Consider the following 172655-nt stretch of genomic DNA (forward strand, 5'->3'; position numbering starts at 1 on the left):
GGCCCAATTGACCGCCCAGAAAACTGGCCCCCATCCAAAGTATCATCGTCACCGCCATCACGATGGCCGCTGTGCGGATCTGGCGACGATAGCGGCGCTCGATCTGGGTATCTTCGGGTGAACTGGGCATGGTTTCTCGGATATTTGCGCGGCGCAGATGTCATTGCAGCCTGCGACGCGGTCGCGCTGCGCGGCCGCGCCGCACAGCGACAGGGTTTCAAATGATTGCGTGCCGTGGCCCGCGTTAACCTTCGCTGGCGAGCTGTCTGGCTTGGGCAACCCATTCATCGCGCACGACACGGCCCTTGAAGCCTTCGAGGTTTTGATCAACCCACATGATCTCTTCCTCGGTCCAAACCGCGATTTGATCGAAATGGTAAAAGCCCAAGCTGTTGCAAAGCTTTTCAAGCTTGGGGCCGATCCCTTTGATCCGCTTCAGATCATCGGGGCGATTGTCGCGCGCAGCCGACAAGGCGGCGGGCCGCTTGCCGGGGCCCTGCGCGGGTGCGGGCGCTGCGGTTTCTTTCACGGCGACCGGTGCGGGCGTAGGCGTAGGCGCGGCTTTCGGTGCGGTTGCCGCGGGCGCGGGCGTCGCGCTTGCAGCCGCGGGCTTCTTACCCGCGCTGCCCGGCACCTGTGGGCCCGGCAGAGGGTTCAGAAACAAGACCGAGAGCACGATACCCATACCCAAGAAAACGACAGCCGCAGCAAAGAGCGCCTGCATCATGCTCCAGTCACCCACGAGCATCAAACCGGCCATCGCCACAAAGCCCGTCGCCGAGGCGATGCCCCACACGATCAGCAGATTAATCAATCCACCAGATGTCGAACTCATATCAAATCCCCCCGTTCATTTTTACGCGATTGCGTATTTCTAACGCGGGAAAATCGGTTTGTCTCGTATTTCAGGACACAGTGTCGCGGCCCTGTGCTTTGGCTGCACGCGCTGCGATGAGGGCGTCGAAATCGGTGGCAAAGGCGATCTGGCCAAGCCAGCCACTTACCGCAACGGTCCCAAGTCCGGCAAAGGCACCGACGGCGACCCAAAGGCCCAAGAAGCCCACAGCGAATAGCGCAACCGTGAGACCAAGGATTGCCGCAACGGTCCAAACCACCATGATGGCGACGATGCGGTGACCTGTTGTGTTCGTTGTCATTTTTCTGCGCCCCTTGCGTCATGAACTGCGCAAGCTAGGCAGCGCACGCGGCCCGACCAGTGGCCGGTGCCGCGACATATTGGCAAGCGGCGGGTTTAGCGCGCGCTGGCCAAGGCTGCGGCCTGTGCGATCCAATCGTCACGCTCGATCCGGCCTTTGAATTTCAGCCGCGCATCGACCCATGCGATCTCGGCCGCGCCCCAGGCTGCGATCTGGTCGAAATGCCAAAAGCCCATCTCGTTCAAGAGCGCTTCGAGCTTGGGGCCGACACCGGAGATCTTTTTCAAATCATCCCCAACCCCGCCACGCGGCGCGGCGAGCTGTTCGGGGGCTGCCTCCGCGACCGCGGCTGAGGCCGCGCTCTTGTCGGCTAGGGCTTTTTGGGCGGGGAGGGGCGCGGGCTTGCGCGCACGCGCGGGCACGGCCCGTGGCTTTTCCAGCGCGGGCGCAGGCGGGGCCAAGGCCACATCACCACCCGATTGGCGGCCCCAAGGGGCCAAAAGCGGCACTTCGCTGCCATCGATGCGTTTGATCGTATCGCCAAGATCGACGGCACGCCGCGCCGAGGCATTGAGCGCATCGCGCCCTGCCACATGATCGGTCAAGCTGGTCGGGCCGCCCAGCGGTTCGGCGGCATAGCGGCCATTTTGCGGACCGGGGGTCGGCACACGGCCCGCGGCCATTTCGTCGATGATCTCGGCCAGCCGCGCGGCGGTCAGATCCTCGTAGTAATCCTTGCCGATCTGGGCCATGGGCGCATTGGCGCAAGCGCCCAAGCATTCGACCTCTTCCCAGCTGAACTTGCCATCGGCCGAGATCTGATGGGCCTTTGGCGCGATCTTTTCGCGGCAGACGGCGATCAGATCCTCGGCACCGCAGATCATACACGAGAGCGTGCCGCAGATTTGCAGATGCGCCACGCTGCCCACCGGCTGCAATTGGAACATGAAGTAAAAGGTCGCCACCTCGAGCGCGCGGATATGCGCAAGGCCCAGCATGTCGGCCACGTATTCGATGGCAGGCCGGGTCAGCCACCCCTCTTGCTCTTGCGCGCGCCACAAAAGCGGAATGATGGCGCTGGCCTGCCGCCCCTCGGGGTATTTGGTGATCTGCGCCTCGGCCCAAGCGAGGTTCGCGGGCGTGAAGGCAAAACTGGCGGGCTGTTCGGGGTGAAGGCGGCGGAGCATCTGGCGAGGTATCCTAACTGATCATCCGGTGCGGCGGTGGAAAGGGCGGGAGCCTCCGGCGGGGATATTTTTGAAACGAAGAAGCGACAGGCGGTGCCTAGCGGTCCACCTCTCCGAACACGATGTCGAGCGATCCCAGAATGGCCGAGACATCAGCCAGCTGGTGGCCACGGCACAGGTAATCCATCGCTTGCAGATGCGCAAAACCCGGTGCGCGCAGCTTGGCACGGTAGGGTTTGTTGGTGCCATCGGCCACGAGATAGACGCCGAATTCGCCCTTGGGTGCCTCGACCGCGGCGTAGATTTCGCCCTCGGGAACGTGGAAGCCCTCGGTGTAGAGTTTGAAGTGATGGATCAGCGCCTCCATCGAGGTTTTCATCTCGGCGCGTTTGGGCGGGCTGATCTTGCCGCGCGTCATCACCGGGCCTTGGTTTTCGGGCAGGCGCAGCTTGGCGCAGGCTTGCTTGATGATGGAGGTCGATTCGCGCATTTCGGCCATGCGGCACAGGTAGCGGTCATAACAATCGCCATTGGTGCCGACGGGGATCTGGAAGTCGAACTCATCATAGCATTCATAGGGCTGGGCGCGGCGCAAATCCCAAGCAAGGCCCGTGCCGCGCGCCATCACACCGGAAAAGCCCCAATTTTGAATGTCATCCTCGGTCACGACGCCGATATCGACATTGCGCTGCTTGAAGATGCGGTTCTCGGTCAAAAGCGTGTCGATATCGGCCAGCGCCTTGGGGAATTCATCGGCCCATGTATCGATATCCTCGATCAGCGCAGGCGGCAGATCTTGATGCACGCCGCCGGGACGGAAATAGGCGGCATGGAGCCGCGCCCCGCAAGCGCGCTCGTAGAAGATCATCAGCTTTTCGCGTTCCTCGAACCCCCAAAGCGGCGGCGTCAGCGCGCCAACATCCAAGGCCTGCGTGGTCACGTTCAGCAGGTGGTTGAGGATGCGCCCGATCTCGCAATATAGCACCCGGATCAGTTGCGCGCGGCGCGGCACGGGCGTGTTGGTCAGCCGCTCGATCGCTAGAACCCAGGCGTGTTCCTGGTTCATCGTGCCCACGTAATCGAGCCGGTCGAAATAGGGCAGGTTTTGCAGATAGGTGCGGCTTTCCATCAGCTTTTCGGTGCCGCGATGCAGCAGGCCGATATGCGGGTCGCAGCGCTCGCAGATCTCGCCGTCAAGCTCGAGCACAAGGCGCAAGACGCCATGCGCCGCCGGGTGCTGTGGGCCAAAGTTGATGTTGAAATTGCGGATCTTCTGCTCACCCGTCTGGGCGTCTTGAAACCCCTTGGCGCCGTCCATCATTTCGCGGCCTCCTTGGCCTTTTCATCGCCGGGCAAGATGTAATCGGCCCCTTCCCAAGGCGACATGAAATCGAACTGGCGGTATTCTTGGACCAGCTTGACAGGCTCATAGACCACGCGCTTGACGACCTCGTCATAGCGCACTTCCGTGTATCCCGAGGTCGGGAAATCCTTGCGCAGCGGATGGCCGCGAAAGCCGTAATCGGTCAGGATGCGGCGCAAATCGGCATGGCCCGTGAACATGATGCCGAACATGTCGAACACCTCGCGCTCATACCAGCCAGCGCCGGCATGCACCCCGGTGATCGAGGGCAGCATCTCATCCTCGCGCAGCGCGCATTTCACGCGGATACGGTGGTTTTGATACATGCTCAGAAAATGCCAGACCACATCGAAGCGGCGATCGCGCGTGGGCCAGTCGACGGCGGTGATGTCGATCAGCGTCGAGAATTTGCAGCTTTGATCAGCTTTCAGCCATTCGATGAAATCCACCACAGCAGCGGCGGTGATCTCAACGGTCAATTCACCATGATCGGACACATCGGTGCCGATAACAGCATCACGTTGCTTTTCCGCGATATGGGCGGCCAATTCGTTCAGAGCGTCGCGGCTCATCTGTCGTCTCCCTCGCGCAAAGGCGCGTCAGCGCGTGATGGTGCCCGTGCGGCGGATCTTCCGCTGCAACTGGAGGATACCGTAAAGCAGCGCCTCGGCCGTGGGTGGGCATCCCGGCACATAAATATCGACCGGCACGATGCGGTCACAGCCACGCACCACGGAATAGCTATAGTGGTAATAGCCCCCACCATTGGCACATGACCCCATCGAGATGACGTAGCGCGGTTCCGGCATCTGATCATAAACCTTGCGCAGCGCGGGCGCCATCTTGTTGGTCAGCGTACCGGCTACGATCATCACATCCGATTGGCGCGGAGAGGCGCGCGGTGCGATCCCGAACCGCTCGGCGTCATAGCGCGGCATGGAGGTGTGCATCATCTCGACCGCGCAGCAGGCAAGACCAAAGGTCATCCAATGCAAGGAGCCGGTGCGCGCCCAGTTGATGATGTCCTCGGTCGAGGTGACAAGGAACCCCTTGTCCTGCAGATCGCGGTTGAGGACGGCGGTCGTGACCTCACGGTCGGGGCCGGCGGTATTGATGCCCGTGCTCACTCCCATTCCAGCGCCCCTTTTTTCCACTCATAGGCAAAGCCGATCGTCAGCACGCCCAAGAAAACCATCATCGACCAGAAAGCCAGATCGCTCAAACCCGGAAAGGCCACCGCCCAAGGGAACAGAAACGCGATCTCAAGATCGAAGATGATGAACAAGATCGACACGAGGTAGAATCGCACATCGAATTTCATCCGTGCATCGTCAAACGCGTTGAACCCGCATTCATAGGCCGACAGTTTCTCCGGGTCGGGGTTTTTCACCGCGACGACAAGCGCCGCCAAGATCAAAACAAGGCCAAGCCCGATGGCGAGGGCCAGAAAAATCAGGATCGGGGCGTAATCTGACATGAGCGCGGTCATGGGTATCCCTTGGCTCGTCCCTGGGGTGATCTGTGGCGCGGGGCGCGACACCCCGCCGGTCCGGTCGCTTGTTGGTTGATTTACGCCGCAGGCCGCAAGGGGTCAACGGGGCGAAGTGCGGCAAATCGGGGGGGTGTGCGATCCATCATGGACGCGCGGCACCTTGATGACATAGGTGACACGGGTAATCATCCTGACCGAGGGCAACCTATGCACATGACCCGCACAACCCGTCGCGCCGCATTTACCTTGCTCACCGCCGTGGGCGCTGTGGTGATTTGGGCTTGGCAAGATGGGGCGCTGGCGCAGATGGCGGGCCATGGCCATGGGATGCATCAGCATGGCGCGGGTGGGATGATGGGCCATGACATGGCCAATATGCCCGGCCTGCGCGGCTTGGATGCAACGGATCAAGAAAGCGCCGAATTGGCGGTGATGTTTCAGAACTTCACCAAGATGAGCCGGACGGTTGAGAACCTTCCCAATGGCATTCGCACGGTGACAGGCGCAAGTGATCCAGAGGTTATGGATGCGCTGATGTCCCATGTCGCGGGTATGATCGCGCGCGTCGAACAAGGGCGCGACCCACAGATTTTCATTCAAAGCCCGACGCTCGACATCTTCTTTGCGCGTGGCGACAAACTCGACACCGTGATCGATTATACCGATGCAGGCGTTGTCGTGACCCAAACCAGCACCGACCCCGAACTGGTCGCGGCGCTCCATACCCATGCCGCCGAAGTCACCGCCATGGTCGATCGCGGCATGGCGGCGGTGCATGAGATGATGATGGGCGCACGCCCCTAGAGCCCCGCCCGCAATTCCCGGCGCAAGATCTTGCCCGAGGCGCTTTTCGGCACGCTCTCGACAAAGCGGTATTCGGCCGGATGCTTGTAGCTGGCCAGACATGCGGTGACATGGGCGCGCAAAATCTCGGCATCGCAAACCGCACCAGGGGCCACCACGATAAAGGCGATGGGTACCTCGCCTGCTTCTTCGTCGGCGCGGCCCACCACGGCGGCATCGGCCACGGCGGGATGGGCGCAAAGCGCCGCCTCCACCTCGGCGGGGGCCACTTGGAACCCCTTGACCTTGATCAGCTCTTTCAGCCGGTCACGGATGAACATGAACCCATCTTCGTCGATGATCGCCAGATCGCCTGTGCGCAACCAGCCATCTTGCGTCACCGTCTCGGCGGTGGCTTTTGGGTTGTTGAGATAGCCCTTCATCACCTGTGGGCCGCGGATCCACAACTCGCCCTCCGTGCCGGGGGGCAGATCGCGCAGATCGGCTGGATCAACGATCCGGCATTCGGTCAGCGGCACCGCCTGCCCGCTTGCACCGTGCCGGATATTGTCGGCCACGGTCATATGCGAGATCGGGCTAAGCTCGGTCATGCCATAACCTTGCACGGCACGCGCGCCGAAGCGTGCGGCGATGGCTTTCTCGATCTCGGCACCCAAGGGTGCGGCGCCTGAGAAAATCTCGACCACGCTCGAGATATCATGCTGATCGACCAGCGGATGCTTGGCGAGCGCCAGCGCCACGGGCGGCACGATATAAAGCCGCGTCGCGCGATGGGTTTCGATCAACCGCAAGAAAAGCGCCAGATCAAAGCGCGGCATCGTCACCAGCTGCGCGCCTTGCTGCAGAAACAGGTTCATCAAGACCGTCATCCCGTAGATATGGAAAAACGGCAAAAAGGCGATGGCGACATCTTGCGGCGTCAGACCTGACACCGCGGCCGATTGCGTGACATTGGCCACAAGGTTGCGATGGGTCAGCATCACCCCCTTGGGCCGCCCCGTGGTGCCCGAGGAATAGGGCAACACCACGATATGCGTATCAGGGTCGATCGGGGCCTGCGCAAGCATGGGCTGGCCCATCAGATCCTCAAGGCTTAGCCCTGACTGCGCCCCGATGACCACGATATCGCGCACGCCCGTGCCCTCGGCGGCCTTGCGCGCGACCTCGGCAAAGGCGGGGACAGTCACCAGCATCACCGCGCGCGCATCGTTGAGTTGATAGCTGATCTCAGGTGCCGTGTAGCTTGGGTTGATCGTGGTCACCGTGCCGCCGCCCCACGCCACACCGTGAAAGACCACCGGGTATTCGGGCATATTCGGCGCCAAGATCGCGACCGTGCCACCGGGCAGCACACCGCGCTCGGTCAGGCCGCCGGCCAAACGCTGGATAAGGTCGATCATCTGCCCTGCGGTCATCACCTGCCCGCTCGGCCCATCGATGATGGCGGGCATGTCCCGCCGACCGACCAACCCCTCCATCAGCTTTTGGGTGATCGATACCGCGTCGATCGCCACCGCATCATGCCGATTAGGATAGAATGTCATCTTGTCCCTCCCCGTCGCGCTGCGGGGCATATGCTGCCCCGCGCGCCTCCCGGCGATCACGCTAACACGGGCGCGGGGTCAGATGTCCAGCACAACTGTCCCCAGCTTGTCGCCTGACGCGACCAGATCATGGGCGGCCGCGCAATCGGCCAAGCCGCCACCCGGCACAACCGCATGGCTGAGCACACCGGCCTCTAACCATTTGCTCAACTGCGCCTCACCCGCGCGACGCAGCGCACCGCCAAGCTGATAGACAATCAGCATATGCAGCCGCGTGTTACGGAACATGAAAGGATAGAAATCGAGCCGCGGCGCCATATCAGCCGCGCTGGCATAGGCGGCGATGGTGCCACCGGGCTTGATCAGGGCCAGACTGGCGGCCTGATTGGCCCCGAAATCAACATCGACGATCCGGTCCACACCGGCACCATCGGTCATCTCTAACACCGCCTCAGCCACATCCGTGTCGCGGTAATTCACCCATTCCTCTGCGGTGGCATGTGCGGCCTTGGCGGGGGATGAGACGGTCGCAATCACCCGCGCACCACCCAGCCGCGCCATCTGCATGGCGTAGCGGCCGACCGTGCCCGCACCACCTGTCACAAGAATGGTCTGCCCCGCAACCGGCCCATCGCCCATCACCGCGTACCAAGCCGTCATCGCCGGGATCCCGAAACAGGCCCCTTCGGCAAAGGATGTCCCATCGGGAAGGCGCACCGCCTGTTCGGCGGGTAACACCACATGGCTGGCCGCCGTGCCAAAGGCGCGCTGCCAGCCTGCGTTCCAGACCCAGACCCGCTCACCGATCCGGGCATGATCAACCCCTGCACCGACCGCCGCGATGACACCTGCACCATCGGAATGGGGCACGACACGCGGATAGACCATCTTGGCCCCCACCCGCGCACCGGCGCGCAGCTTCACATCCGAGGGGTTCACACCCGATGCCTTCAGCGCGACCAAAACCTCGCCCGCGCCCGGATGCGGTGTTGCCATCTCACCCAGCACCAGCACATCGCGCGCCGCACCGAAACCTTCATACCAAACAGCCTGCATCCCACCCTCCTGCCTTCTTCGTTTCATAAATATCCCGGGGGAGCCCGGAACGGGCGGGGGCAGCGCCCCCCGAATTTTCGTATGAAAATTCGCACCCTCCACCCTATGTCTAGCGCATCCAAGACGCCGGGCGTTTCTCGAAAAACGCCGCAATCCCTTCGGCGCTTTCCGCACTCTCCCAACGCGCCACAAGTGCGGCAATCGTCATCGCAATGCGGGCATCATCAATGGGCGCGGCCAGATCGGCCACAAGCCGCTTTCCCGCCGCAACAGCACCGGGTGCCGCGCGCAAGTAAGGCGCGATCTCGGCGGCAATCGCCGCGTCCAAGGCATCCGCCGTGACCGCGCGCGCCAATAGCCCCAGCCTGACCGCCTCCTCGGCATCAAAAACGCGCCCTGAGAAAAACACTTCGCGCGCGCGCGCCGCCCCCATCCGCGCCACGACATAAGGCCCGATGGTGGCCGGGATCAGCCCCAACCGCACCTCCGTCAAACCGAATTTTGCATCCTGCGCAGCGATGGCCACATCACAAACGCTGATCAACCCGATCCCACCACCAAAGGCCTGTCCCTGCACCCGCCCGATCAAGGGCTTGGGCATCCGGTCGAGTGCGGCCAACATCTGCGCCAAGGCAGCCGCATTCTTAGCCCGGCTCGGCCCATCGGCGTCCATCTGCGCCTTCATCCAACCCAGATCGCCCCCCGCGCAGAACGAGGCACCATTCCCGGTCAATACCACCACCCTGACCGCCGGATCGCGGCCCAATCGTCCGGCCGCCTCGGTCAAGGCCGCGATCATGGCCGCATCCATCGCATTATGCACCGCTGGACGGTTCAGCTTCAGCCAAGCCACACCATCCCCATCCACATGCAGTTCAAGCGTTTCCATCGCGCATCCCCCCGGCCATTGCCACCGCCCGATCCAGCGCGTCCAGATCAAGCCCCGTCTCAAAACCCCGCGCCGCCAAATGCCGCGCGACATCCTCCGTGGCCACATTGCCCGGCGCACCCGGCGCATAGGGGCAGCCACCCAAACCCCCAACCGCCGCATCAAAGACCCGCAGCCCATGATCAAGGGCCGCGTCGATATTGGCAAGCGCACGGCCGCCGGTATCATGGAAATGCCCAGCAAGGCGATCAACCGGCACCAAAGCCGAGACCGCCGCAAGCATCCGCGCCACCGTCTGGGGCCTGCCCGCGCCGATCGTGTCGCCAAGCGAGATCTCGTAACAGCCCATCGCCAGCAAATCCGCCGCCATGCGCGCCACCGCCTCGGGGGCAATGACGCCTTCATAGGGGCAGGCGATGACGCAGCTGACATAGCCCCTCACAGGCATGCCGATGGCCTGCGCCGCCGCGACCACGGGGGCAAAGCGCGCAAGGCTTTCAGCGATGCTGGCATTGATATTGGCTTGCGAGAACGCCTCGGATGCCGCGCCGAAAATCGCCACCTCATCGGCGCGCGCCGCCACCGCCGCGTCAAAGCCTTTGAGGTTGGGTGCAAGTGTCGCGTAGCTGATGCCCGGCTTGCGGGTGATCCCCGCCATGACCGCGCCCGCATCGGCCATTTGCGGCACCCATTTGGGGCTGACGAAACTCGTCACCTCGATGCGGCGAAACCCAACGCGCGACAGTGCATCAACCAGTGCGATCTTCTCGGCCACCGGGATCAGGCGCGCCTCGTTCTGCAACCCGTCGCGCGGGCCAACCTCGAAGATCTCGACCCGCTCAGCCATCGACCGGCACCGGGTAGAAGGGCTGCGCATAGAATGTCTGCGGCCCCTCGATTGCTGCGGCCGCTTGGAATGCGGGCCTTGCCTGAAGCCGCGCCCAATAGGCGGTGAGCTTTGGATAAGGGTCCATCCGCACATAAAACGGTGCCGCAAAAAGGTTGAAACCCAGCATCGCATCAGCCGCCGAAAACCCCGACGGCAAGAGGTAATCGCCCGCCATCATCCCCTCGAGCGCGCGCAAGGTATCGGCAAGGCGCAAGGTGTTAAGCTTGACCACCGTCGCCGATGGCCGCGCGGGCGGACGCAAGAATAGGTGGTTCAGGTTCAACTGCTCGATGAGGCTGGCTTGCGTTTCGGCAAAGCCCAGCACCTCGAGAAAGCGGACCCGCTCGCCATGCCCCGGCGCGCGGCCAAACCCATGCTGGGGCCGCGTCTCGCTCAGATATTGCAAGATCGCGGCACTTTCGAAGATCGTGATCCCGTCGATCTCCAGCGCGGGGATACGGCCCGCAGGTGACACAGCCATCAACCCCGCCCCGCGCATTTCGGGCGCACCAATACGGTAGCGGATAATCTCATCCGGGGTGATGCCCATCTCTTGCAAAAGCCACAGCACCCGGAACGAGCGCCCCCATGGCACGTGATGCAAGCGTATCATCTGTCTTCCTCCGCCAAGATGATCAGCGCCGCCCCGGCTTCGACCTGCGCGCCTGTTGCCACCAAGACCTCGGCCACGATCCCGTCGCGGCCTGCGACCAGCGCATGTTCCATCTTCATCGCCTCCAGCACGGCCAAGCGGTCGCCCTTCATCACGGCGTCGCCCGGTCCCACGAAAACCGCCTTGACCAATCCCGGCATCGGCGCAGCGATCTGGCCGGAACCCGCCCTTGATGTTGCCGCGACCGCCAAGGGGTCGATGATGTCAAAGCTGTAGCCATCATCCCAAAAGACGCTGACAGCCGCATCCTTCACGACGATCTCAGCCTTGATCGGCACCCCGTCGATCTGCCAGCCCGTGGCCATGCGCGCAACCGCATGCACCGCCCCCGCCACCGCGACATGCGCGGCCCCGCCGGGGTTCACCGCGACCACCGCCATGACTGCCTCACCCGCATGGCAAAGCGCCACCTGCCGCTTAAGCGGTGCCCAAAGCGTGAAGCCCGTGACCGGCACCGCCGGCGCATCGAGGCCCAGCGCACCCAAAGCTGCAAGCGACCACATCTGCGTCGATGGCACAGGGGCCGCCGCCAAGGCATCGAGATCGCGCGCGATCAGCCCGGTATCGACATCGCCCGCCGCAAAGCCCGCATGCCCGGCCAGCTTGCGCAGAAAGGACAGGTTGGTCACCGAACCCGCCACTTGCGTCTCGCCAAGCGCGCACGCGAGTTTGCGCAGCGCGACTGCACGTGTCGGCCCATGGACAGTGATCTTGGCGATCATTGGATCATACCAAGGCGAGATTTCATCGCCCGCGCGCACGCCGGTATCGGCGCGCGCCCCCTCGGGAAATTGCAGATGGGTCAGCCGCCCGGTGGCGGGCAGAAAGCCCGCGGCCACATCCTCGGCATAAAGCCGCGCCTCGAAGGCATGGCCGGTGATCGCCAGATCCTCTTGCGCGCAGGGCAGCCGCTCACCAGCGGCGATGCGCAACTGCCATTCCACCAGATCGATACCGGTGATGGCCTCGGTCACCGGATGCTCGACTTGCAGGCGGGTGTTCATCTCCATGAACCAAAACCCGTCGGGGTGCAGGCCACGGCTGGCATCGACGATAAACTCCACCGTGCCCGCACCTGCATAGCCAATGGCCTCGGCCGCACGCACGGCGGCCTGTCCCATGGCGGCGCGCATCTGGGGCGTCATGCCGGGTGCGGGGGCTTCCTCGATCACCTTTTGATGCCGCCGCTGGAGCGAGCAATCCCGCTCGAACAGATGCAGCGCGCGGGTGCCATCGCCAAAGATCTGCACCTCGATATGGCGCGGCCTGTCGATGAGCTTTTCTATAAGGACAGCATCATTGCCAAAGGCGCCCGCCGCCTCATCCTGCGCGCTCCGCAATGCGGAAGCGAAGTCTTCGGCGCGGTGCACGCTGCGCATCCCCTTGCCACCGCCGCCCGCGACAGCCTTGATCAAAACCGGGTAGCCAATCGCCGTGGCGGCCTGTGCCAGATGCGCGGGGTCTTGATCTGCCCCATGATAACCCGGCACGACAGGTACGCCCGCCGTGGCCATCAGCGCCTTGGCGGCATCCTTCAGGCCCATCGCCCGGATCGCCGCAGCCGATGGGCCGATGAAAACCAGCCCTGCCGCCGTGACCGCATCGACGAAATCGGGGTTCTCGGACAGAAAGCCATAGCCCGGATGGATCGCCTCTGCCCCCGTTGCAAGGGCGGCTGCGATGATCTTGTCGCCGCATAGATAGCTTTCGCGTGCGGGCGGCGGCCCGATATGGACCGCCTCATCGGCCATCGCCACATGGCGCGCGGTTGCATCGGCATCGGAATAGACGGCAACCGTCCGCACCCCCATCGCGCGCGCCGTGTCGATCACGCGACAGGCGATCTCGCCCCGGTTGGCGATCAAGATCTTATGGAACATATCCGACATCTCCCATCGCGCGCGCCTTTAGCTCGGCTAGACCAACCATCTTCTCTGTTTCCCAAATATCCCGGGGGAGCGCGGAACGCGCGGGGGCAGAGCCCCCTGCCACAGCCTCACATCCGGAACAGGCCAAAGCGCGTCTCCGCGATAGGTGCGTTCAGGCTTGCGGCCAGCGACAGGCCCAAGACCTCGCGCGATTTGCGCGGGTCGAACACCCCGTCATCCCATAGCCGCGCCGAGGCATAAAGCGGGTGCGATTGGCGGGCGAACATCTCGATCGTGGGGCGTTTGAATTCGGCCTCCGCCGCGGCAGACCAGTCCTCGCCTGTCCGCTCCATCGCGTCGCGCTTGACGGTGGCAAGCACGCCTGCGGCCTGTGCGCCGCCCATCACCCCGATCCGGCTATTGGGCCAAGCCCAAAGAAATTGCGGGGAATAGGCGCGCCCCGCCATGCCGTAATTTCCCGCCCCGAAAGAGCCGCCCACCAGCATGGTGATTTTGGGCACCGCGGTGGTGGCGACCGCCGTCACCATCTTGGCCCCGTGCCGCGCGATGCCTTCGTTCTCGTATTTTCGCCCCACCATGAAGCCGGTGATATTCTGCAAGAACACCAGCGGGATCTTGCGCTGCGAGCACAGCTGGATGAAATGCGCGGCCTTTTGCGCGCTTTCCGAAAACAGCACGCCGTTGTTGGCGACGATCCCCACATCCATGCCCATCACTTGCCCAAAACCTGTGACGATGGTTTCACCGAAACGGGGTTTGAATTCGTCAAACCAGCTGTCGTCGACGATGCGCGCGATGACCTCGCGAATGTCATAGGGCGTGGTCAGGGACGCGGGCACAACGCCCAGCAATTCCTCAGGATCATAAGCAGGCGGGCGGCCCTGTAGGGTGGGTGCAACCCACCGATCCCCGCCCAACGACCTGACCGCGCGCCGCGCCAAGGCCAGCGCATGGGCATCATCCTCGGCCAGATAATCGGCCACACCCGACAGCCGCGTATGCACATCGCCGCCGCCCAGATCCTCGGCGCTGACCACCTCTCCGGTCGCAGCCTTCACCAAGGGTGGGCCGGCTAGAAAGATCGTGCCTTGGTCTCTCACGATGATCGAGACATCCGACATCGCCGGCACATAGGCGCCGCCTGCCGTGCAAGAGCCCATGACGACAGCGATCTGGGCAATGCCTGCGGCCGACATCTGCGCTTGGTTATAGAAGATCCGGCCAAAGTGATCGCGGTCGGGAAAAACCTCGTCTTGATTGGGCAGGTTCGCACCCCCGCTATCGACCAGATAGATACATGGCAGGCGGCATTGCGCGGCGATCTCTTGCGCGCGCAGGTGCTTTTTGACCGTGATCGGGAAATAGGTGCCGCCCTTCACCGTGGCATCGTTGCAGATCACCATGACCTGCCGCCCCTCAACCTGCCCGACACCGGCGATGACCCCTGCGCAGGGTGCGGCACCATCGTGCAGATCATGGCCTGCCAGCGCCCCGATTTCGAGGAAAGGCGCACCCGCATCAAGCAGGTTCGCCACCCGCGCGCGCGGCAGCATCTTGCCGCGCGCCACATGGCGATCACGCGCCTTGGCCCCGCCACCATCGGCGGCCAAGGCTGCAGCCTTTGCGATCTCGTCCAAGGCGGCTAGATGGGCCGCGCGGTTTTCGCGCGCCTCTTGCGTGGCGGCGTTGAAATGCGATGTCAGGCGCATGGCGTGACCCCCTTGCCGCGCGATGGGCGATATTGCGTCATGTGTTTGGCCCCAGATCGGGCAGCGTGACCTCGCGCCCCCAGTTATCGACCGCCACGGCCCAATCGCCGCGGCAGGTCACGATCAACCGCACACCGGGAATAGCGGCCGGGCGTGCGGCGCAATCAGTGGGCTGGCCACCCGTTTCCGCCACATAGCGCGCGGCTTGGGCATCGATGATCGCGGTCTCACCGGGCAGCACGGCGCGCAGACCCAACCAAAGGCCAAAGGCCCCGGCGACCACCAGCCCCGCGATCAAGGGGAGGATCAGACCACGCACCACGCCACCTATGCCATTGCCGCCATCATCTCGCGCCCGATCAACATGCGCCGGATCTCAGAGGTGCCTGCCCCGATCTCCATCAGCTTGGCATCGCGGAACATGCGCGCGACGGGTGCATCGGCCAGAAAGCCCGCGCCGCCCATCGCTTGCACCGCCTGATGGGCGACCTTCATCCCCTCTTCGCTGGCATAAAGCACGCAAGCCGCCGCATCGGCGCGCGTCACCTCGCCCCGGTCACAGGCTTTTGCCACCTCATAGGCATAGGCGCGCGCCGAATTCATCGCCGTGTACATATCGGCGATCTTGCCCTGCATCAGTTGGAACGATCCGATGGGTTGGCCAAACTGGTGACGGTCGCGCATATAGGGCATCACCTCGTCCATGCATCCCGCCATGATCCCAATATTGACGCCCGACAGCACGACGCGCTCGTAATCGAGCCCGCTCATCAGGACGCGGACACCGCGCCCTTCTGCGCCGAGGACATTTTCAAACGGCACCTCGACATCGTCAAAGATCAATTCCGCTGTGTTCGAGCCGCGCATGCCGAGCTTGTCGAAATGCGGGCTGGTCGAAAACCCCTTCATCGTCTTTTCAACGATGAAGGCGGTGATCCCCTTCGATCCCGCCGCCGGGTCGGTCTTGGCGTAGACGACCAGCGTATCGGCATCGGGGCCATTGGTGATCCAATATTTCGTGCCGTTCAGAACGTAGCGATCATTCCGCTTTTCGGCGCGCAGCTGCATGCCCACCACATCCGAGCCTGCCCCCGCCTCGGACATGGCCAGCGCACCGATATGTGCGCCTGAGACCAGACCGGGCAAATACTGTTCCTTTTGGGCTTGGGTGCCGTTGAGGCGGATTTGATTGACGCAAAGGTTGGAATGCGCCCCATAGCTCAACCCGATGGAGGCCGAGGCGCGGCTGACCTCTTCGACTGCAACCAGATGGGCGAGATAGCCCATGCCCGCGCCGCCGAATTCCTCTTCGACCGTGATGCCAAGCAGGCCCAGCACCCCCATTTCCGGCCACAGCGCATTGGGAAAGGCATTGTTGCGGTCAGTTTCCCCCGCCAAGGGCTTGATGCGCTTTTGCGCCCAAGCATGCACCATATCGCGCAGGGCGTTGACCTCGTCGCCCAGATCGAACCGCATCGCGCCTAGAAACATGCGCCAATTCCCCCCGTTAATTGAACGCTTGTTCAATTCATACCGCAGCGGCCGCCAAGCTGTCAAAAAGATTCGCCGCAGGGCAAATGCCGCCTTGGCCGCGCCCAGCGTTGCAAACACGATCCCGCGCCCTTAAGCGCCAAGGGTGCTTTTCAGCGCCGCAAAGCCCGCCTATACCCGCCACCATGATAGCTGATTTGATCCGCCGCCTGACGGCCACCGACCCCACAGCCTTGCCCGATGGCGATGCGCGCCTTGCGCTGGCCGCATTGCTTGTGCGTGTCGCCCGCACCGATGGCGATTATGCCACCATCGAACAGATGCAGATCGACCGCGCCTTGGCCCATCGCTACGCCCTGTCAGACAGCGCGGCCATGGCACTCAGGGCCGAGGCTGAAGCGCTTGAGGCCGCCGCCCCCGACACTGTCCGCTTTACCCGCGCCATCAAAGATTGCGTCCCCTATGAGGACCGCGTGCATGTGATCGAGGCGATGTGGTTCGTGGCCTTGGCCGATGGCACCCGCGATCATGCAGAAGATGCGCTGTTGCGCATGGTGGCCCCAATGCTGGGCGTCAATGATCGCGACAGCAACCTTGCGCGCAAACGGGTCGAGAACACCCATTACAGCGCCTAAGCGACCCGATGATCGCGGCCTTGCCCATGTATGACCGCCCCGAGATGAGTGGGGCGACCGATGCATTCTGGGGCTATATCCGCGATGCTCTACACCACATGGGCCTCACCGCACCCGCGGCTTTGACGCGCGGGCCAGATCCTTGGGCCATCTGGCAAGATCCAAGCCTTGTCTTGGCCCAAACATGCGGCTTGCCGTTCCGGGCGCGCCTGCATGACAAGGTGGCACTTGTGGCCACCCCTGACTACGGCCTGCCCGGCTGCCCGCCCGGCTATTACAACTCGGTCATCATCGCGCGGCCCGGCCCGCTGCCCCGTCGCCCAAGGCTCGCGATTAACGATCCGCTCAGCCAATCGGGCTGGGCTGCACTTGCCGCTTGGCTTACATCCCAAGAGATGGCTCATGGCCCCGTGACGGTGACGGGCGCGCATGCCGCCTCGGCCCGCGCGGTGGCCGATGGGCTGGCCGATCTGGCCGCAATCGATGCACAGACATGGCGGCTTTTGCTGCGCCACGCAGGCGCGAACCCCGCATTTGAGATTGCGCGCACGCCCCCCACCCCCGGCCTGCCGCTGATCACCTCCCTTGCGCATACGCCCGAAGTCATCGCCAAAGCCGTCGCGCAAGCATGTGCGGCACTTGATCCAGCCACGCGCGCAGCGCTTGATCTGCAAGGCATCGTGCAGATCGACAAGGCGGCCTATCTTGCCCTGCCATTACCGCCCGATCCCTGAGCATCGCAGGCCAAGACGCCCAGAAGTCAGGCATTGACCCAAGGTCAACCGACACATCACTGTTGCAATCGCGTCGGGGTTAAGTGCAAATCCCACGGTCATCATGGGGAAAACGCCTGCATGCCTGCGGCAAGCGCTGCCACAGCACCGGTCATCGAGATCCGCGACCTGCATAAAAGCTTTGGGTCGCTCGAGGTGCTGCGCGGCGTCGATCTGACCGCCCATGCTGGTGATGTGATCGCGCTGATCGGCTCATCAGGTTCGGGCAAATCGACGCTTTTGCGCTGCGCCAATCTGCTCGAAGACAGCCAAGCAGGCGAGATCTTGTTCGAAGGTGAGCCGGTCCGCTGGAAAGGCACAGGTGCCGCCCGCCGCCCCGCCGATGCCGAACAAATCCGGCGCATCCGCACCAACCTGTCGATGGTGTTCCAGCAGTTCAACCTTTGGGCGCATCTGACCATCCTCCAAAACGTGATGGAAGCGCCGCTGAGCGTGCTGGGCCAACCAAGGGCAGAGGTCGAGGAACGCGCGCGCGCCTACCTCGAGAAAGTCGGCATCGCCGACAAGGCCGACGCTTGGCCCGCCCAGCTTTCGGGCGGCCAGCAGCAACGCGCGGCCATCGCGCGCGCATTGTGCATGGAGCCGCGCGCGCTTTTGTTCGATGAGCCGACCTCGGCCCTCGACCCCGAGCTGGAGCAAGAGGTGGTGCGCGTCATCCGCGCGCTGGCCGAAGAAGGGCGCACCATGATCCTTGTGACCCATGACATGCGCATGGCACGCGATCTGTCGAGCCGAACGATCTTTCTGCACCAAGGCAAGATCGAAGAAGAAGGCCCGCCTGACCAACTTTTCGGCGCACCGAAATCCGCGCGCCTGCAACAGTTCCTCAGCCATTTCAAAGCGGCCTGAGGCAAGACCGACCACATAAACCGGGAGACCAAGAGATGAAATACCTGATCCTGACCGCCAGCCTTCTGGCCATCGCTGCCGGTGCCGCAAGCGCCCAAGACGTCGTGCGCATGGGCACGGAGGGCGCCTACCCTCCCTACAACTTCATCAACGACCAAGGTGAGATTGCGGGCTTTGAGCGCGATCTTGGCGATGAGCTTTGCACCCGCGCCCAGTTGACCTGTGAATGGGTCAAGAATGATTGGGACAGCATTATCCCCAACCTGACCTCGCGGCAACTACGACACCATCATCGCGGGCATGTCGATCACCGAAGAGCGCGAGGCGATCGTCGATTTCACCCAAGCCTATTTCCCGCCTGCCTCCTCGCTGTTCATGGGCATGTCCGAGGATTTCACGCTCGCGGGTGCGGTCGTCGCAGCCCAGACCAACACCATTCAGGCGGGCTATATCGCAGCCTCCGGTGCGACCTTGATCGAGTTTGCTACCCCCGATGAAACCGTCGCCGCCGTGCGCAATGGCGAGGCCGACGCGGTTTTCGCCGATGGCGACTACTTGCTGCCCATCGCCAATGAAGACGCCGATCTGATGATCGTGGGTGAGCCCGTCCAGCTTGGCGGCGGTGTCGGCATGGCGCTGCGCGAAGGTGACGCGCGCCGCGAGGCATTTGATGCCGCCATCACCGCGATGAAGGCAGACGGCACGCTCAACGCGCTGATCTTGCAGTGGTTCGGCCCCGAGGCCGCAACCTTCTGATCACCAGCTTGGGGGCAGGCCCGCCGCCTGCCCCCAAGCTTTTCAGCTCAGGGGAACATCCCCCATCTTTGCTTCACAAATACTCCGGGGGACGTCGCCACAGGCGACGGGGGCAGCGCCCCCGCCCACCCGCCCCAAAGGCCCGCATGTTCGCGTTTTGCACTGACCCCGCCACGCTCGACACGCTCCGCTGGTTCAGTTGCTACCTGACCAACGGCGCGCATTTCTTGTTCTACCAATCCTTTCTCGTGGTCTTTGCACTTTTGGCCGTGACCGCCCCTGTCAGCCTCGCTTTCGGCTTCACTCGCTGCCAGCGCCTCGCGCAGCGATATCTTGCCCGTCGCATGGCTGGGAAAGCTTTATACCGCGATGGTGCGCGGCGTGCCCGATATCGTGTTTTTCCTCTTCTTCATCCTCGTGCTCGACCAAGGCATCGAATATCTGCGCCACCAGATCGTCTGCCCCGACTGGACCGAGGATATTCGCCAAGGCGCCAATTTCCTTGTCTGCCCCGAGGCGCGCACACCATCCAGCAATGCGCCGCAATGGGTGCATGAAATTTATGGCTTTGCGCTTGCGGTCTTTACCTATGCCATCGTCTTCGGGGCGTTTTGCGGCAATGTACTTTACGGCGCGATGCGCGCGGTCCCCCATGCCCAGCTTGAAACAGGTGCCGCCTATGGCATGTCGCGGAGCCCAAGTGTTTTGGCGCATCTTGGTGCCGCAAATGTGGATCTACGCGCTGCCGGGGCTTGGCAATATCTGGCTGATCCTGATCAAGGCCACGCCGCTTTTGTTCCTTTTGGGCATCGAGGATATCGTCTACTGGGCCCGCGAATTGGGCGGGTCGCGCAATTCGACCTTTCAATACCCCCATCCCGATTGGCGCTTTTGGTATTTCCTCGGGCTCTTGGTCTTTTACCTTTGCCTCACGCGGGTGTCGGAAATTGGGCTGGCGCGGCTGACCGGGCGTTTGTCGCGCGGCCAAGCGACAGCGGCGGGTGATGCGATGCGAAAGGCCGCAACATGATCTGCGCCGAGGCCTTGCAAGACTACGGCCTGCGCGCACTGGGCATTGGTGAGCGGCTTTTGCCGCAGGCCGACATCACCTTGTGCCAACAGATCGTGCTGATCGGCTCTGGGCATGATGTGGAATGTCTATTTCGGCATTCTCGCGCTCGGCTTTGGCTTTTTCTTCGCCGTGGCGCTGGCCGTGGCCAAGGCAAGCCCCGCGCGGCTGATCCGCAAGCCCGCAACGTGGTTCATTTTCATTTTCCGCGGCTCGCCGCTCTTTATTCAGTTCTTCATGGCCTATGAGGCCTTTGTCATGCTGCCGCGCGTGGGCATCGAGTTCACCTTTCTGGGTGTCGAGATCGCGGCCGAGACGCGCTGGTTCGCGCGCGCATGGCTGGGTGCGTTGATCGTGCTGTTTCTCAACACCTCCGCCTATACGGCCGAGATTTTCTATGGCGCGCTCCGGAACGTTCCAAAGGGCGATCTGGATGCCGCCGATGCCTATGGGCTCTCGGGCTGGAAGCGGTTTCGCCGCATCACTTTCCCCACCACCATGCGGCTGGCATGGCCCGCTTATACCAATGAGGCGATCTTTTTGTTCCATGCCACGGCGCTGGTCTTCTTCTCGTCCTTCCCCGCATTTCAACAACGCGGGGATGCGCTTTACTATGCCAATTACTTTGCCGACCGGACCTTTAACCCCTTTGTGCCTTATCCCATCGTTGCCTTCTATTTCGTGGTGCTTACCTTGCTGATCATCTTGGTCTTCGGGCGGATCAATGCGCGGCTGAACCGCCATCTGCCCAATGGGCAGCGCGCGCGCTTGCGGATCAGGCCACAGCTGATGCGCTAGGCTTGCCCCCTTGCTCCGCCGCACGGGCAGGCATAACCTGAGAATAGTCCTTCAAAAGAGCCCCTCATGATCCTTGGCATCCTTCAAACCGGCCATGTTCCCGAACAGGTCGCAGCCCGCGATGGCACCTATACCGATCTTTTCGGCAAGCTTTTCGCAGGTCGCGGCTTTCGCCTGCGCACCTTTTCGGTGGTGGATATGGATTTCCCCACTGGTCCTGATGCGGCGGATGCATGGCTTGTGACCGGCTCGCGCCACGGCGCCTATGAGGATCACCCCTGGATCGCCCCGCTTGAGGCGCTGATCCGCGAGATCCGCGATCTGGGCCGGCCCATGGTTGGCGTCTGCTTTGGCCATCAGATCATCGCGCAGGCGCTTGGTGGCCGGGTCGAGAAATTCACCGGCGGCTGGTCTGTTGGCCATCGCAGCTACCAGATCGGCGGGCGCGATGTGGCGCTGTTTGCGTGGCACCAAGATCAGGTCGTGGCGCTTCCCGATGGGGCGACGGTGCTGGGGGCCAATGGCTTTACCCAAAATGCCGTCATCGCCCATGGCGAGCGCATCTTGACCGTGCAGCCGCATCCCGAATTTCCGCCTAGCGTCATCGACGCGCTGATCGACAACCGCACCACCACGGTGCCGGCCGAGATGCTGGCCCAAGCGCGCGCCGATCTGCAACAGCCCGTCGATAGCGCCATGATGGCCGAATGGCTGGCCGATGTGTTGCAAGGCGCGCCCGCCACGCGCATCCCATTTGCCCAAAAGGTAAACGTATGAGTTCGAACTCCGTCAACGAATTGCTGGAAAAACTGCCCGAGGTCGCGCGCACCTACCTCGAGGGGCGCGCCATCGACGAGGTGGAATGCATCGTCGCCGATCTGGCCGGTATCGCGCGCGGCAAGGCAATGCCCGGCGGCAAGTTCGCCCGCCAGCCGTTTTTCTACCTGCCCAATTCGATCTTTTTCCAGACCATCACCGGCGATTGGGCCGATGAGGTGGCCGATGGCTTTACCGAACCCGATATGGTTCTGACGCCCGATTTCTCGACCGCGACGCCCGCGCCTTGGACCGCTGATACCACCCTTCAGGTGATCCACGATATCAAGGATCAGGCGGGCAACCCCGTGCCATTCGCGCCGCGCAATGTGCTCAAGCGCGTGGTCGCGCTTTATAACGAGATGGGCCTTGATCCAATCGTCGCGCCCGAGATGGAATTCTATCTTGTCGCCCCCAATACCGACCCCGCCCGCGAGATCGAGCCGCCGATGGGCCGCTCGGGCAGGCGTGCGGCGGCACGCCAAGCCTATTCCATGTCGGCGGTCGATGAATACGGCAAGGTCATCGACGATATCTATGATTTCGCCGAAGTCATGGGGCTTGAGATTGATGGCATCTTGCAAGAAGGCGGCGCAGGCCAGATCGAGTTGAACCTGCGCCATGGCGACCCGGTCAAGCTTGCCGACGAGATGTTTTTCTTCAAGCGGATGATCCGCGAGGCGGCGCTGCGCCACGACACCTATGCCACCTTCATGGCCAAACCCATCGAGGGCGAGCCGGGATCGGCGATGCATATCCACCATTCGGTGGTCAGCCTCAAAACAGGCGAGAATATCTTTTCCAACCCCGATGGGTCGGAAACGCCAGAATTCATGCATTTCATCGGCGGGATGCAGCGCAACATGCCCGCCGTGATCGCGCTTTTGGCCCCTTATGTGAACAGCTACCGCCGCTACGTTCCCGATTTCGCAGCACCCATCAATCTGGAATGGGGGCGCGACAACCGCACCACGGGCCTGCGCGTGCCGGTCAGCGAGCCTGCCGCGCGCCGGGTGGAAAACCGCCTGCCGGGGATGGATTGCAACCCCTATCTGGGTATCGCCGCCTCGCTGGCTTGCGGGCTGGTGGGCTTGATCGAAAAAACCGGCCCCTCCGATCCTTTTGCGGGCGACGCCTATCAATTGCAAAGTGGCGTGCCGCGCGGCTTGGGCGACGCACTTGGGCTTTTGAGCGCAAACAAAACCATCCAGCGCACGCTGGGCGAGGAGTTCTGCCGCGTTTATTCGGCGGTCAAAGAGCTGGAACATAACGAGTTCTTGCAGGTCATTTCGCCGTGGGAGCGTCAGCATCTGCTGTTGAACGTATGAACCCGCTTTATCGCAACGATAAACGCGGCGAGCATGCGCCAAGCTGGTATGCCGCATCCCTGCCGCCCGAGGTGGCGCGCCCGGCACTCGCGGGTGCGATCAGCGCCGATGTGGTGATCCTTGGCGCGGGCTACACCGGGCTTTGGGCGGCCCTGACGCTGGCTCGCGCGGGCCGCCGCGTCATCGTGCTGGAGGCCCATCGCGTAGGTTTCGGCGCATCGGGGCGCAATGGCGGTCAGGTGCAATCAGGCTTTAACAAACCACAAAGCTGGCTTGAAGAGCGCTTGGGCATAACCCGCGCCCGCGCCTTGTGGGACATGGCGCAAGCCGCCAAGGATCAACTGCGCGATTTTTGCGCCACCCATGCACCCGAGGCGGCGTTTCGCGCGGGTCTGGCGCATGGCGAATACAGCTTGGCCGATCTGGATCATGCCCGCAGAGAGGGCGATCACATGGCCCGCCATTACGGCCAAGAGATCGCCATCATGGACCGCGCAGAATTCAGCGGGCTGGTGAAATCGCCGCTTTACGTCGGTGGCAGCTTCGACCCCTCAGGCGGGCACCTGCACCCGCTGGCCTATGCCCGCGCGCTGGCCCGCGCAGCCGAAGCCGCCGGTGCCGTCATCCACGAGACGACCGAGGTTTTGTCGGTCACCCCCGGCCCCAAGATCGTGCTGACAACCCCCAAGGGTCAGGTCACGGCCACCCATGCGATCATCGCGGGCAATGGTTACCTGCCCAATATCCTGCCTGCGGTGAATGCCCGCGTCATGCCGATCAACTCTTTCATCGCGGCGACCGATCCCCTGCCTGATCGCTGGCAAGAGGTGTTGGCCCGCGACATCGCGGTCTCCGATTCCAAATTCGTGGTGAATTACTACCGCTTCAGCGATGACCGGCGGTTTCTGTTCGGCGGGCGCGAGAGCTATTCCATCGCCTATCCCCGCGACATCGAAACAGCGCTGGTCGCGCGCATGCTGCGCCTGTTCCCGCAACTGGGGGGCGTGGGCATCACCCATGTCTGGGGCGGCGCGCTTGGCATCACCATGTCGCGCCTGCCCCATGTGGCGCAGGTCGCGCCCAATATCTTGTCAGGTGCGGGATTTTCCGGGCACGGCGTGGCGCTATCGGGCATGGCGGGCCGCGTGATGGCCGAAGCTGTGATGGGCCAAGAGGACGGGCTGAGCGCCCTGTCATCGCTGCCCGTCGGTCGCTTTCCGGGAGGGGCGGGCCTGCGTGCGCCGATCCTGACGCTGGCCATGACATGGTTCGCGCTGCGCGACCGGCTTGGCATCTAAGGCCACACCATATCTGTGAAGCTTTCGTGACGACGCTACGAGATGCTGGATTTTGAAAAATCTTCAGGATAAGATTTCCTAAAGATTAGTTTTCAAAAAGGTGAAATGATGGCGCTGGCACCCAATGTTTACGACGCCGAGCCGATCCCCGAGGCCGCGCGCGCCGAGATCGACCGCTTGCTGCAATCGGGCGACCTTTTCCGCTATACCGCGCCCGCCGACGCGCCCGTGGCCCTGCTTGAGCGCGAATTCGCCGACCTGCTCGGGGCGAAATATGCGCTGGCCGTATCCTCATGCTCGGCGGCGATCTTTTTGTCGCTTGAAGCGCTCGACCTGACGCCCGGCGCGCGCGTCTTGATCCCGGCCTTCACCTTTGCCGCCGTGCCCTCGGCGGTGGTGCATGCGCGGCTCACGCCCGTGCTGGTCGAGGTGGGCGAGAATTACCGTATCGACATGGCCGATTTCGAAGCCAAGCTCGACGACACGATCGAGGCCGTCATCATCAGCCATATGCGCGGCCATACCTCGGATATGGATGCGATCATGGCGCTGTGCGACGCGCGCGACATCCCCGTGATCGAGGATGCGGCCCATTCGCTTGGCACGCTGTGGCATGGCCGCAAGATCGGCACCATCGGCAAGATCGGCTGTTTCTCGTTCCAATCCTACAAGATGATCAACGCGGGCGAAGGTGGCATCTTGATCACCGATGACGCCGATCTGGCGGCGCGCTGCGTGATCATGTCGGGCGCCTATGAGCATAATTGGAAAAAGCACAAAACCCCCGAGGGGCAGAACGACCCGGAACTGGCGATGGCCTTTGCGCGCTGGCAAAACCAGTTGCCGCTTTACAATATGCGGCTGCAAAACCTCAGCGCGGCTGTGATCCGCCCGCAATTGCCCGAGCTTGCCCGCCGGGTGCGCGATGGGCTTTCCAATCACGACTATGTCGCGGCCCGGCTCAACACCTCGCCTTGGCTGGATGTGCCCCCGCCCTTGGCACCCGAGGATCGTGCGCCCGATTCGATCCAGTTCAACCTTGTGGGGTTCGACACCGACGCCAGCGCGCGCGCCTTTGCCACGGCGGCCGAGGCGCGCGGCGTCAAGGTCCAGATTTTCGGTCTTTCGACCGATAATGCGCGCGCCTTTTGGAACTGGCATTTCATCCCGGGTGCGACACCCGATCTGCCGCGCACACGCGCCATGCTGATGCGCGCTTGTGATGTGCGCCTGCCTGTCCGGTTGACCAAGCCCGAGTTGGATTTCATCGCCGAGGCGCTTCTTGCCGCAGCGGTGGATGTGCAGGGCGAGACACGCGCCTACGGCACCTGAGCCTTTGGCGCGGGCGGACTGGGGGCGCTGCCCGTCGCCATGTTCACTCGGACCAATGGCGTGCCAATGGCAACCCCCCGGGATATTTGGAAAACAGAGAAGACCAGCGCGTTAGAACAGTTGGCCCTGATCGGGGCCGGATTTTGGGGGCGTCTGTTTCGGCATGGATTTGGGTGTCGCGCCCTGGGGCGCGACGGCCAGCTTGCCATCGGCAAACTCGATCTCAAGCGCGCTATGCCCCCGCGCGGCCACTTCGGTCGTGATGACAGATTTGCCCGCGCGCACCACCGCGTAGCCGCGCTTGAGCGTTTCGGTATAGCCCAAGGTGCGATGAAGCCGGTCCAGCGCGCCAAGCTGTTCGCGGCGGATCGCGAGCATTTGATCGGCAGCGCGGTCGAGGCGGGCGGCAAGGCTATCAAGACGCATGCGCGCCTCGGACAGGCGACGCGCCTCGCGGCTTGGATCAAGGCGGCGCGCCAGCCGGTCAAGTTCGTCACGGACCCGCCGGGTTTGGGCGTTCAGCGCTGCGGGGCTGAGCCGGGCTGCCGCTTGACCAAGCCCAAGGCGTTTCCGCGCCAAATTACGCTCAAGCGCCGGGGCGAGCCGCGCCGCCGCACCATCCAAGCGCGCGCGCGCCAAGCTGCCGCGATGTCGCAGCGCCGGCGCAAGGCCAGCCGCCGCCAGATCGAGCCGTTGGCGCGCATGATCGAGCAGGGTTTCGGGGCGCGGCAAGGCGCGCGAGAGATCGGCAAGCCGCTGACGCCGCGCACCCAAACCGCCGGTCATGGTGCGGGTCAAGATCCCCTCTTGCTGGCGCAGCCAATTGAGCAAATCCATCCGCACCGGCACCGCGCGTTCCGCCGCCGCTGTGGGCGTGGGCGCGCGGTGGTCACTTGCATGGTCAATAAGCGTGGTATCGGTTTCATGCCCCACGGCCGAGATCAGCGGGATCGCGCTTTCGGCGGCGGCGCAGACCACGATTTCCTCGTTAAAGCCCCAGAGATCCTCAAGGCTGCCGCCACCACGGGCAACGATAATCAGATCTGGGCGCGGGATCGGGCCGCCGGGGACAATGGCGTTGAACCCACGAATGGCGCGGGAAACCTCGGGCGCGCAATTGGCCCCTTGCACGGCCACAGGCCAGATCAGCACATGGCGCGGGAAACGCTCGCGCAGCCGGTGCAAGATATCGCGGATCACCGCACCCGAGGGCGAGGTGACGACACCGATCACGCCGGGCAAAAACGGCAGCGGCTTCTTGCGGGCAGGATCAAACAGCCCCTCGGCGGCCAGCATGGCGCGGCGCTTTTCCAGCATGGCCATCAGCGCACCCGCCCCCGCCGGGCGCAGATCCTCGATCACCATCTGGTATTTCGACTGGCCGGGGAAGGTTGTCAGCCGTCCCGTGACGATCACCTCCATCCCCTCTTCGGGCGGATGGGCAAGGCGCGCGGCGGTGCCTTTCCAGATCACCGCCGAGAGCACGCTGCGGTCATCCTTGAGGTCGAGATAGACATGACCCGAACGCGGCAGCGATAGGCGACCAACCTCGCCGCGCACACGGATATGGGAAAAGCCACCCTCGATGGTGCGTTTGACCGCACCCGAGATTTCGGAAACGGTGAATTCCGGCGCATTGCCGGGATTGGGGCCCGGCCCCTCATCGGCGATCAGATCATCCATGCCCGTTCCACGCCCCGCTGGTTGTGTCGCCCCGAAAGGCCCGCTATTGCACCCCCATCCTAGCAAGCGGAGCGGCAGAGTTGAACATCCTGATCCTCGGTGGTGGCGGGCGCGAGCATGCGCTGGCTTGGGCGGTGCTGCAAAACCCGAAATGCGACCGTTTGATCGTGGCACCCGGCAATGCCGGGATCGACAAGATCGCGGAATGTGCAGCGCTGGACATCACGGATGGTGAGGCAGTCGTTGGCTTTGCGGTCGAGGAATCGATTGATTTCGTGATCATCGGACCCGAAGGGCCGCTGGCCGCTGGCGTGGCCGATGCGCTGATTGCCGCAGGTGTGCTGGTCTTTGGCCCCTCGCGCGAAGCTGCGCGGCTTGAGGCGTCCAAAACCTTTACCAAAGAGATTTGCGATGCCTGTGGTGCGCCGACAGCCAGTTGGGCGCGCTTTACCGATGCCGCGTCTGCCCACGCCTATGTCACCGCGCGTGGTGCGCCCATCGTGGTCAAGGCCGATGGTCTGGCCGCGGGCAAGGGCGTAGTCGTGGCCGAGACCGTCGATCAAGCGCTTGCAGCGATCACCGATATGTTCGGCGGTGCCTTTGGCGCAGCAGGGGCCGAGGTGGTAATCGAAGACTTCATGGCGGGCGAAGAGGCATCGTTCTTTGTGCTCAGCGATGGGCAAAACGTGCTGCCCATCGGCACGGCGCAAGATCACAAGCGCATTGGCGATGGCGATACTGGCCCCAATACCGGGGGCATGGGGGCATATTCCCCGGCCCCTGTCTTGTCGGATGCTGTGGTTGAATTAGCGCTTGAACAGATCGTGAAGCCCACCGTTGCCGAAATGGCCCGACGCGGCACACCCTATCGCGGTGTGCTCTACGCGGGGCTGATGATCGAAAACGGCCAACCCCGGCTGGTCGAATACAATGCCCGCTTTGGCGATCCGGAATGCCAAGTGTTGATGATGCGGTTGGGGGGCCAAGCGCTTGATCTGATGCTGGCCTGTGCCGAGGGGCGGCTGGCCGAGGTCGCGGTGAACTGGGCCGATGATCACGCCCTGACCGTGGTGATGGCGGCCAAGGGCTATCCGGGCAGCTACGCCAAGGGCAGCGTGATTGCGGGGCTGGAAAACGTACCCGAAGATGCGCAGCAGATGGTGTTTCACGCCGGCACCAAAGCCGTGGATGGCACGATCCGCGCCGATGGCGGACGGGTGCTGAATGTCACCGCGCGGGGCGCGACGCTGGCCGAGGCGCATGCCCGCGCCTATGGCATGGTCGATCGGATCGACTGGCCCGAAGGGGTTTATCGCCGCGATATCGGTTGGCGGGCGCTGTAGCGTTTTCCGCAAGGAAAACGCACAGGAAATCTCGCGATTTCCCGTGCGGAAAACCCGGGTTTTCCGCCCCCCTCACAACCAGGTCGCGTAATCCGACACCAACAGATGCATGGGCGCCTCATCCTCGTCGATGGCGGCGAAACGGCCAATGGGTTCGCGGAACCAATTATCAGTCTCGTCATCATTGACGGTCGAGACCTCGCCGATCAGCACATCGCCCCCCTCGCCCCAAAAGGCGTGCCAATCGCAGGGCATCAAGGTGACGCTTTCGCCCGGTGCCAGCATCAACACCTCGCCCGGCGCGTAATCGCGTGCAATCCCGTCGCACATCACCCGCCCACCGGTCTTTTCGTCGAACGATCCATCGGGGGCCGAGCCGTAAAGCTCGACCGCCAGCGTTGCGCCGCCGCGATTGATGATATCCTCGGCCTTGAGGTAGTGGCGATGCATCGGCGACAATTGATCTTGCTTGGAGATCAACAGCTTCTCGGCATAGCACATGCCGCCACCGCGTTGCAGATCGGCCAACCGCCCATTGCGCAGCGTGAACAAGAACAGGCCCATCTGGTCATAACGCCCCTGCCCGTAATCGGTGATATCCCAGCCCATGCGCCCCGCGATCACGGCCGACGCGATCTCGCGGTTGGCGCGCATTTGATCCGGGGTCCAATAGGCGAAGGGCGGCAAGACAAACCCGAAGGAGCGGATGAACTCATCCGCCTCGGCCATGATCGCGTTGATGGTGGATCTCTGCATGTGCTGCGCCCTTGTCGCTGATGATCGGCATGATGCCTATCCCATCAGGGCAAGATCGCAAGCCCCGCAATCTGCGCGATGGGCAACAGTGCAACAAAAAACCCGCCGCACCAGCGGTGCAGCGGGCTATGCCTTGCAGCTTTTGCGCTTATGCCGCGCGCGCGGTCAGCACATCATCAACCTGCTTTTGCGCGCCTGCCTCGTCCACGCCTTTGACGGCGGCCAATTCGCGCGTCAACCGCTCAAGAGCCGCTTCGTAAAGCTGACGCTCGGAATAGGATTGTTCGCGCTGATCATCGGCACGGTGCAGGTCGCGCACCACCTCGGCAATCGAGATCAGATCACCGGAGTTGATCTTTTGCTCGTATTCTTGCGCGCGGCGCGACCACATTGCGCGCTTGACGCGCGCCTTGCCCTTGAGCGTTTCCATCGCCTTGGACACAATATCGGGCGAAGAGAGCGAGCGCATACCAATCTCGACCGCCTTGGCGGTGGGCACGCGCAACGTCATCTTGTCCTTTTCAAAGGAAACGACAAAGAGCTCCAGCCGCAGGCCTGCAATCTCCTGCTCTTCGATCGAGACGATCTTGCCGACCCCATGGGCAGGGTAAACGACATAATCGTTCGGGGTAAATTCTTGCGATTTCCGAGCCTTCGTCATTCTTGCTTTCCTTTCGTGCCCCCGGCGCTGGCGCAACAAAAACCACCGAGGAAAACCGAGGTTTTCCACAAGCGGTCATCATGCGCGAGAAAGCCGGACAGGTTGGCAGACCTGCGATGGGTTACGGACAGTCGATTCACAGATCTGTCATATAGCACGTTCATGCGCCGATTTCCAGTGATCCGCGCAGGCACAGGGCATTGGTCCAGCAAATTCAGGGCGTTTTCTTAACGATTTGCTCCGCCAAACAGGCGTTTGCATCGCGAATCGGTGGCTGTCAGCCACCCGCGCCGGGAGATTCGGACAACAGCGCCATCTTGTCGGGCTTGCCATCCATCTCTTCGGAACCGGGCAGCGGGTCTTTGCGCGTCACGATCACCGGCCACATCTCGGAATATTTGCGGTTGAACTCCACCCATTTCTCCATGTCCGGCTCGGTATCGGGGCGGATCGCATCGGCAGGACATTCGGGTTCGCACACACCGCAATCGATACATTCATCGGGATGGATCACGAGCATATTCTCGCCCTCGTAGAAGCAATCCACGGGGCAGACCTCCACGCAATCGGTGTATTTGCAGGCGATGCAATTTTCCGTCACGACATAGGTCATCGGTCATCCTCAGCTCATCAACAGGGCGTCTGCTACGCCAGCGGTTCGGTCTTTGCAAGGGTCGAGCGCGGCACAGCCTGCGGTAGAGTGTAAACTTAGGTTTACACGTTTCAAGCGATTTCTTTGCGAAACTGCCCCTAAACGTCCGGGCCTTGATCATCCTGAAAGGCATCAAGAGCGCGCCGGTCACGCTTGGTTGGGCGCGGGCCGACACGGGCCGCATCAGCTGCACCGGGTTCAAGCGGCGGCGTCAGATCGTCGAACAAACCCTGCGCCTCGCTGGCGGGCCCACGACGCAGGCCAAGCGCCGTGATCTTGATCACCCGCACATGCGCACCTTGTGCAAAGGTCAGAACATCGCCGGGCCTAACGGATGTCGCGGCTTTGACCACACGCTGGGCATTCACCCGAACCTGCCCATCGTTGACCATGCGGCTGGCCAAGCTGCGGGTTTTGAAAAACCGCGCTTGCCACAACCACTTGTCCAAACGTACCGAGGGCTGGTGTTCGGTCAGGATTTGCCTTTCAGCCCAGCAAGGGCCTGTGCGAAGGGATTGTCGGGATCGATCCGGTCACGCTTTTCAGGGCGCGCGCTGAAAGTTTTGGGGCTTTCCTCGCGCGGGGGCTTGGGGCCTTTGCTGCGGGGCGGCTTGCCGCCTTTTCCGCCTTTGCCACGGGGTTTGTCGGCCCCGTCAAAGCGTGGCTTTGCCCTTTCTTCGCGCGGCTTGTCACCGTCGGCGCGGCGTTGCTGGGTGCGCGGGCCATTGCCTTGGCGGCGCGGTGCCCAGGTAAAGGTATAGAAAACCTCCATCTCGACGGCTGCCGCCTGTTCACCGGGCTGCTCATCAGGGGCTTCTTCAGGGGGGCTTGGCGGTGCCTCGTCGGGCTGCTCAATGGGCTGTTCGACCGGGGTCTCGACCGGCGTTTCGGTCGGGGGGGCAACAGGCATCTCAGCCGGGGTATCGCCGGGGATCTCGGTCGGGATGTCGCTGGGATCGCCTGCTGCATCTTGCACCACGGCGGGTGCAACAGGGGCGGCCTTGACCTTGGGCCTTTCGCCACGCTCGCCGCGATAGCCAAGCCCTGCCATCAGATCGGCGAATTGATCAAGCGTCAGCCCCGTGATCGACAGCATATCGGCGCTCGCCTCGAACCCGCCGCGCGTGTCCTTATTGCGCAGCATATCGGCCAAACGCTCGAGCATATCGATGCGAATCGCGCGCAGCCCTGCGGGGCGATAGCCCGACATGGTGTAATAGCCCTGTGGCTGCTGGGCATCATGGGCGATGGTCACCAGACCGGGTGGCGGGCTTTCGGGGAACATATCCAAGCCCTGCGACAGACCCCACAACACCAAGCGCAACCGCGTCGGCGCAGGCTTGAGCAAGAGCGGCTGGAAAATGGTGAACTGGCCAAAGCGCACACCATGCTTGCGCAATTGCCCGCGCGCCTCTTGATCGAGCGCCTTGATGTCATCGCCGATCTCGGCGCGCGCCACGATCCCAAAGCTTTCGAGCAGGCGAAACGCCACGCCGCGGGCAAGCCCGGTGATCGCCTCATCGCGCGCAAGCGCCAAGAGCGGCTCGAACTGCGCGGCGATCCGACGGTCAATGAAATGCTGCAACCGGCGTTGGACCTTTTGCATCACCTCGGGCCCGGCATCTTCGTCGACGAACGCCTCGGCCACGGGCTTGAGCGCGTCATCGCCGCGCACCAGCTTACCGATAGCCTGATCGCCCCACATCAACCCGCCCTGTTCGGTCAGGTCGAACTCGGTATCGGGCGCGTTGTAAAAACGGTCGGCGCGCAGATGAAACTCGGGGCGCAGGGCCGCGATCGCCGCCTGTCTGAGCGTCTTGGCCTCATCAGGCCCAGTGGTTTGGTCCTGGCGGAAGCGGAACCCTTCGATCCGGCCGAGGATCTGGCCCTCGACGCTCACTTCACCCTTATCGTTCACATCAGCCACCAAGCTCTCCTTCTGCTTCAACCGGCGGAGCAAAACGCTTGTCCGCCGGTCGACAAATCTTTGCGTCAGCGCGCCATGCAAGGCGTCGGACAGGCGATCTTCTACGGCACGGGTGGCCTCACGCCAATGGCTAACATCATCGACCCATGCATCGCGTTGCGCGACATAGGTCCATGTGCGGATAAACGCCAATCGTTTCGACAATGTGTCGATATCGCCCTCGACCCGGTCGATGCGCTTGACTTGACCGGCCAGCCAATCATCGGGCACCCGGCCCAATTCCTGCAAAAAGTCAAAGATCCGGCCCAAAAGCTCGGAATGCTCGGTGTGGCTGATCCCGCGGAAATCGGGGATGCGGCAGACATCCCATAACAACCGCACATCATTGGCCGATGAAAAGCGCGCACGCATGTCGTCGCGCGCCGCGATGGTCTTGAGCGCCATCAAATCGTCGGCTTCGCGCGCGCGGGTCAGCCATTCGTCATTGGTGTGTTCTTCCAAAGAGCCGATCAATCGCCCGACGGAACCAAACTCCAACTGCGCATTGCGCCAGTAAAGCTTGCGCAAGGGCGCAAAGCGATGCTCTTGGATCGCCTTTGCCAGATCCTCGTCCAGCGGCGGTGCCTCGCCTGTCACGCCAAAGGTGCCGTCTTGCGTGTAGCGCCCGGCGCGTCCCGCGATCTGGGCCAATTCATTGGGCATCAATTCGCGCATCCTGCGCCCGTCGAATTTGCGCAGCCCCGAAAACGCGACATGCCCAATGTCGAGGTTCAACCCCATCCCGATGGCATCTGTCGCCACCAAGATATCGACATCGCCATTTTGATAAAGCTCGACCTGCGCGTTGCGCGTGCGCGGGGACAGCGCACCCATCACCACCGCCGCCCCACCCTTTTGGCGGCGGAGCAACTCGGCCATGGCATAAAGATTCTCGACCGAAAATCCGACGATGGCACTGCGCGGCGGCATCCGGCTGATTTTCTTCGATCCGGTGTAGAGAAGTTCCGAGAATCGCTCGCGGCTGAGAAACTCGGCACGCGGCACAAGGGCTGCGATGGCCCCACGCATCGTGGTGGCCCCCAAGAACAGCGTCTCGTAGCGGCCGCGCGCATGCAAAAGCCGGTCGGTGAAAACATGGCCACGCTCGGGGTCGGCACAAAGCTGGATCTCGTCGATGGCGACGAAATCGGCCCCAATGCCTACGGGCATCGCCTCGACCGTGCAGACCCAGTATTGCGCGCGCTCGGGCACGATGCGCTCTTCGCCGGTGACCAAGGCCACGACCGAGGGGCCGCGCATGCCGACGATCCGGTCATAAACCTCGCGCGCCAATAGCCTGAGCGGCAGGCCGATAATGCCCGTGCGATGCGCCAGCATCCGCTCGATCGCGTAATGGGTTTTTCCGGTATTGGTCGGGCCAAGCACCGCGGCGATGCGGCTTTTGCCCAAAATGCTGCCGTCCATCTGTTCGCGGCCTTTGTCCCTGACCCTGCGGCAATTATGTCGTCAGAGCGCCGCACCATTGAGCGCGCGGGCAACGCGCGCCACGGCTTCGTTTATTTCTTCGCGATGGGGATGTATAGCCTGTGCCGCTTGAAACGCGGCCAAGGCATGGTCCATCTCGCCCATATCTTCCAGCATGTAGCCCAAGCCCATCAGCGCGCCGAAATGGCGCGGCTCAAGCGCAAGTGTGCGGCCGATATCTGCAATGGCGGGGCCGAAATGCTGCATCTCGAAAAACAGCGTCGCGCGCGCGTTCCAACCTTCGGCAAATTCTGGCGCGTGATCGGTGAGCGCGGTCAAATGGTTATAAGCCGCCGGGAAATCGCCCTCGGCCAAGGCCGCGCGACCACGCTCCAACAGGTAATCCGCCGAGGCAGAGCCCGAACGCGACCAAAGCGTCACGATCTCTTCCTCCACCACCTGCCAATTGCGCAGGTCAGGCCCGGCCAGCCGGTCAAGCAACTCATCGACACGCGGCAATTCTTGCGCCTGCGCCACAATCGGAACCAGGCACAGGGCTGCCGCAAGGGCAATGTTGTGTAAATGGGCAATCATCCGCATGTTGCGACACGTAGCATGTTCGCGCGGCCAATCCAGATCAAACCCGCGCGAGCGATCCGACGTATGGAACAAAGGACGTTGCAATGAGCATGATTGATGAGGCAGTCGCGGCACTGTCGGCCAAGCTGACGGGTGGGTTCGATGGCTCAGCGAAATTCGTGATCGAGGGCGAGGGTGCCGTGATCGTCGATGGCGGCGGTGTGCGCGCAGCCAGCGATGGCGATGACGCCGATGTCACGATGACGGCCAGTGTCGATACCTTCCAAGGGATCTTGTCGGGCGATGTGAACCCGGCCATGGCCTTTATGTCGGGCAAGCTCAAGCTCGATGGCGACATGGGCACGGCGATGCGTTTGGGATCGGCGCTGGGCTAATGTTTGGGGCGTCCGCACAAAACGCCCCTTACTTCCATGATGTGGCCGAGGGGCCAGAAGGGGTCACCAGCCATTGGGTCCGTGCCGCCGATGGCACGCGGCTACGCATGGTTCATTGGTCCGGCGGGGCCAAGGGGACGGTGCTTCTGTTCCCCGGCCGCACCGAGTATTGCGAGAAATACGCGCGGCTGGCCGGCGACATACAAGCGGCGGGTTACGGCATGGCGGCGTTTGACTGGCGCGGACAAGGGCTGGCTGACCGCCCAACCCACCGCGCCGATATGGGGCATGTCGCCAGCTTCGATGAATACCGCGCCGATGTGGCGGCTTTCGTGTCTGCCCTTGAGGGGTTGGGCGCGCCAAAACCTTGGTTTTTGATCGGCCATTCCATGGGTGGCGCCATCGGTCTGCGGGCGCTCCATGATGGGCTGCCCGTGCAAGCGGCGGCCTTTTCCGCGCCGATGTGGGATATCGCGATGCGGCCCGCAATCAAGGCGGTAAGCGGGGTGTTGTTAGCTGTGACCGCTGCGGTGGGCTTGGGCAAATCCTTTGCCGCATCGACCGGACCTTACACCGAGATGGGCTTTGACGATAATCCGCTGACCACGGACCGGGCGCAGTTCGCATACATGGCGTGCCAATTGGACCAGTACCCTGATCTGCGACTGGGCGGCCCATCCAACATGTGGGTGCGCGCCGCCTTGCGAGAAACCGCCGCACTCATGGCGCTGGCTGCCCCCGATATGCCCACCCTGACCCTGATCGCGGGGCGCGAAAAGATCGTGGTCAATGCGGTCATTGAAAAGCGGATGGCAAGCTGGCCCAAAGGGCGGCTGATCACCATCGACGGGGCCGAACATGAGTTGCTGTTCGAGGCACCATCCCGCCGCCAAGCGGCCCTTGGCGCGATCTTGGCGCATTTCGACACCCATCTTAGGCCGGAACAAGCACCCCGTTCTCAAGCCTGACGCGCCGATCCATGCGCGCGGCAAGCGCGGGGTTATGGGTGGCAATCAGCGCGGCCATGCCGGTGTCGCGCACCAGCCCCATCAGCGTATCAAACACCGCGTCCGAGGTGACGGGATCAAGATTGCCCGTCGGCTCATCTGCGAGCAAAAGCTGGGGCTGGTTGGCCAAGGCCCGGCAAAAGGCCACGCGCTGCTGCTCACCCCCCGACATCTCGGCTGGGCGGTGATCCATCCGCGCGGACAGGCCCACAGCCGCAAGCAAACCCTGCGCGCGCGCCAAAGCCTCTGCGCGTGATACACCGTTGGCCAGTTGCGGCAGCACGATATTCTCGGCGGCGCTGAACTCGGGCAGCAAATGATGAAACTGGTAGACAAACCCAACCAAACCGCGCCGCGCCGCCGTGCGTGCGCTGTCGCTGGCGCGCGTCAGGTCTTGGCCACCGATAACCACTCGCCCCGCATCGGGTGTGTCAAGCAGACCGGCAATATGCAAAAGCGTGGATTTCCCCGCCCCCGATGGCGCGACCAGCGCCACCACCTCGCCCGGCGCGATGCTGAGCGTGGCACCGCGCAGCACGCGCACCTCACCGGGGCGGCCAAGCTTATAGCCCTTTTCGATTGCCTCAAGCCGCAGCACCGCCTCATTCATAGCGCAGCGCCTCGACCGGGTTCATTCGTGCCGCGCGGCGCGCCGGAAAGATGGTGACGACAAAAGACAGGCCCAGAGACAGCGCCATCGCTGCCCCCACATCGCCCCATTCCAGCCGCGCAGGTAAGGATGAGATCAACCGCACCGACGGGTCCCAAACACCACCCCCCGCGATCCAGTTGACCGTGTTGAAAATCGGATCGATCCAGATGGCGAAAGCGCAGCCCAAGGCAACCCCCGCCACCGTGCCCGCCACCCCGATGGACGCGCCGCAAAGAAAGAAGATCCGCAGCACCGATCCCTCGGACAGGCCCATGGTGCGCAAGATGCCAATATCGCGCGACTTGTTCTTCACCAACATGATCAGCCCCGACACGATGTTCATCGTTGCGATCAGCACAAGGATCGAGAGGATGATGAACATGATATTGTCCTCCATCTGCAGCGCTTGCAAAAAGGCACCAGAGCTATCTTGCCATGTCCAGATCGCCACATCGCCCGCCGCGATCATCACGGGCAGCACCATCTGATCCACCGCCTCGGGGTCGGCCAGAAAGACCTCGATCTCATCGGCGACGCCGTCGCGGTTGAAATAGCCTTGCGCCAGTTCAAAGGGCATATAGACGCGCACCCGGTCGATATCCCAGCGCCCGACTTGGAAAATATAAACGATTTCATAGGCCGCCACGCGGGGCGAGGTGCCAAAAGGCGTGCGCGCGCCATCAGGCGAGATTAGGCGCAAACGGTCGCCAACCGTCAGCCCCAATTCGCGCGCCACACCCATGCCGATGGCGATCCCCTCACCGGTGCCGAAGGCCGCCAGATCGCCCATCGCGCGCTCAGGGCTTGCGACAAGCGGCACATTGGCCAGATCGGCTGGCGTGATGCCGATCACCTCGACGCCCGCGTTGCGGCCCTGATGGCTGGCCATGACCTGACCACGGATGACGGCGGCGGCGTGATCCACACCGGGCAAGGCGGCAATCGCTGAAGCGGCTGCTTCGTACTCCTCGAAACGGCGATCCGCACGGCCCGCGGCATCGAATTCGGTGCGGTCATAGACGCTGATATGCGCATTGGCCCCAAGGATCGTGCCCACGAATTCATGCCGAAAGCCCGAGCGCACCGCGAGCGTGGCAATGAGCGCCGCCACCGCCAACATAATGCCCAGAAAGCTGATCACCGTCATGGTGCTGACGCCGCCCTCAGCCCGGCGGGCGCGCAGGTAGCGCCAAGCAATCAGGAACTCGAAGCGGGAAAATGCTGGTGGGATGCGGGACAAACGGCTCTCCTATACACATGGGGCAAGGTGGGCAGTTTGGCGGCGCTGTCAAGCATGCGCCCCCTTGGTGACGTTGCGGCCCATCTTGACCAAGGGGCAATTCCGCGCCCTTTTGCAACACGGATCGGGAGGGACACCATGCATCACGCAGCCATCACGGGATCGGGGGTGTTCACACCCGAGGCGGTCATCACCAATGACGCGCTGGTCACCGCGTTCAACGCCTATGCGGATCGTTGGAACGCCGCCCATGCCGATGCCATCGCGGCAGGTGAGGCTGACGCAATGGCCCATTCCTCGGCGGAATTCATCCTTGCCGCCTCGGGCATCGAGCAGCGCTATGTGATGGACAAGACGGGCATTCTCGACCCCAACGTGATGCATCCCCTGTTGCCCGCGCGCGCCGATGACGCACCATGTCTGATGGCTGAGATGGGCCTTGCCGCAAGCCATGCGGCACTGGCCATGGCCGGGGTCGATGCAGGCGAGATCGATCTGGTGATCTGTGCCGCCTCCAACCACGAGCGCGCCTATCCCGCCATCGCCATCGAGATCCAGCAATTGCTGGGCGCGGGCGGTTTCGCCTTTGATATGAATGTCGCCTGTTCCTCGGCCACCTTCGGCATCCAGACCGCGACCGACATGATCCGCGCAGGCTCGATCCGCCGCGCACTGGTGGTCAACCCCGAGATCTGCTCAGCGCACCTCGAATGGCGCGACCGCGATTGCCATTTCATCTTTGGCGATGTGGCAACGGCGCTGGTGATCGAACGCGAAGATCTGGCGCAGGGGCCGCATTTCGCCATCCGCTCGACCCGCTGCGCGACCGAATTTTCCAACAATATCCGCAACAACAACGGCTTTCTGCGCCGCACAAGACCCGGTCACATGGCGGACCGGCGCGACATGCAGTTCATGCAAAACGGGCGCAAAGTCTTTAAAGAGGTGCTGCCGATGGTCTCGGCGCATATCGCGGGTCACATGGCAGCCGAGGGCGTGGCAGCAGATGATCTGGCGCGGCTTTGGCTGCATCAGGCCAACAAAACGATGAACGATTATATCGGGCGCAAGGTCTTGGGCCGTGATCCTGCACCGGGCGAGCAGCCAAATATTCTACAAGAATATGCCAATACCTCTTCGGCAGGCTCAATCATCGCCTTCGCCAAACATTCCGCCGATCTGGCCCCGGGCGCGCTTGGGCTGATCTGTTCCTTCGGCGCGGGCTATTCGGTCGGATCGGTGATCGTGGAACGGCGCGGCTGAGCTTGCCCGGGCGCGCAAGCTGGGGCAAAAGCAGGACATGGCAAAGCTCTATTTCCACTACTCGACGATGAATGCGGGCAAATCCACGCTGCTTTTGCAGGCATCCTACAACTACATCGAACGTGGCATGCAGACCTATCTCATGACCGCGAATTTCGATGACCGCGCCGGTAAGGGCCGCATCGGCAGCCGCATCGGGATCGAGGCCGAGGCCGACACCTATAGCCAGAATTGCGATCTTTTCGACAAGATCGCGGCGCGGCTGGCGGCTGGGCCTTGCGCCTGCGTGCTGATCGACGAGGCGCAGTGGATGACGCGCGACCAAGTCTGGCAATTGGCGCGCGCGGTCGATGATCTGGGCGTGCCGGTGATGTGCTACGGCTTGCGCGTCGATTTTCGGGGCGAGCTGTTTCCCGGCTCAGCAGCGCTTTTGGCCTTGGCCGACGAGATGCGCGAGGTGCGCACGATCTGCCATTGCGGGCGCAAGGCGAGCATGGTGATCCGCGTGGGTGCCGATGGCCGCGCGCTGACCGAAGGCGCACAAATCGAGGTGGGCGGCAATGACCGCTATATCTCGCTGTGCCGGCGGCACTTCCGCGAGGCTGTGGGCGACTTGCCCTTGCCTTAAGCGGATCGACGCCTGCGGCGCCGAACATGTGCATTTTGATCGACGCCTGCGGCGCCGATCAGGGCGGGGGGCCAGCCCCCCGCACCCCCCGGAGTATTTATAAAGCAAAGATGGTACGGGTCAGACCGGGTTGGGCAGTGCGCGCCCCTCGGCGAAGGCTTTGCAATTGGCCAGCGCCATGCGCCCCATATCCTCGCGCACATCGAGCGCGGCGGTGCCCAAATGCGGCAGGAGCGTGACGTTTTCCATTGCGATGAGCGCGGGCGGCACCACGGGTTCGAATTCATAAACATCGAGGCCCGCGCCTGCGATCTGGTCGCCTTGAAGCGCCGCGATCAGAGCCGCCTCATCGACGACATCGCCGCGCGCGATATTGACGAAGATCGCGTGGCGCTGCATCGCCGCGAATGCCTCTGAGCCCATTAGATGGTGGGTCTCGGCCCCGCCGGGGGTGGCCAGCACAACGATATCGGCTGTGGCCAGTGCTGCGGAAAGCGCCATCTGGGTCGCGGGGAAATCGACGGATTTGGGCGAGCGGTTGGCATAGACGATTCTGCAGCCAAAGCCGAAGTGGCAGCGCTTTGCGATGGCCTGACCGATGCGGCCCATGCCGATGATGCAGACGGTGCGGCCCGAGACATGCATCCCGAGCATCTGGGTCGGGTGCCAGCCCGCCCATTGGCCTGTGCGGAGCATCCGCTCCCCCTCGCCCGCACGGCGGGCTGTCATCAAGATCAGCGTCATTGCGATATCGGCGGTGGCGTCAGTGACCGCGCCGGGGGTGTTGGTAACAGCGATGCCTGCGGCACGCGCGGCGGCCACATCGATGTGGTTATAGCCGACCCCGAAATTGGCCAGAAGCTTGGTGCGCGGCATGGTCACTTCGGCAAAGGCCGCAGCGCGGAAGGCGTCACCCAGCGTGGGCAGGATGATGTCGTAGTCGCGCAAGGCGGCGACGCATTCGGCATGGTCCATCGGCGTCGTCACGGGGCGGCAGGTGACATCGAAGTGACGGGCAGCATCGGCCATGACGCTTTCGGGCAGGCGGCGGGATATGAGCAGTTTCAGCACAGTTTCTCTCCGTTCGGGACGGGGTGGTCGGGGCCGATCAAAACGATTTTGCCGCCTGCGTCATGCAGGCCCAGCACCAGCGCCTCGGACATGAAGGGGCCGATCTGGCGGGGGGGAAAATTGACCACGGCCAAGACCTGACGGCCGATCAGCGCCTCGGGGGTGTAATGGGTGGTGATCTGGGCCGAGCTTTTCTTGACCCCGATCTCGGTTCCGTAATCGACCCAAAGCTTGATCGCGGGCTTCTTCGCCTCGGGGAAGGGTTCGGCATGGGTGACGGTGCCCACGCGGATATCGACGCGGGCGAAATCATCGAAGCTGATCGTGTCGCTCATCCCTTGAGCTCCCGGCTGCGATGGGTTGCGGCGGCGACGGTGGCCCCGATCAGCGGCATGAGGCCATGGGCATCATCCATCAAAACGCCAAGCCCGGCTTGGGTCGTGCCATTGGGCGAGGTCACGTTGATGCGGAGCTGTTCGGGCGTCTCGTCCGCCTGTTCGGCCAACGCGCCTGCACCTGCGACGGTCGCTTTGGCCAGTTGCATCGCCATCGCGGGCGGCAGACCTTGCGCCACGCCAGCAGCGGCCAGCGCATCGATCATGTAGAAGATATAGGCAGGGCCAGAACCCGATAGGCCCGTCACCGCGTCGATCTGATCTTCATCGCTGAGACGCACGACTTGGCCAATGGCCGACAAGAGACCCTCGGCCAGATCGAGGTCACCGGGGGTCGTCGCAGCATTGCCGATGATGGCCGTGATCCCCTTGCCCACGGCGGCGGGCGTGTTGGGCATGGAGCGGATCACGCGGGTGCCTTGGCCAAAGGCTGCCTCGTAGGCGGCGATGGGGGTGCCGGCCGCGACCGACAAGATCAGCGTCGCACCGCCACCGAAGCGGGAGACTTGCGGCAGGGCCGCTTGCATCATCTGCGGCTTGACGGCGATCATCAGCACCGCGGGGTCATCTGGCAACGCGCCGTTGATCACCACCCCTTGGGCGCGCAACCAATCCGAGGGATATGGGTCGATCACATGCACCGATGCAGGGTCAAGCCCGCGGTCGAGCCATCCCGCAAGCATCGCCGACCCCATCTTGCCGCAGCCCAGCATCACCAGCCCGCGGCGCGAAATCTCGTTCAAATCCATCTTTGTCCCCGTCACTTCCGGGGGCAGAGGTTAGGCGCGGCCATAGCTTTCTGCAATGGCGACCTGCAGCGCATCCTCGGGGCTGCGGTTGCCCCAGCAAGCAAGCTGGAAGGCCGGATAGTAGCGCTCGGCGGCCAAAACGGCCGTCTCCACCATGCAGGCGATCTGATCGGGGCTGGCCAATTGCTCGCCTGCCAGAACCAGACCGTAGCGATAGACCATCAGCTTTTGGCCGGGCCAGTAAGTGAACGCGCCCGCCCAGCAGCGATCATTGGCAAGGTTGAGCGTCTCGTAAAGCGTCGGCAGGGTTTCGGCTGGCGGCTCCATGTCGAAGGTGCAGATCATCCGCAGCGTTTCGTCATAGGCCGACCATGCCAATGTCACGGAATATGTGCGCCACTGCCCTTCGATCGCCATGGCAATCTGGTCATCGGTGACACGATCGAAATCCCATTCGTGATGGGAAGCCAATGTTTCCACGATATCGATGGGATGCAGGTCATCGATGTCGAGATACTGCTCGGAATGCGACATTGCCCAGGCCTCTTGTTATGGCAGCCGTGCGGGCCTTGGGCCTCGGGACCAAGACGCCCGCTAATGGCTGGGTGTCTTTACAATTGGGTGGGGGCAAAGCGTCCCCGCCTACCAGATATGGTGGGGTGCTTCGGTGTTTCTGTAAAGCAGTATTTTTGTGACAACCCGGCAGCACCCCACAAGTTGCAGGGGTATCCACAAGATATTGGGGGCTGTGGGTTATTCCGCCCGGTATCGTGTAGGGTGTGCCTTCAGGCGCACTACGCGATGGATCGGTGCGCCTAAAGGCGCACCTTACAGTACGAAGACTGTTTAGCCCTTGGCCTCAAGCGCCGCGATCCGCGCTTTCAGCGCCTCGTTTTCTTCGCGGGCTTTTTGGGCCATGGCGCGCACCGCGTCGAATTCTTCGCGGGTGACGAAATCGCGGTCGGCCAGCCAGCGGTCGAGCAGGGATTTCATCGCCGTCTCAGCCTCTTGCTTGGCACCTTGGGCGACGCCCATCGCGTTGGTCATCAACTGGCTGATATCTTCCATGATCTTGTTGCGGGTCTGCATCGCGCGCTCCTGTCTTGCCAGTAGGGATATGGCCCTGCATGGCTGCCGGATCAAGGTTGACTTCGCCGCAGGGCGCGACCACCCATGGGTCAAAGCCCATCCAAGACGGACCCGATACCATGTCTTTCGCCATTCCCTTTCCCGATCTGTCGCCGGCGCTGTTCTCGGTGACGATCGGCAATTTCGAATTGGCGCTGCGCTGGTATGCGCTGGCCTATATCGTGGGCTTGTTGGCCGGGTGGTGGCTGATCGCGCGCGCGTTGGCGCGGCCCGCATTATGGGCAAATCACACGGCACCCATGCCACCCGAAAAAGCCGAAGGGCTTTTGACCGCCGTCATCCTTGGCGTGATCCTTGGCGGCAGGCTGGGCTATGTGGTTTTCTACCAGCCGGGCTATTACCTGCAAAACCCGGCCGAGATCTTGGCGGTGTGGCAAGGCGGCATGGCCTTTCACGGCGGGCTGATCGGGGTCGCGGTGGCGGGCTGGCTGTTTTGCAGGGTCAACAAGGTCTCGCCGCTTTCGGTGGCCGACGCCATGTCGATGGTGGTGGCAATCGGCCTTGGGCTTGGGCGGCTGGCCAATTTCATCAATGCCGAGCTTTGGGGCCGGCCCAGCGATGTGCCATGGGCGGTGATCTTTCCCGGCGAGGCGGCACAGGCCTGCAGCGGGCCCGTGGGCATCGTGATGACCGATCTGGGCGCGATGTGCGCGCGCCACCCCTCTCAGCTCTATCAAGCGGGGCTGGAGGGGTTGGTGATGGGTGCCATCTTGCTGTGGCTGGCTTGGGGGCGGGGCTGGCTGAAAAAACCCGGCGCGCTGACCGGCATGTTTTTCACGCTGTATGGTCTGGCGCGCCTTATCGTCGAGATGTTTCGCCAACCCGATGCGCAGTTCGTGACACCGGGCAACCCAATCGGGTTTGCCTTGGCCTTTTCGCCGGAATGGGGGCTGACGATGGGGCAAATCCTGTCGCTGCCGATGATCGCCTTGGGGCTGGGTTTGGTCGTCATGGCGCGCAAAAGGCGGGCGGGATGAGCGCATTGAAGGATCGGCTTTTTGCCCGCATTGCGCGCCTTGGACCGCTCAGCGTTGCCGATTACATGACCGAATGCCTGCTCCATCCCATGGATGGCTATTACACGACCCGCGACCCTTTGGGCCAGGCGGGGGATTTCATCACCGCCCCCGAGATAAGCCAGATGTTCGGCGAATTGCTGGGCGCATGGCTGGCGCAAGTCTGGATGGATCAAGGCGCGCCCAACCCCTTCACCTTGGCCGAGCTTGGGCCGGGACGCGGCACGCTGATGGCCGATGCACTGCGCGCCACACGTGGCGTTCCGGGTTTTCACACCGCGTTGCGTCTGCATCTGGTTGAGGCCTCCCCCAAGCTGCGCGCGGTACAGGCGGCAACTTTGGCCGATTATGCACCCAGTTTCCACGACACCCTTGCCGACCTGCCCGAAGCGCCGCTTTTCTTGATCGCCAATGAGTTTTTCGATGCGCTGCCGATCCGGCAATTCCAAAAACACGCAGGCGATGACTGGTCTGAACGGATGATCGGGGCCGATGGCGAGCGTTTGATCTGGGGGCTTAGCCCGCCAGCGCCGATTGCTGCCTTGGCCGGGCGAAAGGATGTTGAGATCGGCCAGATCGTCGAGACCTGCGCCCCAGCCACCGCAATTGCGGGCGAGATCGGGCGTCGCATCGCCACCCATGGCGGGGCGGCGCTGATCATCGATTACGGTGCGCGCGATAGTCGCGGTGACACGTTTCAAGCACTTGCCGCCCATGCCTATGTCGACCCTTTGGCCACACCGGGCCAAGCCGATCTGACCGCCCATGTCGCCTTTGGCCCGATTGCCAAGGCCGCTTTGCCCGCGCGCGCCAGCGCGATCTGCCCGCAAGGGGTGTTTCTCGAACGCCTCGGGATTACGGCGCGCGCCGAGAAACTTGCCCGATCGCTGGGCGGTGCGGCCCTGCAATCGCATATTGCCGCGCACAAGCGGTTGACGCACCCCGATGAGATGGGCCACCTTTTCAAAGTGCTTGCCCTTACGCCTGAGGGTAGCCCGCTGCCCCCTGCCCTTGATCCCGGCCCACCATGACCGTGACACTGACCCTCGACATCGTGACCTCACCGCTGCTCGACGGCGTGGCGCATGGCTTTTTCGGGCGGCGCGGTGGCGCATCGTCGGGGATCTTCGAAGGGTTGAATTGCGGCGGCGGCTCATCCGATCAGGCCGAGATCGTGGCGATGAACCGCGACCGCGTGGCAGATGCCATTGGCGTGTCGCCCGAACGGCTGGTCAGCGTGCATCAAGTGCATTCCGCCACCGCCGTAACCTTGCACGAGCGCCCGGTCGAGCGGCCACGCGCCGATGCGATTGTCACCAATACACCCGGCCTTGCGCTTGCGATCCTGACCGCAGATTGCCAGCCGGTCTTGTTTGCCGACCGTAACGCAGGCGTCATCGGGGCCGCGCATGCCGGGTGGCGGGGCGCGCTGGACGGGGTCTTGGAAGCCACGATTGACGAGATGATCGCAGCAGGTGGCGCGCGCGAAAATATCCATGCCGTGATCGGCCCCACGATCAGCCAACGCGCCTATGAGGTCGGTCAGGAGTTTCTTGAACGCTTCTTGGATGAAGACCCCGACAGCGCGCGGTTTTTCATCAACGGCCAAGAGGGGCGCTACCTGTTCGATCTGCCGGGCTATGGGTTGATGCGGTTGCGCGCCGCGGGCATCGGATCGGCGGAATGGACGCGTCATTGCACCTATAGCGACGAGGCGCGCTTTTATTCCTATCGCCGCGCCACCCATCGCGGCGAGGCTGATTATGGGCGGCTGATCTCGGTGATTCGTCTCTGAAACGTGTGAAATCGGGCATAGCCGCCCGAATTGTCGCCAGCGCCGATCAAATCAGGCAGCTTTTGGCCGCAACCTGCCCCAACTTTGCCCCGATCATCCGCTGCGCGCTGTGCGCCGATCCGCCGAGGTCAGGAAAAATTGATATATTGGCCAAAGCAGTTTGCCACAAAATCGCCGCGCGAATTTACCTTGCGTTGAAGAGTTTGCCGTAAGTCTGCCGGAAAGGACCGGCATATTCAGTCTCAAGCCCAACAATGGGCAAACCGACACATACAGGCAAAAGGACAAAGCAGATGAAAACGCGTCGTTGGATGAAAGCGGTTCTGGTCGAGGCCAAGAAAGAACAGATCGAGATGCCCTGGGCGCGCGCGAAACGTGCCAAGCGGCGGTCGGCAAAGCCGGCCTTGCTGAAGGCCGCCGGATAAGGCGGACCGCGTCAGCGCAACCGATGCGCTTGCTTGCAATCAGGGTGGCCAGAATGGCCGCCCTTTTTTATGCCAAAACCGCTTGGGCTTAGCTGTTTTGCGCCACGCGCTCTTCGACCACATCGAAGGGCACACCGGGCGTGTCCTTGGACCCCCGGATCACCAACGACGTTCGGACGCTGGCCACATTGGGCGCGGCCGTCAATTGGCCGGTCAGAAAACTCTGAAAGGTGGACAGGTCAGGGGCCACGCATTTCAAGATGAAATCGATCTCGCCGTTGAGCATGTGGCACTCGCGCACAAGCTGCCATCCGCGGCAGCGCTCTTCAAAGGCGACAAGATCCGCCTCGGCTTGGCTATGCAGGCCGACCATGGCAAAGACCTGCACCTCGAACCCCAAAAGCCTTGGGTCGACATCGGCATGGTAGCCGCGGATATATCCCGCTTCTTCCAAGGTGCGCACCCGCCGTAGGCAGGGCGGCGCGGATATGCCGACGCGCTTGGCGAGTTCGACGTTGGTCATGCGCCCGTCATCTTGCAATTCCGACAGGATCTTACGATCAATCGGATCGAGCTTTGTCTGTGCCATCTGCTGCATTTCCCTAAGCGCGTATTGCTTTTCGAACCGCGTGACAAATATCTGCGCAATTTTATTTCACACTTGCGCAACAAATGTATCATTCCAACCGCGCGTGCAACCCCGTGCCGCAGGGCTTTCGCCCGGGCGCTGTCCGAATTATATCCCAAAGGCCAAGCCGCCACGACCCAAGCCGCGCGCGCATGATCCAAGGAGCACACCCATGAACCAAACCGCCCGCCACACCCGCCTGTTGATCATCGGATCGGGCCCGGCCGGATATACGGCAGGGGTTTATGCCAGCCGCGCCATGCTGTCGCCGATCTTGGTGCAAGGTATCCAACCCGGCGGTCAGTTGACGATCACCACAGATGTCGAAAACTGGCCGGGCGATGCGTCCGTCATGGGCCCCGATCTGATGGTCCGGATGGAGCATCACGCCAAAGAAATGGGCTGCGAGATCATTTCCGATCATATCCAGTCGCTTGATCTTTCGGCCCGCCCCTTCCGGGCCGAGGGCGATAGCGGCACCACCTACACCGCCGATGCGGTGATCCTTGCGACAGGCGCACAGGCCAAATGGCTGGGCATTCCGTCCGAAGAGCAGTTCAAAGGCTTTGGCGTCTCGGCCTGCGCCACCTGCGACGGATTCTTTTATCGCGGGCAAGAGATCGTGGTGGTCGGCGGCGGCAATACGGCGGTCGAGGAAGCGCTGTTTTTGACCAATTTCGCCTCAAAGGTCACGCTGATCCACCGCCGCGACAGCTTGCGCGCCGAGAAGATCATGCAAGACCGCCTGTTCAAGAACCCCAAGGTCGCGGTGCTGTGGAATCATGAGATCGACGAGGTCATCGGCAGCGACGGGTCGACCGGTGGGCCGCGCGGTGTCGAAGGGGTTCGCGCTAAACATGTCGAGACGGGCGAGATCACCGAAGTTCCCTGCAAAGGGTTCTTCGTGGCCATCGGCCATGCCCCCGCGACCGAATTGGTCAAAGACCAGCTTGAATTGCACAATGGCGGCTATGTGAAGGTCGTGCCGGGCACGACGCATACCTCCATCCCCGGTGTCTTTGCGGCGGGCGATTTGACCGATCATGTCTATCGCCAAGCCGTGACCAGCGCCGGGATGGGCTGCATGGCGGCCCTTGATGCGGAAAAATGGTTGGCCGAACACGGGGCCGAGTGAACGCCAGTCCCTATTTTTTTCCCTTCGTAGGAAAGCCCGCCACAGCCATTGTGGCGGGCTTTTTTGTTTGAAATATTAGTTCAAACATGAACAAACATCTTGCGTTTTCAACTTTCGCGCAATATGTTCACTTTTGAACAAGTAAGGCCCGCCCGTGTCCGACACCCCAAACCTGCCCGATGAAGACCTGCTGTTTCGGCTTTTGCGCCAGCTTGATGCCGCGCCCGAGCTGTCGCAGCGCGCAACGGCGCAGGCTTTGGGGATCAGCCTTGGGCGGCTCAACGCCGTGCTGCGCGCCGTAACCGATGCCGGGCTGGTCCGCATTGCGACCCGCGACAGCACCGACCGACGAAGCCGCATGGCCTATGCGCTGACCCCTCAAGGCGCGGCTGAAAAGGCGCGGCTCACCGACAGTTTCCTGTCACGTAAACTTGCCGAGTATGACGCCCTCCATGCCGAATTGACCGGCACGGGGAGCGGTGTTTTTTCCCTAAAGACCAGGACCCTAGCTATGCAGACCCATCTTTCACCGATCCAAGAACTCTACGTCGCACCCGACAGCGCGCAAAAGCTCAAGCGCGAGGCGGGCGATCTTTTGTCTTGGGATCTGACCGCGCGCCAGACTTGCGATCTGGAACTGTTGATGAATGGCGGCTTTTCACCCCTTAAGGGGTTCTTGGGGCAGGCCGACTACGAAAGCGTCGTGGAAACCATGCGGCTGGCCGATGGCACGCTCTGGCCCATGCCGATCACGCTCGATATCTCGGAAGACTTCGCCGCCAAGGTCGAACCCGGCCAAGATATCGCGCTGCGCGACGCCGAGGGGGTGATCCTCGCGATCTTGTCGATCAGCGACAAATACATCCCCAACAAAGCGCGCGAGGCGCAGATGGTATTCGGGGCCGATGATCTGGCACATCCGGCGGTGAACTACCTGCACCATGTCGCAGGGCCGGTTTACTTGGGCGGTGCCATCACTGGCATTCAGCCGCCCGTGCATTACGATTTCCGCGCGCGCCGCGACACGCCCAACGAGTTGCGCGCCTATTTCCGCAAGCTCGGCTGGCGGCGCATCGTGGCGTTTCAGACGCGCAACCCGCTGCACCGCGCGCATCAGGAACTGACCTTCCGCGCCGCGAAAGAGGCGCAGGCGAACTTGCTCATTCACCCCGTCGTCGGCATGACCAAGCCCGGCGATGTCGACCATTTCACCCGCGTGCGCTGCTACGAGGCGGTGCTGGACAAATACCCATCCGCTACCACCACCATGAGCCTCTTGAACCTTGCCATGCGCATGGCAGGCCCGCGCGAGGCGGTCTGGCACGGGCTGATCCGGCGCAACCACGGCTGCACCCATTTCATCGTCGGCCGCGACCATGCAGGCCCCGGCAAGAACAGCCAAGGTCAGGATTTCTACGGCCCCTATGACGCGCAAATCCTGTTCAAGGAACACGAGGCCGAGATCGGGCTTGAGATGGTCGATTTCAAACACATGGTCTATGTGCAGGAAAAGGCGCAGTATTACCCCGCCAACGAGGTGCCCGAGGGCGATACCATCCTCGATATCTCCGGCACCGAACTGCGCCGCCGCTTGCGCGAGGGGTTGGAAATTCCCGAATGGTTTTCCTTCCCCGAGGTGGTGCGCGAGTTGCGCCGCACCTCGCCGCCGCGCAGCCAGCAGGGCTTTACGGTGTTTTTCACTGGTCTTTCGGGGTCTGGCAAATCGACCATCGCCAATGCGCTGATGGTCAAGCTGATGGAGATGGGGGGCCGCCCCGTGACGATTCTCGATGGCGATGTGGTGCGCAAGCACCTGTCATCGGAGTTGGGTTTTTCCAAGGAGCACCGCGACATCAACATCCGCCGCATCGGCTATGTGGCCAGTGAGATCACCAAGAATGGCGGCATCGCGATCTGCGCGCCGATTGCCCCCTACACGGCCACACGCCGCGCCGTGCGCGAGATGATCGAAAGCTTCGGCGCCTTTATCGAGGTGCATGTCGCGACCTCCATCGAGGAATGCGAACGCCGCGACCGCAAAGGCCTTTATAAGCTGGCGCGCGAAGGCAAGATCAAGGAGTTCACCGGGATCTCGGACCCTTACGAGGCACCGACCGTCGCCGAGTTGGTCGTCGATACCGAAGGCATGGATGTGGATTACTGCGCCCACCAAGTGCTATTGAAGCTTGAGAGCATGGGGCTGATCGCCGCGTGATCGGCACATTCCCGGCGCGGGTGGCAACCACCGCGCCGGGGCTCTGCCCCGGACCCCGGGATATTTATGAAACGAAGAAAAGCTGGGCTAGGGTGCCTGTGATGGTGTTGCGGCCGGGTTGCCCTCGCTTGTGTCGGGATCGGCAGCGGGCGGCGGACCTTCGAGCGCGGCACCCTCGGTCGGCAAACCGTCTACCCATGTGCCGCGCAACACCTCGCCCGAGGCATAGCGCATCGTCCCCTCGCCCTCGCGGCGGCCATCGACAAAGCGGCCCTCATAGGTATCGCCATTGGAATAGGTCGCGATGCCAAAACCGTTGATCTCGCCATCTGCCCATTCCCCGACATAGGAAAAGGCGTTGGGCTCTGGCATGTTAAGCCGCCCTTGGCCTGAGCGCTTTCCGGCCACAAAAGTGCCGTCATAGACCGAGCCATCGACATAGGTTGCCCGCCCCTGACCATGACGCAGCCCGTCTTGCCACTCGCCCTCGTAGCGGTAGCCATCGGGGTGGGTCATGACGCCTTGGCCATGTTGGCGGGCATTGAGAAACTGGCCCACATAGCTCAGCCCATTGGCATAGGTGGCGGTGCCTTGGCCTTGGATCACGCCTTCGACCCAGTCGCCATTGTAGCTGGAACCGTCAGGATAGGTGATCAGGCCCGCCCCATGGGCCAGATCATCGACAAAGGCACCCTCATAGACCGATCCATCGGGATAGGTGATCTTGCCATTGCCGCGCATCCGCCCCTCGACCCAGTCGCCGGTATAGCTAAACCCGTCGGCGGCGGTGATGGTGCCGGTGCCGTGGCGCTGGTCATTGGCGAAATCCCCCTCGTAGAGATCGCCATTGGCATAGCGCAGACTGCCGCGCCCGATGCGCTGACCGGACGCAAGGCTACCCGTGTAGACATCGCCATTGGACTGCGTCAGCACGCCCGCCCCATTGATCTGGCCATCGGCCCATTCCCCTTCATAGGTCGCGCCATCGGGCATTTCGAGCCGCCCGACGCCCGCGCGCAGCCCCGCGATGAAGCCGCCAACATAGGTCGTGCCATCGGGATAGGTGATGGAACCTTGGCCCTCCATCACGCCATTGACCCATGTCCCGTCATAGCGGTAGCCGCCGGGGCCGGTGATGATGCCTTGGCCATGATGCTGACCGTTCTCAAAGACCCCTGTGTAGCTCAGCCCGTTCGAATAGATGGCCGTGCCGTTGCCTTGGATCGTGCCGCCCGCCCATTCGCCCTCATAGGTCGAGCCATCGGCATAGGTGATCTTGCCCATCCCATGCGGGCGGCCAGCGAGGAATTCGCCCTCATAGATCGATCTATCGGGAAAGACGGCCCGCCCCTGTCCACGGATTTCGCCATCCACCCAATTGCCGGTGTATTCATAGCCATTGGGAAGGCGATAGGTGCCCTGACCATGTTGAACACCGTTGCGAAATGCACCCTCGTAGATCCCGCCGTTATCATATTGCTGGATATCGGTGACGATGGCATCGGCCTGCTGCGCGCTGACGCCTGATGTCCAGAAGATCGCGGCGCAAATCGCCAAGGCGTAGTGTGTCTTGGTCACGGTGAACGGCCCTTTTTGGGGATGGAGCGTGGCAAGTTTCGGCTGGGCAAAGTTAGGGGGTCAATCGCGCGGGCGCAACGGCTTTGCCAAGCTGCGATGCCGCATGGCCTTGGCCTCGGGGTGCTTTCTGTTACATCTGCGCGGGATGACACTTGCCTTAGCTTGAAAGGGCGCCACATGGCCGAGCGCTTCCGCCTAAGCCTTGCACAGCTCAACCCCACCGTGGGCGATCTACGTGGCAATGCCGCGCAGGCCAAGGCCGCTTGGGCGCAGGCCAAAGCCGCAGGTGCGGATATGGTGGCCTTTCCCGAGATGTTCTTGACCGGCTACCAGCTGCAAGATCTGGTCGGCAAACCCGCATTTGCCGCAGATGTGCAACAGGTCTTGGCGCAATTGGCACAAGATTGCGCCGATGGCCCCGCGATCGGGATCGGCGCGCCGCTGCCGGGCGGCGACAAGCCGTTCAACGGCTATTTTATCCTGCAAGACGGCAAGATTGCCGCGCAGGTGATGAAACACCACCTGCCCAATTACAATGTGTTCGACGAAAAGCGCTATTACCATGCCGGCAACCCCTCGGGTCCGGTGCGGGTGGGGCCGGTCCGCATCGGCGTGCCGATCTGCGAAGATGCATGGTTCGAAGATGTGACCGAGACCTTGGCCGAGACCGGGGCCGAGATTTTGCTCGTGCCCAACGGCTCACCCTATCACCGGGGCAAGATGGACACCCGACAGGCGATCATGGTCGCACGCGTGATCGAGACAGGGCTGCCGCTGGTCTATCTCAACCTTTTGGGCGGGCAGGACGACCAGATTTTCGATGGGGCAAGTTTTGTGCTGAACCCACATGGCGAATTGACCCACCAGATGCCCGCTTTCTTGCCGGGCATTTTCCATGTCGATTTTGTAAAAGATGCCGATGGTTGGCGCGCGGTTCCCGGCGAAAAGACACGCCTGCCCGACACATGGGAGGCCGATTACCACGCCATGGTCATGGGCCTGCGCGATTATGTGAAAAAGGCGGGGTTTTCACGCGTGCTTTTGGGGCTTTCGGGGGGGATCGACAGCGCGCTGGTGGCCGCCATTGCCGCCGATGCGCTGGGGGCGGACAAGGTGCGCTGCGTGATGCTTCCCTCGCGCTTTACCTCGCAAAGCTCGCTTGACGATGCCGCAGATGTGGCCGCGCGTTTGGGTGTGGCGCTTGATACCGTGTCTATCGGTGCAGCACATGACACGGTGCTTGCAACGCTTGCGCCGCTTTTTGCCGGCACCACCCCCGATCTGACCGAGGAAAATATCCAATCCCGCCTGCGCGGTGTGATGCTGATGGCGCTGTCCAACAAGTTCGGCGAGATGCTTTTGACCACCGGCAATAAATCCGAGGTCGCGGTTGGCTATGCCACGATCTATGGCGATATGGCGGGCGGCTATAACCCGATCAAGGATCTGTACAAAACCCGTGTGTTCGAGACCTGTCGCTGGCGCAACGCCCATCATTTCGACTGGATGCAGGGGCCGAGCGGTGCGGTGATCCCGCCCAGCGTGATCGACAAGCCCCCCACGGCAGAGTTGCGCGAGAACCAAAAGGACGAGGATAGCCTGCCGCCCTACCCGGTGCTGGACGAGATCCTCGAGATGCTGATCGACAAAGAGGCGTCGGTTGCCGATCTCGTGGCTATGGGTCATGATCGGGCGACAGTGAAAAAGATCGAAAGCCTGATCTATATCAGCGAATACAAGCGCTTCCAGTCCGCCCCCGGTGCGCGATTGACCGAACGCGCCTTTTGGCTCGACCGCCGTTATCCCATCGTTAACCGCTGGCGGGATGACGGCTAAGGGTGACGGTGCGCCCAAAGGCGCAGCCGTCGCTTTGGATCAATGCACGCTGACCGGCGTCATATCGTTCTGCCGCGCGACGACAAAGGCCAGATCGCGGTCGCGCACCAGCGCCAGCCGTTCGCCCGTCTCGCTGCCGATGGCGTAAAGCGTCTCAAGGCCATGGGCCTTTTCACGCAAAGCATCGGGCAGATCGGCCACGGCGATCGGGCGAATATAAACGATCCGCCCGGCGTTTAGGTTCATTGCGTTGTGTTCGTTGGTCATTTCTCACCCTTTCCCGCATCCGACGTGGCCACAGTGATCGCGATCTTGCGCACCACGCTATCAGGCACGCTGCGCTGCAAGGCGATATGCAAGAGCCCGTTTTGCAAGACCGCACCCGCGACCTCGACCCCATCGGCCAAAACAAAGCTGCGCTGGAACTGGCGCGCCGCGATCCCGCGATGCAGAAAGACACGCTCCGCGCTATCATCGATCTGTCGGCCACGGATCACCAATTGGCGATCCTCGAGGGTGATCGAAAGCTCATCTTCGGCAAAGCCTGCAACGGCCAGCGTGATGCGATAGGCGGTCTCGCCGATTTGTTCGATATTATAGGGCGGGTAGCCCTCGTTACCGGATTTGGCGGTGCGCTCCACCAGCCGTTCCAATTGGTCGAAACCCAACAAGAAGGGGTGGGTACCAAGGCTCAATTTCGTCATCGAAAGCACATCCTTACGATAAAGCGATCTGCGTGATGGCGCGCCCCATTCGTGGCGACACGCCTATGATGAGGATATGGGGGCTGCTTGTCTGCGTGCAAGACTTGGCGACGCGATCCGCGCGCGCTAAAGTGAACCGTCCAGACCGAGGACAGACCCAGCGATCGGACATGCCAGGCCATGAATGCCCCCTCCGGCCCTACCGAGATGAACCATGAAGATGTGTTGCGTGTGCGCCTTGAGGTGCTCAAGCGCCAACACCGCGACCTCGACACCGCGATCGAGGCGCTGCATGATGCCGTTAACCCTGACCAGTTGACGCTGAAGCGGCTGAAAAAACAAAAGCTTATGCTCAAAGATCAGATCGCGCGGATCGAGGATGAATTGATCCCCGATATCTTGGCCTAAGCAAGGCGATCATTTGCAAATCACAGCGGATTGCACCGCGCCGCCGCGCGGCTATAGTGCGCCGCTTATTCCAAAGCCGCGAGGGCGCGACAGATGGTACACAAGTCGGATGTCGAGGTTGGCATCATCATGGGCAGTCAATCCGACTGGCCCACCATGCGCGAGGCAGCGGCGATCCTTGATGAGCTTGGCGTGGCTTACGAGGCGCGCATCGTCTCGGCCCATCGCACGCCGGATCGGTTGTGGGATTACGGGATTGCGGCCGCCGGGCGCGGGCTCAAGGTGATCATCGCGGGTGCCGGGGGTGCGGCGCATCTGCCGGGTATGATGGCCTCGAAAACGCGGGTGCCGGTGATCGGTGTGCCGGTGCAGACCAAGGCGCTCTCGGGGGTCGATTCGCTTTACTCCATCGTCCAGATGCCCAAGGGCTACCCCGTGGCCACCATGGCCATCGGGGCGGCGGGTGCGGCCAATGCAGGGCTGATGGCTGCGGCGATCTTGGCGACATCTGACGCGGCGCTGGCCGCGCGGCTTGATGCGTGGCGCGCGGCCCTTTCCGCCTCAATCCCCGAGACACCGAGCGATGACTGAACCGCTGCCGCTCGGGGCGACCATCGGTATCTTGGGTGGCGGCCAGCTTGGCCGCATGCTGGCCATGGCGGCTGCAAGGCTTGGCTACCGCACGCATATCTATGAACCCGGCAGCGCGCCCGCCGCCGATGTGGCCCATGCATGGACCCAAGGCGCCTATGATGATTTAGACGCGCTTGGCCGTTTCGCCCAAAGCTGCGACCTCATCACCTTCGAGTTCGAGAATATCCCCGCCCCCGCACTCGATGTCTTGGCGCGCACCACGCCGCTTTTTCCCGACCGCCGCGCGCTGGAAACCAGCCAAGACCGGCTGGTCGAGAAGCGCTTTCTCGCAGGTCTGGGGCTGACCACCGCCCCTTTCGCACCGATTAACGGCCCCGGTGATCTTGACGCGGCGCTGGCTGCGACCGGCACGCCCGCAATCCTCAAGACCCGACGCTTTGGCTATGATGGCAAGGGCCAAGCGCGCGTCATGTCGCCCGCCGATGGCGCGGCGGCGCTTGACAGCCTGCAAGGCGCGCCTGCCATCGCCGAGGGTTTCGTGCGCTTCTCGCGCGAGATCAGCGTGATCGCCGCGCGTGGGCGCGATGGCAGTGTCGCGGCCTATGATCCGGGTGAAAACGTCCATACCGACGGCATCTTGGCCACGACAACGGTTCCCGCCACCTTGCCGCTCAAGCAGCGCACCGATGCGGTCTTGCTCGCCTCGCGCATCCTGACAGCACTTGATTACGTCGGCGTGATGGGGGTGGAGCTGTTCGTCACCCCCCAAGGTCTTGTGGTCAACGAGATTGCACCGCGCGTGCATAATTCCGGCCATTGGACGCAAGCGGGCTGCGCCGTCGATCAATTCGAACAGCATATCCGCGCCATCACCGGCTGGCCCTTGGGCAATGGCGCGCGCCATGCCAATGTGGTGATGGAAAACCTGATCGGTGCCGATGTGGACCGCGCCTTTGCGCTTGCCGGCGAGGCGGGCGTCCAGATCCATCTTTACGGCAAATCCGACACAAGGCCGGGGCGCAAGATGGGCCATATCAACCGCGTGACCGGCCCCGCCTAAGCTGCGCGCTATTCGATGATCCGCTCGATGGCCTCGATATAGGTCAGTTCGCGGTCGAAACGCCCATCGCGCAAAAAGGCCATGACTTGCGCGATGACCAGCGGGTTATTCATCATGAAAGTGTGCGTCACCGGCAGCACGATGTGATCGGCCATGCCCGCCACGCGGGTGCTATCGACCGCGACCTTGCCATCATCATCGCCGGGGATCATCGCGGAATAAACAGGGTTCAGCGATTGATTACCCGCGATCACGCCGAGATCGAAATCAACGGGCGGCAAGCGGTTCGGCAAACCCTCAACACCGGTGCCAAGCTGCAATGCCGCCGGGCCGTTGATCCATTCGAAGGGTTCAAGCGGGCCCAGCACATCGACGATTTCCGATCCCGCATTGGGCGGGGCCAGCATCACGACACGGCCCAGATTGCTGGTTCGATGATAGGCCAGCCAATAGCGCAGCAAAATGCCGCCCATCGAATGTGTCACCACATGCACGCGCTGCCCCTCGCAACGCGCGAATGCAGGCAGAAGCGCCAAAGGGGCCAACTCCGCAATCGAGGCGCGCCGCGAGGGGTAGCCGCGATTGACCACCTGATAGCCCTCGGCCCTCAAGGTCTCTTCGATCAGCAAAAGCGAGTTCTCGCTGCGCGCCAAACCATGCAGCAAGATCACGCAATCGGCGGCGCGCGCCGGAACCGCGGCGATGAACAACACAAAGAGCAGCACCGCGGCGCGCGCCCAGCGCGGCCCATGGGGGGATTGCCTCCGCTTGCGCGGCGCGCCACTGTGTGGACCATGTCCAAACATCGCCCCCGCCTCGCCGTTCGCGGCATCTTGCTGATCGAGAACCGCCTGCTGATGGTGAATGCGTGGGGCGGCGGCAAAAGCGATCTCTTGTGCGCACCGGGCGGCGGGGTCGAGATGCATAGCTCGCTTCATGACAACCTGATCCGCGAATTCCACGAGGAAACCGGCCTGACCATCGCGGTCGGCGCGCCTTGTCTTGTGAACGAGTTTCATGCCCCAAGCCATGATTTCCATCAGGTCGATATCTATTTCCGTGTCACGCTGGTGGCAGGCGATCCCTTGGCCCCTTGGACCGACCCCGAAGGCATCGTGACCGAGCGCCACCTGATCGCCCAAGACGAGATGCAACGCTACCGCTACAAGCCCGACAGCCTGCCCGCTATCGCATGGTCGGATTGCATCTTTTATGACAGTTTGGAGCCCTTGGTGCGCTGAGGCCAGAGGCCCCAACCAATGCCGCCCAAGACCACGGCACCCGCCAAGATCATCGCGCGCGTCGGTGTCTCGGCCAGCAAAAGCGCACCGCCCAAGCCCGCGATCACCGGCACCGAAAGCTGCATCAGCCCCGCAACCGAGGCACCGATGCGCGGCAAAACCCGGTACCACAGCGCATAGCCCAAACCCGATGTGACAGCGCCCGAGATCACGGCCAGCGCCATGCCAGCCCATGTCGCGTCATTGACCATGCTGCCGCCTGTCTGCACCAGCACCGCCACAAAGCCCAAGACCGTGGCCCAGACAAAGGCCGCGCCCGTGTCGCCCAAAGGGTCGGCCGAGCCGCGCCCGATCAGCGAATATATGCCCCAGCCCAGCGCAGCAGACGCCATCGCACCCACCGCCCAAAGCGGTGCCGTAGCCCCCGCCCCCGGCCAGACCAGCCAGACCAACCCCGCCAGCGCCAGCCCAGCACCCCACCACCGCCGCGCGGGGGGGCGCTCGCCCATCACCAGCGCGCCTGCAAACATCGTGACCTGCACGCCGCCGAACAAGATCAACGCGCCAAGCCCCGTATCCATCGCCAAATAGGCCAGCGAAAAGCCGATCAGATAAGTGGACAGCATCGCCCCGCCCAAAACCCGGCGTGGTTCCAATAGGGTCAAGCGCGCGCCGCGCAGCCTAATGAGCGCGATCAAAACCATGGCCCCGGCCACCGCGCGCAAAAGCGCGAAATCAAGCGCGCCGATCTGGCCCGTGCCGACAGCCGCACGATTCAAGACCGAATTGGCGGCAAAGGCCACCATGACCAAGGCACTGAGCGCCACTAATCTCATGCCAGCATCCTTGCGGCCAGCGCACCCGAAAGATGCGACACCCGCCCGCCCGCGATGGTGCCGCAGATCCGGCCTTGTGCGTCCATGATCACCAGATCGGCACGCGCGCCCGGGGCAATGCGCCCGCGATCTTGCCATCCCATCACCCGTGCCGGCCCCGAGGAGATCAACCCCCAAGCCGCCGCCCATCCCATGCGCGGCACCAGCTTCAAGGCCGCGCGCGCCAGCGTCGGATAGTGGTAATCCGACACCAGCGCATCGACGAGGCCCGCTTCGATCAGCACCTCAGCCGCGATCTTGCCACTATGAGAGGCACCGCGCACCACATTGGGCGCGCCCATGATCACAGGCTCGCCTGCGTCCTTGGCGGCGCGGGCGGCGTCCTCAGTCTCGGGGAATTCGCAGAGGTCTGCACCCAATGCCCGAAACCGTGCGCGATCCATCCCCGTATGATCATCATGGCTCCCCATACGCACACCAAGACCTGCAAGCTCTGCCGCGATGGGGGTCAGCGCCGCCTCCAGCCGCGCGCCATTGGCATGGAGCGTGGCCAGCAGCGTGGCGTGATCCTCGGGCGAACGGCCCGCTTTCAGCGCTTGGCCTGTCAGACCGGGTGGCCGCTTGCCCGCCGCCAAATGCTTATGCGGCAAGTGGTCGTTCCACACGACAAAGGAAATCCCCGCACGCCGCACCAAGGCCAGCATCGCATCCAGCGTGTCGATCATATGCGTTTCGACCCGCAGTTGCAGATGCATCGCGGTCAGCGTCTCGGCCCCGTGCAGCGCTTGGGCCAGCGTTTGGGCGAATTCCGGGCTGCGCATGCCGCCCTCCCAGCTCCAGAATTGGGCGAGAACGGCGGTGGTGATCCCGCTTGCGGCACATTCCGCATCAAGCCCCGCCAGACCCGCCGCCGGGCTGTCGACCGCACCACGGCGCGGGGCCATGTGCCGCTCGAACCCATCGCCATGCAGATCGATAATCCCGGGCAGGATGCGAAAGCCCGACAGGTCGATCTCGCGCCCGCCGCTGGTCGCGATCCGTCCGCCCGCAATGCTGATCGCATCGCGGCACAGGCCGTTCTCATACAAGATTTCGGCCCCGGTCAGGCGCAGGGGGGGCAGATCAGGCATCGGCATAGGCCATGGCAATCAAAGCGGCGACATCAGCCTCGGCCAGACCGGCATCGATGGCCGCTGCAATCATCGCATGTGCCGCGTCAAGCGTCGGGGTGGCAACCCCCGCCTCGGCGGCGATACGGCGGAAGACATCGTTATCCTTGGCCACGCCGCGAATGGGAAAGCCTACGCTCGCGTCATGGCCCAAGATGCGCGGCATCCGATCTTTCAGCACCGGCGCACCCGCAGGCCCACCGCTGAGGATCGTCACTGCCATCTCAAGCGACAGGCCAGCATGACGGGCCACGCGCATCTGTTCAGCCAGACCCGCAAAATAGCTTTGCATCATCGCGTTGTTGATCGATTTCATCACCAGCCCGGTGCCAAGCGGACCGACATGAAAGATCCGCCCTGAAAGCGGCGCAAGTGCTGCCTGTGCGCGGATCGCCGCCGCATGGCAACCGCCGACGAATATCCCGCAACTGCCGCTTGCCACCATTTCCGGGCCGCCCGAGATCGGCGCATCGGCCAAATGCGCCCCGGCAGCTTCGATTTGCGCGGCATAGGCCAACAGCGTGCCGGGAACGATGGTGCTGGTGTCGATGACGAGTTTCCCGCCAAGCGGGCAATCAAGCAGCGCGGCAAGCGTTTCGCTGACCGCCGCATCATCAAACAAGCTCAACACGATGACATCGGCGCGCGCCACAAGGGAAAACAGGTCAGGGGCAGTTGGCACATGCGCAACAGTGCGCCCGCTGCGCGTCCATCCCGTGACAGGAACGGCTTGCGCGGCATAACGTGTGGCGATTTCGCTTCCCATGCGGCCCAAGCCGATGACGCCGATCCGATCCATGCCTACCCCCATCGCTTTGCCCTTGGACCATGCCATGCGGGCCGAGCGGGAACAACCAAGCCCGCGCCCCAAAACAAAAGGGGCCGCAAGCTGCGGCCCCTTCCGATCATGCAAATCGCGGTGCGATTACATCATGCCGCCCATGCCGCCCATGTCGGGCATGCCGCCGCCGGCTTCATCCTTCTTGGGCTTGTCGGCCACCATCGCTTCGGTGGTGATCAACAGGCCAGCGACCGAGGCCGCATCCTGAAGGGCCGTCCGCACGACCTTTGCGGGGTCGATCACGCCGAACTTGAACATGTCGCCATATTCTTCGGTCTGCGCGTTGAAGCCGAACTTGAGATCCTTGGATTCGCGGATCTTGCCAGCAACGACTGAGCCATCGACGCCTGCGTTATCGGCGATCTGGCGCAGCGGTGCCTCAAGTGCGCGGCGCACGATGGTGACGCCTGCATCTTGATCGGGGTTGTCGCCTTTGAGGCCATCAAGCGCCTTGGCACCCTGAACAAGCGCAACACCACCGCCGACGACGATGCCTTCCTGCACGGCCGCACGGGTCGCGTTGAGCGCGTCATCGACGCGGTCCTTACGCTCTTTCACTTCGATTTCCGACATGCCGCCAACGCGGATGACAGCGACGCCACCTGCCAACTTGGCCACACGTTCCTGAAGCTTTTCACGGTCGTAATCGCTGGTGGTTTCTTCGATCTGGGCGCGGATCTGTGCAACGCGCGCTTCGATCTCGGCCTTGGCACCGGCACCATCGACGATGGTGGTATCGTCTTTCTTGATGACGATCTTCTTGGCGCGGCCCAGCATGTCGAGCGTGACGCTTTCCAGCTTCATGCCGAGATCTTCCGAGATCACCTGACCGCCGGTCAGGATCGCGATGTCTTGCAGCATGGCCTTGCGGCGATCACCAAAGCCCGGTGCCTTGACGGCAGCGATCTTCAGGCCGCCACGCAGCTTGTTGACCACGAGGGTCGCGAGCGCTTCGCCTTCGACATCTTCCGAGATGATCAACAGCGGCTTGCCCGACTGGATCACGGTCTCCAGCAGGGGGACCATCGGCTGCAGCGACGAGAGTTTCTTTTCGTGCAGCAAGATCAAGACGTCTTCCAACTCGACGGTCATCTTGTCGGCGTTGGTGACGAAATAGGGCGACAGGTAGCCGCGGTCGAACTGCATGCCTTCGACGACTTCAACGTCGGTCTCAAGGCCTTTGTTCTCTTCGACGGTGATGACACCGTCATTGCCGACCTTCTGCATCGCGTCCGCGATCATGCGGCCGATCTGCGCTTCGCCATTGGCCGAGATCGTGCCAACCTGAGCCACTTCGTCGCTGTCGGCGACAGCGCGCGAGGAGGCTTTGATATGCTCGATGACTTTGCTGACGGCCAGATCGATCCCGCGCTTGAGATCCATCGGGTTCATGCCAGCCGCGACCGACTTCATGCCTTCGCGGACGATGGCTTGCGCCAGAACCGTCGCGGTGGTGGTGCCGTCGCCGGCCTCGTCATTGGTGCGCGAGGCGACTTCTTTCACCATCTGCGCGCCCATGTTCTCGAACTTGTCTTCCAGTTCGATTTCCTTGGCGACAGACACACCGTCCTTGGTGATGCGGGGCGCGCCGAAGGATTTTTCGATCACGACGTTGCGGCCCTTGGGGCCGAGCGTCACCTTGACGGCATCGGCCAGAATGTTGACGCCGCGCAGCATGCGGTTGCGGGCATCGGTCGAAAATTTGACGTCCTTAGCAGCCATTGTGGGCTCTCCTTGGAATATCGTTGAATGGGAGGAATCGAAGCGGGCGCATTTGCGCCCTCATGCTCAGGCGGTGACGCCGAGGATGTCCGATTCCTTCATGATCAGCAGCTCTTCGCCGTCGATGGTGACCTCGGTGCCCGACCATTTGCCGAACAAGATACGATCACCGGCCTTTACGGCCATTTCGATCAGCTCGCCTGAATCCTTGCGCGCGCCTGGGCCGCAAGCGATCACTTCGCCTTCGGAGGGCTTTTCCTTGGCGCTGTCGGGGATGATCAGACCACCCTTGGTCTTTTCATCGGACGCGATGCGGCGGACCAACACACGGTCATGCAGCGGTTTGAATGCCATCTCTCGAACTCTCCTCTCGGGTTCGGTTTATCTCAATCATTAGCACTCATACCCGACGAGTGCTAACACATGGCAGATAAGAAGGCGCGGCGGGTGTGTCAACGGGCTCGCCACGCAAAAATGCACCTATGCCGCCAATCACGCGCGCCGCGACCCGCTACCCCGTGACAACGGGTGGGGCCAAAGCTATGAGGACGGCAAAATTCACTGCTTTTGCCTTAAGAGGACGCCATGACAACGCTCGTATTCGGCCATAAATCGCCCGACACCGATTCCACCGGCTCGCCGATCATCTGGGCTTGGTATCTCAACGAGATTGTGGGCGAGACGGCCGAGGCGGTGTTGCTCGGTGAGCCCAATACCGAGGCGGCGTTTTTGCTGCAACGCTGGGATCTGCCAAAGCCGCGCATCATCGCCGATGTGGCGCCGGACCAAAAGGTTGTGATCGTCGACACCAATAACCCCGCCGAATTGCCCGCTGGCATCAACGCCGCCGATATCACCGCCATCATCGACCATCACAAGCTGGTGGGCGGGCTTGAGACCAAGGGGCCGATTGCGATCCGGATGGAGCCATTGGCCTGCACCGCCACGATCATGCACAAGATGATCGGCACGGACATGGACCGCGCCCCCGATTGGATCAAGGCCACGATCCTGACCTGCATCTTGTCCGATACGCTGGAATTCCGCTCGCCCACCACCACCCCCGAAGATCGCGCGGTGGCAGAAGCGCTGGCCGCAGATTTGGGCATCGACATCCCAAGCTACGCCGCCGAAATGTTTGCCGCAAAATCCGATGTCTCGGCCTTTTCCGAGGCAGAGCTGTTGCGCATGGACAGCAAGGAATATGAAGTGGGCGGCAAGCAGTTTCGCGTCAGCGTGCTAGAGACGACCTCGCCCGCGACCGTTTTGTCGCGCAAGGACGCGCTGATGGCCGCCATGCCCGGCGTGGCCGCCGCAGATGGGGCTGATCAGGTGCTTTTGTTCGTGGTCGATATTTTGCGCGAAGAGGCAACGCTGTTGGTTCCCAACGCGCTTGTGGCGCAGATCGCGGCGAAAAGCTTTGGGGCCGATACCAAGGGGCAAGATACCGTGGTTCTGCCCGGCATCATGAGCCGCAAGAAGCAGATCATCCCCAATCTCGCGCTGTAAGACATCGCGCGCGCAGCTCATCGGGGCGGCCCCAAGGTGCCGCCCCTTTTCGCAGCGCATGGCTGGCCCTAACCCACGCGCTCGCGTATGGGTGGCGCGACCCGAGAAAGGAGCCCGCCCATGACCCGCATCATCGAGAGCCTTGCCGAAATCTCCAGCGCCTATGACGCGCTATTTTGCGATCTCTGGGGCTGCGTGCATGATGGTTTACGTGCCTTTCCCGCAGCAGTCGCAGCCTTGCAAGCCTATAAGGCGCAAGGCGGCATCGTGGTGCTGGTCACCAATTCACCCCGTCCGCGCGCATCGGTTGCGCGACAGCTCGACCGCATCGGGGTGCCGCGCGATTGCTGGGATGTGATCGCCACCTCGGGCGACAGCGCGCGTGCGGCCATGTTCGGCGGCGCGGTGGGCCACAAGGTCTGGCACATCGGTGAGCCGCAAGATGCTTCTTTCTTTGAGCCGCTCCAGATGTTGGACAACCCCGCGCCAATCACGCGCGTGGGGCTGGACGAGGCCGAAGGCATCGTTTGCACCGGCCCCTTCGACCCGCAGGCCGACCCAAGCGTGATGCGCCCCCAATTTCTCTTGGCCAAAACGCGCGGGCTGAAACTGCTTTGCGCCAATCCCGATATTGTCGTGGATCGCGGCGAGACGCGCGAATGGTGCGCGGGCGCGCTGGCGCAGCTTTACACCGAGATGGGGGGCGAGAGCCTTTATTTCGGCAAGCCCCATCCGCCGATCTATGATCTGGCGCGGCGGCGGCTGTCACAACTCGGCCACGATATCGCCAATGCGCGGATCTTGGCCGTGGGGGACGGTATTTTCACCGATGTGCAAGGTGGGATGGGCGAGAATATCGACACTTTGTTCATCTCGGGCGGGTTGGCCCGCGCGGAGACCGGCACCGCCGAACAGCCCGATCCGGCCCTTTTGGCGCGGTTCTTGACGGGCGCGCAGATGGAGCCAGGCTACACCATCGGCATGCTGCGCTAAGCGATCCGAGGGGTGTGCTGCGCGTCGTATGCAGCCCCGTGCCGGCATGCTGCCCCCGCACCCATACACCTTGACGGGGGGACGCTGTCCCCCCGCACCCCCCTGGAGTATTTAGAAAGCAAAGACGGAGTGACGCGCGCGCAACATAGTTGCTATTATTGTCTATTTTTGTTCTTTTTATTTCTTTCTGCATTGCAGAATGACTGAAGTCGGGCTATGAACCCTGCATATCGTAGGAATCGCCGCCCATGCTCGACAACATCACCACTGGCACCATCGTCATCGAGGATCTCGAGATCGGGATGAAGCGTTCGCTTCAAAAACTGGTGACCGATCAAGATATCGCGCTCTTCGCGCAGATCTCGACCGATCATAACCCGGTGCATCTGGATGATGATTATGCCCGCGATACGATTTTCGAGGGCCGCATCGCGCATGGCATGCTGACCGCGGGTCTGATCTCGGCGGTGATCGGCGAGCAGTTGCCGGGCCATGGCACCGTTTATCTCGGGCAGACGTTGAAATTCATGGCACCCGTGCGCCCCGGTGACATGGTGCTGGCCGAGGTCGAGGTGACCGAGATCGACCATAGCCGCCGCCGCGTAACGCTGGCCACCCATTGCAAGGTGGGCAAGACCGTCGTGCTGAAAGGCGAGGCCGTGGTCTTGGCCCCCTCGCGAAAGTTCGACTGACGCGGGCGGCGCTTGCGCATCATCGCGGGGGCGGCTACGCCAAGCGCCATGCGGATTTTGCGCGACCCACAATACACCCGCCCGCAAGATCGCGGCGCATCGGCGGCCATCGGGAACTTCGATGGCGTGCACCGGGGCCATTGCCATGTGATCGATCTGGCCCGCAGGCCCGGCGCGCCCTTGGGCGTCGTGACATTTGAGCCGCATCCGCGCGCGTATTTCGCCCCCGATGCGCCGGCCTTTCGGCTCATGAATGCAAGTGCGCGGGCGCATCAGCTGGAAAAGCTGGGCGTTGAGATCTTGGCCGAACTCCCCTTTGACGCGCGGCTGGCTGGCCTATCGGCCGAGGCTTTCGCGCGCGATATCTTGGCCCAAGGTTTGGGGCTAAGCCATGTGGTGGTCGGGGCGGATTTCTGTTTCGGACAAGGGCGCAGCGGCACCGCCCCGATGCTGCGCGATTTCGGGGCGCGTTTTGGCTTTGAGGTCACCATCGCCGATCTTTTGACCGCCGACGCGGGCGCTGTGTCGTCGACCGCCATCCGGGCGGCGCTCAGTGCGGGCAACCCGCGCGAGGCGGCCGCGATGCTGGGCCATTGGCACCGGATCGAGGGGCCGGTGCTGCATGGTGACAAGCGCGGGCGCGAATTGGGCTATCCCACCGCGAATATGGCGATCGAAGGGCTGCATGTGCCCAAACTTGGCGTTTATGCCGTGCTGGTCGATGTCTTGGATGGGCCGCATCAAGGCACCTATCACGGTGTCGCCAATCTGGGCATCCGACCCATGTTCATGCGTGAGACGCCCAATCTTGAGACATTCTTGTTCGACTTTTCCGGCGATCTTTATGGTGCCACCGTTTCTGTGGGGCTGGTGGCATATCTGCGCGGCGAGATGCGTTTTGATGGGCTAGATGCGCTGATCGTGCAGATGGACCAAGATAGCCGCGCCGCGCGCGCGGCCTTGGCGCTGACATGAGGGACCGCTTTTGGGAGCGCGTGCCGATGGATCGCATGACGCCCGCGGAATGGGAAGCGCTGTGCGATGGTTGCGGCAAATGCTGCCTCAACAAGCTCGAAGATGAAGAGACAGGCGAGGTCGCGCTGACACGCGTCGCCTGTCGCCTGCTTGATGATGAAAGCTGCCGCTGCGGGCAGTATGAGATTCGCAAAACGCTCGTGCCGGAATGTATCCGCCTGACGCCACAGACCATGGGAGATGTGGCCTATTTCATGCCACAGACCTGCGCCTATCGGTTGTTGCATGAGGGAAAGCCGCTGTCATGGTGGCATCCGCTGGTCTCGGGTGACCCCGAAAGCGTGCATCAGGCAGGGATCAGCATGCGCGGCCTCACGGTGCCGGAATTCGAGGTGCCCGAGGAAGAGTGGGACGATTACATCATCGAGGAGCCGGGCACATGATGTTTGCCAGTGACAATACCGGGCCGGTGCATCCCAAGATCATGGATGCCGTCATGGGCGCCAATGATGGCTACGCCATGCCCTATGGCAATGACGCCATCACCGCCGCCGCGCGCGACGCGGTGCGCGGATTGTTCGAAGCACCCGAGGCGGCGGTGGAATTCGTGGCCACCGGCAGCGTGGCCAATGCGCTGGCCTTGGCCTGTTTGGCAAAGCCTTGGGATGGCGTGTTTTGTCACCGCACCGCGCATGTGGAAGAGGATGAATGCGGCGCGCCCGATTTCTATTCAGGGGCTAAGACGATTCTCATCGATGGCGCGGATGGTAAGATCACGCCCGAGGGGCTTGAGGCCGCGATCATGCAGTGCAAGGGGCGTGGCGTGCATGGCGCACAGCCCGGCCCACTGACCCTGACCAATATCACCGAACGCGGCACGGCCTATAGCTTGGCTGAGATCCGCGCGCTCACCGCCGTCGCACGCGCGCATGGCTTGGCGACCCATCTTGACGGGGCGCGCTTTGCCAATGCCTGCGCAGCGCTCGGATGCAGCCCGGCCGAGATGACCTGGCAAGCGGGCATCGATGCGGTCAGCTTTGGCGGCACCAAGAACGGCTGCATGGGGGTGGAGGCGGTGGTGATGTTCGACCCCGCCCATGGGCGCGAATTGGCGCTGCGCCGCAAGCGCGGGGGGCATCTGTTTTCCAAGCATCGCTATTTGTCCGCACAAATGGTGCCCTACTGCCAAGATGGGCTTTGGCGTGAGATGGCCGTGGCCGCCAATGCGCGCATGGCGCAGTTGGTGCAGGGTTTAGCGCGGGTTCCGGGCGCGCATCTCTGCCATCCTGCTGCGGGCAATCTCGCCTTTATCGAGGTGCCCCGCGCAGCCCATGCGCGCGCTTTTTCAGCTGGGGCGATATACTATCTCTTTGGCGGCACGCTCGACGATGGGCCAGCCGATGCGCAGCTGCGCTGCCGGATCGTATGCGATTGGGCCAAGACGCCCGAAGATGTCGAGCGCTTGCTGGCGGCTTGGGCGGGGTAGCGTTTTCCTTCAGGAAAACGCACGGAAAACCCTAGGTTTTCCGCCCCCTCAATCCAAGAGCGTTGTAATCTCAGCGGCGACTGCGGCGGGATGGGTGATCGGGGCCATATGGCCCGCACCCAGAGCAACCGCGCGGCGCGCCTGCGGGATGGCTGCAGCCAAGGCTGCTTGAATTTCTGCGATAACAGGCGGTGAGCGATCACCTTCGATCAGCAGGGTGGGACAGCGCAACTGCCCCAAACGCGGCAAAAGATTTGCGCGGTCCTCCTCCAGCACGGGCGCACTTTCCGGCACGACCCAGATCCGCGCGGCCATATAGGCGCGCTGCGCCTCTGGCATGGCGGAGAATGGCACGCCGCCGCCCCATTCCGCCAAGAAATGCGCAGCCGCCGCGTCAAGATCGCCTGCCGCAAGCAAGGGGCCAAGCCCGGCCATCATGGCGCGATGCTTTTGCCAACCGGGTTGACCCTTTGCTGCTGCGAAAAGCACCGGCTCGATCAGCGTCAGGCTGGCTACCCGCGCCGGATGGTCGAGCGCCAGCCGCAAGGCGACGCTTGCGCCGAAGCTATGGCCAATCAGATGACTGGGCGCATCGGGCAGATGGCCCAAGGCCAAGTCGGTGCAATGATCGTGATAATCACGGCGAGGGTCGCGCGCCGGGCCGCGCCCATGACCGACCAGATCGGGCGCGACAGATGCGCAACGATCCGCCAAGGCGCGCGCCACACCGTCCCACGCGCCCGCATGGGCAAGCGAGCAATGCAGCAGCATCGCCACCGCGCCCGCATCGCCCCAGCGCCTGATCCCTGCAATCACAGCTTGCCGGAAAGAAACAGATCCAGATCCTCGATCCGGTCCTGACCCCAAAACTTCTCGGACCCGTTGACGATATAGAAAGGTGCGCCAAAGACACCGGCGGCGACCGCCTCTTCGGTGTTGCGGACATATTCCTCGGCACCGGCGAGCATTGCCATGCCCGCAAGGCCGCGATCAAAGCCTGCTTCGGCCAAGCAATCGGCGATCACATCATCCTCGGCAATATCGCGGCGGTCGCGCCACAGCGCCTTGGTAAAGGCATGCACCAGCTTGCCCAGATCACCGCCACCCGCATGTGATGCCGCGATAAACGCATATGCCGAGGGGGCCGCATTCACCGCGCGGAACGGCGGATCAAGATGCATGGGAAGGCCATGCTTGGCCGATAAACGGCGCAATTCCTGCGCGCGCAGCTCCAGGCGCGCGGGGTGACGCTCTTTCGGGGGCACGCCGCCCGTGCGGGGCAAAACCCCGCCTGTCAAATCCACCGGCTTATAGCTGATCGTCGCGTCATTGCGCGCCGCCACCGCCTCCAAGCGCATCCCCGCAAGATAGGTAAAAGGGGACATAGTTGAGAAATAGTAGTCGATATGTGCCATAGGACACCCCTTCCCTTTTCGGCTTTGCGCGACACTAGCCGGGTGCTAGGGGGTGTCAACGCTTCGCGGTGGGGACTGCGCGCGATGCTGCTGCCAAAGGGGACAAGATCACTATGCCTGCACAAGATCCGAAACTGATTTCCGGCAATGCCAACCGCTCGCTCGCCGAGGCAATCTCGCGCCGGATGTCGATGCATCGCGGCATGCAAGTGGGCCTCGTTGATGCGCGCGTCGAACGGTTCAACGATCAAGAAGTCTTTGTCGAAGTCTATGAAAACGTCCGTGGCGAGGACATGTTCATCGTGCAAGGCACCTCAAAACCCGCCAATGACAATTTGATGGAATTGCTGATCATCGCCGATGCGCTGCGCCGGTCCTCGGCTGCGCGCATCACGGCGGTGATTCCCTATTTCGGCTATGCCCGCCAAGACCGCCGCACCAAGGCGCGCACGCCGATTTCCGCCAAGCTGGTGGCCAATATGATGGTCGCCGCAGGCATCGAGCGGGTGCTGACCATGGATCTACACGCCGCCCAGATCCAAGGTTTCTTCGACATTCCCGTGGATAACCTTTATGCCAGCCCGATCTTCGCGCTCGACATCTTGCACCAGTTCGGCGGCGACATGTCCGATGTGATGGTGGTCTCACCCGATGTGGGCGGTGTGGCGCGCGCGCGTGAACTGGCCACGCGAATCGGTGCGCCCTTGGCCATTGTCGACAAACGCCGCGAGCAGGCGGGCGAAGTGGCTGGCATGACCGTGATCGGCGATGTCGCGGGTCACAAATGCATCATCGTCGATGATATCTGCGACACCGCCGGCACGCTGTGCAAAGCCGCCGATGTGCTGATGGAGGCGGGCGCGACCGAGGTGCATGCCTATACCACCCACGGCGTTCTGTCTGGCCCTGCAATCGAACGGCTCTCGGGCTCGGTGTTGAAATCGCTCGTCACCACCGACACGATCGAGGCGACGGCCGCGACCAAGGCCTGTTCGCGGGTGCGCGTGGTGCCCACCGCGCCGATGTTTGCGCAAGCCATCGTCAATATCTGGAACGGCACCAGCGTCTCGTCGTTGTTTGATACGGCCAGCCTCGTGCCAATCTACGAGGGGCTTTATCCCAAGGGCATGTGGGGGCGCTAAACGCTCAGCGCGCGCGCCCCTGCCGCCAAGCGATGGGCAAGATCACGGCCACGATCAGCGCGGCCAAGGCAAATGGCGCGCCCGGCCAATGGATCGGTGCGCCATCGCCCACAAAGACGCCAAAGACCGGCGTAAAGACCAGTGGTGCCATGATCGCCGCCAGCGAGGCCAAGGCCGCGATCACCCCTTGAACCATGCCTTGCTGATCCTCTTCGACGCTATTGGCGGCCATCGCGGTCAAGGTGGGCGGCACAAGATCGGTCAGCGCCGACAACGGCAGCAAGATCGCCACCGCCCAAATTGCGGTCGAAAGGCTAAAGCCCGCGAATGCGACAAAGGCCAGCATCAGCCCCAAAAGCATCAAGCGCCGCTCGCCCAGCCAGATGATCGCGCGCGGCATGACAAAGATCTGCGAGAGCGCGGCCAGAATGCCATAGGCCGATAGGCTCAGCCCGATCACCAGCGTGGACCAGCCGAAAACCTCGCGCCCCCAGAATGACCACAGCGTCACATAGACCATGTTGGCGAATTCAAACAGGCCAAGGCAGATCAACGGGATCGCAAGCCCCGGCAGGCGAAAGGCCCGCAAGATCGTGCCAAACGGGTTCAAATCGCGCAGCGCGAAAGGGCGGCGATGCGCCGGGGGCAGCGATTCGGGCAACACGAAGAGCCCGAAGATGACATTGATCCCTGCCAGTGCCGCCGCCAGCCAAAAGGGTGCCGTGATATGCCACGCCGCCGCGACCCCACCCAGCGCAGGGCCCAAAACAAAGCCCAGCCCAAAGGCGGCCCCGATCAGGCCAAAGCGCGCCGCGCGCCCCTCGGGTGGTGTGATGTCCGAGATATAGGCTGTAGCAGTGATATAGGTCGCCCCCGCCAACCCCGCGAGGGTGCGACCCACCAAAAGCCACCAGAAATTATCGACCAGCGCCATGATGACGTAATCAACCGCCAGAAAGGCCAAGGCCGCCAACAAAACCGGCTTGCGCCCAAAGGCATCTGAAATCGCGCCGACGATGGGCGCGAAAATGAATTGCGCTGCCGCATATGAGGCCAGCAAGACACCGCCCCAAAACGCGCCCTGCCCTGCGCCGGTGGCACCCACGCGGTCCATCAGATCAGGCATGATCGGAAAGACGATGCCGATCCCGATGGCGTCGATCACCATCGTCGCAAGGATGAATAAAAAGGGGCCGGTTGGACGGGTCATGGCCCCCTATCCGGGGCATGCGCGCGCTTGGCAAGATGGCGAAATCGCCCTTAGCGGAACGATGCTGCAATCGCCGCAATTTGGCCACTCAGTAAAGCTGCCAATCATCCTCGGATGCGACTTCGCCCAGCGCCATCCAATCGGCGCGGATACGCGCGACGCGGCTGTCGCCCCATGTGCGAAAGACCAGTTCGAAACCGGCTGTGGTAATCGCCTCGGCCCTCAGATCGGCGCGCTGGTTGGTATTTCCATCCATATCCCACATGGAAATCGCGACCTGCACCATCGGGGCGGTGCGGAAGGGTTGCGCAAAGCTGACCATATGGCGCTTTTCGCGTGGACCATCGCCCGCCCACATCGGGCCGTTATCGGCAAAATCGCTGAACAGCACGATCGAGCCTTGCTCGGCACCGATCAAATGGTTGCGGAACTGCTTGATCATCGGCGCACAAAACCCATGCGATCGACCAAGAACCGGGGCAAACGATGCCTGTACACGATAACTGCCAACCTCGCGGCGATTGTAACAACAAAGGCCCCAACACATGCGCGCGGGGCCTTTTGTCAATGCTTTAGGCGCGCAATCAGCCGACGAGTTGCGACTTTGCCATCTCTAAGTCAGCCACAAGCTTGGCCGCAGCATCAAGGCCGGGCTGGCCAGCGTCACCATCACGCAGCTTGTCATGGGCGGCGCGTGCTTGGCTGATGAAACCATCCATCACATCGGCGGTCACTTCGCTTGCGGGCATGGCTTGCTCGGCCAGAACCGTGATCGCGGGGCCCGCCACATCGGCGAAACCGCCGGTGATGAAATACGCTGTCTCGGCACCGCTTTCGGCACCATCGACCCGCAGAACACCGGGCCGCAGTGTCGTGATCAGCGGCGCGTGATCGGCCATCGCCGTCATATCCCCGTCAGCGGCGGGGATTTGCACGGCGTCCACCGCCATGGAGGCGAGACGCCGCTCGGGCGAGACCAGATCGAATTGCATCTTGGCAGCCATTCGCGGCTCTCCTTTGGGGCAGATTGTGGGTTGCACCCACCCTACGAAAGCTTGCCCGTAGGGTGGGTGCAACCCACCGATGTATTACGCGGCCTCGGCCGCCATGCGTTCGGCTTTCGCAATCACTTCATCGATGCCGCCGACCATGTAGAAGGCCGCTTCGGGCAGGTGATCATACTCGCCCGCAACAACCGCCTTGAACGAGGCGATGGTCACAGCCAGCGGCACCTGAACGCCGTCCGAACCAGTGAAGACCTTGGCCACGTCGAAGGGCTGGCTGAGGAAGCGCTGGATCTTGCGGGCGCGGGCCACGGTCAGCTTGTCCTCTTCCGACAATTCGTCCATCCCGAGGATGGCGATGATGTCCTGAAGCGACTTGTAGCGCTGCAAGATACCCTGCACGGCGCGCGCGACATTGTAATGCTCTTCGCCAAGAATCTTGGGGTCCATCAGGCGCGACGAGCTGTCGAGCGGGTCCACGGCCGGGTAAATGCCAAGCTCCGAGATCGCGCGCGACAACACGGTCGTGGCGTCAAGGTGGGCAAAGGTGGTGGCCGGTGCCGGGTCGGTCAAGTCGTCCGCGGGAACATAGACGGCCTGGATCGAGGTGATCGAACCCGACTTGGTCGAGGTGATCCGTTCCTGCATCTGGCCCATGTCGGTGGCCAGCGTCGGCTGGTAGCCCACCGCCGAAGGGATACGACCGAGCAGCGCCGACACTTCCGAGCCCGCCTGAGTGAAGCGGAAGATGTTGTCCACGAAGAACAACACATCGGTGCCGGACGCATCGCGGAATTGTTCGGCCAAGGTCAGGCCGGTCAGCGCCACACGCGCACGCGCGCCCGGCGGCTCGTTCATCTGGCCGTAAACAAGCGCCACTTGGCTTTCCGCCAGATTGTCGGGCTTGATCACGTTGGATTCGATCATCTCGTGATACAGGTCGTTGCCTTCGCGGGTCCGCTCACCCACGCCTGCAAACACCGAGTAGCCCGAGTGCACCTTGGCGATGTTGTTGATCAGTTCCATGATGAGAACCGTCTTGCCCACGCCCGCGCCGCCGAACAGGCCGATCTTGCCGCCCTTGGAATAGGGGGCCAAAAGGTCGACGACCTTGATGCCGGTCACAAGGATCTCGGACTCGGTCGCCTGCTCGCTGAACTCTGGTGCGGGCTGGTGGATCGAACGGAATTCATCCGCATTGACCGGGCCGCCTTCGTCCACGGGCTCGCCCACGACGTTGAGGATGCGCCCCAGCGTGGCGGTGCCCACGGGAACCATGATCGGGCCACCGGTGTCGGTGACTTTCTGGCCGCGCACAAGACCCTCGGTCGCGTCCATCGCGATGGTGCGCACGGTGCCCTCGCCCAAATGCTGGGCAACTTCGAGCACAAGGCGCTTGCCGCCATTGTCGGTGTTAAGCGCGTTCAAGATCTCGGGCAGGTGATCGTCGAACTGAACGTCGACAACAGCGCCGATGACCTGGGTGATTTTTCCGACTGCATTTGCCATGTCGTGTCTCCGGTTCTTAGAGCGCTTCGGCGCCCGAGATGATTTCGATCAGCTCGTTGGTAATCACGGCCTGACGCGAACGGTTGTATTCGATTGTCAGCCGCTCGATCATATCGCCCGCGTTGCGGGTCGCGTTGTCCATTGCGGACATCCGCGCACCCTGTTCCGAGGCGGCATTTTCCAGCAGCGCGGTAAAGATCTGCGTCGCAACGCCCCGTGGCAGAAGATCTTCCAACACGGCCTCTTCCGAGGGTTCATAGTCGTATTGCGCCCCGCTCGCCTCGGCTCCCGCTGCGGGGGCTTCGAACTGCGCGGGCACGATCTGCGTCGCGGTCGGGATCTGGCTGATCACCGACTGGAAGCGGTTAAAGAAGATGGTGGCGACATCGAATTCGCCCGCATCGAACCGATCCAACACATTGGTTGCGATACGTGCCGCATCCGCATAGCCCAGCCGCTTGACGTCCGACAGATCGACATGCCCGATCATCCGCGCGCTGTGATCACGCTTGAGTTGTTCGCGGCCCTTTTTACCAACGGTCAAGATCTTGACCGTCTTGCCTTGGGCCACAAGCGTGTCGATGGCCACGCGCGCTTTGCGCACGATGGTCGAGTTGAAACCACCGCACAGGCCACGCTCGGCGGTCATGACGACCAGCAGATGCACATCATCCTTGCCCGAGCCCGACAAAAGCCGCGGCCCACCGGCCGATGCATCCACCGCTTGCGCAAGGCCGCTCATCACGGCTTGCATCCGCTCGGCATAGGGGCGCGCAGCCTCCGCCGCGTCCTGCGCACGGCGCAGTTTCGCGGCGGCGACCATCTGCATCGCCTTGGTGATCTTGCGGGTCGATTTGACCGACGCGATCCTGTTTTTGAGGTCCTTAAGATTGGGCATCTGTCAGACCCTTCAGGCGAAATCGGCGGCGAATTCGTCGATTGCAGCCTTGAGTTTCTCGGCATCAGCACCCTTGATCTTGGGATCGCTCTTGGTGATCCACTCCAGCACATCGGCCTTCTTGGTGCGCATGAAGTTAAGGAGCGCCTCTTCGAAACGTCCCACATCAGCGACGGGCAGCTTGTCGAGATAGCCATTGGTACCAGCAAAGATCATGGTGACGATCTCGGCATTGGTCAGCGGCGAATACTGCGGCTGCTTCATCATCTCGGTCAGGCGCGCGCCACGGGCCAACAACTGCTGGGTCGAGGCGTCGAGGTCCGAGCCGAACTGCGCGAATGCCGCCATTTCGCGATATTGCGCCAGCGACAGCTTCACCGGGCCTGCGACCGAGGACATTGCCTTGGTCTGCGCGCTCGAGCCCACGCGGCTCACCGACAGACCCGTGTTCACGGCGGGGCGAATACCCTGGAAGAAGAGTTCCGTCTCAAGGAAGATCTGACCATCGGTGATCGAGATCACGTTGGTCGGGATAAAGGCCGACACGTCGCCGCCCTGCGTCTCGATCACGGGCAATGCGGTCAGCGAGCCCGAACCATTGTCTTCGTTCAGCTTGGCCGAACGCTCCAGCAAGCGAGAGTGGAGGTAGAACACGTCGCCGGGATAAGCTTCGCGGCCCGGCGGGCGGCGCAGCAAAAGCGACATCTGGCGGTAAGCGACGGCCTGCTTGGACAAATCATCATAGATGATCAGCGCATGGCGGCCATTGTCGCGGAAAAACTCCGCCATCGCGGTGGCCGAATAGGGGGCCAAGAACTGCATCGGCGCGGGGTCGGATGCGGTGGCTGCCACGACGATGGTGTATTCCATCGCGCCCGCCTCTTCGAGCTTCTTGACCAGCTGCGCCACGGTCGAGCGCTTCTGACCGACAGCGACGTAGATGCAATAGAGCTTTTTGCTCTCATCGTCGCCGGCAGCATCGTTGTAGGATTTCTGGTTCAAGATCGTGTCGAGCGCCACGGCGGTCTTGCCGGTCTGGCGGTCGCCAATGATCAACTCGCGCTGGCCGCGACCGATTGGGATCATCGCATCGATGGCCTTGAGGCCGGTGGCCATCGGCTCATGCACGGATTTGCGCGGGATAATGCCCGGTGCTTTGACATCGGCCACGCGACGCTCGGATGCCGCGATCGGCCCCTTGCCATCGAGCGGATTGCCAAGACCATCGACCACGCGGCCAAGCAGCGCGTTGCCCGCAGGCACATCCACGATGGCCTTGGTGCGCTTGACGGTGTCGCCTTCTTTGATGTCACGGTCCGAACCGAAGATCACGACGCCGACATTGTCGGATTCGAGGTTCAGCGCCATGCCCCGGATACCGCCGGGGAATTCGACCATCTCGCCTGCCTGCACATTGTCGAGGCCATAGACGCGCGCGATACCGTCGCCGACCGACAGCACGCGGCCAACTTCGGCCACTTCGGCATCCTGGCCGAAATTCTTGATCTGGTCCTTCAGGATCGCAGAGATTTCTGCAGCTTGGATCGCCATGTTAACCGACCTCTTTCATCGTGTTCTGGAGTGCGTTGAGCTTTGCCTTGACCGAAGTATCGATCATGGTCGAGCCCAGCTTTACGACAAGACCGCCGATGAGGCTTTCATCGACGGTCGCATTCAGTTTGACCTCACGCCCGACGGATGCTGCCAAAACCTTGGCAAGCTTGTCGGCTTGGGTTTTCGTCAGTGCCTTGGCCGAAACCACATCGGCTGTCACTTCGCCGTTGTGGATGGCGATCTTTTCGCGCAGCGCGCGCAAGAGCGCGGGCAAAATGAACAAGCGGCGCTTTTGCGCCATCAAGCGCAGCGTATTGCCGGTGATCTGGCTCAACTTCATCGCGGCGGCAAGCTTGCCCATCGCGGCCTCTGTCGCGTCGCGACCATAAAGCGGCGAGGTGATCACATCGCGCAGGTCGGCGCTCTCAGCCAATGCAGCCTCGAGGATGCCAAGATCAGCTTGGAGTGTTTTGAGCGCATCCTCGCCTTTGGCGAGTTCAAACACCGCCGTCGCGTAGCGCGCGGCAATGCCGGTCGAGATTGAAGCTGCTTCGCTCACGTCCACCCTTTCCATATAGGTGGCCCGGCAAGGGCGAATAACCGCCCCCGGGCAAGTCGCGTCTTGGCCGCACGCTGCCGCCACTATCCAATAAATTGCGGCCCATCTAACAGAGCACCCGCAATGCTGCAACCGCGATGTAACCCGCGGGTCAGATTGAAAGCCTCAACAAAACAAAGCGACAGCCCCAAGGTTGATATCTGCGACGCTTTGACCGCATGTCATATCAGTCCATGCCTTCGTCAAAAGGGAATCCCTTTCGCCTCATAGGGTGAAACCGCGCGCGCTTTGCAGGCAATTTCAAAACCCGCATGACACAGGCCGTGATGCGCAGGGTTTTTGGTTTTCCCATTAAATCCGCCCCGGCGGCGTCGATGATAAGCGGATGCTGCGCGCGCAAGCGGTCTTAGCCCAAATCACCTCGGCTGCTGGCCCCGGCAGGTGTCGGCACAGGTACGCCCTCTAGCACCTTAAGCGGTTGGCGCATGCGTTCGGCAAGCCCCGGCTTGGTCGGCGCATGCACGCGCTTTGAGACCTCCAGCAAGATCACACCCCCCGCATAACGCCGCGACAGGCGCGCGCCCATCTTTTCCAACAGCTCCGCCGAGCGCAGCCAAAAGCGGTGATGCGAGGGTGGCGCGAACAGGGCGGCAGCGTGACGTTCGGGTGTGAAATCATGGCGCTTCATCTGCGCCTCAAGCTGGCCCAGCGAGTAGGGCCGCCCAAAGCCGAAGGGCGTCGCGTCGCGCCGCGCCCAAAGCCCAGAGCGGTTTGGCACGATGAACAGCGCCCGCCCCCCCGGCCCCAGCACGCGCGCACATTCCTCTAGCACTGCGGCGGGATGCTCGGATGTCTCCAACCCATGAAGGCAGACGATCTTGTCGGCAATCCCAGTGGCCAAAGGCCACAACCCCTCGCGGCACAAAAGCGAGACATTCTCCATGCCAGCGGGCCATGGCATCACGCCTTGCTCGGCGGGCATGACACCGATCACGCGGCGCGCCTGTCCCAGATAGGGGCGCAACAGCGGCACGGCGAAGCCAAAGCCCACCACGGTCTGGCCCTGCGCCTCGGGCCACAGCGCCAGCATCCGGTCGCGCACCGCCTTTTGTGCAATGCGGCCCAGACTGGTCCGGTAATAGAATTGCCGCAGATCGGTGACGTCGAGATGCATTGCACTAACTTATTGACTGCGCGAGGGTGCGCGCCGCCTGAGTTTGACCCAAGGATGTGACAATTTCCATGCCAGATACCGGACAAAGCCCCGAAATCGTCACTGTTGCCTGTCTGAGCGATAATTATGCCTATCTGGTGCATGATCCGGCCAGCGGCGCCACGGCCGTTTTCGATGTGCCCGAGGTGGCACCGATCATGGCCGCGCTGGCCGCGCGCGGCTGGCAACTGTCCGATATCGTGATCACCCATCACCATGACGATCATACCCAAGGGGTCGCTGCGTTGCGCATGGCGACCGGGGCCAAGGTCTGGGGCGCGCGGGCCGATGCACATCGCCTGCCTCCGCTCGATCGTGCCTTGGCCGAGGGTGATCGCGTCACCATCGGCACGCTTGTGGCCCATGTCATCGATGTGTCCGGCCATACCATCGGCCATCTCGCCTATCATATGCCCAGCGCGGGCGCGGTTTTTACCGCCGATAGCCTGATGGCGCTAGGCTGTGGCCGCCTGTTTGAGGGCAGCGCCGCGCAGATGTGGGAAAGCTTGCAAAAACTGGCCGCGCTGCCGCCTGACACCTTGGTCTGTTCGGGCCATGAATATACCGCATCCAATGCCCGTTTCGCGATGACCATTGAACCGGACAATCGCGCACTTATCTCTCGGTGCGAGGAGATCGAAAAAGCGCGCGCCGCAGGCAGGCCCACGGTGCCGTCGATCTTGGCCACGGAATTGGCCACAAACCCGTTTTTGCGCGCGGCCGATCCCGCCATCGCGCGCAGCCTCGGGTGCGATGGGCAAGACCCGGCCGTTGTTTTTGCACGGATCCGTCGCCTCAAGGATTCGTTCTGAATTCTCTGCCAGCCTATGCATAAAAAATATGCAGCCCGCAGCAGAGCAAGAGATAGAGGGCGAAACACGCCCCGCACACGAAACCTTGTGCAGTTTCCCCTTGAAACGGACGCACAGAAAGCGATGCTTAATTCTATGAGGCCATCATCGGCGACGCAAAAAGCAGACCCGATGCACGCGTAAAGGAGCACGACCGTGCCATCTTTTTCGACAACACTTGAGCAGGCCATTCACGCAGCACTCGCCAATGCGAATGCGCGTCGCCATGAACTCGCCACCCTCGAGCATTTGCTTTTGGCACTGCTCGACGAACCCGAAGCGCGCAAGGTCATGCTTGCGTGTTCGGTCGATATCGACTCGCTGCGCGAAACCTTGGTGGCCTTCATCGATGATGATCTGTCGACCTTGGAAACCGATGTCGAAGGCTCCGAGGCCGTGCCGACCGCCGCATTTCAGCGCGTGATCCAGCGCGCCGCGATCCATGTGCAATCCTCTGGCCGGACCGAGGTGACGGGGGCCAATGTGCTGGTCGCCATCTTCGCCGAGCGCGAATCGAACGCCGCCTATTTCCTGCAAGAACAAGACATGACCCGCTATGACGCGGTGAATTTCATCGCCCATGGCGTGGCGAAAGACCCCTCCTATGGCGAAAGCCGCCCGATCACGGGGGCCAGCGATCTCGAAGATGAAACCGGCACCACCACGCCCGGTGGCACCGAAGGTGCTGACGCAAAGGATTCGGCGCTCGCCAAGTATTGCGTCGATCTCAACGTCAAATCGCGCAAGGGCGATATCGACCCGCTGATCGGCCGCCATGATGAGGTTGAGCGCTGCATCCAAGTGCTCTGCCGCCGCCGCAAGAATAACCCGCTTTTGGTGGGCGATCCCGGCGTCGGCAAAACCGCAATCGCCGAAGGTCTGGCCAAAAAGATCGTCGAGGGTGACACGCCCGAGGTGCTGGCCAATTCCACGATCTATTCGCTCGACATGGGCGCGCTTTTGGCCGGAACCCGCTATCGCGGCGATTTCGAAGAGCGGCTGAAAGCCGTGGTCAACGAGCTTGAAGAGCATCCCGATGCGATCTTGTTCATCGACGAGATCCACACCGTGATCGGCGCAGGTGCGACAAGCGGCGGGGCGATGGATGCCTCCAACCTGCTCAAGCCCGCGCTGCAGGGCGGCAAGCTGCGCTGCATGGGCTCGACCACCTACAAGGAGTTTCGCCAGCATTTCGAAAAGGACCGCGCGCTGTCGCGCCGCTTCCAGAAAATCGATGTGAACGAACCTTCGGTCGAAGATACGATCAAGATCCTCAAGGGCCTCAAGCCCTATTTCGAAGAACATCACGGCCTGAAATACACCGCCGACGCGATCAAGGCGGCGGTGGAACTGAGCGCACGCTACATCAACGACCGCAAGCTGCCCGACAAGGCCATCGATGTGATCGACGAGGCGGGTGCCGCACAGCATCTCGTCTCCGAAAGCAAGCGCCGCAAAACCCTTGGCGCCAAGGAGATCGAAGAGGTTGTGGCGAAAATCGCCCGCATCCCCCCCAAGAATGTCTCCAAGGATGACGCCAGCGTGCTCAAGGATCTTGAGGTGACGCTCAAGCGCGTCGTCTTTGGCCAAGATGCCGCGATCGAGGCACTGGCAAGTGCGATCAAGCTGGCCCGTGCCGGTCTGCGCGAGCCGGAAAAGCCCATCGGCAACTACCTGTTCGCAGGCCCAACCGGCGTCGGCAAGACCGAGGTGGCAAAGCAACTGGCCGATACGCTGGGTGTGCAACTGTTGCGCTTTGACATGTCGGAATACATGGAAAAGCATGCGGTTTCCCGCCTGATCGGCGCACCGCCCGGCTATGTCGGTTTCGACCAAGGCGGGCTTTTGACCGATGGGATCGACCAGCATCCGCATTGCGTGTTGCTCTTAGACGAGATCGAGAAAGCCCATCCCGATGTCTTCAACATCTTGTTGCAGGTCATGGATCACGGCACGCTGACCGATCACAACGGGCGCAAGGTCGATTTCCGCAACGTGATCTTGATCATGACCTCGAACGCAGGCGCGGCCGATATGCAAAAAGCCGCCATCGGCTTTGGCCGCGACAAGCGCGAGGGCGAGGATACGGCCGCCATCGAGCGCACCTTCACGCCGGAATTCCGCAACCGTCTGGATGCGATCATCTCCTTCGGTTCGCTACCGAAAGAGGTCATCATGCAGGTGGTCGAGAAATTCGTCCTCCAGCTCGAGGCGCAGCTGATGGATCGCAACGTGACCATCGAACTCTCGCCCGAGGCCGCAGCTTGGCTGGGTGAGGCGGGCTATGACGACCGGATGGGCGCGCGCCCACTTGGCCGCGTGATCCAAGAGCATATCAAAAAGCCCTTGGCCGAAGAGCTGCTGTTTGGCGCACTTGCCAAGGGCGGCAATGTGAAGGTCTCGGTCAAGGACAACAAGATCGACTTGCAGATCGAAGCCCCAAGCGCGCCGCGCATCAGCGCCAAGAAGCCACCGCTTCTGACCGCCGATTGATCTCGCGCGACCAGAACGACAAAAGGCCCGGCATCCCCCATGCCGGGCCTTTTCCTTTTGCGCCGATGCGGTAAGCTGCAAAGATGCGTCTGTTACCTGTTCTGTTTTGTATTCTGGCTTGGCCTGTCGCCGCACAAGATGCGCCTCGCCTGCTTTTCCCGGTCGATTGCCGCTTGGGCGAGACCTGTTTTTTACAGCAATTCGTGGATCACGACCCCGGACCGGGGGCGCGCGATTTCGCTTGCGGCCCGCAAAGCTATGATGGCCACACAGGCACCGATATTCGCACCATCGATATGGCCGGCATGGCCGCAGGCATGGTGGTGGTCGCGGCCGCCGACGGCGTGGTGCGCGCCTTGCGCGATGGTGTGCCCGATGGCGGCACGCCCAGCATGCGTGACGGCCAAGGTTGCGGCAATGGCGTGGCCCTCACCCATGCCGATGGCTGGGAGACGCAATATTGCCACCTGATGCAAGGCTCCATCACTGTGCGAGAGGGCCAACAGGTTGCCGCAGGTGCGGAACTTGGGCTGATCGGCTATTCCGGTCGAACGGAATTTCCGCATCTCGAGTTCATCTTGCGCCATGAAGGCCGCGTGATCGACCCCTTCGCCCCCACCGCCACGGGCAGTTGCGGCAGTGGCGAGGATACGCTGTGGCGCGATGCCCTGCCCCATGTGGCGGGCGAGATTTTGTCGGCCGGATTTGCCCCCGCCGTGCCGGAATTCGACGCGATCAAGACCGGTGCCGCCGATCATGGCGAGCTCACCACCGCCGATCCGGCGCTGGTGCTTTGGGCCTATATCCATAGCGCGCGCAGCGGCGATATTGTGCGCCTGCGCATCACCACCGCCACAGGCGACGCGGTCCATGCCCAAGATGTCACGCTTGAGCGGACGCAGGCGCAATTGTTCCGCGCAACGGGGCGGCGCAGCCCGGCGGGGGGCTTTCCACCCGGCCTTTATATCGGTGAGGTCACGCTAATCCGCGATGGCACAGCCGAGATCGACAGCCTGACCACCCGCGTGGTGATCACGCCCTGACGCGACACGCGCTAGCGCTCGGTCAGCTTCAACTCGATCCGCCGGTTTTGCGCCCGCCCTGCGGCGGTGTCATTCGTGGCGACCGGGTTATACTCGCCAAAGCCAGTCGCCGCCAACCGGTCCGAGGGAAAGCCCAATTCTTCTGCAAGATACTGCACCACCGAAAGCGCGCGGGCTTGGCTCAACTCCCAGTTCGAGGCGAAATCGCCATCGCCGCGCAGCGGGCGGTCATCAGTGTGGCCATCAACGCGCAAGATCCAATCAATGGTATCGGGAATTTCACCCGCCACCTCGTTCAAAAGGCTCGCGACATTGGCGATCTGCGCTAACCCCGCAGGTGCCAGATCGGCCGATCCGATCTCGAACAGCACTTCCGAGGAAAAGACGAAACGGTCGCCCTCGATACTCACCCCCTCGCGCCCTTCCAGCAGGGTCCGCAAGCGGCCAAAGAATTCCGAGCGGTAGCGCGACAACTCCTGCGCTTCAGCGGCAAGGCGCGCGGCCTCGGCGGCCTCGAACTCGGCCACGCGGGATTGTTCGCGGGCGAGTTGTTGCTGCTCGGCGGCGACGCGGGCAAGGGCCGCGTTCAGCTGGGTGCCCAGATTGGCGATCTGCACCTCAGCCGCCGCATCACGCGCGGCGGAATCGTCAAGAAGCCCCTGCAATGCCCCCAATTGCTGGCGCAGGGCCGCGACCTGCTCATTCAACAGTGCGACCTGCCGCTGGCTTTCGGCACTTGCTGCTTCGGCCTCGGCAAGCTGGGCATTTGCAACCGCCAAGAGGGCTGCTTGACGCTCGGCCTCGGTCATCGCGGCGGCGCGTGCGGCATCAGCTTCGGCCAAGGCATCGGTTGCCGCTTGGGCGGCGGCCAAGATCGTCAGCGTCTCTTCGGCGCGGCGGCGCTGTTCTTCGAGGGCCAGCGTCATCGCCGTCAGCTCTGCATCGGCATTTTCAAGGCGTGCGCGCAACGCCTCGGCGGCGGCGGCCTCGACAAGGCGGTTAGCCTCGGCCTCGGACAGCTCTGATTCCAGCGTGGCGATCCGCGTGTCCCGGCTGGTGGCGTCACGTTCCAAATCGGCAATCAGCGCCTCAAGCGCCGCGCGGCGGGCGGCGGCAAGACGCGCCGCTTCGGCGGCGGCGTCAATCTCGCTGCGCGCTGCCGCCACGGCCAGTTCCAACGCCTCGGCAGCACTCAGGCTTTCGGCCAGTTCAGCGCGCGCTTGGTCACGCTCAGCACCAAGCGAGGTATTGGCGGCGATCAGCGAGGCAACCTGCGCCTCGAAATCGGCAATCATCGCGGCTTGGGCAGCCAATTCGCCTTGGGCCGTGCTCAAACTGCTCGAGAGTGTCGCAACACGGCTTTCAAGGTCGGCGCTGCGCGCCGCTTCCAGCCCAAGCGCTTGCGACAAGGCGTTGAGCTGCGCGTTGAGACTGTTCAACTCATCGTCTTGGTTGTTGATCTCTTCGGACAGGACGAACTGCACCACCATGAAGATCGTCAAGATGAAGATCATCACCATCAAAAGCGCGGTGATCGCATCCACGAACCCCGGCCAGATGGCGCCCGAGACGCGATTGCCAGCGCGGCGCTGAAAGGCCATGACCGCTCAGCCCCCGCTTGGGCCGCGCGGCTGGCGGGCAGGTGCGCGCGCAGCCGCGACCAGATCACGCAAGGCTTGCGTCAAATCGGTGATGTCGCGGCGCAACAGCAAAATCTCGGCGTCGCGCGTCGTGCCAAGATCTTCGTAGATCTTGAGCAATTGCACATCGATCGAGCGTAGGCGTGCGCGGCTTTCCTCGTCTATGGCGGGCTTGCTTTGCATCGCGGCCAAAACCTCGACCAGTTGTTCTTGACCGGCAGCCAGCCGTTCGGTCGCGGCAAAGGGGGCCTGTCCGAACTGGCCCGCCAACCCCTCGATCGCACCGGCCAGTTGCAGCATCCGCCCTTCTGTCTCGGCGCGGCGCGCCTCGGATTGGGCGAAAAGCGATTGCAGGGTTTCGACCTGATCGACCATGTGATCAAGGACCGTGGCAATCGCGCTGCGATCAACGCCACCCTCACCCTCGCTGCTTGCAAGGCTGACCCGCGTGATCGAGGCCAGCCATTCCTCCAACTCGCGGTAAAAGCGGTTCTGGCCGTGACCTGCGTAAAGCTCAAGCAGCCCCACCACAAGCGAGCCCGCAAGCCCCAAGAGCGACGAGGCAAAAGCCGTGCCCATGCCGCCCAACTGATCCTCAAGCCCATCCATCAGCCGCCCGAAAACGGCCATGCCTTCCTCGCCCTCGGTCGGCTGAAGCGAGCGGATCGTATCGACAACCGCTGGCACCGTGGTCGCCAGACCAAAGAACGTGCCCAAAAGACCAAGGAAAATCAGCAGATTGGCAATATAGCGCGTGATGTCGCGGCTTTCTTCCATCCGCGATCCGACGGAATCAAGGATCGAGCGCGCCGCAGGTCCGGTGACCTGCATCGCCCGCCCCCGCACCCGCGCAATCCCGGTCATCGCCGCAAGCAGGCGCGGTGGCCGCTCGGTCGCATCTTGCGGGGCATTGCCCGCGATCGCCTCGATCCATGTGATCGAAGAGAAAAGCTGAAACACCTGCATATAGCAGGCAAGAACGCCCACCACGAAGACGACACCAATCGTGCCGTTGAGCACGGGTGATGCCAAGAAGACCGGCTGCACCGCAGGCCAAATCACCACGCCACCCGCGATGACCGCCGCGCAGATGATGACCATCAAAACGATCTGGCGCGTCGGTCGCGTGATATGGGTAAGCCGCTTTTCTGCGCCTATGTCTTCTCTGCTCGCCATGGCTCCGGCCCAGTTCTTTCTGTGCTCGGGCAATCTACAGCGACGGGCGCGATATGCCAATGCATGACACGCCTAACTGGCCTTGATCTGGCGCACACGCGCAACGAGCCAATCCAAATCCGGATCGGGCAGACCCAAAAGGTGCAGATGATGGGCAGTATTCTCCAGATATTCATCATTCGGCCCGCGCCCACCGATGGCATGGGCGATGATCTGGGCCTGCGCCTCAAGCGGCCAGATGCAGTATTGCTCGTGCAAGGGATCGATCACATAGGTCAGCACATCATCCAAGATCTGGCCGCAATCCAAGGTCACGCTTTGGCGGGTTTCCAGATAAGCGGATGAGACCAGTTCACGCGCCCGCAAATAGCCCAAGGTCGCCGCCGCATCGCAACCAGCCACGCGGAAGGCCACGCCGTGGCACAGCGCGCCATCGGCCCGATCAAGCGCCAGCACCAAACCCGGCGCGTCAACCGTGCCGCGATGATGGATCGAGGTCATGCAAAAGCTCCGCCGCCAGCCATGCAGGCAGGCTTGGCGTGTTTCGGCCACGGCAAAACCGGGGTTCCACAAAAGCGAGCCATAGCCGAAAACCCAAAGATCCTTCATGCCCGCATTCTCCCGCATGGTCAGCAGCACTCGGCGCGGCTATACCCAAAGCGGCGCAGCGGCGGTAGGTGGTGCATGAAGCGGATTTTGGGCATTTTGGCGGTCATCGGCACGCTTTGCGTAGCCGCTTGGTTCGGTTGGGCCGCATTCAGCAAACACGCAATCGAAAGCTGGTTCGCCGCGCGCTTGGCCGAGGGCTGGCAGGTTACAGCCGATGATGTCACCGTCACCGGCTTTCCCCTATCCTTCGAGACGCGGCTGACAGGGGTCATGCTGGCCGATCCCGCAACCGGGCTGGCATGGACGGCCCCCGATTTCACCCTGCGCTACCCGTCATGGGATCTGTCGCAGATTACGGCAATCTGGCCCCAAAGCCATATGATCGCCTCACCCGATGAGCGGCTGACGATCAGCGCTGATACGCTTTCCTCCACCCTTGATGTCAGGCCCAGCGCGCGCATGGCGCTCGACGCATCGCAAACCCGGATGCAGGGGCTTGCCATCACCAGCTCGCTTGGCTGGCAAAGCCAACTTGCCCAAGGTCAGATCGACATGATCCGGCAAACCGGGACCGAGGCGCGCTATGATATGCGGTTTTCGGCCAGCGATCTGGTGCCTGCCGAACAGGTGGCAAAGCTGCTCGATCCGGCGGGCGTGTTACCCCCAGCGATCCCTGTGGTCAGCGCCGCCGCAGTGGTCGATTTCGACCGCCCATGGGATATCGGCGCGATCGAGGATATCCGCCCACAACCCACCCGCATCGCCCTGTCCGAGGCGCGCGCCGAATGGGGCGCTTTGATGCTGCGCCTGTCCGGCACGCTCGATATCGACGCCGAGGGGCGCCCCACGGGCGAGGTCGCGATCCGGGCGCAGAATTGGCCCGAAATGCTGGCCATGGCCGAGCGCGCCGGGCTCTTGCCGCCGGGGTTGCGCCCGACGGTCGAAAGCGCGCTTGGCTTCTTAGCGGGGTTGTCGGGGCGGCGCGAAGACCTTGATGTCAACTTGCGGTTCGATCAGGGGTTCGTGTTTCTCGGCCCCCTGCCCGTGGGTGAAGGGCCAAGGATCAGGCTCCGCTAGGCGCACGCGCCGCAGGCGCCAGCCACGGGAAATCTCGAGATTTCCGCCCCCACCCTCGCCGTCCTGCCCTAACGGCAAAACGCCCCGCCGCGATGGCGCGCAACGTCGAAATGAAAATGGTCGCGATGAAAGCGGTCAGACTCCGGCCCCAGCACCGTGCCAAAGGGCCCACAGGCCCCGCGATGCAGGTCGCGCAAAATCCGCCCCTCGCGCCGCGTGCGCCAATCGCTGAGCACCGTCAACTCGCTGCCATCGGCCAGCCCGATGCCCGTGATGTCGATGGCATTGCCGCGCCCATGCTCGGATATCCGCGCGCCGGCTTGGTTGTTGCGTGTCCGGCAGGCGTAAGAGGCCACCACGCGCAGCGACCGCACGCCGCCACCATAGCGGCCCACATCGGGGACAAGACTTTGGCGCACCCATTGTTGCAACGCGCGCGCCGTCTCGCAGTTCAGCGTCGCGGGTGTGCTGAGCGTGATGCCATCAACCTCGCGCAGGCGGATGGGTTCGGCGATCCCGCACCCATTTCGCGTTGCCCGGATCGGCGCAAGCCTATCGCCGACCAGACCGCGCTGACCGCAAAGCCGCCCGCGCTGGACGCTCGCCACCACCGAGGCCGAGGCCGCGGCCGCGCTTGGACGCGCAAGGCCCGATGGGCGCAGGTTGGGGCGCAATGACCGCGCAACGGCCAGCGCCGTGGCACCCGCGACCACCCTTGGGGGCATGCGCTGCGGCTGAGCTTGGGTTGGCCGCACAAACGGCCTGATCGAGCGTCCCGGCGCATTGGCCCCGGCCAGCACGGCAATACGCGCCAACGCGGGGCTTTGCGCAGGCGCAACACCAACGGACATGCCCGCGCCAACACCAGGGCGTAATTCAGGGCGGGGCGACCGATCAGGTGCATTGGCCATCAACGGATGTGCCACCAAGACCGCAAGCGCGAGCGCTGCGTATCTTGCCAACCGCCTCACTTTTCGAGGGTTTCGCGTTTTACCTTCACACGCCCGAAATCGGGGGCGTCCGTATCCTGACCTGCCTCGATAATGCCGCGACGAATAGCGCGAGTACGGGTAAAATACGCATGAAGGTGATCGCCATCCCCACGCCGGATGGCGCGTTGAAGGGCGAACAATTCTTCGGTGAAGCGACCCAAAATCTCAAGGGTCGCCTCTTTGTTGGTCAGGAACACATCCCGCCACATGGTCGGATCGCTGGCCGCAATCCGGGTAAAATCGCGGAACCCCGCGGCGGAATACTTGATCACTTCGCTATCGGTCACGCGGCGCAAATCATCGGCCACGCCCACCATCGTATAGGCGATCAAATGCGGTGTATGGCTGGTCACGGCCAAGACCAGATCATGGTGATCGGCGTCCATCTCCTCGACGCGCGCGCCGCAACCTTCCCAAAATGCACGCAGCTTGGCGGTGGCTGCGGGATCGGTATCTGCCTCGGGTGTGAGCAGCACATAGCGGTTGTCGAATAACTCGGCAAAACCTGCGCGCGGCCCGGAATGCTCGGTCCCCGCCAAAGGGTGCGCTGGCACGAAATGCACGCCTGCCGGGATATGGGGGCCGACTTGCGTGATCACATCGCGCTTGACCGAACCCACATCGCTGACAGTCGCCCCTTGCGCCAAATGCGGCGCGATTTCAGCCGCGACCGCGCCCATGGCACCGGGCGGCACGCAGAGCACGACCAGATCGGCACCTTTGACAGCCTCAGCCGCCGTCTCAGCGATACGATCACATAACCCAATCTCGGCCGCGATGGCGCGGGTTTCGGCCGAGCGTGCAGTGCCCACGATCTCACCCGCAAGCCCTGCGCGCCGCATGGCATGGGCCATCGAGCCCGCGATCAAGCCCAGACCGATCAGCGCGACGCGGGTGTAGATCACGCTCATACCGCGCCCCTGAATGCGGCCAATGCCGCCAAGACGCGATCATTATCGGCCACCTGCCCAACAGTGATACGCAGCGCATTGGCAAAGCCGTAGTTCTTGGGATGACGCACGATGATCCCTTGCCCCTTCAAATACGCATCAGCGCCCAGCGCCGTACCCTCATCGGCGAAACGGGCCAGCACGAAATTGGCGTGGCTGTCATCACAAGCGATGCCCAACTGGCGCAAACCACCCACCAGCCGCGCACGTTCGTCGGCATTGACGCGCAGACATTCGGCCACCCATGCGCGATCACCAATCGCGGCCTCCGCACCCGCAAGCGCCACACCCGACAGGTTGAAGGGGCCGCGAATACGGTTCAGTACATCGATGATCGCGCGCGGGCCATAGCCATAGCCCACACGCAGCCCGCCCAAGCCGTAAGCCTTGGAAAAGGTCCGCGTCATCATGACATTGGCGCGGCTGCCTGCAAGCGCCGCACCGCCATCATAGCCATCAACGAATTCTGCATAGGCTCCGTCGAGCACCAAGATACAGCTTTCCGGCAGCCCATCGGCCAGCCGCGTGATCTGATCCATGCCCAAAAAGGTCGCCGTGGGATTGGCGGGGTTGGCGATAAAGACCAGCGCCGTATCCGGCCCGGCACGATCGAGGATTGCATCAACATCGACGATGCGCTCGCGTTCCGGCACCTCGACGGGCGTGGCACCCGCGGCCAGCGCGCTGATGCGGTACATGGCAAAGCCATGCTCGGTATGCATCACCTCCAGCCCCGGCCCGGCATAGGCTTGGCACAGGAAATGGATGATCTCATCGGAACCCACGCCACAGATGATCCGATCCGCATCCAATCCCTCGACCGCCGCAATCGCTGCGCGCAAGGTGCCATGATCGGTCGATGGGTAGCGATGGCTGTCGCCCAGCGCCCCCGCCATGGCCGCCACGGCCTTGGGCGATGGGCCAAAGGGGTTTTCGTTGGAACTCAGCTTCAGCGGTTCGGCATGGCCCGCCAATGCCGATTGCCCGCCCTGATACAGCGCGATCTCAAGGATACCGGGTTGTGGGCGGATCGGGGCGGACATGGGATGCACCGGGCTTGGGTTGTTGCCGAAATTCTCTAGCGGGCTTCGCGGGATATGAAAACCGCAATCAGTAAAAGCTTTGCGGGTCGATATCGACCGCCAGTCGCAGCTTGGCGCTTTGCCTGATTGGCGCAATCCATTGCGCAATGGCCGCTTGCAGCGCCGCGCCCTTGGGGGCCTTGACCAAAAGCCGCACCCGGTGGCGACCGCGCACCCGCGCGATGGGTGCAGGTGCCGGCCCATAGACCATGGCACCGACCGCGCGCAGCGCGCCATCATTGCGCGCAAGCCTTGTGCCCAGATCAAAGGCCGCCGTGGCATCATCACCCGAGATGATGACACCTGCGAGCCGCCCATATGGGGGCATGCCTGTTGCCTCGCGCTCGGCGGCCTCGGCGCGCCAAAACCCTTCCTCATCGCCTGACAGGATCGCACGGATCACCGGGTGTTCGGGTTGGAAACTTTGCAACAGCGCCAGCCCCGGCGCCTCGGCCCGCCCGGCCCGACCCGAGACCTGCCGCATCAACTGAAAGGTCCGCTCGGCTGCGCGCAGATCGCTGCCCTGCAGCCCCAGATCGGCATCGATCACGCCGACCAGCGTCAGGCGCGGGAAATTATGCCCCTTGGCCACAAGCTGGGTGCCGATGATGATATCGGTCTGGCCACAAGCGATCTCTTCGATCTGCGCCTTCAGCGCGCGGGCAGAGCCGAACAGATCGGATGACAGGATCGCCAGCTTGGCATCCGGGAAAACCCGCGCGGCTTCTTCGGCGATGCGCTCGACCCCCGGCCCGATGGCGGCCATCTTGCCGGTCACACCACAAGATGGGCAAGTCTCGGGCAGGGGTTTTGTCTCGCCGCATTGATGACAGACCAGCCGCTTTTGAAAACGATGCTCGACCATGCGCGCATCGCAGTGATCGCAGCCCACCTGCACCCCGCAGGCCCGACAGAGCGTGACCGGCGCATAGCCGCGACGGTTGAGAAACAACAGCGCCTGCTCGCCGCGCTCCAGCCGCGCGCGCACCTCGGCCTGTAGGGTGGGTGAAACCCACGCCTGCCCCGGCAAATTCTCGGCCCGCATGTCGATGGCGCGCATCTGTGGCAAGACCGCCGCACCAAAGCGCGCGCGCAGATCAAGGCGCGTGTATTTGCCCGCCTGCGCATTAGCCCAGCTTTCCAGCGATGGCGTGGCGGATGCCAACACCACCTGCGCGCTGTTGAGCGAGGCGCGCAGCACCGTCATATCGCGCGCATTGTAAAGCGCGCCCTCCTCTTGCTTATAAGAGCTGTCATGTTCTTCATCGACCACGATCAGCCCCAGATCGCGGAAAGGCAAAAACAGCGCCGAGCGCGCGCCGACGATCAACTGCGCCTCGCCTTGTCCGATCATACGCCACGCCCGGCGGCGTTCGGTCATGGTGACGCCTGAATGCCATTCGGCGGGCTTTGCGCCAAACCGCGCCTCGACCCGGTGCAGGAATTCCGAGGTCAGCGCGATCTCGGGCAAAAGCACCAGCGCCTGCCGCCCCGCCCGCAAGCAATCGGCCACCGCCTCAAGATAAACCTCGGTCTTGCCTGAGCCTGTCACACCTTTGAGCAGCGTGGTGCCGTAGCGACCGCTTCGCACGGCCAGACGCAGCGCATCTGCGGCGGCCTGTTGATCCTCGGTCAGGGGCTTGCCGGGCCGTTCGGGATCGAGTGGCAAAAAGGGCGCATCGCGCGGCGTGTCAATCTCGACCACCGCACCTTGGGCGGCCAAGCCCTTGACGACCGAGGCGGTGACACCCGCCAAATCGGCCAATTCTTTCAGCGTAAAGCCAAGCCCGCCATATTCGACCAGCGTAGCGATGACGCGCGCGCGCGCATCAGTCATGCGGTCGGGCTGGGCTTGGCCCAAGCGGTAAATCTTGCGCATCGATGGGGGGTCGGACAGCCCCGGCACCCGTGTGGCCAGCCGCAACATCTGCGACAAGGGCGTAAGCGTATAGGCCCCTGCTTTTTCAAGGAAAACCCGCAACTCCTCGCGCATGGGGGCGGCGTCAAGCACGCGGGCGATGGCACGGATCTTGGCCGCATCCCAATCGCCGCGACCCGGCCCCCAGACCACGCCCAACACCTTGCGCGGCCCAAGCGGCACCTCGACAAATGCGCCCAAGAAACAGCCCCCCTGCGGCGCACGGTAATCCAGCACCCGGTCAATCGGCTCGGGCGTGAGGACACCGACAAGGGTGCCTTCCTCGAAATAGCTGTCGGTCATGCCTTCCCGCCCGGGGGTCGCTGCGTTAGAAGCCTCTCAACACACCATGACCTCCGCCAGAAAGGAAGGGCCGCCATGAAATTCTTTGTGGATACCGCCGATGTCGCCGCAATCCGTGAGTTGAACGATCTGGGCATGGTCGATGGGGTGACCACCAACCCCTCGATCATCGCCAAGTCAGGCCGTGACATCAAAGACGTGACCGCCGAGATCTGCGCAATGATCCCCGGCAAGCCGGTATCGGCAGAAACCGTCGCGCTCGACGCCGCAGGCATGATCGCCGAGGGGCGCGAGTTGGCCCGCATCGCCGACAATATCGCGATCAAGGTGCCGCTGACATGGGAAGGGCTGAAAGCCTGCAAGGTGCTGACGGGCGAGGGCCGCATGGTCAATGTCACGCTGTGCTTCTCCGCCAATCAGGCGCTTTTAGCCGCCAAGGCGGGGGCGACATTCATCTCGCCCTTCGTCGGACGCCTCGATGATATCAATATCGACGGCATGGAACTGATCGCCGAGATCCGCCAGATCTATGACAATTACGATTTCCCGACCGAGATCCTTACCGCCTCGATCCGCACCGTGAACCACATGAAAGAGGCCGCTCTTTTGGGCGCGGATGTGGCAACAGCGCCACCCGCCGTGATCAAATCCATGGCAAATCACATCTTGACCGATAAGGGGCTGGACGCCTTTTTGCAGGATTGGGCAAAAACAGGGCAGAAAATCCTGTGACTTTGCTGTAAGGTCCGGGCGCAACGATAACAAAACGATGAGGCCATCCCCGTGAGCAGCGTTGAAGCCGACGATCTGTCCTCCCATGGTGCCGAAGACTGGCGGGCCCGGGCCATTGCGGACCCGGACCTGATCCTTGATGACCGCGACCTGATGCGCGCGCTCATCGCGGCCAATGACCGGCAGATGGGCGGCAATATCGTCGATATGCGCGGCATCGCGATGGAGCGGTTGGAAAACCGTCTGGATCGGTTGGAAGATACCCACCGTTCGGTCATCGCGGCGGCTTATGAGAATCTGGCTGGCACCAACCAGATCCACCGCGCGATTCTCAAGCTGCTTGACCAGCCCGATTTCGAAACCTTCCTCAAGGCGCTGGGGACCGATGTCGCCAGCACCCTGCGCGTGGATCGTATCAGGTTGGTTCTCGAAAGCGCCGAGGCAACAGCAACCGCCGCGCCACATGTCCAAAAGCTCGAGGATGTGCTGACCATCGTGGCACCGGGCTTTATCGAAAGCTACATCACATCGGGCCGCGCCGTGCCGCATCGTCAGGTGACGCTGCGCCAAGTGGGCGATGGCAGCACCCTGATCTTTGGCGCAGACGCCGCTTGGATCAAATCCGAGGCGCTCTTGCTGCTCGATCTGGGCGAGGGGCGCTTGCCTGCGATGTTGATCATGGGGGCCGAAGACCCACACCAATTCCGGCCAAGCCAAGGCACCGATCTGTTGACCTTTTTCGCCGGTGTGTTCGAGCGTCAGATGCGGCGCTGGCTGGGATAAATCACCATGACCCTCGCGCTCAGCCCCGCAGTGCGCGACCTGTTGGAAAACTGGCTGAGCCAACTGGGCAGCTTGGCAAACCGCGCCGACACCACGATCGACGCCTATGGGCGCGACCTGACCGATTTTTTGAATTTTCAGGCACAGCATGCGGGCGATATCCTCAGCCCCGCGATGCTGCGTGATCTGTCGCTGGGCGACATGCGCGCTTGGATGGCCGAGCAGCGTGGGCGCGGCGTTGGCTCTCGCTCGCTTGCGCGACGGCTTTCGGCGGTGAAATCCTTTTTCCGCTGGTGGTCTGAGCGCGACGGTTTCGATGCGACAACAATCTTGTCGATGCGCAGCCCCAAGCATGGCCGCCGCCTGCCCCGCCCGCTTTCGGTCGATGGGGCCAAGGCGCTGATCGCAGCCGTGGGCGAGAATGACGCGCGCGATTGGGTGGCCGCGCGCGATGTCGCCATCATGATGCTGCTCTATGGCTGCGGCCTACGCCGGTCCGAGGCCTTGGGCCTTGATGCCGGGGTCTTCCCTTTGTCCGACACGCTGCGCATTCGCGGCAAGGGCGGCAAAGAGCGCGAGGTGCCAGTGCTGCCCGCCACCATCGCCGCCGTCGCACGTTATCGCGCCCTTTGCCCCCATCAACTCAACCCCGGCGCGCCGCTGTTTCGCGGTATCCGCGGCGGCCCGCTGAACCCGCGGCTTGTGGCAGGTGTGATGGAGCAGGTGCGCATGCAGCTTGGCCTGCCGGCGACGGCCACACCACATGCGCTGCGCCATAGCTTTGCCACCCATCTGCTTGATGCGGGCGGCGATCTGCGGGCGATCCAAGAATTGCTGGGCCATGCCTCGCTTTCGACGACACAGGCCTATACGGCGGTCGATACTGCCCGCCTGCTCGAAGTTTATGCCGCCGCCCACCCCAAGGCGTAGCGTCATGAAACTGTCACATCTTTGGTTGCCAAGCCGCGCGGAACCCGTCATCTGACATGCATGCGAATTCGGGCCTATAGCGTTCATCTCTTCACCGCCCTCGGCGCATCGCTTGCGATGCTCGCCTTGCTGGAAGCAGCGCAGCAAGATTGGGCGATGATGACCATCTGGTTGACCGTGGCCTTTGTGGTCGACGGCATCGACGGGCCGCTGGCACGCCGCTACGCGGTGACCGAGAATGCGCCGATCATCGACGGGGTGCTGTTGGACCTGATCGTCGATTTTCTGACTTATGTGATGATCCCGGCCTATGCGCTTTATGGCTCGGGCCTCTTGCCCGGCTGGTCAGGCTGGATCGTGGTCTTGCTGATCCCCTTCGCCTCAGCGCTCTATTTCTCCGACACGCGGATGAAGACCGAAGACAAAAGCTTTCGTGGCTTTCCCGCCTGCTGGAACATGGTTGCGCTGGCCCTTTTGGTGATCGTCCCCCCGTGGGAGGTGATCTTGGGCCTTGTCGTGGTCTTGTGCGTGGCGCAATTTCTGAACCTGAAATTCGTCCATCCCGTGCGCACCGCGCGCTGGCGGTGGCTGACACTGCCGGTGGCGCTCCTCTGGACAGGGTCCATCGCCTTGGCGGCTTTATCGGGTTTTGCCGATAACCCGGCCTTGACCGTGGTTGTGACGGTTTGTTCTGTCTATCTGGTTCTGGCAGGCATCGCCCAGCAACTCATCCCGGCCCGCGCCTAAGTGCGGTCGCGGATAATCGCGGCAAAATTGTCAAAGATCGGCTCGGATGCGGCGACAAGCTGGCCATCGGTCAGCATATCCTGACCCTCGCGGATCGGCTGGACCAGACCGCCTGCCTCGCGCACCAGCAAGATACCGGCGGCAATATCCCACGCATTCAGCCCGCGTTCCCAGTAGCCATCGTAACGGCCCGCCGCGACATAGGCCAAATCCAGCGCTGCCGCCCCCCAGCGCCGCACACCAGCGCAAGCGGGCATCAACCGGGCCAGATCTTGCAGCGTCGCAGGCAGGTATTTCGCCCCACCAAAAGGCACGCCGGTGGCAAAGACGCATTCGATCATCTTGTTGCGACCCGAGACGCGCAAGCGCTGGCTGTCGTTCAGCCAGCAGCCCGCGCCTTTCTCGGCATAAAACATCTCGTCCTTGGCAGGATCATAGACCACGCCCGCCACGATCTCGCCCTTATGCTCCAGCGCGATGGATACCGCCCAATGCGGCATGCCGTGCAAGAAGTTCGTCGTGCCATCAAGCGGATCAACGATCCAGCGCCGCGTCGGGTCGGTGCCTTCGATCAACGTGCCTTCCTCGCCCAGAAAGCCGTAATTGGGGCGCGCGGTCATCAACTCGGTCTTGAGGATCTCTTCGGCGGCGCGATCCGCACGGCTGACGAAATCGCCCGGCCCCTTGGACGAGACCTGAAGATTCTCCACCTCGCGGAAATCCTTGACGAGGCTGCGCCCCGCCTTGCGGGCAGCCTTGAGCATGATGTTGAGATTGGCGCTGCCTTGCATGCTGGTCTCTCCGTCGCAGACAAGCCGCGCGTATAAGCGCCGTGTCGGGGAATGCCAAGCCGCTAGATCACAGCCGCCTTACGCCCGCGACGGATCGCCCGGCCATTGACCGCGCGCTTGCAGCAAATCGCGCAGCACACGCGGCCTGTCCGTCATGATCGCCCCCACCCCAAGATCAAGCAGACGCGCCATCTGGTCCGGCTCATTGACGGTCAAGAAAGGGATGGCGGCTCATCTGCGTTGCAGCTTGGGCGGTTCACTGCGGCTCAGCTTGAGCATCTGCGCCATGAAGGGCTTGGCCGTATCAGCCGCCCGCGTCGCCCCGTATAGCCGCCGCGTGATCCCCTTCTCAGTCAACCGCCGCGTCACCAGCGAGGGATGCTTGGCATGATCGCGCACCACCCAATCCGGCAACACCGCCACCCCACGCCCCGAGGCGACCAAGAGCAAGATCACCGCCGATAACTCCACCTGTCGGATCGATTTCGGCTCGACCCCGGCGGCGAACAAAAGCTGGCTGAACACATCAAGCCGCGCGCGCTCGACCGGATAGGTGATCAACGCTTGATCGGCGAAATCAGCCGCCTCGATAAAGGGTTTGGCCGCCAGCGGATGATCGGCGGCGCACACGAAAACCGGCTCATAATCAAACAGCGGCGTGAAATCGACACCGGGCAAGTTCTCAGGGTCGGAAGAGACGACCAGATCCACCTCTTCGCGCAAAAGCGCGGGCAGCGCCTCGAATTGCAGGCCGGGGCGGATATCGACATCGATATCGGGCCAGCCCACGCGAAACGCATCAAGCACCGGCAAAAGCCAATCGAAACAGGCATGGCATTCAATCGCGATATGCAGGCGGCCCGATTTGCCCTTGCGCAGATTGTCGAACTCATCTTCCAGCGCCGCGATGCGCGGCAAAACCTCTTCGGCCAGCCGCAAAAGCTTGATCCCCGCAGGCGAGAGCTTCATCGGCTTGGAGCGGCGCACGAACAGCTCAAGCCCCGCCTGATCCTCCAGCCCCTTGATCTGATGGCTCAGCGCACTTTGCGTGATGTGCAGCCTGTCGGCGGCGCGCGCCAGCCCGCCCTCTTCGTGAATAGCCTTGATGGTGCGCAGGTGCCGAAACTCGAGATGCATGTGAGACTCATATTGATCTTGAAGATTATGAATTTGCCGCAAGGACCACTCTATGCGACACCATGGGCCAAGAGATCAAGCATTGGATGTATCATGACCCGCCCGCCCCGCGTTTCCTTCGAGTTCTTTCCGCCAAAATCGCTTGAGGCATCCTTTCGCCTCTGGGAGACCTTGGGCGTGTTGGCGCCGCTTGCCCCCGAATTCGTCTCGGTCACCTATGGCGCGGGCGGCACGACCCGCACGCTCACCCATGATGCGGTCAAAACGATCCATGCCAATTACGGTGTCGCGGTCGCGGCGCATCTGACCTGTGTCGATGCGACCCGCGCCGAGACGCTGGCCATCGCTGAAAGCTATGCCGCCGCCGGTGTCACGCAGATCGTGGCGCTGCGCGGCGATCCGCCAAAAGGTCAGGGCCGCTTTACCCCCCACCCCGATGGTTTCGCCGATTCCATCGCCTTGATCGCGGCATTGGCCGAAACGGGCAAGTTTCACCTGCGCGTCGGTGCCTACCCCGACCCCCACCCCGAAGCGGGATCGATGCAAGACTGCGTCGATTACCTCAAGCGCAAGATCGACGCGGGCGCATCTTCGGCCATCACCCAGTTCTTTTTCGAGGCCGAGACGTTTTTCCGCTTCCGCGATGCTTGTGCGGCCTCGGGCATCCATGCGCCGATCATCCCCGGCATCTTGCCGATCAATGGCTGGACCGGCGTGCGCAAATTCGCCCAAAGCTGCGGCACTGCGATCCCCGCGTGGTTGGATGAGGCCTATGACAAAGCCATCCGCGACGGGCGCGAACAGCTTTTGTCGACGGCGCTGGCCACCGAACTTTGCGCCGATCTGATTGCAGGCGGGGTAGAGGATTTGCATTTCTACACCCTCAACGCCCCCGATCTGACGCGCGATGTCTGTGCCGCGCTGGGCGTCATGCCCAAGGTCGCCTTGTCAGAGGTCGCATAAGAAAAGAGGGGGCTCTGCCCCCGGCCTACGGCCTCCCCCGGGATATTTTTGAAACAGAGAAGCTGCAGCGATCACCGCGCCGACTTGACCCCATCACGATCCATCAATTGACTCAGGGCACGCCCTGCGTAATGCAGGAGCTTTAAGTCCAGACACGGAGATCGCGATGATTTCGCCCGTCCTGCCCAGTTACAACCGTGCCAAACTCTCCTTCGTCAAAGGCGAAGGCGCATGGATGATCGCGGCCGATGGGCGACGCTTTCTCGATTTCGGCTCGGGCATCGCGGTCATGTCGCTGGGCCATGGGCATCCGGCGCTGGTCAAGGCCCTGACGGATCAGGCGGGTGCGCTGTGGCATACCTCGAACCTCTATGTGGTCCCCCAGCAAGAAGCGCTGGCCGAGCGGCTGGTCGAACACACATTCGCCGACACGGTGTTCTTCTGCAACTCGGGTACCGAGGCAACCGAGCTTGCCATCAAAATGGCGCGCAAATACTGGTACGAGAGCGACACGCCCGAGCGTACGACGATCCTGACCTTCGAGGGGGCTTTTCACGGCCGCTCGATTGCGGCGATCTCGGCGGCGGGCTCGGAAAAGCTGACCAAAGGGTTCGGCCCGCTCTTGCCGGGTTTCCGGCAACTGCCCTTTGGTGATCACGCGGCACTGCGCGAAGCGGCCGCCGTCCCCGATGTGGGGGCGATCATGGTGGAACCGGTGCAAGGCGAAAGCGGCATCCGGCCCCTGCCCGATCAATGCCTCAAGGGGCTGCGTGATCTGTGCGATGAATACGGGCTTTTGCTGATCTTCGACGAGATCCAGTGCGGTGTTGGCCGTACGGGGCGGCTCTTCGCGCATGAATGGGCAGGCGTCACACCTGACATCATGATGGTGGCCAAGGGCATCGGCGGCGGCTATCCCATCGGCGCGCTTTTGGCGACGGAAAACGCCGCGCGCGGCATGACCGCGGGCACGCATGGCTCAACCTATGGCGGCAACCCGCTTGGCTGTGCTGTCGGGGCTGCGGTGATGGATGAAATGACCAAACCGGGGTTTCTCGAAGATGTCCGCCAAAAATCAGGCTTTCTGCGCCAAAAGCTCGAAGGGCTTGTCGCCGCCCATCCCGATATTTTCGAGGGTGTACGCGGCGCGGGGCTGATGCTGGGGCTCAGATGCAAGGCGCTCAACACCGATATCGTCGCCGCCGGTTACGAGGCCCAGATCCTCACCGTGCCCGCAGGCGACAATGTCGTGCGTATCTTGCCGGCCCTGACCATCACCGAGGATGAGATCGCCGAAGGCGTTGCGCGACTTGACACTGCTGCCAGCGCACTCAGCCAAAAGATTGCGGCTGCCTGATCCCATCTTTGCTTTGCAAATACTCTCGGGGGGTCGAGGGGGGCAGACAGCCCCCCTTGCTCCGCCCTTAGCCGAAAGGCCAGACCGATGCCCCATTTCCTCGACATCAACAAAACCGCCCCAACCGATCTGCGCGCAATGATCGATCAGGCCGCCGCGATGAAGCGCGCGCGCGCAGACCGCCCCAAGGGTGCGCCCGATGACGACCAGCCCCTTGCAGGCCGCATGGTCGCGCTGATCTTCGAGAAACCCTCGACCCGCACCCGCGTGAGCTTTGATGTCGGCGTGCGCCAGATGGGCGGGCAGACAATGGTGCTCACCGGCTCCGAGATGCAGCTTGGCCATGGTGAAACCATCGCCGATACCGCGCGCGTGCTGTCGCGCTATGTCGATCTGATCATGCTGCGCACCTATGAAGAGGATGTGCTGTTAGAAATGGCAGAACATGCCACCGTTCCCGTCATCAACGGGCTGACCAACCGCACCCATCCCTGCCAGATCATGGCCGATATCCAGACCTATGAGGAACATCGCGGCCCGATCACGGGCAAAAAAGTGGTCTGGTGCGGCGATGGCAATAATGTCTTTGCAAGCTTTGCCCATGCCGCCGGGCAGTTTGGCTTTAACCTGACCTTTTCCGGTCCCGAGCCGCTTGATCCCGAACGGGTTTTCCTCGAGGAGGCACGCGCCAAAGGCGCGGCCGTCGAGATCATCCGCGACCCCGCCCGCGCGGTGGCGGGGGCCGATCTGGTCGTCACCGATACTTGGGTGTCGATGCATGACAGCCAAACCACCCGCGAGCGCCGCCATAACCAACTGCGCCCCTACCAGGTGAACGCAGCGCTGATGGCCCAGGCCAAGCCTGACGCGCTGTTCATGCATTGCCTGCCCGCCCATCGCAACGAAGAGGTGACTGATGCGGTGATGGACGGTCCGCAATCGGCGGTCTTCGACGAGGCCGAGAACCGGCTGCATGCGCAAAAGGCGATCTTGCGCTGGTGTCTGGGGCTGTAAGACGAAAAGGCGCAAGGCTTTGCCCAAAACGCCATCCCTGACGCCGCAAGCGCTCGTGCCGCCCGCGGCTTTGCCCCTGCCGCAGCAACCTTCTGAACCGGGCCGGGCAATCGCGTTGATGATCTGCGCCACGGCGCTTTTGGCAGGCACCACCTTGATCGCCAAGGCGCTTGGCACCGATGCGCTGGGGCCACCCCTGCACCCGCTTCAGGTCAGTTTCGGACGCTTTCTCTTTGCATGGGTCGTGATCGCGGCCACGGTCGCGGCTTTGCGCCCGCACATCAGCAAACCCGATGTCAAAACCCATGTGATCCGCACCTTTTGCGGCTGGGCTGGTGTCACCTTGATGTTCGCTGCTGCCGCCACCATCCCGCTCTCGGATGCAACCGCGATCTCGTTTCTCAACCCGGTTCTGGCGATGATCCTCGCCATCCCGCTTTTGGGTGAGCGTGTGGGCCGCTGGCGTTGGCTGGCCGCGGCCATCGCCCTGACCGGTGCGATGATCTTGATCCGCCCCGGTAGCGCGGTGATGCAGACCGGCGCGCTTTTGGCGCTTGGCGCGGCCTGTGCGCTGGGGTTGGAATTGATCTTTATGAAGCGGCTCTCAGGCCGCGAGCGCCCGGCCCAGATCTTGTTGTTCAATAACTCCATCGGCCTTGTGATCGCCGCTTGCGCGGTCATCTGGGTCTGGCAGCCGCCCACGGGGGCGCAATGGGCGGGCATGATCGCGCTTGGCTGCGTCATGGCCTGCGCGCAGGTGTTCTTCATCAATGCCTTGGCGCGCGCCGATGCCAGCTTCATCACACCGTTTTCCTACCTGACGCTGGTCTTTGCGGCGGTCTATGACGGGGTGATCTTCGGCGTCATTCCCACCGCGGTCAGCCTGCTGGGCGCGCTGACCATCATCGGCGGCGCGGCGCTTTTGGCTTGGCGCGAGGCCGTGCATCGGCGCAAGCGATAAGGCTTGGCCTTGCGCCCAACCATAGCCCCCGGATAGAATGGGGCTTCAATTCCGGTCAAGACCCCGTCATATGAGGTGGTCTTGGGCCGCGCTGCTTGAATTCGGCCCCCAGATCAGGAGACGGGCATGTCCTGGACCGACGAACGCGTCGAGACGCTGAAAAAGATGTGGGGCGAGGGCCAGTCGGCCAGCCAGATCGCCAAGGAACTTGGCGGTGTCACCCGCAATGCGGTCATCGGCAAGGTGCATCGCCTTGGCCTGTCCAATCGCACGGGCGGTGGTGGCACAACGCCTGCCCCGCAAGCCAAACCCGCACCCGAGCCGGAACTGCGCCAAGCGCCCAAGCCCGCCCGCAAGGACGAGCCGAAAGCCGCACCCGCACAGCCCGAGCGCGCGCCTGCTTTCGTCAGCGACGATCCACCGCCGTCACGCCCCAGCAATGTCACACCGCTGCGCAAGCCCATCGTGCCTGCGGGCCAACCCCTGCCGCCCCAGCCCTCGGCCAATGAAATCAGCCCTGAGGCACTGGCCAAGGTCCACGAGGTCGAGAAAACCGCCAAGCGCATCAGCTTGATGGAACTGACCGAACGCACTTGCAAATGGCCCATCGGCGATCCGGCGACGCAAGATTTCTATTTCTGCGGCCTGCCCGTGCAGCAAGGCAAACCCTATTGCGAGGCGCATGTTGGCGTGGCCTTCCAACCCATGTCGGCCCGCCGCGACCGCCGCCGCTAGGCCAGCATAGATCGCGGGGGCGGCCATTTGGGCTAAAACGATGCAACAAACCGTAGGCCGGGCTTCAGCCCGGCCATTTGTTTAATTCCCCCGCCCCAAAAGCCGCAAGAGTTGCTGTTCAGCCTCATCGCGCAGGCGTTGTTCCAGCGCGTCCCGCGCATCTTGGACGGTGTCGCCTTGCTGCAATTGGGTGCCAAGCGCCTCATTGGCGCGCGCGCGCGCTTCGGCCTCCAGACGGTCGACCTCGGCATCGATCCGCGCCTGCGCCTCGGCCTCCAGCCGCGCGCGTTCCACGGCAAGCTCTTGTTGCGCAAGGTATTCTAAATCAAGCCGAATTGACGGCCCCGACCAAGGTCCACGGATCAGCACGGGTACCCGGATCGCGCCATTGTCACCGCTTTGGGCGATGGCTGGAATCATCCTGTAATCAAGGCTTTGGCCGCCCAAATCCACACGCCCTGCCCCGGTCGCCCCACCCCATCCGGCGGCAAGCGTCAGATCGTCATTGGCCAAGACACCGTCGGCGATGGTAAAGCTGGCCCTAGCACTGTCATAGACCGTCCGCGCCCCCGCCCCTTGCAGGCTGGTATCGCGGTTACGGATCATCGCCGCCAGATCGATCCCCCGCAAAGCACCTGCCCCAAGGCGCAATTCCCCCTCGCCCGACAGCCCGGCCATGATGCTGGCCATGTCATTGCCTACGCCCAGAAAACGCAGCCTCCCGGCACCTGTCCCTTCCAGCCGCTCAAAGCCCGCAAAATCGCGCAGCATCGGCAAAAGCGCGATATCGCTTGCGCTTAGATCCCCCCCCACCGACAGCCCGCCGCGCCCATTGACCACGAATTGCCCGCTCACCGCCCCGCCATAGGCCGCGAGGCGCGCGATATCGAGAACCAGCCGCCCCCGCGTCAGCGTCGCGGTCAGATCGACGGGGCCAAGGGCGATATCGCCAAGGCCCAGCGCACCAAGCCGCAGCGCGATCTCGGCATCGGTGGCAAAAAGCCCGCTCACATCGATGGGCACGCGCGACCAGCCTTGGCCGCCCGTAGCGCTGTCATCGCCGCCGGGCAGTGTCAGCGCATCAGCCGTGACCGTGCCACGGATCATCGGACGCTCTGCGCCTTGGGTCAGGTCAAGCGCCAAAGCAAAGCCGGTCTGATCAAGCTGCAACCGCCCATCGCGCAGATGCGCGCTACCCTCATCACTCAGCGCGACTTGCCCCGATAGCGCCACGCGCTGCCGCCCGAATCCTTGTGGCAAATCAGGCATCGCGACACCAGCAAGCCCCGCCAGCGGTGTCAGATCGCTGGCATCCAACGACAGTTGCCCACTGAAAACCGGGCTCAACCCAAGCTGGCCATCAAACCGCGCCGTGCCGCCCGCCCATTCCAAACCGAGCGCGCCATCGCTTAACCGACCCGCCATCAGATCGGACAGGGCAGCAAGATCAAACGAGAATGCCATCGGCACGCCCTGCGCCGTGGCGCGCCCTGCAAGGCTGAGCGCCCCATCGCGCGGCAAGGTCAAGCGCGCGTCAATGGCCGTGATCTCAAACCGCTCCCCGGCCTGCGCATCGATATAGCGCAAGCTGCCGTCGGTGATCTCGGCCATCGCGATGGCGATCGCGGGTGCGATGCTTTGCGTGCCAGCACCGGGCGCGGTGCTGGCCGCCATCTCCCAACTGGCGCGGCCATCGGCGGCGCGCACCAGCGTGATCTGGGGGGCGATCAGCGTGATCTCGTCGATCTGCGGGGTGCCATCCAAGATCGCGGTCCATGGCAGGCGGACAGACAGCGCCGTGGCGCTTAGCATCGGCCCCTCGCTGACCCAATCGGGGTTGGCCACGCCCACCCCTTCGGCACGCACGCCCAGATGCGGCCAAAAGATGGGCTGCACAGCACCCGAGATTGTCACCGCACGCCCAAGGCTTTGGCCAAGCTGTGCAGCGGCCAAGCCCGCGATCCGTTCAGCCGGCACCATCAGCAATGCCACGACGCCCAAGACGGCGAGGGTGACGAAGACCCCCAGCAATCGAATAATCCAACGCATGCGCAAACCCCTTACCATTGCCGCTAACCTAACGCGCCGCGCGCGGCTTGTGCAGCCGTTTTCCGGCATACCCTTCCCCTTTGCGCCGCGTCACGCTATCTGCGCGGGCATGAGCCAGAACCCACCCGAGTTGCGCCCCGATCTTGCGCGCGCCCATGTGCCCGATGTCGCCCGCCCCGGACAGCCCCGGATCGGGATGGTCAGCCTGGGCTGCCCCAAGGCGCTGGTCGATAGCGAGCGGATCCTGACGCGGCTCAGGGCCGAGGGTTATGCCATCTCGCCTGATTACGCAGGCGCGGATGCGGTGATCGTGAATACCTGCGGATTTCTCGATTCGGCCAAGGTCGAAAGCCTTGATGCCATCGGCGAGGCGCTGCGCGAAAATGGCCGGGTGATCGTCACCGGATGTCTTGGGGCGGAGCCTGAATATATCACCGGCGCGCATCCATCAGTCTTGGCCGTGACCGGGCCGCATCAGTATGAACAGGTTTTGGATGCAGTTCATAACGCCGTGCCGCCGTCGCCCGATCCGTTCATCGACCTCTTGCCGCCCGGTGGCGTGAAGCTGACGCCGCGCCATTACAGCTACCTCAAGATTTCCGAGGGCTGCGATCACAAGTGCAAATTCTGCATCATCCCCGATATGCGTGGCCGCCTTCAGTCGCGCCCCGCCAAGGCCGTGCTGCGCGAGGCCGAAAAGCTGGTCGCGGCCGGTGTGCGCGAATTGCTGGTCATTTCTCAAGACACATCCGCCTATGGCACAGACTGGAAAGGGCGCGAGAGCAAGTTTCCGATTCTCGATCTATCCAGAGACTTGTCCACATTGGGTGCTTGGGTTCGCTTGCACTATGTCTACCCCTACCCGCATGTGCGTGAATTGATCCCGCTGATGGCCGATCCGGCCAACGGGCTCTTGCCCTATCTCGACATTCCGTTCCAGCACGCCCATCCCGAAACGCTCAAGCGCATGGCGCGACCGGCTGCTGCCTCGCGCACGCTCGATGAAATCGCCGCATGGCGGCGCGATTGTCCGGATATCACGCTGCGCTCAACCTTTATCGTGGGCTATCCCGGCGAGACGGAAGATGAGTTCCAGACGCTTCTCGATTGGTTGGATGAGGCACAGCTCGACCGGGTGGGCTGTTTCAAATACGAAAACGTCGCAGGCGCGCGCTCGAACGTGCTGCCGGGTCACGTTCCCGAAGAGGTCAAGCAAGACCGCTGGGACCGCTTCATGCAAAAGGCGCAAGCCATTTCCGAGGCCAAGCTTGCGGCAAAGATCGGGCAAACCATGATGGTGCTGGTCGATGCGGTCGATGAAGATGGTGCCACCTGCCGCACCATGGCGGATGCGCCCGAGATCGACGGCAACCTGTTCATCGACGAAGGCTTTGACGGGCTTGCCCCCGGCGACATGGTCACGGTCGTGGTCGAAGAGGCGGGCGAATACGATCTTTGGGGCCGGGTAGCCGGATAGGTTCTATTCGGCGGCCAAACGGTGCAAGATATCGGCGTTACGGCAATAATCCGGCCCGGTCTCGGCCTTGGCGTTGCGCGCCAGCCAATGGGCGCATCCGCTGGGCTTGGCGCATCCCGTGCAGGCCAAAAGCATGTCTTCGCGCGCCTCTGGCGGCAGCACGCCGCGCAATTCGGCGCGGTCTAGATCAGCACCAAGCGTTTCGGCCATCTGGTGCATCAGCGCGGCATGGCGCGCGCGGGTCTTGTCACCAAGCATCTGTCGCATCCCTGTTTGGTCCCGCAAGGGACGATCCATGATGGCAACAGGTTACGCGCAGCGCGCATTCGCACCTTGACCTAGATCAAGCCCCCGGTACGCGACCGGCCACGGTGCGGCGCACCGTCTCGATCCGCTGGGCATTAGGCGGATGGGTGGCAAGGAAACTGCGCGCGGGGTCGGGGATGCGGGTGAAGAATTCCGCACCGCGCAACGGGTCATAACCTGCGCGCGCGGCGATGACGGTGCCGATGGCGTCAGCCTCGAGCTCGGCCTGCCGCCCGTATTGGCGCGAGGCGACGACAGCGCCGACTTGGGCGACACCGCCCAAAGCTGCCTCGTTGATCCCGCCTGCCCGCGCGAGGGTGGTCAAGATTTGCGCGCCCAGATCGGCGCTGGCCTGCACCCGCGGCAAGTGACGCCCGATATGGTGGCCCGCCTCGTGGCCCATGACAAAGGCCAATTCATCCGCATTGGCCGCCACCGCGATCAAGCCGATGGTAAAGATGATCGCGGGCTGGCCGTTATCATCTATGGTATGAAAAGCGTTCACACCGCTTTGCGGATCGCGGTCCACATAGATGGCGAAATCGCACAGCTGGTCGGGGGTTTGCTCGCGACAGACTTGCTCGGCCACGGGTTCGACCCGGTCGATCACCTCGCGGAAATTGATCACCGCTTGTTCGGGGCTGATGGTCGGGCTTTGCACCGGGGGGGCGGCAGGCTGCGTTGTCGGAACACAGGCGCCAAGCGCCACGACACTGGCCAAGATCAAAGCAAAGCTGCGCATCGGCATCCCCATAATTCCGGCCGCTAGGGTAATCGGACCGCGCGCGGCGTAAAGCCCCGATCACGCGCTTGTGGTCGGGGCGCGCGCTTGACGCGGAGGACGGTCGCGATAGCTGGCAGGTCATGGAACAAACCCGCATCCTTTACAACGACCGCTGCCCGATCTGCAGGGCCGAGATTGCGCATTACCGCGCGCGCGCCGCAGCATCAGGTGCGCCCTTGCTGTTCGAGGATCTCAACACCGCCGATCTGGGTGGGTGGCAACTTAGCCCCGATCAAGCCAAGCGGCGCATGCATGCAGCGCTCCCCGATGGGCGGATCATCAGCGGCATTCCCGCCTTTGCCGCGATCTGGGCAGCACTGCCCGGCATGGGCTGGATGGCGCGTCTGGTGATGCTTCCGGGTCTGCGCCATATCGCCGATCTGGCCTATAACCGCCTTGCCGCCCCTTGGCTTTACCACCGGCAATTGCGGCGCGAGGCGCGGTGTCTTGCACCGAAAGATGCGCAGCCCTAGGCTGGCTTCATGTTTACAATCGAGCATGATTTCGACGCCACGATCATCACCCTTGTCGACGAGGGCGAGGATAGCCAGCCCTTGCTCGAAGATATCGCCATCGCCGCTTTCGCCGAATGCGTGACGCTGACCCAGTATGATGCGCGCAATGACCGCGAACAGGTGGTGACATTGTCCATGGCGCAGCTGCGCGATCTGGCGGCGGCGCTGAACCTGCCCGAAGGGGTCTATCGGCTGGAGCGCTAAGGCGCGCCATTGTGATGGACAGCCGCCCAAGCGCGCCGCAATATCGGCGTGGGGGAATAGGGGACAATCACTATGCGCACGGGTTTTTTCTACAACGAGCGGTGCTTTTGGCACTCGGGGGGCAATTACAGCTTTCTGGTGCCTGTCGGTGGGCTGATGCAGCCCGCCAGCGGCGCGGGCCTGCCCGAAAACCCCGAGACCAAGCGCCGCTTTCGCAATCTGGTCGAGGTGACGGGGCTGATGGGTGAATTGGCCACGCCCAGCGCTGCCCCCGCCACGCATGAGGATATTCTGCGCATCCATCCGGCCAGCTATATCGACACATTCCGCCAGAAATGCGCCGAGGGTGGTGGCGAATTGGGCCTGCGCACACCCTTTGGCCCCGACGGCTATGAGATTGCGGCGCTGTCCGCCGGGCTGACCAAGGCGGCGCTGTTCGATGTGCTGCAAGGCAGGCTTGATAATGCCTATGCGCTATCGCGCCCACCGGGCCATCACTGCTTGCCCGACTTTCCCAATGGGTTTTGCCTTTTGAACAACATCGCCATCGCGCTTGAGGCGGCGCGGGCGGCGGGGCTGGCCAATCGCATCGCGGTGATCGATTGGGATGTGCATCACGGCAACGGGACCGAAGCCATCTATTACGAGCGCGCCGATACGCTGACCATCTCGATCCATCAAGAACGCAACTATCCCCGCGACAGTGGCGATTTCGAAGATCGCGGCGCAGGTGCAGGCGCGGGCTTCAACCTCAATATCCCTCTGCCACCCGGCGGTGGGCATAGCACATATCTCGAAGCTTTCGAGCGGCTGGTGATCCCCCAGCTTTACGCCTTTCAGCCCGATGCCATCGTGGTCGCTTGCGGCTTTGATGCCTCGGGCGTCGATCCCTTGGGGCGGATGATGGCGGGATCGGACACCTTCCGCGCGATGACCGCCATGGTGATGGAGGCGGCCGCCGATCTGTGCGAGGGACGTTTGATGCTGACCCATGAGGGCGGCTATTCCGAGGCGCATGTTCCCTTTTGCGGCCATGCCGTTTTGGAAACGCTTTCAGGTAGCGACATCCGCGCGCCTGACCCGCTGAAAGACCGGATCGACGGCCAACAGCCCGGCCCCCGCTTCGAGGCCTATTGCGCAACGCTTCTCGCCGAGATGGAAGCAGCACTGGATCACTGAGCGCCGCGTTGACTTCGCCGCATTGCGGCGGCAGGGTGCGCGCGACAGGTTTTCGGAGGGTATCCGCATGAAAAAGATCTATGGTTCGGCCAAGGAAGCGCTGGATGGCGTGCTGTTTGACGGCATGTTGATCGCGGCGGGCGGCTTTGGCCTGTGCGGCATCCCCGAGCTTTTGATCGACGGGATCGTCGCGGCGGGCACCAAGGATCTGACCGTCGCCTCGAACAACGCGGGCGTCGATGATTTCGGTCTGGGCAAGCTTTTGGCCACCCGGCAGATCAAGAAAATGCTCTCCTCCTATGTGGGCGAGAACGCGGAATTCATGCGCCAATACCTCAGCGGCGAGCTGGAGCTGGAGTTTAACCCCCAAGGCACGCTGGCCGAGCGCATGCGCGCAGGCGGCGCGGGCATTCCCGGTTTCTACACCAAGACGGGCGTCGGCACCGTGATTGCCGAGGGCAAGGAAGTGAAAACCTTCGACGGGCAGGATTACATCCTTGAGCGCGGGATTTTCGCGGATATTTCCATCGTCAAGGCGTGGAAGGCCGACGCGACGGGCAACGCCGTCTTCCGCAAGACCGCGCGCAACTTCAACCCGCCCGCCGCCATGTGCGGGCGCATCTGCATCATGGAAGTCGAAGAAATCGTGCCGACAGGCAGCCTCGATCCCGACACCATCCATTTGCCGGGCATCTATGTGCATCGCCTGATCCAAGGGCAGCACGAAAAGCGGATCGAGCAACGCACCGTTCGCCAGAGGGAGACAGCATAATGCCTTGGGACCGCAACCAGATGGCCGCCCGCGCGGCAAAAGAACTGCGCGACGGGATGTATGTGAACCTTGGCATCGGTATCCCGACCTTGGTGTCGAACTACATCCCCGAGGGCATCACCGTGACGCTGCAATCGGAAAACGGGATGCTGGGGATGGGGCCTTTCCCCTACGAGGGTGAGGAAGACGCCGATCTGATCAATGCGGGCAAGCAGACGATCACCGAACTGCCGCACACCGCCTATTTCGACAGCGCGACGAGCTTTGGCATGATCCGGGGCGGCAAGATCGCGATGGCGATCTTGGGCGCGATGGAAGTGTCGGAGACCGGCGATCTGGCCAATTGGATGATCCCCGGCAAGCTGGTCAAGGGCATGGGCGGCGCGATGGATCTGGTGGCGGGCGTGGGCCGCGTGGTCGTCGTGATGGATCACGCCAACAAGCATGGCGAATCGAAGGTGCTGAAATCCTGCACCCTGCCGCTGACCGGCACGGGGGTGGTCGATCTGATCATCACCAATATGGGTGTGCTCGAGGTGGTTCCCGGCGGCCTGAAGCTCTTGGAACTGGCCGATGGCGTGACCGAAGCCGAATTGCGTGCGGCAACGGAAGCCACGCTTGTCTGAACGCACACCCCAAGGCACGCTGACGCTTCAGACCGTGCCGATGCCTGCCGACACCAATTCCGGCGGCGATGTTTTTGGCGGCTGGGTCGTCAGCCAGATGGACATCGCCGCTGGCACCACCGCGATGGACCGCGCGCAGGGGCGCTGTGCGACTGTGGCGATCGAGGCGCTCAGGTTTCATGCGCCGGTCCTCGTGGGGGATCTGTTTTCCGTCTATTCCCACATCACCCGCACGGGCCGCACCTCCATCACCATGCATATCGAGGCATGGGTGCGCCGCCAGCGCACGGGCGAGCGGATGCTGGTGACAGAAGGTGATTTCACCTTTGTCGCCATCTCAGCCTCGGGCGTGACCCGGACCTTGCCACCCGAGGCTTAGGGCACGCTCACTCAACCGCCATCGGCTGAAACACGCAACCATCGGTGATCAGATCGGGCGGTGTGCGGCAAAGCCCGCGCGCCATGATCCATGTGGCCAGCACCTTGGGGACGTAATCGCGGGTCTCGGGGAAATCCGGCACACCGCCTGCGCTTCGCACCGCCCCTTCGCCTGCATTATAGCCCGCAAGGGCCAAAAGCGGATCGCCGTCGAATTCCTTGAGCAGCCAGTTGAGATAGGCGGTACCGCCTGCGATATTCTGGGCGGGATCAAAAGGATCGGCCACGCCAAAGCGTTCGGCTGTGGCGGGGATCAGCTGCATCAACCCTTGCGCGCCGGCATGGCTGACCGCATCGGCGCGACCGGCGGATTCGACGGCCATCACCGCGAGGATCAGCGCAGGCGATACCTCGGCCGTCAGGCTGGCGCGCAGAATATCGGTGCCGTGCTGGGCCACGATCTGTTGCAAGGTTGCAAGCCGTGGCACAGCGATATCCGCCGCCGTGCCAGCCGCAGCCAAGACATCAAGCGCTGTCCAAAAGCGCGCGGGATCAGGCGGCAGGTTGGCCGGGATCGCATCCCAAAACCATGCCGCAACGGGGTCTTTGGGCAAGGGCCGGTCCGGATCTTGCGGCGCAACGCGCAATGCGGCGGGCGGGTTAGCGTTACGGAAATGCTCGTCAGGGGTGATCTGGATCGTGATCCTTGCGCCGGAATGACCCGCGCCGGGGGCTGTGACAATCCTGATACCGGGGCTTGTCGGCACCTCTTGCGCCAGCAGCGGCGCAGCAAGACCCAAACACACAAAAGCCGCGCCCAAAGGGGCAAACCGTTTAAACAACATCCAACCGCCTACGCCTGAACCATGACAGCGCCATTGGGAAAATCAGGCACCAGCGCGGCTGTCTACCACAAAAACATTCCGTCATCTGCCCGCAAAACCACAGGCGAAACGCGACAAACCTCTGCTTCTAGGTTCAATGCCGATCATGGTGAGGGATGACAAAGCTCCATCCACCCCAATGCCTCTCTCGGAGGGGCAAGCCCTGAGCGTATCCAGCGACCCGCAGGATGACCAAAATGATGTAGAATTTTGTCACCGCCGAACGCGGCGCTGCGATGATGGGCCTTGGCCTTGCCAGCATCATGCGGGTGTCAAACAGGGGCCAGAACCTTGGCGGCAAGCCGCGTTGCCACCAACGGCGCAGATGACGCGCCGCGCGACGGACCCGATGCGACAGCGCATGCGCTTCGTTCATGAGCCGCGCCGCGATGGGCGCGGCCCTTTTTATTTGGCCCCCAATCCCAACTCAAACCGCACGATCATGCAAAGCCAGCCGAGAGAATCATCAGTGCCCTGCCCACAAACTTTCTTAGACAATCCGTCAAACTTTCCCTTTTGGGCCGTATTCCAGCCATTTTCAGGGGGCAAAACATGCCTATCCAAACCGGGCCATCCCCCGTTGGAACAACGCAGAAAGCAAACCTGGAGAGCTATACAATGACCGCACTGATCAAGAATTTCGTAACTTCCGAATCCGGCGCCGTGACCGTTGACTGGGTCGTTCTGACCGCTGCGATGGTGGGCCTTGGCTTTGCCACGATCGTTTTGGTGTCGAACGGCGTCGAAGATCTTACAGGCAATATCAACACAGCCTTGAGCAACACCGAGCTGCCCGGCAACCCCTTCGCCACCAATGGCGCGGCTACGGCGAACAACGACTAATCGACCTGTGCCATACATGGCATAAAAAGGGCCTCGCCTCTTGGGGGCGGGGCCCATTTACCCGTACAGCGCCGACGACAGGCAGGGGTCAAACATACACAAGCAATGCAAATCCGCGGGGATTTCATGCTTTGACCATCAAGCGCCCCCAGCTCCGCACCATACAAGGCGGTAACGCTTGTCCCGCAGAGGGGCTGACCGGCTGGCGCAACACTGGAAGCGGAAAGGACAACACATGAGACTGATTTTTGGGTTGGTACTGTTCTTGGGCATCGGCCTTGCTGGTTTTGCCGTCAAGGCCGCGATGGAGCGCTTTGGCCAATATCAGCTTGCCATTGAACAACAGAGGGCTGCCATCACACCGACGGTCGAGGTGTATGTGGCCGCTCGCCCGCTGCGCTATGGTGAGCGCCTTGTCCCCGAAGATGTAAAGGCGATCCGCTGGCCCGCCGAATTTGTGCCAAACGGAACCTTCACGACACTGGACGAGATTTTTCCCCCGAACGAAGACACGCAGCGCACCGTTCTGCGTGTCATCGAAATGCATGAGCCACTTTTGGCCAGCAAGGTGACGCGGCCCGGCGAAGATGCCGGTGTTGCCTCCCGGCTTGAGGATGGCACGCGCGCCTTCACGCTACAGATCGACGTCGTAACCGGCGTATCGGGCTTTTTGCGCACCGGCGACCGTGTCGATGTTTACTGGACCGGCACAGGCCGCGATGGAAAAAGCCTGACGCGACTGATCCGATCCGGCATTCAGATCATGGCGCTTGACCAATCCGCCAATAGCGACCGCAACAACCCGGTTATCGCGCGCACGATCACCTTTGCCGCCCTGCCCCGCGATATCGCAGCGCTGACGCAGGCACAGGCATCGGGCCGCCTGACGCTGGCACTGGTCGGTATCGATGATCAAACCCAAGTTGAAACGGTCGAGGTTTCGCTCGATGGGCTTCTTGGTGGGCGCGAAGAAGTGGCCGAAAGCTTCGAAGCACCACGCATCTGCACCGTGCGCCAGCGCAACGCCGGTGAATTGGCGGTGGTGCAGGTGCCTTGCACAAACTGAAGAAAACGCAACAGTTCACGCGGCCTAGCAGATTTTCTCTGCTGGGCCGCTGCGCGTTTTGGCGCTCGCTGCGCTGGGATCGCAGGACGAATTAACGGCCAAATGCTTCTGATTCTTGCGGTACAATCTTTTTTCGTACATATTTCTCGAAAGATATGCGCATCAAGACGCAGTAGAGCAGTCATCAGTGAGGCAAATTTGCCATGAACATGTTGGGTTTCTTGCGTGCGGGCCTCATCGGCTGCACCTTGGCAATCATGCCTGTCACCGTCGCATTGGCGCAAAACACACCGCTGCGTGTCGTTGAGGGCCAAACTTCTGTCAGCTTGACCGTACCGATGAACCGCGCCGTCGTGGTCGAAAGCGATGTGTTTTTCGCCGAGGTCAGCGTCGCCAACCCCGCCATTGCCGATATTGCCACCCTGTCTGAGCGCAGTATCTATATTCTTGGCCGCGCACCGGGTCGCACCAGTATGACACTTTTAAGTGCCGACGGCATGCTGATCGCCAATGTCGATCTGCAGGTCGTGCCCGATGTCGCCGAGTTGCGCGAACGTCTGCGCGAGATTTTGCGCGGCGAGCAGATCGAGGTCCGCCCAGCAAACGACGGGATTGTGCTATCGGGAACGGTCAGTTCGGGCCGCGTTGTCGACCGCGCGATGGAACTGGCCGAGCGTTACGCGCCGGGCCGTGTGTCGAACCTGATGCTTGTGGGTGGGAGCCAGCAGGTGATGCTGCAAGTGCGCTTTGCCGAGATGAACCGCACGATCCGCCAAGAGCTGGGCATTAGCATGACCGGCACCAGCGTAGGCAATGGTGGCAATGTCGCCGCTGTGAATTCCGGCAACATCGTGGAATTCCCCATTGGAATCATTCCACCGCAAGGTGCCGCCGCACTTGGGTTTGTGGGGGCCAATTTCTCTTTCAACATCCTACTCGAAGCGCTTGAGTCCGAAGGTCTCGTCAGAACATTAGCCGAACCGAACCTGTCGGCCTTGTCGGGCAAAACAGCCTATTTCTTGGCGGGTGGAGAATTCCCTGTGCCGGTGCGCGACGACGACGGGGATATCACGATCGAATTCAAGCCTTTCGGCATAGAATTGGAATTCACGCCCACGGTGGTCGATAGCGACATCATCAATCTTGCCCTTTCCACAACCGTCAGCTCGATCGACGCAGGCATCCCCGGAACAGGCGCGGTGCCGGGTTTGCGCACGCGTGAGGCGGCAACGACGGTCGAAATGCGCGATGGCGAAAGTTTTGCCATCGCTGGCCTGTTGCAAGATGACTTTCGCGACAACATCGGCAAGGTGCCGTGGTTGGGCGATCTGCCGATCCTTGGCGTCCTGTTTCGTTCGACCAGCTATCAGCGGGAACAATCCGAGCTTGTGGTGATTGTCACCGCGCATTTGGTGCAGCCCGTACGCGGCGAGGCGCTGGCGCTGCCCACTGACCGGGTCACCATTCCCAGCGAGCGCGAATTGTTCTTGCATGGTCGGCTTTCGGGCGGACCGCGCGCGGGCACTGCCGCCGGTGACGTCGCCCGGCAGGATTTTTTCGGCTCCTACGGTTATGTGATGGATTGAGGCCATGCCAATGCTGATCGCTTGTTTTTCGCCATTGCGCGCCCATCGCACCCCACTCGCGCTGTGCACATGTGTTGCGATCACCCTGATGGGGTGTAGCGATCGTGAAGTTGGCTCCGCAATTGACGAAGGTGCCTTTGGCAACCCGACGATGAACAATGTCCTCTACCACAGCGGTGAGCGCCAATACGTCAGCGTTTTGGCCGAGCGCTTTGTCGCCGAAGTGCCGACGACCGTCACCTTTGCGTTCAATTCCGCCATCTTGGAACCCGAGGCACAGGCGATCTTGCGCCAACAGGCAGATTTCATCCGCAATTTCCCCGAGGCGCGTTTTTCGGTCTATGGCCACACCGATCTGGTCGGCTCGGAAAGCTACAACCAGCAGCTTGGTTTGCGGCGCGCACGCGCAGTGGTGGATTTCCTCGTTTCCCACGGCATTCATCGGGCGCGTTTGGACGCGCTGGTGTCACGCGGCGAACGCGAGCCCTTGGTCGCCACCCAATCCCAAGAGCGCCGCAACCGCCGCACCGTGACCGAGGTATCGGGATTTGTCCGTGGCAACCCGCTGGTCCATGATGGGCGCTACGCCCAGATTGTCTATCGCGCCTATGCGCAATCGGGCGGCGGTGAAATTGACAGCCAAGGCACAGTCGCCACATCCGGTGAATAGGCGCGCGACGCAATCGTAGCGTCAGCTGCCTATGTCCAAGTATTGCAAACGAAAACCCCATTTTTCGTCGTATTGTTGCCCCTTTTGCCAAGCACCTTGCTGGCATGAGGTCGTGATCCGCCATCGGCCGCGTAAAAAACGCGCAATCACCGACGGGTCATTCGACCGGGCACAAGAATAGTCCGGAGAATCCGGGCCATAAAGGACTTGAGAAATGAGTAGCGGACTTGCATTGCGAGCGGACCCTGCACCGATACTGGCCTGCACGGTGTCGCGAAATGTCCATCACTTCGATCTTTTGATCGAGGATATGGAAGCAGAGCTGGGGAACGCCTGGGGCGATCTGAGTTTCGCCGAGGCACGCAGCTTTATCCATCAACCCGGAGCCGAGAACCTTGAGTTCCTCGCCTTGGCCTTGACCCCCAAGGACGAGGGCGACCTTGGCATGATCGGGGAGTTGATCAAGGCCGCTAAGGCGCGCGGTGTGCGCAGCATTTTGGTGGCACATGAGCTTAAACCAGCAAGCCTGCACGAGCTTTTGCGGCTTGGGGCTGAGGATTTCGTTCCCTATCCGTTAAGCAATAGTGCCTTGCACGATGCAATCACGCGCCTTCGCAACCAAACCTCCGCGCCCGACATGCCACAGGTCCACCCTGTTCGCATCGTCGGCGAGCACCCCGAGCGCAACACCCAAGCCCCCGCGACAATCGCACCACGCCTTGGTGGCAAGGCCGCTGTTTTTGCAATCCAAGGGCTTGCCGGTGGCACCGGCGCATCGACATTGGCGGTCAACCTTGCTTGGGAATTGGCCACAATTGACAAGCAAAAATCCCCATCGGTCTGCCTCATCGATCTTGACCTTCAGGCCAGCACAATCTCGGCCTATCTCGACCTTCCGCGCCGTGACTTGATCATCGAGCTTTTGCAAGACGCGCGTAACATGGATGTGGATGCCTTCAAGCAAGCGCTCTTGGGATACGGCGGCAAACTGTCGGTTTTTCCCGCGCCGCCCGATGTCTTGCCGCTTGATCTGATCGGCCCCGAAGAGGTCGAGGCGCTTTTGAACCTCGCCACCCAATGTTTCGATGTGGTTGTCGTCGACATGCCGCATACCTTGGTGATGTGGACCGAGACGGTGCTGAACCGGGCGGATGTGTTCTTTACCACGATGGAACGTGACATGCGGTCGGCACAAAATGCCATGCGCTTTCTTAAGGCGCTGCGGGCAGAAAGCCTGCCGGTGGAAAAGTTGAACTTCGTTCTCAACCGCGCGCCGGGTCTGACCGATCTCAACGGCAAGGCCCGCGTCAAGAGATTGGCGGAAAGCCTTGGTGTGAAGATTTCCACCCTTTTGCCTGATGGCGGCCTCCAAGTGGTGCAAGCCGGTGACGAAGGCCAACCGCTTTGCGAGATCGCCCGCAGAAACGTGCTGCGCAAAGAGATCGCGCGGCTCGCCACCGGGCTGCACAAGGCGATGATCAGCGAGTTTCAGGCCAAAGCCTGAGCAAGGGGTGAAAGATGTTCGGTAAATTCAAGAAAGCTGACACGGCCGAGGCACAGAACCATGCGCTGACTGATGCCGCCCGCGATGCCGCTCATGCTGCGGCCACGAGCTTGCGCAAACCCCAGATCGTGACCGAAATTCAGCGTCCTGCCGCACAGATCGCCGCTGATGACAAGGACGTCAAGCGCCGCCAAAGACTTGATGAAATCAAGACCGAGATGCATTCAAGGCTTCTCGACAACCTCAATCTTGCCGCGTTGGAAACGGCCAAAGAGGCGGATCTGCGCACCGAGATCAACGCCATCGTCTCGGAACAATTGGGCGAATTGGGCGCGGTCCTGAACCGCGAAGACCGCCAGACGCTCAATACCGAACTTTTCGACGAGGTGACGGGGCTTGGCCCGCTGGAACCCCTGCTCAAAGACCCTGATGTCAATGATATCTTGGTCAATGGCCCCAACCGCGTCTTTGTCGAACGCGCGGGCAAGCTTAGCCTGACGGATGTGCGCTTCAAAGATGAGCGGCATTTGCTGCGTATCATCGACAAGATCGTCTCGGCTGTGGGGCGTCGGGTGGACGAATCCAACCCCTATGTCGATGCCCGCCTCAAGGATGGCTCTCGCTTTAACGCGATGGTGCCGCCCGTGGCTGTGGACGGGTCGCTCGTGTCGATCCGCAAGTTCAAAAAGGAAAAGCTGGGGATCGACGATCTGGTCCGTTTCGGTGCGTTTTCCGAAGAAATGGCCGCGTATCTCCAAGCGGCTGTCGCCACGCGGCTCAATGTGATCGTGTCGGGCGGCACGGGGTCGGGCAAAACCACCACGCTCAACGCGCTCTCGTCGTTTATCGACAACAAGGAACGCGTGCTGACCATCGAAGATACGGCCGAACTACAGCTCCAACAGTTGCATGTTGGCCGGATGGAAAGCCGCCCCCCGAATGTCGAAGGCAAAGGTGCCGTGACCCAGCGCGATTGCTTGCGCAACGCGCTCCGGATGCGACCTGACCGGATCATCGTGGGTGAAACCCGCGGTGAAGAGGTCATCGATATGTTGCAGGCGATGAACACAGGCCATGACGGCTCGATGACCACGATCCACGCCAACAATGCCCGCGATGCGGTGTCACGATTGGAAAACATGATCGCCATGTCCGGTATCGAAATGCCGCTCAAGGCCGTGCGCGCGCAGATCACCAGCGCCGTAAACCTGATTGTGCAAGCAAGCCGCCTGCAAGATGGCTCGCGCCGGATGGTATCGATCACCGAAGTCACCGGGATGGAGGGCGATGTTGTCTCGATGCAGGAGGTGTTTCGCTACCAGCGCACCGGCCTCAAGCCCGATGGCACCATCATCGGCCATTTCACCGCCTGCGGTGTGCGTTCGCATTATGCCGAGCGCTTCCGCCAGTGGGGGTATAATTTGCCCGCTTCGATCTACGAACCGATCGCGGCGGAGTAAGGGCCATGCAACTTTCCATTGAGCCGTTGATTTATATCGGCATCTTCGTCGGCATTATCATGCTGGTCGAAGGGGTCTATCTCGCGATTTTTGGTAAATCCATCAGCTTGAATGCGCGTGTCAATCGCCGCTTGGCCATGCTGGAAAAAGGTACGAACCGCGAGGATGTGCTGGCCAAGCTCCGCAAGGAGATGGACCAACACAAAGGAGCGACGCGCCTGCCGCTCTACGCGATGATCGCGGATAAGGCCCAAAAGGCCAACATCGCCTTTACCCCGTCGCAGCTGATCCTTGTCATGGCGATGTTGGCTATGGCCGCTTTCGTCGCGCTGTCGATTTTTGTCACAGTCTCACTGCCGCTGCGGCTTTTGCTGAGTGTGGGCATGGGTGTGGGTGGCGTATATTTCTGGGTCAACTCCAAAGCCAAGAAACGGCTTGCCTTGATCGATGAGCAGCTACCAGATGCGGTCGAGTTGATGGTGCGCTCGCTCAAGGTGGGTCATCCTTTCGTCTCTGCGATCAACGCGGTGGCCAAGGAAATTCAAGATCCCCTCGCCTCCGAACTCGGTGTGATCGCCGATGAGGCGGCCTATGGGCGCGATGTTGCCGATGCCATCCGCGCGATGGCCGAGCGCCTCGATAGTCAGGATTTGCGTTTTCTGGCCGTTGCCGTCGGTATCCAACAAAAATCTGGTGGCAATCTCGCCGAGATCCTTGCGGGGCTTGCCCAAGTGATCCGCGCGCGTTTCAAACTGTTTCGTAAGGTCAAAGCCATTACAGGCGAGGCAAAGTGGTCGGGCGCTTTCCTCTCGGTTTTTCCGCTGCTTGCACTGGTTGGGATCAACTTGTTGCAGCCCAATTATTACGATGCAGTCATGGAAACACCAATCTTCATCCCGGCCTGCATCGCGGTGGGTGTGATGCTGCTTATGAACATATTGTTCATGAAAGCACTTGTGAACATCAAGGTTTAAGGGGGCACGACAATGGCGTTTTTTTCAAGTTTCTTAGCCAAGGCAAATAGTCTGATCCTTGGCAATCTGGGTGATTTAGGGCCATTGATCGTTGTAGGCTTTCTTGGGCTGTTGCTGATCCTCGTCACGCTGCCCATGATGTTGTTCAAGAAAAAGGACCCGCTTGAACGGATACGCGATGCGAATGCCGTCACCGAAAAAAGCACAAGGGTCGGCAGCCTGCGGCGCGGCGGTAAGGATGAACGCCTCAACCGTTTCGCGCAGTATCTCGAACCGCAAGATCAAACACATTACAGCGCTATGCAGCTTCAACTGTTGCGCGCGGGCTACCGTTCCAAAAGCGCCGTGCAGATTTTCTTCTTTGCGCAATTGGCGCTCGCGATTGGCGGACTGATCTTGGGGAGCATCTATACACTCTTGAACGGCGCCAATGATCCGCAAACGACAATCCTGTCGGTACTGGTGCCAGGCGGTCTGGGTTATTATGCGCCGAAATACTGGGTCCAGCGTCGCGTCAAGGCGCGCGAGACCGAGATCACATCGGGCTTTCCCGATGCGTTGGATCTGATGCTTGTTTGCGTCGAGGCGGGCCAATCCTTGGATCAATCGATCATCCGCGTGGCGAAAGAAATCCGCACGGGCTATCCCGCCTTGTCAGAAGAGTTCGAAATGGTCGCCTTTGAGATGAAGGCAGGCAAGGACAAGGTCCGTGTCTTGCGTGACCTGTCCGAGCGTGTAGGCGTTCAAGATGTCACCAGCTTTGTGACAACACTGATCCAATCGGCAACCTTTGGCACCTCGATCTCAGAGGCGCTACGCGTCTATGCCGACGAAATGCGCGACAAGCGCGTGATGCGCGCCGAAGAAAAGGCCAGCACGCTGCCAACCAAACTGACCTTGGGCACGATGATTTTCTGTCTGCCGCCGCTTTTGGTCATTCTGATCGGGCCGTCGATCTACGGCGTTGTCATGGATTTGCAGCGCGGGATGTGAATGATGACCGCGCATCGCGATTGCCTGACGTAGGGAGGGTGTGATGAGGGGGCTCATCATCCTGATCGGGCTGAACCTATTGGTGGCTTGCGGCGATGCCAATGATGATCGGCGTCTCGACCCGCTTCCCCAAGAGCTAGAGGTTGCCGCGCCGCAAGGCACAGTCGTGTTGCAAGATACAGTGGATCAGTTGTTGGTCGGTGATCGGCTCATGGATGCAGGCCAGCCAGAGCTGGCCTTGCGCGCCTATTACCGGGCGGCGGGGGAACGGGGCTTGACGCCTGAAACCCTGACGGCCATCGGTGCCGCCAATCTCAGGTTGGGGCGCGTGGGGCAGGCTGCCCAACAATTCCGTCAAGCACTCGAACGTGACGCGGCCTATGTCCCGGCGTTGAACAATCTGGGCGTCGTTTTGATGGAGCAAGGCGAGTTTGGCGAAGCGCGGCGCGTTTTTGAATTGGCCTTTGCGCATGATAGTGGCCAATCGGACGCGATCCGCGAGAACCTACGGCGGGCTATCGCAAGAATAAAAAATATCATCTATAGTGAAGAAAATAATCAAAAGAGCCCCGGACTAATCCGGCGCGGCGAAGGTGTTTACGTGCTTTTCGCCGAACCCTGATCGGGATTGGGGCGCAGAGTATGAGCAGTAAGAGGTCGCCATGCCAGTTTGTCCCCGGATGCATCCGGCGGTTATGTTCGCAGTGATCGGCTTGGCCGCATGCAATCCGACCAGCGCGCCCGATGTGAACCGGGCCATCGACCCGATCAATGTGATCGATGAATCCAATCTCAGCGAGATTATGTTGACCGCTGCTTCGCCAAATGAGGCCGTCGCCTATTTCCAACGCGCGAGCGCTGAACAGCCTGATCGCATCGATTTCCGCCGTGGTTTGGCCACCAGCCTTGTGCGCGCTGGACGCGCTGATGAAGCGATTGCCTTGTGGCGCGATATCGTGAGTGGCCCCGATATGATCGATCAAGACCGCATCGATTTCGCCGGTGCCTTGATCCGGTCAGGCGACTGGGCCGAGGCCGAGCGCCAACTCGACCTTGTCCCACCCACGCTCGAAACCTTTGAGCGCTACCGGCTGGAGGCGATGGTAGCCGATAGCAATCAAGAATGGGGACGCGCCGATCATTTCTATGAAACTGCGGTGGGCCTGACCACGCGCCCGGCGAATGTGTTGAATAACTGGGGTTTTTCGCGGCTGTCACGGGGTGATTTTGATGGTGCGGAAGAGCTGTTTCTCGAAGCGGTCCGCTATGATCCCAACCTCTTCACGGCCAAGAACAACCTTGTCATGGCGCGCGCCGCACAGGGCAATTACCAGATGCCCTTGGTGCGCATGAGCGAGATTGAGCGCGCCCAGCTTTTGCACACCGCAGGGCTGGCCGCGATCCGGCAAGGACAGATCGATACAGGCCGCGGCCTTTTGGCCGAGGCGATCGAGACCCATCCCCAACATTTCGATGCGGCCGTGCGCGCGCTCGAGACCCTTGAGACGGAGGTTCGCCGCTGATGTCGCTTGCTTTGACACCCGCAGAGGCACTGTGGTTTTTGCCCTTTGCTCTGCCGATTTGCATCTGGGTCGCGCTCAGCGATCTGCGCAGCATGCGCATTCCCAATATCGCGGTTTTGGCCCTGGCCGGTGGCTTTGCGGTGATTGGGCTGATCATCATGCCCTTCGACGCATATCTGTGGCGGCTTGCGGTCCTGCTGATCGTGCTGGCCATCGGCTTTGTCATCACCTCGCTTGGGCTGGTGGGGGCGGGGGATGCGAAATTCGCCGCTGCCATGGCCCCCTTTGTAGTGCCCGGCGATGGGCTGTTTTTCTTGCTACTCTTCTCGTTTGTTTTGATTGCATCATGGATCACGCATCGCTTGGCCGGGCGCGTTCCCGTCTTGCGCCGGGCAACGGCTGATTGGGCCTCGTGGGAACAAGGCAAGCTGTTTCCGATGGGCGTGGCGCTGGCCGGGGCGCTGGCGATCTATCTGATCATGGGGGCAGCGGCGGCGCTTTAGGCCGCATCGCTTTCTCAGCTTCGCCCATAAAGCGCCGCAATCCCAAGCCATTAAACGCGAACACATCACGCGTGGGGTTGCGCAATGAATATCCAAATCTCGCAAACCGAGACAGCGGCACCGCCGCCACTGCGGCAATTGTCTGATACCGGCCTGACGCCGGTGATGATGCGCGACATCCTTCTTAAGACGGTGTTTCGCAAGAATGTGGATAAGACCTCGGAAATTGCGCAAGCCATCGCGCTGCCCATTCCGCTGACGCAAATCTTGATCGATACGCTGCGCGATCTGGGGCTGATGCAGGCGACCGGCACGCTGCATGCCACCTCAAGCGCCGAGATGGGGTTTCAACTCACCGATAGCGGCAAGGCCCGCGCCCTCGATGCGCTCAACCAATCGGAATATTACGGGCCAATGCCCGTGCCACTTGCCGACTACAAGGCGCAGGTCAAACGCCAGTCGATCCGCGATATCAAGCTGACGCGCGCCATGCTTGAGGCGTCGATGGGCCATCTGATCTTGCCCCAAGGCCTACTCGATCAGCTTGGACCGGCTGTTGGGTCGGGGCGCTCGGTCTTGATGTATGGCCCGCCCGGCAATGGCAAATCCTCCATCGCCGAAGGCATCCGCAAGGCGATGGGCGACAATATCTACATCCCCCATGCTCTGGCCTATGCGGGGCAAGTGATCACGATGTTCGACCCAATCGTGCATACGCCGGTCGGCCCATCCGCCGACACCCCTGAGAATGGTTCGCTGCGCAAATCCGCGTCACGCCATGACACGCGCTACCTGCTGTGTACGCGGCCCACGGTGATGACCGGGGGTGAACTGACGCTGTCGATGCTTGATCTGAACTACAACGCGGTCAGTCGCACCTACCAAGCCAGCCTTCAGTTGAAATCTACGGGCGGCGTTTTCATCGTCGACGACCTTGGCCGCCAAGAAGAACCGCCGCAGGCGCTGATCAACCGTTGGATCGTTCCGATGGAGAATGCCTATGACATCTTGGCCCTGCAATCGGGCGAGAAATTCGAGGTGCCATTTGACACCTTGGTCATCTTCTCGACCAACTTCCACCCCAACGAGATTTTCGACCAAGCAGCCCTTCGCCGGATCTTTTTCAAGGTCAAGATCGATGGGCCGACACAGGAACAATTCCTCAAGATCTTTGCATTGGTCGCCAAGAAAAAGGGGATTCCCCTCGATCAAGCCTCGCTCGTGCATCTGTTGCGGCACAAATACCCCAGCATCGGGCATAACTACGCCAATTATCACCCGGTATTCTTGTGCGACCAGATCAAGGCGATCTGCGATTTCGAAGGGATCACCTATCAAATGCGGCCCGACTTCATCGACCGCGCTTGGGAGAACCTCTTTGTGAAGGACGAGAAGATCGTTCACTGAGGGCGCGAAAAACGCCAGTTTTTCGCGTGGGTTTTGCTGCAGCAAAACCACCCCCCATGGCCAAAGGCGCGCAAGCGGTTATCTAGGGGTTATGACGCGCGCCCTGCCCCCACAGATCACCGGCTGGTTTGACAGCCGTGGCTGGTCGATCCACCCGCACCAGCAAGACATGCTGGCGCGCGCCGATGCACCTTGCCAATTGCTGATCGCGCCCACGGGGGGCGGCAAAACCATGGCGGGGTTTTTGCCAACGCTTGCCGAACTAGCCGATGGCAAGCACAAGGGGCTGCACACGCTTTACGTCTCGCCGCTGAAAGCTCTGGCCACGGATATCAAGCGCAACTTGACCGGCCCGATCACCGAGATGGGCCTGCCCATCCGGGTTGAGGATCGCACGGGCGACACCTCTGCCCATACCAAGCGTCGCCAACGCGCCGACCCGCCGCATATCCTTTTGACGACGCCCGAAAGCCTTGCACTGATGGTGTCGTTCGAAGATGCCCATCGGACATTTGCGGGCTTAAGCCGCATCATCGTCGATGAAATCCACGCACTGGCCGAAAGCAAACGGGGCGATCAGCTGATGCTCGCGCTCTCGCGGCTGTCGAGCCTTGCGCCGGGTCTGCGCCGTGTGGGCCTGTCTGCCACCGTCGAAGACCCCGATGCCATCGCGCGCATCTTGGCCCGCCACCCTGACCCTTGCGAGATCTTGCTGGCCGATCCCGGCCCCGACCCCGACATCGCCATGCTGACGACCGAAGCCCCACCGCCATGGTCGGGCGGCGGCGGTAGATACGCCATTCCCGCCGTGCTAGCGGAAATTCGCAAACACCGCACGACGCTGATCTTTCACAACACCCGCGCGCAGGCGGAGCTGTTCTTTCACCACCTGTGGCTTGCCAATGACGACCAGTTGCCCATCGGTATCCACCATGGCGCGCTGGCCCGCGAACAGCGCGAGCGCGTCGAACAGGCGATGGTGGACGGACGGCTGAGGGCGATTGTCTGCACCGGATCGCTCGACCTTGGGATCGATTGGGGTGATGTGGACCTTGTGATCCAGATCGGCGCGCCCAAAAACGTCAAGCGGCTGGTTCAGCGGATCGGGCGGGCCAATCACCGCTACAACGCGCCCTCCAAGGCGCTGATCGTGCCCGCCAACCGCTTCGAGGTGATCGAATGCACCGCAGCACTAGAGGCCGTGCGCGCCCATGCGCTGGATGGTGACACCGACCACACTGGGCCGCTGGATGTGCTTTGCCAACATATCCTGATCCGCGCTTGCGCCGGACCCTTCCATGCCGATGATCTTTTCAACGAGGTCCGCAGCGCGGGCGCTTTTGCGGACCTGCCGCGCGAAACCTTCGACCGCTGCCTCGATTTCGCGGCGACGGGGGGCTACGCGCTGCGCGCCTATGATCAATGGCAACGCCTGATCCAACGCCCCGATGGCCAATGGCAGTTGCGCGATCCCCGCCGCGCCGCGCGCATCCGCATGAACATCGGCACCATCGTGGATGCCGACAAAATGCAGGTGCGCTTTCAGAAATCGCGCGGTGGCGCCCCCTTGGGCGAGGTGGAGGAGTATTTCGCCGCGATGCTGCGCAAGGGTGACACCTTTCTTATCGGTGGCCAGATCGTGCGCTTCGAGGGCATGCGCGAACTGGTGATCGAGGTCAGCCGCACCCCCCATCTCAAGCCCAAGATCGCAACCTTCATGGGCACGAAATTCGCAACCTCAACCCAGCTTTCCGACCGCATCTTGGAGATGTTCCGCCACACCGATTGGCCAGCCTTGCCGCAGCACACCCGCGACTGGCTGGCGCTACAACGCAAGCTTAGCCGCCTGCCCGAGCGCGACAGGCTTTTGGTCGAAAGCTTTCCCCATGACGGGCGCGAACATGTCGTGGCTTACGGCTTTGCAGGCCGCAATGCGCAGCAGACGCTTGGCCTTTTGATCACCAAACGGATGGAGGAGCTGGGGCTAAACCCGATGGGCTTTGTCGCCACCGATTACGCGACGCTGATCTGGGGGCTGGATGCGCCGGGCGATCCCACGACGCTATTTTCGCGCGACAATCTGATAGAAACCATGACGGCGTGGCTGGCCGATAACGCGGTGATGAAACGCACCTTCAAGGCCAGCGCATTGATCGCGGGGCTGATCGAGCGCAACCAACCCGGTGCCGCGCGCAAAACCGGGCGACAGGCGACGTTTTCGACCGATATCCTTTACGATACGCTGCGCAAATACGACCCCGATCACATCATGCTGGCGATCACACGGGCCGAGGCGATGCGCGGACTTGTCGATTTCGGCCGGATCGAGGGGATGCTGGCGCGCATCGGCGATAGGATCGACCATATGCGCCTGCCCCGTGTCAGCCCGCTGGCCGCACCCCTGTTCTTGGAACCGGGCCGCGTGCCGATTGCGGGCATGGCCGATCAGCGCCTGCTCGAGGCCGAGGCCGCGCGCCTGATGGCCACCGCAGGTTTGGATGCTGTCATCACCTGACGCCCCCCTTGCTGAACGCGCACCCAAACGCCTATGAGCAGGCGATGACCACCCTGCCCTTTCCCTTCCGTGGCGAAACGCTGCACGCCCTGCCGACGGGTGCGCTTTTCTGGCCCGCGCGCGCGCTTTTGTGCGTGTCTGATCTGCATTTGGGCAAGTCCGAGCGGGTGGCACGGCGGGGCGGCACCCTGTTGCCCCCCTATGAGACGATCGAGACACTCGACCGGCTAGGCCAAGATATCGCTGCAATGCGCCCTGCAACGGTCATCTGTTTGGGCGATAGTTTCGATGATCTGCGCGCCGCCCAAGCCTTGGGCGAACCGCTCAAGGCGCGGCTGACCAGCTTGATGGCGGGGCGGCGCTGGGTCTGGATCGCGGGCAATCATGATCCCGGCCCGCTCGATCTGGCGGGCAGCCACTTGGCACAATACGACGACGGCCCGCTCGTCTTTCGCCACATCGCAGAGGCGGGGGCGATAGGTGAGATTTCGGGTCACTACCACCCCAAGGCGCGCATCACCTTGCGCGGGCGCAGCATCAGCCGCCGCTGCATCTTGCGCGATGATACCCGGCTGATCTTGCCTGCCTATGGTGCCTATACCGGCGGAATGTTCTGCGACCGCCCCGAACTCGCAGGGTTGATGGCGCGCGAGGCCGAGGCGATATTGCTGGCCGCGCCACCCATCCGTTTGCCCATGCCCCGCTGATCGAGCAAGCCAGTGGCGCGCAACGGTTCGAGATAGGCTTGGCTGACTGGCAAGACCGAGCCGTCGATCAATTCCAGCACATAACGCCGCCCCTCGGCCCTCACCCGCAAGACCGCATCCATCGCCACCCAATGCGAGCGGTGAATACGAAACCCCTGCAAACCATCGAGATCCCGCAAGGCATCGCGAAAGCGCATGATCATGCGACCCGTGCCATGGGTGGTTTGGATCACCAGATAATGATTGTCGGCCGACACCCGCATCACCGCACCGGGCAGCGCAAAATCGCAGCGCGCGAGAAACGCCGGGCGGCTCAAAGATGGGATGTGATCGGTTTGCGCCGACAGGCGCTCTTGCGGTTCCACATAACGATCATGCGGATACGGGGCGAGCAGATCGACCAATCCCACCACTGACCCTGCCTGACCGCGCAATACGCTGATGCAAAGCCAGACCAGCACCACCACGATGACGCTATTGCCAAGTGATGGCACCACCGCCAGATCAACCCCCGGCAAGGCGCGGCACAAGGCCCAGATCATCGGCCCAAGGATCAGCGCGCACAATCCACATTGAAACAGTCCCGCCCAGATCGCGCCACCAGCCCAAAGCGGGCGCACCAATACCGCCGCCCCACGCGCCACCGTCACCCCGGCGGCCAAAACACCGCCCCAAAACAACAAGCGCCAGCCAAGTGGCAAAGCCGCCAATGTGCCGAAAGGGCCGATGAGGCCAAGGGTCAGGGCAGAGAAAGCCCATATCATACCCAATGATGTCATCGGGCGCGCCCAATCGCGGACGACCTCGTTACGCACAAAAACCATGAACCACGACTATTCCGGTCAACACATTCCCGCGCGAACTCTAAACCACATTGGCCATGGCGCAAACCATTCTCGCGCGGGCCTGTACGATCTGCGAAGGATCGGCGCCTAAGCTGTCAGCCCCACGGGCTCATCCAAACCATGCGCCCGGCAACACGCCGTCAGCGTATTGGCCAACAGACAGGCAATGGTCATCGGCCCCACACCGCCGGGCACAGGGGTGATCGCCCCCGCCACGGCGGCGCAGCTGTCGTAATGGCAATCGCCCACCAGCCGGGTCTTGGCCGGATCATCCGGATGCGGCACCCGGTTGATGCCCACATCGATCACCGTGGCACCGGGCTTGATCCAATCGCCCCGGATCATCTCGGGCCGTCCAACGGCGGCCACCACGATATCGGCGCGCCGACACACCGCACCCAGATCGGCAGTGCGCGAATGCGCGATGGTCACGGTGCAGCTATCGCCCAGCAAAAGCTGCGCCATGGGCTTGCCCACAATGTTCGAGCGGCCCACCACCACCGCCTCTAGCCCCGACAAATCGCCGTGATGGTCGCGCAGCATCATCAAGCACCCCAAGGGCGTGCAAGGCACCAGCGCCTTTTGCCCTGTCCCCAGAAGGCCCACATTCGAGATATGAAACCCGTCCACATCCTTGGCGGGATCGATGGCATTGATCACCAATGCCGCATCGACATGGGCGGGCAGCGGCAATTGCACCAAGATGCCATGCACCGCAGGATCGGCATTCAGGCGGGCAACGAGCGCCAAGATCTCAGCCTCGGGCGTGGCGGCATCAAGCTTATGCTCGAAACTCGCCATCCCCGCCTCGATGGTCTGCACACCCTTGTTCTTGACATAGACTTGGCTGGCGGGATCTTGCCCGACCAAGACCACGGCCAATCCCGGCACAATCCCATGCCCAGCCTTGAGGCCCGCGACATGGGCCGCCACCTGTGCCCGCACCTTTGCTGCAAAGGCTTTCCCGTCGATGATCTGTGCGCCCATGCCCTGATCCTTCATCTTTCCCAAAAATACGCATGCCGCCTTTGGCCGACCCACGCTGCCCGCTGATCGGGGCGCCCGCTTGCTTAGAACAACCCCTCGATCAGACCTGCATCGTTCAGCCGGATGGTTTCCGAGGCTGGAACCTTGGGCAGGCCGGGCATGGTCATAATCTCGCCGCAGATCGCCACGACAAAACCCGCACCTGCGGAAAGCCGCACCTCGCGCACGGGGATGGTATGCCCCTCGGGCGCGCCGCGCAGGGTCGGGTCGGTGGAAAAGGAATACTGCGTCTTGGCCATGCAGACGGGCAGATTGCCATAGCCCGCATCCTCCCACGCTTTCAGCTGGGCGCGCACGCTTGCATCGGCGGTCACGCTGCCTGCACGATAGATCTTGGTTGCGATGGTCTCGATCTTGGCCATCAGCCCCATCTCGTCGGGGTAGAGCGTGTGGAAATCCGCGCTGCCACCTTCGGCAAGTTCGGCCACACGATGCGCCAGTTCTTCGATGCCCGCGCTGCCTTGCGCCCAATGCTTGCACAAGATCGCCTCCGAGCCTTGGGCCGCGACATAGGCTTTGACGGCTGCAATCTCGGCATCGGTATCGCCTGCGAAATGGTTGATGCCGACGACGACGGGCACACCAAAGCTTTTGACGTTCTCGATATGACGACCCAGATTGGCGCAACCGGCCTGAACGGCTGCGACGTTCTCGGCACCCAGATCGGCCTTGGCCACGCCACCATTCATCTTCATCGCGCGCACGGTCGCCACGATCACCACCGCATCGGGGGCAAGACCCGCTTTGCGGCATTTGATGTTCATGAACTTTTCAGCACCCAGATCGGCCCCGAAACCGGCCTCGGTCACGACGAAATCGGCCAGCTTCAGCGCGGTCTTGGTCGCGATCACGCTGTTGCAGCCATGCGCGATATTCGCGAATGGGCCGCCATGCACAAAGGCGGGGTTGTTTTCCAGCGTTTGCACCAGATTGGGCTGCATCGCATCCTTGAGCAGCACCGTCATCGCGCCATCGGCCTTGATATCACGGCAATAAATCGGGGATTTGTCGCGGCGATAGGCCACGATCATATCGCCCAAGCGCCGCTCCAGATCGGCGAGGTTCTCGCTGAGGCACAAGATCGCCATCACCTCGGAGGCAACGGTGATGTCAAAGCCTGTCTGACGCGGGAAACCGTTCGAGACACCGCCAAGCGAGACCACCACATCACGCAGCGCGCGGTCGTTCATATCCATCACGCGGCGCCACACCACCCGGCGCTCATCGATGCCCAGCGTATTGCCCCAATAGATATGGTTGTCGATCATCGCCGACAGCAAGTTATGCGCCGAGGTGATCGCGTGAAAATCGCCGGTGAAATGCAGGTTCATCTCTTCCATCGGCACGACTTGCGCATAGCCGCCACCGGCGGCCCCACCCTTCATCCCGAAATTCGGGCCAAGGCTCGCTTCGCGGATACAGATCGCGGCCTTTTTGCCGATGCGGTTCAGGCCATCGCCCAAACCCACGGTGGTGGTGGTTTTGCCTTCGCCCGCAGGCGTGGGGTTGATCGCGGTCACCAAGATCAACTTGCCGTTCGGGCGATCGGCCAGTCCGGTGATGAAATCTTGTTCGATCTTGGCCTTATCATGCCCATAGGGCAGCAATGCCTCATAAGGGATGCCAAGCTTTTCACCGATCTGTTGGATCGGCTTTTTCTGCGCCTCGCGGGCGATTTCGATATCTGTCTTGAAGGCCATGTCAGGCGGGCTCCCTTCCCACATGCGGGCGTGTTTTCTCACCCTTGGCTATAGCGGGTGCATTGCGCGCCGGGAGGACCGATTGCGACACATTCCCAATCTCATTCGTCACGCGGCGTTTCCGATGCGAAACTGCCGCCCTTAACCGTGGGCCTTGCGCGCCTCATCGAGAAAACGCCAGACGGGCTGATCGGGGATATGCAGGCGCAGTGTCGCGCCAACTGCGATCACCCCTTCGCGCTCGACCCAAGCGGTCACACCGCGCCGGTTTTGCGCCGCGCGCTTGAACCGTGCGCCCATGCCCGGATGGCGTGCCTCGATTGGTTTGGCGGGCAGCATGCAGGGGCGGTTTTCCATATCGATGGTCAGCGTTGTGCCGCTGGCCTCATCTTGCAGCCGGGATGAGGGCGGCACATGGGTGAAATCGGGAATGCCCCGGATCACCATCGAGGCGCCGACAAGCGCCGGGTCAAGGGCGTCAATCCCCATCTCGGCGGCGATGGCATCAAGATCTTCGGCCGACAAGATCGCGAGTTGGCGGGTATTTCTAATCGGTGTGCCGCGCTTATATTGCGCCAAGACCCGGCTATCAGAGGGGCGCACCAGCCCCGCGCGGCTTTCGCCCGCATAGCCCGCGAAACTCAAGGCCATGTCGCGCAAGGCTTGCGTTTCCAGCGCGGCATCGCGGTCGGGGTTCACGCCCAACCATGTAACGGTGGCGGTGTATTGCGTCGGGATCAGCGCTGGCATCTTTGCATCCTCTCATCTGCGGGATGATGTCACCCAAAGGCCATGATCTGCGCAACCCGGAACCGGCGCATCACACAACAAAAGGCCCCCGATACGGGGGCCTTTTGATAATTCTGCCTTGGGCGATTTACGCGCTGGGTTCAGGCTCCATATCGCCTGCGGGCTTGGATTTTGGCTTGAGCTTGGGGATGGCCGTGATCGAGGGGGTGCCGCCCGAACGACTGCTGGTATCACCACTATCGTCGCCCTTGTTCAGCGGAAGGCCATCAATCACCTTCTTGATCTCGGATCCTGTCAGGGTCTCATACTCCAACAGGCCTTGGGCCAGTCGCTCGAGATCGTCGCGCTTTTCGGTCAAGATACGCTTGGCGGTCTCATAGCCTTCGTCAACAAGGGCTTTGACTTTGTCGTCAATGATCTTCTGGGTTGCAGCGGAATGGTTCGTGCCGCCCCCGTAAGAGCCCAGATAAGACTGCTGCTCATTGGCGTAATCGACATAGCCAAGCTCTTCGGCATAGCCAAATTGCGTAACCATCGCGCGCGCGATCTTCGAGACCTGCTGAATGTCAGAGGCAGCCCCTGATGTCACCATCTCTTTGCCGAACACCAATTCCTCGGCCACACGCCCACCCATCGCCATGGCAATCTTGGATGTGTATTTGCGATAGCTGACCGAAAGCTGATCACGCTCGGGCAACGACAGAACAAGACCCAGCGCACGGCCACGCGGAATGATCGTCGCTTTATGGATCGGGTCATGATCGGGCACATTCATGCCAACGACGGCATGGCCTGCCTCGTGATAGGCGGTCAGCTTTTTCTCATCCTCGGACATGACCATCGAGCGGCGCTCGGCACCCATCATGACCTTGTCCTTGGCGTTTTCGAAATCTTCCATCGTCACAAAGCGGCGGTTGATGCGCGCCGCCGTCAGCGCCGCCTCGTTCACAAGGTTCGCCAAATCCGCGCCCGAGAAACCCGGCGTGCCGCGCGCGATGATGCGCAGATCAACATCGGGGCCAAGTGGCACCTTGCGCGAATGCACGTTCAAGATCCGCTCACGGCCCTTGATGTCGGGGTTCGGCACCTGCACCTGGCGGTCGAAGCGGCCGGGGCGCAACAGCGCGGGGTCAAGCACATCGGGCCGGTTGGTGGCCGCGATGATGATGATGCCCTCATTGGCCTCGAAACCGTCCATCTCGACCAAAAGCTGGTTCAACGTCTGTTCACGTTCGTCATTGCCACCGCCATAGCCCACGCCACGCGACCGGCCGACAGCGTCGATTTCGTCGATAAAGACGATGCAAGGCGCGTTCTTCTTGGCCTGTTCGAACATATCGCGCACGCGGCTTGCACCCACACCCACGAACATCTCGACAAAATCAGAGCCGGAGATGGTGAAAAACGGCACACCTGCTTCGCCCGCGATGGCGCGTGCAAGCAGCGTCTTACCCGTACCGGGGGGGCCAACCAACAGCGCGCCTTTGGGGATCTTGCCACCCAAACGGCTGAATTTCTGCGGATTGCGGAGGAATTCGACGATTTCTTCCAGCTCTTCCTTGGCCTCGTCGATGCCTGCGACATCGTCAAAGGTCACGCGACCATGCTTTTCGGTCAGCAGTTTCGCCTTGGATTTACCAAAGCCCATCGCCCCACCTTTGCCGCCGCCCTGCATCCGGTTCATGAAGAATATCCAGATCCCGATCAGCACCAGAACCGGCAGCCACAAGGACAAGACACTCAGGAAGCCCGACTGTTCTTGTGGGCGCGCCTCGATCCGCACACCGCGCTCGAGCAAGATTTGCGTCGTGTTCGCATCGCCCGGCGCAACGGTGCCAAAGGTGCCATTGGCTGTGGTAAACTGCACATTCTCGCCATCAAGCGTGGCTGACAAAACCTGTCCACCCTCCACTTGGCCGATGAATTCGGAATAGGCCACGCCGCGCTGCGCCACCTGCGTCTGACCACCCGAGAACAGGTTGAACAAGGCCAGAATCAGTAGAAACAGGATGACCCAAAAAGCGATGTTTCGCGCGTTACCCAAGGGAGTATCTCCTCACATGCCGGCCGGAAGGGTGCGGACGGTCGATCCACAGGAAGATAAGGATGCAGCGCCCGAGTTCAATGCGATTCCAAGAATTGGGCGAAATGGCCGCTGGGCGGGCGGAAAATAATCATATCCTGCGGCCCAACACCCAAAAGGGGACAGGCCACCAAATGATCATCCCGAAACAGCGCAGGCCAAGCATAGGCCGCCCGCGCAGGCGATGAAATCGGTTTATTTTCAGGGCGTTGCGCCCATCCGTCAGGGCCAAGCGCGCGCAGCGTCACCCCCGATGGGGCAGCCGTCCCCACCATCCAGCGCCCATCCCAAAGCGCACCCGCACAAGCGGCAATTTGCCCATCGCGCAAAGCCGCACCCTCGCGGGAAAGGCGGATCGTCACAGCATGTGTCGTCGCATCAACCCCGTGCAGCGTGCCGCCACCACCCGCCAAAAGCCGGTCAAGCAACCCCTCCAGCGCATGGGCACGCGGCCTGTAGGGCGCTGTGGCCACCCATTGCAGCCCGGCGGCCAAGATCCGCATCTGCGTGTCGCGCTCCACGCCCTCCAGCCCATCGCGGTCGATGAGCAAATCACCCGTGTGAAGATCGTTCACCCGATCCTCGGTCACGATCCGGCGCGCGATCTCAGTTGCGCGCGCCCGGCAGGCAACAGCTGCACGCGCCATGCGGTCGGCGGTCTGGGCCAAGCCATCCACCGATAGCCCAAGGGCTGCAATCGCCTGTCGCGCGCGCACCCGGTCAAAGCGCGGGTCATCATTCGAGGGGTCATCGACAAAGGGAAGCTTCAGCGTCACCGCATAATGGCGCAGATCGGCGCGCCGTTCGGCCAAGAGCGGGCGCAAAAGCCACCATGTGCCGCTTGCGTCATTCACGGCGCGCGCCCCTGCCATCCCGGCCAGCCCCTCGACACCCGAGCCGCGCAAAAGCCGCATCAAGACGGTCTCGGCCTGATCATCGCTTGTATGGGCAAAAAGCACATGGGCCAGATCGCCCCGCCATGCGCCGATCAGATCGCGGCGCGCCTGTCGCGCGGCATCTTGCAGATTGCCTTGCCCATCCCATTGCCAGCGCAGCGTTGTGTGCGGATGACCAAGTGCCGCGCATTCGGCGGCGACCATCGCGGCCTCATCGGCGGCGGCGGCGCGCAGCCCATGATCAACCGTCACGACATGCAGGCCAATCCCCATGACGCGCGCCCAGCCATGCGCAAGCGCCAGCATCGCCATGCTGTCGCCGCCGCCTGAGACGGCAAGACCGATCGCAGATGGAAAATCAGGGCCAAGAAGCGCGCCCATGCTTGCGGCAAAGCGCGCCTCGAGCGTGTCGGCTGTCACGTGCAGTTCAGCCGGCTCCGCACCGCGAGGGCCTCGGATGCGGCAGGGCTTGCGGGGAAACGCGCGCCCACCTCGCCCAAGGTCAGGCATGCCTCGTCGCGCTGACCCAACTCAGCCAAGGAAAGCCCAAGATTAAGCAGCGCATCGCTGGCCCGCGCGCCCGATGGATCGGCGGTAAAACTATCGAGATAAGCACGCGCCGCCCGGCTCCATGCGCTTTGCTGCGCCTCGGATTGCCCGCGCAGAAAATGCGCCTCGGCCGAAAGCGGGCCACCAGGATAGGTTTGGGTGAAGGCTTCGAAAAGCTGGGCTGCTTGCGCAAAATCGGCCGCTTCATAGGCCGTGCGCGCGCGGTCGAAATCGCTTTGCTCGGCCACGGCAAGATTGGCACCGCTGGGCATCACCGGGGTCGCGGGCATTGCGCCGCCAAGTGCGCCCACATCACCGGCACCACCCAAGGCAGGCGTGGCCGCAAGATCGCCGATCCGGCAATCGGGGGTCAGTTCGCACAGGCGAAACTCCAGATCGCCGATGCGGTTGGTGCCATCTGTGACGACCCGTTCAACCTTGATCTGCAATTGCTCGGTCTGGTCGGTCAGGCGGCGCAACTCGGCCTCGATGGCATCAATGCGCGAAAGCACCGTGCCGCCGCCACCCGCGCCCATCGCGCCACCTGTCGTGTTCAACTCGCCCCTGAGGCGCTGCATCTCGACAAACAGCACCGACAGCTCTTGGCGGATATCGGCCAAGGATTGGGTGCGGTCTTGTGCCATCGCCATGGGCGGGCACAAGCCGATCAACAGCGCAAGGATCAGGGCGTGGCGCATTGGTTCAGACCCCGGCGCCGGTGCCCAGAACCGTCACAGCGCGGCGGTTCTGGCTGTAGCAGCTCTCATCCGAACAAATCTCAAGCGGGCGCTCCTTGCCAAAGCTGATCGTGTTGATCCGGTTGGGGGCAACCCCCCGCGAAACAAGGTAATCGCGCACGGCGGCTGCACGGCGCGCGCCCAGCGCAAGGTTGTATTCGCGCGTGCCTTGCTCGTCGGCATGACCTTCGACAAGGGCTGTGAATTCGGGATTGGTCATCAGCCATTCCGCCTGACCGTCAAGCACAGCCATGGCAGAGGCGTTGATGGTGGATTGATCGACGGCGAAAAGCACCCGGTCGCCCACGATCTGGTTGAAATAGGCGATGCTGCTCGGGTCCGAGACCGAGCCAAAGGCGCCTTGCGCGCCGTTGAGGTTGATGGCGTCATCGCCGCCGCGAAGCCCGCCCTGCGCACAAGCGGAGAGGGCCATTGCGGCGGTCAAGATCAGCGCAGTTGCGCGAAGGGACATGGTCATGATGCTCGGTCCTTGTTGTTTTTCTCAGTATAGCATGGGCGCGGGGCCTGCGTCCATGCAAGGGTTAGGGTCAGGGAAGGCGCGGCGACCATGACGGGTCGGATGCCATGCCGGGTGTCGCGACGCGCTGGAGGTTGCGCCCCGAGATATCGACCGAATAGACGGCGGGCGCACCATTGGCCCCTGCGGTTTCGCGGGTGAACATCAGCACACGCCCATTGGGTGCCCAAGTCGGCCCCTCATCAAGGAAAGAGGCGGTCAAAAGCCGCTCTTCCGAGCCATTGGTGCGCATCACCCCGATATGGAAGCGCCCGCGCTCTTGCTTGGTAAACGCGATGTAATCGCCACGCGGCGACCAGACGGGCGTGCCGTAGCGACCGCTTCCTCGGCTGATGCGCTGCACCTCGCCGCCGCCTGCAGGCATGACATAGATCTGTTGGCCGCCGGTGCGGTCGCTCTCAAACACCATCCGGCTGCCATCAGGCGAAAACGAGGGTGCCGTTTCGATCGAAGGGGCATTGGTCAACTGGCTGCGCGCGCCACCGCTCACGGGGACGCGGTAGATATCGGTATTGCCGCCTTGTTCCATCGAAAAGACCACGCTGCCGCCATCGGCGGTAAAGCGCGGCGAAAAGGTCATGTTGCCTGCCGACACCGCTTCAAGCGGGCGGCGGCTGACGCTGGCCACATCCATAATATAGACGCGCGGCTGACCGCTTTCGTAGCTGGTATAGATGATGCGATCACCCGTCGGGCTAAACCGCGGCGCCATCACAATGCTCCGGCTATCGGTCAGGAATTGGACATTCGCCCCATCGTAATCCATCAGCGCCAAACGCTTGAGGCGCGCGTTCTTCGGCCCCTCCTCATGGACAAAGACAACACGCGTGTCGAAATAGCCTGTCTCGCCGGTGATCCGCTCATAGACTTGATCGGCGACATTATGGGCCATGCGCCGCCAGCCGTCACGGGTGCCCACGAATTGCAGCCCATCGCCCAAAGGCTGTTGGCTAAAGACGTCAAACAGGCGGAAGCGCACGATCAAACGGCCACCTTGCTGCTCGACCTCGCCCACGATCAGGGCTTGGGCATTGATCGCCTGCCAATCGGGGTAAAGGATCGGCGCGTCGAAATTGGTGACGCTCGAGATATGCGCGCTGTCGGGGATCTGCCGGAACAGCCCCGTGCCGCGCAGATCGGCGGCGATGACGCGGGTGATATCGGCGGCCGCATCAGCAGCAGCCCCATTGCGCGCGATGAAACTGGGGATGGCGAAGGGCAAGGGTTCGATCACACCTTCGGTGATCTCAAGCCGAAGCGGGCGAGTTTGCGCGCGCACCAGACCGGGCAGGGTTGCCGCCGCCGCGAAGACCGAGGCAGAGCGGATCAAGGATCGACGGGTCAGCAACATGGATACACCTCTCGCCACGCGGAGTGGTTCCGCCAGCTTATGCTAACAGGGTTACGCGACAAAATCATCTCAGACGCATCCCCTCGGGGTTGAAGACAAGTTCGACCTGCCGCCAGTCATCATAGCTTTCGACAGGCAGGTTATAACCATTCGCACCGCAGCGCAGGATCGCGCGGCGCGCAGCCTCAAAGGCCTGTTGGGCGGCCACGACACCACCCCCTTCGGCAGAAATCAGGCGCAGTGACCCATCCACAGGCCGCCCCTCGGGGGTCATGTCGAACCCGACCACGACAGTGGTGCCCTGCGCCTCGGTGCTAAGTGAGCCGACATTCCAACAGGTCGAGACGGCGACACGGAACCCTTCGCGCGCACCGGCACTCAGCGGTGGGCCGGATGGCGCGCTTGGTGCTTGCACGGCTTGGGCCACGGCAGATGCAATCGCATCGGCCAGCGGATCGGCGGCGGGTTCGGGTTCAGGCGGCGGCGGGGCGGGATCGGGCGCGGCGGCGGCGGCCTCGACCGGGCGCGGGCGCGCGGGTCGGGTCGGTGGGCGGATAGAGGCTGTAGGGCCAAGCGGACCACCCGATGGCGTTTCCGCCTCAGTCACGATCTCGGTCGTGGCTTCCTCGGGGGCGGCTTCTGGCGCTGCCTCCACAGGTGTGGCCGATGGGGCGGGGGCGGTCGATTGGGTCACTGCCTCAGGGGCGATCTCCACCTCGGGTTCCGGTGCGGGTGCAGGCAGGGGCGCGATGCGATCAGCCGCGCGCGGGGTCGGGCGGCCATCCTCTGGCAGATCGGGGGTGCCCGACAGCGGCGCGGGGGGCGCAAGCGTATCGGTCACCTCACCCGGCGGGGTGGGTTCAGGCTGAGGTTCGGGTTCGGGCGCAGGTTCCGGTTCCGGCGTCGGTTCAGGACGCGGCGGGGGGGGCGCGATCTCCAAAGCAACAGGCGTGGCCGCAGCCGTCAGCGCATCGAACTCCGCGCTCGACAGGATCGTGACACCCGTGACCTCGAACACCGGATCGGGACTGTCTTTGAACAAACCATCGCCCAACGCGACCCAGAGCAAGAGCGCGGCATGTATCGCTGTCGAGGCGTAAAGGGACCGGCGCATCCGTTCCCCCCTTACTGTCCGCCACCGTCAAGCCGGGGGCCGCCCGAATCGGTCACCAACCCGATCTCGCGGAAACCGCCGGCGTTTAGCGCCCCCATGACGCGCATCACATCCTCATAGGGGATCGCGCCATCCGCGCGCAGGAATATCCGCGAAGATGTGCGCTCAGCCGCAATCGCCTCGAGCCGGCTAACGATTTCGCCCAGCGGCACTTCGGTGGTCTGGATCATCACCGTGCCATCGGGTGCCAGCGTGACGGTCAGCGGCTCCTCCTCCTCCGACGGCAGGGCCTCGGCGGCGGTATCGGGCAAGTCGATGGGCACGCCCACGGTCATCAAGGGGGCTGCCACCATGAAGATGATCAACAGGCACAAGATGACGTCGACGAAGGGCGTGACGTTGATCTCGGACATCGGCTTGAGATTGGCGCGGCGGCCCCGGCCCCGGCGGCGCGAGCCGCTATTGGTTGCAACCGAGACACCCATCAGTCGAGCTGCCGCGACAGAAGTGTCGAGAACTCATCAGCGAACCCTTCCAGCCCGCTGACAAGGCGGTCGGCATCGGCGCTGAGCATATTGTACAAGATCACCGCAGGGATCGCCGCCAACAGGCCCAAGCCCGTGGCAAGCAAAGCCTCGGCAATACCGGGGGCGACGATGGCAAGCGAGGTATTGCCGGAAATCGCGATCTCTTGGAACGAGCGCATGATCCCCCAGACGGTGCCGAAAAGCCCCACGAAAGGTGCCGCCGATCCGGTCGTGGCCAAAAAGCCCAAACCATGCGTCCAGCGTTCGCTTTCGCGCGCAATCGCCACATCCATCGAGCGATCAACGCGCTGCTGCACGCCGGGGATCAAGGCACCATCATCGCGCAACGAGCGCCGCCATTCGGTCATGCCCGCAACAAAGACGCGCTCATAGGCGCTGGCGGGCGCATCGGCGATACGGTCGTAGAGCTCATCCAGCGGCTCACCCGACCAAAAGGCCGCGTCAAAGGCCGTGGCATCGCCGCGCGCGCTGCGAAACATCTTGACCTTGGTGAAAGTGACCGCCCAAACCCAGACCGACGCCACGATCAAGGCGATCATGACAAGCTGGACCGTGATGCTTGCACGGAAAAACAGCGCAATAACGGTATAATCCGCCTGCTGCGCGACAGCGAGTGTTTCGGTTTCCATAGTGACTAAAAGTTTCCTCTGCCCCGGCCTCAATACAATATGGGCACGTTTTTCATGCCTCATTAAGGGGTAAGCATATCAGCTTATAAGGGGGAATGCGAACACTTCTCTGTCAACGGCTGACATCTGCCGTGACGGCATCCAGCCTTGCGCGAAGTTCCGCCGGAAGGCGTGTGGCCCGCCCGGCTTGGTTCAACACGACAATCATGACATGTGCTTGAAACAAAAGCTCATCTTCGCGCCACACCTCTTGCGGCATGGCAAAGCTGGCACCTTTGACATCGGTCAGCCTTGTGCGCACTTCGATCTGGTCGTCGTAATGGGCGGGCTTGAGGTAATCGGCCTCGACCCGGCGCACGGCGAACACCAGCCCCGCGGCTTTCATCGCCACCTGATCGATCCCCGCCGCGCGCACCAACTCCGAGCGCGCGCGCTCGATAAAGCGCAGGTAGTTGGCGTAATAGACGATGCCCGCCAGATCGGTATCCTCGTAATAGACGCGGATGGGCCAGCGATAGATCATTGCATCCGCCCCAAACGCGCGGCCAATCGCAAACCAAGCGCCGGATCGGCGGACGCCACCGGCAGCGCGGGGTCATAGGCTGCGCGGATCAGATCGGCGATCTGCGGCTTGAGGATCGCGGGGCCGCCCGCCCGCAAGATCGCCAAGGGCGATGTGCCCAAGAATGCGGTGTCAGACCACAAAAGGATCGTCTGCACGATCTGGCTCAGCGCGATCGTCTCGGCCGGTGCCTGTGCCATCGCGGCGTCCATGCGGATAAAGACAAAACCGGCCTTGATCCCGCCGCCCTCGTCAAAGCGAAAGGCCCGGTATTGATTGGCATCCGCCCGCTCTAGCCGCGCGACCAACGGGGCCAGATCGGGGATCAGCCGGTCAAGATTGGGGGTTGCGGTCAACTCAGACCAATCGCGGATGAAAAACACCATCAGATTGGCGCCCAACTCCGGGTCGGTCTCGGCCATCTTGTGACCTGCCAGCGCCACCACCGCCTCGATCGCGCCCTTCAGGATCGACACGGTGCCATCTTCGACCCCAAAGACCACCGGCACAATGGGCCGCCCCCAACGCGCAAACAGGAATTGCCCATCGGCGCGCGTGAACAGGGCGGCAACGGCTTCGGGGGTAAGGGGTGAAAGGCTGGTGTCGGTCATCGTCATCGGTATGGTTAAAGCAGTTCGCCCTGCCCCGGCGCGGGTGGCGCGGCCAGCCCAAGATGGGTCCAGCCCTTATGGGCCAGCATCCGTCCCCGTGGCGTGCGCGCGATCAGGCCCTGTTGCAGCAGATAGGGCTCGATCACCTCTTCCAGCGTGTCGCGGCTTTCCGAAAGTGCCGCCGAGAGGGTTTCCACCCCAACAGGCCCGCCCGCATAGTTTTCGGCAATCAAGCTCAAATAGCGCCGGTCCGCCCCATCAAGGCCCAGATGATCGACACCCAGCCGCGTCAGCGCGCTATCTGCAATGGCTTGGGTCAGCCGCCCATCCCCCTCGACCAGCGCGAAATCAATCACCCGGCGCAAGAGCCTGCCCGCGATCCGCGGCGTGCCGCGTGCGCGACCGGCAATCTCGGCCACGCCTAGCGGGTCGGCGTCAATGCCCGACAGCCGCGCACCGCGCGCCACGATGCGCGTCAATTCCTCGGTGGTGTAGAAATTCAGCCGGGTGGGAATGCCGAAGCGGTCGCGCAAGGGCGTGGTCAAAAGGCCCATCCGCGTGGTCGCACCCACCAATGTAAAGGGCTGCAACTCAATCCGCACCGTGCGCGCGGCTGGCCCCTCACCAATCACAAGATCCAGTTCGAAATCCTCAAGCGCGGGGTAAAGCACCTCTTCCACCGCCGGGTTGAGGCGGTGAATTTCGTCGATAAACAGCACATCGCGCGCTTCAAGATTGGTCAAGATCGCGGCCAGATCACCCGCCCGCGCCAAGACCGGGCCAGAGGTCATGCGGAAATTCACGCCCAATTCGCGCGCCATGATCTGTGCCAGCGTGGTCTTGCCCAAGCCCGGCGGGCCATGGAACAGCACATGATCCATCGCCTCGGCCCGCCGCCGCGCGCTTTCGATGAAAACCGACAGGTTCGCGCGCGCCTCGGCCTGCCCGATGAAATCATCAAGCGTCTGCGGCCGCAGGGCGCGGTCGGCATCCTCGGGCAGGGCCGCGGGGCGAAGGGTTGGGTCAGGCTCTGTCATGTCATGCATCTATGGCTGAGGCGCAAAGTACGCACCACCCCCTACTCCTTCGGTGCCAATAGACGCAGTGCCGCGCGGATCAGCGCGGGTGCCTCGGCCCCCGGCGCATTGCCTGCCGCCTCGGCCACGGCGCGCGCGGCCTCGGAGGGTGCATAGCCCAGATTGGTCAGGGCCGAGAGCGCGTCAGCCTGCGCCGCGCCGGATGATGGCGGTGCGGCCTGCGGCATCGGCGCTTTGACCGGGCCATCTTCCTCGATCAGCGGATCGATCTGCGTGCCCGCCGCCTGCCCCATCGTGCCGCCCAAGGCCATGATGCCCGGCGCTTTCTCTTTCAACTCGTTGACCACGCGCTGCGCAAGCTTTGGCCCGATCCCCGGTGCGGCCTTGACCGCGCCCCAGTCGCCGATGGCAATCGCGCGCGCCACGCCATCGGGGCCAAGTGTGCCCAAGATCGCCATCGACGCCTTGGAGCCCACCCCTTGCACCGTGATCAACAGCCGGTGCCATTCCCGCTCATATGGCGAAAGAAAGCCGAAAAGCTGAAGCAAATCTTCGCGTACCAAAAGCTCGGTATAAAGTGCCGCCATTTGCCCCGCGCCGGGCAATGCGGCCAAGGTGCGATCCGAACAATGCACCGTATAGCCCACCCCCCCCACATCGAGCAGCACATGATCGGCGGCCTTGTAATCCACCCGCCCTGTCAGCTTGCCGATCATGATGCTGCCCCGATGGCCTGGGCCAAACGATCCGCCGATTGCGCGTAAAATGCATGACAAATCGCGACGGCCAGCGCATCGGCGGCGTCTGGGCCTGCCGGGTCACAGCCCGGCAATTGCAGCCGCACCATATGTTCCACCTGCTGCTTTTCGGCATGGCCCACGCCGACGACCGCCTTTTTCACCGCGTTGGGGGCGTATTCCGCCACACGCAGCCCCGCTTGCGCCGGCACCAGCATCGCAATGCCGCGCGCCTGACCCAGCTTAAGCGTGCCCGCCCCATCCTTGTTGACAAAGGTCTGCTCAACGGCGGCCGTTTGCGGCGCGTGGCGCGCGATGACCGCGCTCAATTGCTCATAAAGCGCCAAAAGCCGCACCGCCAAATCACCTGCCCCAGACAGGATCTGCCCATTGGCCACATGCCTGAGCCGCACACCATCAACCTCGATCACACCCCATCCAAGGCATCTCAGCCCCGGGTCGATCCCGATTATCCGCATCTGCCCGCCCCTGCCCTGCAATTAACAGCCCATTTCGTGGCCTTTGTGCATCACTAGCACGAAAGGCGAACATTGCCTAGCGCTTGGTCCCTTTGGGCGCGCGAAAAGTCGCTTTTGATCGATGTCGGAAATGCGCCGCCAAAAAGCGTCACTCAACGCAAAGAAAGCGACATTTGTTTTCCCGATTTTTCCTTTATTCATTGCCGAAAATAGCCCTGAGGCAGGCATGCGCAAATTGCATGTGACCCATGCACAATCGCGCATTGTGTGACGCAATCTGCACATCTAGATGCGGCATCTGATCAAGCGACCGGCGGTCTTGCACCGCTTGGCCGAAACGATGAACCCATAAGGAAACGCCAGATGGCCATTATCACGAACCGCCCCCTCGGCGCCGGGTCTAGCGCCACCCGTCTTCTGACCGAAGTGTTCGGCCGGATCGCCGCTTGGAATGATGCGCGCGTCACGCGCAAAAGCCTCTCGGCGCTGACTGACCGCGAATTGGAAGATCTGGGCCTTGTGCGCGGCGATATCGACGATATCGCGCGCGGCAATTACCAGCGCGGCTGATCGCCCCGCACCAGAACACACAAATTAAAACGCGCCCCCAAAGCAATTTGGGGGCGCGTTCTTGTCCGCCGGTTCAGCGGCGCAAGGTCAGCGTCGCCCAATCCCCGATCTCGCGCCGGGCAACCGGCACAAAGCCTACCGCCACATAGGCCGCCGTCACATCCTCGGCCTGCGGGATCAAAAGCCCAGACAAGATCACATACCCATCCGCTGCAACATGCGCGGCCATATCAGGCGCCAATGCGATCAGCGGCCCTTTGAGGATATTTGCAAAAACCAAATCATAAGGCGCGCGCGCAGCAAGATCTGGATGATCAAACCCAGCTGCCTCGACACAGGCGACACGCCCGCCCACACCATTGGCCACCGCATTGGCCAAGGCAACATCCACCGCCACCGGGTCAATATCCGAGGCGATGAAATCCCCCTCCAACACCTTGGCCGCAGCAATCGCGAGGACCGCCGTACCACAGCCGATATCGGCCACGTTCTTGAACACATGGCCCGCGTCCAACAGGCTATCCATCGCCTCAAGACAGCCCTTCGTGGTGCCATGATGCCCCGTGCCAAAGGCCATCGCCGCCTCGATCAACAAGGCGATCCGCCCATCCGGCACCTTGTCGGCATCATGCGACCCATAGACAAAAAACCGACCGGCAAGCACCGGGTGCAATTCACGGCGCACATGCGCGACCCAATCGGTTTCGGGCAATTGCGATATCGCGAAAGGCTTTGCGCCATAGGTTGCGGCCAAGAGCATCAAGGCAATCTCATCAGGGGCCTCGGTGAAATAGGCGCCAACCTCCAACAGGTCAGATCCATCCTCCAACTCAAAGACCCCGACACCCGTTGGCGCGGGCGTCATGTCTTCAAGGGCTGTGCCCAGCGCCTCGGCCTTGGTCTTATCGGTCAGGGTCGTCAGCGCGGTCCAAGTGGGCATCGGCAAGCTCCGTTCAGCAAGGTATTCGCGCCATGGCCCTAAGCGCTTGCCCCGCCCTTGGCAACGGGCGCACCGCGCCGCGCGACCAAGATCGTCTCATGCCCCGGCAGGGGATGGCGCGGCACCAGACAAGACAGGCCCAAGGACACCGCAGCCATCCCTGCGGCCAGCATAAAGACCGACACAGGCGAGGTGAGCCAGACATAGCCCAGAAGTGCGGGCAAAAACACCGCCGCGATATGGTTGATGGTAAAGGCCACGGCTGCGGTCGGCGCGATGTCACCGGGGTCGGCGATCTTCTGGAAATACGTCTTGAGCGCCAAGGCCAGTGCAAAGAACAAATGATTGGCGATGTATAGCCCCGCCGCCGCCCAAGGCCCCCAGTCAAAGATATAGAGCGCGGCATAAAGCAAGAAGATCGCCCCGAGCCCCCCATATTCCACGACAAGCGCCAGCCTTTCGCCAAAACGCGCCACCACCGCCCCCAACAGCGGCGCTGCAACCATATTGGCCAGCAATGTCACCATGAAGAGCGCCGTCACCTCATGCACGCCAAAGCCGTAGCGCTCCACCATCATGAAGGCTGCGAAAACGACGAAAATCTGCCGCCGCGCGCCTGACATGAATTGGAGCGCATAATAAAGCCAATAGCGCCGGCGCAGCACCATCTTCTTGGTTTGCGGATGCGGGCTTTCGAATTGCGGAAAGGCAAACAAGCACACAAGGGCGATCACTGCCGTCACGCCGCCGGCCAGCCAATAGACAAGATCATAACTCAGATCAAAGGCGCGCCATGTCAAAACGATCAGCCCATAGGCAAGGAATGTGGCCCCTGATCCAACCGCCATCAACCAGCCCAACACCTGCGGCGCGCGCTTTTTGTCGATCCATTGCAATTGCAACGACTGGTTGACCGTCTCGTAATAATGAAAGCCAATCGAACTGATCAGCGTAATCACCAGCAACCCGCCCAAGCTGGGGAATTGCGCGGTCAGGGCCGTGGCGACCCCCAGAATCACCAGCGACACCAGCCCCAAAACCTGTTCACGGATAAAGATGATCAGCGCAATCACCCCAATGGCGAAAAACCCCGGTATTTCGCGCACCGTGTGCAGCCAGCCGATATCGGCCCCATCAAACCCGGCCATCTCGATGACGAAATTGTTCAAAAGCGCCGACCATGTGGCAAAAGCCACGGGCATGGCAAAGGCCATCAGCACCAAAAGCGCGATGGGACGCCGCCAAAACGGCAATTCTTGCGCCTGCGCAAGCGAGAGGGTGCGGAAACGGTCGCCATATGCCATGGATCGCCCTTACGCTCTCTCAAGGCCCGCGTCCATCACCTCGAAAGCGCGGATCACCGCGTCATCTTTGCTTTTCAAATACTCCGGGGGTGCGGGGGCAGCGCCCCCGCCACCCGAGCCCCGCCAAAGGCGGGGTGAGATCAAAGTCGCGCAGCCAAAGGCTGCACCTTTTGATCAAGCAAAGGATCAGCTCGCCAAGACATTGCGAAAGGCCCAAGGCTCTTCGGGGTCGATATCTTCGGGAAACAATTCCCAGCGGTCCTGCAAGGGCGTCCAATCGGTGTAATGCGCCTCAACCGGGCCAAGATAGGGGCGCTGCACCGCAAGACAGCGCGCATGATCCATCTCATCGGCCTCGACAATGCCCGCATTGGGGTTTTCCAAGGCCCAAACCATCCCGGCCAGCACCGCGCTTGTCACCTGTAACCCGGTGGCGTTTTGATAAGGGGCCAGATCGCGCGTCTCGGCATTCGACAGGCGCGAGCCAAACCACAGCGCGTTCTTTTCATGGCCGTAAAGCAGCACGCCCAACTCGTCGATCCCCTCGACGATCTCATCCTCGGTCAAGATATGGTGCTTTTCTTGCGCCCGCCCCGAGCCGAACATCTCATGCAAGCTCAGCACCGCATCATCGCAAGGGTGATAGGCGTAATGGCAGGTCGGCCGATAGTCCGGCGCGGCTTCCTGCCCAACAGTGTAGTAATCGGCAATCGAGATCGCCTCATTATGCGTGACGAGAAAGCCGAATTGCGGCCCCGGCGTCGGGCACCAGCTATGCACGCGCGTGATCGCCCCCGGACGGTCAAGCCAGATCGCAGCCTGACAGCCGGTCTCGTGGCGATAGCCGTTTTCGGGGAACCACGGCTCATGCGTGCCCCAGCCAAGTTCGGCGGGCTGGAACCCTTCGGCGATGAAGCCCTCGACCGACCATGTGTTGACGAAAACACCGCGCGGACGCGGCACGCGGCGGGCCTGCGTGTCACGCTCGGCGATATGCACACCCTTGACCCCCAAATCGCGCATCAGCCGCGCCCATGCGGCGCGATCTTGCGGCGTGCCGGCATCATGGCCGGTGTCGCGCGCCAAGGTCAAAAGCGCTTCCTTCACGAACCACGACACCATGCCGGGATTGGCCCCACAGCAGGAAATCGCCGTGGACCCGCCGGGATTGGCGGCCTTTTCATCGCGTACCGCTTGGCGCAGCGCATAATTGGTGCGCGCGGCATTGTCGGCTGTGCCGAAATAATAGCCTGCCCAAGGCTCAACGACGGTGTCGATATAGGGCACGCCGATCTCACGGCAGAACCGCATCAGGTCAAGCGATGAGGTATCGACGCTGAGGTTGACACAAAACCCTTTGCCCGGCTCCAACAACCGACCCAGTACGGCGCGATAATTCTCAGGCGTCAGCGCCTCTTGCACATGGTTCAGGCGATGCTGGCGCAGAAAATTCGCCTGTGCGGGATCGGGTTCGATCACCACCAGCTGTTGTGCATCATAGTCGAAATGGCGTTCGATCAGTGGCCAAGTTCCTTTGCCGATTGACCCAAAGCCGATGATCACAATTGGGCCGTCGATGCGTCCATAAACGGGATGGGTCTGCGCCATATGTGGGCCTCCTATCGCCTGACAGAAAGAAAAAGGGCCGCACCAGATTGGCACGGCCCCGGAAACTTGCGTGCAGCAGATATTAGTTCTGCGCGTAATATTCGATGATGAGCTTGGGTTCCATCACAACCGGGTACGGCACATCACCAAGGCCCGGCGTCCGCACGAAGGTTGCGATCATTTTGGAATGATCCACTTCGATGTAATCGGGAACATCGCGCTCGGCCAATTGCACGGCCTCGAGCAGAACGGTCATCTGCTTCGACTTCTGACGCACCTCGATCACATCGCCTTCCTTCACGCGGTAGGAGGGGATGTTCACGCGCTGACCGTTCACGGTCACATGGCCATGGTTCACGAACTGGCGCGCGGCAAAGATGGTGGCGACGAATTTCGCGCGATAGACGACCGCATCCAGACGGCGCTCAAGCAGGCCGATGAGCAATTCACCGGTGTCACCGCGACGGCGTTCAGCTTCGGTGTAGATGCGGCGGAACTGCTTTTCGGTCAGGTCGCCGTAATAACCCTTCAGCTTTTGCTTGGCGCGCAGCTGCAGACCGAAGTCCGACACCTTGCCCTTACGGCGCTGGCCGTGCTGGCCGGGGCCGTATTCGCGCTTGTTGACCGGGGATTTCGGACGACCCCAGATGTTTTCGCCCATCCGGCGGTCAATTTTGTACTTGGCAGAGGTGCGTTTGGTCACCGTCTGATCTCCTCTTCATCATGCGAGAGGGCGTTGTCCTTTCCCCGGATTTTGCCGAGGCGACAGGCATTCCCTTGCGGGGGCCACCAACACCAATAAAAACACCGACCCCTTGGGGCCGATGAATGAGCGCGTCGTTTAGGCCCAATGTGCGGGGCTGTCAATGCCGGGCTGATACCGAAAGGGCGGGCGCGCCATGCAGCAAGATCGCAGCCTCGGCCCGGCTTAACATGCGGCGCGCAGGTGGACCATAAAGATCGGGATTTTGCGACAGCTCCGGGCGCAGGTCAAACAACAGCTCGCGCTGCGCGGCGTTGATGTGATCAAGCCCCATGAAACCGGGATGAAATGTCTCGACCTCCAAGCCATTGGCCCAGATCACCTCGTGGCGCTCAAGCATCAGGTGAATATACCAAGTCTCGCGCAGGGAATGATCGACCGTGATGAAGCGGTCACCGACAAGATCGGCGGCGCGGACCAGAACCTCGGGCTCGCCCCATAGGTCTTGGGCGGCGCGGCCCATCACCAAAACGCGATGTTCAGGACTGACGATCAAATCATCCTCGGGCCGGTCCAGCCCCAGCGCACCGCGCCGCAACCGGATCGGGCGCTGCGCAGGCATGGCAAAAAGGCGCGCACCCGACATGCGCCGATGGCCAGACCAAAGCACTGCTTGCGGGCCGCTGTCGCGGGTCAAAAGCCGATCACCCGGCCCCAAATCCTCGATCGCGACATCACCGTTGAGCGTGCGCATCCTTGTGCCCGGCGTAAAACAAATGACCGAAGGACGCTCGGATTGCGTTGGGCGCAGCGTTCGCTGGGCACATTGCAAAATCGTCAAGTCACGCTCGGGCGGGGGCATCTCATCGACGAAAAGCAAGATCGGATCGGTCGTGTCATCAAGTAAGATCGGCACGATGGTGAAAAGTTTGCGCCCATCGGTCACGACAAAGGCACCGCGAAAGATCGGATCAGCTTCGTCCGCCGCGATCTCGGCGGCGCTTGGTGCGGGGCGCTGCATCAGCTTGCGCACCACCCGCGCCGCGCGGGCGCGCAATTCATCATGTTCGGCGCTGTCTTGCAGCAAAAGCGCGCCGCCTTCACCCTCAAGCGGGATGGCGCGGCCATGCCAGCGCCATGTCATCCCTTCGCAAAGTTGAAGATGTCCCTGTGCCGGATCGCCATCCAGCTTGGTCTGCGCCCATGCGATCACGAACGCGCCCCGAAAGCCCGTGCCCATTACTCTGCCTCACACTCGATACGCGGCCAACCGTTGTTCGGCTGTGCCTTTCGCAAAGCGTATCAAAAGTGATTCGCGATGTATAGCTTTCGATTCGCCATACCCGACGAAAGATCAGAATCGCAGGTTCAAACTCAATGATCCGACCAGCTGACCCTCGGGTTGGCCCACAAATTCTTCCGACAGATAGGTCACGCCGTAGAACATATTGCTGCTGCCAAAGCCGTAGTTCACGCCCGCGCGCAGCCGGTGGCGCGCTGTCTCAACCGTATAGCCACGGCTTTCGGGCAAAAAGATCGAGCTTTCGACATGCGCGACATCCCCACCAAGCAAAAGCGACCAGCCGCTGGCCTCTGCATCGACGATCCCTGCGAGACGTTGCCCCGTGATCGGTTCACGGCTGCGCAATCCAGCCTGTCCCAGCGTGCCAAAGGTCAGGTCAAGCCCAGCGCGCGCCAGTGTTTCAACGCCGCCCTGAAGCTCGGCAAAGGGGCGCACCTCACCCCAAGACAGCCTCAAGGATTTGCCAGCCTCAACCGTGCCGTGTAGATAGACACCATCCGCGACCTGATACCCCTCCACATCCATGCGCGGCATGGAAAACCAATCATGGATGCGCGTTTGGAGTTGCCGCACGCCGGATTGCTCGCCGGTCACGACCAGATCGCCACCCGCCGTCACATCAAGGCCAAGCCACGCCAGATGAGTATGGGCACCCAGCCATAGGCTACCTGCATAAAGCCTGTCACCCGGCGCAGGGCGAGCCAGATTGTCAGGGGCCATCACCTCGCCACGCAGGCGGTATTCCATGATCGCGAAAGGCTGGCTTGGAAGCGCACCCGCCCATGCCTCTCCACGAAAGCGGCTGATCCCATAGCCGCCCGAGCGCCAGCGATCTTGCCTGTCGGCGATGGTGTCATTGGTAAAGACCCGCGCCGTGCCGAGGGTCTGACGCCCCCCTTGGTCTTCGGCCAAAGCGGGGGCCGCCAACGATGCAGCAATGACAACGAACGCCCCGAAACGGGCAAGACCAACACACATGACACCAACCTACAGGCTTAGCGGTAAACCCGCCCCTTCGTTTCTCGCGACTTATCCGGCCAAATGCGGCGAAAATGTGGCAAGGTGCAGGGGCACCTCAGCCACATTTCGAATAGCCGCAGCTGTTGCAGGTCAAACACCCCTCCGCCATGCGCATGTCGTATTGGCCACAGGATGCACAGGCCGGGCCAGGCTTGTGGCCCAGATTAACCACCTCGGCCTGCGGGTCGGATTTCAGCCCCATCCCCTCGCCCGCGATGAACCCGATCGAGATCATGTGCCGCTCGATCACGCCGCCGATAGCCGCCAGAATGGACGGCACATATTTGCCGTTCATCCATGCGCCCCCGCGCGGATCGAACACGGCCTTGAGTTCCTCGACCACGAAACTGACATCGCCACCACGCCGGAACACCGCCGAGATCATCCGCGTCAGCGCGACCGTCCAGGCGAAATGCTCCATATTCTTTGAGTTGATGAACACCTCGAAAGGCCGCCTGTGACCGGCCAGAATGATGTCGTTGATCGTGATATAAAGCGCATGTTCGCTATCGGGCCATTTGACCTTGTAGGTATGCCCCTCAAGCGAGGCAGGACGGTCAAGCGGCTCGGACATATAGATCACATCGCCGCCCGCTGCCTCGACGGCCTCGGGGCCATCGGCTTTGTCGGCGCTTTCGGAAACTGTCAGCACCGAACCCGTCACATCATTGGGCCGATAGGTCGTGCAGCCCTTGCAGCCGGTGGCATAGGCTTGCGCATAGACATCCTTGAAGCTTTCAAAATCGATATCGGCGGGCACGTTGATGGTTTTCGAGATCGAGCTGTCGATCCAAGGCTGGGCCGCGGCCTGCATCCGCACATGATCAAGCGGGGCAAGCGTTTGGGCAGTGACGAAATGATCGGGCAAGGGCGCGCCGCGCATCTGATCGCGCCACATGGCCACGGCGTAATCCACCACCTCTTCCTCGGTGCGGGAGCCGTCGGGTTGCAGCACCTTTCTTGTATAGGAATTGGCAAAGATCGGCTCGATCCCCGAACTGACATTGCCCGCGAACAGGCTGATCGTCCCCGTCGGCGCGATGGAGGTCAAAAGCGCATTGCGCAGCCCATGCTGGGCAATCAATCCCTGCACATCCGCATCAAGCCGCAAGATCATCGGCGCCTTGGCATAGGCGGCTGCATCGTAAAGCGGGAACGCCCCCTTTTCAGCGGCCAGCAAAGCCGAGGCGCGATAGCTGGCATTGGCGATCAGCCTTAGCCATTCGCCCGTCATCTCGGCGGCCTCGGGCGCGCCATAGCGCAAGCCCACCATCGCCAGCGCATCGGCCAGACCCGTCACACCCAAACCGATCCGGCGCTTGGCGCGCGCTTCGGCCGCTTGCGCCTCGAGCGGAAAGCGCGAGGCATCGACGACATTGTCCATCATCCGTACGGCAAGGGCCACCATCTCGGACAGCTTGGCGGGATCGATCCGCGCAGCCGCACCAAAGGGATCATCAACCAGCCGCGACAGGTTGATCGACCCCAGAAGGCACGCGCCATAGGGCGGCAATGGCTGCTCACCACAGGGGTTGGTCGCCGCAATCGTCTCGACATAATTGAGGTTGTTCTCGGCATTGATGCGGTCGATGAAGATCACGCCGGGTTCGGCATAATCATAGGTCGCGCGCATGATCTTGTTCCACAGATCGCGCGCCTGCACCGTGCGGTAAACCCGCCCGCCAAAGACCAACTCCCACGGGCCATCGGCCTTGACCGCTTCCATGAAGGGATCGGTGACCAGAACCGAGACATTGAACATCCGCAGCCGCGCAGGATCGGATTTGGCAGCGATAAATGCCTCGATATCGGGGTGATCGCAGCGCAGCGTCGCCATCATCGCACCCCGGCGCGATCCCGCCGACATGATCGTGCGGCACATCGCATCCCAGACATCCATGAAGGACAGCGGCCCCGATGCATCAGCGGCCACGCCCAGAACCTCGGCCCCCTTAGGGCGGATGGTCGAGAAATCATAGCCGATCCCACCACCCTGCTGCATGGTCAGCGCAGCCTCGCGCAGATTGTCGAAGATACCGCCCATGCTGTCGGGCACCGTGCCCATGACAAAGCAGTTGAACAGCGTCACCGACCGCGCCGTGCCAGCACCCGCCACGATCCGGCCCGCAGGCAGGTATTTGAAATCCTCAAGCGCTGTGTAAAAGCGATCTTCCCACCCGGCCTTATCGTCTTCGACATCGGCCAGCGCGCGGGCGATGCGCCGCCAAGTATCCTCGACCGATTGATCGATGACTGTGCCATCGCCTTGCTTGAGGCGATATTTCATATCCCAGATCTGCTCGGCGATGGGGGCGGCGAAACGGGTCATGTGCAGGGCTCCTTTGGGAAGACGAACAACATAGCGCGACAGGTCGCTGCGATCAACAGATTGCAGCGGCGCGTGAACGCCCTACGATATACGGTAGAAATTCGGGATTCTGTGGAGCAATCTGTGAGTAAGTCGGGGACAATCCATCTGATCAAGCTTTGCGTCGGTGCCGAGCGGTTCGAAGACCTGACCGATTGGCAGGCAAGCGCTCGTGCCAAGGGCCCCGACGGCCTGCCGCGCCATGTCACCCGCATGTGGCCCAAACGCGCCGATGAGGTGCTGAACGGCGGCGCGCTTTATTGGGTGTTCAAGGGGCTGGTGCTGTGCCGCCAGCGGGTCTTGCGGCTGGATCAGATCACCGGCCAAGACGGGATCACGCGCTGCGCCATCGTGCTTGACCCAAGCGTGATTCGCGTCGCCCCCACCGCCAAGCGCCCTTTTCAAGGTTGGCGTTACCTCGCCCCCGAGGATGCACCGCGCGATCTACCCCAAGGGCGCGACACCGAAGAGGCGCTCCCGCAAGCGCTACAAAACGCGCTGGCTGAAATCGGTGTGCTGTAGCGGCCGCTTCACGCCGCGCCGATGAGGCGCACCAGATCGCCCAGCGCGGCCTTTTCCGCCGCGCCCCACCGCGCTTTGCGCGCGCGAAACAGCGTCGCCTCCGAGCGGTGGATCATCCCATCGTCCAAGATGCGCAGGTGGTTGGCGCGCAATGTCTCGCCGGTCGAGGTGATATCGGCAATCGCCTCGGCGGTGGCATGCGCGACTGTGCCCTCGGTGGCACCTTGGCTGTCGACAAGCTGGTAGTCGGCCACGCCTGCCTCGCGCAGAAACTCGCGCACGAGGCGGTGATATTTCGTGGCAATGCGCAGGCGAAACCCATGCTTGCGCCGGAACGCGGCGGCGACGGCATCCAGATCATCAAGGCTTGTCACATCGATCCAACAGGCGGGCACGGCGATCACCAAATCGGCATGACCAAAGCCCATCCGCGCCACGATCTCGACCGCCTGATCCCAAGCGGGGATACGTTCTTGCACAAGATCAGAGCCCGTGACACCCAGATGGATGCGCCCCGCCGCCAATTCACGCGGGATTTCCCCCGCCGACAGCAGCATCAACTCCACATCCAGCCCATCGACGGCGGCGGCATATTCACGATCCGACCCGGTGCGCCGCATCTCGACCCCGCGTTGAGCGAACCAATCAAAGGTTTTCTCCATCAGCCGCCCTTTGGACGGCACACCCAGCCGGATCGTCATCGCCCACCCCCGGCGCTTAGCCGCAAGACCAGCTCGGGCCGGATCACGCCGCCCACCGCCGGAATCGCGCGCCCATTGCCCAAGATCCGCGTCAGCGCGTCATAGCGCCCGCCCGAGGCCACGGCTGGCAGATCATGGCGGCCAGCGGCCAGAAAGCCGAACACGAAACCATCGTAATATTCCATCGTAGTGCGGCCGTAATTCGCCTCAAAAGGTAGATGGGCGAGATCGACACCGGCTGTCGCCAGCGCGTCCATTCGCGCGGCCAGCCGGTCCACCGCCGGTTGCAGCCCCGGCAGATCGACACAAATATCACGCAGCTGCTCATAGGCATCGGGCAGCATCGCCTTGAGCGACAAGATCACGCCCAAAACCTCGGCCTGCGCGGCGGGGATCGGCGGGAGCGCGGCGTCAGCGGCCAGCGCGTCAAGCCGCGCTGCGACCTCTGCCATGGCGCGCAGACCAATCTCAGGCCCCGCCGCAGCGACCAGCGCCGCCGCCCCCTGTTTTTCCATCGCCGCCATCAGCGTCACGCGTGCCGGTGGCATCGCCTGTTTGCCTGTGAAACGGTCGATCAGCGCGCGAAAGCGGCGCGGACGCCAGATATGGCGGCGCAGTGCCGCCTTGCGCGCATCCGATGTGGTCAGCGTGTCGATTGCCGCCGCGAGAATGCCAATATCCCCCGTCACGGCGCGCAGCCCAAGCGGTGCAAGCGCGCGGGAAAACAGCGCGAAAACCTCGGCATCGGCGCGGGTCGGATCGGCGCGGTCAAAGACCTCATAGCCCACTTGCAGATATTCGCTGGGCCGCCCGGACCCGGCGGCTTGGGTGCGAAACACCTCACCCATGTAGCAATAGCGCGCGGGATCGGCCCCGCCCTGCATGTGCATCTGCACCACCGGCACGGTGAAATCGGGGCGCAGCATCAATTCGCCGCGATCCGGGTCATGGGTGACATAGGCGCGCGCGCGGATATCCTCGCCGTATAGGTCAAGCAGCGTCTCGGCGGGCAGCAACAGATCGGCCTCGACAGGCGTGGCGCCCGCCGCGATGAAAATGGCCTGAAGCCGTGCCGCTTCGGCCCGAAGGGCGGATTTGTCGCTCACCTGTGCCGATCCAAGATTGCTTGGGTCTGGGCCACCAGATCATCGAGCGCCACCTCGATCTGCGCAGGCTGGGATTTCCATTCCTCCAGCGTCGCCTCCCCGGCCAGTTTCGCGCCAAGGATCAGATCCTTGATCTGCACCACGCCGCGCGCGGCCTCGTCCTCGCCTTGGATGATGGCGATGGGTGATTGCCGCTTGTCGGCGTATTTGAGCTGGTTGCCGAAATTCTTGGGGTTGCCCAGATAGACCTCGGCCCGGATACCGGCGGCCCGAAGCGTGGCCGCCATGCGCTGGTAATCGGCCATGCGGTCGCGGTCCATCACGGTGACGATGACCGGCCCTTGGGTCTCGCCCGACAACCGCCCCTTGGCGCGCAGTGCCGCCAAGAGCCGGTCCACGCCGATCGAGACACCCGTGGCAGGCACCTCTTGGCCGGTGAAGCGCTTGACCAGATCATCATAGCGCCCACCACCGGCGACCGAGCCGAACTGGCGCGGACGGCCCTTTTCATCGAGGATCTCAAAGGTCAGTTCCGCCTCATAGACCGGGCCGGTATAATAGCCCAAGCCCCGCACGACAGATGGGTCGATGACGATGCGGTCGGGGCCGTAGCCTTGGGCGGACAAGAGATCGGCGATCTGTTCAAGCTCACCCACGCCTTCTTGACCGATCTGCGAGCCCCCGACCAATTCCGAAAGCCGCGCCACGGTCGCGGCGGCGCTGTCGCGGCGGGCGTCCATGAAGCCCATGATCACATCGGCCTGCCCCTCGGCCAGCCCTGCGCCTTGCGTGAAATCGCCGCTCTCATCCTTGCGGCCTGCACCCAAAAGCGCGCGCACGCCGCCCTCGCCCAGACGGTCGAGCTTGTCGATGGCGCGCAGGACGATGCCGCGTTCGGCTTCCTTGTCGTCGCCCGACAGACCCGCGACCTCGAGCACGCCGTTCAAAACCTTGCGGTTGTTGATCCGCACGATGTAGTCGCCCCGCTCAATCCCCACCGCCTCGAGCGCATCGGCGAGCATGCCGCAGATCTCGGCATCGGCGGCAACGCTGGCCGCACCCACGGTGTCGGCATCGCATTGATAGAATTGCCGAAACCGCCCCGGCCCCGGCTTTTCGTTGCGCCAGACAGGCCCCATCGCATAGCGGCGATAGGGGCTGGGCAGATCGTTGCGAAACTGGGCCGCGACACGCGCCAAGGGTGCGGTCATGTCATAGCGGAGTGCCAGCCAATTGCCGCCCTCACCCTCCTCCTCCTGCCAGGCGAAGACACCGGCATTGGGGCGGTCAACATCGGGCAGGAACTTGCCCAAAGCCTCGACCGTCTCAACCGCGGCGGTTTCCAGCGGATCAAAACCATGGGCGTGATAGACACGCGCGATCTTGTCCAGCATCTGCTGGCGTTCCAGCACCTCGGCGCCGAAATAATCGCGGAAGCCTTTGGGCGTCTCGGCCTTGGGGCGGGGCTGTTTACGGTCTTTGGCCATGGGTGGCATATCCCTGCGCTCGGTCGCGCCCCGTCTAGCGGAGGGGGGCGCAATCGGCAAGCCGCAGGCGGGGGGGTGTGCGAGGCGCAGGCAAGCTGTAGAAGAGACGCAAATGCGCCGCCTTGGCGGCAAAGCGAGGCACCATGACCGATATGACCGCCTATGAAGAACGCATCGCCCATCTGGCGCGGATGGTCGATGATCTGTCAGAGGTTGTCGCGCGCCAAGACAGCGAGATCGCCCGGCTGACACGCCGCGTCGAGATGATCATAGCGCGCGAGGCAGAGCGCGAATATGCGGCAGGCGGCAGCGTGCCCTTGGCCGACCAAAAGCCGCCGCATTGGTGAATGAGATGGGGCGCTGCCCCATGCCTTTTTTTGCGGGGGGCGCTGCCCCGACTCCCTTGTTTGCGGGGGGCGCTGCCCCCCGACGGCCCTTGGCCGTTCCCCCCGGAGTATTTGGGAAGCAAAGATGGGGGGCGTTCATTTGCGTGACGGATTAGGCGGGCAATCCCTCGGGTCTGCGAGGGCGTGAGCGCGCGATGATGAAGAGCATGATCGCCACATTGAGCGCGTTGAAGCCGATGCCATTGATAAAGGCCCAACGGTAGGAGCCGGTGAGGTCATAGATCAGCCCCGAAAGCCAGCCGCCGAGTGCCATGCCAAGGATCGTGGCCATGATGACGAAGCCCACCTTTGCCCCCGCCTCGCGCGCGGGCAGGTATTCGCGCACGATGATCGCATAGGCAGGCACGATGCCCCCTTGGCTCAGCCCGAAAATCAGCGAGACGAGATAGAGCGAGGTGAGACCGGTGCTGGGCAGATAAAGCATCAAGGCCAGCATTTGCAGCGTGGAGCCGACAAGCAGCGTCATGACCCCGCCCAAACGGTCAGCCAAAAGCCCCGAGATCAGCCGCGAGGCGACGCCGCCCATCAGCATCAGGCTGAGCATTTCCGCCCCCACGGCGGGGCCATAACCCAGATCGGCGCAATAGGCGACGATATGGACCTGTGGCATGGACATGGCCACGCAACAGCCGATGCCTGCTGCGGCCAAAAGCCATGTCAAAGCACGCGGCCCAAGCCCGCTGTCGCGCGCGCGAGACGCGGCGGCGGTGTCAGAGGCCTCCATCGCGCCGGCGGGCAGCGGGCGGCGCAAGAGCCAAGTGGCAGGCAACATGACGAAAAGGGCGGCGGCCGCGATCACCAGATAGGCGGTCCGCCAGCCGGGACCGGCAAGGATATCGGCCAAGATCAAGGGCCAGATCGCCCCCGAGAGGTAATTGCCCGAGGCGATCATCGCCACCGCGATGCCGCGGCGCTTGAGGAACCACTGGCTGACATCGGCGATGAGCGGGCCAAAGCTGGTCGCAGTGCCAAAGCCGATCAACAGTTGCAGCGCCGAGAGCGTGGCGATGTTGGGAGCAAGCGCCGCTGCGCCAAAACCGGCCGCCATCACAAGCGCCGAGGCCGCCAAGGCCCGCGCCACACCCCAGCGATCGACGGCGCGCCCGATCAGGAAATTGCCTGCCGCAAAACCCAGCATCGTCAGCGTGTAGGGGATCGCCGCATCGGCCCGGTCGACGCCAAACTCGGCCTGCATCGCGGGCATGATGACGATGATCGACCACATGCCGACATTGCCGATCAGCGAAATCAACAGCGCAAGGCCAAGACGGCTCCATGCAGCGCGGCTATCGAGAATGGGGGCGGTCATGGCGCGAGGCTAGGCGCGGCGCGCGCGGTTGAAAAGGGGGATTAGACCTCTTCGACCGTCACCACCCCCTCCATCGCGCGCAGCGCGCCTTTGATCTGGGGCGAGACGGGGAAATCATCGCCCAAGACAAGCTCGACCTCGCCGGGCAGATCGGGGGCCATGAGGCAGAGATGGATCGGCCCCCGCACAGCGCGTGCCGCGTCACTGGCCATGCGCGCAAGCAGCGATTGCACCGAGGCGATCCCGGCCGCACCATCGACAAAGACACGCAGGCCGGTGGTGGCACTGGCCACGGCCGCATCAAGTGGCTGCACGCCCCGGCAGAGCAGCTTGAGTTGATCGGCCTCAAAGGTCGCCTCGACCTGCAGCAAGATATTCATCCCCGTCTCAAGATGGGGCCGCGCAGCATCGAGCACATCGGAGAACATCGTCACCTCGTAAAGCCCCGTCGGATCGGACAGCGCGACAAAGGCAAAGCGGTTGCCCTTTTGCGATTTCCGCTCTTGGCGCGAAGACACCGCCCCCGCCATGCGCGCGACAAAGGCACCGCCCTGCACCTTGGCCATCACATCAGTCAGGGTCAGCACGCCCTTGCGCGCGAGCGCGGGCAGGTAATCATCCAACGGATGACCCGAGAGGTAAAAACCCACCGCCGCATGCTCGGCGGCTAGCCGCGCGGCGGGTAGCCAATCCTCGGTATCGGGCAGGCGCGGCTCGGGCAGGTCATCGCCCGCCGCCCCGAAAAGCGAGACTTGGTTCGAAGCCGCCGCATCATGGATCGCGGCCGAATAGGCCACCAGCGCATCGAGCCCCGCAAAGACCCTTGCGCGGTTGCGATCAAGCGCATCAAAGGCACCGGCGCGCGCCAACATCTCAAGCGGGCGTTTGCCCACCCGCTTCAGATCGACCCGGCGGGCAAGATCGAAGAGCGAGCGGAAGGGTTTGTCTCCCCGCGCCGCGACGATCAAGCGCATCGCATCGACGCCCACATTCTTGAGCGCGCCCAGCGCATAAAGAATCTTACCCTCGGCAACCGCAAAGCTCGCGGCCGCACGATTGACGCAAGGCGGCACAACCTCGATGCCCATCCTTGCCACCTCTTGGCGGTAAATGGCGAGCTTCTCGGTCAGGTGGATGTCGCAATTCATGACGGCTGCCATGAATTCGACCGGGTGATTGGCCTTGAGCCATGCGGTTTGATAGCTGACCACCGCATAGGCCGCAGCGTGCGATTTATTGAAGCCGTAATTGGCGAATTTCTCGAGCAGGTCGAACACCTCGCCCGCTTTTTGCTGGCTCACGCCATTGGCTGTCGCCCCTTCGATGAATTTGGGGCGTTCCTTGGCCATCTCCTCGGCGATCTTCTTGCCCATGGCCCGGCGCAAAAGGTCGGCGCCGCCCAGCGAATAGCCCGCCATGACCTGCGCGATCTCCATCACCTGTTCTTGGTAAACGATGATGCCTTGGGTCTCTTGCAAGATGTGGTCGATCGAAGGGTGGATCGATTCCAGCGGCCGCAGCCCGTTCTTGACCTCGCAATAGGCGGGGATGTTTTCCATCGGGCCGGGGCGGTAAAGCGCCACCAGCGCCACGATATCCTCGATACAGGTGGGCTTCATGCGCCTGAGCGCGTCCATCATGCCCGAGCTTTCCACCTGAAACACCGCGACCGTCTTGGCAGAGGCATAGAGCGCATAAGTCTTGGGATCATCGAGCGGGATGGCGTTGATCTGGTTCTCGGCCCCCGGCGCGGGGTCGTAAAGCCTTGTGCCGTCCGCCCCCTCATGCAGTTGCCGCCCGCTGGCATGGATCAAGGCGATGGCGTTTTGCACCACGGTCAGCGTCTTGAGGCCGAGAAAGTCGAATTTGACCAGACCGGCGGGTTCCACCCATTTCATGTTGAACTGCGTGGCTGGCATATCCGAGCGCGGATCGCGGTAGATCGGCACCAGCGCGTCAAGCGGTCGGTCGGCGATCACCACACCCGCCGCATGGGTCGAGGCGTTGCGCAAAAGCCCCTCGACCTTTTCGGCATAGTCGAACAGGCGCTTTACCGGGTTGGTGCGCCCCTCGCGGCGGTCTTGCTCGGTTTCGCGCATTTCTTCGCGGATGCGTTCTTCCTGCGCCACGGCCTGCGTGATCGAGACGGGCTTGACCCCTTCGACGGGGATCATTTTCGACAGCCGGTCGACCTGCCCAAAGGGCATTTGCAGCACGCGGCCCACATCGCGCACGGCGGCCTTGGACAAAAGCGCGCCAAAGGTGATGATCTGGCCCACCCGGTCGCGGCCGTATTTCTCTTGGACGTAGCGGATCACCTCTTCGCGGCGGTCCATGCAAAAATCGATGTCGAAATCGGGCATCGACACCCGTTCGGGGTTGAGAAAGCGCTCGAACAGAAGCGAATAGCGCAAAGGGTCAAGGTCGGTGATCGTCAAAGCATAAGCCACAAGGCTGCCCGCCCCCGACCCGCGCCCCGGACCCACGGGAATACCCGCATCCTTGGCCCATTTGATAAAATCGGCCACGATCAGGAAATAACCGGGGAACCCCATCCCCTCGATAATGCCCAGCTCGAAATCAAGGCGCGCCTCGTACTCCACGACCGGGGCGGCATGGGGGATGACGGCCAGACGCGCGGCCAGTCCCGCGCGGGCCTGACGGCGCAACTCCTCCACCTCATCCTCGGCAAAACGCGGCAAGATCGGGGGGTGGGTGCGCGCGCGATAGGCGCAGCGCCGTGCAATCTCGACCGTGTTTTCCAGCGCCTCGGGCAGATCGGCGAACAATGTCGCCATCTCTTCGGGCGATTTGAAATAATGCTGCGGGCTCAGGCGGCGGCGCGGCTCGGATTGATCGACATAGGCACCTTGCGCGATGCAGATCATCGCATCATGGGCCTGAAACATATCGGCTTTGGGGAAATAGACATCATTGGTCGCCACCAGCGGCAGATCGCGCGCATAGGCCAGCTCGATACTCGGCCGCTCGGTCGCATGCTCGGCCTCGGGCAGGCCGCCCTCGCCCGGATGGCGCTGCAATTCGATATACAACCTGTCGGGATAGATCGCGGCCAGCCGCGTCAAAAGCGCCTCGGCCTTGGCGTGATTGCCAGTGCGCAGCAAGCGCCCCAAGGGGCCATCGGGCCCGCCCGTCAGGCAAATCAGCCCGGCCCCATGTGCGGCCAATTCGTCAAGCGTGACATGCGGCGCGCTGCCATCCCCGCGCAGATAAAGCGCCGAGTTCAGCTTCATCAAATTCTCATAGCCGAGCCTATCTTGCGCCAAAAGCACAAGTGCCGCGGGCGGCACGGGCCGCTCGCCAGGGCGGACCGGGTCGTAATCGACATCGATCTGGCAACCGATGATGGGCTGCACCCCTGCCTTGGCGGCGGTTTCCGAAAACTCCAAGGCGCAAAACATATTGTTGCTATCGGTCACGGCGACGGCGGGCATGCCCGCATCAGCCACCATGCCGGGCAGCTTTTTCACCCGCATCGCCCCTTCGAGCAGCGAATATTCCGTGTGCAAACGCAGGTGAATGAATTTTGGATCGGCCATGGCCGCACGCTACCCCAGCCCCGCGCGCGATGGAACCGCAACATCGCGGCCTGCACAGAAATCGGGCGCATCCGATACGACAAGAAGCCCAGCGCAAGCGAAAGCTTGCAATATCGGCCCAACCCCGCTTTTCTAGGCGCTGGTCGTACAACTTTGGGGCCGCGCTCTACGCCGCATCGAGCGCCGGACGACCTCCCCGTTCACGGGTATCGCGGCAGGCTGATTTCATGACGATCCGGTTTCTTCTGAACGGGGAACCTGTGGAGGTCGATGCACCCCCGACCGCGACGCTGCTTGATTGGCTGCGCGAGCAACGGCGGCTGACCGGCACCAAGGAAGGCTGTAACGAAGGCGATTGCGGTGCCTGCACGGTGATGGTGACCGACCCCGACGGGACAGCGCGCGCGCTCAACGCCTGTATCTTGTTTTTGCCGCAACTCGATGGCCGCGCCCTGCGCACGGTCGAAGGGATCGCTGGCCCCGATGGCACGCTGCACCCGGTCCAACAGGCGATGGTCGAACATCACGGGTCGCAATGCGGCTTTTGCACACCGGGCTTCGTGGTCTCGATGGCGGTGGCACATCTGAACGGGCGGCGCGACCATGACGATCAATTGGCCGGGAACCTATGTCGCTGCACAGGTTACGCCCCGATCATCCGCGCAGCCGAGGCCGCAACCACGGCCCCTGTCCCCGACTGGATGCGTAGCGATGCGAAAGGGCTCCCTTCCGCCTCCTTCTCTGTTTCACAAATATCCTCGGGGGGTCGCCATTGGAGCGCCATTGGTCCGAGCGACAATGGCGACGGGGGCAGACAGCCCCCCACCTGTCCGACATCCTCCGATGAACTGGCCGCATGGTATCTCGACAACCCCGAGGCCACGCTGATCGCGGGCGCAACCGATGTGGGGCTTTGGGTGACCAAGGGCTTGCGCGATCTTGGGCCTGTCGCCTTCCTCAACAAATGCGCCGATTTGCGCGGGATTGTTGCGGATGACGAGACAATCCACATCGGCGCGATGACCAGCATCGCCGATCTCGGCACCTTCTTTGCTGATCGCCACCCTAGCTTTGCCGAACTCATCCGCCGCTACGGCTCGGCCCAAGTGCGCAATGCCGCCACCATCGGGGGCAATATCGCCAATGGCTCGCCCATCGGCGACAGCCCGCCCGCGCTGATCGCGCTGGGGGCAAAGCTGCATCTGCGCCGGGGGGATGAGCGCCGGGACATCGCGCTTGAAGATTTCTTTCTCGCCTATGGTCGCCAAGACCGCCAGAAAGGCGAGTTTGTCGCGGCGGTCTCGCTTCCCGTCCAGCCCGATCACCTGCGCTGCTACAAACTGTCCAAACGCTTCGATCAAGATATCTCGGCGGTCTGCGGCGCGTTCAACCTGACGATTGACGATGGCATGGTGACGTCCGCGCGCATCGCCTTTGGCGGCATGGCAGGCACTGCCAAACGCGCCCTTGCGGTCGAGACTGCGCTGATCGGCCAACCATGGACCGAGGTGACGGTGATCGCAGCACAAAGCACCTTTGCCACCGATTTCACGCCGCTCTCAGATATGCGCGCCTCGGCCAGCTACAGGCTCCGCTGCGCGCAGGCCATGCTGATGCGCTATTTCCACGAAAGCAGGGGCGAGCTTGTCAATGTGCTGGAGGTGCGCTCATGAGCGCGCATGACAGCCTGCCGCATGATGCGGCCCGCCTGCATGTGACAGGGCGCGCGCGCTATGTTGATGATATCCCAACGCCCGCCGATTGCCTGCATCTGGCCTTTGGCCTATCGCCCATCGCGCGCGGCACGATCACGGCGATGGACCTTTCGGCTGTCCGGTCAGCACCGGGCGTGGTCGCCGTACTGACAGGGCAAGACTTCGACACGATCCCCGATTGCGCGCCCGCCGCCCATGATGAGCCGCTTTTGTCGGATGGCACGGTCCATTACGCAGGCCAGCCGCTTTTCTTGGTCATCGCACACAGCCATCTGGCCGCGCGCAAGGCCGCGAAACTGGCGCGCCTTGATCTTGCCGAAGAGACGCCGATCCTCGGCGTCGAGGAGGCGCTGGCCGCAAATGCAAGGTTCGAAGATGGGCCGCGCATCTACGCCAAGGGCGATGTGGACGCCGCCTTGGCGACCGCCACCCATGTGATCACGGGCCAGATCAGCCTTGGCGGGCAAGAGCATTTCTACCTGGAGGGCCAAGCTGCCCTCGCCTTGCCGCAAGACAATGGCGACATGGTGATCCATGCCTCGACCCAGCATCCGACCGAGATCCAGCACAAGGTCGCCGACGCGCTGGGCCTGCCCATGCATGCCGTCCGCGTCGAGGTGCGTCGCATGGGCGGCGGCTTTGGCGGCAAGGAAAGCCAAGGCAATGCGCTGGCCATTGCTTGCGCCGTTGCCGCCGCGCGCACGGGCCGGCCTGCCAAGATGCGCTATGACCGCGATGATGATTTCCTGATCACCGGCAAGCGCCATGATATCGTGATCGCCTACAAGGTCGGTATCGATCAGACCGGGCGTGTCTTGGGGCTGGATTTCATCCATGCCTTGCGCTGTGGCTGGTCGATGGATCTTTCGCTGCCGGTCGCCGATCGCGCCATGCTGCATGCCGATAATGCCTATGACCTGCCCGCCGCGCGCATCACCTCGCACAGGTTGCGGACCAATCATCAAAGCGCCACGGCCTTTCGCGGCTTTGGCGGGCCACAAGGCATGGTGGGGATCGAGCGGGTGATGGATCATATCGCCCATCATCTGGGCCGCGACCCCTTGGAAATCCGGCGCCTCAATTACTATCCAGAGGCGCGCGTGGCACGGACCGAGGCCTCCGGCGGGAGTATTTATGAAGCAAAGATGGCCGAAGCCACCCCCCGCTCGGGGGTCACACCCTATGGCATGGAGGTGCGTGATTTCATCTTGCATGGCCTGACCGAACGCTTGGCGCAGTCTTGCGATTATGCCGGACGCCGCGAGGCCATCGCAGCATGGAACGCGCAAAGCCCGATGATGAGGCGCGGTATCGCGCTCAGCCCGGTGAAGTTCGGGATTTCTTTCACGCTGACCCATCTCAACCAAGCGGGCGCGCTGGTGCATGTCTATCAAGATGGATCGATCCAAATCAACCATGGCGGCACCGAGATGGGCCAAGGCCTGTTCCAGAAAGTAGCGCAGGTGGCGGCAAGCCGCTTTGGCGTCGGTATGGACAAGATCAAGATCACAGCGACCGATACGGGCAAGGTGCCCAATACTTCTGCCACGGCGGCCAGTTCTGGCACCGATCTGAACGGCATGGCGGTGCAGGCGGCCTGTGACGCGATCCGCGACCGCATGGCAGAGGTCGCGGCCCCGCATCTACAGGCGGCACCGAGCGAGATCGTCTTTGCCGATGGCATGTTGCGCGCGGGCGGGGGCGAGATGCCCTTTGCCACCGCGGTGGCAAAGGCCTATGCCGCCCGCGTCAGCCTATCGGCCACGGGGTTCTACAAGACACCCGACATCGCTTGGGACAGGATCGCGGGCCAAGGGCAGCCGTTTTTCTACTTCGCCTATGGCGCGGCCTGCACAGAGGTGGTGATCGACACGGCTACAGGCGAAAACCGCATCTTGCGGACCGATATCTTGCATGATGCAGGCGCCAGCCTGAACCCCGCGCTCGATATCGGGCAGGTCGAGGGGGGCTTTGTGCAAGGTGCGGGCTGGCTGACCACCGAAGAGCTGGTCTGGGATGATCAGGGGCGGCTCAGAACCCATGCGCCCGCGACCTACAAGATCCCCGCTTGTTCGGACAGGCCGCCGGTGTTCAACGTGGCGCTTTGGGATGAGCCCAACCGGGCCGAGACGGTCTATCGCTCCAAGGCGGTGGGCGAGCCGCCCTTTATGCTGGGGATCAGCGTCTTGATGGCGCTGTCAGATGCCTGTGCAGCGTGCGGGCCGCATTACCCCGATCTGCAGGCGCCCGCGACCGCCGAGGCGGTGCTTGCAGCCATCGACAGGGCGCGCGGGGCATGAGTGCGATCCGCGTCACCGTCTTCGCCGTGCAAGGCTCGGCCCCGCGCGAGGTGGGGGCGGCGATGCTGGTTGCGGCCGATGGGATCGAAGGCACCATCGGCGGCGGCGCGCTGGAATGGGAGGCGATGCGCATCGCGCGCGCCATGCTGGCCGAGGGGCAAGATCAGGCCGAACACCGCCTGCCGCTTGGCCCTGCCTTGGGCCAATGTTGCGGCGGCGCGGTCAGCTTGCGCTTTGAGGTGGCCGAGACACTGAACCAAAGCCCCGGCGCACCGCTGTGGGTTTGGGGTGCGGGCCATGTGGGGCGCGCCGTGGTGGCGGTGATGGCGCCCCTGCCGCAAGTGGCGATCACTTGGATTGATGACAGTGCGGCGCGCTTTCCCACCGATATTCCCAAAGCGGTCGAGACGGTCGTGGCCACGGATATGGCGCTTTTGATGGCCCATGCGCCGCCATTGGCCCATCATCTGATCCTGAGCTATAGCCATGAGATTGATCTCAGCCTGTGTCACGGCGCGCTTTTGCGCGGCTTTGCCAGTTGCGGGCTGATCGGCTCCGAGACGAAATGGGCGCGATTTCAGGCGCGACTAAAGGCACTGGGGCATCAAGATGCCGAAATTTCGCGCATTCTTTGCCCAATCGGTGAGCCGGACCTGGGCAGATCCCCGCAAGCCATTGCCGTTGGGGTCGCTCGGCGGCTACTGAAAGAGCATATGCACAAGGAATCGGCAGTTGAACCGATCCACCGGGGGAAAGTGAACGACACGTGACCGCGCTCTTGGAGATTTCGGGGCTTTCCAAAGCCTATCCGGGCGTTGTGGCCAATGACGATGTGTCCTTCTCCATCCAACCGGGCGAGGTGCATGCGCTTTTGGGCGAGAATGGCGCGGGCAAATCCACGCTGGTCAAGATGATCTATGGCTTGGTCAAACCCGATCACGGCACGATGCGCCTAAAAGGCGCGCCCTATGCACCGGCCGAGCCACGCGCTGCGCGGGCCGCCGGTGTCGCCATGGTGTTTCAGCATTTCAGCCTGTTCGAGGCACTCAGCGTCGCCGAGAATATCGCGCTGGGCATGGAAGACCCGCCCAAACCCCGCGATCTGGCCGCGCGTATCCGCGATGTCTCGCACGCCTATGGCTTGCCGCTTGATCCTTTTCGGCTGGTGGGCGATCTCTCGGCGGGCGAGCGTCAGCGGGTCGAGATCATCCGCTGCTTGCTGCAAGATCCCAAACTGCTGATCATGGATGAACCCACCAGCGTCCTGACCCCGCAAGAGGTCGAGATCTTGTTTCAAACGCTGCGCAAGCTGGCAGCTGAGGGGACGGCAATCTTGTACATCAGTCACAAGCTCGAAGAGATCCGCACGCTATGCGATGCGGCCACGATCTTGCGGCTGGGGCGCAAGGTGGGGGAATGTACACCGCGCGCGGTGTCAGCCGCCCATATGGCCGAGATGATGGTGGGCAAATCGCTGGCCCAACCGGCGCGCGACACCCACACGCCCGGCGCGGTCTTGCTTGCCGTCAAGGGGCTAAGCTTGCCCGCCACCACACCCTTTGGAACCAGCCTGCAAGATATCAGCTTTTTGGTCCACGCAGGCGAGGTCTTGGGCATTGGCGGTGTTGCGGGCAATGGGCAGGATGAGTTGCTTGCCGCCCTATCGGGCGAGATCAATGCGGTACCCGAGACCATCACGCTCAATGGCTTGCCCATCGGCGCGCTTGGCCCAAATGCGCGCCGCGAGAAGGGGGTGCTTTGCGCCCCCGAAGAGCGGCTTGGCCATGCCGCCGCCCCCGAGATGACCCTGACCGAGAACGCGGTGCTGACCGCGCGTATCCGGCGCGGGCTGGATCAAAGCGGCTTTGTCGATTGGGCCCGCGCGCGGCGCTTTGCCCAAGAGATTATCACCCGCTTCGATGTGCGCACCCCGGGGACCGAGGTCGCGGCCCGCGCCCTTTCGGGCGGCAATTTACAGAAATTCGTGATTGGGCGCGAAATTCTCCAAGATCCGACCGTGTTGGTGGTCAACCAGCCCACTTGGGGGGTCGATGCCTCGGCCGCCGCCGCGATTAGGCAAGCACTTTTGGATCTTGCCCAAGGCGGGGCTGCGGTCATCGTGATCAGCCAAGACCTTGATGAATTGCTAGAGATTTCCGACCGGTTTTGTGCGCTGAACGAGGGGCGTCTTTCGCCTGCGCGCGATGCACGCGCGCTCAGCATGGAAGAGATCGGCCTGATGCTGGGCGGGGCGCATGACATGGCCGAGGTGGTCGCATGATCGCGCTGGAAAAACGCCCGCAGCCCGCGCGCGGCTGGGTGATCGGCGCGCCGCTTTTGGCGGTGGTGCTCACGATGATCGCAGGCGGGATCATGTTCGCGGCTTTGGGCAAAGATCCGGTTGGCGCGATCCGCATCATCTTTTGGGATCCGCTGTTTTCTGAACAGTTCTCGGGCTATTCGCGGCCACAATTGCTGGTCAAGGCGGGGCCGCTGATCTTGATCGCCATTGGCCTCAGCCTTGGGTTTCGGGCAGGCATCTGGAACATCGGGGCCGAGGGGCAATATATCGTCGGCGCAATTTGCGGCGCGGCGTTCGGCCTTGCGTTTTGGCCCTCGACCCATCCGCTGATCTTTCCCGGCATGGTGCTTGCTGGCCTTTTGGGCGGTGTGCTTTGGGCGATGATCCCGGCACTGCTGCGGGTTTATGCGCGCACCAATGAAATCCTCGTGTCGCTTTTGTTGGTTTATGTCGCCGAGGCGATGCTGGCCTCGGCCGCCACGGGCTGGCTGCGCAACCCCGACGGGGCGGGCTTTCCCGGCTCACGCAACCTTGCGCGCCATGCGGGCACCGACAACCCCGAACTGATCGCGGGCACGGGGATGCATTGGGGGGTGCTGGCCGCCTTTGTCGCGGTGATCGCGGCCTATGTGATCATGACGCGCCATGTGCTGGGCTACCAGATCCGGCTTGCGGGCCAAGCCCCGCGCGCGGCGCGCTTTGGGGGCGTCAATGCCGGGCGGCTGGTGATCTTGTGCATGGGTGTCTCGGGCGCGCTCGCGGGCATGGCGGGCTTGTTCGAGGTCTCGGGCCCCGCGGGCCGCATCTCGATCGATTTCAACGTGGGCTACGGCTTTACCGCGATTATCGTGGCCTTCCTTGGCCGTCTAAACCCCATCGGCATCTTGCTGGCGGGGCTTCTTTTGGCGCTCACCTTCATCGGCGGCGAGTTGGCGCAGCTGATGCTCGGCATCCCCGCCCCCGCGATCCAAGCCTTTCAAGGCATGCTCTTGTTCTTTCTCTTGGCGCTTGATGTGCTGGCCAATTACCGGGTCAAACTGAAACGGAGGGTGGCGGCATGATCGTTGATCCCGTCACACTGATGGTGGCCTTGATCACCGTTGCCACGCCCGTGCTTTTGGCCGCCATCGGCGAGTTGGTCGTGGAAAAGGCCGGCGTTCTGAACCTCGGTGTCGAGGGGATGATGATCATGGGCGCGGTCTGTGGCTTTGTCGTCGCCCATCACAGCGGATCGGCGGCTTTGGGCTTTGCCGCTGGCATGGCCGGTGGCGCAGCGCTGGCCATGCTTTTTGCCATTCTGACCCAACTTCTGATGGCCAATCAGGTCGCCTCGGGCTTGGCGCTGACGCTCTTTGGTCTTGGCCTCGCGGCGCTGATCGGGGTGGGCTATGGCGGGCTGCCTTTGCCCACGGTCTATCGCCCCTTCCCCGAGGCGCTGCGCGACATACCCGTCGCGGGGCCCATCGTGTTTTCGCATTCCGTGCTGGTCTATGTGGCGCTGATGCTGGTCGCGGCGGTCTGGGTCGTGCTGACGCGCACGCGCATCGGGCTGGTCTTGCGCGCGGTGGGCGAGAACCATGACGCCGCCCATGCGCTGGGCTACAAGGTGGTGCGCATCCGCATCGCCGCGATCTTGTTCGGCGGGGCCTGCGCGGGCTTGGGCGGGGCGTTTTTGTCGGTGGTGCGCGTGCAAAACTGGCTTGAGGGCATGACCGCAGGTGCAGGCTGGATCGCGCTGGCGCTTGTTGTCTTTGCCTCGTGGAAGCCATGGCGCGTGCTGTTGGGCGCATGGCTCTTTGGCGGGATCGCCGCATTGCAACTGCGCCTACAAGCCGCCGAAGTCGGGGTTCCCGTGGCGCTTTTGGATGCCTCGCCCTACCTCATCACGATCATCGTGCTTGTCATCATCTCATCGGACCGAAGCCGCGCGGCGCTCAGCGCACCCGCGATGTTGGGCCGTATCTTTCACACATCTGGCTGAGGGCGCCGCGACATGCCAAAGACGCCAGACCCAGATCACCCCCGCACGCGCCAGCGCGCATCATCTTCACCCTATCCAAACTGGAGGATAACTGAATGAAACTGCTGCCAAAACTTTTGACCTCTGCGGCGCTTGCCGTAGGCCTCGCGCTGCCCGCGCTGGCACAAGACCCCTTTAAGGTCGGCTTTATCTATGTCGGCACGCCCGGTGACTATGGATGGACCTACGAACATGACCAAGCGCGTCTGGCCGTCGAGGCCCATTACGGCGATGCTGTCGAGACGGTCTATCTTGAAAGCGTCCCCGAAGGTGCCGACGCCGAGCGGTCGATCACCCAGATGATCCTTGGCGGTGCGGACATGATCTTCACCACCTCCTTTGGCTATGGCGAAGCCACCAATGCTGTGGCGGGTCGCTTTCCCGATGTCTATTTCGAGCATGCCACCGGTTACATGCGCGAACATGCCAATGTCTCGACCTATAATGCCCGCTTTTACGAAGGCCGCGCCGTCTTGGGTCACATCGCGGGCCAAATGACCGAAAGCAACATCATCGGCTATATCGGGTCCTATCCGATCCCGGAAGTGATCCAAGGCATCAACTCAGCCTTCTTGCATGCGCGCGCGGTCAACCCCGATGTCGAGTTCCGCGTGGTCTGGGCCTATACTTGGTTCGATCCTGCGATCGAAGCTGACGCAGCCCAAGCGCTGGTCGATGCCGGTGCCGATGTCATCATGCAGCACACCGACAGCACCGCGCCGCAGACGGTCGCGCAAGAAGCTGGCATCATCTCCTTTGGTCAAGCATCGGATATGATCCAGTTCGCACCGCGCCCGCGCGTTGCCTCGATCATCGACAACTGGACACCCTACTACATCCGCCGCGTCGGTGAAGCCATGGACGGCAGCTGGGCCCAGTCCGACATCTGGGAAGGTATGCCCGAAGGCATGGTCGTGATCGGCGAGTTGACCGATGCAATCCCCGCCGAAGTCCGCGCCAGCGCGCAAGTGATGATCGATGCGCTGAAGGCGGGCAGCTATCACCCCTTCACCGGCCCGATCAACAAGCAAGACGGCTCGCCTTGGTTGGCCGCAGGCGAAGTGGCCGATGACGGCACGCTGTTGGGCATGAACTTCTACGTTGAAGGCATCACCGGCGATATCCCGAACTAAGGCGAAGCACCATCGATGGAGCGGCCCGCCCTTGTGGCGGGCCGTTTCGTTTGGTGCCGCA

General features: G+C 62.5%; 169 protein-coding genes and 3 pseudogenes (1 of these 172 only partly in view). 79 read left to right on the forward strand and 93 right to left on the reverse strand.

The window, feature by feature from the left end; translation table 11 throughout:
- The 8 genes from KG698_RS05220 to KG698_RS05255 all read right to left on the reverse strand — a co-directional run.
- On the reverse strand, positions 1 to 130 hold the 5' portion of the coding sequence (locus KG698_RS05220) for a DUF5337 domain-containing protein (protein WP_213684500.1). It extends 116 nt beyond the left edge of the window; the window shows 130 of its 246 coding nt (coding positions 1-130); it begins with the start codon at positions 128 to 130; its stop codon lies beyond the left edge, outside the window.
- Between the two features lie 114 nt (positions 131 to 244).
- Positions 245 to 835, reverse strand: a complete 591-nt coding sequence (locus KG698_RS05225; RefSeq protein WP_213684501.1) for an NADH:ubiquinone oxidoreductase — start codon at positions 833 to 835, stop codon at positions 245 to 247.
- Between the two features lie 70 nt (positions 836 to 905).
- Positions 906 to 1157, reverse strand: coding sequence for a hypothetical protein (locus tag KG698_RS05230; protein WP_213684502.1), 252 nt, complete (start codon positions 1155 to 1157; stop codon positions 906 to 908).
- A 95-nt stretch (positions 1158 to 1252) separates the two neighbouring features.
- Positions 1253 to 2344: an NADH-quinone oxidoreductase subunit NuoE gene (gene nuoE / locus KG698_RS05235; RefSeq protein ID WP_213684503.1), complete on the reverse strand. Its 1092-nt coding sequence runs from the start codon at positions 2342 to 2344 to the stop codon at positions 1253 to 1255.
- Positions 2345 to 2441: 97 nt separating this feature from the next.
- The gene (locus KG698_RS05240; protein WP_213684663.1) at positions 2442 to 3662 is read right to left on the reverse strand and encodes an NADH-quinone oxidoreductase subunit D; all 1221 of its coding nucleotides are present in this window, start codon (positions 3660 to 3662) and stop codon (positions 2442 to 2444) included.
- Complete coding sequence (locus KG698_RS05245) at positions 3662 to 4279, reverse strand: NADH-quinone oxidoreductase subunit C (protein ID WP_213684504.1); 618 nt, start codon at positions 4277 to 4279, stop codon at positions 3662 to 3664. Before KG698_RS05245 ends, KG698_RS05240 begins: the two co-directional genes overlap by 1 nt.
- A 27-nt stretch (positions 4280 to 4306) precedes the next feature.
- Complete coding sequence (locus KG698_RS05250) at positions 4307 to 4840, reverse strand: NADH-quinone oxidoreductase subunit B family protein (protein ID WP_213684505.1); 534 nt, start codon at positions 4838 to 4840, stop codon at positions 4307 to 4309.
- On the reverse strand, positions 4831 to 5196 hold the full coding sequence (locus tag KG698_RS05255; RefSeq protein WP_213684506.1) for an NADH-quinone oxidoreductase subunit A: 366 nt from the start codon (positions 5194 to 5196) through the stop codon (positions 4831 to 4833). The genes KG698_RS05250 and KG698_RS05255 overlap by 10 nt, the downstream gene beginning before the upstream one ends.
- Positions 5197 to 5412: 216 nt before the next feature.
- Between KG698_RS05255 and KG698_RS05260 the strand changes: the two genes are divergently transcribed.
- Positions 5413 to 6003 carry a hypothetical protein gene (locus tag KG698_RS05260; protein WP_300982931.1) on the forward strand — a complete coding sequence of 197 codons (591 nt, stop codon included), beginning with the start codon at positions 5413 to 5415 and terminating at the stop codon, positions 6001 to 6003.
- On the opposite strand, the gene KG698_RS05265 is transcribed toward KG698_RS05260, so the two are convergent.
- The 9 genes from KG698_RS05265 to KG698_RS05305 all read right to left on the reverse strand — a co-directional run bounded on the left by KG698_RS05265 (position 6000) and on the right by KG698_RS05305 (position 16143).
- On the reverse strand, positions 6000 to 7547 hold the full coding sequence (locus tag KG698_RS05265; RefSeq protein WP_213684507.1) for an AMP-binding protein: 1548 nt from the start codon (positions 7545 to 7547) through the stop codon (positions 6000 to 6002). The genes KG698_RS05260 and KG698_RS05265 overlap by 4 nt on opposite strands.
- Positions 7548 to 7625: 78 nt before the next feature.
- Positions 7626 to 8603 carry an NADPH:quinone reductase gene (locus tag KG698_RS05270; RefSeq protein ID WP_213684508.1) on the reverse strand — a complete coding sequence of 326 codons (978 nt, stop codon included), beginning with the start codon at positions 8601 to 8603 and terminating at the stop codon, positions 7626 to 7628.
- Between the two features lie 109 nt (positions 8604 to 8712).
- Positions 8713 to 9492 carry a crotonase/enoyl-CoA hydratase family protein gene (locus KG698_RS05275; protein ID WP_213684509.1) on the reverse strand — a complete coding sequence of 260 codons (780 nt, stop codon included), beginning with the start codon at positions 9490 to 9492 and terminating at the stop codon, positions 8713 to 8715.
- The gene (locus KG698_RS05280) at positions 9479 to 10339 is read right to left on the reverse strand and encodes a hydroxymethylglutaryl-CoA lyase (RefSeq protein ID WP_213684510.1); all 861 of its coding nucleotides are present in this window, start codon (positions 10337 to 10339) and stop codon (positions 9479 to 9481) included. Before KG698_RS05280 ends, KG698_RS05275 begins: the two co-directional genes overlap by 14 nt.
- Positions 10332 to 10994 carry a glutathione S-transferase family protein gene (locus KG698_RS05285; protein WP_213684511.1) on the reverse strand — a complete coding sequence of 221 codons (663 nt, stop codon included), beginning with the start codon at positions 10992 to 10994 and terminating at the stop codon, positions 10332 to 10334. The genes KG698_RS05280 and KG698_RS05285 overlap by 8 nt, the downstream gene beginning before the upstream one ends.
- Positions 10991 to 12934, reverse strand: a complete 1944-nt coding sequence (locus tag KG698_RS05290) for a biotin carboxylase N-terminal domain-containing protein (protein WP_213684512.1) — start codon at positions 12932 to 12934, stop codon at positions 10991 to 10993. Before KG698_RS05290 ends, KG698_RS05285 begins: the two co-directional genes overlap by 4 nt.
- Positions 12935 to 13050: 116 nt before the next feature.
- On the reverse strand, positions 13051 to 14652 hold the full coding sequence (locus KG698_RS05295; RefSeq protein WP_213684513.1) for a carboxyl transferase domain-containing protein: 1602 nt from the start codon (positions 14650 to 14652) through the stop codon (positions 13051 to 13053).
- 37 nt (positions 14653 to 14689) lie between these two features.
- Positions 14690 to 14971, reverse strand: a complete 282-nt coding sequence (locus tag KG698_RS05300) for a hypothetical protein (RefSeq protein ID WP_213684514.1) — start codon at positions 14969 to 14971, stop codon at positions 14690 to 14692.
- Positions 14972 to 14979: 8 nt separating this feature from the next.
- A complete protein-coding gene (locus KG698_RS05305) occupies positions 14980 to 16143 on the reverse strand; it encodes an acyl-CoA dehydrogenase family protein (protein ID WP_213684515.1) in 1164 nt (387 codons plus the stop codon).
- Between the two features lie 185 nt (positions 16144 to 16328).
- On the opposite strand from KG698_RS05305, the gene KG698_RS05310 reads away from it, so the two are divergent.
- From KG698_RS05310 to KG698_RS05355, 10 genes and pseudogenes are all read left to right on the forward strand, one after another.
- On the forward strand, positions 16329 to 16778 hold the full coding sequence (locus KG698_RS05310; RefSeq protein WP_213684516.1) for a TerB family tellurite resistance protein: 450 nt from the start codon (positions 16329 to 16331) through the stop codon (positions 16776 to 16778).
- A gap of 8 nt (positions 16779 to 16786) precedes the next feature.
- A complete protein-coding gene (locus KG698_RS05315) occupies positions 16787 to 17512 on the forward strand; it encodes a PhnD/SsuA/transferrin family substrate-binding protein (RefSeq protein WP_213684517.1) in 726 nt (241 codons plus the stop codon).
- 120 nt (positions 17513 to 17632) lie between these two features.
- Positions 17633 to 18421 (forward strand): ABC transporter ATP-binding protein, encoded by a 789-nt coding sequence (locus KG698_RS05320; RefSeq protein WP_213684518.1) that lies wholly within the window; start codon positions 17633 to 17635, stop codon positions 18419 to 18421.
- Between the two features lie 35 nt (positions 18422 to 18456).
- Positions 18457 to 19177, forward strand: a pseudogene (locus KG698_RS05325) (transporter substrate-binding domain-containing protein).
- 146 nt (positions 19178 to 19323) lie between these two features.
- Positions 19324 to 20207, forward strand: a pseudogene (locus KG698_RS05330) (ABC transporter permease).
- A pseudogene (locus KG698_RS05335) lies at positions 20204 to 21044 on the forward strand (ABC transporter permease). The pseudogenes KG698_RS05330 and KG698_RS05335 overlap by 4 nt, the downstream one beginning before the upstream one ends.
- A gap of 66 nt (positions 21045 to 21110) precedes the next feature.
- Positions 21111 to 21821, forward strand: a complete 711-nt coding sequence (locus tag KG698_RS05340; RefSeq protein ID WP_213684519.1) for a type 1 glutamine amidotransferase — start codon at positions 21111 to 21113, stop codon at positions 21819 to 21821.
- Complete coding sequence (locus KG698_RS05345; RefSeq protein ID WP_213684520.1) at positions 21818 to 23188, forward strand: glutamine synthetase family protein; 1371 nt, start codon at positions 21818 to 21820, stop codon at positions 23186 to 23188. Before KG698_RS05340 ends, KG698_RS05345 begins: the two co-directional genes overlap by 4 nt.
- Positions 23185 to 24486, forward strand: a complete 1302-nt coding sequence (locus KG698_RS05350) for an FAD-binding oxidoreductase (protein ID WP_213684521.1) — start codon at positions 23185 to 23187, stop codon at positions 24484 to 24486. The genes KG698_RS05345 and KG698_RS05350 overlap by 4 nt, the downstream gene beginning before the upstream one ends.
- Positions 24487 to 24594: 108 nt before the next feature.
- Positions 24595 to 25818, forward strand: a complete 1224-nt coding sequence (locus tag KG698_RS05355) for an aminotransferase class I/II-fold pyridoxal phosphate-dependent enzyme (RefSeq protein ID WP_213684522.1) — start codon at positions 24595 to 24597, stop codon at positions 25816 to 25818.
- A 111-nt stretch (positions 25819 to 25929) separates the two neighbouring features.
- On the opposite strand, the gene xseA is transcribed toward KG698_RS05355, so the two are convergent.
- Positions 25930 to 27501, reverse strand: a complete 1572-nt coding sequence (xseA, locus tag KG698_RS05360; protein ID WP_213684523.1) for an exodeoxyribonuclease VII large subunit — start codon at positions 27499 to 27501, stop codon at positions 25930 to 25932.
- A gap of 80 nt (positions 27502 to 27581) precedes the next feature.
- On the opposite strand from xseA, the gene purD reads away from it, so the two are divergent.
- On the forward strand, positions 27582 to 28844 hold the full coding sequence (gene purD, locus KG698_RS05365; protein ID WP_213684524.1) for a phosphoribosylamine--glycine ligase: 1263 nt from the start codon (positions 27582 to 27584) through the stop codon (positions 28842 to 28844).
- A gap of 72 nt (positions 28845 to 28916) precedes the next feature.
- On the opposite strand, the gene KG698_RS05370 is transcribed toward purD, so the two are convergent.
- The 6 genes from KG698_RS05370 to KG698_RS05395 form a co-directional block, all read right to left on the reverse strand.
- The gene (locus KG698_RS05370) at positions 28917 to 29600 is read right to left on the reverse strand and encodes a D-lyxose/D-mannose family sugar isomerase (RefSeq protein ID WP_213684525.1); all 684 of its coding nucleotides are present in this window, start codon (positions 29598 to 29600) and stop codon (positions 28917 to 28919) included.
- 148 nt (positions 29601 to 29748) lie between these two features.
- The gene (locus KG698_RS05375; protein ID WP_213684526.1) at positions 29749 to 30261 is read right to left on the reverse strand and encodes a CarD family transcriptional regulator; all 513 of its coding nucleotides are present in this window, start codon (positions 30259 to 30261) and stop codon (positions 29749 to 29751) included.
- Positions 30262 to 30538: 277 nt separating this feature from the next.
- Positions 30539 to 30874: a ferredoxin FdxA gene (fdxA, locus tag KG698_RS05380; RefSeq protein WP_213684527.1), complete on the reverse strand. Its 336-nt coding sequence runs from the start codon at positions 30872 to 30874 to the stop codon at positions 30539 to 30541.
- Between the two features lie 137 nt (positions 30875 to 31011).
- Positions 31012 to 31362, reverse strand: coding sequence for an RNA-binding S4 domain-containing protein (locus KG698_RS05385; RefSeq protein ID WP_300982933.1), 351 nt, complete (start codon positions 31360 to 31362; stop codon positions 31012 to 31014).
- Between the two features lie 23 nt (positions 31363 to 31385).
- Entirely contained in the window at positions 31386 to 34304 is a 2919-nt protein-coding gene (locus tag KG698_RS05390; RefSeq protein WP_300982934.1) for a helicase-related protein, read from the reverse strand.
- Between the two features lie 42 nt (positions 34305 to 34346).
- Positions 34347 to 34841 carry a tetratricopeptide repeat protein gene (locus KG698_RS05395; RefSeq protein ID WP_367114043.1) on the reverse strand — a complete coding sequence of 165 codons (495 nt, stop codon included), beginning with the start codon at positions 34839 to 34841 and terminating at the stop codon, positions 34347 to 34349.
- Positions 34842 to 34987: 146 nt separating this feature from the next.
- Here KG698_RS05395 and KG698_RS05400 point away from each other — a divergent pair, with 146 nt between their 5' ends.
- On the forward strand, positions 34988 to 35278 hold the full coding sequence (locus KG698_RS05400; protein WP_213684528.1) for an SCP2 sterol-binding domain-containing protein: 291 nt from the start codon (positions 34988 to 34990) through the stop codon (positions 35276 to 35278).
- Positions 35278 to 36246: an alpha/beta fold hydrolase gene (locus KG698_RS05405; protein ID WP_213684529.1), complete on the forward strand. Its 969-nt coding sequence runs from the start codon at positions 35278 to 35280 to the stop codon at positions 36244 to 36246. The genes KG698_RS05400 and KG698_RS05405 overlap by 1 nt, the downstream gene beginning before the upstream one ends.
- Here the strand turns inward: KG698_RS05405 and KG698_RS05410 are convergent.
- Together KG698_RS05410 and KG698_RS05415 are read right to left on the reverse strand one after the other, a co-directional pair.
- Entirely contained in the window at positions 36212 to 36895 is a 684-nt protein-coding gene (locus KG698_RS05410; protein ID WP_213684530.1) for an ABC transporter ATP-binding protein, read from the reverse strand. The two genes, KG698_RS05405 and KG698_RS05410, sit on opposite strands and share 35 nt — an antisense overlap.
- Positions 36888 to 38177, reverse strand: a complete 1290-nt coding sequence (locus KG698_RS05415) for a lipoprotein-releasing ABC transporter permease subunit (protein ID WP_213684531.1) — start codon at positions 38175 to 38177, stop codon at positions 36888 to 36890. The genes KG698_RS05410 and KG698_RS05415 overlap by 8 nt, the downstream gene beginning before the upstream one ends.
- Positions 38178 to 38315: 138 nt before the next feature.
- Between KG698_RS05415 and KG698_RS05420 the strand changes: the two genes are divergently transcribed.
- Together KG698_RS05420 and KG698_RS05425 are read left to right on the forward strand one after the other, a co-directional pair.
- Complete coding sequence (locus tag KG698_RS05420; RefSeq protein WP_213684532.1) at positions 38316 to 39440, forward strand: beta-ketoacyl-ACP synthase III; 1125 nt, start codon at positions 38316 to 38318, stop codon at positions 39438 to 39440.
- Positions 39441 to 39477: 37 nt separating this feature from the next.
- Positions 39478 to 40068, forward strand: a complete 591-nt coding sequence (locus KG698_RS05425; protein WP_213684533.1) for a thymidine kinase — start codon at positions 39478 to 39480, stop codon at positions 40066 to 40068.
- A 120-nt stretch (positions 40069 to 40188) separates the two neighbouring features.
- On the opposite strand, the gene KG698_RS05430 is transcribed toward KG698_RS05425, so the two are convergent.
- The 5 genes from KG698_RS05430 to KG698_RS05450 all read right to left on the reverse strand — a co-directional run bounded on the left by KG698_RS05430 (position 40189) and on the right by KG698_RS05450 (position 43372).
- Positions 40189 to 41136 (reverse strand): D-glycerate dehydrogenase, encoded by a 948-nt coding sequence (locus KG698_RS05430; RefSeq protein WP_213684668.1) that lies wholly within the window; start codon positions 41134 to 41136, stop codon positions 40189 to 40191.
- On the reverse strand, positions 41133 to 41474 hold the full coding sequence (locus KG698_RS05435) for a tRNA-binding protein (RefSeq protein WP_213684534.1): 342 nt from the start codon (positions 41472 to 41474) through the stop codon (positions 41133 to 41135). Before KG698_RS05435 ends, KG698_RS05430 begins: the two co-directional genes overlap by 4 nt.
- The gene (gene proC / locus KG698_RS05440) at positions 41471 to 42283 is read right to left on the reverse strand and encodes a pyrroline-5-carboxylate reductase (protein ID WP_213684535.1); all 813 of its coding nucleotides are present in this window, start codon (positions 42281 to 42283) and stop codon (positions 41471 to 41473) included. The genes KG698_RS05435 and proC overlap by 4 nt, the downstream gene beginning before the upstream one ends.
- 30 nt (positions 42284 to 42313) lie before the next feature.
- Positions 42314 to 42817 carry a YbjN domain-containing protein gene (locus KG698_RS05445; RefSeq protein ID WP_213684536.1) on the reverse strand — a complete coding sequence of 168 codons (504 nt, stop codon included), beginning with the start codon at positions 42815 to 42817 and terminating at the stop codon, positions 42314 to 42316.
- A gap of 312 nt (positions 42818 to 43129) precedes the next feature.
- On the reverse strand, positions 43130 to 43372 hold the full coding sequence (locus KG698_RS05450; RefSeq protein ID WP_213684537.1) for an accessory factor UbiK family protein: 243 nt from the start codon (positions 43370 to 43372) through the stop codon (positions 43130 to 43132).
- A gap of 119 nt (positions 43373 to 43491) precedes the next feature.
- On the opposite strand from KG698_RS05450, the gene lgt reads away from it, so the two are divergent.
- The 4 genes from lgt to KG698_RS15540 all read left to right on the forward strand — a co-directional run bounded on the left by lgt (position 43492) and on the right by KG698_RS15540 (position 46668).
- Positions 43492 to 44409 (forward strand): prolipoprotein diacylglyceryl transferase, encoded by a 918-nt coding sequence (lgt, locus tag KG698_RS05455; protein ID WP_213684538.1) that lies wholly within the window; start codon positions 43492 to 43494, stop codon positions 44407 to 44409.
- The gene (locus KG698_RS05460) at positions 44406 to 45479 is read left to right on the forward strand and encodes an SAM-dependent methyltransferase (protein ID WP_213684539.1); all 1074 of its coding nucleotides are present in this window, start codon (positions 44406 to 44408) and stop codon (positions 45477 to 45479) included. The genes lgt and KG698_RS05460 overlap by 4 nt, the downstream gene beginning before the upstream one ends.
- Before the next feature lie 8 nt (positions 45480 to 45487).
- Positions 45488 to 46243 (forward strand): peptidoglycan editing factor PgeF, encoded by a 756-nt coding sequence (gene pgeF / locus KG698_RS05465; protein ID WP_213684669.1) that lies wholly within the window; start codon positions 45488 to 45490, stop codon positions 46241 to 46243.
- Positions 46244 to 46536: 293 nt separating this feature from the next.
- Positions 46537 to 46668, forward strand: coding sequence for a hypothetical protein (locus KG698_RS15540; protein WP_300982947.1), 132 nt, complete (start codon positions 46537 to 46539; stop codon positions 46666 to 46668).
- Positions 46669 to 46756: 88 nt separating this feature from the next.
- Here KG698_RS15540 and KG698_RS05470 read toward each other — a convergent pair whose 3' ends face one another.
- On the reverse strand, positions 46757 to 47257 hold the full coding sequence (locus KG698_RS05470) for an Lrp/AsnC family transcriptional regulator (RefSeq protein WP_213684540.1): 501 nt from the start codon (positions 47255 to 47257) through the stop codon (positions 46757 to 46759).
- A gap of 211 nt (positions 47258 to 47468) precedes the next feature.
- Between KG698_RS05470 and trxB the strand changes: the two genes are divergently transcribed.
- Both trxB and KG698_RS05480 read left to right on the forward strand, forming a co-directional pair.
- Positions 47469 to 48431 (forward strand): thioredoxin-disulfide reductase, encoded by a 963-nt coding sequence (gene trxB / locus KG698_RS05475; RefSeq protein ID WP_213684541.1) that lies wholly within the window; start codon positions 47469 to 47471, stop codon positions 48429 to 48431.
- A 154-nt stretch (positions 48432 to 48585) separates the two neighbouring features.
- Positions 48586 to 50646, forward strand: a complete 2061-nt coding sequence (locus KG698_RS05480; RefSeq protein WP_213684542.1) for a bifunctional sulfate adenylyltransferase/adenylylsulfate kinase — start codon at positions 48586 to 48588, stop codon at positions 50644 to 50646.
- A gap of 87 nt (positions 50647 to 50733) precedes the next feature.
- Here KG698_RS05480 and KG698_RS05485 read toward each other — a convergent pair whose 3' ends face one another.
- Positions 50734 to 52185, reverse strand: coding sequence for an MORN repeat-containing protein (locus tag KG698_RS05485; protein ID WP_367114051.1), 1452 nt, complete (start codon positions 52183 to 52185; stop codon positions 50734 to 50736).
- Between the two features lie 216 nt (positions 52186 to 52401).
- On the opposite strand from KG698_RS05485, the gene KG698_RS05490 reads away from it, so the two are divergent.
- Positions 52402 to 54060, forward strand: coding sequence for an NAD+ synthase (locus KG698_RS05490; protein WP_213684543.1), 1659 nt, complete (start codon positions 52402 to 52404; stop codon positions 54058 to 54060).
- A 39-nt stretch (positions 54061 to 54099) separates the two neighbouring features.
- Here the strand turns inward: KG698_RS05490 and KG698_RS05495 are convergent, their stop codons facing one another.
- Positions 54100 to 54327, reverse strand: coding sequence for a DUF1150 family protein (locus KG698_RS05495; RefSeq protein ID WP_213684544.1), 228 nt, complete (start codon positions 54325 to 54327; stop codon positions 54100 to 54102).
- Entirely contained in the window at positions 54324 to 54764 is a 441-nt protein-coding gene (locus KG698_RS05500; RefSeq protein ID WP_213684545.1) for an Hsp20 family protein, read from the reverse strand. Before KG698_RS05500 ends, KG698_RS05495 begins: the two co-directional genes overlap by 4 nt.
- A gap of 180 nt (positions 54765 to 54944) precedes the next feature.
- On the opposite strand from KG698_RS05500, the gene KG698_RS05505 reads away from it, so the two are divergent.
- The 3 genes from KG698_RS05505 (at position 54945) to KG698_RS05515 (ending at position 56826) form a co-directional block, all read left to right on the forward strand.
- A complete protein-coding gene (locus KG698_RS05505; RefSeq protein WP_213684546.1) occupies positions 54945 to 55172 on the forward strand; it encodes a DUF465 domain-containing protein in 228 nt (75 codons plus the stop codon).
- Positions 55173 to 55265: 93 nt separating this feature from the next.
- Complete coding sequence (gene purE, locus KG698_RS05510) at positions 55266 to 55763, forward strand: 5-(carboxyamino)imidazole ribonucleotide mutase (protein ID WP_213684547.1); 498 nt, start codon at positions 55266 to 55268, stop codon at positions 55761 to 55763.
- Complete coding sequence (locus tag KG698_RS05515) at positions 55756 to 56826, forward strand: 5-(carboxyamino)imidazole ribonucleotide synthase (RefSeq protein WP_213684548.1); 1071 nt, start codon at positions 55756 to 55758, stop codon at positions 56824 to 56826. The genes purE and KG698_RS05515 overlap by 8 nt, the downstream gene beginning before the upstream one ends.
- Positions 56827 to 56834: 8 nt before the next feature.
- Here KG698_RS05515 and KG698_RS05520 read toward each other — a convergent pair whose 3' ends face one another.
- Entirely contained in the window at positions 56835 to 57632 is a 798-nt protein-coding gene (locus KG698_RS05520; RefSeq protein WP_300982948.1) for an alpha/beta hydrolase, read from the reverse strand.
- Between KG698_RS05520 and KG698_RS05525 the strand changes: the two genes are divergently transcribed.
- On the forward strand, positions 57621 to 58067 hold the full coding sequence (locus tag KG698_RS05525) for an NUDIX hydrolase (RefSeq protein WP_213684549.1): 447 nt from the start codon (positions 57621 to 57623) through the stop codon (positions 58065 to 58067). The genes KG698_RS05520 and KG698_RS05525 overlap by 12 nt on opposite strands.
- Here the strand turns inward: KG698_RS05525 and KG698_RS05530 are convergent.
- From KG698_RS05530 to KG698_RS05550, 5 genes are all read right to left on the reverse strand, one after another.
- On the reverse strand, positions 58037 to 58903 hold the full coding sequence (locus tag KG698_RS05530) for a DMT family transporter (RefSeq protein WP_213684550.1): 867 nt from the start codon (positions 58901 to 58903) through the stop codon (positions 58037 to 58039). The two genes, KG698_RS05525 and KG698_RS05530, sit on opposite strands and share 31 nt — an antisense overlap.
- Positions 58900 to 60033 carry an alpha-D-ribose 1-methylphosphonate 5-triphosphate diphosphatase gene (locus tag KG698_RS05535; RefSeq protein ID WP_367114044.1) on the reverse strand — a complete coding sequence of 378 codons (1134 nt, stop codon included), beginning with the start codon at positions 60031 to 60033 and terminating at the stop codon, positions 58900 to 58902. Before KG698_RS05535 ends, KG698_RS05530 begins: the two co-directional genes overlap by 4 nt.
- Positions 60026 to 60907, reverse strand: coding sequence for an NAD(P)-dependent oxidoreductase (locus KG698_RS05540; RefSeq protein ID WP_213684552.1), 882 nt, complete (start codon positions 60905 to 60907; stop codon positions 60026 to 60028). Before KG698_RS05540 ends, KG698_RS05535 begins: the two co-directional genes overlap by 8 nt.
- 90 nt (positions 60908 to 60997) lie before the next feature.
- Positions 60998 to 62635, reverse strand: coding sequence for a chaperonin GroEL (gene groL / locus KG698_RS05545; RefSeq protein ID WP_213684553.1), 1638 nt, complete (start codon positions 62633 to 62635; stop codon positions 60998 to 61000).
- 66 nt (positions 62636 to 62701) lie between these two features.
- Entirely contained in the window at positions 62702 to 62989 is a 288-nt protein-coding gene (locus KG698_RS05550) for a co-chaperone GroES (RefSeq protein WP_213684554.1), read from the reverse strand.
- A gap of 231 nt (positions 62990 to 63220) precedes the next feature.
- On the opposite strand from KG698_RS05550, the gene KG698_RS05555 reads away from it, so the two are divergent.
- The 6 genes from KG698_RS05555 to KG698_RS05580 all read left to right on the forward strand — a co-directional run bounded on the left by KG698_RS05555 (position 63221) and on the right by KG698_RS05580 (position 68290).
- Entirely contained in the window at positions 63221 to 64144 is a 924-nt protein-coding gene (locus KG698_RS05555; RefSeq protein ID WP_213684555.1) for a manganese-dependent inorganic pyrophosphatase, read from the forward strand.
- Between the two features lie 120 nt (positions 64145 to 64264).
- Positions 64265 to 65137 carry a TIGR01459 family HAD-type hydrolase gene (locus KG698_RS05560; RefSeq protein WP_213684556.1) on the forward strand — a complete coding sequence of 291 codons (873 nt, stop codon included), beginning with the start codon at positions 64265 to 64267 and terminating at the stop codon, positions 65135 to 65137.
- Positions 65138 to 65385: 248 nt separating this feature from the next.
- Positions 65386 to 65829: a MaoC family dehydratase gene (locus tag KG698_RS05565; RefSeq protein ID WP_213684557.1), complete on the forward strand. Its 444-nt coding sequence runs from the start codon at positions 65386 to 65388 to the stop codon at positions 65827 to 65829.
- A gap of 48 nt (positions 65830 to 65877) precedes the next feature.
- Entirely contained in the window at positions 65878 to 66804 is a 927-nt protein-coding gene (locus KG698_RS05570) for a bifunctional riboflavin kinase/FAD synthetase (protein ID WP_213684558.1), read from the forward strand.
- Positions 66801 to 67247, forward strand: coding sequence for a YcgN family cysteine cluster protein (locus tag KG698_RS05575; RefSeq protein WP_213684559.1), 447 nt, complete (start codon positions 66801 to 66803; stop codon positions 67245 to 67247). The genes KG698_RS05570 and KG698_RS05575 overlap by 4 nt, the downstream gene beginning before the upstream one ends.
- A complete protein-coding gene (locus tag KG698_RS05580; protein ID WP_213684560.1) occupies positions 67244 to 68290 on the forward strand; it encodes a low specificity L-threonine aldolase in 1047 nt (348 codons plus the stop codon). The genes KG698_RS05575 and KG698_RS05580 overlap by 4 nt, the downstream gene beginning before the upstream one ends.
- A gap of 48 nt (positions 68291 to 68338) precedes the next feature.
- Here KG698_RS05580 and KG698_RS05585 read toward each other — a convergent pair whose 3' ends face one another.
- Both KG698_RS05585 and KG698_RS05590 read right to left on the reverse strand, forming a co-directional pair.
- A complete protein-coding gene (locus KG698_RS05585; protein WP_300983003.1) occupies positions 68339 to 69061 on the reverse strand; it encodes an alpha/beta hydrolase in 723 nt (240 codons plus the stop codon).
- A 41-nt stretch (positions 69062 to 69102) separates the two neighbouring features.
- Positions 69103 to 69705: a 2-hydroxychromene-2-carboxylate isomerase gene (locus KG698_RS05590; RefSeq protein ID WP_213684562.1), complete on the reverse strand. Its 603-nt coding sequence runs from the start codon at positions 69703 to 69705 to the stop codon at positions 69103 to 69105.
- 113 nt (positions 69706 to 69818) lie between these two features.
- On the opposite strand from KG698_RS05590, the gene KG698_RS05595 reads away from it, so the two are divergent.
- Positions 69819 to 70847, forward strand: coding sequence for a ribose-phosphate pyrophosphokinase (locus KG698_RS05595; RefSeq protein ID WP_213684563.1), 1029 nt, complete (start codon positions 69819 to 69821; stop codon positions 70845 to 70847).
- 4 nt (positions 70848 to 70851) lie between these two features.
- Here the strand turns inward: KG698_RS05595 and KG698_RS05600 are convergent, their stop codons facing one another.
- From KG698_RS05600 to KG698_RS05635, 8 genes are all read right to left on the reverse strand, one after another.
- A complete protein-coding gene (locus KG698_RS05600) occupies positions 70852 to 72057 on the reverse strand; it encodes an MFS transporter (RefSeq protein ID WP_213684564.1) in 1206 nt (401 codons plus the stop codon).
- An 88-nt stretch (positions 72058 to 72145) separates the two neighbouring features.
- Positions 72146 to 72499 (reverse strand): H-type lectin domain-containing protein, encoded by a 354-nt coding sequence (locus KG698_RS05605; RefSeq protein WP_213684565.1) that lies wholly within the window; start codon positions 72497 to 72499, stop codon positions 72146 to 72148.
- Between the two features lie 142 nt (positions 72500 to 72641).
- Complete coding sequence (locus KG698_RS05610; protein WP_213684566.1) at positions 72642 to 73061, reverse strand: F0F1 ATP synthase subunit epsilon; 420 nt, start codon at positions 73059 to 73061, stop codon at positions 72642 to 72644.
- Positions 73062 to 73145: 84 nt separating this feature from the next.
- Entirely contained in the window at positions 73146 to 74570 is a 1425-nt protein-coding gene (gene atpD, locus KG698_RS05615) for a F0F1 ATP synthase subunit beta (RefSeq protein WP_213684567.1), read from the reverse strand.
- A 16-nt stretch (positions 74571 to 74586) separates the two neighbouring features.
- A complete protein-coding gene (locus KG698_RS05620) occupies positions 74587 to 75468 on the reverse strand; it encodes a F0F1 ATP synthase subunit gamma (RefSeq protein WP_213684568.1) in 882 nt (293 codons plus the stop codon).
- A gap of 12 nt (positions 75469 to 75480) precedes the next feature.
- Complete coding sequence (atpA, locus tag KG698_RS05625; protein ID WP_213684569.1) at positions 75481 to 77019, reverse strand: F0F1 ATP synthase subunit alpha; 1539 nt, start codon at positions 77017 to 77019, stop codon at positions 75481 to 75483.
- Between the two features lies 1 nt (position 77020).
- A complete protein-coding gene (locus tag KG698_RS05630) occupies positions 77021 to 77581 on the reverse strand; it encodes a F0F1 ATP synthase subunit delta (protein ID WP_213684570.1) in 561 nt (186 codons plus the stop codon).
- 406 nt (positions 77582 to 77987) lie between these two features.
- Complete coding sequence (locus KG698_RS05635; RefSeq protein ID WP_213684571.1) at positions 77988 to 78755, reverse strand: methyltransferase domain-containing protein; 768 nt, start codon at positions 78753 to 78755, stop codon at positions 77988 to 77990.
- A gap of 68 nt (positions 78756 to 78823) precedes the next feature.
- Between KG698_RS05635 and gloB the strand changes: the two genes are divergently transcribed.
- From gloB to KG698_RS05650, 3 genes are all read left to right on the forward strand, one after another.
- Positions 78824 to 79606 carry a hydroxyacylglutathione hydrolase gene (gene gloB / locus KG698_RS05640; protein ID WP_213684572.1) on the forward strand — a complete coding sequence of 261 codons (783 nt, stop codon included), beginning with the start codon at positions 78824 to 78826 and terminating at the stop codon, positions 79604 to 79606.
- Between the two features lie 195 nt (positions 79607 to 79801).
- The gene (gene clpA, locus KG698_RS05645) at positions 79802 to 82138 is read left to right on the forward strand and encodes an ATP-dependent Clp protease ATP-binding subunit ClpA (protein WP_213684573.1); all 2337 of its coding nucleotides are present in this window, start codon (positions 79802 to 79804) and stop codon (positions 82136 to 82138) included.
- A gap of 83 nt (positions 82139 to 82221) precedes the next feature.
- Positions 82222 to 83181 carry a M23 family metallopeptidase gene (locus KG698_RS05650; RefSeq protein ID WP_213684574.1) on the forward strand — a complete coding sequence of 320 codons (960 nt, stop codon included), beginning with the start codon at positions 82222 to 82224 and terminating at the stop codon, positions 83179 to 83181.
- 11 nt (positions 83182 to 83192) lie between these two features.
- Here KG698_RS05650 and KG698_RS05655 read toward each other — a convergent pair whose 3' ends face one another.
- The 3 genes from KG698_RS05655 to KG698_RS05665 all read right to left on the reverse strand — a co-directional run bounded on the left by KG698_RS05655 (position 83193) and on the right by KG698_RS05665 (position 86606).
- A complete protein-coding gene (locus KG698_RS05655; RefSeq protein WP_213684575.1) occupies positions 83193 to 84782 on the reverse strand; it encodes a peptidoglycan -binding protein in 1590 nt (529 codons plus the stop codon).
- 6 nt (positions 84783 to 84788) lie between these two features.
- Positions 84789 to 85997, reverse strand: coding sequence for a biopolymer transporter ExbB (locus KG698_RS05660; RefSeq protein WP_213684576.1), 1209 nt, complete (start codon positions 85995 to 85997; stop codon positions 84789 to 84791).
- A 72-nt stretch (positions 85998 to 86069) separates the two neighbouring features.
- Positions 86070 to 86606, reverse strand: coding sequence for a gamma-glutamylcyclotransferase (locus KG698_RS05665; protein WP_213684577.1), 537 nt, complete (start codon positions 86604 to 86606; stop codon positions 86070 to 86072).
- 75 nt (positions 86607 to 86681) lie between these two features.
- Between KG698_RS05665 and KG698_RS05670 the strand changes: the two genes are divergently transcribed.
- Positions 86682 to 87683 carry a DUF2125 domain-containing protein gene (locus tag KG698_RS05670; RefSeq protein WP_213684578.1) on the forward strand — a complete coding sequence of 334 codons (1002 nt, stop codon included), beginning with the start codon at positions 86682 to 86684 and terminating at the stop codon, positions 87681 to 87683.
- A gap of 68 nt (positions 87684 to 87751) precedes the next feature.
- Here KG698_RS05670 and KG698_RS05675 read toward each other — a convergent pair whose 3' ends face one another.
- The 4 genes from KG698_RS05675 to KG698_RS05690 all read right to left on the reverse strand — a co-directional run bounded on the left by KG698_RS05675 (position 87752) and on the right by KG698_RS05690 (position 92928).
- Positions 87752 to 88609, reverse strand: coding sequence for an extensin family protein (locus KG698_RS05675; protein WP_367114045.1), 858 nt, complete (start codon positions 88607 to 88609; stop codon positions 87752 to 87754).
- A 41-nt stretch (positions 88610 to 88650) separates the two neighbouring features.
- Positions 88651 to 89586 carry a prephenate/arogenate dehydrogenase family protein gene (locus tag KG698_RS05680; RefSeq protein WP_213684579.1) on the reverse strand — a complete coding sequence of 312 codons (936 nt, stop codon included), beginning with the start codon at positions 89584 to 89586 and terminating at the stop codon, positions 88651 to 88653.
- Positions 89583 to 90668, reverse strand: coding sequence for a histidinol-phosphate transaminase (hisC, locus tag KG698_RS05685; RefSeq protein ID WP_213684580.1), 1086 nt, complete (start codon positions 90666 to 90668; stop codon positions 89583 to 89585). Before hisC ends, KG698_RS05680 begins: the two co-directional genes overlap by 4 nt.
- A gap of 67 nt (positions 90669 to 90735) precedes the next feature.
- The gene (locus KG698_RS05690) at positions 90736 to 92928 is read right to left on the reverse strand and encodes a primosomal protein N' (RefSeq protein WP_213684581.1); all 2193 of its coding nucleotides are present in this window, start codon (positions 92926 to 92928) and stop codon (positions 90736 to 90738) included.
- Positions 92929 to 93003: 75 nt separating this feature from the next.
- Between KG698_RS05690 and fsa the strand changes: the two genes are divergently transcribed.
- The 4 genes from fsa (at position 93004) to KG698_RS05710 (ending at position 96120) form a co-directional block, all read left to right on the forward strand.
- Positions 93004 to 93660 (forward strand): fructose-6-phosphate aldolase, encoded by a 657-nt coding sequence (gene fsa / locus KG698_RS05695; protein WP_213684582.1) that lies wholly within the window; start codon positions 93004 to 93006, stop codon positions 93658 to 93660.
- A 75-nt stretch (positions 93661 to 93735) separates the two neighbouring features.
- Positions 93736 to 94443 carry a DUF484 family protein gene (locus tag KG698_RS05700; RefSeq protein WP_300983007.1) on the forward strand — a complete coding sequence of 236 codons (708 nt, stop codon included), beginning with the start codon at positions 93736 to 93738 and terminating at the stop codon, positions 94441 to 94443.
- Between the two features lie 6 nt (positions 94444 to 94449).
- Complete coding sequence (locus tag KG698_RS05705; RefSeq protein WP_213684583.1) at positions 94450 to 95373, forward strand: tyrosine recombinase XerC; 924 nt, start codon at positions 94450 to 94452, stop codon at positions 95371 to 95373.
- 60 nt (positions 95374 to 95433) lie between these two features.
- Positions 95434 to 96120, forward strand: a complete 687-nt coding sequence (locus KG698_RS05710) for a CDP-alcohol phosphatidyltransferase family protein (RefSeq protein WP_213684584.1) — start codon at positions 95434 to 95436, stop codon at positions 96118 to 96120.
- On the opposite strand, the gene KG698_RS05715 is transcribed toward KG698_RS05710, so the two are convergent.
- Positions 96117 to 96911 (reverse strand): inositol monophosphatase family protein, encoded by a 795-nt coding sequence (locus KG698_RS05715; RefSeq protein ID WP_213684585.1) that lies wholly within the window; start codon positions 96909 to 96911, stop codon positions 96117 to 96119. The two genes, KG698_RS05710 and KG698_RS05715, sit on opposite strands and share 4 nt — an antisense overlap.
- A gap of 231 nt (positions 96912 to 97142) precedes the next feature.
- A complete protein-coding gene (locus KG698_RS05720; protein WP_213684586.1) occupies positions 97143 to 98048 on the reverse strand; it encodes a LysR family transcriptional regulator in 906 nt (301 codons plus the stop codon).
- 93 nt (positions 98049 to 98141) lie between these two features.
- Between KG698_RS05720 and metF the strand changes: the two genes are divergently transcribed.
- The 5 genes from metF to KG698_RS05745 all read left to right on the forward strand — a co-directional run bounded on the left by metF (position 98142) and on the right by KG698_RS05745 (position 103078).
- Complete coding sequence (metF, locus tag KG698_RS05725; RefSeq protein WP_213684587.1) at positions 98142 to 99011, forward strand: methylenetetrahydrofolate reductase [NAD(P)H]; 870 nt, start codon at positions 98142 to 98144, stop codon at positions 99009 to 99011.
- A gap of 166 nt (positions 99012 to 99177) precedes the next feature.
- Positions 99178 to 100368 (forward strand): aspartate aminotransferase family protein, encoded by a 1191-nt coding sequence (locus KG698_RS05730; protein ID WP_213684588.1) that lies wholly within the window; start codon positions 99178 to 99180, stop codon positions 100366 to 100368.
- Positions 100369 to 100455: 87 nt separating this feature from the next.
- The gene (gene argF, locus KG698_RS05735; RefSeq protein ID WP_213684589.1) at positions 100456 to 101382 is read left to right on the forward strand and encodes an ornithine carbamoyltransferase; all 927 of its coding nucleotides are present in this window, start codon (positions 100456 to 100458) and stop codon (positions 101380 to 101382) included.
- A gap of 118 nt (positions 101383 to 101500) precedes the next feature.
- Positions 101501 to 102343, forward strand: coding sequence for a DMT family transporter (locus KG698_RS05740; RefSeq protein ID WP_300983009.1), 843 nt, complete (start codon positions 101501 to 101503; stop codon positions 102341 to 102343).
- Between the two features lie 126 nt (positions 102344 to 102469).
- Entirely contained in the window at positions 102470 to 103078 is a 609-nt protein-coding gene (locus KG698_RS05745; protein WP_213684591.1) for a GcrA family cell cycle regulator, read from the forward strand.
- A gap of 81 nt (positions 103079 to 103159) precedes the next feature.
- Here the strand turns inward: KG698_RS05745 and KG698_RS05750 are convergent, their stop codons facing one another.
- Positions 103160 to 105127 carry an AsmA family protein gene (locus tag KG698_RS05750; RefSeq protein WP_213684592.1) on the reverse strand — a complete coding sequence of 656 codons (1968 nt, stop codon included), beginning with the start codon at positions 105125 to 105127 and terminating at the stop codon, positions 103160 to 103162.
- Between the two features lie 109 nt (positions 105128 to 105236).
- On the opposite strand from KG698_RS05750, the gene rimO reads away from it, so the two are divergent.
- Positions 105237 to 106604 carry a 30S ribosomal protein S12 methylthiotransferase RimO gene (gene rimO / locus KG698_RS05755; RefSeq protein ID WP_213684593.1) on the forward strand — a complete coding sequence of 456 codons (1368 nt, stop codon included), beginning with the start codon at positions 105237 to 105239 and terminating at the stop codon, positions 106602 to 106604.
- Between the two features lie 3 nt (positions 106605 to 106607).
- Here rimO and KG698_RS05760 read toward each other — a convergent pair whose 3' ends face one another.
- Complete coding sequence (locus KG698_RS05760; protein WP_300982951.1) at positions 106608 to 106871, reverse strand: DUF6455 family protein; 264 nt, start codon at positions 106869 to 106871, stop codon at positions 106608 to 106610.
- A 76-nt stretch (positions 106872 to 106947) separates the two neighbouring features.
- On the reverse strand, positions 106948 to 107652 hold the full coding sequence (locus KG698_RS05765) for a M48 family metallopeptidase (RefSeq protein WP_213684594.1): 705 nt from the start codon (positions 107650 to 107652) through the stop codon (positions 106948 to 106950).
- A gap of 122 nt (positions 107653 to 107774) precedes the next feature.
- Here KG698_RS05765 and KG698_RS05770 point away from each other — a divergent pair, with 122 nt between their 5' ends.
- The 6 genes from KG698_RS05770 to KG698_RS05795 all read left to right on the forward strand — a co-directional run bounded on the left by KG698_RS05770 (position 107775) and on the right by KG698_RS05795 (position 111369).
- Positions 107775 to 108167: a thiol-disulfide oxidoreductase DCC family protein gene (locus tag KG698_RS05770; RefSeq protein ID WP_213684595.1), complete on the forward strand. Its 393-nt coding sequence runs from the start codon at positions 107775 to 107777 to the stop codon at positions 108165 to 108167.
- A 9-nt stretch (positions 108168 to 108176) separates the two neighbouring features.
- The gene (locus tag KG698_RS05775) at positions 108177 to 108413 is read left to right on the forward strand and encodes a hypothetical protein (protein ID WP_213684596.1); all 237 of its coding nucleotides are present in this window, start codon (positions 108177 to 108179) and stop codon (positions 108411 to 108413) included.
- A 72-nt stretch (positions 108414 to 108485) separates the two neighbouring features.
- Positions 108486 to 109592: a class II histone deacetylase gene (locus KG698_RS05780; RefSeq protein WP_213684597.1), complete on the forward strand. Its 1107-nt coding sequence runs from the start codon at positions 108486 to 108488 to the stop codon at positions 109590 to 109592.
- A gap of 67 nt (positions 109593 to 109659) precedes the next feature.
- Entirely contained in the window at positions 109660 to 110364 is a 705-nt protein-coding gene (locus KG698_RS05785) for a CoA transferase subunit A (protein ID WP_213684598.1), read from the forward strand.
- Positions 110364 to 110990 carry a 3-oxoacid CoA-transferase subunit B gene (locus tag KG698_RS05790; RefSeq protein ID WP_213684599.1) on the forward strand — a complete coding sequence of 209 codons (627 nt, stop codon included), beginning with the start codon at positions 110364 to 110366 and terminating at the stop codon, positions 110988 to 110990. The genes KG698_RS05785 and KG698_RS05790 overlap by 1 nt, the downstream gene beginning before the upstream one ends.
- Positions 110983 to 111369: an acyl-CoA thioesterase gene (locus tag KG698_RS05795; protein ID WP_300982952.1), complete on the forward strand. Its 387-nt coding sequence runs from the start codon at positions 110983 to 110985 to the stop codon at positions 111367 to 111369. Before KG698_RS05790 ends, KG698_RS05795 begins: the two co-directional genes overlap by 8 nt.
- Positions 111370 to 111376: 7 nt before the next feature.
- On the opposite strand, the gene KG698_RS05800 is transcribed toward KG698_RS05795, so the two are convergent.
- A complete protein-coding gene (locus KG698_RS05800) occupies positions 111377 to 112213 on the reverse strand; it encodes a lytic transglycosylase domain-containing protein (protein WP_213684600.1) in 837 nt (278 codons plus the stop codon).
- A 657-nt stretch (positions 112214 to 112870) separates the two neighbouring features.
- Here KG698_RS05800 and KG698_RS05805 point away from each other — a divergent pair.
- The 14 genes from KG698_RS05805 (at position 112871) to pdeM (ending at position 128003) form a co-directional block, all read left to right on the forward strand.
- Positions 112871 to 113095 carry a hypothetical protein gene (locus KG698_RS05805; RefSeq protein WP_213684601.1) on the forward strand — a complete coding sequence of 75 codons (225 nt, stop codon included), beginning with the start codon at positions 112871 to 112873 and terminating at the stop codon, positions 113093 to 113095.
- Positions 113096 to 113330: 235 nt separating this feature from the next.
- Positions 113331 to 114161, forward strand: a complete 831-nt coding sequence (gene cpaB, locus KG698_RS05810; RefSeq protein WP_213684602.1) for a Flp pilus assembly protein CpaB — start codon at positions 113331 to 113333, stop codon at positions 114159 to 114161.
- Between the two features lie 203 nt (positions 114162 to 114364).
- A complete protein-coding gene (locus KG698_RS05815) occupies positions 114365 to 115747 on the forward strand; it encodes a type II and III secretion system protein family protein (protein WP_213684603.1) in 1383 nt (460 codons plus the stop codon).
- 151 nt (positions 115748 to 115898) lie between these two features.
- The gene (locus tag KG698_RS05820) at positions 115899 to 116417 is read left to right on the forward strand and encodes an OmpA family protein (protein ID WP_367114046.1); all 519 of its coding nucleotides are present in this window, start codon (positions 115899 to 115901) and stop codon (positions 116415 to 116417) included.
- Between the two features lie 268 nt (positions 116418 to 116685).
- A complete protein-coding gene (locus KG698_RS05825; RefSeq protein WP_367114047.1) occupies positions 116686 to 117921 on the forward strand; it encodes a CpaE family protein in 1236 nt (411 codons plus the stop codon).
- Positions 117922 to 117935: 14 nt separating this feature from the next.
- Positions 117936 to 119381, forward strand: coding sequence for a CpaF family protein (locus KG698_RS05830; RefSeq protein ID WP_213684605.1), 1446 nt, complete (start codon positions 117936 to 117938; stop codon positions 119379 to 119381).
- Between the two features lie 5 nt (positions 119382 to 119386).
- Complete coding sequence (locus tag KG698_RS05835) at positions 119387 to 120355, forward strand: type II secretion system F family protein (RefSeq protein ID WP_213684606.1); 969 nt, start codon at positions 119387 to 119389, stop codon at positions 120353 to 120355.
- Positions 120356 to 120367: 12 nt separating this feature from the next.
- Positions 120368 to 121348 carry a type II secretion system F family protein gene (locus KG698_RS05840; protein WP_213684607.1) on the forward strand — a complete coding sequence of 327 codons (981 nt, stop codon included), beginning with the start codon at positions 120368 to 120370 and terminating at the stop codon, positions 121346 to 121348.
- A gap of 43 nt (positions 121349 to 121391) precedes the next feature.
- Positions 121392 to 121970 carry a tetratricopeptide repeat protein gene (locus KG698_RS05845; RefSeq protein WP_213684608.1) on the forward strand — a complete coding sequence of 193 codons (579 nt, stop codon included), beginning with the start codon at positions 121392 to 121394 and terminating at the stop codon, positions 121968 to 121970.
- A gap of 40 nt (positions 121971 to 122010) precedes the next feature.
- Positions 122011 to 122871, forward strand: coding sequence for a tetratricopeptide repeat protein (locus tag KG698_RS05850; RefSeq protein ID WP_300982954.1), 861 nt, complete (start codon positions 122011 to 122013; stop codon positions 122869 to 122871).
- Positions 122871 to 123374, forward strand: coding sequence for a prepilin peptidase (locus tag KG698_RS05855; RefSeq protein ID WP_213684609.1), 504 nt, complete (start codon positions 122871 to 122873; stop codon positions 123372 to 123374). The genes KG698_RS05850 and KG698_RS05855 overlap by 1 nt, the downstream gene beginning before the upstream one ends.
- A gap of 84 nt (positions 123375 to 123458) precedes the next feature.
- Positions 123459 to 124781 carry an ATPase gene (locus KG698_RS05860; RefSeq protein WP_213684610.1) on the forward strand — a complete coding sequence of 441 codons (1323 nt, stop codon included), beginning with the start codon at positions 123459 to 123461 and terminating at the stop codon, positions 124779 to 124781.
- Between the two features lie 91 nt (positions 124782 to 124872).
- Positions 124873 to 127296 carry a ligase-associated DNA damage response DEXH box helicase gene (locus tag KG698_RS05865; RefSeq protein ID WP_213684611.1) on the forward strand — a complete coding sequence of 808 codons (2424 nt, stop codon included), beginning with the start codon at positions 124873 to 124875 and terminating at the stop codon, positions 127294 to 127296.
- Positions 127297 to 127340: 44 nt separating this feature from the next.
- On the forward strand, positions 127341 to 128003 hold the full coding sequence (gene pdeM / locus KG698_RS05870; protein ID WP_213684612.1) for a ligase-associated DNA damage response endonuclease PdeM: 663 nt from the start codon (positions 127341 to 127343) through the stop codon (positions 128001 to 128003).
- Here pdeM and KG698_RS15820 read toward each other — a convergent pair.
- The 17 genes from KG698_RS15820 to ruvC form a co-directional block, all read right to left on the reverse strand.
- Positions 127892 to 128818, reverse strand: coding sequence for a LytTR family transcriptional regulator DNA-binding domain-containing protein (locus tag KG698_RS15820; protein WP_213684613.1), 927 nt, complete (start codon positions 128816 to 128818; stop codon positions 127892 to 127894). The genes pdeM and KG698_RS15820 overlap by 112 nt on opposite strands.
- Positions 128819 to 128935: 117 nt before the next feature.
- Positions 128936 to 129835, reverse strand: a complete 900-nt coding sequence (gene folD, locus KG698_RS05880; protein WP_213684614.1) for a bifunctional methylenetetrahydrofolate dehydrogenase/methenyltetrahydrofolate cyclohydrolase FolD — start codon at positions 129833 to 129835, stop codon at positions 128936 to 128938.
- Between the two features lie 83 nt (positions 129836 to 129918).
- Positions 129919 to 131595: a formate--tetrahydrofolate ligase gene (locus KG698_RS05885; protein ID WP_213684615.1), complete on the reverse strand. Its 1677-nt coding sequence runs from the start codon at positions 131593 to 131595 to the stop codon at positions 129919 to 129921.
- A gap of 141 nt (positions 131596 to 131736) precedes the next feature.
- Positions 131737 to 132345: an MOSC domain-containing protein gene (locus KG698_RS05890; protein WP_213684616.1), complete on the reverse strand. Its 609-nt coding sequence runs from the start codon at positions 132343 to 132345 to the stop codon at positions 131737 to 131739.
- Positions 132346 to 132472: 127 nt separating this feature from the next.
- Entirely contained in the window at positions 132473 to 134389 is a 1917-nt protein-coding gene (gene ftsH, locus KG698_RS05895; protein ID WP_213684617.1) for an ATP-dependent zinc metalloprotease FtsH, read from the reverse strand.
- Between the two features lie 77 nt (positions 134390 to 134466).
- On the reverse strand, positions 134467 to 135744 hold the full coding sequence (gene tilS, locus KG698_RS05900) for a tRNA lysidine(34) synthetase TilS (RefSeq protein WP_213684618.1): 1278 nt from the start codon (positions 135742 to 135744) through the stop codon (positions 134467 to 134469).
- Positions 135741 to 136571, reverse strand: a complete 831-nt coding sequence (gene ybgF / locus KG698_RS05905; RefSeq protein WP_213684619.1) for a tol-pal system protein YbgF — start codon at positions 136569 to 136571, stop codon at positions 135741 to 135743. Before ybgF ends, tilS begins: the two co-directional genes overlap by 4 nt.
- 4 nt (positions 136572 to 136575) lie before the next feature.
- The gene (gene pal, locus KG698_RS05910; RefSeq protein WP_213684678.1) at positions 136576 to 137082 is read right to left on the reverse strand and encodes a peptidoglycan-associated lipoprotein Pal; all 507 of its coding nucleotides are present in this window, start codon (positions 137080 to 137082) and stop codon (positions 136576 to 136578) included.
- Between the two features lie 76 nt (positions 137083 to 137158).
- The gene (gene tolB, locus KG698_RS05915) at positions 137159 to 138499 is read right to left on the reverse strand and encodes a Tol-Pal system beta propeller repeat protein TolB (protein WP_213684620.1); all 1341 of its coding nucleotides are present in this window, start codon (positions 138497 to 138499) and stop codon (positions 137159 to 137161) included.
- Positions 138500 to 138563: 64 nt separating this feature from the next.
- Positions 138564 to 139613 carry a hypothetical protein gene (locus KG698_RS05920; protein ID WP_213684621.1) on the reverse strand — a complete coding sequence of 350 codons (1050 nt, stop codon included), beginning with the start codon at positions 139611 to 139613 and terminating at the stop codon, positions 138564 to 138566.
- 11 nt (positions 139614 to 139624) lie between these two features.
- Positions 139625 to 140098, reverse strand: coding sequence for an ExbD/TolR family protein (locus KG698_RS05925; protein WP_213684622.1), 474 nt, complete (start codon positions 140096 to 140098; stop codon positions 139625 to 139627).
- Positions 140098 to 140790, reverse strand: a complete 693-nt coding sequence (tolQ, locus tag KG698_RS05930) for a protein TolQ (protein WP_213684623.1) — start codon at positions 140788 to 140790, stop codon at positions 140098 to 140100. The genes KG698_RS05925 and tolQ overlap by 1 nt, the downstream gene beginning before the upstream one ends.
- 112 nt (positions 140791 to 140902) lie before the next feature.
- Positions 140903 to 141313, reverse strand: a complete 411-nt coding sequence (ybgC, locus tag KG698_RS05935; RefSeq protein WP_213684624.1) for a tol-pal system-associated acyl-CoA thioesterase — start codon at positions 141311 to 141313, stop codon at positions 140903 to 140905.
- Positions 141310 to 141963 (reverse strand): hypothetical protein, encoded by a 654-nt coding sequence (locus KG698_RS05940; protein ID WP_213684625.1) that lies wholly within the window; start codon positions 141961 to 141963, stop codon positions 141310 to 141312. Before KG698_RS05940 ends, ybgC begins: the two co-directional genes overlap by 4 nt.
- A gap of 14 nt (positions 141964 to 141977) precedes the next feature.
- Complete coding sequence (gene ruvB / locus KG698_RS05945; protein ID WP_213684679.1) at positions 141978 to 143000, reverse strand: Holliday junction branch migration DNA helicase RuvB; 1023 nt, start codon at positions 142998 to 143000, stop codon at positions 141978 to 141980.
- A 41-nt stretch (positions 143001 to 143041) separates the two neighbouring features.
- A complete protein-coding gene (ruvA, locus tag KG698_RS05950; protein WP_213684626.1) occupies positions 143042 to 143716 on the reverse strand; it encodes a Holliday junction branch migration protein RuvA in 675 nt (224 codons plus the stop codon).
- On the reverse strand, positions 143713 to 144216 hold the full coding sequence (gene ruvC, locus KG698_RS05955; protein ID WP_213684627.1) for a crossover junction endodeoxyribonuclease RuvC: 504 nt from the start codon (positions 144214 to 144216) through the stop codon (positions 143713 to 143715). Before ruvC ends, ruvA begins: the two co-directional genes overlap by 4 nt.
- Before the next feature lie 121 nt (positions 144217 to 144337).
- On the opposite strand from ruvC, the gene KG698_RS05960 reads away from it, so the two are divergent.
- Complete coding sequence (locus KG698_RS05960; protein WP_213684628.1) at positions 144338 to 144487, forward strand: hypothetical protein; 150 nt, start codon at positions 144338 to 144340, stop codon at positions 144485 to 144487.
- A 92-nt stretch (positions 144488 to 144579) separates the two neighbouring features.
- Complete coding sequence (locus tag KG698_RS05965; protein WP_213684629.1) at positions 144580 to 144786, forward strand: DUF1127 domain-containing protein; 207 nt, start codon at positions 144580 to 144582, stop codon at positions 144784 to 144786.
- 73 nt (positions 144787 to 144859) lie between these two features.
- On the opposite strand, the gene KG698_RS05970 is transcribed toward KG698_RS05965, so the two are convergent.
- The 7 genes from KG698_RS05970 to KG698_RS06000 form a co-directional block, all read right to left on the reverse strand.
- Positions 144860 to 145726 (reverse strand): 50S ribosomal protein L11 methyltransferase, encoded by an 867-nt coding sequence (locus KG698_RS05970; RefSeq protein WP_213684630.1) that lies wholly within the window; start codon positions 145724 to 145726, stop codon positions 144860 to 144862.
- Between the two features lie 38 nt (positions 145727 to 145764).
- A complete protein-coding gene (locus KG698_RS05975; protein ID WP_213684631.1) occupies positions 145765 to 147030 on the reverse strand; it encodes an MFS transporter in 1266 nt (421 codons plus the stop codon).
- 186 nt (positions 147031 to 147216) lie between these two features.
- On the reverse strand, positions 147217 to 148638 hold the full coding sequence (locus tag KG698_RS05980; RefSeq protein ID WP_213684632.1) for a saccharopine dehydrogenase NADP-binding domain-containing protein: 1422 nt from the start codon (positions 148636 to 148638) through the stop codon (positions 147217 to 147219).
- An 82-nt stretch (positions 148639 to 148720) separates the two neighbouring features.
- Positions 148721 to 149341 (reverse strand): 30S ribosomal protein S4, encoded by a 621-nt coding sequence (rpsD, locus tag KG698_RS05985; RefSeq protein WP_213684633.1) that lies wholly within the window; start codon positions 149339 to 149341, stop codon positions 148721 to 148723.
- Positions 149342 to 149501: 160 nt separating this feature from the next.
- The gene (locus tag KG698_RS05990) at positions 149502 to 150581 is read right to left on the reverse strand and encodes a Hint domain-containing protein (RefSeq protein WP_213684634.1); all 1080 of its coding nucleotides are present in this window, start codon (positions 150579 to 150581) and stop codon (positions 149502 to 149504) included.
- A gap of 114 nt (positions 150582 to 150695) precedes the next feature.
- Positions 150696 to 151571, reverse strand: coding sequence for a lipid A-modifier LpxR family protein (locus KG698_RS05995; protein WP_213684635.1), 876 nt, complete (start codon positions 151569 to 151571; stop codon positions 150696 to 150698).
- Positions 151572 to 151719: 148 nt separating this feature from the next.
- On the reverse strand, positions 151720 to 153993 hold the full coding sequence (locus KG698_RS06000; RefSeq protein WP_213684636.1) for an adenosylcobalamin-dependent ribonucleoside-diphosphate reductase: 2274 nt from the start codon (positions 153991 to 153993) through the stop codon (positions 151720 to 151722).
- Positions 153994 to 154116: 123 nt separating this feature from the next.
- Between KG698_RS06000 and KG698_RS06005 the strand changes: the two genes are divergently transcribed.
- Positions 154117 to 154554: a DUF1489 family protein gene (locus tag KG698_RS06005; protein ID WP_367114048.1), complete on the forward strand. Its 438-nt coding sequence runs from the start codon at positions 154117 to 154119 to the stop codon at positions 154552 to 154554.
- Between the two features lie 8 nt (positions 154555 to 154562).
- On the opposite strand, the gene hisG is transcribed toward KG698_RS06005, so the two are convergent.
- The 3 genes from hisG to hisS are packed head-to-tail and all read right to left on the reverse strand — an operon-like array spanning position 154563 to position 157848.
- The gene (hisG, locus tag KG698_RS06010) at positions 154563 to 155255 is read right to left on the reverse strand and encodes an ATP phosphoribosyltransferase (RefSeq protein WP_213684637.1); all 693 of its coding nucleotides are present in this window, start codon (positions 155253 to 155255) and stop codon (positions 154563 to 154565) included.
- Complete coding sequence (locus KG698_RS06015; protein ID WP_213684638.1) at positions 155252 to 156361, reverse strand: ATP phosphoribosyltransferase regulatory subunit; 1110 nt, start codon at positions 156359 to 156361, stop codon at positions 155252 to 155254. The genes hisG and KG698_RS06015 overlap by 4 nt, the downstream gene beginning before the upstream one ends.
- Complete coding sequence (hisS, locus tag KG698_RS06020; protein WP_213684639.1) at positions 156358 to 157848, reverse strand: histidine--tRNA ligase; 1491 nt, start codon at positions 157846 to 157848, stop codon at positions 156358 to 156360. Before hisS ends, KG698_RS06015 begins: the two co-directional genes overlap by 4 nt.
- A 143-nt stretch (positions 157849 to 157991) precedes the next feature.
- On the opposite strand from hisS, the gene KG698_RS06025 reads away from it, so the two are divergent.
- Entirely contained in the window at positions 157992 to 158195 is a 204-nt protein-coding gene (locus KG698_RS06025; protein WP_213684640.1) for a SlyX family protein, read from the forward strand.
- Positions 158196 to 158346: 151 nt separating this feature from the next.
- Here the strand turns inward: KG698_RS06025 and KG698_RS06030 are convergent, their stop codons facing one another.
- Positions 158347 to 159564, reverse strand: a complete 1218-nt coding sequence (locus KG698_RS06030) for an MFS transporter (protein WP_213684641.1) — start codon at positions 159562 to 159564, stop codon at positions 158347 to 158349.
- A 41-nt stretch (positions 159565 to 159605) separates the two neighbouring features.
- Positions 159606 to 163124: a DNA polymerase III subunit alpha gene (gene dnaE / locus KG698_RS06035; RefSeq protein ID WP_213684642.1), complete on the reverse strand. Its 3519-nt coding sequence runs from the start codon at positions 163122 to 163124 to the stop codon at positions 159606 to 159608.
- A 227-nt stretch (positions 163125 to 163351) separates the two neighbouring features.
- On the opposite strand from dnaE, the gene xdhA reads away from it, so the two are divergent.
- The 7 genes from xdhA (at position 163352) to KG698_RS06070 (ending at position 172594) form a co-directional block, all read left to right on the forward strand.
- Positions 163352 to 164797 carry a xanthine dehydrogenase small subunit gene (xdhA, locus tag KG698_RS06040; RefSeq protein ID WP_213684643.1) on the forward strand — a complete coding sequence of 482 codons (1446 nt, stop codon included), beginning with the start codon at positions 163352 to 163354 and terminating at the stop codon, positions 164795 to 164797.
- Positions 164794 to 167139 (forward strand): xanthine dehydrogenase molybdopterin binding subunit, encoded by a 2346-nt coding sequence (gene xdhB / locus KG698_RS06045; protein ID WP_213684644.1) that lies wholly within the window; start codon positions 164794 to 164796, stop codon positions 167137 to 167139. Before xdhA ends, xdhB begins: the two co-directional genes overlap by 4 nt.
- Positions 167136 to 167909 carry a xanthine dehydrogenase accessory protein XdhC gene (xdhC, locus tag KG698_RS06050; RefSeq protein ID WP_213684645.1) on the forward strand — a complete coding sequence of 258 codons (774 nt, stop codon included), beginning with the start codon at positions 167136 to 167138 and terminating at the stop codon, positions 167907 to 167909. The genes xdhB and xdhC overlap by 4 nt, the downstream gene beginning before the upstream one ends.
- Positions 167906 to 169420 (forward strand): ATP-binding cassette domain-containing protein, encoded by a 1515-nt coding sequence (locus tag KG698_RS06055; RefSeq protein ID WP_213684646.1) that lies wholly within the window; start codon positions 167906 to 167908, stop codon positions 169418 to 169420. The genes xdhC and KG698_RS06055 overlap by 4 nt, the downstream gene beginning before the upstream one ends.
- Positions 169417 to 170502 (forward strand): ABC transporter permease, encoded by a 1086-nt coding sequence (locus tag KG698_RS06060; RefSeq protein ID WP_213684647.1) that lies wholly within the window; start codon positions 169417 to 169419, stop codon positions 170500 to 170502. Before KG698_RS06055 ends, KG698_RS06060 begins: the two co-directional genes overlap by 4 nt.
- Positions 170499 to 171422, forward strand: a complete 924-nt coding sequence (locus tag KG698_RS06065; protein ID WP_213684648.1) for an ABC transporter permease — start codon at positions 170499 to 170501, stop codon at positions 171420 to 171422. Before KG698_RS06060 ends, KG698_RS06065 begins: the two co-directional genes overlap by 4 nt.
- Before the next feature lie 95 nt (positions 171423 to 171517).
- Positions 171518 to 172594 carry a BMP family ABC transporter substrate-binding protein gene (locus KG698_RS06070; RefSeq protein WP_213684649.1) on the forward strand — a complete coding sequence of 359 codons (1077 nt, stop codon included), beginning with the start codon at positions 171518 to 171520 and terminating at the stop codon, positions 172592 to 172594.
- Positions 172595 to 172655: the final 61 nt, after the last annotated feature.

The sequence above is a fragment of the Roseicyclus sp. genome, assembly GCF_018402035.1.
In the GTDB taxonomy this organism is placed as follows: Bacteria; Pseudomonadota; Alphaproteobacteria; order Rhodobacterales; family Rhodobacteraceae; genus Roseicyclus.

What these genes read in the sequence shown, in the direction of transcription:
- KG698_RS05225 (WP_213684501.1), bottom strand. Translation starts at nt 835, where the DNA reads ATGAGTTCGACATCTGGTGGATTGATTAATCTGCTGATCGTGTGGGGC.
- KG698_RS05230 (WP_213684502.1), bottom strand. Translation starts at nt 1,157, where the DNA reads ATGACAACGAACACAACAGGTCACCGCATCGTCGCCATCATGGTGGTT.
- nuoE (WP_213684503.1), bottom strand. Translation starts at nt 2,344, where the DNA reads ATGCTCCGCCGCCTTCACCCCGAACAGCCCGCCAGTTTTGCCTTCACG.
- KG698_RS05240 (WP_213684663.1), bottom strand. Translation starts at nt 3,662, where the DNA reads ATGGACGGCGCCAAGGGGTTTCAAGACGCCCAGACGGGTGAGCAGAAG.
- KG698_RS05245 (WP_213684504.1), bottom strand. Translation starts at nt 4,279, where the DNA reads ATGAGCCGCGACGCTCTGAACGAATTGGCCGCCCATATCGCGGAAAAG.
- KG698_RS05250 (WP_213684505.1), bottom strand. Translation starts at nt 4,840, where the DNA reads ATGGGAGTGAGCACGGGCATCAATACCGCCGGCCCCGACCGTGAGGTC.
- KG698_RS05255 (WP_213684506.1), bottom strand. Translation starts at nt 5,196, where the DNA reads ATGACCGCGCTCATGTCAGATTACGCCCCGATCCTGATTTTTCTGGCC.
- KG698_RS05260 (WP_300982931.1), top strand. Translation starts at nt 5,413, where the DNA reads ATGACCCGCACAACCCGTCGCGCCGCATTTACCTTGCTCACCGCCGTG.
- KG698_RS05265 (WP_213684507.1), bottom strand. Translation starts at nt 7,547, where the DNA reads ATGACATTCTATCCTAATCGGCATGATGCGGTGGCGATCGACGCGGTA.
- KG698_RS05270 (WP_213684508.1), bottom strand. Translation starts at nt 8,603, where the DNA reads ATGCAGGCTGTTTGGTATGAAGGTTTCGGTGCGGCGCGCGATGTGCTG.
- KG698_RS05275 (WP_213684509.1), bottom strand. Translation starts at nt 9,492, where the DNA reads ATGGAAACGCTTGAACTGCATGTGGATGGGGATGGTGTGGCTTGGCTG.
- KG698_RS05280 (WP_213684510.1), bottom strand. Translation starts at nt 10,339, where the DNA reads ATGGCTGAGCGGGTCGAGATCTTCGAGGTTGGCCCGCGCGACGGGTTG.
- KG698_RS05285 (WP_213684511.1), bottom strand. Translation starts at nt 10,994, where the DNA reads ATGATACGCTTGCATCACGTGCCATGGGGGCGCTCGTTCCGGGTGCTG.
- KG698_RS05290 (WP_213684512.1), bottom strand. Translation starts at nt 12,934, where the DNA reads ATGTTCCATAAGATCTTGATCGCCAACCGGGGCGAGATCGCCTGTCGC.
- KG698_RS05295 (WP_213684513.1), bottom strand. Translation starts at nt 14,652, where the DNA reads ATGCGCCTGACATCGCATTTCAACGCCGCCACGCAAGAGGCGCGCGAA.
- KG698_RS05305 (WP_213684515.1), bottom strand. Translation starts at nt 16,143, where the DNA reads ATGTTTCTAGGCGCGATGCGGTTCGATCTGGGCGACGAGGTCAACGCC.
- KG698_RS05310 (WP_213684516.1), top strand. Translation starts at nt 16,329, where the DNA reads ATGATAGCTGATTTGATCCGCCGCCTGACGGCCACCGACCCCACAGCC.
- KG698_RS05315 (WP_213684517.1), top strand. Translation starts at nt 16,787, where the DNA reads ATGATCGCGGCCTTGCCCATGTATGACCGCCCCGAGATGAGTGGGGCG.
- KG698_RS05320 (WP_213684518.1), top strand. Translation starts at nt 17,633, where the DNA reads ATGCCTGCGGCAAGCGCTGCCACAGCACCGGTCATCGAGATCCGCGAC.
- KG698_RS05340 (WP_213684519.1), top strand. Translation starts at nt 21,111, where the DNA reads ATGATCCTTGGCATCCTTCAAACCGGCCATGTTCCCGAACAGGTCGCA.
- KG698_RS05345 (WP_213684520.1), top strand. Translation starts at nt 21,818, where the DNA reads ATGAGTTCGAACTCCGTCAACGAATTGCTGGAAAAACTGCCCGAGGTC.
- KG698_RS05350 (WP_213684521.1), top strand. Translation starts at nt 23,185, where the DNA reads ATGAACCCGCTTTATCGCAACGATAAACGCGGCGAGCATGCGCCAAGC.
- KG698_RS05355 (WP_213684522.1), top strand. Translation starts at nt 24,595, where the DNA reads ATGGCGCTGGCACCCAATGTTTACGACGCCGAGCCGATCCCCGAGGCC.
- xseA (WP_213684523.1), bottom strand. Translation starts at nt 27,501, where the DNA reads ATGGATGATCTGATCGCCGATGAGGGGCCGGGCCCCAATCCCGGCAAT.
- KG698_RS05370 (WP_213684525.1), bottom strand. Translation starts at nt 29,600, where the DNA reads ATGCAGAGATCCACCATCAACGCGATCATGGCCGAGGCGGATGAGTTC.
- KG698_RS05375 (WP_213684526.1), bottom strand. Translation starts at nt 30,261, where the DNA reads ATGACGAAGGCTCGGAAATCGCAAGAATTTACCCCGAACGATTATGTC.
- fdxA (WP_213684527.1), bottom strand. Translation starts at nt 30,874, where the DNA reads ATGACCTATGTCGTGACGGAAAATTGCATCGCCTGCAAATACACCGAT.
- KG698_RS05390 (WP_300982934.1), bottom strand. Translation starts at nt 34,304, where the DNA reads ATGGACGGCAGCATTTTGGGCAAAAGCCGCATCGCCGCGGTGCTTGGC.
- KG698_RS05400 (WP_213684528.1), top strand. Translation starts at nt 34,988, where the DNA reads ATGAGCATGATTGATGAGGCAGTCGCGGCACTGTCGGCCAAGCTGACG.
- KG698_RS05405 (WP_213684529.1), top strand. Translation starts at nt 35,278, where the DNA reads ATGTTTGGGGCGTCCGCACAAAACGCCCCTTACTTCCATGATGTGGCC.
- KG698_RS05410 (WP_213684530.1), bottom strand. Translation starts at nt 36,895, where the DNA reads ATGAATGAGGCGGTGCTGCGGCTTGAGGCAATCGAAAAGGGCTATAAG.
- KG698_RS05420 (WP_213684532.1), top strand. Translation starts at nt 38,316, where the DNA reads ATGCATCACGCAGCCATCACGGGATCGGGGGTGTTCACACCCGAGGCG.
- KG698_RS05425 (WP_213684533.1), top strand. Translation starts at nt 39,478, where the DNA reads ATGGCAAAGCTCTATTTCCACTACTCGACGATGAATGCGGGCAAATCC.
- KG698_RS05435 (WP_213684534.1), bottom strand. Translation starts at nt 41,474, where the DNA reads ATGAGCGACACGATCAGCTTCGATGATTTCGCCCGCGTCGATATCCGC.
- proC (WP_213684535.1), bottom strand. Translation starts at nt 42,283, where the DNA reads ATGGATTTGAACGAGATTTCGCGCCGCGGGCTGGTGATGCTGGGCTGC.
- KG698_RS05445 (WP_213684536.1), bottom strand. Translation starts at nt 42,817, where the DNA reads ATGTCGCATTCCGAGCAGTATCTCGACATCGATGACCTGCATCCCATC.
- KG698_RS05450 (WP_213684537.1), bottom strand. Translation starts at nt 43,372, where the DNA reads ATGCAGACCCGCAACAAGATCATGGAAGATATCAGCCAGTTGATGACC.
- lgt (WP_213684538.1), top strand. Translation starts at nt 43,492, where the DNA reads ATGTCTTTCGCCATTCCCTTTCCCGATCTGTCGCCGGCGCTGTTCTCG.
- KG698_RS05460 (WP_213684539.1), top strand. Translation starts at nt 44,406, where the DNA reads ATGAGCGCATTGAAGGATCGGCTTTTTGCCCGCATTGCGCGCCTTGGA.
- KG698_RS15540 (WP_300982947.1), top strand. Translation starts at nt 46,537, where the DNA reads ATGAAAACGCGTCGTTGGATGAAAGCGGTTCTGGTCGAGGCCAAGAAA.
- KG698_RS05470 (WP_213684540.1), bottom strand. Translation starts at nt 47,257, where the DNA reads ATGGCACAGACAAAGCTCGATCCGATTGATCGTAAGATCCTGTCGGAA.
- trxB (WP_213684541.1), top strand. Translation starts at nt 47,469, where the DNA reads ATGAACCAAACCGCCCGCCACACCCGCCTGTTGATCATCGGATCGGGC.
- KG698_RS05490 (WP_213684543.1), top strand. Translation starts at nt 52,402, where the DNA reads ATGGCCGAGCGCTTCCGCCTAAGCCTTGCACAGCTCAACCCCACCGTG.
- KG698_RS05495 (WP_213684544.1), bottom strand. Translation starts at nt 54,327, where the DNA reads ATGACCAACGAACACAACGCAATGAACCTAAACGCCGGGCGGATCGTT.
- KG698_RS05500 (WP_213684545.1), bottom strand. Translation starts at nt 54,764, where the DNA reads ATGACGAAATTGAGCCTTGGTACCCACCCCTTCTTGTTGGGTTTCGAC.
- KG698_RS05505 (WP_213684546.1), top strand. Translation starts at nt 54,945, where the DNA reads ATGAATGCCCCCTCCGGCCCTACCGAGATGAACCATGAAGATGTGTTG.
- purE (WP_213684547.1), top strand. Translation starts at nt 55,266, where the DNA reads ATGGTACACAAGTCGGATGTCGAGGTTGGCATCATCATGGGCAGTCAA.
- KG698_RS05515 (WP_213684548.1), top strand. Translation starts at nt 55,756, where the DNA reads ATGACTGAACCGCTGCCGCTCGGGGCGACCATCGGTATCTTGGGTGGC.
- KG698_RS05525 (WP_213684549.1), top strand. Translation starts at nt 57,621, where the DNA reads ATGTCCAAACATCGCCCCCGCCTCGCCGTTCGCGGCATCTTGCTGATC.
- KG698_RS05520 (WP_300982948.1), bottom strand. Translation starts at nt 57,632, where the DNA reads ATGTTTGGACATGGTCCACACAGTGGCGCGCCGCGCAAGCGGAGGCAA.
- KG698_RS05530 (WP_213684550.1), bottom strand. Translation starts at nt 58,903, where the DNA reads ATGAGATTAGTGGCGCTCAGTGCCTTGGTCATGGTGGCCTTTGCCGCC.
- KG698_RS05535 (WP_367114044.1), bottom strand. Translation starts at nt 60,033, where the DNA reads ATGCCTGATCTGCCCCCCCTGCGCCTGACCGGGGCCGAAATCTTGTAT.
- KG698_RS05540 (WP_213684552.1), bottom strand. Translation starts at nt 60,907, where the DNA reads ATGGCATGGTCCAAGGGCAAAGCGATGGGGGTAGGCATGGATCGGATC.
- groL (WP_213684553.1), bottom strand. Translation starts at nt 62,635, where the DNA reads ATGGCTGCTAAGGACGTCAAATTTTCGACCGATGCCCGCAACCGCATG.
- KG698_RS05550 (WP_213684554.1), bottom strand. Translation starts at nt 62,989, where the DNA reads ATGGCATTCAAACCGCTGCATGACCGTGTGTTGGTCCGCCGCATCGCG.
- KG698_RS05555 (WP_213684555.1), top strand. Translation starts at nt 63,221, where the DNA reads ATGACAACGCTCGTATTCGGCCATAAATCGCCCGACACCGATTCCACC.
- KG698_RS05560 (WP_213684556.1), top strand. Translation starts at nt 64,265, where the DNA reads ATGACCCGCATCATCGAGAGCCTTGCCGAAATCTCCAGCGCCTATGAC.
- KG698_RS05565 (WP_213684557.1), top strand. Translation starts at nt 65,386, where the DNA reads ATGCTCGACAACATCACCACTGGCACCATCGTCATCGAGGATCTCGAG.
- KG698_RS05570 (WP_213684558.1), top strand. Translation starts at nt 65,878, where the DNA reads ATGCGGATTTTGCGCGACCCACAATACACCCGCCCGCAAGATCGCGGC.
- KG698_RS05575 (WP_213684559.1), top strand. Translation starts at nt 66,801, where the DNA reads ATGAGGGACCGCTTTTGGGAGCGCGTGCCGATGGATCGCATGACGCCC.
- KG698_RS05580 (WP_213684560.1), top strand. Translation starts at nt 67,244, where the DNA reads ATGATGTTTGCCAGTGACAATACCGGGCCGGTGCATCCCAAGATCATG.
- KG698_RS05585 (WP_300983003.1), bottom strand. Translation starts at nt 69,061, where the DNA reads ATGCTGCTGCATTGCTCGCTTGCCCATGCGGGCGCGTGGGACGGTGTG.
- KG698_RS05590 (WP_213684562.1), bottom strand. Translation starts at nt 69,705, where the DNA reads ATGGCACATATCGACTACTATTTCTCAACTATGTCCCCTTTTACCTAT.
- KG698_RS05595 (WP_213684563.1), top strand. Translation starts at nt 69,819, where the DNA reads ATGCCTGCACAAGATCCGAAACTGATTTCCGGCAATGCCAACCGCTCG.
- KG698_RS05600 (WP_213684564.1), bottom strand. Translation starts at nt 72,057, where the DNA reads ATGACCCGTCCAACCGGCCCCTTTTTATTCATCCTTGCGACGATGGTG.
- KG698_RS05605 (WP_213684565.1), bottom strand. Translation starts at nt 72,499, where the DNA reads ATGATCAAGCAGTTCCGCAACCATTTGATCGGTGCCGAGCAAGGCTCG.
- KG698_RS05610 (WP_213684566.1), bottom strand. Translation starts at nt 73,061, where the DNA reads ATGGCTGCCAAGATGCAATTCGATCTGGTCTCGCCCGAGCGGCGTCTC.
- atpD (WP_213684567.1), bottom strand. Translation starts at nt 74,570, where the DNA reads ATGGCAAATGCAGTCGGAAAAATCACCCAGGTCATCGGCGCTGTTGTC.
- KG698_RS05620 (WP_213684568.1), bottom strand. Translation starts at nt 75,468, where the DNA reads ATGCCCAATCTTAAGGACCTCAAAAACAGGATCGCGTCGGTCAAATCG.
- atpA (WP_213684569.1), bottom strand. Translation starts at nt 77,019, where the DNA reads ATGGCGATCCAAGCTGCAGAAATCTCTGCGATCCTGAAGGACCAGATC.
- KG698_RS05635 (WP_213684571.1), bottom strand. Translation starts at nt 78,755, where the DNA reads ATGCATCTCGACGTCACCGATCTGCGGCAATTCTATTACCGGACCAGT.
- gloB (WP_213684572.1), top strand. Translation starts at nt 78,824, where the DNA reads ATGCCAGATACCGGACAAAGCCCCGAAATCGTCACTGTTGCCTGTCTG.
- KG698_RS05650 (WP_213684574.1), top strand. Translation starts at nt 82,222, where the DNA reads ATGCGTCTGTTACCTGTTCTGTTTTGTATTCTGGCTTGGCCTGTCGCC.
- KG698_RS05655 (WP_213684575.1), bottom strand. Translation starts at nt 84,782, where the DNA reads ATGGCCTTTCAGCGCCGCGCTGGCAATCGCGTCTCGGGCGCCATCTGG.
- KG698_RS05660 (WP_213684576.1), bottom strand. Translation starts at nt 85,997, where the DNA reads ATGGCGAGCAGAGAAGACATAGGCGCAGAAAAGCGGCTTACCCATATC.
- KG698_RS05665 (WP_213684577.1), bottom strand. Translation starts at nt 86,606, where the DNA reads ATGAAGGATCTTTGGGTTTTCGGCTATGGCTCGCTTTTGTGGAACCCC.
- KG698_RS05670 (WP_213684578.1), top strand. Translation starts at nt 86,682, where the DNA reads ATGAAGCGGATTTTGGGCATTTTGGCGGTCATCGGCACGCTTTGCGTA.
- KG698_RS05680 (WP_213684579.1), bottom strand. Translation starts at nt 89,586, where the DNA reads ATGAGCGTGATCTACACCCGCGTCGCGCTGATCGGTCTGGGCTTGATC.
- hisC (WP_213684580.1), bottom strand. Translation starts at nt 90,668, where the DNA reads ATGTCCGCCCCGATCCGCCCACAACCCGGTATCCTTGAGATCGCGCTG.
- KG698_RS05690 (WP_213684581.1), bottom strand. Translation starts at nt 92,928, where the DNA reads ATGACCGACAGCTATTTCGAGGAAGGCACCCTTGTCGGTGTCCTCACG.
- fsa (WP_213684582.1), top strand. Translation starts at nt 93,004, where the DNA reads ATGAAATTCTTTGTGGATACCGCCGATGTCGCCGCAATCCGTGAGTTG.
- KG698_RS05705 (WP_213684583.1), top strand. Translation starts at nt 94,450, where the DNA reads ATGACCCTCGCGCTCAGCCCCGCAGTGCGCGACCTGTTGGAAAACTGG.
- KG698_RS05710 (WP_213684584.1), top strand. Translation starts at nt 95,434, where the DNA reads ATGCGAATTCGGGCCTATAGCGTTCATCTCTTCACCGCCCTCGGCGCA.
- KG698_RS05715 (WP_213684585.1), bottom strand. Translation starts at nt 96,911, where the DNA reads ATGCAAGGCAGCGCCAATCTCAACATCATGCTCAAGGCTGCCCGCAAG.
- KG698_RS05720 (WP_213684586.1), bottom strand. Translation starts at nt 98,048, where the DNA reads ATGCATCTCGAGTTTCGGCACCTGCGCACCATCAAGGCTATTCACGAA.
- metF (WP_213684587.1), top strand. Translation starts at nt 98,142, where the DNA reads ATGACCCGCCCGCCCCGCGTTTCCTTCGAGTTCTTTCCGCCAAAATCG.
- KG698_RS05730 (WP_213684588.1), top strand. Translation starts at nt 99,178, where the DNA reads ATGATTTCGCCCGTCCTGCCCAGTTACAACCGTGCCAAACTCTCCTTC.
- argF (WP_213684589.1), top strand. Translation starts at nt 100,456, where the DNA reads ATGCCCCATTTCCTCGACATCAACAAAACCGCCCCAACCGATCTGCGC.
- KG698_RS05740 (WP_300983009.1), top strand. Translation starts at nt 101,501, where the DNA reads ATGATCTGCGCCACGGCGCTTTTGGCAGGCACCACCTTGATCGCCAAG.
- KG698_RS05745 (WP_213684591.1), top strand. Translation starts at nt 102,470, where the DNA reads ATGTCCTGGACCGACGAACGCGTCGAGACGCTGAAAAAGATGTGGGGC.
- KG698_RS05750 (WP_213684592.1), bottom strand. Translation starts at nt 105,127, where the DNA reads ATGCGTTGGATTATTCGATTGCTGGGGGTCTTCGTCACCCTCGCCGTC.
- rimO (WP_213684593.1), top strand. Translation starts at nt 105,237, where the DNA reads ATGAGCCAGAACCCACCCGAGTTGCGCCCCGATCTTGCGCGCGCCCAT.
- KG698_RS05760 (WP_300982951.1), bottom strand. Translation starts at nt 106,871, where the DNA reads ATGCGACAGATGCTTGGTGACAAGACCCGCGCGCGCCATGCCGCGCTG.
- KG698_RS05765 (WP_213684594.1), bottom strand. Translation starts at nt 107,652, where the DNA reads ATGCGCAGCTTTGCTTTGATCTTGGCCAGTGTCGTGGCGCTTGGCGCC.
- KG698_RS05770 (WP_213684595.1), top strand. Translation starts at nt 107,775, where the DNA reads ATGGAACAAACCCGCATCCTTTACAACGACCGCTGCCCGATCTGCAGG.
- KG698_RS05775 (WP_213684596.1), top strand. Translation starts at nt 108,177, where the DNA reads ATGTTTACAATCGAGCATGATTTCGACGCCACGATCATCACCCTTGTC.
- KG698_RS05780 (WP_213684597.1), top strand. Translation starts at nt 108,486, where the DNA reads ATGCGCACGGGTTTTTTCTACAACGAGCGGTGCTTTTGGCACTCGGGG.
- KG698_RS05785 (WP_213684598.1), top strand. Translation starts at nt 109,660, where the DNA reads ATGAAAAAGATCTATGGTTCGGCCAAGGAAGCGCTGGATGGCGTGCTG.
- KG698_RS05790 (WP_213684599.1), top strand. Translation starts at nt 110,364, where the DNA reads ATGCCTTGGGACCGCAACCAGATGGCCGCCCGCGCGGCAAAAGAACTG.
- KG698_RS05800 (WP_213684600.1), bottom strand. Translation starts at nt 112,213, where the DNA reads ATGTTGTTTAAACGGTTTGCCCCTTTGGGCGCGGCTTTTGTGTGTTTG.
- KG698_RS05805 (WP_213684601.1), top strand. Translation starts at nt 112,871, where the DNA reads ATGACCGCACTGATCAAGAATTTCGTAACTTCCGAATCCGGCGCCGTG.
- cpaB (WP_213684602.1), top strand. Translation starts at nt 113,331, where the DNA reads ATGAGACTGATTTTTGGGTTGGTACTGTTCTTGGGCATCGGCCTTGCT.
- KG698_RS05815 (WP_213684603.1), top strand. Translation starts at nt 114,365, where the DNA reads ATGAACATGTTGGGTTTCTTGCGTGCGGGCCTCATCGGCTGCACCTTG.
- KG698_RS05820 (WP_367114046.1), top strand. Translation starts at nt 115,899, where the DNA reads ATGAACAATGTCCTCTACCACAGCGGTGAGCGCCAATACGTCAGCGTT.
- KG698_RS05830 (WP_213684605.1), top strand. Translation starts at nt 117,936, where the DNA reads ATGTTCGGTAAATTCAAGAAAGCTGACACGGCCGAGGCACAGAACCAT.
- KG698_RS05835 (WP_213684606.1), top strand. Translation starts at nt 119,387, where the DNA reads ATGCAACTTTCCATTGAGCCGTTGATTTATATCGGCATCTTCGTCGGC.
- KG698_RS05840 (WP_213684607.1), top strand. Translation starts at nt 120,368, where the DNA reads ATGGCGTTTTTTTCAAGTTTCTTAGCCAAGGCAAATAGTCTGATCCTT.
- KG698_RS05845 (WP_213684608.1), top strand. Translation starts at nt 121,392, where the DNA reads ATGAGGGGGCTCATCATCCTGATCGGGCTGAACCTATTGGTGGCTTGC.
- KG698_RS05850 (WP_300982954.1), top strand. Translation starts at nt 122,011, where the DNA reads ATGCCAGTTTGTCCCCGGATGCATCCGGCGGTTATGTTCGCAGTGATC.
- KG698_RS05855 (WP_213684609.1), top strand. Translation starts at nt 122,871, where the DNA reads ATGTCGCTTGCTTTGACACCCGCAGAGGCACTGTGGTTTTTGCCCTTT.
- KG698_RS05860 (WP_213684610.1), top strand. Translation starts at nt 123,459, where the DNA reads ATGAATATCCAAATCTCGCAAACCGAGACAGCGGCACCGCCGCCACTG.
- KG698_RS05865 (WP_213684611.1), top strand. Translation starts at nt 124,873, where the DNA reads ATGACGCGCGCCCTGCCCCCACAGATCACCGGCTGGTTTGACAGCCGT.
- pdeM (WP_213684612.1), top strand. Translation starts at nt 127,341, where the DNA reads ATGACCACCCTGCCCTTTCCCTTCCGTGGCGAAACGCTGCACGCCCTG.
- folD (WP_213684614.1), bottom strand. Translation starts at nt 129,835, where the DNA reads ATGGGCGCACAGATCATCGACGGGAAAGCCTTTGCAGCAAAGGTGCGG.
- KG698_RS05885 (WP_213684615.1), bottom strand. Translation starts at nt 131,595, where the DNA reads ATGGCCTTCAAGACAGATATCGAAATCGCCCGCGAGGCGCAGAAAAAG.
- KG698_RS05890 (WP_213684616.1), bottom strand. Translation starts at nt 132,345, where the DNA reads ATGCCAGCGCTGATCCCGACGCAATACACCGCCACCGTTACATGGTTG.
- ybgF (WP_213684619.1), bottom strand. Translation starts at nt 136,571, where the DNA reads ATGCGCCACGCCCTGATCCTTGCGCTGTTGATCGGCTTGTGCCCGCCC.
- pal (WP_213684678.1), bottom strand. Translation starts at nt 137,082, where the DNA reads ATGTCCCTTCGCGCAACTGCGCTGATCTTGACCGCCGCAATGGCCCTC.
- tolB (WP_213684620.1), bottom strand. Translation starts at nt 138,499, where the DNA reads ATGTTGCTGACCCGTCGATCCTTGATCCGCTCTGCCTCGGTCTTCGCG.
- KG698_RS05920 (WP_213684621.1), bottom strand. Translation starts at nt 139,613, where the DNA reads ATGCGCCGGTCCCTTTACGCCTCGACAGCGATACATGCCGCGCTCTTG.
- KG698_RS05925 (WP_213684622.1), bottom strand. Translation starts at nt 140,098, where the DNA reads ATGGGTGTCTCGGTTGCAACCAATAGCGGCTCGCGCCGCCGGGGCCGG.
- tolQ (WP_213684623.1), bottom strand. Translation starts at nt 140,790, where the DNA reads ATGGAAACCGAAACACTCGCTGTCGCGCAGCAGGCGGATTATACCGTT.
- ybgC (WP_213684624.1), bottom strand. Translation starts at nt 141,313, where the DNA reads ATGATCTATCGCTGGCCCATCCGCGTCTATTACGAGGATACCGATCTG.
- KG698_RS05940 (WP_213684625.1), bottom strand. Translation starts at nt 141,963, where the DNA reads ATGACCGACACCAGCCTTTCACCCCTTACCCCCGAAGCCGTTGCCGCC.
- ruvB (WP_213684679.1), bottom strand. Translation starts at nt 143,000, where the DNA reads ATGACAGAGCCTGACCCAACCCTTCGCCCCGCGGCCCTGCCCGAGGAT.
- ruvA (WP_213684626.1), bottom strand. Translation starts at nt 143,716, where the DNA reads ATGATCGGCAAGCTGACAGGGCGGGTGGATTACAAGGCCGCCGATCAT.
- ruvC (WP_213684627.1), bottom strand. Translation starts at nt 144,216, where the DNA reads ATGCGGATAATCGGGATCGACCCGGGGCTGAGATGCCTTGGATGGGGT.
- KG698_RS05960 (WP_213684628.1), top strand. Translation starts at nt 144,338, where the DNA reads ATGTCGGAAATGCGCCGCCAAAAAGCGTCACTCAACGCAAAGAAAGCG.
- KG698_RS05965 (WP_213684629.1), top strand. Translation starts at nt 144,580, where the DNA reads ATGGCCATTATCACGAACCGCCCCCTCGGCGCCGGGTCTAGCGCCACC.
- KG698_RS05970 (WP_213684630.1), bottom strand. Translation starts at nt 145,726, where the DNA reads ATGCCCACTTGGACCGCGCTGACGACCCTGACCGATAAGACCAAGGCC.
- KG698_RS05975 (WP_213684631.1), bottom strand. Translation starts at nt 147,030, where the DNA reads ATGGCATATGGCGACCGTTTCCGCACCCTCTCGCTTGCGCAGGCGCAA.
- KG698_RS05980 (WP_213684632.1), bottom strand. Translation starts at nt 148,638, where the DNA reads ATGGCGCAGACCCATCCCGTTTATGGACGCATCGACGGCCCAATTGTG.
- KG698_RS05990 (WP_213684634.1), bottom strand. Translation starts at nt 150,581, where the DNA reads ATGGGCACGGGCTTTCGGGGCGCGTTCGTGATCGCATGGGCGCAGACC.
- KG698_RS06000 (WP_213684636.1), bottom strand. Translation starts at nt 153,993, where the DNA reads ATGACCCGTTTCGCCGCCCCCATCGCCGAGCAGATCTGGGATATGAAA.
- hisG (WP_213684637.1), bottom strand. Translation starts at nt 155,255, where the DNA reads ATGACGATCCGGCTGGGTGTGCCGTCCAAAGGGCGGCTGATGGAGAAA.
- hisS (WP_213684639.1), bottom strand. Translation starts at nt 157,848, where the DNA reads ATGGCCAAAGACCGTAAACAGCCCCGCCCCAAGGCCGAGACGCCCAAA.
- KG698_RS06025 (WP_213684640.1), top strand. Translation starts at nt 157,992, where the DNA reads ATGACCGATATGACCGCCTATGAAGAACGCATCGCCCATCTGGCGCGG.
- KG698_RS06030 (WP_213684641.1), bottom strand. Translation starts at nt 159,564, where the DNA reads ATGACCGCCCCCATTCTCGATAGCCGCGCTGCATGGAGCCGTCTTGGC.
- dnaE (WP_213684642.1), bottom strand. Translation starts at nt 163,124, where the DNA reads ATGGCCGATCCAAAATTCATTCACCTGCGTTTGCACACGGAATATTCG.
- xdhA (WP_213684643.1), top strand. Translation starts at nt 163,352, where the DNA reads ATGACGATCCGGTTTCTTCTGAACGGGGAACCTGTGGAGGTCGATGCA.
- xdhB (WP_213684644.1), top strand. Translation starts at nt 164,794, where the DNA reads ATGAGCGCGCATGACAGCCTGCCGCATGATGCGGCCCGCCTGCATGTG.
- xdhC (WP_213684645.1), top strand. Translation starts at nt 167,136, where the DNA reads ATGAGTGCGATCCGCGTCACCGTCTTCGCCGTGCAAGGCTCGGCCCCG.
- KG698_RS06060 (WP_213684647.1), top strand. Translation starts at nt 169,417, where the DNA reads ATGATCGCGCTGGAAAAACGCCCGCAGCCCGCGCGCGGCTGGGTGATC.
- KG698_RS06065 (WP_213684648.1), top strand. Translation starts at nt 170,499, where the DNA reads ATGATCGTTGATCCCGTCACACTGATGGTGGCCTTGATCACCGTTGCC.
- KG698_RS06070 (WP_213684649.1), top strand. Translation starts at nt 171,518, where the DNA reads ATGAAACTGCTGCCAAAACTTTTGACCTCTGCGGCGCTTGCCGTAGGC.